Raw genomic sequence first — 230,686 nt, forward strand, 5'->3', positions numbered from 1 at the left:
TATTTATGGACCATTATTAAAGATAGTGCGCAGAAGGGAGATACGATCAATGAAAGGTTACACACGAAAGAAAGATAAGTTGTTTTTAATGCTTTTAGACATTTCTGCCAACTTAAAAGAGGGAGGCCAGTATTTTCTTGATTTTAAAATTAAGGAAGAAAAGCATCTTGATGAATTTCAAAAGAAAATGAAGGAGTATGAGCATAAGGGGGATAGCTTTGTTGATGAAATAATAAAGGATTTAAATAATACCTTTATTACTCCAATTGAGCGTGAAGATGCAATGGAACTTGCGCTACATATGGATGAAATTCTTGATGGACTTGAGGAATGTGCAGCTCATTTCTATATGTATAACATATATGAAATAGACAATTATATGGTGGAGTTTAGTGATTTATTAAACAAATGCATAGTTGAAATACATAGTGCTGTTGATTTGCTTTCACAGAAGAAGCTTACACAAATAAGACAGCATTCAGTTAAAATAAAAGAATATGAGGAAAAGTGCGATATTCTTGAAAGAAGAGCAATAAAGGAACTTTTTGAAAAAGAGAAGGACATAGTCAGACTCATTCAATATAAGGATATATATAAACTTCTTGAAAATACCGCTGATGAATGCCAAAAGGTTGGTAAAGTACTTGAGACGGTAGTAATGAAGAATGCGTAAGGAGAACTGAGATGAGTACATCATATTTTATGATTAGTTTAACCGTTATTCTTGCACTTTGCTTCGACTTTATTAATGGTTTTCATGATACTGCAAATGCAATTGCAACAGCTGTATCAACAAAGGCATTAAGTCCAAGACGTGCAATTATGATTGCCGCTTTAATGAATTTTCTTGGAGCAGTAGCCTTCACTGGGGTTGCAAAAACCATCTCTAAGGATATAGTAAACCTAAACTTAATACCTAATGGAGCTGTAGTTATACTTGCAGCACTTGTTTCTGCTATAGCATGGAACCTTATTACATGGTACCTTGGGATACCAAGCAGTTCATCCCATGCACTTATAGGTTCAATTGCGGGTGCGGCCATTACATCTGCAGGGATTTCATCCATAAACTATAAAGGCTTTGTATCAATAATAAAGTCATTACTCATATCACCCATACTTGCCTTTGTAGTAGGCTATATTGTGTTCACTATTTTTAAACATGTATTTAAAAACTTAAACCTTTCAAAAACCAATATAAGATTTAGAAGGCTTCAGGCTATTACAGCTGCGGTTCAGTCCTTTGCTCATGGAACAAACGATGCTCAAAAATCCATGGGAATAATAACAATGGCTCTTGTAAGCAACAATTTGATAAAGCCGGGAAATATACCCTTATGGGTACAAGTATCTTGTGCTGCATCGATGGCACTGGGTACTTCCATAGGAGGCTGGAGAATAATAAAGACAGTTGGAACACAAATTATGAAAATAAGACCTGTTAACGGTGTGGCAGCAGATTTGTCATCCGCTTTAATAATATTTGGAGCATCTAAATTTGGCCTTCCAGTTAGTACAACCCATGTTATATCATCTGCAATAATGGGAGTAGGTACATCTTATAGAGTAAAGGGAGTAAAGTGGAATACAGGGAAAAAAATGATAATTACCTGGTTTATAACACTTCCAATATCAGCAACATTAGCTGCAGTTATATATATGTTTATGAGTATGTTTATATAATTAGAAAACAGAAACAGTTTGCTAACACATCCAATTTCTGTTAATAGCTCAGATATGTTAGCAAAAACTGGCAACGATAAGAATATATCCAAATTTGGTTATAAAAATTGTTCCAGTTTTTGTAAGGGGTCTGACCCCGAAATGGAGTTGCTTAGATGAAAGCAACTTTTATTTTTTTACGCTATGTATACCTTCTTCCGTGGATTCATGTCCTACAAAAGCGTTGTGTGAGGACTACATCATGGACCGTGGAAGCTACAAAAATGATTGAAGCTGGGGCTACTCGAATAGGGATAAGCTCTGGTATTTCTATAATTTCTTAAGAGAGAGAAATGAATTAACATAAGATAAAACTTATACTATTTAAGGAGGAGCATTAAGATGAAATATATTATTGGAATTATCGGATTAATTGTTGTCTTAGGGCTCGCATGGATTACTAGTACTGATAAAAAAAAGGTGAAATACCGACCTATTGTTAGAATGATTATTTTACAATTCATATTAGGATTTATTTTACTAAATACTGAGGTTGGTAATGTTTTAATATGTGGAATAGCGGATGGCTTTGAATTATTGCTTAAATGTGCTGCAGAAGGTGTAAATTTTGTATTTGGTGGATTAGTTAACGCTAATCAATTTACTTTTTTTATAAGTGTCCTTTTGCCAATCGTATTTATTTCTGCTTTGATTGGAATTCTACAGCATTGGAAGATACTACCGTTTATAGTTAAGTATCTCGGTTTAGGCTTAAGTAAAATTAATGGTATGGGCAAACTAGAATCTTATAATGGAGTAGCAGCAGCTATTCTTGGTCAATCAGAAGTATTTATTTCATTAAAAAAAGAACTTGGTCTATTGCCAGAACATCGTCTTTATACTCTTTGTGCATCAGCTATGTCAACTGTATCTATGTCAATAGTTGGTTCTTATATGGTTCTTTTAAAACCTAGATATGTTGTAACAGCACTAATTTTAAATTTATTTGGTGGATTTATTATAACTTCAATTATAAATCCATATACAGTAACAGCAGAGGAAGATATTTTAGAAATTAAAGAAGAAAAAAAGCAATCATTCTTTGAAATGCTTGGCGAATATATTATGGATGGGTTCAAAGTAGCTGTCATAGTTGGAGCAATGCTAGTTGGATTTGTAGCCATAATTGCTATGATTAATATGGCCTTCAAGGGTGTTTTTGGTATATCTTTTCAAAATTTACTTGGATATGTATTCTCACCATTTGCTATTTTAATGGGTGTACCTTTCAAAGAAGCAATACCAGCTGCAAGTATAATGGCAACAAAATTAGTATCCAATGAATTTGTTGCAATGACTAATTTGGCTAATATGCATTTAACCGCACGAACAACAGCTATTGTTTCTGTATTTTTAGTTTCTTTTGCAAACTTTTCATCGATTGGAATTATTGCAGGGGCAGTAAAAGGACTCAATGAAAATCAAGGGAATGTCGTTGCTCGGTTTGGACTTAAACTACTATTTGGGGCAACCTTAGTAAGTATATTAACAGCAACTGTTGTTGGTTTAATTGTATAAGATAAAAACCATTGATAAATTAGAGTCTATTATGAGCAAAAAAATTGCAGCAGGAGCTAATGCAATAGTACTAGTAACAAACCACATACATAATTTTTAGCAAGGCGATGACATCCAGTCATCGCCTTATTCATCTACAGACTTAAGTTCAAAGTTATAGACAAAACTTAAGGGTAACATGAGAAGAAATAATTGTGTTACCCTTAAGTTTTATAAGATTATTACGATAATTTAATATATTACTGCTGGTACTCATTTTCTGAAGGTAGTTGGGATAGCCGTTGAAAATATCTAAATAGAAATAGTTTAATACTCAAATTTTGAATGTGAGGAACATATATGATCGAACCAATACTCCTAGCACTTTTTTTTGCGAAAATAAAAGGGTACAAAGTAAGACCACTTTTTAAAATATGGGCAATATACCCAGTATTTATATTTATACTAATATATTTAATTTTAGAGGTTATGATATTTAATAACAATTATACATTTATAAAGTATACCAGTATTTTTCATTATCTTTATCTTTTAACATTTTTGATTTTGATTATCAAATATAAACTTAATATTAGCGCAATTATAGGGTCAATATTTATTTTTATTGGAAGTGCTTTAAATAATATAGCAATAGCAGCTAATAATGGGAAAATGCCAGTATTCCCAACCTTATCATACTTAACTGGCTATGCAAAGCCAGATTCTTTTATGAAGGTTAAAGATATACACATTTTAGGAAGTTCAGTAACTAAACTTAAATTTTTAACAGATATAATTGATGTGGGATACTGTGTTATGAGTATTGGAGATATATGTATAAGAGTTTTTGCATTTATCATTATATTTAATACAATAAAAGTCATTAATGAAACAAAGATAATAAAGGATAAAACTCACATGAATAGTATTTAAAATTAATTAATATACAAATAAATATATCCTATTTTGTAACATTAATGATATAATTGTTGTTATATGCAAAAATATTCATAGGATTGTTAAGAGAGGAATAAAAGATGTTAAAATTGTCTTTATTAGAAGTGTTTTTAAGAGCTCTGCCAGAATCGTTTTTAGTTATTTTCGCAGTTTATGCGTTTTCTAAGACTGTTATTAATGTAAAAAGATATATAATATCAAGTATACTTTATGTTATTTCCCTTTATTTAATAAGGTCATTACCAATTCAATATGGGGTACATACTATTCTTAATATTATAATGATTATTGTATTAACTGCTAATATAAATAAAATTGTTATAATTAAATCCATACAAGCAAGCATTATGGCATTGATTCTATTATTTATTTGTGAAGGAATTAATATGATTATAATTAAATATATATTTAAAGTGAATGTGATTAATATATTATCTAATACGTCAGAAAAAATATTAGATGGCATTCCATCATTGGTTATTTTTGCAGCTACGGTATTTACATATTACTTCTATTTAGCTAGAAGAAAAAAGTTGAACGAGGTAATAAATGGAGAAATTATCTAATAATATTGCTAATAAAGTAGCATTAGAGTTATCTCTTGATCATGATAATAGAGAGGTAATTGCCTATGGAACTTTTGCTTTAATGCAGATGTTTGTTTCTATAATTTTTGTATTTCTATTTGGATTGTTGTTTCATGTAGCTTTTGAAGCTCTAATAATTTCTTTTACAGCTGCTTTTCTCAGAAAGTATTCTGGAGGGGTTCATGCAAGTTCGCCAGGAAATTGCACTTTCATAGGCACAATAGTATGTGTAGGACAAGCGTTATTAATATCACTATTAATACGACCTGTGGTTAATTTAAAATTAACTATAGTACTGGGAGTTATGATTTTTATATGGGCCTATTACATAATTTATAAATTAGCACCAGTGGATAGCGCTTCAAAACCTATAGTAAAAGAAGAAAAAAGAAGGCGGATGAAGAAAGGATCTATAATACTTTTAAGTATATATTTAATTATAGCAGTAGTTTTTATCCTGTTGTATTTGAGTAGTGGTGAAAGTAAACTTATTTTTTATGCTTTATGCTTATATTCTGGTATATTATGGCAAGGTTTTACACTTACGACCTTAGGCCACTTATTAGTAGGCAAAGTAGATACCTTTTTAAATCATATATATTAAGAAATGGGGGTAAAATAGTATGAAATTTGTAAAAAAACATTTATTTACTTTAATTGCAGTAGTAACAACTCTTGTAGCAACTTCTGTAGCTTCTTCAGCATGTTGGTGGGCTTCTTATCAGCCTGAAGAACCAAAATGCCTAAGAGAAAAATAATAAGTAGATGAGGTCAGTTTACTGACCTTTTTTATTTATTACAATTAATTTAATGAGGTAGTGATAATATGGGTAATTTAAAAGATGACAAGCAGAAAAAAATTGGCGAAATAGTATCAATAGTAAAATTAGTTTCATTATTATTTTCAGGAATAGCATTTCTAAGATATTTCTTCAATGGCAGTAGCATAGAAGAAGTTACTAGTTATAGTTTTATTTCATTTTTTGTATTAATATTAATATTATTGTCAATATATTTTATATGGTCATTTTCAACTGTTGAAAAAATAAATTATAAATATATTAACATTGTACAATTAATCGAAAATATTGCATTTATTCTATTTTTTATTACTGTTATATTTTATTCAGGAAAAAATGCAAGTGACTATAAATTTATATTTTTATTTATTATAATAACCTCAACGCTGCAACAAGGCATGAAACAAGGTATGATAGTGGCATTTATTTCTTCATCTTTTATATTAGCATTAGACCTGTTTATGGCTCCTAATGTACAAATTAATCAGTACTTTGAAAATGATCTGATTTTAGCTGGAGTTTTCATTCTCACTGCATGGCCATTGGGGTTTTATGTAAAGCTTGAAAATGAACATATAAGAAAACTTGAGGGGCTAGCAAATGAAGATGGACTCACAGGACTTTATAATCATAGGTTTTTTTATGATGCTTTAGGGGAAATAATGAAAATAAGCGAAAAAGAAAATAGTTTAGTTTCGATGATGTTATTAGATATAGATTATTTTAAAATCTACAACGATCTTAATGGACATCAAATGGGTGATGAAGTTCTTAGAACAATTGGGTTTATACTAAAGAATAGTTTTAGAAAAGGCGATGTAGTGTCAAGATATGGTGGAGAAGAATTTGCAATAATTCTTCCAAATACATCTGAGGCAGAGGCTATAAAGCTTGCAGAAGAATTAAGAAGTAAGATAGAAAAAACTTATTTTCGTGGTGAAGAAAACCAGCCAAATGGTAATGTGACTGTTTCAATAGGAATATCAATTTATCCAGGTAAAGCTAAAAATGCTATTGAACTTTTTAAAAGTGCAGATGATGCACTTTATAGGGCAAAGTTTTTTGAAAAAAATAGGGTAGAAAGTTATACTTCTATATTAGATGAATTAAAAATTGATACAGAAGATGAACATATAGATATTATTACAACAATAAAAACTCTGATAAGTGTCATTAATGCTAAGGATAAATATACATATGGTCATGTAGAAAGGGTAGTTATTTATAGTAGATTATTAGCGGATAAACTTGAACTAAATGAAAAAAATAAAAAAGAATTAATATATGGTGCTTATATGCATGACATTGGAAAAATAAATATTCCAAAGGAAATATTAAATAAAAATATGCCATTAACCCCAGAAGAATGGGAAATAATGAAACAACATTCAGTAAATGGAGTAGAGATTATAAAATCGGTTGAATCACTTAAGGAAATTGCCCCTCTAATATTACATCATCATGAAAGATATGATGGCAAAGGATATCCTGATAATTTATATGGAGATAATATACCTTATCTTGTGAGGATCTTAACAGTAGTGGACTGCTTCGATGCTATGACGTCTAGCAGACCTTACAATAAAAGAAAAACTTATCAAGAAGCTGTTGATGAGATTAAGAGATGCAGTGGTACTCAGTTCGATAAAGACATTGTTGATTCCTTTATCGAGGTTATTATGGAAAGTAAAAATGGACTTGGTATTATAAATGCCTAAAAAATGTAAAAGTAAGACTCTAAAACAAACACATTATTATTAAGCAACAAAAAGTATTTCAACAACAAGGAGAATATTATGCATGAAACAGAGGTAAAAGGTATCTTATCAGCTCAAAATGGGATAAATATATACCGTGGCTGTACTCATGGCTGCATTTATTGCGATTCAAGAAGCAAATGCTATCAGATGCATCATGATTTTGAAGATATAGAGGTAAAGCTTAATGCACCGAATGTTTTAGAGGATGGCCTCCGAAGGAAAAGGAAGAAATGTATGATAGGCACTGGGGCAATGAGTGATCCATACATTCACTTGGAAGAAAAACTGGGGAACACCAGAAAGTGTATTGAACTTATTCATTCCTACGGATTTGGACTGGCTATTCAGACCAAGTCTGCAAGAGTTTTAAGGGATCTGGATTTGCTCAAAAAAATTAATGAGAACACAAAGTGTGTAGTTCAGATGACCCTTACTACTTATGATGAAGCTTTGTGTAAAATTATAGAACCCAATGTCAGCACTACAAGAGAACGGTTTGAGGTGTTAAAGATAATGCGTGATAACGGAATTCCTACGGTAGTTTGGCTCAGTCCTATTTTACCATTTATCAATGATACAGAGGAAAATATACGGGGAATTCTGGATTATTGTATAGAAGCGAAGGTACATGGCATTATTTGTTTTGGCATGGGATTAACCTTAAGAGAAGGAAACAGGGAATATTTCTATAAAATGCTGGATGAGCATTTTCCAGGAATTAAGACTCGATATATAGAAAGATATAACTATGCATATCAGTTACCAAGTCCTAATAACGACAGGTTGATGAATATGATGAAAACAACCTGTAAATCCCATGGTATATTGTGTGATATTGAAGAATGCTTCAATTATCTTCATAAATTTGAGGAAAAATTTGAGCATGAGCAGTTAATGCTGCCTGGACTAGATTAGCTGGTGCTGTTTAGAGCCAGCTTAATGACCCGCTAATTAACTATAGCTTTGCTTTAACAGTGTTTATATATTCTAACTTTTCATAAACTTTCTTTTCAAGACCCTCTTGGGTGGGCTTATAATACTGTCGGTGTTTCAAATTATCAGGCAGGCACTGCATGTTAGTAAGTTTTTCATCTGTGCTATGAGCGTACTTGTAGTCCTTTCCATAGCCAAGGGAATCCATAAGTTTTGTAGGGGCATTTCTTAACTGAAGAGGTACACCCTCGGCAATGGTATTTAAGGCATCTTCTTTTGCACTTTCATAAGCAGTAAAAAGAGCATTGGATTTTGGCGCCATTGCAAGGTAAACTACAGCTTGGGTAAGATTTACTGTACATTCTGGCATTCCAATATAGTGAGATGCTTCATAGGCTAAGACTGTAATTTGAAGAGCATTAGGGTCCGCAAGTCCAACATCTTCAGAAGCAAATCGAATTAATCTTCTCGCAACATACAAGGGATCTTCTCCACCCTCTAACATGCGGGCAAGCCAGTAAACAGAGGCATTTGGGTCACTGTTTCTCATAGACTTATGGAGAGCTGAGATTATATTGTAATGTTGGTCTCCTTTTTTATCATAAAGGAGGGTTTTTTTGTTCAGACATTCTTCAATTATTTTTTTAGTTAAATTTAGTTTTCCTGACTCCATAGGCGTACTACTAATTGCCAATTCCAACAGATTGAGCGCTGTTCTGGCATCTCCGTTTGAAAAAACCGCTATAATCTCAAGGAGAGAACTGTCAACAAATATTGGTAGCCCCGCATACCCTCTTTGGTCCAATAGTGCATTTTTTAAAACCTTGATTATGTCATTAATATCTGGAGGGTTCAAAACAAATACTCTAGAGCGTGATAATAAGGCCGAGTTAACCTCGAAGGAGGGATTTTCAGTGGTCGCACCAATGAGAACTATATTACCTTTTTCTACATGGGGAAGAAAAGCATCTTGTTGAGACTTATTGAAGCGATGAATCTCATCAATAAATAAAATAGTTCGGATACCTTGTTGTCGATTTTCTTTTGCTTTTGTCATGACTTCTTTAATTTCTTTTATTCCTGAGGTAGCTGCACTAAAGGTTATGAAATTAGCACAGGTAATTTCTGCAATAATCATAGCAAGAGTAGTTTTTCCAACCCCAGGGGGACCCCATAAAATCATGGAAGAAACATTATCAGATTGTATAATATTTCTCAAAACCTTGCCATTTCCTATAATATGCTCCTGACCCACATATTCCTGAAGAGTTCTAGGACGGACTCTATCAGCCAGTGGAGCCTTATGTAACATCTTATCAAATATTGAATTTTGCACATAATCCATTTTAACACCTTCACTTTTTATTAATAAAATACAAGCACATAAGCTAAGATATTTTTCATTATAACGCTATATTAACTTAATTAGCAAGTGAAAAAATGGTCTCCGCTATGCTATACCAATTTTTTTACAAAGACTCCCGACAGACTGAGCAAAAGGGGTGTTACTGAGCTAAAAAATATATGGAAGGCCTATTAAAGTCTATGGCAAGGAAAGGGCTATTGCCCTCCAATTATTGTAACCTTGTAACTAAATATTAGATATGTAATTAGCTTAGTTCATTGATATATAAGGCTTTATAGTTTGTGTGAATTACAAGATGGAGTAATAAATTGAAATATATTGTTGACGGAGAGGAAAATAAAATGTACAATTACCTTAACGAATTATTAAGTTGAATTCAATTGAATTGAATCAAACTATATTTGTAGAAGAGGCTAATCATGGATAAATACGAAAATATTAAACTAGATAATCAGTTGTGTTTTTCATTATATGCAACATCGAGAGAAGTAATAAAGTTATATAAACCACTTCTTGATAAATATAAGCTAACTTATACACAGTATGTGACAATGTTAGTATTATGGGAAAAAGAAAAAATAACAGTTAAGGAAATTGGTGAAAAATTGCACTTGGATTCAGGAACTCTTTCTGCGGTACTAAAAAAGCTAGAGGGTATGGAATTAATAATAAGAAGGAGATATGCTAAAGATGATAGAGTAGTAGTAGTTGAATTGGAACAAAAGGGTAGAATCCTAAAAGATGAAATACTTGAAGTTCCAGAACAAATATATTCTAAAGTTGGATTAACTGTGGAGGAATTTAAGCTTTTAAAAAATTCCTTAGATGCACTGTTAATGAAAATTATTTAAAATTCAAAATGAAAGGGTGGAATATATATGGGTTTTTATGATTTTTTAGCAAAAAAAAATAATGGACAAGAAATAAAGATGGAAGAATACAAAGGTAAAGTGGTTTTAGTTGTAAATACTGCAAGTAGATGTGGATTAACACCTCAGTTTGAAGATCTAGAAGAATTAAATAGGGAATACAAAGAAGAAGGTTTAGAGATCTTAGGATTTCCATGTACTCAATTCCCAAAGCAATTTTCAGCAAGCAGTGCAGGTATGCAAGAGTTTTGTCAATCAGGCTATGGAGTCTCTTTTACTATGTTTGAAAACATAGATGTGAATGGAGAAACAGAACATCCATTATTTAAATATTTAAAGGGTGAGGCAAAAGGTCTTGTAAGTAAGGAAATAAAGGGGAACTTTACTAAGTTTTTAATAGATTCTGAGGGGAAGGTAATTAAGAGATATGGTCCTACAGTATCTCTACCAAAAATAAAGGCTGATATTGAGAATTTATTAAAAAACTAAAGCGTTTTCATCAAATAAAGCATTAAATAAAAAATAAAAAAATTCATAGAAGTAATTAAAAGGTCGATGCTGTACTAAAGTCAGCATCGGCCTTTTGAATTAATTTATCGACAAATGAAACAATGTTTTATTTTTGGCTCTCTCTGTTCCTTTGCCTCTTTTATGGTTCAACCTATATATTTATCAATAAATTGTGAAGTATTAAATAAGTATGTATATTGTTGTTGACTTTTAATTTATTAGTGTCTATAATAGTTTGCATAGGAACTAATTAATAGTTCGCATGAGAACCATATAAAAATCCTAGCTTCTGCAGAAGCAGGCTTTTTATATAAAGTATGATTAATTGGAGGAGCAAATTTATGAAAACAAACTTTAAAATAGCTTATAGATTTTTAAAATCTAACAAAGGTCAAACAATTCTTATAACAATGGGTATTGCCATAGGTATATCAGTTCAAATCTTTTTAGGGCTACTTATAAAAAACCTGAATGATGACCTTGTTAACAACACAATAGGTAATACTTCACAAATTACTGTAATGGCAAAGGATAAAAAAGACAAACTCTTTACAGACTATGACTCAATTACAAAAGACATTAAAGCAGCCAATGGAAATAAAATTAAACAGGTCATGGGTGTCTTAGACTCTCCAGCTTTAATTCAAGTAGGAGATTCAAGTCAATCCATTATAGTTCGCGGTATGGACTATTCAAAAAACCAGGATATATATGATTTAAAAAATAAAATTATAGCTGGAAGCTTTCCGAGTAGCGAGAATGAAATATTAATTGGGAAGGGCTTAAAAACAGATATTAACCTACAGGTGGGTGATACAATAAAAATTTCAACCCCTGACAAGAGAAATCTTGAGCTGAAGGTTAGTGGGATAGCTGATTTCAAGGTCAAAGAGCTAAATAATACCTGGGCAGTAACAAGCCTAAGCTTTGCACAAAAGCTTTTTAAAGAAGAAGGAAAACTCAGTTCCATAGAAATGAAAGTTGATAAGGGCGACATATTTTCTACAGATGAATTTGCTAATAACTTGTCCCAAGTGATACCTTCTACTTTAAAGGTAGAAAATTGGAAGGGTAATAATGAAAGCTTATTAAATGCCCTTAGCGGACAAAAATCCTCTAGCCTAACCATTCAAATATTTATAATAATCTCTGTAACCATGGGCATATCAAGTGTCCTTGCTATATCAGTAATGCAAAAATCAAAACAAATAGGAATTTTAAAAGCAATGGGGATTAAAAATAGTTCTGCTGCCAGTATATTCTTGATACAAGGTTTGTTACTTGGCATCATCGGCGCAATAGTTGGTACTGGTTTAGGAATAGGCTTGTTCAACATATTCAATATGTTAGTAAAAACCTCAGAGGGTAAACCCCTAATGTCAGGAAACATATACATGGATTTCATAGCAATTTCGGTAGTTTTATCTATAACAGCTTCAGTAGTTGCAGCAGGGGTTGCCGCTAGAAAATCCTTAAAGTTAAACCCAATGGAAGTAATAAGAAATAACTAAATTATACAAGGAGGACTTTATATGAAAGCATTAGAAATTAGAAATATAAATAAAATATATGGTACTAAGATTAAAAACCAGGTGTTATTTGATATTAACTTAAGTGTAGAACAAGGCGAATTTATATCAATTATAGGACAAAGTGGTAGTGGGAAAAGTACATTACTTAATATAATAGGCACACTAGATACCCCGACCAGTGGAGACGTAATAATAAACGGTATAAATATAAATAATATGAGTCAGAACAATCTTGCAGAATTACGAAATCAGGAGTTAGGTTTTATATTTCAATTTCACTATTTGCTGCCTGAATTTACCGTTATGGAAAATGTTTTAATGCCATACATGCTCTCTTCTAAAAAAATAACTAAAGAAGTACTTAAGCGGGCAGAGGAGCTCCTAAGTATTGTTGGTTTATCAAAGGTTAAAAATAATATGGCTACAGATCTTTCAGGTGGACAACAACAAAGAACAGCCGTAGCTAGGGCTTTAATCAATAATCCTAAAATCGTATTAGCCGATGAGCCTACAGGAAACCTAGATTCTGACACCACCGAAGAGGTGTACGAGCTTTTGAGAGATATAAATAAAAAGTTTAACACAACCTTCTTAATAATTACGCACGACAATAGAATTGCAGAGAAAACAGATAGGATAATAGAGGTAAAGGATGGAACAATTATCCCAAAAATAGCACGTTCTAAAGCAAGTTAAAAAAACTTTTGTCCTCTAATTTTTAGAGGACAAAAGTTTTTTATATTTTCTTTAATATATTTTTTAAATTAGTTGTCATTTGTTCCAATTCTTCTCTGGTACAATCTTTAAATATGCTATCAAAGCTCTCATTTATAGTGACCAAAAAATCATTAGCAAAATCAATTCCCTTTTCAGAAAAGGTAACATAAGTATTTCTTTTGTCATCTTCATGCTTTTCCTTTTTTACATAGCCTACTTTTGTAAGTCTTTGAACAATTCCAGAAACGGTTCCCTTAGACAAGCTCATTTCCTCACAAATTTCAGAAATAGTAATTTCTTTTTTATGAGCTAATAGTTTTATTACTATTATCTGCTGATGAGTCAGACCACTATCGCGAAGACTGTTACTGATAACACTCATGGTTCTAGAACTGATTTCTTTTATAAGCATAACAATATTAAATGCCTCTGAATTATGATACATATTTAACACCTCTATATATATTTTATACCAAAATTAGTTTGCATGCAAATAAATTTTATAGTTATCTATCAAATGTAATAACATCAAATCTTGTGTGAAATATGCTGATGCGAACTTTGGTAATTGAAAAACTCATTTGAAAGTTCCTCCTTAGGCACTGCTCTTAAGCTTATTCAACAATGGACGATAAAATATAAAGATACAGATTGCTTTGCAAACCAGATGAAAGGGGACAAAAATGAATAATAATAATAATATGTTTTGTGACATCGACGCAGTTTCATGCGGAATAGATAGTGAAAAAGAAATGGAGTTAACTAACTTAAATATCCCTAAAAATAAGATAGATCTTTATTATTTTACTGACCCAATGTGCTCTCATTGCTGGGCATTTGAACCTGTAATAAGACGTTTTAAGGCACAATATGGCCATTACTTTAATTTCAGTACTTTTATGGGTGGATTATTGAAAAACTGGGATGGCTTTTCAGACTCAGCTAATGGTATTTCTGTTCCATCAGACGTTGCTTCCCATTGGAGAGAAGTTGGTGAGCATACTCGTATGCCTATTGATGGTTCCTTATGGTTTGACAACCCAATTGTGTCCTCCTATCCTGTTTCCCGCGTATTTAAAGTAATTAATCAAAAGAATGAGAAACTAGCTAAAGTATTTTTACGCAAAGCAAGAGAGGCAGTTTTTCCTTTTAACCAAAACATTGGAGAAGAAAAAGTGCTAATTGAAATTGTGAATAATCTAGGAATGAATGGAGAGGAAGTAGTTAAGGAATCAACTCTTTCAAAGAGCCAAGAGCTTTTAGAAGAAGACTTTGCCTTTGGTAGAAAACTCGGAGCAGAAGTATTTCCAACAATTATTATGGTTAACAAGGAAAGTAAAGCCATTAAAATTGTAGGTGCCCGCTCTTTCAATAGCTACGTGGATGGACTTTCACAGCTTTTTACTGAAAAAGAAGAACTTAAGCCACTTCCTCAGCCATCACTATCAACACTTTTAGAAAATAATACGAAATTATTTTCTAGGGAAATTGAAGAAATGTACGATTTAAAGCAAAATGAAGTTATCCCATTTATTGAAAAAAACCTCTCACCGTCTGAATATGAGATTAAAGAGATTCTTGGCGAGGTGTATATAAGAAGCAAAAATCAGGTTCTTTTAAAAGAAAAATAAAAGAAAAAACTCACATTTTTCTTATACTTCATTAAAATTAAATAATTATATGATAAAAACTATGCTAATTAAGTTATTTAGCATAGTTTTTTTGTTGTAAAAATCACTGTTAGCAACAAGAAATCCTCACTACATTCCAATTTCTTGAAGCGCCTTCGGGGGTGTTTATGAGTGAAGCGAATTTGCTAAATGGTTAATAATTCTATGATATAATACTATTAGATCAGGCTACACTAAAAAACAATTGTTGAGTCTGATGATAAAGAGCAAATTACAAAAATGAAAACAAATGGGTTTATAGGTGCGATAAAGTTCTAGTTTAGTGGAGATAGATGATAAAAAATATATAAGGAGGAAATAGTATGTTAATAGAGGCGAAATAGAACAGATTATAGAAACTTATACAGATGAATTAACAGGAGATGGGTACGATATAATAAAAGTTAGTGGAAATATAGTAGTAAAAACAAACGGAATAATTTATGTGCCAGGAGATATAGAAGATGGTAAAATTACAACGTGGAAGCCATTAATCAATATATAAAATCAAGTCTATCATTGGAGGATAATTATGAAAATAACTAAAATTAATCAGAATGACGTAGAAATTGCTGTTGTAAGCAGTAGTGAGATACTAATAACTGATGTTCAGTCATCATTAGATTTTATGGCAACAGTAAATTATGAAGTAGGTTGTGATCGTATAATTTTAAATAAATCTTCAATATGTGAGGACTTTTTCAACTTAAGAACACGGCTTGCAGGAGAAATATTACAAAAGTTTATTAATTATCAAATAAAAATCGCTATAGTTGGTGATTTTTCTGTGTATTCAAGTAAGAGTTTGAAGGATTTCATCTATGAGAGTAACAAAGGGAAAAATATATTTTTCTTGTCAAATGAAAAACAAGCTGTTGATAAATTGAGCATTGGCTAAGTCTGAGGATGAGTATAGTTGACCTTAACGTAATGTAATCGTAGGTAAAATATAATTATGTTTTATATTTAAAAGGAGGGTACGGATGTGAAGTATACTGAATATGGAAAAACCCAAAAAAAAGTTTCTGTAGTTGGCTTTGGAGGGTTAAGATTTGATTTAAGTAAAAGTGATGAGGAAAATGCAGAATTAATTAAATATGCCTATAGTAAAGGAATAAACTATTTTGATACTGCTCCCGGATATTGTGATGATAGAAGCGAGAATATATTTGGTGTTGCTTTTAGAGAAATGATAAAAGAAGGAAAATCAGATTTTATTGTTTCTACTAAGGGAAAACCTAAGGTATATGATACCGCAGAAAAGGCAGTTAATGCTGTAAAGACCTCTTTAAAGAGATTAGGAGTTCCTAAAATTCATTTTTATCATGTTTGGTGTATAAGAAAGATGGAGCACTATGAATTGTGCATGAAAAAAGGAGGGCAATACGAGGGATTACTTAAATGTAAAGAGGAGGGTTTGATAGATCATATTGTATTTTCCTCTCATCAACCAGGTGATCAAGTAATAAAGGTGCTAGATGAAAATAAGTTTGAAGGAGTTACCATGGGAATTAATTTACTTAACTTCCCGTATAGATGGAAGGGAGTAACCCATGCTTATAAAAATGGATATGGTGTTGTGGCAATGAATCCCTTAAGTGGAGGTTCTATTCCTAATCATGAAAAAGAATTGGCTTTTTTAACAAAAGACGGAGAAACAGCCACAGAAGTAGCCTTGAGATTTAACATATCTAGTCCTGAAATTACAATAACTTTAGTTGGGTTTGGAAGCAAGCATGATATTGATGAAGCTTGCAGGATAGCTGATGAATCAAAGCCTTTTACTGAGGGAGATATTAATAAGCTAAGAAATGCATTAGGCGAAAATATGAATGAGATTTGTACAGGCTGTGGATATTGTAAAGTTTGTCCAAAGGGAATTAATATACCAGGGTACATGTTGTTTTATAATGAAAAACAAATGTTTAAGAAAAGTGATGAAGAAATGATTCAGTCTGTTTATGGCTTAGAATATTGGAATTATTCTATGAGTAATAAGAAATTTGCTGCTGAATGTGTTAAGTGTGGCAAATGCCTTGAAGAATGCACCCAACACCTTCCTATAATAGATAGGTTAAAACAAATTGCAGAATGGGAAGAAAAAGGAACTAATGATGTAACTGTATAAGGTGTCTCTCAAAATCTGTAAAGGTTACTACAGCCTATATTGGATCCTCAAATAGGGAGTTCATAGTATTATTCAAAGCCAGAAAATTATAACTTTAAGTGGAACGTATAAATAAATCTAGTTAGTTCTAAGCCACATTCCTATATTCAAAAGGAATGTGGCTTTTTATTGACCACGGAATAGATAATGTGCATTTGCGTCAAAAACAAAGCATGACGAGAAAAATATCTTATATTGCATTGATTAAAAAACAAAATTCGACACTATTAGTGCAATAAAGTAACGATAGTACAAAAATTTCATAAAACTGGCGGATATAATGCATTAAAACATTGAAATTTATGCCATGAAAAAATACATTATTCAGTTATTATTAAAATAAAGCAAAATAATAGTTCGACGCGGTAATATATTGTTATGAAAACGATATATTATGTCTTGATTATGTAAAGTTAAATCCTACTCAGGGAGCTGTGACGTAAGGACCTACAGCTATTATTAAATTCATAGGTAAGATGATCATACGTGTTCTAGAATACACGTAAAGGTCTGAAAGACTTTATTAAAATGAGGTCTTTTGGCAAAACAACAAAAATATTGGAGGTAATATTATGTCAGAAGCAGTAGCTAATACGACTGCAGTCGTTGCTAAAAAAAGTTATTATCAGGATTTTATAGAAAAGGAATTGCAATTGGTTTATTCTCAGGATTTTCATATGGATTATTTTCAGCATTTTTGGCATTTGCTATGACAAAGGGTGTTTGGGCCGATTGGTATGGTACAAATACAGCTGGTTTATCTTCATTTGCGCTTATATATGTGATTGGTGCACTTGGTTGTGGCGTAAATGATACTTGTAGTGCAGTTTGGGCATTAGTTATGGCAGGTATTAGAGGTAAACTTGGAGATTTCTTTAGAACTCTTAATACTAAACCGGGCCGCATGATTATGTTAGCTGCACTTATGGGAGGCCCTATTGCCAATTCAGCTTATGTTATTGGTCTTGCATCGGCTGGTTCAATTATTGTTCCAATTTCTGCCCTTTGCCCAGCTATTGGCGCTATTTTAGGCAGAATTTTATACAAACAAGCATTAACAAAACGTATGATTTTAGGTATTGTTATCTGTGTTTCTGCAAGTGCTTTGATTGGTATCTCAAGTATTACTGGAGGTGCACAAAAAGGTGTAGTGATAGGTATTATAGCTGCTATTATAGCTGCTATTGGCTGGGGTATTGAAGGTTGTATAGCTGGCTATAGTACATCGATGGTAGATTCAGAGATTGGTATTGCTATTCGTCAGACAACATCAGGCCTTGCAAATTTAATTATATTTGTTCCTATCATAGCTATTGTAGGAGGTAATGCAGGTCTTTCATTCCATGTTATTGGTCAAGCATTTACAAGCGGTCCTGCTATGATTTGGTTTGCTGTTAGTGGTCTTTGTGCTTATCTTTCATTTATGTCTTGGTATAAGGGCTCTAGTATGACTGGTGTTGCGCTTGGTATGGCAACAAATGGTACTTACTCTTTCTTCGGACCGTTCTGCTGCTGGATAATACTTGGTGTGGGTTTCGGGATAAAAGGTTGGACACTCTCTCCTATATCTTGGGTTTGTGCTGTATTAATGGCAATTGGTATTTTGCTAATCGCAATGAATCCAATGGATTTATTTAAAAAAGGGGAGGTGTAATTGTATGAAACCACTTAATTATGCTATTTTAAAACATTTTACAAAAATTAAAGGAGCATGTGCAGACGACGTTATTGAAGCTTTAAAAGGTGAATATGGTAACTTCAAAGCTTTTAATAAAAATACTGTTATGTCAGCTTTAATGACAGCTGAAACCAATGGTCTTCTTGAAGAAAAAAGTTTTGATATGGATAAGTCAGGTAATTTAAGGATTTACTATCATGCAAATGATGAAGGCGCAGCTACAATTAATAACTACATTAAGGATTAATGATTTGAGATAAAATTAATTCTATTAGTGCAAGAATGTAACGATAGTACAAAAACTTCAAAATAACTGGTGGATATAATGCGGTAAAATAGCGCACTTTATGCCATGAAAAAATGCCTTGTTCAGTTATTATTAACATAAAGTCAAATAGTAGTTCAAGGCCACAATATATTGTTAAGAAAACGTTTTATAATGTCTTGTAAGTATAGAAATTTCTAATGATTATGCGAAGAAAAAAAGGAGGAATATGTAGTGAGGTATTATGGAGAAGAAGCGTTAGGGGTTATCGAAACATTAGGTATGGTTCCTGCAATTGAGGCGGCAGATAAAATGCTGAAGGCTGCTAATGTTGAATTGGTAGCATATGAAAACATAGGTTCCACTCTTGTTACAATTATGGTAAAGGGTGATGTTGGTGCAGTTAAGGCGTCTGTGGAAGCGGGAGCAGCGGCGGCTAGCGCAATAGGTACATTAACAGCACAAAATGTTATGCCACGTCCCATTAAAGATATTGGAGACATTGTTTCAGTATATCAAATCATGGATACAGAGGAAATATCACCCAATGGAAAATACAGAGCTTTAGGTTTAATAGAAACATTTGGTATAGTTTTTGCTTTAGAGGCTGCAGATGCAATGTGTAAAGCTGCAGATGTTGAATTAATTGGTTTCGAAAATGTAGCTTCTGGATATATTTCTGTATTGGTTCGTGGAGATGTAGGGGCATGTAAAGCATCTGTAGAGACAGGTATTAAAGCTGTAGCAGATATGGGAGCTGAAGTTTATAGCTCAGTTGTTATTGCAAGTCCACATCAAGACCTTGAAAAGATTATTGGACTTTATTCACTTGAAACCTTGAATCCTTAATGTGTGGCTGAAATTACGACACTTAGTTAATGAAAATGAAAAGAGGAGTCAGGAATGAATATTATTGACAATGATTTGCTCTCCATACAAGAATCTCGAATCCTTGCCGAAAATGCAAGTGAAGCACAAAAACTCCTAGCAGCTTTTCCACAGGAAAAACTAGATGAGATTGTTGAGCGCATGGCAGAAGAAATCGGCAAACATGCCATTGAGCTTGCAAAGATGTCACATGATGAAACTGATTATGGCAAATGGCAGGATAAATATATTAAGAATAAATTTGCCTCTGAGCATTTGCTAGTTAAGCTTCGAGGAATGCGTTGTGTAGGTATTATTGACGAGGACATCCAGAATAAAACCATGGATATTGGTGTACCTATGGGTGTAATTATTGCATTATGTCCTGCAACTAGTCCTGTTTCAACAACAATCTATAAGGCATTAATTGCAATCAAGTCCGGAAATGCGATTATCTTTTCTCCGCATCCTAGAGCGAAGAAGACAATTTGCAAGGCACTTGATATTATGATTCTCGCAGCAGAAGGGTTTGGACTTCCAGCAGGAGCGCTTGCATATTTACATACTGTGACACCTTCTGGGACAAGCCAGTTAATGAATCATAAGGCAACGTCCCTTATTATGAATACGGGTGTACCTGGAATGCTTAAAGCAGCATATAAATCTGGAAAACCTGTGATTTATGGAGGAACAGGCAATGGACCTGCATTTATTGAACGCACAGCTGATATTGTGCAAGCGGTGCGGGATATTATTGCTAGTAAAACCTTTGATAATGGAATTGTATCAGGGGCGGAACAATCTATTGTTGTAGACGGCTGTATTGAAGCTGATGTAAAACGGGAGCTACAAAGTAATGGTGCATATTTTATGACAGAGGAAGAAGCAGAAAAACTTGGTTCTCTCTTTTACCTTTCTGATGGGAGTTTGGACTCAGAAGTGGTAGGGAAATCCGCACAGGAATTGGCTAAGATAGCAAGCTTTGATGTTCCTAGTAGTACAGTACTTCTGATTTCAGAGCAGAAATATGTTTCTGAGAGTAATCCTTATTCCAAAGAAAAGCTTTGCCCAGTATTGGCTTATTACATCGAAGATGATTGGATGCATGCTTGTGAAAAGTGCATTGAGCTGCTCTTAACCGAGAGGCACGGACACACGCTTGTTATGCATTCAAAAGATGAAGAGGTAATTCGCATGTTTGCATTAAAAAAACCGGTGGGAAGAGTACTTGTTAATACACCTGCTTCCTTTGGCAGCATGGGTGCTACAACTAATTTGTTTCCTTCTTTGACTCTGGGTAGCGGATCGGCGGGGCTAGGTATGACTTCCGATAATGTTTCTCCAATGAATCTTATTTATATACGAAAAGTAGGATATGGTGTTCGGAAGATAGAGGATATTATCCATAGGGTGCATGCAGAGGAAAAAACTCAATTGCCTGCCGCGAAAGAGCAGCCGGAGTATAATTCAGATGATATACAGATGTTGCAGAATATTTTAAAAAAAGCTCTCCAAGAGATTAAATAGACTTATAGATGTATAAAAAAAATTGAAATAATTATGAAAGAATGAGGGGTAAGAATTATGGATATTCGTGAATTTTCAAATAAATTTGCAGAAGCGACTAAAAATATGTCTACAGAAGAACGAGCATCTTTAATGAAGATGTTTGAAGGGGTTTCAAAAGAAATTACAAAACCAGATAAAGTAGATGCTATGACTTATGTAGCAACTTCTGATAATGATGGAAAAGTTCCAAATGGAATTACAGAGCGTCTGCAAAAACTGAAAGATAACTATATGAAATGGACGCCTACAATCACAACTCATCGTGCTCGTGCCATTACTAAGATAGCAAAGGAAAACCCTGGAATGCCTAAAAGTATATTCCGTGGCAAAAGCTTCAAATATTCTTGTGAAACAGCACCTTTGGTAATTCAAGAGGATGAACTAATTGTAGGGGCACCTTGCGGCGCACCTCGTGCTGGAGCTTGTTCTCCTGATATTGCATGGAGATGGATGGAAGATGAACTTGATACTATTGGAACTCGTTCTCAAGATCCTTTTTATATATCTGAAGAGGATAAAAAGTTTATGCGTGAAGAACTTTTCCCTTTCTGGAAAGGAAAATCTGTTGATGAATACTGTGAAGATCAGTATCGTGAGGCAGGCCTTTGGGAACTATCTGGCGAATCTTATGTTTCAGATTGCTCTTACCATGCAATAAATGGTGGTGGAGATTCAAACCCTGGATATGATGTAATCCTTATGGAGAAGGGAATGCTAGATATTCAGAAGGAAGCAAAGGATCATTTGGAAAAACTAGATTACCAAAATCCAGAAGATATCGAACAGATTTATTACTATAAATCTGTTATTGACACTACTGAAGGAGTTATGATTTATGCTAAGCGTTTATCTGATCATGCGGCGCAGCTAGCTGCAAAGGAAACAAACCCTAAGCGTAAAGCAGAGTTACTTAAGATTTCTGAAGTAAATGCATGGGTTCCTGCACATAAGCCTCGTACTTTCTGGGAAGCAATTCAGTCTGTTTGGACTATTGAGTCATTGCTTCTAGTTGAGGAGAACCAAACTGGTATGTCTATCGGTCGTGTTGATCAATATATGTATCCATTCTACAAGGCAGATATAGAGCAAGGGCGTATGAGTGAGTTTGAAGCCTTTGAACTAGCTGGTAGTATGCTTATTAAAATGTCTGAGATGATGTGGGTTACAAGTGAAGGCGGTTCTAAGTTCTTTGCAGGGTATCAGCCATTTGTAAACATGTGTGTTGGCGGTGTTACTCGTGAGGGTCTTGATGCAACAAATGACCTAACTTACCTACTGATGGATGCTGTTCGTCATGTTAAAATTTATCAACCATCCCTAGCTACACGTATTCACAACAAGTCACCTAAGAAGTATTTAAAGAAGATTGTTGACGTTGTTCGTGCTGGTATGGGATTCCCAGCTTGCCATTTTGATGATGCACATATTAAGATGATGCTGTCAAAAGGTGTTTCTATGGAAGATGCTAGGGACTATTGTCTTATGGGTTGTGTTGAACCTCAGAAATCAGGTCGTTTGTATCAGTGGACTTCAACTGCTTATACCCAGTGGCCAATATGTATTGAATTAGTTCTAAACCACGGTGTTCCACTATGGTATAAGAAGCAGGTTTGTCCTGATATGGGAGACTTGGATAATTTCAAAACTTATGAACAGTTCGACAATGCTGTTAAGGAACAAATCAAATATATTACAAAGTGGTCAAGTGTTGCTACTGTTATTTCTCAACGTGTCCACAGAGAACTTGCTCCAAAGCCTCTTATGTCCATAATGTATGAGGGCACCATGGAGAGTGGTAGGGATGTTTCTGCTGGTGGCGCTATGTACAACTTCGGACCTGGTGTTATATGGTCAGGACTTGCTACTCATACAGACTCTATGGCTGCTATCAAGAAGTTAGTATTCGATGAGAAGAAATATACTTTGAAGCAACTAAATGAAGGATTAAAAGCTGAATTTGTTGGATATGAACAGATGAAAAGCGATTGCCTGAAAGCTCCTAAGTACGGTAATGATGATGATTATGTAGATTTGATTGCTTCTGATTTGATTAACTTCACAGAGAGAGAACATAGAAAGTACAAGACTCTTTATTCTGTACTAAGCCATGGTACTTTGTCTATCTCAAACAATACACCTTTTGGTCAGTTACTTGGTGCATCTGCTAACGGCCGTGATGCTTGGACACCATTATCTGATGGTATCAGTCCAACTCAAGGTGCGGATTATAAAGGACCAACTGCTATTATAAAATCTGTTTCCAAGATGGCTTGTGACACTATGAATATAGGAATGGTTCATAACTTTAAGCTTATGGCTGGACTACTTGATACACCAGAAGGCGAAGAAGGTATTCTTACATTACTTCGTACTGCATGCGTATTTGGCAATGGAGAGATGCAGTTCAATTACCTTGATAATGATACATTGATTGCAGCACAAAAGAATCCACAGCAGTATCGTGATCTGATTGTTCGTGTAGCAGGTTACAGTGCATTCTTTGTTGAACTATGCAAGGATGTTCAGGATGAAATTATCAGTAGAACTATGCTGACACATTTCTAATTAGGGTATTCCATTGACTTTAAAATGATTTAGCTGAGGCCCGATTCTCTTATGCTTCGCAGCATGCTAGAGAATTGGGCACAGTTGAATTATTTATTAGAACAGGAGATTAGATGTTATGAGCAATACTAAGGTAGCTGTAATTGAAAGAAAAGCATTGATTTTCAATGTGCAAAAATACAATATGTATGATGGACCAGGAGTAAGGACACTGGTGTTCTTTAAAGGATGCCCATTGCGTTGCAAATGGTGTGCTAATCCTGAAGGACTTGAACGAAAACATCAAGTTATGTTCAAAAAAGACTCCTGCATTGACTGCGGTGCCTGCGCTACGGTTTGTCCGGTTTCCATACATACTATGTCAAAAGAGCTAAAACATGAGATAAACCATAGCATTGATTGTATAGGTTGCCGAAAATGTGAGGAAGTTTGTACTGAGTCTGCAATATCCATTGTTGGAGAGGTAAAAACTGTTTCCGAGCTTATGGAAATTATTGAAGAAGATGTTGTGTTTTATGATGTTTCAGGTGGCGGCGTTACATTAGGTGGCGGTGAGGTACTTATGCAACCTGAATTCGCAGCAAATTTACTTATGGCATGTAAGCAAGAAGGCATCAATACTGCCATTGAAACATCTGGCTATGCAAAACTGGAATCAATACTTCAGGTTGCTGAGTTCACGGATTTATTCCTTTTTGATATAAAGCACATTGATGCCCAGCGTCACTATAAGCTTACAGGAGTGCACAATGAGCGAATACTAGATAACCTTACGGAACTTCTGAGGCGAAGGTACAATGTTAAAGTCAGAATGCCCTTGCTCAAAGGCATAAATGATAATCAGGATGAAATTGAGAAGGTAATTGAATTTTTGATGCCTTTCCGTGATTACAAAAACTTTAAAGGGATAGATTTGCTTCCTTATCATAAAATGGGTGTAAATAAGTACACACAATTAGAAATGGAGTATCCAATACAGGGAGATCCAAGCTTAAGCAGTGAAGACCTTAACAGGATTGAGAGCTGGATTAAAAAATATGATTTTCCAGTTGTGGTTATGAAACATTAATAAATGATTATTAGAATAGAAAATAGATTGAGAGGTAACTTTTATGGGAACAGTTGGTGAAAAAGGTATACAACGTGTCATAGAAGAATCAGTACCTGGAAAGCAGGTTACAATCGCTCATGTTATTGCCTCACCCATGCCAGACATTTATGAGCGCTTGGGGATAGACGATAAAGGATCAATTGGAATTTTAACTATAACACCATATGAAGCGGCTATTATTGCAGCTGATGTTGCAACAAAGGCAGCGAATGTTGAAATTGGATTTCTAGATCGTTTTACTGGCTCTTTAATTCTTACCGGTGATGTTCAGAGCGTTGAAACAGCACTTAATGCGGTAAATGATACATTGAAAAATTTGTTGGACTTTACAATAGCTCCTATTACAAGAACATGAGAAAGAAGCGTGTAATGGTTATAGGACCCTCACGTTGTGGGAAGACCACATTGGTTAATATCCTTAATGATTATGATGGACCACTCAGGAAAACACAAGATATGATTTATGGAGTGAATACTATAGATGTTCCAGGTTCTTATATTGAAAACCCGTGGATGTACAAACATTTAATTGCAGCCGCGCAGGATGCATCCCATGTTTTGATTTTAGTTGATCAGTCAAGGTGCGGTAATATGTATTCCCCTGGCTTTGCTAAAGCATTTAGATGTCCTGTAATTGGTGTAATAACGAAAATTGATTTAATGCCGGAAAATGAGGAATTGTGTTTGAGGCAGCTTGCAAGCATTGGAGTATCTGAGCCTTATTATAAGATTAGTGCTTCTAGTGGGGTGGGCACCGGTGCTTTGAAAGAATATTTATTTAATGTTGAAAAAAAAGGGTAAAGGGGGAGTAAGATGAAATTTATTACCGAAAATGATTTACGGGATTTAAATAGAAAAGAACCTTTTACAAACTATGAAATAGAACCGGGAGCAAGACTTACGCCTGGAGCGCGTCAGTTCTTGTCAGATCGGGGGATCAATATGTATGACAATGATCCTTATACAAAGAAAAACACTGTAAATGTAAAACAGGCACCAGCAATACCGGAGATAGTGAACACTTGGAAAAAGAAGAAACTCCGTAGCAAGATGAAGTCCACGGAAGCATTGTTCCTTCTTTATGAAGAAGAGCTTTTGAGTGGGGATGCTTCTTTGGCCCAGAGTGTTATTAATTTAGGTAAACAGTTCTCCTGCATTAAAAATCATGTGGATGGGAAAGGTCCTGTGGAAAACCTAAATCTCACGGAGTGCACAGGGATAAAGGTGGATAATTTTTCTGATGATTTGGATGATTGCTTTGAAATCACAGAGTCCCATATGCAGCTTAAGCAAGGAAGGAAGATTATAATTTTGCATAGACTAAGGTGTGATCTTCGCGAAATTGAACCGGTTGTTTTAGAAGTATATGAGGGCAGTGATAAAGATAAAGACCTGTGTAGTGAAGTTATCAGCAAGGTTAATCAGATTATTAATACCTTGTCACAAATTATTTGCTCGGTTTTAGGAGGTAAAGAATGCCAGAGAAAAAGTTAAATTTTGAATACTGTGATGGGCTTGTTCGGGATTTTGAAGATGTAGTGAAACATCCCATTGTGGGTAAATCTTCTGTTTACTATACAGGAGTTGATTTGGGAACGGCATGTGTTGTTTTAGCGGTTTTAGATGAAAACTACAAACCGGTGGCAGGTGCTTATAGATATGCAGATGTAGTTCGAGATGGTATGGTTGTGGATTATATGGGTGCAATTAAAATTGTTAGAGAACTAAAGCAAGAGATTGAGGAGAAATTAGGGACAGAATTGATTTATGCAGCTGCTGCAATTCCTCCCGGGACTGATGCTTTGGATTCAGGAGCAGTTAAGAATGTGGTTCAGGCTGCTGGGTTTGAAATTACAAACGTGCTTGATGAATCTACGGCTGCCAATAATGTGCTTAAAATTCAGGATGGTGCAGTTGTAGATGTGGGCGGTGGAACAACAGGAATTTCGATTCTAAAGGATGGAGAAGTTGTTTACGTTGCGGATGAGCCAACAGGAGGTACCCATTTTTCCTTGGTTGTTTCGGGTGCATATAAAATGTCTTTTGCACAGGGCGAATTATATAAGCGTGATCCTCAAAAACACAAAGAACTTTTACCAGTACTTAAACCTGTAGTTGAAAAAATTGCATCTATTATTAATCAGCATATCAAAGGGTATGATGTAAAGGAAATATGTTTGGTAGGCGGAACATGCTGCCTAACAGGTATTGAAAAAATTATAGAGAAGCAAACAGGTATTTTTACTCACAAGCCTCAAAATCCTATGTTTGTAACTCCTTTAGGAATAGCACTTAGTTGCACTCAGGAAAGTATAGTTTAGGGGGGAGGCTTAGATATGGAGTTTCGAATTATTAAATCCCCAACACCAGGTACTATAGATATTCTTATGCGCCGAATGGGGACAGGCGTCGACAAAGAAAAGATTTGTGTTGATGCAGTTGGTCTTGTGCAGGGGAGAATGATAGAGATGATTTGCGCAGCTGATATTGCTGAAAAGGCAGTTGGTGTCACAGTAGAAGATATTAGAGGAAGTTGTCCTCAGAACATGATAATGATTGCGATTTTTGGCGATACTGCATCTGTTGAGTCTGCCATTGTGGAGATTAAACGAAAGCTAGAAAAGGAGAAAGATTTATGTTAATAGCGAAACTGATTGATAGTGTTTGGGCAACAAGAAAAGCAGAATCACTTAATGGACTAAAGTTTATGCTGGCGGAAGTAATTGGCGGCACAAGTGCTGGTCAGCGGTTGATTGTTGTAGATATCATCAGTGCCGGTATTGGAGACAGGGTTATTGTATGCACAGGCTCATCGGCTCGCCGAATGCTCGGTGATGATGATATCCCAGTTGATGCAGTTGTTATCGGAATCGTTGATGATGATTGCAAAGTTGTATAGGAGGGGTTAGAATGAGTCTTCTTGATATGGTTAGAGAAGCTGGTGTTATTGGTGCAGGGGGTGCAGGATTCCCTACCCATGTAAAACTAGCATCAAAGTCTGAATATATTCTTCTTAACGGAGCTGAATGTGAACCGCTACTGAGGGTGGACCAGCAGTTGATGAAACTATTTCCCGATGAAATAATTAAAGGATTTGTTGCAGCTGGAAAGTTTATTGGCGCTAGTAAAGCTCTTATAGGTGTTAAAGGAAAGCATAAAGAAGCGATTTCTATTTTGAGAGATAGGATTGAGACGTTGCAGGTAGGTGATTTCGTTGAAGTGAAAGAGCTTCCGGATATTTACCCTGTAGGTGATGAGCAAGTTCTTGTTTATGAACTTACAGGAAGAGTTGTTCCTGAAATGGGTATCCCAATTCAGGTTGGATGTGTAGTAGTAAATACAGAAACGGTATTAAATATTTACAATGCTTCTATGGGAGAGCCAGTTACAGAAAAATATATCACAGTTGCAGGAGATATACCTAAAAGTTTGACCATAAAAGTGCCAGTTGGCACACCTATTATAGATGTGCTAAGGCAAAGTGGTATAGAAAATTTTGAAGGTTATGCCATTATTGATGGCGGTCCTATGATGGGTCCTGTTATGAGTAATATTGATGGATATATTACAAAGAAAAATAAGGGATTTGTAATTTTGAAAAAACAGCATGCTCTGATTCGCAAGAAATCTATGAATATAGAACAGGCAAGAAGAGTGAATAGAGCTTCCTGTGAGCAGTGCCGTATGTGTACGGATATGTGTCCTCGCTTTCTTATTGGACATAATGTGCAACCACACAAGATGATGACAGCTTTAAATTATGCATTAACAGATGTTGAAGGTCAGAAGAGCGCACAGCTATGCTGTCAGTGTAATTTATGTGAATTGTTCTCTTGCCCAGTAGGACTTTATCCGAAATCTGCAAATCTCTATTTTAAAGAGAAATTAGCCCTGCAGAATATAAGGTATAAGCCAATGCAGTCAGAATTCACTTCCCGAAAAAGCCGTGAGTATCGTTTGGTTCCAAGTAAGCGTCTTATTGCAAGACTAGGTTTGCATGATTTTGACAAGCCGGCTCCTATGACGGAAGTTGAAATAAAACCTGAATTAGTACATATTGCAACAAGACAACATGTAGGGGCACCTGCATTGAACCTTGTTAATCTTGGCGATCATGTGCAAATGGGACAGCTAATCGGCAAAATTCCTGAAGGTAGTTTAGGTGCTGCAATTCATGCAAGCATTTCAGGAACCATTGTGGAGTGTGGAAATGATTTTATTGTAATAAGGAGGGATTAATATGTCCATAGCAATAGGGATGGTTGAATTTACAAGTATTGCACGTGGTATATATGCAGCAGATCAGATGTTAAAAATTGCTGATGTAGAAATAGTTACAGCCAGTTCTGTTTGCCCCGGAAAGTATATAGTTATTGTCCAGGGAGATGTTGCATCAGTTCAAGATTCAGTGAGTGTTGGTGAAAAAATGGCAGAAGAATTTTTGGTTGATTCTATTGTTATACCAAATGTCAGTCCTTTAGTTTTCCCGGCAATAACAGGTGCAACCATGCCAGATGAAATTCAAGCACTAGGAATTATGGAGTCTTTCTCCCTTTCAACCATGGTTATCGCAGCTGATGCAATCTTGAAAGCTGCTGATATACAGCCGCTAGAGCTACGACTTGGAAATGGACTAGGCGGTAAGTCATTCTTTACTTTTACCGGAGATGTGGCTGCGGTTGAAACCGGTATTGAAACAGGAAAGGCTATTGCAATAGAGAAAGGACTGCTTGTAAATGCAGAGGTTATAGCTTCACCCTCTGACAGATTATTGTCATCTTTGTTCTAATATATCAGAACTTATATATATAAGAAGATGTTTTAAATGACTATACCAATAAATGTAAGGATGTGAAAGAATGAAAAAATTAATTTGTGTAAAAGATATTCATGATGTTGAAAAGCAAGGACAAAAGGTATTTTATATTGATAGTAATACAATTATTACTCCAGCAGCAAAAGACGCAGCAAGAGATTGTGGAATAGAGTTTTCTACGGAAGCTCATGTATGTGAGGTAAAGAGTTCTTGTGAAGTAAAAGTGTCTGAGCCGGCAAAAGTCAGTGAGGGTGAACTGGACAAAGATATGATATATAAGGTATTCAAGGCTATGATGGATAAAGGACTTTTAAGTGGAATCTTTGATGCAGTGTCTGACAAGCCATATATTTCTGAGAAGGATTGTGGTGGTTTGAAAATCGTTCGTGGTAAGTCAGTAAGGATGGATGTTTTTGATACTGGAAATCCTAATGACAAAGTAGTCTATCAGGAAATTATCAATGCCGAAGACGGTTGTTCAATGAATGCAGGATTTATTACAATTGAAGGTTGCAGCTTCGACTGGGAAACAACTTGCGAAGAGCTTTACCACGTTGTGGAAGGTACATTGGTAGTAACAGTTGACGGAAAGGTTTATACTGCACAACCTGGTGACTCAGTATTCTTCCCTAAGGGAGCTAAATTAGCATTTGGTTCACCTGACAAGATGAAAGCATTCTATGCTACGCATTAGAAAGTTTGATGGAAGGTAAGGAGGGTTAGGAATGCAGGCACTTGGGTTAATAGAAACAAAAGGACTCATTGCAGCTATTGAGAGTGCAGATGCTATGCTCAAGGCGGCGGATGTGAATCTCTTGGAAAAGACATATGTAGGTGGAGGTCTTGTTTCAATTATTGTAACTGGAGATGTAGGTGCGGTGAAAGCAGCTGTAGAGGCTGGTGGAGCAGCAGTTAGAAAAATAAATAGCGCACTTCTGGTTTCAGAGCATGTGATTCCCCGTCCTCATGAGGAATTGGAAAAGATGATTATACCCGCAGCACCGCTGAAAAATGTAGAAATCTCAACTGATGTGTCAGCAAAAACTGAATCCGAAGAGGAAGTAAAAGTTGAAATCATTGAAGAAGACACTGTAGAGGTTCCTGTTGAAGGTGAAGAAATAGTATTTGAAAATTTAGTAGTGGAAGATTCAGAAGGTACGGAATTCTTAGCAGAAAAAACAGCTACTTCTTTAGAAGTGGATTTGTGTGAGTTGTATAATAAGGAAGCTGTAGATAAGATGGTACTTGAATACGGTTTGGAAGAAGCTATTAAGATTCTGAGCAAGTTTAAAGTGATAGAACTTCGAAATTTAGCCCGTCAATATAAAAACTTTGGTATCGCAGGAAGGAGAGTTTCTAAGGCTAATAAAATACTCCTGCTTACAGAGTTCAGAAAATATTACGGAAATAATTAAGGTAGTTATAGAACTTTATGAGAAAAAGAATGGAGGGGTATTAATTGGAGAATATGGATTATGATTTACGTTCCGTACAAGAAGCAAGAAATCTGGCAAGACTCGGAAAAATTGCGGCAGAGCAGATTGCTGATTATACCGAAGAGCAAATAAATAGGATTTTGTGCAATATGGTAAAGGTAGCAGAAGAAAATTCAGTTTGTCTAGCCAAGATGGCCGTTGAAGAAACTGGTTTTGGAAAAGTTGAGGATAAGACTTATAAAAATCATATGGCTTCTACTTTGGTGTATAATGCCATTAAAGATATGAAGACCATTGGTGTTATTCGCGAAGATGAGGTTGAAAAGGTAATTGATATTGCTGAGCCAGTTGGTTTGATAATGGGAATTGTACCTTCTACAAATCCAACATCAACTGCTATTTTCAAAGCAATAATTGCAGTTAAGTCACGTAATGCAATTGTGTTTTCACCACATCCTGCTGCACTAAAATGTACAATGAAGGCAATAAACCTTATGAATGACGCTGCAGTAGCGGCAGGAGCGCCTGCCAATATTATCAGTAGTCTTTCTACCCTATCTATTGGGGCTACAAATGAGTTAATGAAATGTAAAGAAGTTGCTCTAATTATTGCAACTGGTGGCCCAGGAATGGTAAAGGCCGCTTATAGTGCGGGTAAACCTGCATTGGGTGTTGGTGCTGGTAACTCTCCGGCTTATATTGAGAAAACTGCTAATGTTGCGCAAGCAGTTAGGAATATTATGGCAAGTAAGACTTTTGACTATGGAACTATTTGTGCATCTGAACAGTCTATAATTGTTGAAGAGTGCAACCATGATCAAGTAGTGGCTGAACTTAAGAAGCAGGGCGGTTATTTTATGACAGCTGAAGAAACTGCAAAAGTTTGTGCTTTGTTATTTAAGAATGGACACACTATGAGTGCCAAATTCGTAGGAAGATCTCCTCAGGTTATTGCGACTTCTGCAGGTATTTCCATTCCTGAGGGAACTAAGGTTCTTATAGGTGAGCAGCAAGATGTTGGTGAGGCTTATCCGCTGTCCTTCGAAAAACTCACAACGGTATTAGCTTTTTATACAGTGAAAGATTGGCACGAGGCATGCGAGCTTAGCATCAAATTACTTCAGAACGGAATCGGACACACTATGAGTATTCATACAGAAGACAGAGATATTGTAATGAAGTTTGCTAAAAAACCAGCAGCTCGTATTTTAGTCAATACTGGTGGAACCCAAGGTGGTACCGGTGCAAGCACAGGACTTATACCTTCATTTACACTAGGTTGCGGTACATGGGGAGGAAGTTCTGTTTCAGAAAATGTTACTCCAATGCATTTGATTAATATAAAAAGAGTTGCATATGGCATTAGGGATTGCAGTACATTAGCTTCCGCAGATCCGACTTTTAATCACCCTGAATTCTCTGGTAGTTGTGGAGTTCAGAATGCCGTAGCATGCGGTTCTATAAGTCCTGACTCATATGCAGCTGCATCTAAGAACGATTGCACTGATAATGAAAAGCTTTTGAAGCTGGTAAATGAACTAGTAAATGCAATGAAGGGAGCCAACTAAAATGGAAAAGTATGATGCTGTCCTGAAGCTTTTACTGGAGGCGGCTCAATCTAACTTGAATTTTGCTGATGTGAAAGAGCATATGTATGAAATACCAGTTGGGGTTTCCAATCGCCATATTCACCTCTCGCAGGCAGATGTAAACAGTCTGTTCGGGGAAGGATATCAGTTGACAAAAAGTAAAGATTTGTCACAGCCTGGACAGTATGCATGTAAAGAAACAGTGACAATCTGCGGTCCAAAGGGCGCCATTGAGAAAGTTAGAATTCTTGGTCCAGTGCGTAGTAAGACGCAGGTGGAAGTTTTGACAGGAGATTCCTTTAAACTTGGCACCGTTTCACAAGCAAGGCTATCAGGGAATTTACAGGGAACACCCGGAATTACGCTAATTGGTCCCAAGGGATCTGTTCAGACTACAGAAGGTTTGATTGTTGCACAAAGACACATTCATATGACCATTGAAGACGCTAAGCGTTTCGGCGTGCATGACGGACAGATGGTATCCATTCAGATTAATGGACCACGCGGTGGTATTTACAATAATGTTGTCGTTAGAGCAAATGATGCTTCTGCACTAGAATGTCATATTGACACAGAAGAAGCAAATGCTATGAGTCTTAATTCCTTATCAAAAATTACAATTACAAAATAAAAAATTAGGAGGAAATAAAAATGAAATATGATGCATTAGGAATGATTGAAACAAAGGGTTTAGTTGGAGCTATTGAAGCTGCGGATGCAATGGTGAAAGCTGCAAATGTTTACTTAGTTGGTAAAGAATTTGTCGGTGGTGGTCTAGTAACAGTAATGGTAAGAGGCGACGTAGGTGCCGTAAAGGCAGCAACTGATGCTGGTGCTGCTGCAGCTCAGCGTGTTGGAGAACTGGTTTCTGTTCATGTTATCCCTCGTCCACATGTTGAAGTTGAAGGTATTCTTCCTAAAATGGTAAAGATGGAAGAAGAGGCAAAATAGATTCTGACCATCATTAGAGTAACTCATATAAATTATATTGGAATAATAGTGGTGTAATTTTCTACTGTAAAAAATTATAAATATAAATAAAAAATTAGGAGGAAATAAAAATGAAATATGATGCATTAGGAATGATTGAAACAAAGGGTTTAGTTGGAGCTATTGAAGCTGCAGATGCGATGGTGAAAGCTGCAAATGTTTACCTAGTTGGTAAGGAATTTGTTGGTGGTGGTCTAGTAACAGTAATGGTTAGAGGTGACGTAGGTGCTGTAAAGGCAGCAACTGATGCTGGTGCTGCTGCAGCTCAGCGCGTAGGCGAACTGATTTCTGTTCATGTTATCCCTCGTCCACATGCTGAAGTTGAAGCTATACTTCCTAAAACAACAAAGAGAGAAGAAGATGTAAAATAGATTAAAGATCGTCATTTAAACGCCATTATTAAAATAATGGCTAGTTATTAACTGTGGGACTGTTACAACACTAAAACTTTTTAGGCTGTAACAGCCCTGATTTTTTTGTCAAAAGTAAAATGAGCGTCCTAAAAGGACTGCAAGTTCCAAATTAAAGGAGAGCAAAATTATGAATCAAGTATTTGCACCAGGCTGCACTTTGATGTTATACAAACCGGTACTTGTAGATAAACTTAAAATGGTTATAGTCTCAGAGTTTGGCGAGATGCCCACGCTTTTGACTTGTTGTTTTCACGATGCTAAATTGGAGCACGGTACACGAGTAATTACTGTATGTTCAGCCTGTGACAAAAGTTATAGAGAATTATATGAAGGAATCACAACGGTATTATTTTGGGAGGTACTGGCCGATAGTGTGACTTTTAATTTTCCTGACTATAAAGGCGTAGAAATGGCTGTACAAGATACTTGTTACAGTCGCACAGAGGAAAGATACCTGAACGCCATTCGCAAATTGTTAGCGAGAATGAATATAAAAATTATTGAGCCTGAATTAACACGAGCCAAATCAATTTGTTGTGGGGACAATTTTTATGGAAAGTTGCCTGTAGAACAAGTCAATGAGTTTATGAAAAAACGTGCACAGCAAATGCCTTGTGAGGAAGTTGTGGTTTCTTGTGTTTCCTGCATCAAATCCATGTATATTGGAGGCAAAAAACCACGATTTATTATTGATTTGTTGTTTAGCGAAGATACACTAACAGATAATTATGAAACTCAGGGTTGGCACAAACAGATGGAAGACTTTATTGAGGCACATTAAAATACACAAATAAGGCTTATACAAGCCTTATTTGTGTTTATAGATGTTTCATATAATTATACTATCACATTCAATCCTTGGATTTTGACGCACATTCACATTTTCTATAGGTATTGGGTGTCATGTTCATCTTCGCACAGAATACCCTGTTAAAATAAGATGGATCCGAGAAGCCACATTCAATTGAAATACGATAAGCCGGATAATTAGTTGTCTCCAGTAACCTGCAAGCATATTGAATTTTCAGATTATTAACATAATCTGTAAATGCCACATCTGTATCCTTTTTAAAAACATGGCTGAAATATTTTGGATTCATAAAAGCCTTAGATGCAAGCATTTCCAAAGTCAATCTTTCCCTAAAATGCTCTTTAATATATTTTACAGATTCCTCTATAAAGCTATGAAGATATTCCTTACGTTCTGTGATCTTTTCTTCAGGAATTTCATCCAACAGCACATGACATTCGCCTGCCGAGTCCAGCATTTTGCGGAAAATCTCTTTGAAGATGGTGGGTTTGATAGGCTTTAATTGGTATTCAAAAACCCGAAGTTTAATGGCTTTCTGTGCATAGGGGAAGTCCGAGTATGCGGACAAAATGGTAATACAAGCGTTAGGTAGAAATTTTCTGATTTCCTCAATGGCGCTTAGACCATCCATTTCAGGAATCATCACATCCATTATGATAATATCCGGTCGATACTGCTTTGCAAGCCTTACGGCCTCAACTCCGCTTTCACAGGTCAGTAGTTTATCCTCCGGTAAAAGTTCCTCAAGCACAACTGTTTTGAGGAAATCTTGTTCAAGCATTTCATCTTCTACAATCAAGACCACACTCATGGCGTTAACCTCCCAATAGGCTGGGTGGGAATAGTTATGGTAACGGTACTTCCACTATAATCAGACTTTACTATTTTAAGTCCATATTGTTCTCCGTAATATTGTTTTAAACGCTTGTCTGTATTCCAAAACCCTAAACCCGATTTATTTTCTAATTGTTGCGTGTTCTGCAAAAAATCCTTTGGAAAACCGTTTCCATTATCCATAATAGAAATAACGATCTCGTTTTTATATATTTCCGCGTAAATACTAATTTTGCCTCCGTCACGCTTGGGAGTGATGCCGTGGATTACAGCGTTTTCAACAATGGGCTGAATCACCATGTTGGGGATTCTGTAAGACTTAATATTCTCAGGGATGTCGGTGTCATACACCAGACGGTTTTTAAATCTTACCTTTTGGATATACAGATATTTTGTCATGTTGTCAATTTCGGCACCGATGGTATGAAGCTGGTTATCTTGCTTTAAATTGTACCTGAGCAAATCGGAAAGGCAATAGATAAGCTCCTCCGTTTGGGAATGCTCAAAATACGCAATGCGGGCGATACAGTTCAAGGTATTAAACAAAAAATGTGGATTAACCATCAGAGACATGTTTTTCGCTTCTAGATCGTTAATCTTTTTCTCTAGTATTTCCCTTTCAATAGATAACCTTACATCTAGATTTGCATGACTTATGCTTTGGGATAAGTCGAGAGAAATATTTTTAGCAATATGACCGCACAACTGCTCATGTATTTGAATTTTATTTGATTCCACGGTTTTAAGCGAGGAAATCGATTTGGCGATAAACTCCAATTCCGGACCTTTTGCCTCTTCTAGGGACTGGACATTAATCATGAGTTTTTGATATTCGTTACCTTGCAAATATGATTGTACTCCAGCTACATAACCCAAAATCTCATCCTGAACCATTATTGGGTAAAGGATGTTTTCAAGCCCATGCCTACAAACGAATCTATCCTGGGCGTTAGGCTTAAGCCTACATCTGTAGTCGGTGCATACCTGACCTATACTTTCCTGGCACATATAGGTACAAAAATGGGGAGATGGAATAAACTCAAATAAAATATCGCCATTTGTATCTATCAAAAACACTGGAAGATCTGACAGTGATAAAATACTCATATAGCGTGTATATAAGTTATTGGAGGCTATTAATTTTTCCAGCAGATTATTAGTTTTATTCATGCTTTCAGCACACCTTTTCCGCCATGTAATTTATATTCAAAAGAAGTAAATTATGTGAAGTTCTATAGGCAGGAAAATCTCTTTTGAATCTGGGTATGGCTTTTTAATTATTATTAGTATAATGTACAATAGTATAAAAGTAAATAACTAATCCTATGTTATTTTGGATTATTTTGTCGAAAAAAAGAGAGGGTAAAACTTAGGTTTTTGCCTTTTTTTATTTTCCCTCAATATTTGTCAATAACACTTTTTATAAATACTAATCAGATCTTCCTTAGAAGGCTGTCTGGGACTCGTGGGAGTACACCTATCAAGCAAGGCTGTTTCGGCCATATGATCCAGAGCGCTTTCAAACTCCTTTTGATCAATTCCAAGAGCACGAATATTATCTTCCACCCCAAGTGCTTTTTTCAGTCTACCTACAGCTTGTATGAAATTAACAGCTCCTTCACGGTGAGTCCGGGCCGGAAGTTGCAGAATCGTTGCCAGTTTTGCGTATCTGATCGTAGCATAATCGTTGGCACTTCCCCTTAAGTCGGCGTTGTATTCCATCACCGCATTAAGTAATAGCGCATTGGAGCGACCGTGCGCAATGTGAAAAGTTGCACCTATGGCGTGGGATAGACTGTGGTTGATGCCAAGATTCGAATTTGTAAATGCCATTCCTGCCATGCAGGAAGCGTTTTGAACACGATCTCTGGCATCGGAATCCTTCACGTCTTTATAAAGTTTCTCAATGTTCTCGAAGATCAGTTTGACTGCCTTTTCTGCAAGAGCATCTGTAAAGTCCGTTGCGTTTGTAGAAACATAGGCCTCGATGGCATGAACCAGAACATCTATGCCCGTATCCACCACCACCCGAGTAGGAACATGCTGAATACAGGTAGAGTCAAGTATGGCAATGTCTGGTGCGATAAACTCGTCTACGATGACTACCTTTTCCACACCGGAAGTAATAACGGCGAAGTCCGTTACTTCCGAGCCCGTTCCACTTGTAGAGGGAATCGCAATAAATAGTGGTTTTTTCATTTCACGACCCGCGGAGCTCTCTAACTTCCACGAAAAATACAGAATTCCCTTGGCAGTATCAATAGCTGAGCCTCCGCCCATTGCAACTAGGACATCAGCATCGCTTTCTCCGTATAGCTTAAGTCCCTCCGCAATTACATTGACATCAGGATCAGGGCGCACCCCAAAAAAAACAACAGAGCTTATTCCAGCTTTTAACAGGTAATCTACCACATTTTGAAGATATCCTAGCTTTTCCATTATGGAATCTGAAACAATAAATGCTCGGGAGCCAGTAATCTGTTCTAAAACCTGTATGGATTGTTTATTAAAATAAACCTTGGATTTCAGTTTAAAATTGTCTTCCATGATTTTTACCTCCTATTTTTTGCTACTATAGTAAGCCTTATTTTTATTAATCTAAATTACCGATAATATATGATATCATGCAAAACAATTAGTTTATTGCAGATTCAATATATAGTTTTAGCACTATTGTATCCAGTTAAAAGTAGCAATTGTACAATATTGATTTTATTGTACAATTGCTACTTTAAAGTTGTAATTTTTCCGTTTTTTCTTTTTTGAGATATAAATATGCTATAATAATAAAATATTAAGCATTTATTCTGCTAAAATACCCTTTACAAGTATGAATCTGTGTAATAGACTATTATAAAGTAATAAATAGATATATGAGTGGTGGAATTATTAATGAAAATGGAAGAATTAGTACAAAAAAAACTGCAACTGGTTTTTAATGATGATAGCATTATATTCGACAAATCACGTTTTGCTGGCGGACTTACCAATTATAACTATCTTATGAATATTAAGGGGATAGAATATGTTGTAAGGCAACCGGGCGGCATGACCAATGAGATGATCGACCGAAAAATTGAAAAGATCAACAATCGCATGGCCACGGAGTTTGGTTTGAATTCTGAGTGCGTTTATTTTGATGAGGTAAGCGGGATTAAAATCAGTGTATACATTAAAAATAGCAAAAACATTGCGATTTCGGATCCGTGCTCTATCACAAATTTGAGAGCTGTTTCTGGTCTGCTTAAAAAAAGCCATTTCAACCCAAATCATTTTCCAAATACCTTTGATTGGCAAATGGAGCTTACTAAATATGAACAGATTATTCAAGAGCTTAATGGAGGTTTTTTCTTTGACTACGCTGAATTGAAAAAGCAATTGCTTGATTTTATGAAAAAGAATATTAAAAATACAATATCTGTTCCCTGTCATAACGACACAGTACCTGAAAACTTTGTGGTGGGTGACAATGGCAGAACTTACCTAGTAGACTGGGAATATTCTGGAATGAACGACCCAAGCTGGGATGTGGCTGCATATATTCTTGAATCAAGATTGACCGAAGAGGCAATTCAATATTTTCTTTTGGACTACTATGGCCAACTTTTGACGTCAGAAGAAGTATTAAAAATAAAATGCTTTATGATGGCGCAGGATTTGCTTTGGATGGTATGGGCCATGATTAGACATTACAGCGGCGACGATTTTCTCGACTACTGCAGTGTCAGATACGAACGTTTTCAGAAGAATATAAGGGCAATCACTGTTTCGTCAGATTATTCCATTGCCGATATGGTAAAGAATTAGAAAGCCATAACGGTTGTTTTTGAAAGTTTGTTTTTATATCTGAACTGTACCCCATTGAATAGATACAACTGAGAAAGAGTTGTGTCCATTCAATGGGGTGATTTTTTTTTGCTAAACAAACAACAATGGAGATGATTTCCTCTTATAGCGACTTGATTAAAACTATTAGTGCAATAAAGTAACGATAGTACAAAAACCTCAAAAAACTGGCGGATATAATGCATTAAAATATTGCACTTTATGCCATGAAAAAAATGATTATTAAGCTATATTAATAATAGGGTGTAATAGTAAGCTACAGGTGGCAAAATATTGCTAAAGAAAACGGTTTCTGATTTTTTGTTCAATAAGGTTAAATAAACTCTGCAAAAAAATTTCTAATGACTATGTGAAAATAATGGAGGAGCATTTTTATGAAATGAAAGAAATTATAAAAATGGTCATTACAAATTATAATTTAATGATATTAAATTAAAAGTATTTAAAAGAAGGGGGTTTTGTTTATGAGCGAAGTGACAGTAGCAGTTAATGCGTCTGCAGTTGCTGCTAAAAAGAAGTTAACATCACAATTTTACAAAAAGGGTATCTCAATCGCTTTATTCTCAGGTCTTATGTATGGATTCTATTCAGCATTTTTGACCTTAGGTATGTCTAAAGGGGTTTGGGGTGACTGGTATGGTCTTAACACAGCCGGTTTATCTGCTTTTGCTATCACATATTTACTAGGTGCAATTGGTAGTGCGGTAAATGATACTTGTAGTGCTGTTTGGGCATTACTTTATGCAGGGTTTAAAGGTAAGCTTGGGGATTTCTTTAGATGTATTAATACTACCCCAGGTCGTGTAATGATTTTAGCAGCTCTTATAGGAGGTCCTATTTCCAGCACAGCATATGTTGTTGGTCTTCAGATGGCTGGATCAATTGTTATTCCTATTACTGCCCTTTGCCCAGCTATTGGTGCTATTTTAGGTAGAATATTATACAAACAAAAATTAAACAAGCGTATGATGTTAGGTATTGCTATTTGTGTTATTGCTAGTTTTATGATTGGAAGTACAAGCATTGCTGGAGATGCACCAAAAGGTATGTTCCTGGGTGTTTGTATTGCTTTCATCGCTGCTCTTGGTTGGGGTTTTGAAGGTTGTGTAGCTGGTTACGGTACATCTATGATTGACTCTGAGATTGGTATTACTATACGTCAGACAATATCAGGTATTTCAAACTTAATTATTTTAATCCCTATTTTTGGTATGATGGCAGGTAGTACTAAGCTTTCAACAGGCCTTGTTGTTCAGGCCTTTACAAGTGGTCCTGCTATGATTTGGTTTGCCTTAAGTGGTCTTTGTGCATTCGTTTCATATATGAGCTGGTATAAGGGTAACAGTATGTGCGGTGCCGCTCTCGGAATGGCGTGTAATGGTACATACTCATTCTGGGGACCATTCTGCTGCTGGATAATACTTGGTGTATTCAACGGTATGAAAGGCTGGTCATTACCTCCTATCGCTTGGGTTGCTGCTTTATTAATGGTATTTGGTATCTTAGTAATCTCTATGAATCCAATGGATTTGTTCAAAAAAAAGGAGGTAAATATGTATGAAAGCGCTTAACTATGCGATTTTGAAGCATTTTACAAAAGTTAAAGAAGCTTGCGCTGAAGACGTTATTGAAGTTTTAAAAGGCGAATATTGTAATTTCAAAGCCCTTAACAGAGATGATGTAATCACAGCATTAATGACAGCTGAAGCTAATGGTCTCCTTGAAGAAACTAGGTTTGAAATGGATAAAGCCAATGTCTTAAGGGTTTACTATCATGCAAATGAAGAAGGGGCAGTTACAATTAATAAATACATTAAAGATTAATAATTTGATTTAGGATTTGAATTCTATAAGTTCAAATTGTATATATAAAAAATAAAATAATTATGACACAATCGGCCACGTAATGGAGTTAATATCCACTATGTGGCCATTTTGGTCTAATTAAAAATAAATAAAATGAAATGAAATTAAATATTTTACGAAAATGCTTGAAACGCAATTTCAAACATGTTAATATAAGAATATAATATAAAACGTTTTCAAAAAACAAATGATAAGTAATATAGGAGGTAAAATATGGACAAATTAAACTTAAAAAAACTAACTACAGAAAGTAGAAATGAAAATACCATGGACATAGATAGAATTTCAACTTTAGAAATGGTAAAAGTAATAAATAATGAAGATAAAAAGGTAGCTGAAGCTGTAGAAGTGGAACTTCCTAAAATAGCAGAAGCCATAGATTGTATAACTTTAAGAATGAATAAAGGTGGGAGATTAATTTATATAGGCGCAGGAACTTCCGGAAGACTTGGAATTTTGGATGCATCGGAGTGTCCACCTACTTTTGGAATTTCAGAAGAAATAGTACAAGGTATTATCGCAGGAGGTACAGAAGCCATATTTAGAGCAAAGGAAGGTGCTGAGGATTCCAAGGAATTGGCAGTAAAAGATTTAAAGGATAAAAATATCACAGAGAATGATACAATAGTAGGACTTGCAGCATCTGGTAGAACCCCATATGTTATAGGGGGCCTGGAGTATGCAAATGAAATAGGAGCATTAACAATTTCAGTTACTTGTAATGCTAATTCACAAGTTTCAAAGACCGCAAAAATATCAATAGCACCGGTAGTTGGAGCAGAAGTTGTAACAGGATCCACAAGACTCAAATCAGGAACAGCTCAAAAACTAGTATTAAATATGTTATCAACAGGAGCTATGATAAAGCTAGGAAAAGTATATGGCAACCTTATGGTAGATGTAAAATCAACAAATGAGAAATTAACGCAGAGAGCTAAGCTAATAGTTTGCGAAGCAACGGGAATAGATATTGAAGAAGCAACAGAAGTATTAAATGAAACAGATTTTGATGTTAAGCTAGCAATATTCATGATATTATCAAAGCTTAATAAAAAGGAAGCGAAAATTACATTAGATCAAAATAATGGATATATAGCAAAAGCGCTAAAAAACATTTAAAAAGGAGGAAAATATTATGACAAATATAGATATTGCTAAAAATTTAGTGGAGCTGGTTGGAGGAAAAAGTAATATAAAATCTGTTACACATTGTATGACCCGTTGTAGACTAGAACTTAAAGATTATTCAAAGGCAAAAATAGAAGAAATAAAAAAATCTGAAGGAGCTCTTGGGGTAGTTGAAGACGAGGGACAGCTACAAGTTATTTATGGACCAGGAAAGGTAAATAAGGTAACTGAAGAGGTAAGTAAAATACTTGGAAAAAATATAGTTATAGGGGAAGATGCAGTAGCAGAAACTAAAACTAAATTAAAACAAAAGAATAATACTAAGTTTAAAAATATGCTTAAAAGATTAGGAAGTATATTTATTCCATTAATACCATTATTCGTTGCCTGTGGACTAGTCCTTGCAGTAAATAATATAGCAGGAGTTTACTTTGGTAATGCGTATAAAGCCACAACAGCAGCTCAAATAATAGGACTTATAGGGAATGGTGTATTCTCTATTCTATCAATTTTAGTTGGAGTAAATGCAGCTAAGGAATTCGGCTCACAAATGCCAATGATGGGTGGAGTATTAGGTGGAATTCTTTCATCAACAGCACTTGCAAAGATAACCCTTTTTGGAAAAGCATTAACTCCAGGACGTGGGGGAATTATTTCAGTAATACTAGTAGTGCTTTTAGCTTGTTATATTGAAAAGGCTTGTAGAAAATTTGTGCCAGATGTATTAGATTTATTCGTTACACCACTGGTTACACTTACAATTTCAGTTTTAGTAGCATTATTAATACTTCAACCAATAGGTGGATTTATTTCAGATAGTATAGGACTCGTAGTAAAACAAACAATAGCATCAGATAATATATTAATATCAGTTATATCAGGAGCAATATCGGGAGGGCTATTTTTACCACTGGTTATGACTGGAATGCACCAAGCGTTAACTCCAATACATGCAGATTTAATAGCTAATGTTGGATTTACAGTATTACTTCCAATACTCGCAACAGCTGGAATGGCACAAGTAGGAGCAACGATCGCAGTACTCCGAAAAACGAAAAATGAAAGATTAAAGAAGGTAGCTAAAAATGGATTAGTACCGGGGTTTTTAGGAATAGGAGAACCATTAATATATGGTGTAACATTACCACTTGGAAAGCCATTTCTTGGGGCTTGTCTTGGAGCAGCAGTAGGTGGAGCGGTGATGGCATTATTTAAGGTAGGAGCCGTTGCAATTGGTGTATCAGGATTACCACTGGCATTATTAATTGCAAATGGAAAAATGGGAGTATTTTTAATAGGAGTATTAGTATCATATGCAGGTGGATATTTCTTTACTAGCATATTAGGCTTTGAAGATCCAGTGGATTAAAAGGTTAGAGAGTTTATAAAAAGACCCGAAAGGGTCTTTTTATAAATTAAAGTTAATAATGATTTTAAGGAGGAATTTTTATGAGTTACGGTATTTCAATTTATTTTGGGCTGGACAATACAAGGGAAGAAAATATAAAGTTGTTAAAGGATGCTCATGAACTGGGGTTTACTAGAATATTTACCTCACTTCATGTACCGGAGGCAGATTATAGCATCTTAAAGACTGAGGCGCGTGAATTTTTTAAGTTAGCTAAAAAATATAATATGGATATAATAAGTGATATTTCTCCTAATACTTTTAAGTTTTTAGACTTGAATGATATGGATTTGAAGGGACTCGGCTATATGGGGGTTAAGACTATAAGAATAGATTTTGGATATACAGTAGAAGAAATATCTAAAATGACCCAAAATCCTTATGGTATTAAAATTCAACTAAATGCATCCACAATAACTGAAGAGTTTTTTGAAAATCTAGATATATATTCGCCTAACTATAAAAATGTTGATGCATTACATAATTTTTACCCTAGAGTAGGTACGGGTATTTCAGAAGAATGTATGAAAGAGAAAAATACTATTTTAAGTAAAAGAGGAATTAGAGCTTCTGCTTTTGTAGGATCCAATAATAGAAAAAGAGGTCCTGTACGTGATGGATTGCCTAGCTTAGAAGATCATAGAGGTATAGAGGTACGAGAAGCTGCAAATCATTTATATATCCTGGGAAATAAATCTATATTTATTGGAGATTCACTACCAAGCAAAAGAGAATTAGAGGATTTATCAGCTCTAAGTCCAGATGCAGTAGAGCTTTGTATAGAATTAAAAGAATATGATAGTGTAACCCTAAGATTACTTAATGAAACTTACACCAATAGAACAGATGAGGCTAGAGACGCTATAAGAGCTAGTGAAAGTAGATTACTTCTTAAGGGAGATAAAATAAAGGCATTAAATACAGTAGATAAGAATTATGGAGATATCACTATAGATAACGAAAATTACATGAGATATATGGGGGAATTGCAAATATTAAAATGCAGCCAAAAGGGTGATTATAGGACAAATGTTGTAGCTTCTGTTTTACAAAAGGATATTTATCTATTAAAATATATAAAGGGTGGTAAGAAATTTTACTTTAATATAATAAATAGAGTTAAAATCTAATTTAATAGGGATGCGAGATTATGAATGTATTACAGTATATAAAGCAAAATTACGATAGCTTTACAGATAGTGAAAAATTAATAGCAGATTATTTATTAGAAACTAAGGAAAGTATTATAACAATGTCCGCTAAGGATATAGCGTGTATTACAAAAACATCGGCTCCAACAGTTGTTAGGTTTGCTAAAAAAATAGGGTTCAACAGCTTAAATGAAATGAGGCTTAAATTATATATAAGTTTAGATAAGATGGATCAAGCTACTGAGTTTCAATATCTAGATAAAGATTTAGGAACAAAAAATATAATTTATACAATAAAAAATTCAATAGATTCTATTATGCAGGAGACAGTTAATTTGTTAAGTGAAGAAGACCTAGATAAGGCAATAGAACTGCTTATAAATGCAAAAAACATATATATCTTTAGTGTAGGAGTATCAGCTTTAGTAGGTCAAGATTTTTATTATAAGTTAAGCAGAATAAATAAGAGATGCATATCACATACAGATACCCATTTGCAAATAACAACATCTATATTAATGGAACCAGGTGATGTAGCAATAGCAATATCCTATTCAGGTGAAACAAGGGAAGTTATCAAATGTGTAGAGAATGCAAAAAAAAGGAAAGTTCCAGTAATAGCAATAACAAAGGCTAGTGTAAATAATAAGATAGCTGATCTCTCAGATGTGGTGTTACGTGTGCCAGCAGTAGAAAAATCTTTGAGGGAAGGTGCAATGAACTCGAGAATATCACAGCTAGCAATAATAGACATGTTATTTATAGGAATGGTTAGAAATAATATAAAAGAAGTAGAGGAAAAATTAATTGAAACAAGAGAAGCAGTTAAAGAAATGTATAAGTAGGGGTATAATAAGCTTCCTCAATTTCACATAATTTCACATGATTATTCAATAATAATAATACCAATTGGTGTAAGTGCTCAAACATTAACAACTAAAACTGAAATATGAGGGGAATGTAGCTTGATTTGTATAACCAAATCTAGCTACATTCTTCTTTTGTATTAGTAAATGGTAGTTTAAAATATACGCTTAAAAAGTAATGTAAATGGACAATTTATGATTGCAAGTAAAACAATACGGGGTAGTCAGATTGATATTATTTCTAATGTAATTTTAGCAAAGAACCTTTTTAAGAGAAAGTGAATTTTAAATTGTTTGAATTATTAATTCCTCTAATTGTAATCTTGGTCTTTGTGATGGGTTTTGGTCGGGGTACCCTATAGGTAATAATGCTACCACATCATATCTTTCATCAAGCTCAAGAATTTCCTTTGCTTTTTTACTGTTAAACATCATTATCCAACAACTTCCAAGACCTAAGTCTACAGCCCTCAAAGCTATGTGTTCTAGTGCTATTGTTGCATTTAAAAACAAATATGATTTTAGGCTTTCTTCATCCATTTCTTTTTTTCTTTTTTCTAAAGCATCTGAATCTTTACTCATGTTAGCAAGTGGTGTATCTATAAAAGCATTTGCTTCAATTAATTCCTTTGTTCGAGCATTTGTTGTAGTTAAAACTTGTTTGTCTATACAACACACTATAATTAATGGTGCCCTTGTTACAAAAGGTAATGGAGTACACTGCGCAAGTTTTGATCTAGCCTCCAGACTTTTAATTATTACATAACGGGTAGCCTGCAAGTTGCTTCCTGATGGTGCAAGTCGTCCGGCTTCAATGAGTTCTGTTATATATTGATCAGGAATAGGATCAGGTTTAAATTTTCTTATACTTCTTCTAGATTTTATAGTTTCAATTAATTCCATTTATAACACTCCTCCTATAATATAGAAAAGATATATATATTTTTACATCAATTATATGGTATTACAATAAACTGTGCTGGAAAAGAAATGGGTTTAAGCGCATTTATACCCTATTAAGCGAAACCTAAACACATAATATTGTACAATTGTTTTATTATTCAATTATACATCATATTATTTTGCTAAAAGTAGTTTTCAAAGAAAATATTATTAAAAATATCTATTGACATTAACGCTACGTAAATGTGTACAATAATCTTGTAAGGAGATGAGCGTATGGAATATACAGTGCAAAAGTTAGGAAAGCTCGCAGGTGTGAGCACCAGAACACTTAGGTATTATGATGAAATAGGAATTCTGAAGCCGGCAAGAATTAATTCGTCAGGATATCGAATTTATGGTGAAAAAGAGGTTGATAGGTTACAGCAAATACTGTTTTACAGAGAACTCGGTGTGAGTTTAGATAGTATAAAGGAAATAGTAACTGCACCTTCCTTTAATGCAGCTAATGCACTTATAGAACATCGTGAAAAGCTCCTGGAAAAAAGAAATCAATTGGATACTTTAATAGCAAATGTAGATAAAACAATAGCAATAACTGGAGGGGAAATTAAAATGAGTGATAAAGAAAAATTTGAAGGCTTTAAGAAAAACATGATTGATGATAATGAGAAAAAGTATGGTAGTGAAATAAGAGAAAAGTATGGCAAGGATACAATTGAAAAATCAAATGCAAAGGCAATGAACATGACACAGAAGCAGTACGATGAGGTGACAAAGCTTGCGAGCCAGGTGACAATCACCCTAGCTGAAGCTTTTAAAAATGGCGACCCTGCAAGTGATATAGCACAAGAGGCAGCGGACTTGCACAAAAAATGGCTTACCTACTATTGGAGTGAGTATAGCAAGGAGGCACATGCTGGGCTCGCTCAAATGTATGTTGATGATGAAAGATTCACAGCGTACTATGATAAAGAACAACCTGGTACGGCAGCTTTTTTAAGAGATGCAGTTCTCATCTACACAGGTATGAAAAAATAATAAAAAAGCTGTTATTACCTCAAAGGTTGCAGCATTAATTGAAAAATATTTTTTTTTGTAAAAGGGTGCCTATTTGGCATCCTTTTAGTTGATGGAGGACGATGGAAATCTCGTTCAGAGGTATTGGGTAGAGTTATAAGGTAAAATTGTTGACTACTAGAATTGACACAAAGGAAGGATGAGTTACTTGAGTATTTTTGAAACCGGCATGTTAATTTGCTTTGGATTAGCTTAGCCAGCAAACATTTATAAATCTATAAAATCACGTTCCACAAAGGGAAAAAGTGCAATGTTTTTGATTATAGTAATAGTGGGGTATATATTCGGAATTATACACAAAATATTATATAGCAGAGATATAATAATGATATTATATCTTATAAATTTTCTAATGGTATTAGTGGATCTTATATTGTATTATAAAAATAAAAAATATGAGGTTTAAAATTGTATTTCTATTAGAGGAAGCCGCCATTTAATAAGGACTTAATGATTCTATAATGACAGAAAAAGTAAAGCGTGCATTGGTTAATCAAAAGGTTGCTTTCAAGCCTAAGTGAGTGTAGTTTCTTGAAAAAGAAATAGCACAATGAACTACGTTAGATGATTGGTTAAAGACGTACCTTTAGATGTACTTCAGTCTGAAGCCCTACGATAGTTAGAAAGAAACGAACCTAAGGCAATTGCTATGGTTAGACACATCAAAACTCAATACACCACCATTTGACATTGGCAAGAAGAAAAATACCCATTAGGAGGATGACTAGAGATGGTCGAATATTCTTTTGTAGTGGACTTATCTGGCAACAGATTAAGTCCATGCAACAAAAACAAAGCATATTATCTTATTCGGAAAAACAAAGCTAAAATGCTTAATAAATTTCCAATGGTAATACAGCTACAAAAAATAGTTGAGGATGATAATATTGATGATGTTAAAAATTATCTTGGAATTGATGATGGAAGTAAAAATGTGGGCCTGGGAATAATTCAACAATGTAACACAAAGGTTAAAACAGTTTTCAAAGGAACTATAGAATTAAGGCAAGATGTTTCCACAAAAATGACTGTAAGAAAGGGCCATAGAACATATCATAGGTACCATAAAAGATATCGTGAAAAGAGGTTTGACAACAGACGCGCGTCTAAACGCAAGAATAGACTTGCGCCAACTATACTACAAAAGAAACAGTCTATATTAAGGGTTGTAAGTAAACTGTTAAAATGGACTAAGATAGATGCTATATATCTTGAAGATGTTCTTATAGACATAAGGGCTATGATTGAAGGCAAAAAGCTATACAAATGGCAGTATCAAAAGTCAAATAGACTTGATAATAATATTAGATTAGCTGTATTTATGAGAGATAACTTTAAGTGCGTAGATTGTAACTCTAACATGATGGATAGATATTTAACTAAAATTAAAGGTAAGAATTTGTATATTAGGCATCCAATGCATGTTATGCAAGGTAAAAAATATCTGCAAGTGGAACTTGGGAAAATAGCGCCACTATCTTTGACTACAGGCGCAGATACTGCAAATCATAGAATAGACTGGAATATAGAAAAAAGTCATTCTAATGATGCTTTAGTAGTTTGTGGCACTGAAATTAAAACTAAGGATATCAACATTAAAGAATGGCATATAAAACCTTTACGCAGAAAATCAAAGGGTGATATAGATAAAATTGTTGATGGATTTAGATTAAGAGATTATGTTAAATATACCAAGCGAAATGGCTTATGTTATATTGGATATATAACAGCATTATATCCAGATAAAAAACAGTTTAATATGACAACCAAAGATGATATTGTACTTAAAAGGTACGGGTTAAAAAGTCTTAATCTTATTTCAAGACCGAATAGTATAAGATTTTTATAAATTCAAAAAATAGAAAGTGAGGTGAATACTGGTTTTAAATTTAAATGGTTAGATATGTTTAGATATAAGAAACCAGGAATTATTATGGATAAAAAAATTAATGCTATGTATTTCAGTGCCACAGGTACAACTAAAAAAGTAGTATGTGGTATAGTAGAAAAAATATTAGGAGATATTGGTAAAGAAATGATTTCAAATAATGTTGATTTTACATTACCGGGAGTTAGGCAAGAAACAGTATCTTTTAAAGAAGAAGATGTTGTCATTATAGGTGTTCCGGTCTATGCAGGAAGAGTCCCTAATGTATTATTAAAATATTTAAACTCGATTAAAGGTAATGGCGCATTAGCAATTCCTGTAGTTGTTTATGGAAACAGAAATTATGATGATGCTTTAATAGAATTAAAAGAAATACTTGAACTAAACGGTTTTAGTGTTATTGCTGGGGGTGCATTTATTGGAGAACACGCATTTTCTAAAACGTTAGCTAAAAACCGACCAGATGCAGAAGATATGGACATAGTAAATGACTTTGCTAATCAAATACACACAAAAATAACAATTCAAGATAAAATTCAAGCTATATTTATAAAAGGAAACAAACCTTATAGAAAACATTATATTCCTAAAAATGAACAGGGTATTGCGGTTGACATTAGAAAGGTTACTCCAAAAACAAATAGCAATTGCAATGACTGTAAAATTTGTGCAAATATATGTCCTATGGGTTCTATAGATTTTGAAGATGTATCTAAGTTAAATGGAATGTGTATTAAATGTGGGGCGTGTGTTAAAAAATGTCCAATGAATGCAAAGTATTATGATGATGAAGATTATTTAAGACATAAATATGAATTAGAAATTGGTTGCGGTTATCGAAGAGAACCAGAATTATTTATATAAATTTAGATATTTAGGAGTCTATAGCAATAAAATGCAGAGGCGTGAAAGTGAAATAATGTCACTTAACGAGTCGTTAAAAATTATAAAGATTATGGATGGATTAAGGAAACAATGGGGATTAAAATATCCTATGGAATAAATTAATGGAAATGTTTAAAGGGAGTTCGCATTATGAACTCCCTTTGAATATTGAAACTATTAGTTGGGAAGTTACCATTTCCATCTATAATACTTATTTTATATTTAACTGTTTTACTGGCCTTGCCTCAATATATCCTCTATATCCCATAGGAGCCAATTGAAATCTCGGGCCATCTTCATCCGCCCATTTAAAGCCATAAAGCTCGGGATTATAATTTTTCATAGTATCCCATAGTTCGTTTATTGCTTCATCAAATTTTTCGTCATCATAAGGCTGCCCTTGAAATATCATCATTTTGCAGGGGGGAAGGTCTATTAAATCAAATCCTTCTGGGACTTCTCCTGCGTAACTTACGGGAACTTCTACGCCTTAAGTATATGATGAGGTGCCTGTTTTAATTAAGTTCTCAGGCATCCACATTCCGATAGGTTCGTAGATAGCTTCTTTAATACTAGAAAGCACTCCCCATAGGCAGCGGACTTGCACAAAAAATGGCTTACCTATTATTGGAGTGAGTATAGCAAGGAGGCACATGCTGGGCTTGCTCAAATGTATGTTGATGATGAAAGATTCACAGCGTACTATGATAAAGAACAACCTGGTACGGCAGCTTTTTTAAGAGATGCAGTTCTCATTTACACAGGTATGAAAAAATAAAAAAAAGGTTTCCATAGTTCAGAACTTGATGAAATTGTACGATAATAAAACAAACTAAAGTTATAATATATTTTCATTAAGGAAGGAGGGTTTTTTATGGAAACAAGAGATATTAGAAAATTTTTTAGAATTGAGTGTAAAACACCAATTTGTACACAAATTTCTATTGTTAAATTTAATAATAAAACGGTCACTACTGGAACGGGAAATATTTGTGTGGAAAATATCAGCTCTGGTGGTCTTAAGTTTCTGTATAGTTTAAACCTACCAGTAAGTGATATTATGGTTATTGAGTTTAAGGTGATCATTGAAGATATGAGCACTGCTTTTTATGGTAATATTGTGAGAAAAGAAGAAATTGATAGGGGTATATATAGATATGGAGTTCAGTTTGTTAATAAGGCTGATAATGATCATGAACAGTTCATAAGCAAGCTTAGTCAGTTAAATAAAGAGGGGATTTTAAGCAATTCTGCACTTTGCTCATGTGATGGAGCAGATTGTATTAGAAAATATAAGGGGAAATTTAATAAAAGACTATATAAAAGATATAAGCTTAATAATAATTTTGTTGCAAAAATGAAAGTATACAAAATTAGTAATAAATCTGGCATATGGCAGTGGGTCACTATATTAATAGATAATATCTCACAAGATGGTATTCAATTTATTACTGACATCGAAGTACCAATGGATGTGGATACACTTTTAGAATTTAGTATAGTTATTGCTGATATAAAAATTTATGCTAAAGGTTATGCGCTCTGGAGAGCAAAAGCTGAAGAGAATAAATATAGATATGGTGTGAAATTAGATATCCCTGATTCAGAAAAGGAAAAGATAGCTGGTATTTTAGAAGAAGTAGTGGATTTTTCTTTAGAAAAAGGATTATTAACACGAGAATGTTTTAGACTAAAGTTTAATTATCCAAAGCCTGAAGAACATGGCTTTGAGTGGTGGGTATAAAAATAACAGGTTATGTTTAAGAATAGTGTTGATACTTGTATAGGATTAAGGGAACCCAAAAATGGGTTTCCTTAATTACAATTTAAAGAATGGTATTTACTCCATAGATTGCTTGGATTCCTCCTCCAATTTCTAGAACAGCAGTTTTAAATTAGTTTTTTAGCCTCAATATAAAGGGTCTTAATAAATTTTTTAATGTTAATGCGTGTAGGAGACATACAGAGATCATCATTTGCAAGCTCCATCATTTTTTTTCTAACTTCTGCAAAGTGGAAATATTTTGAGGCATATTCTTCGAATTTAGGATTTGAATAGTCTGTGAGTCCTAGGGAAGCTAAATGGTTTAGGGATTGAAAAATTGCCCGTCTAATCCTTTGTTCAGAAGCTTTCATTTCCTTTTTTATATCATCTTGATTTCCAGAAACACTATTCTTTTTTGTAGCTAAATTTATAAAAATATCTTTTAATGAAGGAAATTCATGTCCAAGGGGTGTATCCTTTTCAAGCTCAAATAAGTATTCTAAAATATTTAATATATCTTTACTGCCACTTTCACTTATTAGGCCTATCTCAGTTAAGAGAAACTGTCCAGCAGTAAGAATATTTTTTTCGGAAGAGGTAGGCAAGTTTTTGTTTATTTGTGTTCCAGTTCCTAAAACACTTAAGGTCTCTTTAATATCATTAATGGATTTTTGTAGCTGCATGTGTGCAACTACTTTTTTAGTAATTCCAATGAATTCAAGTCTATTAATAGGTTTAGTAATATAATATTCAACCCCAAGGGCATAGGCGTTTCCTATCATTTCTTTATTTTCCACCTGGGAGATCATTATTATTTTTCCTTTAAATTCTGAGCCTAAATCTTTTACAGTATTTAGCCCATCTTTAATAGGCATTAACAAATCAATAATAAGTATATCTACTTTTTTATATGAAAGGAGATCAGAATCTACAGTAGAACCATTATCAGCCTCTCCCACCACTTCTCCAAGATCAAAATCTTCTATGATTTCACTTAAAATAGAACGAACAACCTGGTCATCATCAATTATAAAAAATCGCATATTATCACCCTTTCTGAATTAAATTGCTTATTGGTAATTGAATAACAAATATTGTTCCAAGGTTTTCGCTATTATCTCGTGCTACTATAGTACCTTTAAGGTTATTTACTACATCTTTTATATAGGGCAGGCCCATGCCTGTGGATGGCTTCCCAGAATTATCATATTTAGTGGTGTAGCCTGGTTTAAATATAAGCTCTTTTTTATTATTAGGTATGCCACCAGCATCATCTGCAACTATAAACTCAATTAATTCACGAGTTTTACTTATAGAGAGATTTATTGATCCGTCAATCTTTATTGCTTCTACAGAATTTGACACTAAATTATTAATAATAGAAAGTACTGTGTAGACATGCATTGGAGGATAAACATCATTAATTACTGAATTGAATTCAATATTTTTATGTAATGAGTAAGAATATTTTTTATTTGTTTCAAGAATGATGCTAATTATTTCATCAATTGTCATATAATCAGTAGAATTACCATCAGCTATCATCTTGGATAATCCTGCATAAATTCTTTGGTTATCTTTTTTTATTTCATGTACCTGACCTGTAATACCCAATAATTTTTGGCTTAATTCTTTAACATTTAAAATAGTATCCGTATTTAATAGATTTTGGTAGAGAGTATAACAATCTCTAGTGATATCTTCAGCATTTTGTAGTGATTTTCTTAATTGAACTGATTCCTCATATAAATTAGAAATTAATAATATCATATGAGAGTTTTGCCTTAGCTGCTTTTCTGCTAAATGTTTTGCTCTGTTAAGCATAACGATATAAAAGAAACTTAGGGTGAAAAAGCTTCTTATAAAGGATATTATAATAATTTCGCTAATCATAGTGAAATTTATTGTGTTTCCTAAAATCAAATGTCTAACTAAAAGTTCCATCATGCTAGCAGTCATTTCTATTAAAACTGCAAAAAAACCAATTAATAGAGGACGATGATGAATTTTATTTATCTTTGCTAAATAAAAAAGCAAAGAGTAAGTTACATAATAAAATAGGGAAGAAAAGTGTAATACCAATTCAGAACTAAAATGAAAACTGCCATTAAAATAGGAATCTAAAGTAATACGAAAGGCAACAACGAAAATTCCTACTAGAAAACCTGCTAGAATTGCAGGAATTTTACGAGTCCAAAGCAGAAACAAGAAAAATATTGGTATGCCCAGTCCTATTCTAAAACTGCCATGAAAGGGATAAAACTTGAGTTCACCGGCTAAAGTTACAATGATTGCTATAAAAATCAGAGTAAAATAATTATCTTTCAAATGAATTACACTCCTTGATGAAATTTATTTTTTTAAAAAGTCGGAATATTTATTTTGTAGCTTTGTGTAAGATTATGTAGTTTTAATTATACAATCATATCAAGATAAAAAATAGATGAAAGTTTGAAATAATATATTTATTCAAGAAGGGGATGGAATGTTCATGAAGAAAATTAAATTTACCTTAGCTATGCAAATTCTTATTGGTCTTATTTTAGGTGTTATTGTAGGAGCGGTATTTTATGGTAACCCAGCAGTGTCAACTTTCCTTAAACCTATGGGCGATATCTTTTTAAGGTTAATTAAAATGATAGTTGTACCAATTGTTTTCTCATCATTAGTTGTAGGTATAGCTGGTGTAGGAGATATAAAGAAAGTTGGAAAACTTGGTGGTAAGACACTTCTATATTTTGAAGTTATAACTACTGTTGCAATAGTTCTGGGTTTATTAATAGGAAATGTATTTCACCCAGGAACTGGTATAGATATGCATTCTCTTGTTAAAACAAGTATTTCAAGTTATGTTGATACTGCATCAACTGTTCAACATCACACTTTCGCAGATACCTTTGTAAATATTGTTCCAACTAATATTGTTAAATCCTTAGCTGACGGAGATATGCTTTCAATTATTTTCTTCTCAATTATGTTCGGACTCGGAATTGGGGCAATTGGAGAAAAAGGCAAACCAGTTCTTCGACTTTGTGAAGGTATCGCGCAGGCAATGTTCTGGGTAACTAACCAAATAATGAAGGTTGCGCCCTTTGGTGTATTCGCATTAATAGGTATAACAGTTTCCAAATTTGGTATTGCTGCTTTAATTCCACTTGCCAAATTAGCTATAACCACATACGGTGCTATGATATTCTTTGTAATAGTTATATTGGGATCAGTGGCTAGAATGGTTAATGTAAATATATTTTCCTTTATAAAACTTTTAAAGGAGGAACTAATACTGGCATATAGTACTGCTAGTTCTGAAGCAGTTTTACCAAAACTAATGCAGAAAATGGAGAAGTTCGGTTGTCCAAAGGCAATAGCATCCTTTGTTATACCAACAGGATATTCATTTAATCTAGATGGTTCCACTTTATATCAAGCCATAGCAGCGCTTTTCATTGCGCAACTATATGGAATTCACTTACCATTGCTTACACAAATCAATCTAATGGTTGTATTAATGCTTACTTCAAAAGGTATAGCAGGGGTTCCAGGAGTCTCCTTTGTAGTTCTTTTAGCCACATTAGGTTCTGTAGGGATTCCAATAGAAGGATTAGCCTTCATAGCAGGTATAGATCGTATCTTAGATATGGCAAGAACTGCTGTAAATGTAGTTGGTAATTCTCTCGCTTGTGTAGTTATATCCAAATGGGAGGGCCAATATAACCCTATAAAAGGAAATGAGTATATAGAATCAATGGATCAAATTGCAGTAAATAGCTAATGAAATTTAGCAACACAAAAAATAAACCTTGCTCATTTTTTATGAGCAAGGTTTATTTTTATATATAATTATTATATTTCAATTTATGTTTGACATTTATGTTAAAATACAAAAGTAAAGCAATAAAAATAAACCTGTAGAATATAATAAGCACTTATACTTTTTGCTAGGGGGTAAGATTATGGTTAAAGTAGTAGCAATTGTTACATTCGTTGTTTCAGCTGCAAAATTTTATGAAGGGCAATTAAAAGAGCTATTTGGAGATAGTATTGATGTTAAGTTGTTTTCATTTGAAGATAATTCAATTAATAAAATAATAAATGCTGATGTAGTAATGGTATCAACATATTCAATTTATGAAACAGTAAAAAAGAATATTTCAGATGAATGTGAAATTGTAATTCCAAATTTAACTTTATCCAAAATTGTACTTAAACAAATTAAAAAAATACCGAGTGGAACAAAGTGTATGCTTGTTAATTCCAGTGCAGATATGTGCATTGATACTATTTCTTTGTTTAGTCAATTGGGAATAAATCATTTAGAATTAATTCCTGTATACCCAGGAATCAATGAAATTCAAGAGCTTGATTTTGCAATAACACCTGGAGAATCAAAATTTGTTCCCAAGAATGTTAAGAAGGTTATGGATATTGGAGATAGAATTTTAGATACTAGTACTATAATTGAGATTGTACTAAAGTTAAAACTTGAATATTTATTAAAAGAAGACAAGTTTATAGAGTATTCTGATAGGGTTGCATCAAATGGCTATAGTTTAGAAGAATTAGCAGGTAAGACAAATAAACTTGAAAGCCAGTTTGATATTCTGTTAAAAGTATTAGATGAGGGTATAATTGGGGTTAATGCTAATGGAATTATTTTTGCCTTTAATAATAGTGCAGAAAGAATTATTGGGAAAAGGAAAGATGAAGTTCTTGGAAAGCCAGTAATAGAAATTATTTCCGACATTCCTTTTAATACTGTTATAAATACATTAGAACCTATTAAGTCTAAATTGATAAAAATAAATGATGTTTATATTGATTTAAACCTTGTACCCGTTATTAGTAAGAATAAATCAATTGGTGCATTTGCTATAATAAAAAAGTTTAAGGATGCCGAATATCGGCAGCAAAAATTAAGATTACAGTTATTAAATAGGGGATATAGAGCAAAGTACTCTTTTGAAGACATAGTTGGTGAAAGTCCAATAATTGTAAAAACAAAACATATAGCAGAAAAAATGGCTAAAGCAAGTTCGCCTGTTTTGATTACAGGAGAAAGTGGTACGGGGAAAGAGCTTTTTGCCCAAGCGCTTCATATGAGTTCCTTAAGGAAAGAATTTCCTTTTGTTGCAGTTAATTGTGCTGCTATTCCTGAAAGTTTACTAGAAAGTGAACTTTTCGGATATGAGGAAGGTGCTTTTACTGGAGCAAAAAAAGGAGGGAAGCTTGGTTTATTTGAATTCGCACATATGGGTACTTTGTTTTTGGACGAGATAGAAGAAATGAGTTTTAACCTTCAATCAAAACTATTGAGGATTTTGCAGGAGAAGGAAGTTACTCGTATAGGTGGAGATAGGGTTATCAATGTGGATGTAAGAATTATTGCTGCTACAAATGAAGATATAAAGGAACTTGTATGCAAGGGTAATTTCAGGAAGGATCTATATTATAGGTTGAATGTTCTACCATTAAATATTCCACCTCTAAGAGATAGGGGACAAGATATACTACTTATCATGGAAAAGCTAAAACAGGATCTAGAAAGTAAGTTTCAACTTTCAGATGAAATTAAAAAAATATTTTTAGATTATACATGGGAAGGAAATATAAGAGAGCTTCGAAATTATATCGAATACTTAACATGTATTTCAGAGGGAGAAATAGCTGTTGAAGATCTTCCATTTAATTTATGCAATTCAACAAGAAATACAACTGTAATAAACATCTATGAAAATACAGAATTTAAAGATTTTATAAATATGGTAGGGGAGAGGCTTAGCGATTATTTATTAGTATTAGAACAGTTAGCCATTTGCTACAAAAATCGAGTTGGAATAGGGCGCAGGGCAATCGCTAAGATTGCATGCGAGAAAAACATATTTTTAACTGAACCAGAAATAAGGACAATATTTGTGAACTTGGAAAAATATAAAATGATAATAATATCTAAAGGTAGAGGTGGAAGTAAAATAACTGATTTAGGTCTAAAATTTCTACAATAGCTTATAAATGGGTTAAATAGATTAATAATAAATCTATTTAACCCATTTATTTTATATAATATGGTTATTTATGAAGAGCTATTATGAATTCTACTGTAAACGGTATTATATTAACATTGGCATAGTTATTGCTTATTAGTATATTGTATTTGCAAATACGATAATAACAACATATGGACTTTAGAACAGCAAAAACAATAATTAATGCAATTACCAAAGAGTAAAGCATGGAAAAGAAACAACGTGTTTATTAACATAAATCTAAAATAAAAAGGAGATTAAAAATGAAATATAATTTTGATGAAATTAACAATAGGAAAGTGAATTTTTCTGCTAAATATGATGAATTGAAACCTAAGTTTGGACGTGATGATTTAATACCGATGTGGATTGCAGATATGGACTTTAAAACTGCAAAACCGATTATTGATGCAATAATAAATAGAGCAGAGCAAGGAATATTTGGATATGTTTCAAGACCAGATTCATATTTTGAATCAGCTTGTGAATGGTATAAAAAGAAATATGGATGGAATCTCAAAAGTGAATGGATGGCTCACAGCCATGGGGTAATTCCGGGAATGGTTATGATGATCAAAGAATTTACTAAACCCAAAGATAAAATAATAATTCAATCACCAGTTTATAACGAATTCTTTGATATTGTAGAGGATCATGATAGAGAATTGGTTGTAAATCCATTAAAAATTGTAAATGGTCGATATGAAATGGATTATGATGACTTGGAACAAAAAGCAAAAGCAGGAGCTAAAATGTTTTTCCTTTGCAATCCACATAATCCAGTTGGACGAGTATGGACAAAAGAGGAATTAATAAAGCTTGGAGATATTTGTCTGAAGTACGGAATACAAGTTATAGCAGATGAAATACATTGCGAGCTAGTGTATGGAAATAATAAATATACTCCATTTGCATCCATTTCAGAAGAATTTTTTGAAAATTCTATAACCTGTATTTCACCAAGTAAGACCTTCAATTTAGCGGGGCTACAATCATCTATACTAATTTTTGGAGATAAACAGCAACTGGAAACATATAATCATCTTTTACAAATACAAGATATAAAAAGAAATAATTGTTTTAGCTTGGTTGCCACTGAAGCTGCATACAGGTATGGAGAAGAATGGCTTAAACAGCTATTGGAATATTTAAAGGGTAATCTAGATTTTGTAAATGATTACATTAAATTAAATATACCGAAACTAAAAACTTATACTCCCGAAGGAACATATTTTGCTTGGATAGACTGCAAAGAACTTGAAATGAGCGCTAAGGAACTAGAAGATTTTATGAATAATGAGGTTAAAGTAGCATTTGGCTTATGGTATGGAAAAGAGAGCGAAGGGTATGTAAGAATGAATGTTGCATGTCCTAGATCAGTAGTTGAGCAAGCATTAATAAGATTAAAGACAGCTATAGATAAGTTGTAATCGAACTTATGAGAGTATGGTATTTCACATTCGTCTACTAATTAATAAAATTGGGGGGGAAATTATATGAGTAAGGAAAAAACAGAGAAACTGAAAAGAAGCATGAATACGTTTGAAGGTATGATGTTTGTTATTGGGTTGGTTATTGGATCAGGCGTGTTCTTAAAGCCAGCAGTAGTTCTAAAAAATATGGGTTCTACAGGTAGCTCAATATTGATATGGATTGTTGGTGGTGTTATTACTACAGCGGCAGCTCTTACTGTAGCAGAAATCACTGGGTATATACCTAAAGTAGGAGGAATGATTGCCTATTTAGCAGAATTATATAATGATAAAATTAGTTTCTTATTTGGTTGGATAAGCACTTTTATAAATATGCCAGCATCAGTTGCAGCAAATGCCATAGCTTTTGCAATATTTTCAACGTTCTTTATACCTTTAACTGGTATGCAGCAGAAAATTTTAGCAGTCTCATTAGTTGTTTTATTAGCAGTAGCGCAAATAATTTCAACTAGATATGGAGTTTGGCTGCAGACAGTAGCAACAATAGGTAAATTACTTCCAATGGCATTAATAGTCATTTTTGGCTTACTACATGGTACAACCTCTCATATAAATATGGAATTAGTTGGGGATCTTAAAAATGGCTCTCCTGCAGTTGCCTTACTGGGTGTATTATGGGCATATGATGGTTGGTTAAGTGTATGTTCTTTAGCTGATGATATGAAAAGACCTGCGAAGGATTTACCAAAGGCAATAATTATAGGAATAGGACTTGTTATGGTTGTATATGTTACTTTTAATTTGGCTATATTTCATGTATTGCCAGGTAATGTAGCAGTAAATTCAAGTAAAATTGGTGTAGATGTAAGTACAATCCTATTTGGAAAAAGTGGTGCAATTTTTATAACTATTGGAATGATGCTTTCAGTATTTGGATGTATGAACGGGTTACTCGCCTGTGGTTCCAGGTATGCCTACGCAATGGGACAACGTAAACAATTGCCTGGATCAAAGGCTTTAAGTGAAGTAAACTCTAAACAGGGAACTCCAATTAATGCAATATTACTAGAATCCATAGTTGCAATTTTATATGTAGTAACTGGTACATTTAATTCAATAACTGACATGGTCGTATTTGTATTATGGATTTTCTATACATTGGGTATCATTGGAGTATTTATTCTAAGAAAGAGGGTGGTACATAACCCCGAACTTTATCATGTACCATTATACCCAATTACACCAATAATTGGAGCAGTAGGAGGAATGTATTTAATATTTGCAACTATCAAAGATTCACCTATTAGTGCTATTGTTGGAACAGGACTCACGTTAATAGGGTTACCTGTATATTATTATTACAATAAAAAAAATAAAAAAGACGCTGAAAACCAAGATATAGTTTTATAAAGTAGCAAGGAGGAGAATAATATGATAAAAGAAATTATTTCAACTAAAAAATCACCTGCAGCAATTGGGCCATACTCTCAGGCAGTTAAGATATGAATGATTTTGCCATAGTAAATGAGGTATACGAAAAATATTTTACTTCAAATCAACCAGCACGTTCATGTGTTCAAGTGGCAAAACTGCCTAAGGATGGAATACTTGAAATAGAAGCTGTAGCGCTTATATAAAAAGGAGATTTTTCAATGATTAAAATTCCAGAAAAAATAATATTTGCAAACCTACCAACAAGGATAGAAAAACTAGAACGGCTGTCGCAAAAACTGGGTGGACCTAATATCTATATAAAAAGAGATGATCAAACAGGAACAGAAGTCTCCGGTAATAAGATAAGAAAACTTGAATTTTCTGTAAGAGAAGCTCTTAATCAAGGCGCAGATGTACTTATTACCTGTGGAGGAATTCAATCTAATCACTGCAGAGCTACGGCGGCAGTAGCTTCAAGGCTTGGAATGAAATCAGTACTTGTTTTAAGAGGTGATTCAGAGACAGAAGTAGATGGAAACTTGCTTATAGATAAGCTTTTGGGAGCGGAAATTCGCTTTATTACTCCAGAAGAATATAAAAATAATAAAGCTGAAATTATGGAACAAATCAAGGCGCAATTAGAGAAACAGGGATGTAAGCCTTATATTATACCAGAAGGTGCTTCTAATGGAATTGGTGGATTTGGGTACTATAATGCCATGGAGGAAATCATTTGCCAGGAAAAGGAAATGGATGTGCATTTCGATGGAATTGTACTGGCAGTAGGATCTGGTGGAACTCATTCTGGACTATTTCTAGCAAGCAAAACACTGGAGTATACTGGTGAAATCTATGGGTTCAACGTTTGTGATGACGCGCAGCACTTCAAAAATGAGATTTATAAAATATTGCATGAAAGTATGCAGTACCTCGATGTGGATTTACACATTTCAAAAGATGAAATTCATATTATGGATGGATATGTGGGAAGAGGATATGCACTGAGCAGGCCAGAAGAGCTTAACTTTATTCATGACTTTGCAAAACTAGAGGGAATTATTTTAGATCCTGTATATACTGGTAAAGCAATGTATGGATTGGTAGAAGAAATTAAAAAGGGAACATTTAAAAACTGTAAAAACATCCTATTTATTCATACCGGAGGAGCATTTGGATTGTTCCCTCAGAAACACTTATTTATGTTTTAGCTCGGCTTTAGCTGTTTTCATAAATACACTTAGTAAAAATTATTAAGTTTTACTAAATAAATTAATATAAAAATTAAAAAACTCTTGATATTAAAAAGATGTTATTAATTGTAACATTTACTAGTAATGGCGACTCTGATACCTATTTAAAATACTTAAAAGAGAAATCGTAGTGAAAAGAAATATTATCAATAATATTAACGAATAAGTAAAGTAGTAAAAACAGATGTTTTTACTACTTTATTTATTGACTTTTACTAAAAAGCATTGTATATTATTAATTAAAGTAAACGTTTTACAACTTGCATATGAAATTTATAAACAAGCTATAGAAGTAGCAACTACAGACATTATGGTTTTTTAGATTTAAACCAAATCTTAGTGAAGAACATATTACAGATAAATGTTTGAAAACTCATAAAATATAAATTTTCATGGGTTTGAGATAAACTTACACATTTATTATTAAGGGGGCAAAATGATGAAAACAAAAAAAGTATTAACATTATTAATTGCAATGACTTTAACTCTAAGCATGTTTGCTGGTTGTGCAAGTAAATCAAGCAGCAATACTACAGAAAAACCTAAACAAAAGGCAAACATAAGATTTGCAACATGGGACTCTGATGAAACTCTTACATTGCAGCAGAAACTAGTTGATAAGTTCAACAGTGAAAACAAGGATGTGAATGTAGTTCTAGAGGGATATGGTAATGACTATGATACTAAGATTGCTGCAGGCATAGGCGCAAATGATGCTCCTGATGTAATGTATATGTGGAATTATCCTCAATATGGAGGTGCCCTTGAACCTCTTGATAGTTATATTCAAAAAGAAGGACAACCTTATAAGGATAACTTCTATGAAGCATTATGGAACTATAATTCTATAAAGGGAAAAGTTCTTGGCATGCCTGTAGGTTACACAACTCATGTAGTTTACTACAATAAAGCACTCTTTGATAAAGCTGGTATTCCATATCCAACAGCTGGCTGGACTTGGCAGGAACTTACAGAAACAGCAAAGAAGCTGACAAGTAAAAGTGAAAAGGTATATGGATTTGCTTTTTCTGGCAAGCCGGATCCCTATGATTTTGAGATGTATCTATGGAACAATAGCACTAAATATGCAGGAGCTGATTCAAAACTTGAGGGAAATCTAAATAGCAATAAGGCTGTGGAAACTCTTAGTATGTTCCAAAACATGGAAAAAGATGGCATTGCAATTGCCTCTGAGGGCTCTGGTTTAGATGAAATGAAAACCGGAAAGGCTGCAATGTTTATAAACGGGTCATGGTCGTTGGATACTTTAAAAAGCGCTGGTATAAAATTCGGTGTTGCAACACTGCCAGTATTTGAGAAAGGCAAGAAATCCGTAAGTATTATAAGTTCTTCAGGAGTTTCTATATCAAAGACCTCAAAGAATAAGGAAGCTGCATGGAAGTTTATGAAATACTGGACATCTGAGGAAGTAAATAAGGCTCGTATTGGATATGAAATTCCAGTATTAAAATCCGTGGCAAAATCAGAAAATCTTTTAAATGATAGCACATATTCAGTATTCTATACTATGCTCAGCCAGAGTGAAGGGTATACACCTTCATCATTCAAAATAGATAAATGGAGTCAGATATCTGATAAATTATCACTTGTCTTCGAACAGGTATTTAATTCAAGTAGCTATAAGAATCCTAAACAGGCTCTTGATGAAGCTGTGAAATAGTACTTTTTAAAGAATTATCCCGTTAAAATCGGGATAATTCCTTAAATTAAATATAGGAGGTTTTCATATGGAACAGAACAAGGAGATAAAAATAAAAAAGAAGAAGTTTATGAGTAATATTACACCTTATCTTTTTATATCACCATGGATAATAGGATTTCTTGTATTCACTCTAGTGCCGCTGGTTTTCTCATTGATAATGAGTTTTTACAATTGGCCGGTTATAGGAACACGGGAATTTGTAGGCCTGGGCAATTACATAAATATGTTTAAGACTGATACTCAGTTTTTTAAATCACTTGCTATAACACTAAAATTTGCCTTAATTTTTGTACCTTTAAATCTTATTTTAGCTCTTATTCTTGCACTTCTTATAACTAGGCCAGTAAAGGGAGTAAAGTTCTTCAGAACTATTTTCTATATACCTACTGTAGTATCGGGTGTGGCAATTTCAATTATTTGGGGATGGATTTTAAATTCTCAATATGGAATTTTAAATCATTTTTTATCCCTTATAGGGCTTACAGGCCCAAAGTGGCTCACAGACCCCAAAGTGGCTATTACAGCTATTGTTATTGCAAGTGCTTGGGGAGTAGGTACAATGATGCTTATATTCTATACAGCAATAAGTAGCATTCCAAAAGATGTGTACGAAGCAGCTTATATAGATGGTGCATCGCCTGTGCGATCCTTCTTTGCCATTACACTGCCACTTATTACTCCAACACTTTTATTTAATCTTATTACATCAACTATCACTGCGTTGCAGCAGCTTACTTTGGCGCTATTATTAACAAATGGGGGACCTATGAAATCAACTTATTTTTATGGGCTTTATGTGTATAACAATGCCTTTAAGCAGTTCAAACTTGGATATGCCAGTGCAAATGCGTGGTTTATGTTTGTTGTAATATTAATTTTGACAGCTGTTATATTTAAATCCTCTGACACCTGGGTATTCTACGAAAACGAATTGGCTGTTAACAAAAAAGGAGGTAATAAAAAGTGAAGATAAGCAAAACGGAAAAGATAATAATATATATATTTTTAGGTATATTTACAATTTATTTTTTATTTCCTTTTGTATGGATGATTCTTACAGCATTTAAAACAGAAGGGGAAGCCTTTTCATTTCCACCTAAGATAATGCCTAGTGTATGGCACTTTGACAATTTTATAAAAGCTTGGAATTCGCAACCCTTCTATGTGTACTTAAAAAACTCTGTAATTGTAACTGTGCTTACTACAATAGGTCAGGTTATTTCTTGTTCACTTGTGGCCTATGGTTTTGCAAGATACAATTTCAAGGGAAAGAATATACTCTTTGTTTTACTGCTTTCTACTATGATGATTCCTTGGGATGTAACAATGATACCCCTTTATATGGAATTTAATGCTTTTAAATGGATAAATACATTAAAACCTCTGATTGTACCCTCGTTTTTTGCATCAGCGTATAGTGTATTTCTCTTAAGACAGTTTTTAATGGGAATCCCAAGGGATTTTGAAGAAGCTGCAAAAATTGATGGAGCAAATGATTTTCAGATTTTTTCAAAGATATTTGTTCCTATTATGAGGGCACCTTTAATACTTATAGGCGTACTTAATATCCTTCTTGTATGGAATGATTATCTTGGTCCTCTTATTTTCCTACAGGATAGAACAAAATATACTTTAGCACTGGGACTTGCATCATTTAAGGGAGTCCACAACATGCAAATAATACCTATAATGGCCATTACGATTCTTATGATAATACCACCTATTATTGTTTTTGCCTTTGCACAAAAGTATATTGTAGAAGGTATGAGCGGTGGTATAAAACAATAATGAAAGGAGCATTTTTATGCAGCGAAAGATAAAGGATTGGGAAAATATTGATTTACTCCATGTAAACAGAAAAGATAGTCGGGCAGATTTTAATGGATATAATTCCATGGAGGATGCTTTAACCTATGATGAGGTTAAAAGCTTTGGAAAAATAACACTTGATGGATTATGGAAATTTATGTTTCTAAAAGCGCCGGAATTGTCCCCTGATAACTTTAATAGTATTGAATATGATGCTTCAAACTGGAATGATATTGTGGTCCCAGGAAATTGGCAGCTTCAGGGCTATGGAAAGATGCACTATACTGATGTATATTACCCATTCCCTATCAATCCACCATATGTGCCTACAGAAAATCCTACAGGAATTTATAAACGTAGTTTTAAGCTGGACAGTAAATGGTTAGGAAATCGTACTATGCTAAAATTTCATGGTGTAGATAGTGCCTTTAATATCTGGGTAAATGGACAGCCTGCAGGTTATGGCAAGGGAAGCAGATTAACCTCAGAATTTGATATAACCTCTTTTGTTAATCAGGGAGAAAATGAAATTACAGTAAGGGTTTATCAGTGGTCTGACGGTACATACCTTGAAGACCAGGATATGTGGTGGCTCAGTGGAATCTTCAGAAGTGTGGAATTAATAAACGAGCCCTATGCTTGTATAGACGACATTTATGTTGTAACTGACTTTGATGAGAATTACAATGACTCAACCCTAAAGCTTGATATACTCTGCTCAAACTACAACACTGTAGGCATTAAGGGATTTAGTGTGAAATGCAGTTTATTTGATATGAGCAATAGAGATATATGTGAATTTGAATATAGTGATATTGCCATAGAAAAAGAGAATTGTATTAAAATATTACTAGAGAAAAAAATATTATCCCCAAACAAGTGGACAGCTGAAACTCCTTATTTATATACACTTATAGTGGAATTAGAGGATTCAGCAGGAGAAACTTTTTACTCTGTACCTCTTAAAATTGGCTTTAGAAAAATAGAGGTTAAAGATGGGAATTTCACTGTAAATGGAAAAATAATAATGTTAAATGGAGTGAATAGGCACGATTTCAACCCTGAAACGGGAAGAACTGTAACAAGAAAAAATATGTTAGATGATGTGCTTTTAATGAAGAAACATAACATAAACGCGGTTAGAACCTCTCATTATCCAAACCACCCTTATTTTTATGAACTATGTGATATTTATGGTTTGTATGTAATAGATGAGACCGATATTGAGTGCCATGGCTTTGAGCTTACGGGAAATTATAATTGGATAAGTGATAATAACAGATGGGAAAAGGCATATGTAGATAGGGCTGTACGGATGGTGAAAAGGGATAGGAACCATCCCTCAATTATTATGTGGTCATTGGGAAATGAATCAGGATTCGGAAGCAACTTTACTGCTATGGCACAGGCATGCCGCAGTATCGATAATACAAGACTTATACACTATGAAGGCGATAGAGAAGCAGTTATAAGCGACGTATTTAGTACTATGTATACAAGGCTCCACAAGCTTGAAGAAATCGGAAAAGATGAGGAAGGGAAAAAGCCACATATACTTTGTGAATATGGACATGCCATGGGGAATGGACCTGGAGGTCTTAAGGAATATCAGGAAATGTTTAGAAAATATAAAAGGCTTCAGGGCGGATTTATATGGGAATGGTTTGATCACGGTATAAAGCAAAAAAACCAAGAGGGACAGGAGCACTATGCTTATGGAGGAGAATTTGGTGATTATCCACATAATGGTAACTTCTGCATAGATGGACTTATATTTCCGAGTAGAGAGCCATCACCAGGTCTTTTAGAGTATAAGAAGGTTATTGAGCCTATTAGTACCTATGCTTTGGATCTTGAAAGAGGAATAATTAAAGTTAAAAATTTGTACGATTTTATTGATTTATCACATGTTGATATAAAATGGAATGTTAGCTTTGATGAAAACCTATTGGATTCTGGAGTTATACACCTTAGTGATGTTAATCCAGGAGAGGAAAAGGAAATTAAAATCCCGATTAATATACAAAAGGTAATTGAAAATACAGATTACTGGATTAATATAAAATATGTTTTAAATAGAGATGAGTTGTGGGCAAAAGCTGGGCATGAGATAACATTTGAGCAGTTCAAGCTTCCAATTTTTGAATCAAATAAGTATATACGTCCTGTTAATAGAGAACTAGAGGTAAAAGAAAATGGCGGAAAAATTATTATAGTGGGAAGTGATTTCGAGGTTATTTTTAATAAAATTTTTGGATGCCTTGAGGAGTATAAATACAAAGGCAGGAGGATAATAGAGAAAGGGCCTAGCTTAAACTTTTGGCGCGCTCCTATTGATAATGACATGTACCTTTTGAAGGATTGGAAAGAAAAATATTTCCTTCACATGATGCAGGAGATATTAGAATATATTGAATATGAAAAACATAGTTCTTTTGTTTGTGTAAAAATAGGTGTTCATATTGCCCCACCAAATCAAGGATGGGCCTTTAAAGCAGTATATAATTACACCATACACTCTAATGGTGATATAGTGATAAAGGTAGAAGGACATCCTTTTAGGAAAGAACTAAATATGCCAAGTATAATCCCGAAAATAGGGCTTGAACTATTTGTAAATAAGGAACTTAGCAGTGCAGCGTGGTATGGAAAAGGTCCTGGTGAATCCTATAGTGATAGTAAGCTCGCATCTACTACTGGGGTATATAGAAATAAAGTAGAAAATATGCACACGCCCTATATATATCCACAAGAAAATGGAAATCATACAGATGTATATTGGATGAGCGTAAAGGATTTAAATACTGGGATTTTTGTAAAGTCTAGCAGCACCTTTGATTTTACTGTTCACGACTATACAAAAGAAATGTTAGAAACTGCTAGGCACCAGCATGAAATAAAAAAAGCTGATTTTATGGTGTTAGATATTGACTATAGACAAAATGGACTTGGAAGCGCTAGCTGTGGTCAGGATCAACTTCCGAAGTATAAGCTAAGTCCTGGGGAATTTAATTTTGAAGTTGAGCTGTCATTTTATAATGAAGAAAATATAGACCTTGTAAAATACAGTAAAATTTTATATGAAAAATAGTTTAACTTAAATAATATTTAAGAGGTGATAGTATGGAATTTAATATAAGTGATGTACCCTTTAGTCGGTACGGATCATATCTTGTTTTTTCTACAGATTTAGAGTCTGGAGAATTGCTTTTAAGAGATGTGCATGGAGGAGATGAATCCGAAAGCACAATTTTTAAAATAGAAGTAATAAAAAATGGAAACCCAGTCCCATACAGTATTAAAGTTAGTGAAACAAAGCTAACTTTAATGGGAGCTGAAAATCCCCAGGATGAAATTAATATTTGTATTAGTGAAGAGGATATGATTCATATTGAAGCGAGAGGCATTGGACTTCGGTTTAATGCAGTTAAAACAAGATATGATAATGTACTCCAGTATGATTTAGATAAGTGGGAATATCATTTTTATTCCAAGGAAATTAAAATGATGTTTTCCTTGATAGAGGGGAATGTAGCATTAAATGCACCCTGGAAGATTGTAGGGAATGAAAGCATAGCTATGGATGTTGAAACTAAAGAAGACTATATGCATCTTGTTATAGAGAGTTATAAGACCGTGTGGAAATGTAAAAACTTTGAAAGTTATGAAATGGCTCAAAAAAAGGTGGACGAATGCTATGGAGATTGGATTAAATCCATGCCTGAAGTTCTAGAGAGGTACAAGGCCTCAAGGGAGCTTGCAAGCTATATAACTTGGTCCTGTGTTGTTCATCCTCAGGATAAATTAACACGTTATGCCATGTATATGTCAAAAAATTCAATGAACAACATATGGAGTTGGGATAACTGTTTTAATGCAATGATGTTAAGTTTAAATCATCCGGGACTTGCTTTAGACCAGCTTTTGTTATTTGTAGATAATCAGGATGAGTGTGGAATATACCCGGATTTTATAAATGACAGGTATTCCTCCTTTAGCTGCTGTAAGCCACCTATTCATGCATGGGCCTTTAGTAAAATAAGAAAAAACAACAACTTTTTTAACACTAGAGATGTTGTGGAAACTATGTATGAATCCTTATCAAGAGCAACAGAGTACTGGCTAGTGTATAGAAGGAAAAACAAAAATACTCTTCCCCTGTATAACCATGGCAATGATTCAGGGTGGGATAATGCTTCTGTTTTCCATATGGGTATTCCCGTGGAGTCTCCTGACCTAGCAGCTCATCTTATAAGACAGATGGATATTTTATCCGAAATGGCAGATGAACTAGGTAAGATGGAAGATAAGGACAGATGGAGAAAAGAAGCAGATGATATGTATGAGCTTTTAATGAAACGTCTATGGAGTGGAAATGGTTTTTCAGCTATTGTACATGCGGCCCAGGAGAGAGAAATACCCTATAGAACTAGTCTTTTATTAAGGCTTCCTATTGTTATTGGGTATAGGTTTCCAACTGAGATAACAGCTAGTATTGTAACCAGTCTTAAAGATGATTTTGAAAGCACCTTTGGTCTTGCTACGGAATCTTATAAAAGTCCCCTGTATAAGGAGGATGGCTATTGGCTTGGACCTGTTTGGGCTCCTGTTATGTATCTGATAATTGATGCATTAAATTCTTTGGGGTATTCATCAATTGCTAAGGATTATGCCCAGCGTTTCTGCAATGCAACCATTACAGGAGGCATGGCTGAAAATTTTGATCCTTTTACAGGTAAAGGCCTGGTAGACCCTGCTTTTACATGGACATCCAGCGTGTTTTTAATGCTGGCCAAGGAGTATTTATAATTGGAGGAAATGTGTTTATGAAAAAGTATATTGGAGAGCTTGGGCTTTTATCTGTTGCAATAATATGGGGTATGGGGTTTGTAGCATCCCGTGTATCCTTAGATTCAAAGCTTACTCCATTTCAAATTATGACTCTCAGGTTTTTTATTTCTACAGTGCTTATGGCAGTAATATACAGAAAAAATCTTAAAAAAATTAATAGTGGCTCTTTAAAGGCTGGAATAATTTTAGGTTTCTTTCTTTTTCTGGCCTTTGCTTTTCAGACTGAGGGTCTTCAGTATACAACGCCTTCAAAGAATGCATTTTTAACTTCTATAAATGTGGTTATGGTACCTTTTATAGGTACAATGTTGTTTAAGAAACCTGTAGACAAATTTGGGATAATAGGAGCACTGCTTGCGTGTACTGGTGCAGGAATTTTAACTCTAAATGGAAGTTTTAAGATAAATACAGGGGATATGCTCACAATAATATGTGCCCTCGGCTTTGCTTTTCACATATTTTTTGTAGGCGAATATGTGAAAAAATATGATGCTATTATGATTACTATTATTCAACTTGCTGTTGCTTTCATACTGTCGTTAATAGCAATTATTGTTATGGGACAAACAAATATTCACCTGAATTCACAGGGAGTACTCGCAGTATCATATCTTGGTATCTTTAGTACGGCGCTAGCGTTTCTTCTGCAAAATGTTTCGCAGAGGTATACAACAGGAACCAGAGCAGCTATTATACTTTCTACGGAATCTGTGTTTGGAGCTCTAGCATCGGTTATATTTCTAGGAGAGCAGATGACTTTAAAAATATTAATAGGATGCTTGTTAATATTTGTTGCTATTATTACCTCAGAAACAAAATTTTCTTTTTTTAGAAAAAGTAAAGCATTAAAATAAAGTATTATTAGGAAAACCATATTAAATATGATAGAATTGAATAAGTTTAAAGTGTTAAAAATAGAAATTTATAGAAGTGGTGATAAAGAGGATGGCTATTATAAAAGATATTGCTGAGAGGGCTAGAGTGTCAATTGCTACAGTATCAAGAGTTTTAAATTATGATGAAACATTAAGTGTATCAGCTGAAACAAGACAGAGAGTATTTGAAGCTGCTCAGGAGCTTGAATATACACCTCCAAAACGTAAAAAAAGCAGAAAAAAATTCAAAATAGGTCTTCTTTATTCCTATTCTCTTGAAGAGGAACTTGAAGATACTTATTACCTGTCTATAAGGGTATCAATAGAAAAAAGACTTGTGGCAGAGGGAGCTAAGATATTTAGAATAAGCAAAAATGATGATCTTGAAAAACTTAAGAATATTGATGGTATTATTGCTCTTGGGACCTTTAATATCAACGATGTTGAAAGAATAAAAAAGTTTATAAGGCCCGTGGTTTTTGTAGATACGGCGCAAGATGAGGATTTGTTTGATTCTGTGATAATTAATTTTTCAAAGTCCGTAAGAAATGCTCTTGATTACTTATTTTCATTAGGACATAATAAGATAGCCTATATAGGTGGAATAGATTTAGATATTAATGGGGATAGGTTTATAGATTTAAGAGAAGATACATATTGTAAATATATGAAAGAAAAAGGGTCGTATAATGAAAATCTTATAAAAGTTGGTAATTATACACCAAGAGACGGTTACAAGTTGATGAAGGAAATTCTAGAAGCCGATACTATACCTACCGCTACTTTTGTAGCTAACGATTCAATTGCAATAGGTTGCTATAAGGCTATATATGAAAAAAAATTAAAGATACCTGATGATATGAGCATAGTTGGCTTTAATGACATTTCTAGCGCACAGTATATGACGCCGCCACTAACTACAATAAAGCTGCACATTGAATTTATGGGAGAAACTGCTGTAGATTTACTTATAGAACGGTTAATATCTGGAAGAGAAATATGTAAAAAAATCACAATACCGGCTAAGTTTATAATTAGAGAAAGTTGTAAAGAAATATAGATAATATAGATTATTAGCGCAGAAACCCATTTCAAGATGCAATTAACTTGAAATGGGTTTTTCTTTTTGCTTTACAGAACTAAAATGCAATGAACTTAAAGGTGGAAAAAATTAAATATTCACAATATTGACAAGATTAAAATAAAAGGATATAATTGTATTAACTTGTTGAACAAGTTGATAATTGTTGAACAAGTTCAATTAATTAAAACATAGTCTGGAGTCTATTATAGATAATTATAAAATGATATGGGGTATGCAAAATGAGAAATAGAAAAATTACAAGTGTGTCCAATGAAAAAATACCATCATATGTAGCTATTTATAATATGCTTTATTCTGATATTATAAACGGCCTCTATAAAAATGGAACGCAACTTCCTAGCGAAACTGTTCTTTCAGAAAGGTATGAAGTAAGTAGAAACACATTAAGACAAGCTCTAACGATTTTAAATGAAGATGGAATAATTTCAAAGCATCAGGGTAAAGGCACCTTTGTTACCTATAAGGGAGAAGACGAAGAAACAGAAGAAGTCTCAAATAGCAACCTTGAAAATCCAATAATTCAGTGCTGCAAAGAGGAAATTGATGAAATTCGTGTTTCTTATAATTACGGACCACCCACGGATATTGCTCAGCAAAAGCTTAATATTAGTGCGAGCGAGATTGTTATGGCAAGTAACAATGTATATTTGATAGACAAAATTCCTGTGGCACACTCTTTTATACAAATTCCAGTGAAGTATATTAATAATAGTAATGTAAACCTAAATTCTGAAGAGGAAGTCTCCAATTTAATTAACAAAACTATATTTGAACTTGCTACATATGCTAAGATTCATGTGAAGATTGTGCATGCTGAAGAGAATATTACATCCTTCCTTGAAATTCTTGATAATGAGCCGATTATTTATATTGAAGAGATTTTGTACAATCAGCAGCGTGAAGGAATAGCAAGGTGTAAGTTTTATTTTATTCCTGATAAATATGATTTATCATTTAAAGTTTAACCTATAAAACGATATCCATATATTAACATAAAAGGGGGAAAAATTATGAAAGATTATTTCAAAGTAACCACAAAAACTATTGTTGCCACAGGTCTAGGTGCTGCAGTTTTCATGCTTTTATTCATGTATATTAAGGTGCCATCTCCAATTCCAGAAACAAGTTTTCAAACAGCTTATGGCCTAAGTGCCTTCTTTGCAGCACTATTTGGACCTATTGCAGGAGGTTTAATAGCTTTTATTGGGCACTCCTTAAGTGATGCTATCCAGTATGGTTCACCATGGTGGAGTTGGGTTATTGGTAGTGGAGTTTCCGGAGTAATATTTGGATTTTCTTACAAAAGAACAAAGGTTGAAGAAGGAGAATTTAAAATAAAGGACATCCTTATCTTTAACACCATTCAAATTCTTGGAAATATTTTAGCTTGGATAGTTGTTGCTCCAATACTAGATATTGTTATTTACAGTGAGCCTGCTAACCTAGTTTTTACGCAAGGTGCCATTGCAGCTTTACTGAACTCAATTAGTGCAGGAGTTATAGGTACATTGCTTTTAATTTCTTATGCAGCCACAAGGACAAAAAAAGGTAGCCTAAATATGAAATAACCACATTATTATAATTATAATTATAATTATAATTAGTAAAATAAATGGGGAAGTGAACGATGATGAAGAAGCCAATTATAAAATTTGAAAATTTTAATTTTCAGTATTTCAGCCAAGCGAAGCCAACCTTAAATGATATTAATTTAGAAATCTATCCAGGAGAAAAAATATTAATAGTGGGTCCTAGTGGTAGTGGCAAAAGCACACTGGGTAACTGTTTAAATGGACTAATTCCTTTTTCATATAAAGGTGAGATTAATGGAAGTTTAAAGATTAAGGATTTAGAAACAAAGGAGCAAAACATTTTTAAATTATCTAAAATGATAGGTACAGTTTTGCAAGACTCTGATGGACAGTTTGTTGGGTTAACTGTTGGTGAAGATATAGCTTTTGCTTTAGAAAATGATAATGTTAAAGCTACAGAAATGCAGGTCAGAGTGAAAAATGTAGCAAGTATGGTAGATATGGAAAAGTGGCTTACTTCATCACCTTTCGAACTATCTGGAGGTCAAAAACAAAGGTCTGCTCTTGCTGGTGTTATGATCGATGACGTAGATATATTACTCTTTGATGAGCCACTAGCCAATCTAGATCCTGCCACTGGTAAGACTGCCATAGAAATAATAGAAAATATTCACAAAGAAGCAAATAAAACTATTATTATTATTGAACATAGGCTAGAGGATGTTCTACATTGTGACATTGATAGGATTATTGTTATGAATGAGGGGAGAATTATTGCAGATATGAACGCTGATCAATTAGTTTCTTCGGAAATTTTAATTGAAAATGGCATAAGGGAGCCCCTTTATATTACAGCATTAAAATATGCTGGCATAAAAGTTACCACTGAAATGCATCCTGGTCACATCAATACATTAGATGTACAAACTGTAAAAGACATTTTAAAAGCTTGGGATAAATCCATTTCACCACAGAAAATTGAAAGTCATAAGCCATCTATACTTAGGCTTTGCGAGGTGTCTTTTTCCTATAATGGGATTCATAAAATACTAGATAATGTTAGCATTGATATTAAAGAAGGAGAAATGGTGTCAATCGTTGGTAAAAACGGGGCAGGTAAGTCAACCCTTTCAAAGATAATATGCGGATTTGAAAAAGAAGATACAGGTAATGTTTATTATTATGATGAAAATATTAAGGATAAAACCATAAGAGAACGGGCTGAAATTGTGGGTGTTGTAATGCAAAATCCAAATCAAATGATTTCAAAGCCTATGATATATGATGAGATTGCTTTAGGTCTTCGTTTAAGAAAGGTTAAGGAAGAAGAGATAAAGGAGCGAGTTGATAAGATTTTAAAGATTTGTGGACTTGCTCCCTTTAGAGAATGGCCTATATCAGCACTAAGTTATGGACAAAAGAAGAGGGTAACTATAGCTTCTATTTTAGTGTTAAATCCTAAGATTTTAATTCTTGACGAACCAACCGCCGGGCAAGATTACCGTCATTACAGTGAAATAATGAGGTTTTTACTAGAAATAAATAAATTAGGGGTAACAATTATTATGATTACACATGACATGCACCTTATGCTTCAATACACCCACCGAGGAATAGTTTTAGCTGGTGGAAAGAAAATTGCAGATACGCAGGCCGCTATAATTTTAACCGATGTTGATGTCATAAAAGAAGCAAACTTAAAAGAAACCTCTCTTTATAACCTTGCTCAAATCACAGGTATAAGTGATGGAACGTCATTTGTTCAAAGTTTTATAGAATATGAGAGGGGGATGCGAAACAAGTGAAGATGAAGCTATTTTCATATAACTCAATTGATACCTATATTCATAGACTTTCTGGACTAACTAAACTAATTTGCTTTTTATTCTTAACCTTTTCGGTAATGTTTTCGTATGACATAAGGAGTATTCTTTTAATAATGGCTTTTTCTTTTGTAATGTTAAGAGTTTCTAAAATAAAATACTCCCAAATACGAGTAATGATAATTTACGTTTTAATATTTCTTATTACAAATGCAGTTATAACCTATTTATTTTCCCCAGAACGAGGAGTTGGAATTTATGGTACCCGTCACGAAATCCTTTCTATTTTTGGGAGATATACATTAACCTTAGAACAGTTGTTTTACCAAGGCACTAAGTTTTTTAAATATGCTTCCGTTATTCCACTTGGAATAATATTTCTTTTAACTACCAATCCAAGTGAATTTGCAGCTGCTTTAAGTGGTATTGGAGTTAACTATAAAGCCGCAGTTGCAGTTTCGCTAACCTTACGATATTTCCCGGACATACAGAGGGAATATCAAGAAATTAGCCTTTCACAGCAGGCGAGAGGTTTAGATTTATCACGTAAGGCAAAATTTTCAGATAGATTTAAAAATGCACTTTTGATAATTATACCATTAATTTTCTCTACATTAGATAAAATAGAACTTATCAGTAATGCTATGGATTTACGCGGCTTTGGTAAAAGCAAGAGTCGTACTTGGTATAACAAGAAAAAACTTACAGTTGAAGATTACACGGCTATTACAATTTCAGCATTAATCTTTATTGGAACAATTTTAGTTTCAGTTTTTATAAATAAGAGTCGTTTTTACAATCCATTTATATAGGAGGAATAAAGTAATGAAACCAATATTAGTTTTTCAAACAGATTTCACTTATAAAGAAGGCGCAGTATGCGCAATGTATGGGGTGGTTAAAACCGTTGATAGAGAACTGGAGATTATGGATGGTTCCCACGAAATTCCACAGTACGATATTCAGAGTGCATCCTACAGACTATTTCAGTCTATGAGATTTTGGCCAGAAGGCACAATTTTTGTTTCTGTTGTAGATCCAGGCGTTGGAACTCACAGAAGAGCTTGTGTTGCAAAAACTGTGGATGGATACTATGTGGTTACCCCAGATAATGGTGCGTTAACTCACCTAAAAAAATGGGTAGGAATTACAGAAGTTAGGGAAATAGATGAAACAAAAAACCGCTTACGTGGTAAAAATACTGAAGGTGTAAGTATTTTTCATGGTCGCGATCTATTTGGATATTGTGCTGCAAAACTTGCTAGTGGGATAATTTCTTATGAGGAGGTAGGTAAGGCATATAGTATAAATGAAATTGTAGAATTCACTATTCCGGAGCCTTTCATAAAGGCTAATAAGGTTTGCGGAAATTTTGAAATTAGTGATCCTAACTTTGGAAACCTATGGACAAATATTCCATTATCTATGTTTACAGAGGCTGGCTTTAATTATGGTGACTATCTTAATGTAAATATAAAACATCAAGGAAAAGAAATGTACAAGGATAAGGTACTGTTCCATAAATCCTTTGGTTTTGCAGAAAAAGGAGCTGTTATGATTTATAATAACGAGCTTATGAAGGTAGCAATGGCAATTACACAAGGAAATCTATGCGAAAAATATAATTTAAACTTTGGCTTAGAATGGACAGTTGAATTTGAAAAATAGGAGTGAATTATGCTAACTAAGGCAACGGAAAAACACAGAGAGTTAATAATGAATTACTGTTTAGCTGAGCCTAATATAAACTTATTTATAATAGGTGATATAGAAAATTTTGGATTCGAAACTGATTTTCAGGAGGTCTGGATTCAAACGTTAGGTCATAAACTAGTGGGGGTTGTGCTACGATACCATGATAATTTTATTATTTATAGTAAGGATTTAGATTTAGAAATTAATGAAATAGAAATCTTATTAAGCACAAGAGATGTAAACATAATTAGTGGAAAACTTACGGTAATAGATTTATTTTACCCAGTGGTGAAAAGTAAATATTCAAAAAGAGATATGTATTTTTGCCAGCTTCTAGATATTTCAAAACTCATTGAGGATACATCAGAAGTTGAAACTGCAGAAAGCATAGATGCAATGGAGATTTCACTCGCCTATGAACAGATAGAAGAATTTTCAGGTTTATATTCTTCTGGAATAGATAGCCGTTATAAACAGATTGCAAGCAGAATTAAAACAAAAGAAGGAGTGCATATGTTTATAAAGAAAGATGGTAAAATTGTAAGCCACGGCAATACCACTGCTGAAACAAGTGTTAGCGCTATGGTGGGAGGTATTTTAACTATTCCAGCATATAGAAAACAAGGCCTTTCAAGTAAGATAATTTCTGCTTTGTGTCAAAACTTATTTCTTAAAGGGAAATCAGCATGTCTATTCTTTGATAATCCGGAAGCTGGCGAGATTTATCACAAGTTAGGATTCCGAAATATTGACAATTGGGCAATTTTAGGGAGGAAATAATATGAAAAAATTACTGGTATTTCAAAGCGATTTTGGTTTAGTGGATGGTGCTGTTGCAGCTATGTATGGCGTGGCTCATGAAGTAGAGGAAAATTTAAAGCTTTATAACTTAACACATGATATTACACCTTATAACATATGGGAGGCATCTTACCGTCTTTTTCAATCAGTAGAATATTGGCCTAAAGGCACGGTTTTTATTTCAGTGGTAGACCCAGGGGTTGGGTCAAGCCGTAAGAGTGTAGTAGCATTAACTGAATCTGGTCACTACATTGTAACCCCTGATAACGGCACCTTAACACATCTTAAAAAATATGTAGGTATAACTGAAATTAGAGAAATTGAAGAATCAAAGCACCGTCGACAAGACACTGAAAGTTCCTTTACCTTCCACGGTCGTGATGTTTACGCTTATACAGGAGCAAAGATTGCTGCAGGCAAAATTACATTTGAAGAGGTGGGTGCATTATTATCAGTAGAGAATATAGTGGAGCTTGAAATAGGTAAAATAGTAAAAACCGAAAAAAGTGTAAAAGGTAGCATTGATATTCTAGATGTACGTTTTGGTAGCTTATGGACTGATATCACAAGAGAAGATTTTTTAGAAATTGGATTTAATGTAGGGGACAGAGTTGAAGTTATAATTTACAATGGACCAACTCGTGTATACAACAATCGTATAGTTTATGGGAAATCATTTGCAGACGTATACGTTAGTGAGCAGTTAATTTATGTTAACTCCGTATACCGTATGGCGGTTGCAATAAACCAAGGGAACTTTGCTAAGGCTTATAGCATCGGAACTGGAATACATTGGAGTATAGAGTTTAAAAAAGTAGATTAGAGGTTTTTGAAGGGTTAATTAGAGATATTTATATAGTTATAAATCATAAATTTACGATACTTTAATAATCAGAGAAAAGTTTATTGGCTTGTCTATTTATGACAAGCCAATTATATATTCTTTTATCCTCAATATTGTCTAATAATACTGATGATATTTCTATATAAATATATACTTCATTTTTTTTATAAGAAATTATGTTGAAATTTAAAGGATTAAAAAATAAAATTAAGTTAATTGTTTTAATATTTTTAGCATCTATAGTGTGTCTTGTTCCATTAGAATTATTGATAATAAAATATTGTGATTTATTAATTAACGGATACTATGTAGCAATTTTATGTTTATTGTTTATTTTAACTATTCATATTATATGTAAAAAATTAGATGATAATATTCGATGGTATAGTTATTTAAATTAAATTAACTGTATAGGAGGCTTTACTTTGATAGAAATAAAAAAAGGAAAAAAGAGTTTTTATGTAGGTGATAATGAAGAAGACTCATTAGCTAAGATAGAATTGGTGCATAATGGAGATGATATAACAATTGAGCATACATTTGTATCTGAGCAGTTAAGAGGTCAAAATGTAGCAAGACAATTGCTTAAAACGGTTGTTGATTTTGCAAGAGAAAAAAATAAAAAGATAATTCCTATCTGTACTTTTGCTAAAGCAGAATTGAATAAGAATAATGATTATGAAGATGTATTGCATAAGTAAAGAATCAAGCATGGAATATAAAATAAAGAGAAAACACTGAGTTTTTTGGGGGTGGTATAGCCTCTCTTTCGGCTGCCGCATATTTAATAAGCGATGGTCATATGGATGGTAAAAACATCACTATTTTAGAACAATCACATATTATCGGTTTGCTTAAAACGTATTTATATATTATGGACATTGTTGAAAGCCTAAGAGTCACGGTTAAACAAGCAGGAAAAAAATAATGATAATATAATTATGTAATTAAACTACTAACAAAATCAGGAGGGTGTCTAAGTGAATGTATTATCGATAAATATAACAACTGATAGATTATTAATAAAAAAACTTGAATTAAATGATAGGGTTGAATTTTTCAGATACCGTTCATTGCCTGAGGTTTATAAATATCAGTCATTTATACCTAAGAACATGAACGCAATTGATGATTTTATAAGCGATATTCCTAGCAATCCCAACATTCCTAATACTTGGTTCCAATTAGCCATTGTTAACAAGAATGAAGATATGCTTATAGGCGATATAGGAATTCATTTTTTAGAGGATAATGCTCAGGTTGAGGTAGGGTATACATTAGCGCCAAGATACCAAGGCCAGGGGTACGCGATAGAAGCGTTAAAAGCTGTGATTAATTATTTATTCTTTGAGCTGAAGAAACATAGGATTACTGCATCTGTTGATCCCAATAATACAAAATCAATTAGACTTTTAGAAAAATTAGGAATGAGAAAGGAAGGTCACTTTATAAAGAGCTTTAAAATGGGTGATGTGTGGCTTGATGATTGTATATATGCCATATTGAAGGATGAATGGAAGGCATAATACAGAGACAACAACTAGTTTAAAAAACTGAAAAAAAGGAGTTCAATTTACTTTATGAACTCCCTTTTAATATATACATATATTTAATTTTAAATTAATTAGAGTATAGTCATTATTTTTAACTAAAGTATTTTTCTTTGTCTTTTACATATATTAAAGACCTCTTACTTATAAAATCGTACTATCCTCTATAAACCCTGAAAATTTAATTTTAGCCATCGGACTATCCCCTTTCTATTAGCAAGTCTTTTATTTTTCTAATGAAAGTTAATATCTAAGTGGAACTACTTCCACTCCTTGTACTTATTTAAATTTTGTTACTTTGTTTATAAAATGATAATAACATAGTAATAGATGTTTGTAAAGAGTTATTTTTATATGATAAATATTATTATATTAGAAGATTCTCGGTTTAGATTAAAATATTTCTACTATATTGTAATCTTGTGTATCTAAATTGCGCATTTTAAGTTTATTCAATTGTAAAAATGGATTTTACAATTTTTGTGCGGCAAGCCACTACTTCAGGTGTAGGATGGATAGCACTATATTAAGAGAATGATTCACTTTAATAAAACCTTATGTGGTATAATTATCATAAAAAGATAAATATTTCATAAGAGTGGGGGATATAAAATGAAGCTAAATATACTTCATACCAATGATATTCACAGTAATTACGAGAATTTTTCTTAGATAGTAAGTAAAATAAGCGAATTAAAAGATGAAAATACAATAATATTGGACGCAGGGGATTTTGCGGATTTTAAAAGACTAGAACTTCAGGGAACAGATGGGCTTGCAGCTATAGAGCTATTAGAGTATGTGGGGTATGATGCCATAGCTATAGGTAACAACGAAACCTTTAATGGGTATGACACATTAGTTAATATGGCTACAAAATCAAAGGTTCCATTTTTAAGCTGTAATTTAAATAAGCTTGGAAATACTGAAATTGAAGGTGTAAAAAAAAGTATCATAATACATAAAAATAATTTAAGAATTTTAATTATAGGAACATCACCGAATTTGGGACCATTTAATGGGCTATTAGGTTTTGACATCAAAGACCATTTAGAATCAATAAAAAAAGAAATAATGCTAAATAAAGATAAGTATGATTTGTGTGTTGTGTTATCTCATTCAGGAATTAGTAAGGATAGAGAAATAGCAGAAATAGATGAGGTTAATGTGATAATAGGTGGTCACACTCATTTACTGATGGACAAGCCTGAAATTATTAATAATACTATAATCCATACTTCAGGAGGTTTTGGAGAGCACTTGGGACTTCTAAAAATTGAGATTAATAACTCGAAAGTAGAATTACTAGAGGATAAAAATATTAGAATAGAGGAATGTCCTAACCATGAAAAAATTATTGACATATTAAAAGAAAACAAAGAAAAAGCAATAGTAAGTCTAAGTAAAAATTTATATAATATTGATGTTGATTTATGGCATGATGTAGTTGAGGAAAATCCAATTACTAATTTACTGGCAGATGCACTGGTAGATATTTTTAAAACTGATATTGGGTTAATAAATAGCGGGGTGATAAATGGTGGAATAAGAGTTGGTGGAGTTTCTCGTAAAAAACTTATAGAGATATGTAACTCACCATTAAACCCAACATATTTTGAGTTGCAAGGTAAAGATCTTAAGGAAGCTCTGCAAAATTCCTTAGATAGTGAGTTTTGCTTTATGGATGGTAGGGGACCTGGGTTTAGAGGTAAGTATTTAGGAAGACTTCATGTATCTAATGCACTAAGTGAGCATGATGGAAGAAGAATAAGTAATATTATTATTAATGGCGAAGATCTTTTAGATACGAGATGGTATAGCGTTGCTTCTTCAGATTATCTTCAGAGAGGAACAGGATATGCTTCACTAAAAAACAATAGAAATGTAAGATATAACAGTGAATATTTACGAGATACCTTAAGAGAATACTTATGTAAAAAAGGGTTCATTGAAAGAACTTTTAGAGATAGGTGGATTACTTTAGATGAAGTTTATTTAGTAACTCCTTCAATGGAACATAAAGAATCATATAAGGAAATGATATTAGAATTTGAAAAAGCAGAAGATTCTATATATCCAGGAGCAATAAGACCAAGAGGAATGGATTATAAGGACTGGTTAAAAAATTTAGAAACATATAGAAGTAGTGAAACGTGTCCATCACATTTAGCGCCCTCAGATACATATTTTTTAGTAAATAAATACAACAGAATATTTGGAGCAATTAGTATAAGGCATTGCTTAAATGAAGAACTTCTTAAGTTTGGAGGACATATAGGTTATGGAATTATTCCCTCTGAAAGAAGAAAGGGATATGCAAAGTCAATGTTAAAAATGGCTCTTGAAAATTGCAAAAGCCGGAACATGAAACAAGTTCTTATAACCTGCAATAAAGTTAATATTGCTTCGGCAAAAACTATAATTGCAAATGGTGGAGTTCTTGAAAATGAGCTAATGGAGGAGGATGGAAATCTCGTTCAGAGGTACTGGGTAGAGCTATAAGGTAAAGAAATTGTTGGATACTAAAATTGATACGAAGGAAGGATGAATTAATTGAGTATTTTTGAAGCGGGCATGCTAATTTGCTTTGGACTAGCTTGGCCAGCTAATATTTATAAATCTATAAAATCGCGTTCCACTAAGGGGAAAAGTTCAACATTTTTGATAATAGTAATAGTGGGATATATATTCGGGATTATACACAAAATATTATATAGTAGAGATATAATATTGATATTATATATTATAAATTTACTAATGGTACTCGTGGATCTTATATTGTATTATAGAAATAAAAAGTATGAGGTTTAAAACTTAAAAGAATCTGACAGCTAGTATAACAGTATAAAATATTATACTAAGCCAATTAAAGTTAATATTAGCATATTACACCGCTTTGTATTTAACCTATTATAGTGCTATGTAAATTGCGATTGGCTGGGATTATACGAACAATATAGTAAAAAAAGGCGAATTAGAAACAACATAAATAATAGTAAATGCAATTAAACCCCTACATCAATAAAGATGTGGGGGTTTTTATCACAAGAGTAAGCTTTGCCAGGTATCTATACCTACAATTCCATCCAGCACTAATTTATTATTTTTCTGATATTCCTTAACAAGTCTTACAGTTTCATTTCCATAAACACCATCAATAATGCCTCCGGTTCTCCATTGATTAGATTATAGGTGGGACATAGAGCCTATAATCTAAGTCATCAGTTCGTTTAGATTAATAATTTCGGTATATTCAATTATTTTTAGGATGGCTGGTAGTGCTAAGGGAAGATTAAACCAGTACTGAATTATCTAATATTAATTAATACACATAAAATGAAAATAATGGTATAATATGCTTATGTTATGGTAATGACTATTATAAGAACATACGTTCTTGAAATATGGAAAAAAGGTAGTGCCATGACTATAAATATATCAAAACATGAAAGTGAATTAGCTGTATCATTCGATTATTCACAGGAAAGAATAGCTAAAATCAAAAGTATAAAAGGGCATAAATGGAATGCAAAGGATAAAACATGGATTATACCATTTACAGAAGAAAACCTTGCAATGCTCAAAGAATTATTTAAAAATGAACAAAAAAATATCGATATTGAAAAAAATTCACGAAATAAAGATCTATATAAATTTATGGAAGAGGAAATAAAACTCAAGGGCTATAGTTTTAAAACAAAAAAATCTTATATGTCGCATATAAAAAGATTTTCAAGTTTTATAAATAAAAATTTGGATGAAATAGTAATAGTAAATCAAGATGTAACAAAAATATTAGTTGCTCTAAAAATGAAAAGCATAAAATAATTCTATTTTTGACATACTCCGCTGGTTTGAGAGTTGGAGAAGTTATAAAACTCCAATCTCAAGATATAGATAGCCAAAGAATGCTTATTCATGTTGTACAAGGAAAAGGTAAAAAAGATCGCTACACAGTTTTATCAGAGATTGCACTGGAGCAGCTTAGAAAATATTATAGGATAGATAGGCCTGAAACGTGGCTTTTCCCAGGTCAGAATAGCAAAGAATATATTACAGAAAGAACGGTTCAGAGAATATTTGAAAATGCATGTATTTCAGCAAAAATAACAAAAAAAGCAACTTTGCACACATTAAGACATTCTTTTGCGATCCACTTACTTGAAGGTGGAATAGATCTAAGGTATATACAGGAGCTATTAGGACATTCAAGCTCCAAAACTACAGAAATTTATACTCACGTTACACAAAAGAGCATTAGTAATATACAAAGTCCGCTTGATAAACTAATGAAGAAATAATAAAAGAAGGGTGGTGAAAAATTCAGATAGAGTTGTATTACACGACACCAATGTCGGGAATCTGCCTATATTTTAGGAATAGCCAGACATTGGTGTCGGGGTGACACTAGTTATACGTAATTTTAGATAAACAGAGTGATAGCTTAGAAGTTTTTAGATTTGGTTTTATTAAACGCAAAAGTAAGAAACTGCGAACTAACTATTATTGATACAATGAGAGGTGAATAAAATGAGTGAAAACAATAATATGGTTGTCAAATGGTATTCAGACGATAAGAATTTAGTTGAAATGAAAGAAGGTACACGTAATCCCTTAAAGATATGGGAGGAAGGTGTGGCTTCAAGTTATTTCCTACCAAATGCAAGAATACTTGATGTTGGCTGTGGTATGGGTAGGGAGGCTTTTGCATTATATGACATGGGTTTTACAATAACAGGTGTCGATATATCTGAAAAAGCTATCAAAGAGGCAAAACAATTTGCATTAGAATCCAATCGAAACATCAAGTTTATGCACACAAACGGAACAGATTTGCCATTTGAAGATAATACATTTGATGTCGTCATCATTTGGGCCCAGACCTTTGGAATCATGTATGGTACAAAGCAGCAGTTGTCTGTTCTTCATGAATGCCGACGTGTGTTGAAGGGAAATGGCATAATCAGTTTTTCAGGTCATGACCGAGAGTATTTAGGAAAAAACTATTCTCACATTATAGATGGAAAAAAATTCTTTCCATTTGCAAACTCCGAGATATATTGGGAGATGTTCACCATTGAAGAGTTGACAGATTTGGCACAGAAAGCGGAATTTACCGTATTGGAATGTGAAAGAGGGGAAATTTATCGTCCCGAGGATGGAGTAGTCCTTCACTGTGAGTGCAGAAAATGAGCTAATTATTACGCCATCTTCCTATATCACGGAACAGGAATAAAGATAGGTAGGGTAGACTCAGCTTAAAGTGTAGTGCCTAAACTACGTATAACAAAATACTCCCGTTCGCTGCGCACATTTGCCAGCCTAAGATAGGAGTTATCTAAGGCTGGCAAATGTCGGGAGTAAGGAACGTTAGATGTAATTTTAGATTAACAGAGCGACAGCTTAAAATTTCTTTGTTTTTTCAAGACGTAATTGTAAAATAATGTTAATAGAAGATTGTGAATATCATTGGGGGGATGTGCATGAGTAACAATATAGAAATTGTAAAAAAATTATATTCTGAGGAACCTGCATTAAAGGATATGCGAGATTATACTAATAAAAAATTAAAAATTTGGGAAAATGAAGTAGTTTCTCATTTTTCAGTTAAATCATGGATTCTCGATATAGGTTGTGGCATGGGTAGAGAAGCGTTTTGCTTGTATGATAGGGGATTTCGAATTACTGCTATTGACATTTCTGAAAAGGTTATAGAACCTGCAAAGCAATTTGCTTTAGAAAGCAAACGGGATATTGAATTTTTGTTAACTGATGGATTAGACTTACCTTTTGAAAGTAATACTTTTGATGTTGTAATAATGTGGTCACAGACTTTCGGTCTTTTTTACGAGGAGGAGAATAAAATACATATTTTAAAAGAATGCAGTCGGGTTTTGAAAAGTAATGGAATACTAAGTTTTTCTGGACATGATAAAGAATTTTTGAAAGCAAAATATTCACAATATCTTGATGGTAAGAAGTTCTTTCCCTATGCGGATACAGATTGTTATTGGAAAGCATTTACCACTGATGAAATGATAGATTTGGCTCAAAAGACAGGATTTTCAGTTGTAGAGTGTAAAAGAGGTATAGTTTATAAAGAAGAAGATGGTCCGATACTTCATTGTGTTTGCAGAAAATGAACATATTAAAGTGTTAAGCTAGTTCACTTTAATCTTTTAGTGCAAATTAAATTTAAAGTTAAAAGAATAGACTCAGCTTAAAGTGTAGTGACTAAAACTACATCTAACAAAACATTCAAGTTCGCTTTGGCATAAAAAAGACTGCCAAAGCACATTCCTTCACCAAGCCAGGTCTGGCTGGGTTCAGGAACGTCTTGAATGCGAGACGTTATGTAACATTTAAAGTCTATCTGAAATTATCTTACGTAGTTAGTGATTTTTAGCTATTTCAATATAAATGATAAGCCACATTGGTATTATATTGTGTAACTAATGAATAACTACAAAATATATTTTGTAGTATCAAAGGGAGGTATCAATAATGAAAATAGTTTTTATGGGAACTCCTGATTTTGCAGTTCCCTCATTGAAGAAAATGATAGAGAAATATAATGTAAGTGCGATTGTAACACAACCTGATAAACCAAGTGGAAGAGGAAAAAAGGTAGCAATCTCACCAATCAAAGAGGTCGGACTATCGAATCAAATTCCAATTTTTCAGCCCGAAAAAATAAAAACAGACTCTGTAATTATTGATAAATTAAAAGAAATAAAACCTGATTTTATTATTGTTGTAGCATATGGTCAAATCATAACTAAGCATATACTTGACATACCAAGACTCGGATGTATTAATCTACATGCATCTCTCCTCCCAATGTATAGGGGGTCATCACCAATAAATTGGAGTTTAATAAATGGGGAAATAACAACTGGAAATACAACTATACTAATGGATACTGGTATAGATACGGGTGATATGCTTATGAGAAGTGAGTTTGACATATCTGAATCTATGACAGCAGGAGAATTGTACAAATTATTAAAAATAAACGGTGCTGAACTATTAGAGGAAACAATAAATGGAATTATCACAGGTAAAATTTGTGGGGTAAAACAACAGAGTGATAGAAGTTCTTATGTACAGATGTTAAACAAGCAAATGGCAAAGATTAATTGGAATGACAGTAGTATTAACATACATAATTTAATAAGAGGATTGAGTTCTTGGCCATATAAAAATATAAACTCATGGCCAACTGCTCATACTTATTATAAAGATATTCCAATTAAAATATTTAAATCCAAGTCATTAGAGGCAAATATTATTAAACCACCTGGTTATATCATAGATGCAAATAATGAAGGGATTACAGTCACCACCAATAACGGTATTCTGATTATAGAAATATTACAGTTTCCAGGGGGGAAACCTCTTGAGGTAAAAGAATTTTTAAAAGGAAATAAAATAGAAAAAGGCATTGTATTATCATAATCATAATTGATTAATAGTCTATATAGGACTACAATATTATGATTATTGGTTCGTAATATTCTTATATCGTTAATTAAATTATGAATGGATTATTGGAAATCCCGCGCTCAATAGAGAGCGCAAGGCTTTAAACATCACATAACAAAATGTTGCCGTTCGCCTTGACTGGATAGTCCTTCGAGGCGGGATAAGTTATACATGCAAGTGTATCTTTTAAGTTAAGAAAATTAAAAAAACAGCGCCAAGGCACATTCCTTCACCAAGCCAAGTCTGGCTAGGTTCAGGAACGTCGGCAACACGAAACGTTATCTGATATTTTAAATCTAAGAAAATTTATGTTACGCATCAAATTTTATTATCTTAAAAAGTGAAATTGATGAATTGTAATTGTAGAAAAGCACAAAGTTAGGACTATTTATGTGGATACGGGGGATGTATATGGCTACAAAATGTATAAGTACAAAGCGGGTAATTATAATAAATACTGTTTTTGTTATATTTTCTGCAATTTTTGCGATTATTGTTCATGCGCTTCTGCCTACGTCTGTAGATGTTGCGCAGTTTGATAGTATTTTTGTTAAGTGGTTTGGTTTTCCTGCTGTAGCAGTATTTTATTTCATCCTGCTATTTATACAGTGCGCAATGGTAGTAAGTTATATAGGATTGAAAGCAGATGCGCCTAAAGCCCAAATCGGAATTCGATTTGGGATAGCCTTCACAATGATTTACTTATTCGGAATGCAAGAGGTAGTGGTTGAGGGGTCTCCTTTTTCAAATTGGGGACTCGGGTTTGTTAAGTATCAGCTTATAATGGGAATAGGAGATGGGATACCTGCAATATTGTTATGTTTGGCAATTGCTTATTTTACATTAAGTGACAGTGAGAAAATTAAACCAATTAATAAATTACAAATGACAAAATGCATAAAAACCATTGCTATTATTGCAATTGCTATCTTAATGGAGAGAACAATTGGTTATGAAAGCGGTCTTATAAGCAGTGACAGTGCTACATACTCAGTTCCGTGCTATATGTGGACAGGTTTCTTTGGAATACTGATGGGTTATATTTATGTGATTTTATATCCTTTGTTAGTATTCGAAAAAAAACAGTGTGGTATTGGTATACCATTAAGGTTCGTAGCAACTATTGGTGTGAATTGGATGATTTTTAATAGCTTTATTGGCTTAATAATGAAAGGTGCTATGCCTCAAATGTTATTACGAAGTGGATTAGATGTTGTGGTGTTGTTTTTGGCTTCAGCAGTAGTAGGTAAATATATTATTGGATTAAATGACGCTAAAGAATTATCGTAATGTGAAAATGATCTAATTCACAATCTTCTTTTTAATAAACTACAGGGAAGGAAATTGTGAGAGGGAGAATTCCACGCACGTAGATAGCAAGGGATTTAAAACATCAGATAACAAAATGTTGCCGTCCACCTTGGCTGGTGGACTATTTTTATATAGCAATGTGTAAATTTATTACTTATAATCTATATATAGGTTAGTAATTAATCCCTCGCCAAGGCACATTCCTTCACCAAGCCCGTCGGGCTAAGGTTCAGGAACGTCGGCAACACGAAACGTTAGTGCGCCAAGCAAAGCTTGGCATCTACTTACAAGGTGAAAGTCCTTGTTGAGAAAGGTCTAACCAACCACTCATATCGAGTGTTGCGTTGAAGCTGGTAACAGCAAGACGAAGCGTACACAGAGAACTATATAGGCCACAGGGAGAACCGTAACTCCTGAAGAATATTCAGCCTCATAAACTTAGAATGCAGATGACGACGTGGTTAACGTCACGGAAGTCAATACAGAAGAATCGTAAATGGTGAGATTCTCGAGGGTCTGCTGGGGTCAAAGAACGTGGCATGTATAGAGAGAGATGCCTTGGGAGGAATCCTATAGCTCCTTTAGTACAGGTAGGTCTATCCAATCGAAAAAAGAGGACGACCAATGCGCATAGGAGTTCGGATTAATTCATAGTACTCTGAGAACGGGAGAGCCGTTTACACGGGGAAGGGATTAACAGATATATGCAGCCCGCAAATGAAACATTATCTGGACTGTAGGACTGGAGGAAATAATGCAAACATCACTGCGGGGAATAGCAACAAAAGCAAAACATAATAAAGACTACAAATTTGGTAATCTATATGGACTGTTGAATAAGGATGCATTGTACCAAGCCTGGAAAGACATAAATAAGAAGTCAGCAACAGGTATAGACAAGGAAACTGCTAGAGAGTTTGGAAAGAATTTAGATGGAAATCTAGAAGAATTAGTTGAAGAACTTAAGGGCAAGAAGTACAAAGCAAAGTTAGTAAAAAGAGTGTATATACCAAGGGTAAATGGAAAAACAAGACCATTAGGACTCCCAACATTGAGAGATAAAATAATACAAAAAGCTGTTAGAGACATTACAGATGAATTAAGAGGAAAATACAGATATGTGGTAGAAGCTGATATTAGAAACTTCTTCGGAAATATAGACCATCAATGGTTATTAAAGATGCTAGAATTACGAATAAAAGATAAAGCATTTTTAAGGTTAATAAAGAAGTGGCTCAAAGCAGGAATATTAGATACCGATGGGAAAGTTATAAACCCAATAACTGGATGTCCTCAAGGTTCAACTGTCAGTCCGATACTTGCTAACATCTATTTACATTATGCTTTAGATTTATGGTTTGAGAAAATTGTAAAACCTGCCTGTATAGGAGAAACATATATATGTCGTCTAGCGGATGATTTTATATGTGCATTCAGATATAAAGCAGATGCTAAAAAGTTTTACAAAGTACTAGGAAAAAGGCTTGGTAAGTTCAAATTAGAATTAGCCGAGGAGAAAACTAAGATTATAAGTTTCTCTCGCTTTAGAAAATATGAAAATATAAGCTTTGAATTTCTTGGATTTGAATTTCGCTGGGCAGTATCCAATAAAGGTAAAGATGTAATAAGAAGGAGAACCAGTAGGAGCAAATTAAGAAAATCTATAAAGGCGTTTAGCCTGTGGTGCAAAGAAAACCGTAGTAAAAGAATTAAAAACATAGTGGAAACTCTAAACTCAAAGTACAGGGGATATTTCAACTATTACGGAGTAATAGGAAATAGCAAAGGTATAGGTGAATTTTATAGTTCAACCTTGGAAATATTGTATAAATGGCTGAATCGTAGGAGTCAAAGGAAAAGCTTTAATTGGGATGAGTTTAGTGAAAAGATGGAATGGTATGGTCTAATTAAGCCTAAAGTAGTTGAAAAGACTGATAATCAAATTAGATTTGAAGAATGTTTTGTTTAAGTACGGAAGCGAGTATATTTGAAGAGCCCGGTGCGGTAGTTCCGCACGCCGGGATCTGTGCGGGGGGTATGGAGCAATCCATGTCTCTACCGTGACTACGGAATTTAGAACAAAAGAGTGATTGATCATAATTAATTTCCTTTGATTTGATTGAGAAGTAGTTGTAAAATATTGTGAAGAAAAATCATTTATTATTAATTGAGGTGAAATAATGATTAGAAGAAATAACGCTTCTTCAATTGGAATAATCGGTAATCCAGACGAAGCAACCCTTAAATTCATTGAAGAGAAAACTGGTAAAAAAATTAGAAAGATAGTGAAAAAAGGAAAGACAAAAATAGTAATAGGTAAAGATTTGTTCAAAAAACAATAAAAACAGTTTAAAGATATGAGTATGATTTTTAGCCAACATAATTCATCTTGTAAAAAATTACATATTGAATTATAAATAGATATTTAAAAGGGTGGCGGTTATTATTAAAAAGAAAATTGGATTAACAATTTTATATTTGTTAATGATTTTAACAGGATGTGCAACCCATAATTCAAAGGATAAAAAGTTTGACGTGGCTTTATTAACGCCAAAGGAGGTTATAGAAGGATTTTTTAAATATTATAACCAAAAGAATTTGGAAGGTATGAATACATTAACAACTGAAAAAAATCAATTAAATTGGGAATTTGATAATTTAGAATATATTAAAGTTATCAATATAATTGAAGATACTAATAAAACAAATAAGGAAGTCTATCTACGACAGATGAAAAGGGGTCAGATAATAGATATGGAAAAAGAAAAATCAGAATTAGAAAATGTAACTATTTTTAATGTGGATTTTGTAGTTAAATATAAGAAAGAGGGAATAGGTCCCAGTGATAGTGGGCCGGATAAATTTAGTTATACTTTAATCAGAAAAGACAAAAATTCACCTTGGCTAATAAGTTCTTTTGGACATTAGTATAATCAAACAACATTAAAACAATATGTACTTGCAAACGGATAGTTCGTAATCTTCTTTTAATGCACCGCAATTATTATGTAGTATGAATCATATTCAAGGATAACTGGGGTAGGGCTTGCTCAAAGTGTAGTGGCTAAACTCCGTATAACAAAATGTTGCCGTCCGCCTTGGCTGGTGGACTATTTTTTTATAGTAATGTGTAAAATTATGACTTATAATCTATATATAGGTTAGTAGTTAACCCCTCGCCAAGGCACATTCCCCAGCCCAAGTGCGGTCGCACTAGGGCTGGGAAACGCCGGCAACAAGGTACGTTATACGAAATTTAGAATAAAAGAGTGATTGATCATAAGTTATTTGGTTTGACCTGATTGAGACGTAGTTGTATAAAAAAAGCGAAGAAAGATTATTAATATCATCCCCTATTGGAGGAAATAAAAATGAAAGACTTCTATTCAGATAAATTCATTGAATCACTAAAAAAACATGACATAGATAAATTAAGAACAATTCCAAAATCAGATTTGCACAATCATTTTGTATTAGGTGGAAGTAGAGAGTACATTCAACTTCAAACCGGAATAGAAATTCCTTTTTTTAAAGGAGTTTTATCTACCATGCAAGATATGCATGATTGGAATAACATGTATATTGGCGAAAGATTTAATACTAAAGAAATGCGAAAACTGCTAATTGATGCGACTTTTGTTCAAGCGAAAGAAGATGGAATTAAAATTCTTGAGATTGGCGAGGACGTTTGGGGGTTAGGAGAATTTTTTGAAAATAACATAGAAGAGTTAATTCATGTATTTGAAGATGCTAACCAAAGGATAGCACCAGAAGTTGAATTGCGGTTGCAAATAGGATTATCAAGACATTGTGATGCAAATTACTTATTAAGGTGTTTAGAACCTTTTTGGGGACATAATATTTTTTATTCGATTGATTTGTATGGTGATGAATTCACACAACCAATTGAAAATTTTATCCCGATTTATAAGAAAGCTAAAAATGAAGGATTGAGGCTTAAAGCCCATATTGGAGAGTGGGGAACTGCTGATGATGTGAAAAGAGGAGTTGAATTATTGGAACTTGATGAAGTTCAGCACGGAATTGCTGCGGTCAGTTCAGCAGAGGTGATTCAGTTTTTAATAGATAATCATATTCGGTTAAATATTACACCTACAAGTAATGTCAAACTAGGCAGAGTTCAAGAATTAAAAACACATCCTATTAGGAAACTTTATCGTTACGGAGTTGATGTAACTCTCAATTCTGATGATATACTTATCTTTGATAGCGATATATCTAAGGAATACTTAAGATTGTATGATGCAGAAACATTAACCGCAGACGAGCTTAATGATATAAGACTTAATGGTTTGCGAAGATTATGAACATTATTTCCATTCACATTTATGTCACAATCATCTTATAATGCACCACAATTATTATGTAGTATGAATCATAAGCAATGATAACTGGAGTAGCTTGATCAAAGTGTAGTGGCTAAACTCCGTATAACAAAATGTTGCCGTCCGCCTTGACTGGTGGACTATTTTTATATAGCAATGTGTAAATTTATGGCTTATAATCTATATATAGGTTAATGACACCCCATCGCCAAGGCACATTCCCTAGCACAAGTGCAGTCGCACTAGGACTGCGAAACGCCGGCAACAAGGAACGATATACGGAATTTAGAACAAAAAGTAATTGTTCATAAGTTATTGGGTTTGACCTAATTGAGATGTAGTTGTAGATTATTATGCCATAACAGTTAATTTAAGTGTTTACCAAAACATTATTTTAATTTATTATAACTTTAGAAAAGGAGATAGGAATGGGAAAGGTTATTGTTTTTAGAGGTAAGGCAGGAGTAGGAAAAACCACTATTTCAAATGAGATAGGGAGAATTTTAAATATACCTATAATTAGAAAAGACGATATTTATGATTCAATTGCTAATTATATAGATAACCATGAACTCAGGAATAAAGCCTGTTATAATACTCTTTATAAGATTGTTGAAACTAATATATTAAATAATTTGGATGTAATAGTTGATGCTGGCTTCCATTATTTAGAGCAAGCATTACAATTCAAGACTTGGGTTTTAAATAAAAATGCTATATTTGTGCCTTTATTGTGTATATGTAGTGATGAAAAGATATGGGCTGAAAGATTTGACATGAGAAGACATAATCCTCAACCTAATAACTTAATAACTGATTTTAGAGAATTAAAACTGCATTATAAAGATTTAAAAACTGACTCTTTAAAAAATGAAAAAATATTAGATACTATTTATAGTATTGACAGTCTCGTCGAAAGTGCACTTTTAGAGGTAAAAAAGCATTAGAAAAAATAACAAGCATAAGCCACACTTTTCTTATGTTACACCAGGATTATTATGTAGTATAAATCATATTCAAGGATATGTCTTGCTCAAATTCTACTGGCTAAACTCCGTATAACAAAATGTTGCCGTTCGCCTTGGCTGGTGGACCAATTTTATATAGTACTATGTAAATTTATGACTTATAATCTATATATAGGCTAGTTGCTTTCCCAACGCCAAGGCACATTTCCCAGCCTAAGTGCGGTCGCACTAAGGCTGGGAAACGCCGGCAACACGAAACGTTATGTGACATTTCAGGTATATGAAAGATTAAAGTACACAAGTAATGATTTTTAGCAATGTAAATCTTAAGATTACTCCACCATGGTATTATTAAACAAGATAGAGAGGATGATAGCTAAATGATTTATGAACTTAATGAAAATGAATATTATAAAATAAGACCTTTGATAAATGGGAGAACAGATATGAATGTCTCATTAAATGCAATTGTTGATGGAACTAATCGAGGGAAAGTATGGGTTGATAATTTGCATAAGCCTGAAACCGCAATTGTGTGGGCTATAGGGTGCATATATTTCATCATTGGTGATTCAGATAACGAAGACTTTAATAATTCTTTAGATAGCTATATAACAGATGTACTTGGACCAGATAGTTTAGCTACTTGTGGTGGAACTCATTTTGGAGTTACTCTTTATGAAGACAAGTGGGAATGTAAACTTGATAGTATTTTTAAGCATAGAAATCCATACATAGAAAATAAATATTGTTATATTTTTAATGAAGAAAAGTATAACAATCTAAGAAATTTACAAAATCGGTTGCCAGAAGGATATACAATAAAAAGTATTGATAAAGCCATGATTGACAATGATGTAGAAAACTTAATTGTAGATGATATTTTAGGCGATTTTTGGACTTCTGTTGATGAATTTTTGGACAAGGGTATTGGCTTTTGCATCCTAAAAGGCAATAAGATTATTAGTAACTGTTTTACTGGATATGTGAGTGGAAATATTCATGAAATGGTTATTAGAACTTATGGAGAAGAGAATAAAAGAAAAGGATTTGCCACTTTTGTATCTAGAGCATTTATAGATTATTGTACTTCAAATAGAAGTATGCCATATTGGGGAACTGATGAAGATAATATGGGCTCCCAGCTAACTGCAGAAAAATGTGGATTTGAGCTTTATAAAAAGTGTAAAACATATTATTTTCCTTTTTTGCTCCAATAGAAATAAGCTTTATGATTTCAGTATAAGTTTCCTATGTAATAAATATTAAACAAATATTTATTGTTGTTTTTATATAGTGAAATAAATAATGAAGAAATTAGTTGAAGGAGCACGCCTAATGGAGAGCGTAAGAGCTGAAACATCACATAACAAAATACTCCCGTTCGCTACGCACATTTTCCAGCCTAAGATAGGAGCTATCTAAGGCTGGAAAACGTCGGGAGTAAGAACCGTTATGTGACATTTCAGGTCTAACTGAAATTTTCTTACGTAGTTAGTGATTTTTAGCTATTCAAATATAAAAGATAATTCACATTGATATTTTTATGCAAAGTAAGTTTAAGTTATATTTTATGGGGAGGAGTCCATTATGACTGATTTAGAAAAGAATAACGATAGAAAAAACATTAATAAAAACAAAAATACCTCTAAAAAAGGGAAATACCTTGCTACGGGTACTGCTTTAGGTATTATATTTGGAGTAGCATTACATAATCTGGCTATTGGTCTTACTTTAGGGGTTGCTATTGGAGCATCAATGGATAAGAAAATAGTGAACAAAAATAAGAAATAGCAATAAAGTTAATAAGTATAATCTGTAACTATAGTTAATTCATACTTTTCTTATATATTGAAGTAGATAATGAATAGATTAGTGGAAATCGCACGTACCATAGAGAATGCAAGACCAGAAACTTCACATAACAAAATGTTGCCGTTCGCCTTGGCTGAAAACTCCTTTAAGGGGGACAAGCTATACAGGGAAGTATATGTTTTAGTCTAAGAAAATCAAAAAAACGCCAAGGCACATTCCCTCGTCAATCCCATCGGGCTAAGGCTCAGGAATGTCGGCAACACGAAACGTTGAACTAAACCGCTGTCTAGTGGTGGCGAGGTCTTGACTAAAGCCAGAATTTAGATGAAAAATGAAAATTAATATAAAGTTTAGTAACTCCTTTGTATGTTTTGGCAATAATGCTAGATAAAACATATAAAGGAGTGATTTTATGTCTGTATTAAAAGATAATATGATTATGGATTTACAGTTGAAGGGGTTTAGTGAGCAAACACAAAAGGCGTATATATCTCACGTGAAAACTTATGCAAAGTATTTTGGACAATCTCCAGAAAAACTTGGAACAAATGAGATTAAACAATATTTACACTATCTAATTATGGAGAGAAAATTAAGTAAATCTTATATTAATACTACGTATAGTGCTTTAAAATTTTTTTATACTGTTACTCTCGATAGAGAGTGGGAAATGAAACAAATTCCTAGAGTAAAAAGAGAGAAAAAGCTACCTACAGTACTGTCAAAAATTGAAGTCAAGAAATTATTTGATGTAACAACTAATTTAAAACATAAAGCTATTTTAATGACAGTCTATGGTGGTGGATTGAGGGTTAGTGAAGTCGCAAATCTTAAACCAGGTGATATTGATAGTGCAAACATGCAAATCCATATTCGATTAGGAAAAGGAAATAAGGATAGGTATACAATTCTATCCAAAGTTAATCTAAGGATACTACGAGAATATTGGAAGTTATATAGACCTGAAATTTGGTTATTTCCAAGTGTCAATCCTGTAAATCACTTAAGCACCCGGACAATTGAAAGAATATTCGAACAATAAAAACAGAAAACAGGAATAAAAAAGGATGCCTCAATTCATACACTTCGCCACAGCTTTGCTACTCATATGCTTGAGTCAGGAGTTGATATTAACTATATTCAGCTTCTTTTGGGACATACTAGTCCAAAAACTACTTGTATTTATATTCATTTAGCTAGAAAGGATGCCATAAATTTCAAAAGCCCACTAGATACTCTCGGAGATGATAACAATGATTGAAGTTGCTGATATCTTCAAAGAATATGGTGAAGCTTACAGAAATAAATACAAACTCCCTCTGCAGCATTTAAAAGTTATGAGTGCAATTGAAGATTGTCGCACTGCAAAACTAGGAGGACATATTGATGTATGTGATAAATGTAGGCATATAAAAATATCCTATAATTCTTGTAGAAACAGGCACTGCCCTAAATGCCAGAATCTCTCAAAAGAACGCTGGCTAGATGCTAGAATGAAAGATTTAATGCCGATTCAATATTTTCACATAGTTTTCACTATTCCTAATGAACTTAATGCGTTAGCACTTCAGAATAAAAAACTTATATATTCAATATTGTTAAGAGCAAGTTCAGAAACTCTTATCGAACTTTCAAGAGATCCTAAGCACCTAGGTGCTGAAATAGGGTTTATATCCTTGTTACATACCTGGGGCCAGAATTTAATGGATCACCCTCATGTTCATTGTATAGTCACAGGAGGTGGTTTATCCTTAGATTCTTCTAAGTGGATATCATGTAGAGAAGATTTTTTAATTCACGTTAAGGTTCTTTCACGAGTATTTAGGGGGAAGTTCTTAGACTACTTGAAAAAATCATACTATTCTAATAAACTAAATTTTAGTGGTCAAATTAGCACATTAGGAAGTAGACAGGAATTTAAAATCCTTATAGATAAACTTTATAAAACAGAATGGGTAGTTTATAGCAAGCCTTCATTTAAAAGTCCCGAACATGTGCTAAAATATCTAGGAAATTATACTCATAGAGTAGCAATATCCAACAGTAGAATAACTGATTTGAAAGATGACAAAGTTACATTTAAGTGGAGAGACTACAAAGATGATAATAAACCTAAATTAATGACATTAGATGCTTTTGAATTTATTAGAAGATTTTTATTTCATGTTCTACCTAATGGCTTTGTTAAAATACGGCACTATGGAATTTTAAGCAATAGAAATAGGAAAACTAAGTTAGCAAAGTGTAAAAAATTTCTTGGGTTACCTGCTCAAAATAAACTAAAGTCTAAAGTTAAAGAAACTTGGCAGGAACTACTCCTTAGGATCAGTCAAGTTGATACTAGAATATGTCCTTCCTGTGGAAAATGACATATGGTACTAAAGGAAACTATATTTCCACATTCATGCTCTCCACCAAATAAAAAAGCAATTACAGCTTAATTTTAAAAAATTGTAAATATACTAAGGGATAAGTGGGTCCTTTTTTAAGAATAACTGTTAAAATAGAGGTTGTTATGCTAAAATATAGTAAATGTCTTTTGTAGTTTATTGATTTTGTATTTGTTTATTTATATATAATGGTTAGAAATTAAGAATATTTGATTGCTTTAGTGGGCAAAGGGTCGATTTTTTTCGGTCAGAAAGTAAGTATTTGTCTGTTTTATGGTACGCATTAAAAAAAGATGAAAAACATATAAGGGGGAAATAGAATGAGGTACATTGAAGATAGAGATTTTAAGTATAATGATATCCTTGTTAAGCATTTAAGAGCTTACAATTATAAGCATACTGGTGATAGAGAGGTCTCAATAGAGTATTATTATGCAATTGACGGTGATAAGCTTGTTGGGGCTATATATATTAATCTATTTTGGGATTGGGTAAGTATAGGTAATATATTCTATGAAGATGTTGAAGTTTTAAAGAAACTTATTTCGGAAATATGGCTTCACTATAGTAATCGAGCTGTTGGAATAAATTTAATTACAGAAATTGAATCTTGTGCAAAGGAATTTCAGATGTTAGGATTTGAGCTGATAGGAGTGATGGAAGGTACTCCTAAGACTAAAAGAAGTTTTCATCTAAAGACTCTCGATTTCACTGTAGAAAATAATGCTAAATTAGAAGTTGTTATAACCACTGAGAAAGTTGTTGAATATGATTTAACTCTTCATAATCAGATGGAGAAGATTAATAAAGAAAATGACATTCAGGATGTAGAAGAAAAGAATATTATGTTTGTGGCATTAGATAATAATATTTTTGCTGGAGGAATTCAGGCAAGCATAACTGAAGATTCTATGTACATTACTCGACTTGTTGTGAGTGAAGAGTATAGAGGCAAGCAAATCGGTACAAATCTTATGAATATCATTGAGGATAAAGCAAGATTGCTTGGTATTTATAGCATTAGTACAGGCACTGTAGAATTTCAGGCAAGAGGATTTTATGAGAAACAAGGCTTCAGAGTAGTTATGATTAAAGAAAATGGTCCAAGGGGCTTCGATTCATATAAAATGACAAAAAGAATAAAGGCATTATAATGTAGTGTATCGGCTACTGCCGTTAATGACTGCGTATAACAAAAGATTAGAGTTCGCTGCTGAAGAGTGGCTCTGAAGCAGGTCATCACAGCACATTCAAGAGCCTAAGCTAGGAGCTAGCTAAGGCTCTTAAATGTCTCTATCAGAGACGTTAGTGGAAATGGCATATTAATTAAAGTTTTATTTTCGCACTAATTTATTAATTAATAGTGGATTTTAAAAAAATAATCAGTAAGGTTAAATTATATAATATGTAGATAAATAATGAATTTAAAGGGGAGAAATTATGATTCAAAGTAAGATTAATTTAAGAAGAGCTGATTTATTAGACGCAAAAAAATTTGCATATATTAAGGCAGAAGCTTATGCAGACGACCGATTAAAATGCAAGCCAGATGAGGATAATATACCAGATTGGTATAATGGCGAATGGTACCAGGGTTTAGCAATAATTGATGAAACTGAAGCAACAAGATTAATCGAAAATTATTATTGCTACATGATTTTGTTGGAAGAGACTCCAATAGGAATCTTTTGGCTACATCATGAAACAGAGGATTCTTTAGCGTTAGAAGATTTTTGTATTTTACCAGTATATCAAGGGAAAGGATATGGGACTAAAGTATTAAAACTAATTGAAAAGCTTTATCCCAATAACAAGATTTGGACGTTGGGAACACCATATTTCTGTACACGAAATAGGCATTTATATGAAAAAGTTGGGTATCAATATGTGGGAACTTCTTCAAATAATACAGTTATTCTTTATAAAAAGTGTAATTAACGATAAATTCCAATTTATCGTTAAGTTAATTCACAATTTCTTATATAACGAACAAAACCAAAAAGAGCTGAGGTGTATAGTCAACGAATAAAATGTAGTACAAATATGCCACTTCCACTAACAACACCTTGCCGATTTCGCTATCTCTCCATCCAAATGCCCCAGCTAACCTAGTCGGAGTTTAAGAAAGCAACATAAGAGTTATGTAAGCTTTCTTAAACTCCTGTAACGCTGGGGCACTTCGGCAAGCCAGACGTTATATGTAATTTTGTATAAACAGAGTGACAGCTCAAAAGTTTTAAAATTATTTTCTTGAAATACAATTGTAAATTTTAGCGACACAACTTCGAAGTAAGTAGCAGAGATTATTGTACATTGGTAGAAATATTGGAATTGGGATCGTTTTTAGGGATTTAAAAGGAATGTTATACATAAGAAGCTTATTAATCAATAACAAATAAAGATTTTAGGGAGGTTATCAGATGGGAATTTATTTTATCTTAGTAATACTTTGCTTAATATTGACAGGGTCACTTTTCCTAAGTTGGACACCTGCTATTAAGTTCAAAAATAGTGTTAGGGTATATGAGCAAGTTTCAATAAACGGCGCTAAACATCAACTCATGATACGAGGTGTAGATAAGAATAACCCTATTTTAGTTTTTGTACATGGTGGGCCAGGGTGTTCGGAAATTCCATATGTAAGAAAATATCAAGATATTTTGGAGCAGAAATTCACCATAGTTCACTACGACCAACGTGGAACTGGCAAATCATATCATTTTTTTAAGGACTACTCAAATTTATCTCCAGAATTACTCACAGATGACTTAATAGCACTAACTAGATATATTCGTAAAAGATTTGGAAAGGATAAGGTGCTGTTAGCTGGTCATTCCTTTGGATCTTATATTGGAATGGTGGCTGCTGCAAAAGCACCAGAAAATTATATTGCCTACATCGGAATTGGACAAGTATCAAATTTTAATGAAAGTGAAACAGATTCTTTAAATTATTGTATTGAAGAGGCAAACAAAGCAGGAAATAAAGACGATATTGCAAACCTTGAAAAAATAAGAAGCCAAGTTGAAAAGGGAGATACTTTCGTTCCACGTAAGTACATAGGAAAATATGGTGGTGGCTCACGCCTTATTGATGAGGATGGCCTTTATACCAAAGGCTATCTTACGAATCGGGAATACAATTTACTTGACATAGGTCGTCTTAATCTAGGCGTAAAAAAAAGTGTGGTTATGATTGATGATTTACTTCAGAATCCTTTGCCAAGTCTTGTTAAAAAACTTGAAATACCATGTTACTTCCATATGGGACAGTATGATTATAAGGCTTCAGCAAAAGCCGCAAAGAATTATTTTGACTCTATTACATCACCTGAAAAAGAATTTATACTATATTCGGAATCAGCGCATTATCCACAATTTGAAGAAAAAGAAAAATTTGCTGAGTGGCTTATTAAGAAATTCTCAAACTAACATATCTTACAAATAATGAGGACTTTCGGGTTAGGTAAAGCTTTAAAGTGTAGTAGCAAAAACTACATATAACAAAATACTCCAGTTCGCTTTGCATGAAAAGACTGCAAAGTACACCTGCGCCCCTAAGCGACGTCGCGCTAAGGGGCTCGGCGTCTGGAGTACGAAACGTTGTGCGCCGCGTTACGCCATAAGTTCTGAGCTAGTAACTCAGACAAACGCGTCAGCTAATTTTAGCTGAACTATCCTGCTGAGTTCAGAGGTGAAATCCCTCTGACATACAGAGTTAATATCTTATCCTTTACTAAAAGGTAGATAGTATGAACATTAATACTTCCCTGTGCTTCTACAGCTGTCATTGTATTTGGTATAAAGCGGGATGAAGTCGTAGCCTGATGACCTAAACCTTTTGGCATGGTCTATATGGAGCGGATGTCCGAAAGGCATGGTGAAGGAAACTGAATCTGTGGTTGAAGCTTCGTTACGCACTGCCAGTGAAAGCTGGAGTTCTAGAAAAACTGTATATGCTACTAACGTTTTAGCATACACTCTTAGATTTTAAATAATCTAAGAAGATATCTTATAACTGTAGCTCAAAAGATATCTACGTTTTCTCGGAGTATAGCAGGCACCTAAACCTTACATAAAAGGATAAGCAGGATGGAACACGGGAGAGCGTATAATTGGAGTTTGACAGAATGATGAATTTTATGCGAAGTCTGAGGTATCGTAGTAGTCCGAGCTTGGGAAAGCCAAGTACATGGCGAAGGAGACCAGACAGGTAAATATGAAATAAATTTCCATTGAAGTTTAGAGTCTTTGAAATATAAGTAGTGTACCGTAGGTAACCCTATGCATTTAAAACACAACTTCAAGAGCGAAGCTGAACTTAAAGATAAACTTGATTTTATATATCTTAAAAGTTCTGAGGGTAAGTCATTCCATGGGATTATAGAGGTTGCTTTTAATGAAGTAACTATTATTACCGCAATTCATAATATAAAATCCAATAAAGGTTCTAAATGGTAAAATGCGTCCACTCGGAATTCCTACAATGCTTGATAGGATAATTCAAGAATGCATAAGAATAGTCCTAGAGCCTATAGCGGAAGCTAAATTCTATCCGAATAGTTATGGATTTAGACCATATAGGGCAACAAAACATGCTGTTAAGGATATAACTACTCTTATCAATGGAAGCAAGAAAAATAAACCAATACATGCAATTGAGGGTGACATTAGCGGTTATTTTGATAATATTAATCATAAAATTCTCCTAAAGAAACTTTGGAGAATAGGTGTTCATGATAAAAGAATTATTGCAATAATTAAAGAAATGCTTACCGCAGGATATATTGAAAGCGAACTACACCATAATACTGATACTGGCACCATTCAAGGTGGGATTATCTCGCCGTTATTGGCGAATATATATCTAAATTCCTTTGACTGGATGTTAGGTAAAATGTATCACTATCCTAAACAAACTTGCAAATATTTAGAATCCGACAGAAGGAGGATGAAAAACAGAGGTGTACTACCTAAATTTCTTATCCGATATTGTGACGATTGGATTATATTAACAACCAAAGAGCAAGAAGCCGTTAGGCTTTTAAAATACTTAAACAAGTATTTTAAACATAAACTAAAGCTAGAATTATCCAAGGAGAAAACACTAATAACGAACCTAACGGTTAAACCGGCGAGGTTTCTAGGTTTTCTCATAAAAGCTGAATTACCAAGGAAAACTCCATAAAACCCTAATCCGCAAAATATAGTAGGCAAACCCTATCCAGATATGAGCAAAATAAAAGCTAAGGTTAAACTAGTAAATAAAGAAATTAGAAAACTTAAAATCATGAAAACTACGCGAGAACAAGCTACGCATATTGAGAAAGTAAATTCTATGATTACAGGGTTAACTCAGTACCATAGAACTGCAATATGCAGCAAGGCATTTAGCTACATTGATGATAAAGTATTTAAATGTGCTAACGCCGTTTTTAAGAAAAAGTATAACAGAAATTATAAGCAACATAGAGTTCCTTTGGATAAATTAACAAATAGACCTCAAAGGCACAAAGGCTATAAATCAAAAACCTATGCAATTAAACATGAAGGAATGTATATTGGAATAACAAAAGCATTTCTTACACATAGCCAATGGGAACAATATTGCTTCGATCAAAAGGCTACACCATATACAGAAGAAGGGAGGAAACTATATTTGCAGAAATATAAAATGAAGAAAAAGCTTCCAATGGATAGACCACCACTTTATGATGTAGAAGTATTAGTGCATCTTAAAGATGAAATGCTAAGTAATTTTGAGTATTTCATGAACAGGGAATATGCTTATAATAGGGACAAGGGTAAATGTAAAATATGTGGATGTTACTTAAACTCAAACAACAGGCACTGTCATAGAATTGATGGAAGCTTATTGCTAAATAAAATAAACAAAGTGCCAAATCTAGCATGGTTGTGCAAAAATTGCGATAAATATGTACATGGAAATGAACTGTCGTTAGGCAATAATAGTAGTATAATCAAGAAAATCGAAAAGTATAAAGCTAAGCTAATTTAAAGTTTATTTCATGCACAAAGTTACCGTAAGGTTGCAAAGTGTTGAAAGCCGATGGAGGCAAGTAAGTTTATTCGTTGGCTAGCTGGATGCGATGAAAGTCGCATGTCCGGTTTAGAGGCGGGGAAAAGGCGGAGATAATTTCAAATCCTTACCTATGCCTATATATGACATTTAAATTTTATAAAGTGTATGTTTACGCATTACACTTTTTTATTCAAAATATATAATCAAGAGTCACAATTGTAATTTAGAACTAAACCGCTAAAAACGGTGGCAGACGAGTGCTAATTCCATTAATTTAATTTTTACTCAAATAAATTAGAAAGAAGTATCCTATTTGACTAAGATACTTCTTTATTATAATATACACTTCCCTTAAACTTTTATTGTTGAAATAAAAAATAAGGGAGTGTTATTATTTATGTCAGAATTAAGAGAAAAAATGAAAATGGATATGGAACTAAAAGGCTATAGCCCAAGGACCATAAAAAACTATATCGGTCACGTTAGTAACTTTGCTAAATATTACAACAAATCACCAGAGCTTTTAAGAGAAAAAGAAATACGTGAATATCTACATTATTGTATCACGGAAAGAAAGTTAAGAGAAGGTACTGTTAATTATATTAATGCAAGTCTAAAGTTTTTTTATACTAAAACGCTTAATAGATATTGGAATATGGACAAAATATTTAGAATTAAAGAACCAAGAAGATTACCTGCTGTTTTATCTCCCGAGGAAGTTAAATCTATTTTTGATGTTACTGAAAACCTTAAGCATAAGGCAATTCTTATGACGGTATACTCCGCAGGATTAAGGGTTAGTGAAGTTTGTAATCTAAAAATAACAGATATTGATAGTAAAAATATGCAAATATTAATTAGAGAAGGTAAAGGTAAAAAAGATAGGTATTCGTTGTTATCAAAAGCAAATCTTAAAATTCTCAGAGAATATTGGAAAAGATATCACCCTACAGAATTTTTGTTTTCTGGAAGGGGTCGTACAGATGCGATAACTACACGTAGTGTACAACGAATATTAGAAAAATCTTTAAAAAAGACTGCAATCACTAAAAATGCAACTGTACATACGCTTAGGCATAGTTTTGCAACTCATTTATTGGATGCTGGTACGGATATTTGTTATATCCAAAGGCTTTTAGGACATACTCGAATAACTACTACCACTATTTATTTACATCTTAGAAGGATGGATTTACTTAACATAAAGAGTCCATTGGACATCCTCTTAGGTGAACAAGATGATTGAGATTCAAGATATATTCAATCAATTTGGTGATGAATACAGAAAAAATCATAAGCTTCCTCTCCATATTCAAAAAACTATGATTTCTATTGAAGCTTGTAGAACAGCGGAACTTGGGGGTCATGTAGATGAGTGTGATGAATGTGGTCACATGAGGGTATCTTATAATTCTTGCAGGAACAGGCATTGTCCTAAATGCCAAACTTTAGCCAAGGAAAGATGGCTTGAAAAAAGAAGAGAGGATTTATTACCCGTAGGGTATTTTCATGTAGTTTTCACTATTCCTGAAGAGCTTAATTATATAACATTAACAAACCAAAAGGAAATGTATTCTATTCTATTTAAATCTGTTTCTGAAACACTACTTGAACTTTCAATTGATAAAAAATATTTAGGAGCTGAAATCGGGTTTATGGCGATTTTGCATACGTGGGGTCAGAATTTGGTGAATCATCCACACATACATTGTATAGTTCCAAGTGGTGGGTTAACTTTAGATGGCAACCGATGGATAAACTCAAAAAAAGACTTCTTTATCCCAGTGAAAGTTCTATCAAGAAAATTTAGAGGTAAATTTCTATTTTACCTTAAAAGAGCTTATTATAGTAATGCTCTTAAATATACTAATGGAATTGAGGAGCTAACAAAAAAGCATATATTTCAGGGCTTCATAGATAAATTATATAAGAAAGAATGGATTGTATACTGTAGACCTCCTTTTGGGAGTGCGGAGTACGTACTTGAATACCTTGGAAGATACACTCATAGAGTAGCTATATCTAATCATAGGATTGTAAATTTAGAAAATGGCTATGTCACATTTAAGTGGAGAGATTATAAAGAACATAATAAAGAAAAATTTATGACTCTTACTGTAGATGAATTTATCAGAAGATTTATCATGCATGTTCTACCAAGAAAATTTGTTAAAATTAGACACTATGGGATATTGAGTAACAGAAATAGGTCAACTAAGCTTCAGAAATGCAAAGAACTTACAGGTGCAGTGCAAAGTAAAAAGCAAGATTCAGAGGTTAAATTAAATGCATCAGAGCTTCTTCTTAAACTCACAGGAATAGATATAAATATTTGTTCTTGCTGCGGTAAAGGTAAAATGATGACAAAAGAGAAGTTAATTCGCCAGAACTATTCTCCGCCAGGAGAAACAAATAAAATAGCATAAAGTGTTTATTTAGGGGAGGGGGGAATTACGTCTATTTTTAGAAAACAATTAGGAATTAGAAGGATTATAGATACATTTGTGGAAATTATAGTTACAAACATTGATATTAAAGCAAATTTCAGAAAGAGGGCGAAGATTGAATCCCCATAGTAGTAGAAACGCGGCATCGTTCTAAAGCTTGTTTCAGAAATTGAGCAATTTTAGTGGCTATCATCATTTAAGTATATACTTATGGTGATAGTTTTTATCGGCTCAACATCTGAATCCAAACCTATTCAAATGACGAAATAAATTAGGGGAGGATTATGATGAACATTTCCGTTGACGAACTATTAAACATTGAAGAATTAGATACAAGGGCCATATTTGAAAGGGTTAAGTACCCTTGGGAAGCCCTTACAAAAATTAAGAATTTCATTTTTGAATACGCAAAAAATCTGCCAGGCGATTTTGAAAGAATAGAGGAATTTGTATGGGTTGGCAAAGGCACTACTATCGAAAAAAGTGTTCTTATAAAAGGCCCAGCGATTATCGGTTACAATTGCGAAATCAGGTATTCCGCTTACATTAGAGAAAATGTTATCATTGGTAATGATGTTGTAGTTGGAAACTCAACTGAAATTAAAAATTCAATCCTCTTTAATAAAGTGCAGGTTCCGCATTATAATTATGTTGGTGATTCAATATTAGGGTATAAAGCCCATTTGGGGGCAGGTGTAATAATCTCCAATTTAAAGTCCAATGGAACATTAGTAAAAGTAAAATATGGTACAGATAATATTGAAACTGGTTTAAGGAAATTTGGTGCAATTGTAGGCGATTTATCGGAAGTAGGATGTAATTCAGTTTTAAACCCAGGGACAATAATAGGAAAAGATAGTATTGTTTATCCATTAAGTTCTGTAAGAGGTTATATTCCAGAGAAGAGTATTTTGAAAAATAATGGTGAAATTGTAGAGAGAAAATAAAGTCAAGGAACCAAAATATCGTATTATTTCAGAAGTGAATTTTACTGTGTTTTAATTCGTATCTTTCTGATATTACGAACTACTTGGAAAGAAACTTTTATAGGAAAAAAATCACCGCACATAGACGGCAAAAGATTTAAAACATCATATAACAAAAAATTCCCGTTCAGCTTGGCTTGAAAAGACAGCCAAGCTATACCTGCGAAGCTAAGAAAAGAGCTTTCTAAGCTTCTTGGCATCGGAAATTAGAGACGTTAGGCGTAATCTTTCTAACATAAAAAATTTACCTAGGAGGGAAATCATTATGATAAAAGTTATTGATACTCGAAAAGATTTTGGAATATTTTTAGCACATAAAGAACATATGAATAAATTGGATGCGTATAAGAAATATTATTATGAGCCTAATAAAGATATATTGGATGGGTTAGCTATGACACATATATACACTGGTATAAGTGGATTAGATGCTACTGTAAGCTCACTAGATTTTAAATCGTATGAAGACCAGTATAAAAAGCTCTCCAATAAGGATTTTATTGACTTAACTCAAAAGATTTTAGAAAAGGCTGAAAAGATGTTTTCAATATCTGAAAATACTTTAATTGAATGCTATTTAGTTTTTGGATATAACACTATGACTGGCTGTAGTACATGCGTTAATAATAAATTTGTTTTAGCTATTGGGTTAGAACAGGTTGCAAATTATCCGAATGTTAGTAAATATGAAGATTTATTATTACATGAATTTTATCACGTAATTAGAGTAAATAAAAAAGAAATATTAGAAGAAATGACTGGTACAAAGCTGGAAAATACTTTTGTTAGTAAAGAAATACTAGATTTATTTAATAATACAAAATTGAAATTCAATTTAATTGAAGAAGGTTTAGCAGTTGTAGCTCCGTCAATAATTAAAGGAGAAAAAATTACTGCTGATAGATTGAGAGAACTGCTATTTTATAAGAAAGAACAGTATGAGGAAATTAGCAGAAGAAGTGCTGAACTGTGGAGAAACTTAAAATCAGAATTGGAAAGTAAAGATATTGAAACTACATACAAATGGGCAATTAGTGGTAGCCATGTTCAGAAATATGGAATTCCCGAAAGAAGTTTATACTACTTAGGAGCTAAGCTTATCTTAGATTTAATAGAAAAAGAAAATATTTCATTTTCACAATTGACAGATATGACATCAGAAGAAATTTTAAAAAAATCAGGAATTTACTAATAAATAATTGTGGACTACGCCTAACACTTCATTAAAGTTCGCTTTGGCTAAATTAGGCCAAGCCTTTGAAGAAGCCAAAGCACATTCTTTTGCCAAGCGAGGTCCCGCTAAGGCTCAAGAACGTCTTTAATGGATAAACGTTAGAAAAAATGCTCTTCTAGTTTGGCACTAGTGCATTCATAGACATATATAAGCGAACTATAGTTTTTAGTTACTTTAAGGGGCAAGGAGGAATATAAATTGGATTTGAACAATCTTAATATTGAAAAAATAATTGATAAGATAAATAAAGTAAAACCATTTTCGGGAGTAGTGTTAGTACAGCAAAATGATAAGATAATTTTTCAAAGAGCATACGGATTTGCCCGCAAATGAAACATTATCTGGACTGCAGGACTGGAGGAAATAATGCAAACATCACTGCGGGGAATAGCAACAAAAGCAAAACAAAATAAAGACTACAAATTTGGTAATCTATATGGACTGTTGAATAAGGATGCATTGTACCAAGCCTGGAAGACATAAATACGAAGTCAGCAGTAGGTATAGATAAGGAAACTGCTAGAGAGTTTGGAAAGAATTTAGATGGAAATCTAGAAGAATTAGTTGAAGAACTTAAGGGCAAGAAGTACAAAGCAAAGTTAGTAAAAAGAGTGTATATACCAAAGGGAAATGGAAAAACAAGACCATTAGGACTCCCAACATTGAGAGATAAAATAATACAAAAAGCTGTAGCTAATATATTGGAAGCAATATATGAACAAGATTTTCTAAAATGTAGCTATGGGTATAGACCTAATGTTGGGGCACAAAAAGCTGTTAGAGACATTACAGATGAATTAAGAGGAAAATACAGTTATGTGGTAGAAGCTGATATTAGAAACTTCTTCGGAAATATAGACCATCAATGGTTATTAAAGATGCTAGAGTTGCGAATAAAAGATAAAGCATTTTTAAGGTTAATAAAGAAGTGGCTCAAAGCAGGAATATTAGATACCGATGGGAAAGTTATAAACCCAATAACTGGATGTCCTCAAGGCTCAACTGTCAGTCCGATACTTACTAACATCTATTTACATTATGCTTTAGATTTATGGTTTGAGAAAATTGTAAAACCTGCTTGTATAGGAGAAACATATATATGTCGTCTAGCGGATGATTTTATATGTGCATTCAGATATAAAGCAGATGCTGAAAAGTTTTACAAAGTACTAGGAAAAAGGCTTGGTAAGTTCAAATTAGAATTAGCCGAGGAGAAAACTAAGATTATAAGTTTCTCTCGCTTTAGAAAATATGAAAATACAAGCTTTGAATTTCTTGGATTTGAATTTCGCTGGGCAGTATCCAATAAAGGTAAAGATGTAATAAGAAGGAGAACCAGTAGGAGCAAATTAAGAAAATCTATAAAGGCGTTTAGCCTGTGGTGCAAAGAAAACCGTAGTAAAAGAATTAAAAACATAGTGGAAACTCTAAACTCAAAGTACAGGGGATATTTCAACTATTACGGAGTAATAGGAAATAGCAAAGGTATAGGTGAATTTTATAGTTCAACCTTGGAAATATTGTATAAATGGCTGAATCGTAGGAGTCAAAGGAAAAGCTTTAATTGGGATATTTTAGTGAAAAGATGGAATGGTATGGTCTAATTAAGCCTAAAGTAGTTGAAAAGACTGATAATCAAATTAGATTTGAAGTATGTTTTGTTTAAGTATGGAAGCGAGTATATTTGAAGAGCCCGGTGCGGTAGTTCCGCACGCCGGGATCTGTGCAGGGGGTATGGAGCGATCCATGTCTCTACCATGACTACGGAATTTAGGGCAAAAAAAGTGATTGCTCATAAGTTATTAAATTTAACCCGATTGAGACGTAGTTGTAAGAAAGTGTGAATTAGAGAAAGTAGGTGAGAATTTATGGATTGGACAAATATTTTATTAAATGGAATTATATTTTTTTTAACATTTATTGCTTGTTCTACATTTTATAAAAAATCAGGACTAACACGATGGATAAGTAAGTGGATAAATAAAAAGACCTGGCGAACCATATTTACTCTTTTTATTATTTTTACATTCTATTTAGTTACAATGAAAGTTATCAGAAGTACAAGTATTTCAGGAAAGTATTATAATATGGCAGACGGGTTCTTTTTAGCATTATATGTAAGTATAGTTCCTTATATATTTTTTGAGAAATACAATAACTAATTAACATTTTTCTTTTAGTGCCAACTAATTTTAAGGTGAACTGTAGTATGTTTTTTTCAAGGTGTTATGCCTAAAACTCCGCATAACAAAATGTTGCCACTAGCCTTGGCTGGAAAATACCTTAATGGAAAAAAGTTAAGTGCCTAAGAGTACCTTTCAAATAAAGAAAATCATAAATCTACGCCAAGGCACATTCCTTCACCAAGCGCGTCGCGCTAAGGTTCAGGAACGTTGGCAACACGAAACGTTATACGTAATTTTAGATAAACAGAGTGATATCTTAAAAGTTTTGGATTTGGTTTTATTAAATACAATAGTAGAAAACTACGAACTAACGATTATTTATAAAAATGGAGGGAACATAATGAATAATGATTTAAAAATATATTTAGAAAATACTAAAAAACCCTGGAGCATAATGTATTATAGATTGGTTTGGGAACAACTGTCTCAAATAACAAATTCTAAAATTCTTGATTTCGGGAGTGGACTTGGAATTACAGCAAATCATTTAGCAAAGAACAATGATGTGGTTGCAATAGAACCAAATGTTGAAATAGAAGAAGAAAGAATATGTGAAAACAGTTACCATCAGATTATTGGGAATATAGAGCAATTAAAGCAACAAGAAGATAATTCCTTTGATGTAGTAGTATGTCATAATGTTTTGGAATATGCAGAAGAACGAAAAGATATATTAAGAGAATTTTGCCGAGTTCTTAAACCTAATGGAATAATATCTATTGTAAAACATAACCTCAATGGAAGGATAATGCAAAAGGTTGCTTTTGAAAACAATTTAGACCAAGCAATCTCATTACTTAATGGTGGAGTAAATAATGCGGCTTATTTTGGACAGATAAATTATTATACAATGAACGACATAATTGATTGGGTTGGTGATAAAGATATTAATATTGAAAAAGTACTTGGAATCAGAACATTTTATGCTTTAAATGCAAACATCAATGAAATAAGATTTGACTCAATTTGGCAAGATAAGATGTTTGAACTTGAAATGAAGGTTTCTGATATGGACGATTATAAAAATATATCTTTTTCCAACCATGTTTTGTTAAGAAAACATAGTTGAACTCTATGAATATAACCCTATGCAATGTGTATATTTAGCACGAGTTTTTCGTATATCATGAAACAAGTATAAAGATAGGGAGAATAGGCTCAGCTTAGAGTGTAGTGGCAAAAACTACGTATAACAAAATACTCCCGTTCGCTAATGTCGGGAGTAAGGAGCGTTATGAGACATTTTAGGTCTATTGAAAGTTATTCTATCGAAGAAGTTTTTTTAATATTATTACATTCATATAAAAAATACTACTATTTAGTAGACATGTATAAGCCAATGAATTAACTGAAAAGACTTAGAAGTATTATCTTACATCATATTTTATAAGGAGGAGAAATCATTTATGGCATACTTAATTTTAGGGGTTAGTTTACTAATTGTTTCTTTTATGATATTTTCAAAAAATATTTTTTATAGATATCATAAAGAAATTAATTTCAAAATAAAAAAGAGATTGGACGCAATGTTGAAACTTACTATAATTGCTCCTGTAATTGTTCTATTCATAATATTTATTTTAACCCTTACTTACTTTAAAACTAAATTTAATATTAGATTATCTCACGCATGGCTTGTGTTAAATTTTTGGATATGCAGTATGATTTTCTATTACATTAGTGCAGAACTAGCAAGAATAAGAAAATTAGTTATAATACTACCTGCTATTGGAATGATAATATCTATGTGGGGTGCAATTTATTTAACACCTTTATATCATTATGAAAATATATTTAAAAATACTAAATTAATAATCCCAAATTTCTTTGGATTGATTATGTTAATAGCATCTTATTATATAAACTGTATACTTTTGAAAAAAGAAACTAAAAAGTGATTTGTATTAAGTCGCATCTTTCTTTTTTGTGAACTAATTAGTGAAAATGTTAGTGAAAATTGCACGCCTTAAAGAGAATGCAAGACCTAAAACATCTCATAACAAAATACTCCCATTCGCTACGCACATTTACCAACCTAAGATAGGAGCTATCTAAGGCTGGCAAACGTCGGGAGTAAGGCACGTTATGTGACATTTCAGGTCTATCTGAAATTTTCTTACGCAGTTAGTGATTTCTAGCTATTCAAATATAAAAAGTAATTCACACTGGTAATTAAGACGAATAAAAATTATTTCTATTTTATTTGGGAGGTATAGTATGGACAAGCGTTTTACATTTAATGAAGATGTTAAAAATTATGATAAATGGAGACCAACATATTGTAAAGAATTATTCAATGATATTATTCAATATTCTGAACTTAATCAAAATAAAAAAGCAGTAGAAGTTGGAATTGGTACTGGTCAAGCAACTATGCCTTTTCTGATGACAGGATGTGATGTAACAGCCATTGAACTTGGAAAAGACCTTGCAGAATACGCGAAAGAAAAATTTAAAGAATATAAAAATTTTAGTGTATACAATACTTCATTTGAGGATTTTGAGTGTAATGATAATAGTATTGATATTCTTTACTCTGCAACAGCATTTCATTGGATTCCCGAAGATATAGGTTATCCAAAGGCATTAAAGGTATTAAAGAATAATGGAACATTAGCATTGTTTTGGAATAAACCATTTGTAAAACGAGAAGATGATTTATTGCATCAAAAAATTCAAAGTATATACCAAAAATATAGACCTTCAAATGCTAAATTCATAGAAAATGATACAGCAAGATATAATAAGATATCAAAAACTATACAATCATATGGTTTTAGAGACTTAGAAGTAAAGTTATATCATCAAACACGAGTATTTAACTCTTCAGGTTATATTTCGCTATTAAATACATATTCAGATCATAGAAGTATGATAGCGTCTACAAAGCAATTATTATACAGTGAAATTGAAAATGCTATTCTGGAAAATAGTAATGTTTTAACTGTATATGACACGATAGAGTTATATTTGGCAAGAAAATAATGTTTTTTATATGACCATTGTTTACAATCTATTAATTCACACTCTTCTTAAATAGTGAATTAAATCATAAATGGATTAGTGGAAATTGCCCACTATATAGAGAGTGCAAGACCTGCACATCACATAACAAAATGTTGCCGTTCCTTGACTAGTGGACTCTTTTTATATAGCAATGTGTAAATTTATGGTTTATAATCTATATATAGGTTATCATTCTACTACCGCCAATGCATATCCCTTCACCAAGCCCGTCGGGCTAAGGCTCAGGAACGTCGGCAACAAGAAGCGTTATGTGACATTTCAGGCCTATCTTAAATTTTCTTACACAGCTAGTGATTTTCAGTTATTACAATGTAAAAGATAATTAACATTGGTGGAATATAGTAAATTAACAAGGGGGAGTTTTGGTGGCTAAAAAAAATGGCGTTTCAAAAGGAACATTAATTGCAATTAATTCTGTATGGGTTATTTTAGGCTTGTCAATAGCGCTAACTATAAAAAATGCATATCATTTAAATTTTTGGGTATATCTTTGTATCACAGTACCATTCTTAATAATAGGGCAAACTTTGATTAAAAAATTCATTAAGGTCAATGAGTAATTTACTATATCCTTATAGGTTATGTAAATTCTAGAAATACAATATATACAATTTGTATAATTATTGTGAAGTAAATTTTATTAAAAAAAAGGGGGAAGTTTTATGGCAATTGTTAGTATATTAAGTTCTTTAAATCTAATAATCATTTTAGGTTTGTTGGGATTAGGGATTTATGGGTTTATGTTATTTGTAAAACTTGCTAATAGAGGAATTAAAGCACTTGATATTTATATTAATGAAAAGACAAATAACAAATTGTAGGTTCATAATTTTCTTGAATTCTTCATCAGTAAGAATATGAATAATGTCACAGGTTTTTAAAGTGCAAATTAGTATTTGAATGGGGAGAATTCAATGAGTAATCTTATGGGTTTATTGGGTTCAATTGGTTTCATATCTATTATTAAATATATACTTAGAATAATGGCTTATATAGAAATTATTAGTGTATCATCCAAGGGTATTCAAGCACTCAACACATATATAAATAATAATTCAAAATAGTCTCAGTTATGTGTAATATTCATTTATAGTGGAGTAAATAATGAATAGATTAGTGGAAACCGCACGTACCATAGAGAGTGCAAGACCTGAAACTTCACATAACAAAATGTTGCCGTTCGCCTTGGCTGGAGAGTCCTTTAGGGAGGACAAGCTAAACAGGAAGTAATGTTTCAAACTAAGAAAATCAAAAGATACCGCCAAGGCACATTCCTTCACCAAGCCCGTCGGGCTAAGGTTCAGGAACGTTGGTGCGCCAAGCAAAGCTTGGCATCTACTTGCAAGGTGAAAGTCCTTGTTGAGAAAGGTCTAACCAACCACTCATATCGAGTGTTGCGTTGAAGCTGGTAACAGCAAAACGAAGCGTACACAGAGAACTATATAGGCCACAAGGAGAACCGTATCTCCTGAAGTATATTCAGCCTCATAAACTTAGAATGCAGATGACGACGTGGTTAACGTCACGGAAGTCAGTACAGAAGAATCGTAAAAGGTGAGATTCTCGAGGGTCTGCTGGGGTCCAAGAACGTGGCATGTATAGAGAGAGATGCTAGGAACTTGGGAGGAATCCTATAGCTCCTTTGACAGGTAGGTCTATCCAATCGAAAAAAGAGGACGACCAATGCGCATAGGAGTTCGGATTAATTCATAGTACTCTGAGGGCGGGAGAGCCGTCTACATGGGGAAGAGATTAACAGATATATGTAGCCCGCAAATGAAACATTATCCGGACTGCAGGACTGGAGGAAATAATGCAAACATCACTGAGGGGAATAGCAACAAAAGCAAAACAAAATAAAAACTACAAATTTGGTAATCTATATGGATTGCTGAATAAAGAAGCTTTGTACCAAGCATGGAAAGACATAAATAAGAAGTCAGCAACAGGAATAGACAAAGAAACAGCTAGAGAGTTTGGAAATAATTTAGATGGAAATCTAGGAGAATTAGTTGAAGAACTTAAGGGCAAGAAGTACAAAGCAAAGTTAGTAAAAAGAGTGTATATACCAAAGGGAAATGGAAAAACAAGACCATTAGGACTCCCAACATTGAGAGATAAAATAATACAAAAAGCGGTAGCTAATATATTGGAAGCAACTTCTTCGGAAATATAGACTATCAATGGTTATTAAAGATGCTAGAGTTACGAATAAAAGATAAAGCATTTTTAAGGTTAATAAAGAAGTGGCTCAAAGCAGGAATATTAGATACCGATGGGAAAGTTATAAACCCAATAACTGGATGTCCTCAAGGCTCAACTGTCAGTCCGATACTTACTAACATCTATTTACATTATGCTTTAGATTTATGGTTTGAGAAAATTGTAAAACCTGCTTGTATAGGAGAAACATATATATGTCGTCTAGCGGATGATTTTATATGTGCATTCAGATATAAAGCAGATGCTGAAAAGTTTTACAAAGTACTAGGAAAAAGGCTTGGTAAGTTCAAATTAGAATTAGCCGAGGAGAAAACTAAGATTATAAGTTTCTCTCGCTTTAGAAAATATGAAAATACAAGCTTTGAATTTCTTGGATTTGAATTTCGCTGGGCAGTATCCAATAAAGGTAAAGATGTAATAAGAAGGAGAACCAGTAGGAGCAAATTAAGAAAATCTATAAAGGCGTTTAGCCTGTGGTGCAAAGAAAACCGTAGTAAAAGAATTAAAAACATAGTGGAAACTCTAAACTCAAAGTACAGGGGATATTTCAACTATTACGGAGTAATAGTTGAAATAGCAAAGGTATAGGTGAATTTTATAGTTCAACCTTGGAAATATTGTATAAATGGCTGAATCGTAGGAGTCAAAGGAAAAGCTTTAATTGGGATGAGTTTAGTGAAAAGATGAAATGGTATGGTCTAATTAAGCCTAAAGTAGTTGAAAAGACTGATAATCATATTAGATTTGAAGAATGTTTTGTTTAAGTACGGAAGCGAGTATATTTGAAGAGCCCGGTGCGGTAGTTCCGCACGCCGGGATCTGTGCGGGGGGGTATGGAGCAATCCATGTCTCTACCGTGACTATGTAATTTCTTATAACTTAGTGCCATCTCAAAGTTCTTTAACTATATTATTAAGGCACAATATTGATATATTTTCACCAACAGAGCTTTAAAAGTATCATCAATTCTATAAAGATAATAATTGAAAAATAGTACTAAAAGGCCCTCAAGGTGATTAACTGGTTTAGGGCCTTTTAAAGTACTTTAACTATTCTAATACAGCTTTAGTAAAGAGTAGGAACCGGATAACATGCAACCTCATCCACGAGGTCCGGATCAAACCCATAGAATGTCCAGTAGCTTCCAGTCCACCTATAACCCGAAACTTCTCCATACTCAATTCTTGTGGGATAAAACCAGAAGGGTCTTCCATTTATAGGCCACACATAGGTGTATGAGTAAAAGCAGTCGATAATATAGGAATTTTTAGGTTTTGGTGGAATAGTTGTTGGTGGTGGATAATCCGGAGGCCCGTATTGCCTAAATTGTAGGTACTGTCTCATATGATTTCGCTCCTATACAAAGTCTTTCATATTTATCATATGATGTAATGCATGCTATTGTTCACATTTTAATATAATCATTAAATAGGTATTATTCAAAGTGTAGTGATTAAAACTACATATAACAAAGTGCCAGCTCAAAGATTTTTAAGTATATTATTAAGACACAATTGTAATAATTTGCGAACTAATATTAATTATAATGTTTCTAAAATCTCTCGGTTTTTATTGTCTTTCAGTATGAGAGGATAGATTTTTATGGGATATTATGGTAATATTAATGTTAAATAATAAAATTATAAGAATTCAAGAAATTATTAGATTTTAAACATATGAGAAGATAAAAGAGTATTTTAAATAAGCATAATAAGCATAGTTAATCGTAATAAAGGAGATGAAGTTGATGCAAATAAATTCCTTTGCAAAAGTTAATGTACTCGAATCTACTATGAGATGACAGGTAAAGGAGACTCACTTGTTTTAATCCATAGTGGATATACTGATTTAAGACTTTGGGATAACCAATTTGCGTTATTTGGAAACCATTTTAAGGTTATAAGATTTGATATAAGAGGGTTTGGTAAATCAGACAAGCCAAGTACACCATTCTCATTCGTCGAAGACCGTAAAGAGTTGTTAAACTACTTAGAGATTGATAAGGCACATATAGTCGGAGTATCTATGGGAGGAAGCATTGCTATAGATTTCACACTTCAACATCCAGATTTAGTTGAGTTTTTGGTATTAAGTGGCTCTTCGCTAAATGGTTATTCGTATGAAAATGATGAAGCGAGCATTCAAAGGGCTTTGGCAGGAATGTCTATAATAAAAAGAGATGCGAATTTCAATCAGTCAATTGAGTTTATGCTTAATAATCCAATGTGGCGACAAAGAGATTTAAAGTCTCAAAAACTCTTAAAGAATATGTTTGAGGATACATCCTTAGAATGGTTATTAGAAGACTTGGCACAAATAGCAAAGCCTCTTGCATCAGAAAGACTTTCTGAGATAAGAAAAAGAACTTTACTTATAGTAGGTACAGAAGATTCATTACCTATTATAGAAATGGCGAGTGCAATGGAATTATACTACATATAACAAGATGCTGTCGTCCGCCTTGGCTGGTGGGCTTTTTTCATAAAGCATTGTGTAAGTTTATGGTTTATAATCAATATATAGGTTAAATATGCAAGGACGCCAAGGCACATTCCTTCACCAAGCGCGTCGCGCTAAGGTTCAGGAACGTCGGCAGCACGGAACGTTAGATGAAAGTTGAATATACACTTGTTTTTATTCAAAGGTGGTGAAAAGACATTGAAAAGAGTATATAGGATTTTTATTCATGTTGTAGTTTTAGTACAGTCAGTACTGCTTTACCAGTTGTATTTCAATTATATGTATACAAAAAATACCATCGAGGTGATGATAAAGAACATAACAAACAATATGGTGCTTTTTTATCAGAATGCACTTGTTAGCTTCATAAAATTCAAGGGATATTTTTTAAATAACGATTTGATGCTGAGCAACCGCCAACTAGCGATTTTAATTTGGTCAATTGTTGCAATTTTAATTTTGCTAAGAGAAGAAAAGGTTAAAAATTCTTTCTTCAATGTGCTCAAAGTGTTCTTTTCAAGAAAACTATTAATCATTTGGCTATCGGCAGTAGGTTATAATATTTTGATTATATTATTGATGAGAAAGCTTGGTCTATGGAATATTACTCATTTGAAAGTAACAATTCTTTGGCTTTTATTCGTTGGTTTTATAATGCTTTTTTTTGCTATTGGGGATGCTGATGACAATAGATACTTTATAAATATCATTATTCAAAATATAAAAGTGACAATTGTATTTCAATTTATTATGAATTTGCATTCTTTTGCTTTGTTAATCGAACTAATTATTGTTCCAATTACTGTGTTTGTTTCAATGATGATAGTAATTGCTGAATACCGTGATAAAGGAGGATATAAAAAGGTAGCTACATTTTCAAATGCAATATTGATAATTATTGGTCTTAGTATGATGTGGAACTCAATTGCTCATATAGTTTCACAATTTAATGAACTTAATTTCGAAAAGCTATTTATACTTATGTCGATGGGGTCAGTATTAAGCATATTATTCATACCATTTTTAATCTGTATAGCTGTTCTTTCTGCGTATGAAATACTCTTTATCAGACTCTCTTTTAAGAAAACAATAGCAGAAGAAATTAGAAAACGTTTATATTTCAAAATAATACTTGCGTGTGGTTTAAATGTTTCAAAAATAAAGAATTTTATACAAGATAGTGATATAATGCACCGTTCAATTAGTAATAGAGTTGAAATAAAGAGATTAATATCTGATTATAAATACAAATAAAAGGAACTAAACAACCTTCATCTAACAGTACATTACCGCCTCCGCTGTGCTCCGACCCAAACCTTTTCGCTGGGAGACAAGCTCCGCCAAGAAGTATTCCTTTGGGGTCAAGCTCAAAGGCTTCGGCAATGGGAAACGTTAGTGCGCCAAGCAAAGCTTGGCATCTACTTACAAGGTGAAAGTCCTTGTTGAGAAAGGTCTAACCAACCACTCATATCGAGTGTTGCGTTGAAGCTGGTAACAGCAAGACGAAGCGTACACAGAGAACTATATAGGCCACAGAGAGAACCGTAACTCCTGAAGAATATTCAGCCTCATAAACTTAGAATGCAGATGACGACGTGGTTAACGTCACGGAAGTCAATACAGAAGAATCCTATAAAGGCGTTTAGCCTATGGTGTAAAGAAAATCGTAGTAAAAGATTAAAAAAATAGTGGAAATGTTGAATTCAAAGTACAGGGGCTATTTCAACTATTACGGAGTAATAGGAAATAGTAAAGGGCTAAGTGAATTTTACGGAGCTACTTTAAAAATATTGTATAAGTGGATGATAGTGATTTTATTTTTAGTGATACAACAATGAGCCAAAATGGTAAAAATGGATAAATAAAAGTTAATATGTTCTTTACAATATAAGGGGGAGAGTTAATTAACATGAAAAGTGGATTTGAAAAGGTTGCGATTGAACATGGCGATAGGTTAAAAGTTATTTCAATAGAACACTTAAAAGAACTAAAGGAGATTATTGGAGATTTTAAGGATCAAGAAGAACTTAATGGTTTTCAAAAATGGATTATAAATGAATTGTACCAATTTGAGATACTTGAAGAAGATTTTAAAGTTAATTCGATTATACTCATTGCAATTCACCATCCATTTTATGCTAAAGTCGATTTTCTTAAAGAAGGAAAAAAGAAGACTTTTTTAAGTTTGGTACGTGCTGATTTTAATAAAACTGAAGAATATTTAAGAAAATATGTAGAGGAAAAAGGATATTTTATTGAGGTAACAAAGAATTTGCCAATGAAAAGATTAGGAACCCATAGTGGATTGGCAAAGTATGGGCGGAACAATATTACGTATATTGACGGTTTAGGAAGCAATTTTTCATATGCATCATATTTTTCAGATATGATGTGTAAGGAAGACACTTGGAGTGAAGTGAAGAATGCAGAGGCCTGCGATAAATGTAATTTGTGTATTGAAAGTTGTCCGACAGGGGCTATTCGTAAGGATAGATTTTTAATAGATAATCAAAAATGTTTATCATGTATTAATGAGATTCCTGGTGAATTTCCAGCCTGGATTCCTGTAACAGCACACCACACATTGTATGATTGTTTAATATGTCAGCGTAATTGTCCTATGAATTATGAGCAGGTAGATAATGTTATTGAATGTGTATCATTTACAGAAGAAGAAACTAATATGTTGTTAGATGGAAAGCCTATTGATACTTTTTCTAAGGAATTTAAAACAAAAATATACATGCTCGGAATAAATGAATGGTACGAAGTAATTCCAAGAAATTTGAAAATTTTATTTGAATTGTAAAATTCAACTGGTATCAGTCTTTTCTTGAACTGTTTTAATGGTCTCTGTAATACTAGCTTCTAAATAATTTCACAGACTTTATCTATCAAATCAATAGTATCTTTCTTTGTAATATAAAGAGCTTTCGCTGTTGAGGCAACTCCAAGGGCAACTATTAATACCTTCATGTGTGACCAAAACAATCTTTTACCTGAAATCTTTACAGTATTTCTTATAGTATCAAACATGGACAGAATTACCAACAGTTTTAAGTATTGACATTGGAGAATCGCAAATTAGTTCATCAATATAATTTGACTCTAACACTCCATCAATATCTATTTTGCTAAGGCGATTATTAACCTCATCAAGTGTTTTTTTTGCAAGGTCTAAAAAACATAGAAAACTGAAAAAATAGAGTTTTTGCGTTTTATAAAAAACATAAAAACAGCAGTAAGATAAATAATTATTATTGCTGTTTTTATATTTACACTAATTAATTTGTATTTGGAATATAGTTGAAATCCCTTGATCAAATATCTTATGGAAATTTTCAACAGTTTATATTATCCTGTATTAATGGTTCTAACCTCTTTTTCAACAACTTATATAGCTCTTCACATTCTTCATTAATATTATATATTATGCGAATTGTTTTCTTCAGTTTTGATTTTTTAGGCGGAACAATAGGTGAAGAAGATAATATAGATACAGTAAAGGCCAGTTCATATGATGTAAAAGACAGAAAGAATAATGCTATTAATATAGGATTAACACAATTTTCAATGTATTCTCTTTCACAAAAGTTTAAAGGTAATCTACATAATTCTGTCTTAATTGAATTAATAGCTGTTAACAATGCATCAGTATTATTAATAGCTGCGGTTACTTCCATATTTAAGTCACTTTTGGGGGATGTCTGACCTTTTATTAATGATTCATTTAATTGTCTTGCAAAATTAAGATATGATAATATGCTATTCTCATCCATAATTCATTTACTCACCTATCTAAAATATTTCTACTATAACTAGCTGCATGCAGTTCATGGAAATGTACAGCAGTTATCTTCCTGAGTTAATTTTTTCAATCTCTTTCTCAACACCTTATAAATATCTTCAACCTCTTCATTTATACTATATATTGTATGAATTGTATCCTTTAGCTTTCCCTTTTTACGTGGAACTATTGGTGAAGTAGTTAAAATACTTACTGAAGTTGCTAATTCAAAGCCTGTTCTTGATATAAATTCCATCGCAGTCTCTAAAGGAATAACACAGTTAGCAATATATTCTCTTTCACAAAAATCTAAGGGTAATCTACACAACTCAGTTTTAATTGAATTTAATGCTACCAAGGTTTGAGCTGTTTGAGTAATAGTTGTAGTTACATTTGCAGTAGCACTAGGTGCCTGACTTTGAGTTGACCCTTGACCTATGGGTGTCGATTGACTTTGAGTTGGAGTTTCACTATCAGTTATCGTCTGACTTGCGGTTGGCCCTTGATTTAAATTTAGTGATTGACTTTGAACTACCGCATCACTTATTTGCCTTGAATTTCTAATATCATTGATTAAATCATTTAAATCACTGATAATTGTATTTATCCGTTGTTCTCTAGTTTTTTCATTAGAGTTACCCTCTTCACTAATTCCTTTTAGTGTATTATTATCATTTTTATTTAGAACATCATCACCACTCATAAGATTATCTCCAATCTAAAATACTATGTTTCATAACTCACAATTTCTGGTCCATCACCAGCAAGGGCAGATAAAGAATATAAATAGAAGCTCTCGCCATAATAACTCTACACTTATATATAATAAGTGTATTAACAATACCTTGAAATTATTCGATTACATTCTATCGTATTATGAAAAGAGTACACCCATCTTCTATAAGTGGGTGGTGAATTTTCATTTGGCGTTAGCCAACCTTGTAGTAACCTCTTTTATTATTTTTTTATAAATAAAGTAAATTGTTATATTTTTTTAGATATAGTAAATAATATTATTATGAATATTCAAGAGCGGAGGATTCATAATGACTAAAAAAATTACTAAATCAGTCTTATTTGGTGTTCAAAAACAACAGCTTAAGCATTTAAATTCTAGCAATTATGAAGCTCTTAGAGGACTATGTTTTTTATCTAAAAATATGTATAACGTAGCTTTATATAATATTAGACAATATTATTTTACTGAAAAGAAGTTTCTTGGATACAACAGCAATTATCACCTATGTAAATATAATGAGAATTACACTATGCTTAATAGTAATTCAGCACAGCAAATGCTGAAAGTTGCTGATAGAAACTTCAAGTCATTTTTTGCTTTAATAAAAATGGCTAAAAAAGGAGAATATCAATATAGAGATATTAAATTACCTGGGTACTTACCTAAAGATGGATTTTTTAATCTTATCTTTAATGAATTTAATTCTTCTAAAGATAAATTTTCAGTACCAATGTCAACTACTTTCAAAAGGCTTTATGGTAAGGTTGAGATTAACATACCTTCAAATTTAAAAGGTAAGGCAATTAAAGAAGTTAGGATATTACCTAAAAATGATGCAAGGTTCTTTGAAATTCAATGGGTATATGAAATTGATGAGTTCAAAGGAAATTTAAATAAAAACAACACACTTGCTATTGATTTAGGAATAGATAATTTATGTGCTTGTACTATTAATGATGGTAAAGCATTTATAATTGACGGAAAAAAACTTAAATCCATTAATCAATGGGCTAATAAGGAAAATAGTAGACTCCAATCAATTAAAGATAAGCAAAAGATTAAAACGACCACTAAAGCTCAGAAGAAACTATGGAATAAAAGGAGTAATAGAGTTAATGATTATCTCAATAAGACCGTTAGGGTAATTATTGATTATTGTTTAAATAACGATATAGGTAGTATTGTAGTTGGTTATAACCCAACTATTCAAAGAAAAGTAAATTTGGGTAAAGTCAATAATCAAAACTTTGTTAATATTCCAATTGGTAATATAAGAGAAAGGCTGACTTATCAGAGCCAAAGATATAATATTAATTTAATAGAACAAGAAGAAAGCTATACTTCAAAAGCTGATTTTTTAGCAAATGATAGTATGCCTATTTATAGTGCTTTGAATAAGAAAAGATACTTATTTAGTGGTAAAAGAATATCAAGAGGACAATACAAATCATCTAAAGACTTGATATTAAATGCTGATATAAATGGCTCACTTAATATAATGAGAAAATCTAACATAAAACAAATTAACTTAAATCATAAAGAGTATTTAAACCCCATAAGGACAAGAATAGCTTAAATGTAGGCTGGGAATAGAAATATTTACAGTATAGGGCGTACTTGGACACGCCAAAAAGAATAAGGCTGCCTAATTTATTAGGTTCAAAGTTAAAGCAAACTTCTTTATAAAAAAGAATCCCCTTCCTCTACAGGTGGGGGAGGGTTCAATCCATTTATTTTAAAAATACCTTAGTAAATGGGATTTTTCATATATTGCTGCTTATGCATATTATAAAGTGAAATTTAATTAAATCACTTCTACCTTGTTAACAAAGAGAGAACTATGACGGTCTCAGCTAATTGATAGAAATATTAGAGTAATGTTCTAAAAAATGACAAGACATGTTATTGCATTTGAATAGGAAATAAAATTTCAGCATGCATCTCACATTGAAATGTGTAGCATGCTGAAACTTTATTTCAATCTATTATCAAACATTAGTTGAATTTGAATACCAAATGGGTCTTCAATAATCCCGTATGCTTTACTAAACATATTATTAGATAATGGAACGATGATTCTAACTCTGTTATCTGTAATTAAGCTATTATAAAAATCTTCAATTTCGTTTAAGTCAGCACTTTGAATACATAATGATGTGTTATTACCAACTTTGTATTTTTCATTAGTATCCATTGTATCTTCTGCAATCATTACCTTAGTTTTTCCAATTGATAAAATAGAGTGAGAGATATAATTTTTATTTTCATCAGTAATCTGTATTGTATTATCTCGCTTTGCCATATCTTGGTACGTAACCAGTAATAATTCCTCTGCATTGAAATGTTTTTTATAGAAATTTATAGCTTCTTGTGTTTTCCCATTCATTGAAAGAAAAATAGCAATCTCTAGTGTTTTACTCATAGTATTAATCTCCTTTTTTATAGTGATTTTCAGGCATATATTTTATAAAATTGATATATTACCTTAAATTTATTATAATATATAAAGGTATCAAAATATGACACCTTTAATAGGGGGATTGTATGAAAAAATCAGAAAGATTAAATGACATGATAAGATACTTAAATAATCGAGAGTTCTTTAATTTGAGTGATTTAATGGATAAATATAATATTTCAAAAAGTACATCTTTGCGTGATATTAGTTCATTAGAAGAATTAGGTATGCCTATTTTTTCAGAGTATGGCAGACATGGAGGATATGGTATCTTAAAACACAGGTTATTATCACCTATTAACTTTACTCTTGATGAAGTGTATGCTTTATATTTTGCAATGTTGGCGTTAGAGTCTTATCAATCTACGCCATTCCATTTAAGTGTTAATAAACTAAATGAAAAATTTGAAAATTGTCTTTCTAAAGAACAAATAAAACAAATTCATCAGATGAAAAAAGTTTTACAATTTGAAGCGAATCAGCATAATAATGTTAGTCAGTTTTTAGATAAAATTTTACAAAGTATTCTTAATGAAATTAGTTGTAAGATTCAATATTTAAAAAATAACAAACAAGTAAGTTACCATATTCAGTTTTTTAAAATTTCTGCTAAGTTTGGACAGTGGTATGCTACTGGAATAGAGATGAATACAAATAAATATAAAGTTTTCAGATGTGATAGAATAACTTTGTTAGAATTTCATAATGATAAAACACAATTTTCTGTTGAAGAACTCATCAACCGTTCTTTAGAATTTTATCAATCTGAAAAAAGTGTTGAGTTTGAAGTGGAGATTTTAAAGCATGCAAAGGATATTTTTTATAAAGAGCAATATCCATCAATGAAAATAGAAAGTGGGACTAAGACACTTATAAGGGGGTTCTATAATTTAGGCGAAGAAGAATTTATTGCAAATTATTTTATTAGATATGGTAATTCCATTGTATCAGTAAAACCTAAATCGCTAAAACATCTTATTCAAGAAAAAATAGAGAATCTATTAAATTATTATCAAAAATTATAAATCAGCATGCAGTTCACATTATTGTGAAGCATACTGATTTCTTGGCAGGAACTACTCCTAAGGATCAGTCAAGTTGATACTAGAGTGCTAAGGCGGCATCGTTCAACTAAAGTGTTTCTGAAATTGAGGATTATAATGTTTAAATCAGTTTCTTGGCTAATAGGGGGCTAGTTTATAATCCACTCAACTTCAGGAACACTCCTAAGAGTTAGTGACATTTCAGATCTAAGGAAATTTATGTTTACGCATTAAGTGATTTGTTTTTAGTGATATAAGGGATAAGTTACAATTGTATTTTTAGACGAAATAAAAATTATTTATATAAAATGAAGGGGGTAATTAAAGAATGGTACATTTGGTATATTGTGATGACAAAGAGAAGGTTTTTGAGAAAATCCTTGCTGGTACCAAAACTATGATTGTAAGAGGTGCGGCAGGTAGGAAAATCCCACATAGCAGAGTTTTTAAAGGTGAAACGTTGTACTTTATGAAAAAAGGAACAGGAAAGGTCTCTGCTATGGCTATGGTAGTAAGTGTTCAAAACTATGTTAAATTGACAGAGGATGAAATTGTAAAAATACTTGAGGATAATCAAAGCCTGCTTAATCTATCTAGTAAGCAAAAAGAAAGATGGCATAAAAAATGCTTATGCATAGTTGAGTTTAAAGATGTTAAGGAAATTACTCCTTTAGAATTTGATCGTCAAAGTAATATGGATGACTGGCTAATCATCGAAAAAATTGAAGATGTAGCTGTAGGAACAAGCATTCCATATAATTATGATAATTCTAAGTTTAAATCAAGCTAATGAGCAAAAAATTATATTAGTACCTTTTTATTCTTATTTTAGAAATTACATTAGAAGAGATTCGGTCAGGGGTAAACTTATGCATGTAGATAGTAAAAGACCTGAAACATCAAATAACAAAATGTTGCCATTCGCCTTGGCTGGTGGCTTTTTTTATATAGTAACATGTAATTTTATGGTTTGTAATCTATATATAGGTTAATCGATGACCAATCGCCAAGGCACATTCCTTCACCAAGCGCGGTCGCGCTAAGGTTCAGGAACGTCGGCAACAAGAAACGTTAATTCGATGAATAAGAATTCAATAGAATAAATAATTATTTATTTTCTAAATACAAAAGTGGATTCCGACGAATCCACTTTTGCTTACATTGCTACAGACACCGGTTTTAAAAGAAATTTTAATTTTATCTTTAAAGTCTTATAACGGCAAATGTAAAATTATTCTTCAATAAGATTAAAAGACCAGGTAATATCTGATTTGTAAGTATTTGCAACACCACTTTCAACTTCAAAAGCAATTTTAAGCACAACTTCTATCATTTCAGGGGTCATACCTTTTCCTTTTATGTTATATAAAAGATTGATTTTTTCGATAGGCTTTGGAGCCACTGTTCCTCTTTCGCCATTCACAACCACTTCGTACCCTGAAATTTGAGCCCCTTTAGCCTTAAGCATTGTAACTATATCTACACTTGTACATGCTGCAACCGCATGAAGAAGTATTTCAATTGGCTTTGGTCCTAGAACTTTTCCGTTATTCATTTCTGCGGGACCAGCTAACAGGAATTTTGCTCCATCTGGAGTTGTACATTCAAATGTTACTCCTTCTCCAACCCATTTTACTACTGCATTCATCATAATAATTAATTCCCCCTATATTTATAATTTGGTATGTGTTTGATTTAATATTAACTCATAGAATTAGAAAAGAAAAATTGATATAATCAATCATAATCATAGTAAAAATTTATGGATGAAGAAAGGATAATAATATGGAATTTCGTCAACTTAGTACATTTATTGCTGTAGCAGATCTCAATAGTTTTACTCAAGCAGCATCTATGCTTGGATACACTCAACCTACTGTCACATCTCAGATACAACTACTAGAGAGTGACCTAGGAGTTCGTTTATTTGAACGGATTAGGAAGAATATCTCACTTACTCATGAGGGTAAAAAATTTCTTGTTTATGCAAGGCAAATCGTTGCTCTGTGTGAAGAGGCAAGAAATACAATAAAAGATCATAAGGCTCCAAAAGGAGTCTTGACAATAGGCGCATGGGAATCATTATGCACAACACGGATAGATAACCTTCTCAAAGAATTCCATTGTATGTTTCCTGACATTGAAATCATATTAAAAACTATAAAATCTACGGAGTATCAAGAACTCTTGCTTGATAACCAGATTGATGTGGCCTTTTGTTTGGAGAGTATGATAACAAGTTCGGATTTCATTGTTGAACTGGCGATCCCCGAACCTTTAGTACTGCTGGCAGAACCTAACCATCCTCTTGCAAAGTCCCTTGGTGTATATCCTGAAAACATCGTTAACTATACTCTTATTTTAGCAGAGCAAGACTGTAGCTATCGGAAAACACTAATGGCCATACTCAGCGGTTGCGGTTTGACTCCCAAATCAATTATGGAAATTGGTAGTATTCAATCTATGAAACAGCTTGCAATTAGCGGTTTAGGAATCATAATACTTCCCAAAATTACAGTTGAAGAAGAACTATCAAAAGGGCGGCTTGTTGAATTGAGCTGGTGTGGCCCACCTTTTGAATTCTTGACTCAAGTAATTTACCATAAGGACAAATGGATGTCACCCGCTTTACGGGCTCTGCTGAATATGACTAAGAAAATCCTTCCCATGCAGTATTGTCAGAAATGATTATATGATGCACAAGTTATCATTGACAATAATTATTCTTAATTCTATAATTAGGTATAATCTATGAAAGGTAAGGTATTTGGAGATATGAGAATATAATTCACTTAAAGAATTTTTTTAATAAGACGATAAAAAATTCCCCATTTAGGATTTTTTTGTTGTGCATTTTATTAAAACTGTGAGTGGATATTAACTTGTTGATGTGAATATTACCTTAAATATGATTCCTAAGAGTATTATTTGTAATGCTTTAGGGTACTTTTATGATAATTATTAAACTAAAGCAAAGTATTATCCTCTCCAAATTAAAGGAGGGGTTTTTTTATGTTATTAATTGAAGGTGCAAATATTAAGAAATATTATGGAGATAAACTTATACTTCATATAGAGAATTTAAAAATATATTCAGAGGACAGGATTGGCCTTGTGGGGCTTAATGGTGCAGGGAAGACTACACTTATTAATATACTTTGTGGAGAGGCACAGCCTGACACAGGTTTGGTTAAAAGGTACGGAAGTTATAGTGTGGTAGATCAACTTGGTTCTAAGAAATATGAAGATATAGACAAAAAAACAGCTAATAAATTTGGTACTGTGCATAACTGGAACAATTATTTAAGTGGCGGTGAGAAAACAAGATTTAAAATGGCTAAATGTTTTGATAGTGGCAGTGACATAATATTTGCAGATGAGCCTACAAGTAATTTGGATATGGAGGGAATCGAGCTTCTTTGCAATAAGTTTAATAAATATAAGGGCGCCCTTGTAATCATATCGCACGACAGGGAGTTTCTAGATAAGTTATGCAATAAGATACTAGATATAGAGGAGGTCAAGCTGAAGGAATATAAGGGTAATTATACAGCCTTTAAGCTTCAAAAGGATTTAGAAATAGAAAGAGGATTATTTGAATTTCAGCAGTATGGAAAAGATAAAAAAAAGCTTGAGGATGCCATAAATGATACAAAACAAAAGGTAAAGATTATGAGAAAGGCTCCAGCAAGAATGGGAAATTCAGAAGCTAGACTTCATAGTAAAATGGGAAACCAGAAGGCAAAGGCCAACCTAGATAGAGCTGCTGCGAACATGAAAGCTAGAATAGATCACCTTGAGGTAAAAGAAAAGCCGAAAATAATACAAAATATAAAGCTAGATGCATTAGGTAATGGTGAGCTTTATAGTAAAATAGTTATTTCAGGAAAGAATATAAGTAAGTCTTTTGGAGATAAAATTATATTTAATAGTACGGAGTTTGATATTTATAATCGCTCAAGAACTGCGATTATTGGTGCTAATGGTAGTGGGAAGAGTACTCTTATTAAGATGATTTTAGAAGGAGATATATCTATTAAAACAGCTAAGGGTGCAAAAATAGGTTACTTCAGTCAGGACATGAATATTCTTAATGAGGAGCTTAGCATCCTGGAAAATGTAATGGAAAATAGTATTTACGATGAAACCTTTGCACGAATTCTTTTGAGTAGACTTCTATTTAAAAAAGAAGAGGTCTATAAGAAGGTTAAAGTACTAAGTGGAGGGGAAAGAGTAAAGGCTTCCTTTGTAAAGGTATTTTTGAGTGATATTAACCTGCTTATTTTGGATGAACCAACAAATTATCTGGATATATATTCCTTAGAGGCTGTAGAAGCGGCACTAGTGGATTATGAGAGAACACTTCTATTTGTCTCCCACGATAGAAGATTTATAAGTACAATTGCAAATAGTATATTATCCATAGAAAAACACAAATTGATCACCGCTCGGTGCAGTTATGAAGAATATATAGAAAAAAAGGACAATAAAATAGATGTAAGAGCAGAAGACTTCGAAGAAGAAACTTTTGTTCTTGAAAACCGCCTATCAGAGCTTATTGGTAAGCTTTCCATTCCATCTAGAAGGGATGATCTTGAGAAATTGGATAGGGAATATTACGAAGTATTAAAGCAGTTGCAGGGAATCAAAAGCGAGAACACACAATAGTAATAATTTATTTAAATTTATGTATTTTTAGTTGGTGCATAATAAATATTTTTGTAGATATAATAATAATGGATGAATTATTAAATCAAACAAAGGAGATATGAGATTATGATGAAAAATAAACCAGATGACAGAACAGATAACGCAAATAAAATACAACGTAATATCAGTAATACAATTGAAAACTTTCATCTTACTGAAGAAGCTATTGAAGAAACAGACGATGGAAAAATCAAAAAAACACTAGAAGAAAAGAATGATAGAAGACAAGAAGCTATTAATGGTATGAAATCAGAAATGAGAGATGAGTCAATAGATAAAAAAAACGGGTATAGATAGAGGTGTAGGATATTAAAAAGTAAAAAACATCGGACTCCAAACTGGAGTTCGATGTTTTTTTAATAGCAAGTAAATGGAAAAAAATATACTTAAAAAACTCATGAAAAATAATTAGAATAAGCATATATATTATTTATAACGGTGAGGGAGGTAATGCTTCATGTATGATGCATTTGTTAAACTGGTTAATACAGTTGGCTTCCCTATAGGTGTGAGTATATATTTGCTAGTAAGATTTGAGAAGAAAATTGAGGATCTCAATAAATCTATCGCTGACTTAACAGTAGCTATATCCGCCGTTATAGGAAGAATCGAAAAATAAGGATACCAAATGGTATCTTTATTTTTTTTATAATACTTAGCCTTGCGTATCGGAATGCGAAATATAGAATTATCTGCACTTATATGTAGGAATATGAAGATAATCAAGCTAGGGGGCATATTGGCTTAAATTGTACTCTTATTTATATGATAGAATACTCCTTGTCGTCACAAGATGGCAAGCAAGTTGGTCTTTGAAAATTAAACAGAGAAATAGGTAAAATAGCGAAATAATATTTCGTTAGACCAGTTAATTACTTTAGATAAAAAAGTAATATTAGTCGTAAGACTAAAAAGTATGTAATGAGCTTGCTAACCAGCTTAACAGTTGGCGCAGATTATTCATTTCAAATAAAAAGTGTAAACTTTTAAATTGAGAGTTTGATCCTGGCTCAGGACGAACGCTGGCGGCGTGCCTAACACATGCAAGTCGAGCGATGAAACCCTTCGGGGTGGATTAGCGGCGGACGGGTGAGTAACACGTGGGTAACCTGCCTCAAAGAGGGGAATAGCCTCCCGAAAGGGAGATTAATACCGCATAATATGTTTTGATCGCATGATCGAGACATCAAAGGATTTTTCTTCGGAAAATTCCACTTTGAGATGGACCCGCGGCGCATTAGCTAGTTGGTGAGGTAACGGCCCACCAAGGCAACGATGCGTAGCCGACCTGAGAGGGTGATCGGCCACATTGGAACTGAGACACGGTCCAGACTCCTACGGGAGGCAGCAGTGGGGAATATTGCGCAATGGGGGAAACCCTGACGCAGCAACGCCGCGTGAATGATGAAGGCCTTCGGGTTGTAAAGTTCTGTCTTCTGGGACGATAATGACGGTACCAGAGGAGGAAGCCACGGCTAACTACGTGCCAGCAGCCGCGGTAATACGTAGGTGGCAAGCGTTGTCCGGATTTACTGGGCGTAAAGGATGCGTAGGCGGACATTTAAGTCAGATGTGAAATACCCGAGCTTAACTTGGGTGCTGCATTTGAAACTGGGTGTCTAGAGTGCAGGAGAGGTAAGTGGAATTCCTAGTGTAGCGGTGAAATGCGTAGAGATTAGGAAGAACACCAGTGGCGAAGGCGACTTACTGGACTGTAACTGACGCTGAGGCATGAAAGCGTGGGGAGCAAACAGGATTAGATACCCTGGTAGTCCACGCCGTAAACGATGAATACTAGGTGTCGGGGGTCGAACCTCGGTGCCGCAGTTAACACAATAAGTATTCCGCCTGGGGAGTACGATCGCAAGATTAAAACTCAAAGGAATTGACGGGGGCCCGCACAAGCAGCGGAGCATGTGGTTTAATTCGAAGCAACGCGAAGAACCTTACCTAGACTTGACATCCCCTGCATAACCCAGAGATGGGCGAAGTCCTTCGGGACAGGGTGACAGGTGGTGCATGGTTGTCGTCAGCTCGTGTCGTGAGATGTTGGGTTAAGTCCCGCAACGAGCGCAACCCTTATCATTAGTTGCTACCATTAAGTTGAGCACTCTAGTGAGACTGCCCGGGTTAACCGGGAGGAAGGTGGGGATGACGTCAAATCATCATGCCCCTTATGTCTAGGGCTACACACGTGCTACAATGGTGAGTACAAAGAGATGCAAGACCGCAAGGTGGAGCCAAACTCAAAAACTCATCCCAGTTCGGATTGTAGGCTGCAACTCGCCTACATGAAGCCGGAGTTGCTAGTAATCGCGAATCAGCATGTCGCGGTGAATACGTTCCCGGGCCTTGTACACACCGCCCGTCACACCATGAGAGTTGGTAACACCCGAAGTCCGTGAGGTAACCGTAAGGAGCCAGCGGCCGAAGGTGGGATTGATGATTGGGGTGAAGTCGTAACAAGGTAGCCGTAGGAGAACCTGCGGCTGGATCACCTCCTTTCTAGGGAGTAGATGCAAAGACTTCGGTCAATGCAAAACATCTACTGTAATTACTCGTAACCTATTCTCTGTTTAATTTTGAGAGACTAATTTTAGTTAACTCTTCTGAGTTAACTAAAAATTTAATCTTTCTAAAAATGTTCTTTGAAAATTGCACAGTGAAATTAAAGTTGTTTTAATAAGTTTAAAACTACGTAAGTAGTTATGGATGGATTTAATACAATTTCGCAAAATTAATTAAACGTCTATGTAAATAGATAAGATTGTTTATGCAAATAGACAATAGATAAAGGTTAAGCTACAAAGGGCGCATGGCGAATGCCTTGGCACTAGGAGCCGAAGAAGGACGCGTTAAGCTGCGATAAGCTTTGGGTAGGCGCAAATAGCCTGTGATCCAAAGATTTCCGAATGGGGGAACCCACATAGTAACAACTATGTACTGCATACTGAATAAATAGGTATGCAGAGGTAGACCCGGGGAACTGAAACATCTAAGTACCCGGAGGAAGAGAAAGAAACATCGATTTCCTAAGTAGCGGCGAGCGAAAGGGAAAGAGCCCAAACCTAGGTCTTTGACCTAGGGGTTGAGGATAGATCATAAATACTGCAATTCCTTAATTGAAGATAGCTGGAAAGCTGCTCCGCAGAAGGTAATAGGCCTGTAAATGAAAAGGAAAAACAGTCAGATCTAATCCAGAGTACCACGAGACACGTGAAACCTTGTGGGAAGCAGGGAGGACCACCTCCCAAGGCTAAATACTACCTAGTGACCGATAGTGAAGAAGTACCGTGAGGGAAAGGTGAAAAGAACCCCGGAAGGGGAGTGAAATAGAACCTGAAACCGTGTGCCTACAACCGGTCGGAGCACTTTATATGTGTGACGGCGTGCTTTTTGTAGAACGAGCCAACGAGTTACGATATGTAGCGAGGTTAAGTACTTAAGGTACGGAGCCGAAGGGAAACCAAGTCTGAATAGGGCGTATAGTTGCATGTCGTAGACCCGAAACCGGGTGACCTATCCATGGCCAGGATGAAGCGGAAGTAAAATTCCGTGGAGGTCCGAACCACGTTGGTGTTGAAAAACCATGGGATGAGCTGTGGATAGCGGAGAAATTCCAATCGAACTCGGAGATAGCTGGTTCTCCTCGAAATAGCTTTAGGGCTAGCGTCGATTAATTGAGTAATGGAGGTAGAGCACTGAATGAGCTAGGGGCTGACAACAGTTACTGAACTCTATCAAACTCCGAATGCCATATACTTTTATTTCGGCAGTCAGACTGCGAATGATAAGATCCGTAGTCAAAAGGGAAACAGCCCAGACCATCAGCTAAGGTCCCAAAGTGTAAGTTAAGTGGAAAAGGATGTGGGATTTCTAAGACAACTAGGATGTTGGCTCAGAAGCAGCCACTCATTCAAAGAGTGCGTAATAGCTCACTAGTCAAGAGATCCTGCGCCGAAGATGTCCGGGGCTAAAACTTACCACCGAAGCTATGGGTGTACACTATGTGTACGCGGTAGAGGAGCTTTCTGTACTGGCTGAAGTCATACCGTAAGGAGTGGTGGACGGTACAGAAGTGAGAATGTTGGCATAAGTAGCGAGAGTTAAGTGAGAATCTTAACGGTCGAAAACCTAAGGTTTCCTGAGGAAGGCTCGTCCTCTCAGGGTTAGTCGGGACCTAAGCCGAGGCCGAAAGGCGTAGGTGATGGACAATCGGTTGATATTCCGATACCACCAATGGACGTTATTAGAAATGGGATGACGCAGGAGGATAAGATGTGCACACTATTGGATGTGTGTCTAAGCATTTAGGCGGAGCAAGCAGGCAAATCCGTTTGCTCTTAACGCTGAGATGTGATGGGGAAGGGAATTTATTCCTGAAGTATCTGATTCCACGCTGCCAAGAAAAGTCTCTATCGAGGATATTGGTGCCCGTACCGCAAACCGACACAGGTAGGTGAGGAGAGAATCCTAAGACCATCGGAAGAATTGCTGTTAAGGAACTCGGCAAATTGACCCCGTAACTTCGGGAGAAGGGGTGCCTACGAAAGTAGGTCGCAGAGAATAGGCCCAAGCAACTGTTTAGCAAAAACACAGGTCTCTGCTAAAGCGAAAGCTGATGTATAGGGGCTGACGCCTGCCCGGTGCTGGAAGGTTAAGGGGATTACTTAGCGCAAGCGAAGGTATGAACTTAAGCCCCAGTAAACGGCGGCCGTAACTATAACGGTCCTAAGGTAGCGAAATTCCTTGTCGGGTAAGTTCCGACCCGCACGAATGGCGTAATGATTTGGGCACTGTCTCAACAGCACATCCGGCGAAATTGTAGTGCCAGTGAAGATGCTGGCTACCCGCGATTGGACGGAAAGACCCCGTAGAGCTTTACTGTAGCTTAGCATTGAATTTCGGTATTGTCTGTACAGGATAGGTGGGAGACTGAGAAACATGGGCGTCAGCCTGTGTGGAGTCATCCTTGGGATACCACCCTGACAGTACTGAGGTTCTAACTGGAGGCCATGAATCTGGTCACAGGACATTGTTAGGTGGGCAGTTTGACTGGGGCGGTCGCCTCCAAAAAAGTAACGGAGGCGCTCAAAGGTTCCCTCAGCGCGGTTGGAAATCGCGCGAAGAGTGCAAAGGCAGAAGGGAGCCTGACTGCGACACCTACAAGTGGAGCAGGGACGAAAGTCGGACTTAGTGATCCGGTGGTACCTCGTGGGAGGGCCATCGCTCAACGGATAAAAGCTACCTCGGGGATAACAGGCTGATCTCCCCCAAGAGTCCACATCGACGGGGAGGTTTGGCACCTCGATGTCGGCTCGTCGCATCCTGGGGCTGAAGTAGGTCCCAAGGGTTGGGCTGTTCGCCCATTAAAGCGGCACGCGAGCTGGGTTCAGAACGTCGTGAGACAGTTCGGTCCCTATCCGTCGCGGGCGTAGGAAATTTGAAGGGAGCTGTCCTTAGTACGAGAGGACCGGGATGGACAAACCTCTGGTGCACCAGTTGTCACGCCAGTGGCATCGCTGGGTAGCTATGTTTGGAAGGGATAAACGCTGAAAGCATCTAAGCGTGAAGCCCACCCTGAGATGAGATTTCCCATAACTCGTGCGTAAGCACGGTGTTAGTAAGACTCCTGGAAGAACACCAGGTTGATAGGTTAGAGGTGTAAGCATGGTAACATGTTCAGCTGACTAATACTAATAAGTCGAGGGCTTGACCTTAATATATATAAGCGAAAATTTCACTGTGCAATTTTGAGAGAATATTAATTTTCTCAATCTGGTGATTATGGCATGAAGGTAACACCCGTTCCCATACCGAACACGAAGGTTAAGCTTCAATGCGCTAATGGTACTGCAGGGGCAACCTTGTGGGAGAGTAGGTCGTCGCCAGGTAACAAAAAAACCACTAAGTTTAACTTAGTGGTTTTTATTTTGCGTAAATATAAACAATGTACTGCCTTTATTTGTAAAAAAATAATTCCGAAGTGTTGTAAATAATGATATTATTATATATGAAGTTAAGATGTAATTGTATAATATGTCGTCATCAGTAACCCAATATAAAATATATAAATTAATGTTATTAGTAGAACGAGTTGAAAACTATGCCTGATATAGAATTGAAGAAATTAATAAAAAATAATTTTGCACCGATTCTTCGTGAATTTGGTTTTAAAGGTTCAGGATTTTCTTTTAGAAGAGTAACAAATAACCATTATATTTATGTCATAACAGTACAAGCAAATAGACAAGGCGGTTCTTACTGCATTGAAATGGGGGTATACATTGACTTTATTCCAAACTCACTTGGGCAAAAAAATTTACCTTCAAGGGTAACAGCATATGATTGTGAATTCAATAAGAGACTTTCACCAAAAGGAATTGACTACTGGTGGAAATATGGAAAAAGTGAGCAAGATTCAATAAATGACATAAAACATATGGTTAAAACTTTTCGAGAAGTTGGTATACCATTTTTTGAGCAATTTGAGGATTTCCCCGCACCATTAGATTCTATTATAGTAGAAGATATAGTAAATGAATCTCCAAGGTTAGAAGAAATAGGAGCACCATTAGATTTGAGATTAGCATTGACTCTTGCAAGAGTACACAAATATTTAAATATATCTACTGAAGGAATTAAATTTTGTGATTGGGGATTAAACAATATTAATTGTACAACTGGGCTAATTACAGTTTTCGAAGAAATACGGAAAGAACTAATCTGTTGTTCATCAATCTAAAAATACGATTGATGAATAATTGTAATAATTTTACGCAATAGCAAGTTAATTAATGGGTCATGTTTAGCCTGTGTTTTGTCAAGTCTACAGTGCATAACTCGGCAAAGATTATTGCAGAACCTATGGCAGAGACATTGGAGATATGCTATAGGTAAAAAAGGGATGAAGTGTATACAAGGACGTAAATATTGTTATGTGATGGGTAATAGATAATATTTTAATAGTTATCTCATATAAGCATTAATTGTATAGATTATGTAGAACCTATAGTATACAAAAGCTTTTAGATGGAGGGATAAACTTGAAGAAATATTATATGTTAGCAATTATGATACTTATTTTCTTGGCTATGATTTGTCCATATAAGGAAGTACAAGGACAGGATATTATTATAACACTACAAAGTAAAATAATTAATTTTAATGATAAAAATTTAGAAACTGGAATAAGAGATAAATTAAATAAACCTAAAGGAGACATAACTAAAGATGATGTAAAGATTATAGAAGACTTAACTTTAAATCATAAGAATATTTCATCAATGGATGGGATTCAGTATCTAATTAATCTTAAGAAATTAAATTTAATGTTTAATAAGATTAGTGATATAAGTCCATTAAATTCCTTAACAAATTTAGTAAGTTTGAATTTAGGATATAACCAAATTAATGATATTAACTCACTAAGCAGTTTAACAGGTTTGCAAGAATTAAATTTTCAGAGCAATAATATAAGTGATATTAGCCCATTAGGCAATCTTATAAATCTAAAGATATTAGATTTATCTTTTAATAGATTAACAAATTTACGACCTTTGAGGGGATTAACTAATTTAGTTGGCTTAGATTTATATGGTAATAAAATTGAAGATATAGAGCCGTTAAGCTCTTTAGTAAATTTGACTGAGCTGACATTGGGAATGAATAAAATAACTAATATTGGCTCTCTTAAAAACTTGAAAGAATTAAAGATATTGCAATTAGGTGAAAATAGAATTACTGATATTAAGCCATTGAGTGGTTTGACAAAATTAGCTGACTTGTATTTGTATGGGAATCAAATTAAAAATATCAGTCCGTTAAAGACTCTAAAAAGCCTAATACATTTATTTTTATCAGAAAATGAGATTACCGATATTGGTGCATTGGGCAAACTGGAGGATTTAAGAACCGTGAGTTTGGATAGAAATAAGATTAATAATATTAAAGGGATAGGTACTGCAAAAAGTTTGGAAAGTATAGGATTGTCATATAATGAAATACCTTCCTTAGAAGAATTAAGCTCACTTAAAAATTTATCTGCTATAAATTTGAGTAATAACAAAATAAGTGGTGTAAGTCCCCTAAGTTCATTATCAAATTTGAAGTCCTTGAATATATCACATAATCAAATAAGTGACATAAGTCCATTGAGAAGTATACCTGGATTACCATTAACAAATATAGATTTCAGTAAAAACCCATTACCGAATTATATTTTTACTGATAAACTCAACCAAGAGTTTATTTTGAGTACACTCTCTCCGTACATAGAATCATCTATAAAACAATATTACGGAGAATTTAGACAGTATATGAATGCAGGAATTTTAAGCACTGAAAAGTCAGATGGAAAGTATAGACTTAAAATCAGGGTTGAAACATTTGTGGGACCTCATAACCCACCATATGGAATAGAAACCATGATTATAACAGAAGATTCTTCAGGAATAAAAGTCCAAGATTTTAAACATGAAGATGAAAAATAAAAGAAATATGAAGTAGGTTGTTCAAATGCAAGTCTTTATCACTATACAAATAATAATAAAGACTATTATCTAAAAGTTGAAAAATCAAATGCTGTATTTGAACATGAACAAAAAATATTGCAGTGGCTACAGAAAAGGTTACCTGTCCCTAAAATTGTTGCTAAATGTAGAGAGCATGGGAATGACTACCTACTTATGACAAAAGTAGTTGGAGAAATGGTATTTTCAGAGCAATATCTTAAAAATCCATCGAAATGGTTCCAGTTAGACCTTTATATTTTGATAAAGATTGGTGGATGAATAAGTTAGAACAGATAGGCTAAAAAGTAATAAATGAATATAAATAATACACAATATTCTTTTAGGTCGTGACAAGCAAACCCATATCATTAATTGATATGGGTATTTACAATATCAGATTTATATTGATATTTAGCAGGTATCAATGCGTAATTATTGTATATACTCAAGATGAAATAGTACATATTATGGTATTATAAAATAGAAATTGAGAGGTGATAAAGATGAATCCTATAAAGGTAAAAATAGTCGATATTTTAAATGATTTACCAATAGAATTTAAGCCGTTAAAAGAACAATCTCTAAAATATACCCAATATTGTTCAATTATAGATATAGATGATAAGATTCAAATAGGTCATAGACCATGGGTTGCACCGTATAACTTTGCAATTACTTTATTCCCTCCTGCGAAGAAAGCATGGATATCTAAATTTAAAAAAAAACACGGGAAATCCATACCATTAATATATCAAAAATTTCTATTGACATTAAATGGTTGTTTTTGCTATGGTATTAGTTTATTTGGATTGATGCCTTCCATGCAAGCAAGTATACCATTAATTGATAGAAGCAAACTCCAATGTCATGATTTAGGTTTAGCAAATGAATATTGGATTAATAGATATGATGTTGAGAAGAGTAGCTTTTATTTTGGGAGTAGAGCATATAGTTTTGATGAAAATGTAGGTTATTTTATTTTTGGTGACAGTAGTATCAATATAATAAGGGAAAATGGGGAAATCATAAGCACATATATATCATTTGATGATTTCTTAGAAAAAGAGTTATGCATTGCAGAAAGTATGATGAAGGAGGAAACCCCTGTTGATTGGTGGGATTAGTTTTCTTAATCATTTTGTATATAGTATAATATTGGAGGAAATAATATATGGATAAAAATAAGAAGAAAGAACTTTTGAAAAAATACGCACAGGAACAGAAAAAAAATTTTTTGCATTCTCTACCATTCAATACAATGTTGTTTCAAAATTTATTTGATTATCTTGATGATAAATTAGGTGAAGATGGTTGTGGTTGTGATGATACTTTAAAGTATACAATTAAATTTTTAGAGAATAATAACTTGCCAAAAGAAAACTCATTAGATTGGATGAGTGAAAATGGTGGTTATTGCGATTGTGAAGTACTTGCAAATATAGAAGGAAAAATGGATGGAATGTAATTAAAATTTAAGATTTATCAAGTGTAAGAGTAAGGTTGTTAGCCTTGCTCTTTATTTGTCAATTAGATGATTGCGACACATCACAGCAGTAGGTGTGGTCGGATGAGAAGAAATCTAAAAAATAGGAGTTTTAATTTTAAATGTTGTACCATTAATTGTACAATGGATATATTTGTCTAAATAGGAATGTATTCAAGTATTCTATAGATGAATATGCAGTTTTAGTAAAAATCATTTATTGATTTTTATATCCAGTTTAAGGTAATAATAGTACAATTAAATATATGTTTTGTGTCGAACTTGTAGAAAAAGACGACACATTCCAATTATATATTTCATTGAATAATATTTTAACTTATAAGAAAAGGAGAAAAAATATGGATTCTAATAGTATAGCTAAAGAAGTTTTTACATTATATTCTATTTCTGATCCGGGAATTCAATTTATCAGGCATAATGAAAATATTACTTTTAAAATAACTGATGGAGTTAACAATAAGAATTATTTATTACGCATACATAAACCTAGCACTGAAGGTCTATTTGGTCTACAACATACATTGGAAGGTATAAAATCTGAAATTAAGATTCTACAAGAGCTTAACCATAAAGGATTACTTTATGCACAAAAGCCTATCGCTAATAATCTCGGAGAGTATATAACTGAATATAAATTGGATAATTTTAATCATCCTTGTTATGCCACAATTTTAGAGTGGATAGAAGGTGGTACTCTCACTCTTAAGGAGGATAATATTAAGGAAATCGCTTTTACTCTTGGACAGAATCTTGCACTATTTCATAAATGTTTAAAAGAATTTAAGCCATCAAAAGATTTCATAAGACCAATATATGACGTTGATAGAATTGATACTGCTATTGATGAACTAAAATATTGTGTTGATGTTAATCTATTTAGTATGGAACATTATGATATTATCAAAAGAGTGTTGATTTTAGTTAAGAATCAAATTAATGAACTCAATTTAAGAGAAGATGCATTCGGTATCATTCATGCAGACTTTCAATTGGGAAATATCGTGGTTAACAATGATAACCCCTGTTTAATAGATTTGGGATTTTGCGGATTTGGATACTATGTATTCGATTTAGGTAGTGCTGCGACTATTTTTCCTAGTGAATTAAGACAAACCTTTTTACAAGGGTATTCATCTAAAGCTTCATTTTCTTTTGGTGACCTGAAATATATAGAAGGACAAATATTCATGGATACCTTTATAAGTTATGTTTTATTTATGAGAGATAATCAAAGAAATTCCTGGATTAAAACTAGTGCACTAAAAAAATGTGACACTCTTTGCAAAGATTTTTTAGAGGGTAAAGAGGTCTTCTATTCACTTTAATAAAATGAAGATATAGAATAAACAGTTCACAGATTATGAGTTTCGTTTTATAAAAAAGAATATTTATTCTAATATTCTTTAACAGCAATGATTTTAATAATGTCAACAATTTTATAATTGTTGACACGGTGGTATTCACTCAATCTGAGGCGATCTAATCTATGCTTATTTCAACTGGTTCCCCATAGTATTAACGAGCATATATCTTTCTTTTTCTTCTCCAGTTATTAAAGATTCAACCTTCATACTCATCCACTCTTTCCCCCATTATCAATCTTATATACCTATTGTTTTTATAATATCTAGCCTTGCGTATCGGAATGCGGAAAATAGAATTATTTGTACTTATATGTAGGAATATGAAGATAATCAAGCTAGGGGGCATATTGGCTTAAATTGTACTCTTATTTATATGATAGAATACTCCTTGTCGTCACATGATGGCAAGCAAGTTGGTCTTTGAAAATTAAACAGAGAAATAGGTAAAATAGCGAAATAATATTTCGTTAGACCAGTTAATTACTTTAGATAAAAAAGTAATATTAGTCGTAAGACTAAAAAGTATGTAATGAGCTTGCTAACCAGCTTAACAGTTGGCGCAGATTATTCATTTCAAATAAAAAGTGTAAACTTTTAAATTGAGAGTTTGATCCTGGCTCAGGACGAACGCTGGCGGCGTGCCTAACACATGCAAGTCGAGCGATGAAACCCTTCGGGGTGGATTAGCGGCGGACGGGTGAGTAACACGTGGGTAACCTGCCTCAAAGAGGGGAATAGCCTCCCGAAAGGGAGATTAATACCGCATAATATGTTTTGATCGCATGATCGAGACATCAAAGGATTTTTCTTCGGAAAATTCCACTTTGAGATGGACCCGCGGCGCATTAGCTAGTTGGTGAGGTAACGGCCCACCAAGGCAACGATGCGTAGCCGACCTGAGAGGGTGATCGGCCACATTGGAACTGAGACACGGTCCAGACTCCTACGGGAGGCAGCAGTGGGGAATATTGCGCAATGGGGGAAACCCTGACGCAGCAACGCCGCGTGAATGATGAAGGCCTTCGGGTTGTAAAGTTCTGTCTTCTGGGACGATAATGACGGTACCAGAGGAGGAAGCCACGGCTAACTACGTGCCAGCAGCCGCGGTAATACGTAGGTGGCAAGCGTTGTCCGGATTTACTGGGCGTAAAGGATGCGTAGGCGGACATTTAAGTCAGATGTGAAATACCCGAGCTTAACTTGGGTGCTGCATTTGAAACTGGGTGTCTAGAGTGCAGGAGAGGTAAGTGGAATTCCTAGTGTAGCGGTGAAATGCGTAGAGATTAGGAAGAACACCAGTGGCGAAGGCGACTTACTGGACTGTAACTGACGCTGAGGCATGAAAGCGTGGGGAGCAAACAGGATTAGATACCCTGGTAGTCCACGCCGTAAACGATGAATACTAGGTGTCGGGGGTCGAACCTCGGTGCCGCAGTTAACACAATAAGTATTCCGCCTGGGGAGTACGATCGCAAGATTAAAACTCAAAGGAATTGACGGGGGCCCGCACAAGCAGCGGAGCATGTGGTTTAATTCGAAGCAACGCGAAGAACCTTACCTAGACTTGACATCCCCTGCATAACCCAGAGATGGGCGAAGTCCTTCGGGACAGGGTGACAGGTGGTGCATGGTTGTCGTCAGCTCGTGTCGTGAGATGTTGGGTTAAGTCCCGCAACGAGCGCAACCCTTATCATTAGTTGCTACCATTAAGTTGAGCACTCTAGTGAGACTGCCCGGGTTAACCGGGAGGAAGGTGGGGATGACGTCAAATCATCATGCCCCTTATGTCTAGGGCTACACACGTGCTACAATGGTGAGTACAAAGAGATGCAAGACCGCAAGGTGGAGCCAAACTCAAAAACTCATCCCAGTTCGGATTGTAGGCTGCAACTCGCCTACATGAAGCCGGAGTTGCTAGTAATCGCGAATCAGCATGTCGCGGTGAATACGTTCCCGGGCCTTGTACACACCGCCCGTCACACCATGAGAGTTGGTAACACCCGAAGTCCGTGAGGTAACCGTAAGGAGCCAGCGGCCGAAGGTGGGATTGATGATTGGGGTGAAGTCGTAACAAGGTAGCCGTAGGAGAACCTGCGGCTGGATCACCTCCTTTCTAGGGAGTAGATGCAAAGACTTCGGTCAATGCAAAACATCTACTGTAATTACTCGTAACCTATTCTCTGTTTAATTTTGAGAGACTAATTTTAGTTAACTCTTCTGAGTTAACTAAAAATTTAATCTTTCTAAAAATGTTCTTTGAAAATTGCACAGTGAAATTAAAGTTGTTTTAATAAGTTAAAACTACGTAAGTAGTTAGATGGATTTAATACAATTTCGCAAAATGAATTAAAACGTTTATGTAAATAGACGAAATTATCTACGCAAGTAGGTAATAGATAAAGGTTAAGCTACAAAGGGCGCATGGCGAATGCCTTGGCACTAGGAGCCGAAGAAGGACGCGTTAAGCTGCGATAAGCTTTGGGTAGGCGCAAATAGCCTGTGATCCAAAGATTTCCGAATGGGGGAACCCACATAGTAACAACTATGTACTGCATACTGAATAAATAGGTATGCAGAGGTAGACCCGGGGAACTGAAACATCTAAGTACCCGGAGGAAGAGAAAGAAACATCGATTTCCTAAGTAGCGGCGAGCGAAAGGGAAAGAGCCCAAACCTAGGTCTTTGACCTAGGGGTTGAGGATAGATCATAAATACTGCAATTCCTTAATTGAAGATAGCTGGAAAGCTGCTCCGCAGAAGGTAATAGGCCTGTAAATGAAAAGGAAAAACAGTCAGATCTAATCCAGAGTACCACGAGACACGTGAAACCTTGTGGGAAGCAGGGAGGACCACCTCCCAAGGCTAAATACTACCTAGTGACCGATAGTGAAGAAGTACCGTGAGGGAAAGGTGAAAAGAACCCCGGAAGGGGAGTGAAATAGAACCTGAAACCGTGTGCCTACAACCGGTCGGAGCACTTTATATGTGTGACGGCGTGCTTTTTGTAGAACGAGCCAACGAGTTACGATATGTAGCGAGGTTAAGTACTTAAGGTACGGAGCCGAAGGGAAACCAAGTCTGAATAGGGCGTATAGTTGCATGTCGTAGACCCGAAACCGGGTGACCTATCCATGGCCAGGATGAAGCGGAAGTAAAATTCCGTGGAGGTCCGAACCACGTTGGTGTTGAAAAACCATGGGATGAGCTGTGGATAGCGGAGAAATTCCAATCGAACTCGGAGATAGCTGGTTCTCCTCGAAATAGCTTTAGGGCTAGCGTCGATTAATTGAGTAATGGAGGTAGAGCACTGAATGAGCTAGGGGCTGACAACAGTTACTGAACTCTATCAAACTCCGAATGCCATATACTTTTATTTCGGCAGTCAGACTGCGAATGATAAGATCCGTAGTCAAAAGGGAAACAGCCCAGACCATCAGCTAAGGTCCCAAAGTGTAAGTTAAGTGGAAAAGGATGTGGGATTTCTAAGACAACTAGGATGTTGGCTCAGAAGCAGCCACTCATTCAAAGAGTGCGTAATAGCTCACTAGTCAAGAGATCCTGCGCCGAAGATGTCCGGGGCTAAAACTTACCACCGAAGCTATGGGTGTACACTATGTGTACGCGGTAGAGGAGCTTTCTGTACTGGCTGAAGTCATACCGTAAGGAGTGGTGGACGGTACAGAAGTGAGAATGTTGGCATAAGTAGCGAGAGTTAAGTGAGAATCTTAACGGTCGAAAACCTAAGGTTTCCTGAGGAAGGCTCGTCCTCTCAGGGTTAGTCGGGACCTAAGCCGAGGCCGAAAGGCGTAGGTGATGGACAATCGGTTGATATTCCGATACCACCAATGGACGTTATTAGAAATGGGATGACGCAGGAGGATAAGATGTGCACACTATTGGATGTGTGTCTAAGCATTTAGGCGGAGCAAGCAGGCAAATCCGTTTGCTCTTAACGCTGAGATGTGATGGGGAAGGGAATTTATTCCTGAAGTATCTGATTCCACGCTGCCAAGAAAAGTCTCTATCGAGGATATTGGTGCCCGTACCGCAAACCGACACAGGTAGGTGAGGAGAGAATCCTAAGACCATCGGAAGAATTGCTGTTAAGGAACTCGGCAAATTGACCCCGTAACTTCGGGAGAAGGGGTGCCTACGAAAGTAGGTCGCAGAGAATAGGCCCAAGCAACTGTTTAGCAAAAACACAGGTCTCTGCTAAAGCGAAAGCTGATGTATAGGGGCTGACGCCTGCCCGGTGCTGGAAGGTTAAGGGGATTACTTAGCGCAAGCGAAGGTATGAACTTAAGCCCCAGTAAACGGCGGCCGTAACTATAACGGTCCTAAGGTAGCGAAATTCCTTGTCGGGTAAGTTCCGACCCGCACGAATGGCGTAATGATTTGGGCACTGTCTCAACAGCACATCCGGCGAAATTGTAGTGCCAGTGAAGATGCTGGCTACCCGCGATTGGACGGAAAGACCCCGTAGAGCTTTACTGTAGCTTAGCATTGAATTTCGGTATTGTCTGTACAGGATAGGTGGGAGACTGAGAAACATGGGCGTCAGCCTGTGTGGAGTCATCCTTGGGATACCACCCTGACAGTACTGAGGTTCTAACTGGAGGCCATGAATCTGGTCACAGGACATTGTTAGGTGGGCAGTTTGACTGGGGCGGTCGCCTCCAAAAAAGTAACGGAGGCGCTCAAAGGTTCCCTCAGCGCGGTTGGAAATCGCGCGAAGAGTGCAAAGGCAGAAGGGAGCCTGACTGCGACACCTACAAGTGGAGCAGGGACGAAAGTCGGACTTAGTGATCCGGTGGTACCTCGTGGGAGGGCCATCGCTCAACGGATAAAAGCTACCTCGGGGATAACAGGCTGATCTCCCCCAAGAGTCCACATCGACGGGGAGGTTTGGCACCTCGATGTCGGCTCGTCGCATCCTGGGGCTGAAGTAGGTCCCAAGGGTTGGGCTGTTCGCCCATTAAAGCGGCACGCGAGCTGGGTTCAGAACGTCGTGAGACAGTTCGGTCCCTATCCGTCGCGGGCGTAGGAAATTTGAAGGGAGCTGTCCTTAGTACGAGAGGACCGGGATGGACAAACCTCTGGTGCACCAGTTGTCACGCCAGTGGCATCGCTGGGTAGCTATGTTTGGAAGGGATAAACGCTGAAAGCATCTAAGCGTGAAGCCCACCCTGAGATGAGATTTCCCATAACTCGTGCGTAAGCACGGTGTTAGTAAGACTCCTGGAAGAACACCAGGTTGATAGGTTAGAGGTGTAAGCATGGTAACATGTTCAGCTGACTAATACTAATAAGTCGAGGGCTTGACCTTAATATATATATGAAGCGAAAATTTCACTGTGCAATTTTGAGAGAATATAATTTTCTCAATCTGGTGATTATGGCATGAAGGTAACACCCGTTCCCATACCGAACACGAAGGTTAAGCTTCAATGCGCTAATGGTACTGCAGGGGCAACCTTGTGGGAGAGTAGGTCGTCGCCAGGTAAGAAAAAAGGAGCTATCTCTAAATAGAAAGTATTTTCTATTTAGGGGTAGCTCCTTTTATTTAATATAATCCTTTAATAAAGAGGTTATCTCCCCAAAAGGCACATCTCCGAAATTGCTTACAATTATAGCTGTAGTATTTGCTTCTACATTTCTAAGAATATAGCTTCTATATCCGGTACCTACTCCGTAATGCTCGTAGTAACACTTTTCATTTGAATCTTTATATACATACCAGCCATAGCCATAATTATTTTCATAAGGTGTATACATTTTGTCATAGGATTCTTTATTTATAAGTTTTTTATTTGTCAAAGCCTTATCCCATTTTATCAAATCTTCTACAGTAGAACAGAGCCCTGAAGATCCACGGACTACTCCAACATTTGTTTCAGTCCAAGATGTTTCTGCTTTATCTTTTTTATAAGATAAATACCCTACAGCCAAGTTATCAATAGATGAATTTTCATTCTTAAAGCCTGTATTTTTCATATCTAGTGGGCTGAAAATATTTTCAGCAAAATAGGCATCTAAAGTTTTACCAGATGTTTTTTCGATAATATAACCTAATAAAATATATCCTGTATTGCTATAACTAAAACTTGAGCCTGGTGTGAAGGCTAGAGTTACTTCCATTTTTTTCGCAGCAGCATTGTCTATTTTATTTGAAGGTCTAAATTTTCTTATATCAAATTTTTCAGGATGTTCTGGCAATCCTGAAGTATGATTTAATAATTGATGAATTGTTATTTCATTTCCATGTGGAAACTGAGGTAAATATTTATCAATTTTATCATTAACGTTAAGCAATTTTTTTTCTTGGAGCTGCATAATAGAAAGTGCAGTAAATTGCTTTGTTAAAGAAGCTAAATCAAATTTAGTTTGAGCTGTATTGCTTATTCCCTTTTCAAAATCTGCCTTTCCATAACCTTTGTCTAGAATAATGGAGTCATTTTTAGTAATATACACATACCCGCTGAATTTACCTGCACCAAAGAAATCAGTAAACAATGCATCAGTTTTTGAATTTACATCTTTTGATTTTTCATTTTCAGCATTAACAACGGAATCCTTATTATTAGTAGCAACGGAACTCTTATCATTATTTTTAGCTCCACAACCGATAAATAGAGGCGTGGATAAAATTGCAATGATACTAAATATTACTGTTTTTTTCATGTTACATCTCCTTGTAAATACATTTTTTAACTTAAAATACAATTTTAACATTAGAAAACTATATTAGCAAGTTTAAAAATTCATAGAAATGTGGCAAGAATTAATTAGAAAAAGGGGTTGCCTCTTCAAATGATTTTATAATCATTTTGAGACAGCCCCTTTTTAATATTTACTTTAATTTAGCGGCACATTTGGGACAAACATTCCATTCTGGATCTACAGCGCTTCCACAGGAATTACAATTCTCTTTAAGTTTATATCCACAGAAGGGGCAATTCATAAAGTGTTCATCTACTGGTTTTCCACAGCTTGTGCAGATTTTTTTAGTGTAGGAAGTCCTTACTACTAGATATATTATTAAACCTATGAGGTTTGGAACAAATATTGCTATTGTGGTCCAGAGCCAAGGATCCATACCTCTTTGCTTTGAATCTTTAAATACAAAACGCCCAATTAAAAAAATTGTTCCAAAGAATAATATAAACATTAAAGGTAGTATTATAAGTGGGGGAATTATTTCGGAAATATTTCCATTTGCATAATTATAATCTGAGGCTACACCAAATATTCCTAGAATAACAATAGATAATATGAATAGGGAAAGTAATGTTATAAGAACAAAAAACAGTTTTTTTGAATTTTTCATTTAAATCACTCCTCGTATACTGCTTGTGAATTTTAATTTGGACTGTCCATTAATAAATACTACAGGTAATATAGATAAGCTTGAAATAAAACTCCATAAAATAAACAAGCCTATAACACCTTTAAAATTAAACTTAAAATATACGATAACAATTAAACTTATAGTTGAAATAAGATTTAAAAAAATTGATAAACATAGTATAGATAAAAAGTGCTTGTTATTTATTTTTTCTTTGGTATTTTGAACTAAATTTATAGGAAGATTAATATCTTCATTACCTAGCTCATAGAGAAGATCTTCTAAATATTTATCCTCCATAGTTATTGCCCTCCATATATTGTTTTAATAATTTTTTAGATTTATTTAATCTGGATTTTACAGTTCCTACCGGTATTTTAAGAATTTCTGAAATTTCATTTTGCTTTAGTCCATTGTAGTAAAATAGTATAATTACCATTTTGTATTCATCTTTTAAATTATTGATAGCATTTCGTAACTGCTGCTTATTTTGAAAGTTATCATAAGACTCCTCAGGAAGATAAGTAGTTGCCTTTATATTATCCATTACAATGTTTTTTTCATTAGTATCAAAGAAATCTATAGATTTTGAAAACCATCTTTTAACCTTTCTATAAGTATCCCTGTATAGATTAACAGCAATTGTAAAGAGCCAAGGTTCAAAATTCTTACTTCTGTCAAAGTCATTCATATATTTAAAAGTTTTTATCCAAGTATCTTGAAATAAATCTTCAGCATTAGTATTATTTTTATGCAAATTTACACAAAGCTTATAAAGAGGAGTTTTATATTTTTCTATAAATAGGTGGAGACCTTGATTTTTATCAGTATCAAAAATTTCCCAAATAAACTTATCATCCAAAACCTTGCCCCCTTTCACTATTAACTACGTACGTGAATATAAAAGGTTCACTAAATTAATAAAAATATTTTGATTAAATCTATAGAAGTTAATTATAGTGTTTAGGTAAATAGTGCACAATATAAGAAAACAGGATATAATAAAGTGTAAAGTACAGTCATAAGTTAAGTTCCAACCTGGAATCAGTAATGGGGAATTTAATAAAAATTCAAATGAAGAAGGAGTTTTATTTAATGAATGAATTAATTAAAGAAATTGAGTATAATAATGGGAAGTTTCCAGAAGTACAATTAAAGGAAATAATAAACCACAGGGAAGAATTTATACCTGAGTTACTTCAGATATTAATAAATGCCAAAGAAAATTATGAGGAGATTTTAGAAAAACCCAATTATTTTGCACATATATATGCCACTTTCTTGTTGGCACAGTTTAAAGAAAAGCAAAGTTTTATGCCAATTATAGATTTAATCAGTTTACCAAAGGAAATCCCAGATGATATTTTCGGTGATTTTCTTACAGAGGATTTACATAAAATTTTAGCCTCAGTTTGTGGTGGAGACACGGAGTCAATAAAAAAATTAGTGGAAGATAGCGAAGTTAATGAATACGTTAGATGTGCTGCTATCAAATCCTTTATTGTACTACTAGGAGAAGGTGTTATATCTCAAAATGAAGTTCTTGAATACTACAAAAGTTTATTTGAAGGAAAACTTGAAAGGGAATTTTCACAAGTTTGGAATGAGCTTATATATGATTCTTGTGAAGTAGGTCCTAGTGAATTATATGAACACATAAAAAAAGCTTATGCAGATGAATTAATAGATGAGGAGTGCATATCTTTAGAAGAAGTAGATGGAGCTATTAAAATCCATGATAAAACAAAATTCCCAAAACTAAAAGATGAAGGATATTCATTTGTTGTGGATACTATAGAAGAGTTAGGGTGCTGGAGATGTTTTACTAAGAGCAGTGAGACTAAATCACAATTTATGCAAGGAATTAACAAGATGAATAAAAACAATAAAAATAAGAAAAATAAAAAGCAGGTAAAAGCTACTAAAAAGAAGCAAAGAAAAAAATAATAACAATCTAGAGGTTCTAAGATTAATGGAAATATAAGAAATGAGATGATCTAATGATAAAAGCAAATTTTGAGGATTATAAATTAAGCAGTGACTTATTAAAAGCAATTACTATGTTGAATTTCAAAGATTTAACAAAAGTCCAGCAGCAGGTTATACCTGCTGTGCTGGCGAAAAAGGATGTAGTAGTAAAGTCTCAAACAGGAAGCGGTAAGACTGCAGCCTATGGCATTCCTATTTGTGAGCTTGTAGATTGGGAAGAAAATAAACCTCAAGCAATAGTGATTACACCAACAAGAGAACTTGCTATCCAAGTCAAAGAAGATATTTTTAATATAGGTAGATTTAAGAGACTTAAAGTAGCTGCAATTTATGGGCAGTCCCCTTTCTATAATCAGAAAAAAGAACTTTCACAAAAAACACATGTAGTAGTTGGAACACCTGGTCGTATTATGGACCATTTGGATAAAGGAACCTTTGATACATCAAATATAAAGTATCTTGTAATAGATGAAGCTGATGAAATGCTTAATATGGGATTTGTAGATCAGATAGAAACAATAATAAGGGGCCTTCCAAAAGAGCGTGTGACCATGTTATTGTCAGCTACAATGCCAAAAGATATAGAGAATTTATGCAGAAGATACATGAAAGACCCTATCCGCATTGACATAGAGGACCAAAATAAAGCGGCAGATAGAATATGTCAAGAAAGATATGACGTAAATGAACAGGGTAAAATAAAGCTTTTAAGCGATATAACAGTAGTAGAAAACCCAGATAGCTGTATGGTATTTTGCAATACAAAAATAAAGGTAGATGAGGTTTATAATGAGATGGTAAAGCTTCATTATACTTGTAAGAAAATACATGGCGGTATGGAACAAAGTGATAGATTAAGAGTAATGAATGATTTTAAGAGTGGTTATTTTAGATATTTAGTAGCTACGGATGTCGCAGCTAGAGGGATAGATATAGATGACATTACTCTTGTAATAAATTATGATATACCTGAAGATAAAGAAAGCTATGTTCATAGGATAGGGAGAACTGGGCGTATAGGAAAGCTCGGTCATGCAATTACTTTTGTGACCCGAAATGAAAGTAGATTCCTAGAAGATATAGAGGAATATATCGGTAAAGAGATTCCACTTAAGACAAAACCAGAAGTGGAAGCTGTAGATGATGCCAAAGAAGAATTTGAAGACAAGATGAATACAAGACCTGAAATTAAAGAAGCAAAAGGCGCGGAGCTAAGCAAAGAAATCATGAAATTACATATTAATGCAGGTAAGAAAACAAAGATGAGGGCCATGGATATAGTAGGTACTCTTTGCAGTATTGAGGGCATGACAAAGGATGATATAGGAATCATCAATATAGTTGATATATCTACTTTTGTAGAAATATTAAATAATAAAGGTGAATTGGTTTTTGAGGAATTACAAGATAAACCTATCAAAGGAAGGCTTCGGACTGTAAGTAAAGTGGATATGTAAATATTTTTTTAAAAACATGCAATAGTGAGCCTAACTATCTATTTTGTTTTTTCAGGAAATGTTGTCAGAAACTTATTATATTTTAAGATAGATAAAAAACCAGTATAAGTGTACTGGTTTATTTCATGTTCCTAAGTTGCGTAATTTATTTATTAAATATCATAAACATCTTCTTGCTCATATGCCATAATTGTATCAAAAACATAAGTTGCTACATCTTCGGGCATATCATTATTTAAAAATAATAATCCCATATCGTTATATTTAGTACCAATAACATCTTTTACAATTACTTTTCCGCTATATTCTTTTAAAATATCTGTAATATGTTTACCAAGTTTATCAGGAAGTTCCTTTTGGTTCCATGATGTAAATCCAATCAATGATTTTGATATTTCTGGATTAATTCCACTCTTTATTAAAACTTCATGCCAGGTTAAGCAGGTTGAATCAGTTTTTGTTATCATATGGACGCACCTCACAAATTTAAATTTACTATATATTATATAGAGTTGTTTTTAATCAATAAAAATATTCAAATATCTTATTTACTTTCGTAATATATTTGGTAAGCAGAGTAATGAGACCCTACAATAAATCTACTGTATGATATTATGGGAATTGTAGTTTTTTGCAATTTAATATTTAATTAAGAGTTTTTTACCTTTTATATTCCGTTTATGCATTATAATATGCGTTATGAGTTTCATGCGTTGTATTATATAAAAAAATAAGTAAACTTTAAATACAAAGATAAATGAAGGCGGTGATAATGATATGTTTGACATCTTTAATATTTATACCAATGAATCAATGGAAATGATTTTGTTCACATACCCATTATTAATTATTCTAACGTCTTTAGTACTACAACTTATTTTTAGGAGAATGCTTGTTATTTTACTGATTAATTTTGTGTTTTGGTCAATTGTAGCATTTACTATATATAATTCAAGTTTTCTAATTTGGTGTTTTATATATACCTTAATTTCTATGCTTGGAACACTTCTTGGAGATTTAATCATTATACATAAAGAAGGAGCAATTAACAAAATAAAGAATTTAAAGGAATAAATCATAAAATAGCAACAAAAACTCATATAGTTTTTGTTGCTATTTATTACATATGAATTACATAGTAATACCGAACAGTTTATCCTTAGAATCATTCTTATCATTACGCATATTTCTAAAGAAGGCTACAGCACATAAAATATTTAAAGTAATACTAATCAGTGCTACTGTCATGCTTAATGAGGCATTTCTGGGTACATGAAGCTCCATTGATTCTGTAAAACGAGGGGCTGTGAAATAATACATGAACCATGCTGCTAAAGTGAAGGCACGAGCCTGGAGCCAAGTACCTTTTTTAATAAAGAGTGATGGAATAGTACAAGAAAGAATTACCATAAACTGTGCTGATGCAGAGCCTGGGAAGTTTAGATATACGAAAACAAAGTTCCAGACATCATAAGCGAGTATCCACAAAACAGTCATCTTAGGCCAAACCATGTCATGCTCCTTGCTATTATCGATATGTATGCCCTTCCATCCATAGAAGAGTGTGATAATAGAAAGAATACCTGCAATTCCATTTAAAATATTTGGTGCAAATCCTAGTGAGAAATCCTGGGTTACAGCTTCAGTAATATTTAGTGCTATAAACATTCCAGCGATTAATCTAGGAAATACCCTTTTGCTCAGTTTTGTATACCTCATACATGTAAACCATATACATGCCGTTACAACAGAGTATACTTTCGCCCATTTAAACCAATAACTTACTCCATGACTAGCCCATAAGGGTATTAGTGCAAAGGGTAAAATAAAGTAGAATATTATAGTTGGAAATTTAAATCTTCTAAAGATTTCATTAAGAGCCATTAAAACTACTAAGATTAATATCCAATGAACAAATGCTATACCATTTTTATGTTCTTTAAAATCAGTCTCGTAAAAACCATCTTTATATGCAATGGTTTTAGCATCAATGAATTTAAATAAAACCTGCTCACCTTTATCAAAATCAACTATATTGGCATTTGGACCACTAGTTATTTTAAGATTATCTCCACTTTTCTTCCAAGTTTTATCTTCTTTTTCATCATGACCGCCATTTTGCTTAATAACTGTAACCGTGCCATCCTCACGAAAATTAAATCGATAAAAAAATGACCCTTCTCCTTGTTTCCCATCTACAATTCCTTGCCAAGTTCCTAGATTTGGATGATTATTAGCAGTAAACTCATTACTAGGTTTCGCAGATGCTGAAGTCACCATAACCATAAATAAAAAGATACTAATGACAAAGGTTTTAACAGCCATTTTGATTTTTTTCATAGAAAAACGCCCCCCTTTATTTATTAACAAATTTTTTTAACTCATAACCCCCAATTTAAAATTCTAATAGTATAAGTAGCTTATGAACTTATGGATTCAACTTTGCCACGACGGAAGCTGGCCCCGGATTTTCCTGTGTGAAGCTGCCAAGTGTGCCAGAATACATATGGTATAATCAATATTGCGTTTATGAAACCCCAGTATTTTAAGACATTTGGGTTAAACCACGCTGAAGAATCCATGAGTGCAGGGAACAGGTTAGGTAGGCAGGCACGAAATAGCATGTGTGTTGCGAGTGTGTATACCCTAGCAGTAATATAAAGTTCTGGACGTCCTTTGATAAGTGGATATATTTCTGCCGCCAAAAGGATACATACTGAACTTGCAAAGAAATTATGACTTTCACCATATACGAAGCATAGATTCCAGGTTGTATATAGGAAGTTCCAAGCAATTGTAGTGTATGCCAGTAGATCACCACGGTCGCCCTGGTCTGTGGATAGCTTCCAAAATTTTGGAGCATAGGGCATGGTTACGCAAAGTAGGAAACCACAGAGTGAGTTGAAGTAGTTGCCTGTTTGCAAGTCTTTTACAGTGGCTTCCATGATATTAAGGAATAGCACGCCAAATAGTACACCAAGCACCCAGTCCTTTTGAAGGGCTGTCCAAAACTTACCTTGCCTTTTTTCATAGGCGGCAACTCGAGAAAATCCTAAAAAGATGGTGGGAAGGATAACGCTTATGATTTTAAACCAACGAAACCAGCCTACTACGCCTCCTGACATAAGCCAGATCGGGAAAGTTAATAATGATGCAAGCCAGAACCAGTTTGAAAACTTATAGTATTTGCGCATGCAACCTACTATAACTAGGAGTAGTGTAAAGTAAGAAGCCATGGAAAGCACATACTTCCATACAGGAATGTTCATGATAATGTCCCCCTTTTTTTTGACAGACCACAAAATGCACAGGATACTAATATTTAGTATTCTGCGAAGTAAGATGAATATAGTTGTATTTCTTAAAATGTAAACGAAAACATAACAAGCGTTCGGTATAATAATTATTATAGCATTTTTAATGTTAATGTCAATATATAACTGTAAAAAAATTCTATATTATTAAATGTGAGGAAGTATTGTATTTTAATATAGTCGAAAAATGTAAGCAATATGCTATAATGGGAGTGAAAACAATAGGTTTGGAGGTGGAAAACGCATGTCAATAGAGGGGAAATCACGAATTATTCAGGCGGCGAAGAGTGTAATTAGTCGAAGTGGTATAGCGGGCGCCACCATGAGAGGCATTGCTGAAGAGGCAGGTCTTAGCACCGGGGCTATATACCATTATTATAGCAGCAAGGAAGATATTCTCTATGAAGTTATGGATGAGAGCCTTTCGGAAACACTGCGAATAGCTGAGGAAAGTAAGGGAGTAAACCGCAGTCGTGAGGAGCTTGTTGAAGAAATCTTTGACAATATAGTTAAACGATTTGAAAAGACTGACGAAAATCGTATTCAGTTATATCTGGCTCAGGAAGCCATTCAAGGCAATTCTGAACTTAAGGAAAAATTTAAGGAAAAATATCAAGAATGGGTATGTAGGACAGAGGAGTTAATGCAGCATATGTATGGAAAAGCACCAACCAAATATAATAAGGCATTGTCATCCTTACTTATTGGAGCCATCGATGGCATTGTAATGCAACTTCTACTCGGTGCGAATCCCGCTGAATTGGATGACATTTTAGAGGTATATCATCAGATTCTTAAAGAGGGAATTCCAAAGTTTTTGGACCAATTGGCTGAGATATAAAATAAATTTGTAGAGAAACTTATAAAATTAAATTAAATAGAATATGAGCCTAAATCTTGATTCGCTTTGAATTGGGGTTTAGGCTTTTATATTTTGTTTTAAGTAAATAGGTTGTGACTACATGTGGTTTTTAAAGAAAAATATGTTGAATGTTGTTTTTATGTTTGGATTAAGACACAAAGTAATAATAAAAACAAAGATTTAACAACAAACAAACATTTACTTAATGTTGATTTAACATGGGATTCCTATAATGTAATTGTAAGTTGAATAGAAGGAGGCAACAAATGAAGATTACAGATCATCATGTTCATACAGAATTTTCAGGTGATTGCAGTACACCCATGGATGGTATTATTAATAGAGCTGCGCAGCTAGGATTAAAAGAAGTAATGTTTACGGACCATGTGGACTTTGATTATCCAAGTGTGGATATATGTTTTGAAGTAGATTATAAAAAGTACATAGAAGTTCTTGAAAAACTTGCAATTCAATATAGTGAGATGGATATCCTTGTAGGAATTGAAGTGGGATATCAGCCAGGTTTAAATGAAAGAATAAATGAATTATTAAACTCTTACGACTTTGATTTTGTAATATGTTCAATACATGCCTGGAATGGGGCAGAGCTCGACAAGGGTGATTTGTTTAAAGGGCGAAGTCAAGAAGAAGGTTACAGAGCATATTTTAAAAGCATTAAATATACTATTGAGAACTTTGATAATTTTGATGTGATTGGACATTTAGATTTTATAGTTAGATATGGAGATTTTGAAAATAAGACCATAAGATATGAAGATTATAAGGATATATTAGATGAGATATTGTCAATGATAATAAAAAAGGGAAAAGGTATTGAGCTTAATACATCAGGATTAAGATACAAGCTAAGTTCCATGCATCCTAGTCCGGAAATATTAAGAAGATATTTTGAACTTGGTGGAAAAATTATTACATTAGGATCAGATGCTCATGTTTTAAAGGATTTGTATGCAGATTTTGATAAAGCAATAGTGCAGCTTAAAGAAATTGGGTTTAGTGAAATTACAACATATAAAAACAGAAAACTAAATTTTATAAAAATATAATACAAATTACATACTATGGAGGTTTTATTATGAATTATAAAAAACTTTTAACGGTAATGCTTGCATCAATTATTGTAACCACTTCAATGGTGGGCTGTGGAAAAAAGGTAGAACAAAAAACAATAAAACAAAACATTAGTGTGGCAGAATTAACTACATTGGCAAAGAGTGAGGGACAGGTTGTAAGTGTTGGTATGCCAGATAGCTGGGCAAACTGGAAGGGTACATGGAACGACTTAAAAGTAAAATATTCAATTAACCATTCAGATACAGATTTATCAAGCGCTGAAGAGATTGCAAAATTTGAAGCTGAAAAGAAAAATCCAACAGCTGATATTGGTGATGTAGGTGCGGCGTTTGCTCCTGTAGCAGTGGAAAAAGGGTTGACATTACCATATAAGACTTCATATTGGAAAAGTGTACCAGACTGGGCTAAGGATAAAGAGGGCAATTGGATGGTAGCCTATACAGGCACAATGTCTATTTTAACGAATAAAGATTTAGTTAAAAATCCTCCGAAATCTTTCAAAGATATTTTAAATGGAGATTATAAAGTAACTATTGATGATGTTGCTGGGGGGAATCAATCACAAATGGCTGTTTTAGCAGCTGCTAAAGCTTTTGGAGGAGATGAAATTAATATTCAGCCAGGTCTTGATTTCTTTGCAAAACTTGCAAAGCAAGGGAGACTAGTTGTTAACAAAAATGATTTAGCAAGTATTGAAAAAGGAGAAGTTAAGGTTACTCTTGTTTGGGATTTTAATGGATTAGGTTATAGAGAAAAGATTGATCCAAAGAGATTTGATGTATGTATCCCAAGTGAAGGAAGTGTTCGTACAGGATATTCAACTATAATAAATAAATACGCGCTGCATCCGTATGCCGCAATGCTTACTCGTGAATATATATTTAGTAATGAAGGACAAATTAATTTAGCAAGGGGATTTGCAAAACCTGTACGTGAAGATGTAAAGCTACCAGAGGATGTTAAAGCTAAGTTAATACCAACTGATCAATATAAAAATGTTAAATCAGTAGATTATAATACATGGAATAAAACAGTTAAAAATCTTCCACAGTTATGGCAAGAACAAGTTTTAGTTAACATTAAATAAGTTAGATATCCATTACTGTATTAGAAAGAGGTAGCGTAAATGTTTAAAAATAAAAAATCATTATTGTTTATAGTACAAGCTTTAATACCTTTTGTGGTAATAACTTTGTTATTCTTGTTATTGCCAAGTATTATGATGATTATAGACAGCTTTAAGAGTGGCAGTGGTAGTTTTACTTTAGAAAATTATAAAACATCACTTACTAATATGTTTTATTTAAAAGCAATAAGCAATAGTATTCAAATATCACTAATTTCTAGTTTAATTGGGCTTATAATTGCTTTAGTATGTGCTTATTCTATTTCTAATTTTAGTGAAAAAGTACAAAATAGTATTATTACAATATTAAATATGACTTCAAATTATTCAGGTGTTCCACTAGCTTTTGGATATATTGTACTTCTTGGAAACACAGGTATGTTTGTTCTATTATTTAAACATTTTGGATTAAACGGATTAAATAATTTTAATTTATATTCCTGGATAGGGCTTATTATAACCTATGTTTATTTCCAAATACCACTAGCTATAATGGTTTTATATCCATCATTCTTAGGTATAAAAAAAGAATGGAGACAATCTGCAATGTTACTTGGAGCAAATTCAACTCAATTCTGGACTAAAATCGGCATACCAGTATTACTTCCAAGTATAGTAGGAACACTAAGTATTTTATTTGCAAATGCTATGGGTGCTTATGCTACGGCATATGCTTTGGTAGGAAGGAATTATAATTTATTAACTATAAGAATCGGTGCCTTGGTAGTTGGTGATATAATGCCCGAGCCTCAGCTTGCTGGTGCATTAGCAGTAATCCTTGGAATAACTACGATAAGTATGATGATAATAAATGAAAAAATGAGTAAATACATAAAGAGAGGATAATATATGAAAAAGAAAATGTGGTTGCACAAAACAATAATAGGGGTACTTATGATTTATCTTTTACTTCCCATAATAGCAACCTTTGTATATTCTATAGCAAGTGAATGGTATAAGACAATATTACCTCCATCATATACACTAAACTGGTATAAAAGTTTATTTAGTGATACGAGATTCTGGGATGCTATGGGACGTTCACTGTTTGTGTCTATAGTTCCAGTAATAATTAGTTTGGTTGCGATACTTCTAGCACTTTTTGTAGTAACTGTGTATTTACCAAAAGTTGAAAAGATATTACAGACCATAGTATTATTGCCTTATGTAATCCCAGGAGTAGTACTTGCAATTGCTTTAATTAAATTGTTTTCCAATGCTTTTGGTGATTCAGTATGGCTGCTTATATTTGCTTATACAGTATTTATACTACCATTTATGTATCAAGGAATTAGAAATAGTTTAAGAAATATAAATGTTAAACAGTTAGTTGAAGCGTGTGAACTACTAGGAGCAACAAAGATAAAAGCCTTTACAAAAGTAGTTGTTGCAAACATAATGCCTGGAATAAAGGTTTCCGTTTTATTATCATTCTCAACATTGTTTGGTGAATTTACATTAATTAATCTTCTTATTGGTGGAAGATATGAAACAATACAAATAATGCTATATAAAATGCTTAGGGAATCCGGTCATATTTCCAGTGCATTGGTTACAACATATTTTTCAATTATCCTCGCAATATCTTATATTGGGTTAAATTTAAGCAAAGGCATACAAACACAAAAAGTACAAAGGTAGAGGTGGAATAAAATGAGTTTTTTAATTATAAAGGATGTTGAAAAGAGTTTTGGAGACCTAAAGGTATTAAAGAAAACTTCATTGTGTATTGAAAAAGGGCAATTAGTTACGTTGCTCGGTCCTAGTGGAAGTGGTAAAAGTACTCTTCTTAAAAGTATTGCGGGACTTGAAAGTATAGATTCCGGCTCCATTATAGTTGATGGAGAGGATATAACAAACAAAGAGCCAAGAAATAGAGATGTAGGTATGGTATTTCAACAATATGTCCTTTTCCCTAATATGAATGTTTATGATAATGTAGCTTTTGGTTTAAAGCTAAGAAAAATGAACAAAAATGATATAGATAAAAAAGTTAAAGAAGTTTTAAAATTAGTTGAACTGCAAGATAAAATATATTCATATACGCATGAACTGTCAGGTGGTCAGCAGCAGCGTGTTGCTTTAGCACGCTCCATAATATTAGAACCTAAAATACTACTTTTTGATGAACCTCTTAGTGCATTAGATAGGAAAATTAGAAAAACCTTACAAATACAAATTAAAAAAATCCAAAGAGAATTGGATATAACAAGTGTATTTGTAACCCACGACCAAGAAGAAGCAATGATTATTTCTGATAAAGTGCATGTAATGAATAATGGTATAATAGAACAAAGCGGCATGCCTAAAGAAATATATAATAATCCTAAGACTTCATTTATAGCGAGATTTATTGGGAATTATAACGTGCTTAGTAAAGATGATTTTGAGCAATATTTCAAGAAAAATATAAATACTAGTGAAGTTGCAATAAGACCTGAAGTAATACAAATAACCAAAGAAGAACTGGGAAATGATGTAGAATATAATTTAAAAGATTGCATCGTCACGGATGTTTCAATAATAGGGAATGTAATAAGATATGAAACTAGAAAAGATAATCTTACCATGAATATAGATGTTATTAATAATGATATTTATGATACTTTAGATATAAGCCTGGGAGATAAAGTAAATATATTTGTACCTAAAAAGCAATGTATATTTCTTACAGCATAAATAGTGGAGAAACAATATAGTGATATAAAATAAAAGCAAGTTATTTAATAATAGGAGGCAAAAATGAATAAAGTTATATTGGTATTACTAGATGGATTAAATTATGACACAGGCAGATCTAGAATGGGATTTTTGAATCATCTTGTAGAAATGAAAAAGGCTCAATTATACAAGGTAGTATCTGCACTCCCCAGTTTGTCTAGACCGTTATATGAGACTATATTAACAGGAACAAACCCAATAGAGCATGGAATTACTAACAATAGTGTTAATAGAAGATCTATTGAAGAAAGTATATTTAGTATAGCAAAAAAATCAGAATTAAAGACAGGTGCAGCTGCATACCATTGGGTAAGTGAGCTTTACAACAAATCACCCTTTAATTATATGGATGATAGAATCCAAAATGATCCTACAATGAATATTCAAAATGGTATGTTTTACTTTGATGATGCTTACCCAGATAGTCATTTGTTTTTAGATGGTGAGTACATAAGAAAAACTTGTGATCCAGACTTTTTATTTATACATTCTATGAATATAGATTTCTTTGGTCATTTATATTCTTCTGGGTCTAAGGAGTATAGAAAAAAAGCATTAGAGGTTGATAGTATATTATCAAATTTTGTGCTAACCTGGATGGAGCAGGGTTACCAAATCATAATTACTGCGGATCATGGAATGAATTCTGATTGTGATCATGGCGGGATAGAAGATGATGAAAGACATGTTCCAATGTGGACCATAGGAGAACAATTTGTTGATGCTGATTGTTGTGAAATAAATCAACTATTAATTGCACCAACAATATGCAGAATGTTAGGGCTAGCTCCTAGTGAAAAAATGATAAAGGAAAAGTTTATAGGATTAAAATAATTGGGTAAAGGTGATTAAATTGGCAGTTTTTTTAGATGAAAGAAAAAATTTTATATTGTATGAATTAGATAATTATGAAAAAGTATCAGTTACACAACTTGCAAAGAAATTTGGAGTTACTACAGAAACTATTAGGCGAGATTTAGATACACTAGAGGCTGAATATAAATTAAAGAGAATTCATGGCGGAGCAATTAAAATTTCATTTGATAGAAAGGAACCTTCTCATATTCAAAAAAGAAATGTATATAGAGAAGAAAAACAAAGAATAGGACAGAAAGCAGCAAGTTTAATAAATGATAATGATATAATAACTATAGATGCTGGAACTACAACCTGTGAAATACTTTATCATGTAAAGAATAAGAGAAATCTAACAATTTTACTAAATACAGTAGCGGGACTTAATATAATCATAGACTTTAAAAATAAAGGAATTTTTGATGGAAAGATAATTTTTCTAGGTGGGGAAATTAATTCTGATCAATTATCCTGCGTTGGACCTATAAGTGAAAATCTTTTGAAGAATTTCTATGTAGATAAGGCATTCATTGGAGTTGGTGGCGTAAGTCTTCAAAATGGACTAACGGGCTATGATGTTAATGAGTCTAACCTTTCAAAAAAAATAATGGAAAATTCTAAGGAAGTTATAATAGTTGCGGACCACTCTAAAATTGGAGTAAGAAATTTTTATAAAATAGCTGATATTGAAAATGTTAATGTAATAGTTTCTGATGTTGAGGCTCCTAATGAATGGGGTAATAGTTTGAATGAATATGGGATTGATTGGATTAAAGCATAAAAACAATTTAGAAAATACAGGAGTATATCTACACTTTTAGGGAAAAAGCGTGAAGGACGAGTCTCAATTTAGAGATTTGTTTTTGAGGCTTTATTTTTTTGAAAAAGGAGATGTTTACAATGAGCATAATAAAAGTTGATAATCTTTGCAAAACTTTTAAAGTAACTATTTGCTACTAATATTTCATCCATAACTTTACAAATTGCTTATTGACTATACTCTAACTATATAGTTTATAGTGGAGAGGTAAATATATTGTGGATTTAGCAGTAAAAGGGGGAGGAAATACGAATGAATGTAAGTAAAAAAATGATTTGTTTTTTGTTATGTATACTGAGCAGTGTCTTTATGATCAGTTGTTCATCAAAATCCAAATCGGAAATCAAATTTAAAGCAGGTACATATACGGGTACAGCAATAGGACATAATGGGCCAGTCAAGGTTGAAACACAGTTTAGTGATGATAAGATTGTATCAGTAAAAGTATTGGAGAGTTCTGAAACAGCCGGAATAGGGGAAGCTGTAAATGAGCGAATGCCAAAAAAGATTGTTGAAAATCAAAGCCTTGAAGTGGATATGGTATCAGGAGCATCGGAGGCAAGTGAGGCTGTTCTTAATGCTGTTGCAGATTGTTCAAAGCAAGCTGGGGTAGATCCACAGAAACTCAAAATAAAAAGAGACAAGCCCAATATTGGAAAAACAGAGAACATGTCTGTAGATGTGGTTGTTGTTGGTGCAGGAGCAGCAGGTACTTCAGCAGCACTTGCAGCAGTTGATTCAGGAGCAAAGGTACTTGTATTAGAGAAAACATCTATACCAGCAGGTGCAGGTACTGTGGCAGGAGGAATGTTTTCAAATGGTAACTCATTGCAAAAAGCAGCTGGGATACCAGATGCTTCAGAGTGGCTATATAAAAAATATATGGAGAATAGTAACGGTAGAGCAGATGGTAATCTTGTAAGAGCAATTATAGATAAATCTGGTTCCACTGTGGATTGGCTTATTAAAAATGGTTGCAATTTGAATATGGCAGATCCAGGGGTAGGTGGACAACCAACTCATATAAATGATCCAAAAACATTTGTAGGATATACAGATGGAGGAACTAAAGGAATTATGAATTTGCAAGCTTCTATTGAGAAAAAAGGCGGAAAAATATTGTTTGATACAACTGGTGAGCAACTTATAAAAAACAAGCAAGGTGAAGTAACGGGAGTTATTGCACAACAGTTAGATGGTACAAAACTAAATATTTCTTCAAAATCTGTTGTTATTGCCACAGGCGGTTATGGCGGAAATGCTGAAATGATGAAGGAAAATTTTGGTGAAAAAGCAAGATTAGGTGCTATTAATTCTGCAAAAGGTGATGGTATCAAGATGGCTTGGAAGGCAGGCGCTGCGGAGTCTGGGAGTCATGTAGGTCAGTTTTTCTTTATAAATGCAGGACCTGAGGCAGAAACTATGGAAACAGCTGGTGATGTGTGGTCATTAGCAAGTTCTCCACTTTTATGGGTGAATAAGGATGGAAATCGTTTCTGTAATGAGGAAGCTACCTTTGAGTATGCAGTGGCAGGAAATGTTTTATATGAGCAGCCCGGCGGTATGGCATGGGTAATATTTAATCAGGATACTGTTGATACAGTAAAACAGAAGGGTTTTATTGCTTTAGCAGATATTTACGGAAAATGGAAAAACAAACCACAAAAATATATGGAGTTTAATGAACCCGTTGATACAGAAATACTAAACAAGTGGCAAGAGACACCATATGATTTACAACCATTCTTAGAAGAGGGTGTAAAAGCAGGGGAAGTTGTTAAAGGAAGTTCAATTGAAGAATTAGGACAAAAAGCGGGCATGGATAAACAAACCTTTGATACATCAATAAAAAAATATACTGAAATGACTGCTAATGGAAAAGACACACAATTCTTTAAAAATCCAAAGTATCTATATAAATTGGACAAAGGACCTTATTATGCTATGAAGATTACTACAAGAATGCTTGGAACTATAGGTGGCGTTAAGATTAACGAAAATATTCAAGCAGTTAATGCAAAGGATAAACCTATTCCAGGACTTTGGGTTGCAGGATCAGATGCTGGTGGAATGTATGGAAACAGCTATAGTATGTTTGAGGGTGGTACTCTAGGATTTGCATATAATTCTGGCCGTATAGCAGGTGAAAATGCAGCGAAACATGCGTTAGGTAAATAAAGGTGCATTACTTTAAAAGCTAATCTATATACATGGGTATCATAATTAAAAAACTTTATTTTTAAAGCATAAAAAACAACATATGAATCTAAGCCCCTATTTGGGGCTTTTTTCTAAATATTGTTTTTTTATATTTTTATGAAATGTAATCTACGATATACACATCTTCGTTAAAAACTGATAATCAAATCAGTGTTTTGTCGGACTATATTCAAAGGATAATGGAATTATTTCAAGGAGGGGATTTCAATGAAAAATAAAGTTAGCACTAAAATAGTTATTGCTATAGTGAGTTGTTCGATTTTAGTATCAGCAATTGTGGGAATTACAAGCATTGTTAAATCCACAAGTATAATTAAGCAGGAAGCCACAGAGAAACTATTAAATATAGCTTCTAGTAGAGGAAATGAATACACAGTACACACTACAAAAGTGGAAAACACTGTGAAGGAGTTATCTGGACTAGTTTTAGACACAATAGAAGTTTCTAAGGTTAAAGACCCGAGCTATATAAACACATACGAAAAACAGATAAGTTCTTTAATGAAGAGTTTAGGTGATAGCAATAATGGGATTGTAGCGCTATATATAATTTTTGATCCTAAATTTACAGGTGGAAGTAAGACTTATGATGTAGCTTATAATTATGAGGAGCAGAAAAAGCAAAGCTGGATGGCTAATGATGGTTTAAATTTAGAAGATTTTAAGGAAAGCAATGCCGCTATGGATTGGTATTATAGCTCAATTAAGGCTAAACTAGGAGTGTGGTCAAAACCTTGTATAGACCCAGTACGTAAAATAAATGTGATATCTTATACCATGCCAGTATATGCTAATAATGAATTAGTTGGAGTTACAGGTATGGATATTTCCTTTGAAAGTTTGAGAGAGATAATTTTAAATACAAAGATATATGATACTGGTTCTGCATTTTTGCTAGATAAGGAATATAATTTTATAGTTGATGGAAAGAAAAAATCTACTGATAAACTAGATGCCTTAGAAAATGGAAAATATAAATTTATAACTAATGAATTAAGAAATAAAAAATCAATGGTGCTCGAGACAAATTTTGAAGGACATAAGCAGATGATAGGTTATTATACTTTGAATAATGGTCAAATTATGGGAGTGAAAGTGCCTAGCTCAGAAGTGTTCAAGAATTTAAATAATTCAATATATATTATTGTTTTAATTATAGCTCTAGGATTTATAATTTCAATAATTATTGCATTAGTTATTGGCAGGAAAATATCTAGACCAATAGAAGTTGCAACAAGGTTTATAGGTAAATTAGCTAAGCTAGACTTAACGTATAATGACAAGAATCTTAACCAAATGCTATGCAGCAAAGATGAAATAGGCTTTATGGGAAATAGTTTAATAGAACTAAGGGAAGAATTAATAAAGGTCGTTGAAGAATTAAAGAAGGATTCTGCTGAGGTATTAGAATATTCAAATACTATTTCTGTCAATGCGGAGGAAACAACATATTCTATTACTGTTGTGGCGCAAACTGTTGAAGAATTAGCTAAGGGAGCTATTGAACAAGCGGCAGAGGCTCAGGATGGCTCATATAAATTGAATATACTTGCCGGCGAGATAGAAGAAGTTGTGGTTAGTATTACTAATCTTAAAGAATATTCAATAGAAATGGAAAAAATGCAAGAGAAGGGTAGTAATGCAATTAAAGAACTTAATGTAAAGCTTGGATTAAATGTACAAGCTACTGAAAAAGTTGCGAATAATATAGAAGAACTATCAGATAAATCAAGCTTAATAGGGAAAATTATAAGTACCATTCAATCTATTGCAAGTCAGACAAATCTACTAGCTTTAAATGCTGCAATTGAAGCAGCAAGAGCAGGTGAAAGTGGGAAAGGCTTTGCAGTTGTAGCAGAGGAGATTAGAAAGCTAGCAGAAAAAACAGCTAAATCTACACATGAAATAGATGATATAGTAAAGCAAATTCAAGATGAAATAAGTTTAGGCAAACACAATATGGATGAAGCTAAAAATACTGTTAAACAAGCAAATATTGTAATGATAACATCTACAGAAGCCTTTGAGGTTATCGGAGAAGCAATATATAATACTAAATCAAAAATACAGTGCATTGCGTCTAGCATGAATACATTAGATAGTGGAAAAGAGGATATAGTTGACGCTATACAAGGAATATCTGCAATAACGGAGGAAGCTGCAGCATCTACGCAGGAAGTGGCTGCAACTATGGAGCAGCAAGAAGCTGCAATTAAAACTGTATCAGAAACCGCAGAAGAATTAAAAGAATTAGTAGTTGTATTAGATAAAATTGTAGGTAAATTTACTTTGTAAAACTTTAGAAGTATATTTTTATATCTTCTAAACTCCCATTAATACTGCTTTCTACTGCCATTTTTGCATTCATATAAGCACCTAAACCAAATAGAATCACAACCACAGCTCCATCCTCAGAATATATTTTCTTTATGGCAGCTTATACCAATAAAAACTCTTTTTTTACTTCTATTTAATGTTCCATTTCCTTCAGTATCTTTATCAACATAAATGAAACCATATCTTTTCTTCATTTCTCCAGTTAATGCTGATATTGTGTCAATACATCCCCAAGGAGTATATCCCATAAGTTCCACTCCATAGATCCTGTAGGACTTTGAATATCCTTAAATAACTTGTATGATAGGTATCAAGTACCTCCATTTATTGTTGAAAATGGGCAAGAGCAATTGCAGTAATTTCTCTAATCAATGGTATTTCTTGAGGATTATATTAAAGATAGTGATATTGACATAATTCAGCATAAAGCATATAGTTTATTCTGAGTTTATGAAGTTATGGAGGAAATGAAATGGAATTGCGATTTACATCTGGACAGGTCTGTAAAATGTTCAACATTACTAAACAAGCACTGCTTTTTTACGATAGAATGGGTGTTCTAAAACCCAAATATGTAGATGAAAATAACGGATATAGATATTATGCCTTAGAGCAATTAGACCTCTTATACCTAATTTTATCACTCAAAGAAACAGGAATACCACTAAAGGAAATCAGCGTACATCTTGAAAGTAGAACAGCAGAGAAAACTATTGCCATATTAGAAAGTCAAATCGCTGAAATTAAAAACAAAATTGTGAATCTACAAGCAATAGACAAAAACCTACACAAAAACCTTGTTCACATAAAGCAGATAGAGAATTCAAAAGAGGGGGACGAATATAGCCTAAAGTATTTACCGGAACAGTATTTGATTGTGATGCCTGTGCAAAATTTCAATGGATTGCCGAATTACACCTTAACTATATCGAAAATAACAGAATACATAGTAAATAATTTAAGTGTATTTTCTTGGGATTTAGGATGTATATCAACACTTGACTCATCTGCGGATTTTAATTCTGATGAAATGTTTGCAGCAATTGATACCAAGGTAGAGGATCAATATTTTAAATTGAAACCAGCAGGATGGTATGTTTGTACCTATCATTATGGTTCATATTGTGAACTAGATGACACCTATGAGAAGCTACGTGAGTATATAGAATCGAAAGGCTTTACAATTACCGGAAAAGGCTATGAGAATTACATTGTCAGTATTCTTGCAACAAAAGATGACAGCAGATATATTACAGAGGTTACAGTAGCAATTGAAGATTATGAATTGAATTTGAAAAATAGTGAAAAAATGATGAAAGAAAAGTTGAAGGGCTAATAAAATAAAAGAAACAAAAAACTTGAGGGGTAATAGTTTGAATGAATATGGGATTGATTGGATTAAAGCATAATTTAGAGTAGAAAAAGCTTATGAAAAAAGGTAGTTCATTTTACGAACTACCTTTTAATATATATTATATTTAATTTTTAACTAAGTCGAGCATAGTAATTATTTTTTTAATTAAAGTATTGTTCTATGTCTTTTACATATCTTAAAGACCTCTTACTTATAAATTTGTACTACCCTCTAAAAATTTAATCTGAACCATTGGACTATCCCCTTTCTATTAGCAAATTATTTGGTTTATCTAATGAAAGTAAATATCTAAGTGGAATCATTTCCACTTTTTATATTGGTTTAAATCTTGTTTATAAATACATAATAGCATGGTAATATGTATTTGTAAAGAGTTATTTTTAAATAATAATTAATATTGTGTGAACACTAAAAAAATCAAAAATAATAATGTTGTTTTCGAATTAAATTTATAGAATGCTAATTATAGTTTTTAGGTAAATAGTGCATAAGGTAAGAAAAAACGATATAATAAAGTAATTGGTGGTGATAAAAATGAACCGTAATCAACTAAACAATTTAATAAATAACTTTGAGCACTCTATTGAATATTTAGAAGAATTAAGAATTAAAAGCTTTTATAAAAGCTTTGCAAGCTTAAACAAACAGGTGTCATTAAATGAAACACTTGCTACATATACTAAAAATGATTTGGATGATATAAGGAAGGATTTACATATTTCAGGTATCAGCTCATTAAATAAGCAAAAGCTTGCTGAGGCTCTTGAGGTTAATATTAAAAGATTACTCCCCGAAATATTGAAAAAATTTACGGATATTGAATATAAATTAGTTAAAAACATGGTAAAACATAAGGGTATATTAAAATATAAAGAGGAATTATTTAAGGGATTCTCTTACTTAAGACGATTTGGTATTATAGGCTGTTTTAAAGATAGCAATGATCAAAATTATATTTTTATACCTGAAGATATATTAGAAGGTATTAATTCATTAATAAACGACATAACTATTGTGGCTGAAATAAAGCAAAATGAAAAGGTAACTGTGCTTTTAAAGGGTCTTTTATTTTATTATGGGGCAATACCTTCCCATAAAGCACATGAGATGATAACTAATTATATTAAAAAAGACTTGGGTATGGTTACTATTTTTAATATTATATATGAAAGTTCAATAAAAGATAATGAACTGTATTTTCATAAGGATCACTGGTATTTAGAAGATATTATGGATATAGATGAGTTAATTTCTCAGCATAAAATGAAAAGCAATTTGGATTATCTTTCGCTTATTGAAAAGCAAGTAATAGATGCCTCTAAATCTGATTTCGTGGAGTGGAATGAATATGATAGAAAACTAATTAATTATCTGTGTGATAATTTTGAAATTTCAAAAGAACAAGTCATGGGATACATTGAAGACATTAAATTTAATTTTAAAATTGGTCGTGATTTTAATGAGATAGTAAAAGAGTTTTCATCAAATTTTGAGTTAGAAGATCTAGAACAGCTGAATGAAGTGGTAGAGCTAATTATTGCTGTTTATAATAATTCTATACAATGGGTTTTAAAAGGGCATAGTCCAAGTCAGGTAGGTAATGCAGAAAAAAGTCATCTGCAGTCCGTTCCAGATAATACTAAACAGACTTCAAATACTACACAGGCTTTAAATAATAAAATTGGTAGAAATGATCCTTGTCCCTGTGGCAGTGGTAAGAAATATAAGAATTGCTGTTTAAAATAGTTTTCTGAATTTCTAAAGAAAAGGTGGTATTCATTTGAGAGAAATTAGTTTTAATGAGATCGAGGGATTTAAACTAGGTCACGCAAAAAATGAAAAAGCAGTAACAGGTTGTACAGTTGTTATTTCAAAAGAGGGAGCAACTGCAGGAGTAGATGTTAGAGGCGGGGCTCCAGGTACAAGAGAGACAGACCTTTTAGATCCAGTTAATCTTGTAGATGTGGTTCATGGAGTTTTTATTTCAGGAGGTAGTGCCTTTGGACTTGATGTAGCAACTGGAATAATGGAGTATTTAGAAGAGAAGGATATTGGTTTTAAGGCGGGATTAACAAAGATCCCTATAGTAACAGGAGCGGTGTTGTATGACTTAAGTATTGGAGATAGTAAAGTAAGGCCAGATAGAAAAATGGGCTATGAAGCCTGTGTGAATTCAGAAAATAAAGTGGAATCATATGGGAATGTAGGAGCTGGACTTGGGGCAACTGTTGGGAAATATAGTGGAGCAGAATTTTCTATGAAGGGTGGCCTTGCAACCTATGCCGTGCAAGTACGTGATTTAAAGGTAGGAGCAGTAGTAGCTGTTAATTGCATGGGTGATGTAGTAGATCCAAAAAATGGTGCAATAATTGCAGGAACCTTAAATGATTCTAAGGATGGTTTTGTTAATTCAGAAGAATTGCTTATAGGTGGGTATGGTGAAATAGAGAATCCATTTATAATGAATACTACCATTGGTATTGTTGTGACAAACGCTAAGTTTACCAAAGCTCAGGCAAAGAAAATAGCATCTATGGCACAGGATGGTTATGCTAGAACAATGAGACCTTCCCATACTATGTTTGATGGTGATACTATATTTGCTCTTGGAACAGGTGAGATTGAAGTGGATGTAAATCTTGTAGGATTATTAGCTGCAAGAGTAGTAGAAGAAGCAGTATTAAGAGGGGTTAAAGATGCAGAACCTATTGAAGGATATAAGGCGTACAAGGATTTTTAAGCTATTGTAAATAAATGATTGAGAATTAATAATATAGAAAAATATCATAGTAACTCTGTTTTAGAGTTAAGAAGGAGAAAAATTTATGGCTATTAGGAATATTTTATTTGATTTGGATGGGACTTTGTTGGATACAAATGAATTAATTATACAATCATTTAAACATACTTATCAAAAGCACTTGAACAAAAAAGTGGATAACGTGGAAATTATCAAAAATTTTGGAGAAATCTTAAAAATCACCTTAGATAGGGAACTTGGTGAGGCCGGCGCTGAAGGTATTAAAACCTATCGGGATTTCCAAGTTGTAAACTTCGAAAAGCTAATTACCATCCATAGTGGGATAAAGGAAGGGGTAATAGAGCTTCATAGGCAAGGCTACAAGCTTGGAATTGTAACTTCTCGTTTAAATGATTCCGCCTTGAGGGGATTAAACCATTTCGGACTTACGGATTATTTTGAAAGTATTGTAGGAGCAGATAATACAGATGTACATAAGCCAGACCCTACTCCAGCATTAATGGCTTTAAAAGAATTGGGAGGAAAACCTGAGGAGACATTGCTTGTGGGGGATAGTACCTATGATATCTTATGCGGAAAAAATGCAGGCATTGCATCAGTGCTTGTGGGTTGGAGTGCACTACCTATGGATATTCTCATGAAATGTGAACCTGATTATGTTGTAGATAGCATGGAAGAGTTGGTATCATTGGTTGAAAAATTAAAAGATTAGTCCGAATTAACGGATTAATCCACTCCAAATTAAGGTCTTAGTTTAATATTATTTGATACTAAGCGTCTATAACCTGGGATATAGGTTCCTAAAATTTTAACTCGCCAAAGGAGACATACTAATATATGGAAATAAAATCAATAAAGGGAAATACATTTTGCATTGATACTGGTATGACATACATACCTTTTTATAAAATAAATAATGAAGAAATTATTATGTTGGATTCAGGATGGGCAGAAGGCGAAAGAGAAGGAATAGATAAACTTCTGGAAAAAAATAATTTTAAGGTAGTTGCTATAATATGTACTCATGCTCATATTGACCATGTAGGAAATAATGCATTTTTGAAGAAAAAATATAACTGCATTATAGCTATGCCAGCCTATGAAGCTCTTATTTGCAGTTCCACAGTCAATCTCAAGCTTTATTATAATAGTCAAACATTATCCGAAGTTACAGAGCATTTTGGACATATGGTTTGTGAAACAGACGTTATGATTTTGGATAACCAGGATAGCATAACAGTTCGTGGCATTAAATTTAAGATTCTGCATACTCCAGGGCACAGTCCAGCACATATATGTATCACTACTCCTGATGATGTTGGATATATAGCAGACGCCCTTATAAGCTATGAAGTCATGAGGGGTGCTAAAATGCCCTATGCTTATATCCTTAGTGAGGATTTGAAAAGTAAAGTAAAGCTTTATGACTTAAAATGTAGCAAATATGTAGTGGCACACAAAGGTATGTATGATGATATTACAGAACTGATAACTGATAATATAAATTTTTATAAAGGTAGAGCGACCACAATATATAATGTCATAGAAGGTGCTATGACAATGGAAGATATATTAAAGGCTGTTATTGAAAATTTTAATATTCATGTAAAAAGCAAATATAGATATACCATAATAGTAAGAATGTTAAGGTCCTATGTTGAATATTTAAATGAAACAGGAATGATAGAGTTAAATATGGATAAGGGATTTCTAAAATATGGTGCCACCCACGTGGCAAGTGGCAAGTTGTAAGAACCCTGGATACCTGTTTATACGTAGATTAAAAAGCAAAATAAAAAAAGCATTCATAAAATGAATGCTTTTTTTGGTGCAGATGACAGGAATTGAACCTGCACGCCGTAAAGCGCTAGATCCTAAGTCTAGTGCGTCTGCCAATTCCGCCACATCTGCATAGATCGTGGTTAATGAAAACGTTCCATCAACATAAATTATATTATCATCTATACCTATATATGTCAATACATTATTTCATTTATTTTAAAGATTTATTTCTTCAGTAAAAGTTAAAGACCATACATTTCCTGTGTTTACAACAACATAGGAGAGGTATGGTCTATTTTTCTGGTACTACTTTTAATTTTTTAATGAAATCAGACATTTTAGTCATATAAATTTTATGATTCAAAGCACATAGGTATTATCAACAAATTCACTATGATACCATTTAAAGTAATGCATTTATTATTTTGGTTTCATTGTCATTAGTTATTGTGCCTACAGCAACGAGGGTATCAAGCCTTCTATGTAATTCTAGTTTTTGTGTATCAGCATTGGGAATTTTAGCAAGATTTATAACAGCAGCCCTTTGATCAGCATTGATAGTTCCATCTGAAATTAACTTATCAAGTTTGGACAATAAAATGTCATTAATAGCTTTAGAGGTGGATTCGCTGCAATAGGCAAAGCTATTTAATATAGTAATTTCTTGATCTTTAGTTATAGTTTTACTTGTAACAAGGGCATTAATATCTATCAGGTCTTCTGAGTTGATATTAGAAATAGGATATAAATTCATAATTTCTTTTTGCTGGAACTCAGTAATAGTTCCCAGGTCTACAAGGGTCCCAAGCCTGGCGCTAAACTTATCCACAATGGCTTTTGAAATAGAATTCTTATAAGTTGTAAAAAGCTTGGCTATAATAGCTTCATCTTTTTTAGAAACTGTTCCAGTAGAAGATAATTTATCAATATTTGAGTTTGTTAAAGGTTGTTTATAAGTTACAAGATATTTTATTACAGCGGCCTTTTGTTTTTGGTTAATACTGCCGGAAGTAACCAGATCATCTAATTTACCTATAATATCCATACTGTTTTTATAATGTTGCGAATTTGAGGTATTGCTATTTGGTGATTTATTTTTTGATAAAGTAAGCGCGTAAGCGGGTGAACCTGAACCTGATACAGATACTATGATTGCTAATGCAGCAATTTTATTAAATTTAACATTTTTTATCTTTTTCATCATTATTGCCTCCAAATATGTATATTTTGTGTGACCTCTGAAATTTATATTCAGTTTATAAATATACCGTATTTATAGCCTATTATATTTTAATGACAATGGAGTGACAAATTTGTTAACTTTTAGTGAAGGCTACACTTGGGAATATTGATCGGTAACTATTTATTCAGAGGGAGATCCCGTAAAAACTGATATAAATGAGACCTATAATTTTTCTCTAGATTTAATATTCCAGCTGTTGAGTTTGGACCCTGTGGTGAAAATTGGCATGGCGATGATGAATACGTCACGTTTAAGTCTGTGGAATTATATAAAGAGATTTTAGTGAAATTTGCAAAGGATTTCGTTAACGAGGAAAATAAAGGGTAGTGGTAAGTTTATAGATTTGGGTTCAGTAATAAATTATATTTAAAGGGAGTTCATTAAATGAACTCCCTTTAAATATCTTAGTTATTTTTCATATTTTAAAATTAATTGTATATTATATTTTTCTGCATCATTTAATTCTCCATCAGAGCCTTTAAAGTTAGGATTTGGTGTATACCAAGTTTTTTTACTAAAATAGCTCTTAAATGTTTCACCTTTAAATACAAGCCCATGTCTAGCATAGATTTCATTTCTAGCTAAGGTTAAATTTTCTTTGATTAATTTAGAAACATCAGCGTCTATTAGCTTTTCACTTCCGCTTTTAGGGAAAATATAGTAATCAGGTGAATTTATGTTACTAATATCAGTTTTAGCTGTAGATGCAGGAACATCTGGTTTTATATTAGCATCTTTTTTAGGGGTAGTATCAGTAGGTGCAACCTTATTTTTTGGCGTTGTCTCTTCGGATTTTTTAGAATTATCGGAGAGTAATTTTGAAATAGAAAGATAATAACTACCAAAGCCTACAGATAATAATAGTATTAAAATACCAAGGATAATAAAGCCTTTAGGTTTAGTTTGTTTACTATTAATTTTTTTTGAATTAGCTTGTTTAGTATTAACTTGTTTAGAATTAACTTCTTTAGCTTTAATTTCTTTAGTATTAGTTTCTTTTGAAGAAGTGTCCAAATTAAAAGTTGATTTTTTTTCATTAGGTACTAAATTATTATATATATTTTTACTACCACATTTTCTGCAAAAATTTGTGCCATCTTCTAATTGATAGCCACATTTAGAACAATACATAAATTATCGTCTCCTCACTAAGCGTATAGTATTTATTATACTAAAACTTTATAGGTTATAAGATATAAAAATCATAAATTAATAATAAGTTTATATATCTTGATAAAATCTTCTATAAAATCTATAATAAACATATTGGAAATTGTAGGGGGAGATGGATATGTTTTGTGATAATTGTGGAACGGAGCTTAAGGACGAGACTGTTTTTTGTTATAAATGTGGTACTAAGGTTGATGGGGGTATGGATGAGGAAATATTTCGAAAAGATAGTCCTCATATAAACAAAAGGTTTAAATTCATAATACCAATTATTTGTTTTATATTTGCAATTATATTTAATTTATTATGCTATGTTTATGAAAGTAAAGTAACAGCAAGGGTTGAAAATATGCGGCAGCAAGCTGAAGAATTAGCATTAAAAGATAAAATTTCAGAAGCCGCTAATTTAATTGATAGTGCTTTAGCTTTAAGACCAAATAACAAGACACTTCAATCAGATAAAATTGTTCTTAAAGATGGAAAAAATGTTGATGTACATATAACTAATGTGGAGAGTTACATAAAGAAGCAAGACTATACAAAAGCATTATCAGAATTAGATATTTCTAATAAAGAGATTGTAAATAATAGTGGAAGTTTTTATGATATGCTAAATAGTAATATAGAAAATAAAAGAACAGGAGTAACAATTCTTCAAATAAAAAGTGAAATGAATAATAAAAATTCCATAGATGAATTAAATAGCCTATTAGTTAGGGTTGCAATTTATAATGTTGTGGAAGCTAAAGACACAGCAGAAGCCATTAAGATAAAAATAGTTGATATATCATATAATAAGGCTAATGAATTTCTGAAGAAAAATGGTTTTTCAGATGCGCAGGCAGCAATAAATGAAGGATTAAAATATGATGCTAATAATAAAAAACTTTTGTCCTTTAAGGATTCCATCGAAAAACATAAACAAGATTTTGAATTGCAAGAGAAAAACAGAATAGAACAAGCTATGGTGTCAGCAGCAAAGGAAGATGAAAATAATAGGACGAATGCATTGGAAATCCTGGAAACTAAAACAATATTAGATGAATATGGTGATTGTGTTATTAGTGGTCAAGCCAAAAATATAGCTACAAAATCCATAAGTTCTATACAAATATATTTTACAATTTATGATATTGATAATAATGAACTGGGTACAGATTATGCTTACATATCTCCAGATTATTTAGAGGTAAATGGCACTGGAAATTTTGAAACTGTTGAATATGGAATGCCAAATGCAGATCATATCAAAGTTACAAATACTACTTGGTATATTAGATAAAGGGGGCGGGATTAAATGCTTCAAAAGAACAAAAGTTTAATTATTTCTTTAGTAGTATCTTTTGTAATTATTGTATCTGGACTTATAAGTGCTTATTTTATACATACTACTATGAGTAAGAAAGCGTCTAATGAAACTTCGAAATTAAAAAGTTTGGAAGTTGCAAAAAATATTAACGAAAAAAATAAAGATTTAAAAACAATAATACATGAAAGTCAAAAATTTGTAGTGTCTATAGAGGTAGAGACAGATAGTGGTAGTGTAATAGGGTCAGGTTTTTTATATAATAATAAAGGGGATATCATTACTAACGGTCATGTAGTAAGTGATGCTTCTAGTGTTACTATAAAAATGGCAGATACTACAGTATATAAAGGAACGGTTATTGGTAGAAGTGATACTACAGATGTAGCCTTAATAAGGGTTCCAGAACTCGCTGGTAAAAATCCTTTTAAAGTTAGAAAAGATAAAAATTTAGAAATTGGAGATGAGGTTATTGCCCTTGGTAGCCCTTTAGGTCTTCAAAACACAGCAACAACCGGTATTATAAGTGGGGTCAATCGTGATTTTAACATTGAAAATTATCAATATAAAGGGGTTTATCAAATTTCAGCACCAATATCACCGGGAAATAGTGGAGGACCTTTACTTGATAAAATAACTGGGGAAGTATTAGGTATAAATTCAGCAAAGGTTGGAGATGAGACTATAGGTTTTAGTATTCCAATAAATCAAGTTTTGAGTTTAGTTGATGGTTGGGCAGCAAATCCATCAAAGGTATCAAATAATTCCGTAAAGTCTAATACTAATATTAAGCAAAATATATCAAAAGAAGATGCAGAATATATAGTTTCTTATTTTTATAATAGTTTAAATTCACAAGATTATGTAACAGCATATTATCTTCTAGGATCGGATTGGCAAACTAAAACTAGCTATGATAAGTTTAGAAAGGGATATTTAGATACATTATCCGTTGGCGTTGAAAGTATTAGCAGTGTTGTAGGCTCAGATGCCATAAAGGTAGTTGTTATTATAAGTGCCAATGAAAAAAATGGTGACGCAACTAAGTTAAGTAAATATAAGGCTACATATACTATTGAATTAGAAAATAATATACTGAAGATATTACATGGAGAATCCGCAAAAATTTAATATTTTGACAGATAGGAAAATGAAAACCTGGACTATAAGTCTAGGTTTAAAATTTGATTCATAGTCTTGTAATAATTGTGAAAATTCATTATATTTTGCATTTTATTGTCCAGATTTAAATAAGTAGCACACTTAGCTTATATTTATAATATAATTAGTTTATAATTAAGCTAGATTTCTGGGGGAGCTGATGTAATGGGTTTCAAAATAGATTTTGATTTTAATATTGAAGAAGATGAAATAATAAGGCTGCTTGGCTATAAGGGTTCAGAGCCTGACGAAGGAATTTTAGACAGTATCAGAGAAGAGATAGAAGCTTCCAAAGGATATCTTAATCCCCAAGTATGGTATAAAAAGATATTTATAAGAAATATTGAAAAGGACAAAGTTGTTCTTGAAAATGATATTGTTTTTGAAGGGGAATTTATAGTTAAAAAATTAAAGGGTTGTAGTTATATATTTGCTATAGTTTCTACAATAGGAATAGAAATAGATAAGATTATTAAAGAAGCCTTTGATGAAGATGATTATTTAAAGGCAATGATTGTAGATAACATAGGGACAACCTCTGTAGGGTATACAAATAAAGTGTTTTGGAACAACCTTGTTGATGGTTTAAAGAACACAAATGTTGGAATTACCCAAAGATTATCTCCTGGAGACACAGCTTGGCCTGTTTTTGAACAAAAGAAAATATTTGATTGTTTGAAAGAGATAGGGCTTGGTGTGGAATTATTACAATCTTGTCTTATGGTACCATTTAAATCAACTTCTACAATATTTGGTTTTGGTGAAGGTATCGGAATTACAAAACTAGAACACATTTGTAGCGAATGTAGCATGAAGAGTTGTAATTATAGAATGGATAATGGCATTGAGGTTGTAGTTAAAACTTATAATAAACAATATATAATAAAGGCTTTTAAAGGTCAAAATTTACTAAAAGCTCTAGTTGAAAACAATATATTTATTCAAAATCCCTGTGATGGTAAAGGCACCTGCGGAAAGTGTAAGGTTTTAATAACTAAAGGAATAGAGAAAAGTTGTGTGTCTGATGATGCACATATAAATATAACCGAGCATTTAAATCAGCTAGATTTAGAAAGTGGATTAAGATTAGCTTGTAAATTTAAAATAGTGAAGGATATAGAGTTAAGTATTTTATCTACAGATGATAGTATAGATGTATTAACAAAGGTTCAAGAGATTAGGATAAATATAAACCCTTATTTCCAAAAGAACTTTATTAATCTTGCAGCTCCAAATATTAATGATCAGAGGGATGACCTTTCTAGATTGAAAGATGGATTGAATGAAATAGCTGGAGGTTCACAATTTAATGACATGAGAATGGAATATAAAATTCTCTCTAATTTAAGCCAAATTATTAGAAAAGAGGGCTTTGGTGTTACTGCTTGTACATATGAAAATACATTAGTTTCACTTGAAAGTGGTGATACTTCTAAGAATTTTTATGGAATAGCAATGGATATTGGAACTACAACTATAGCCACCTATCTAATTAATATGGTAAATGGGGAGACTGTAGATATTATTTCTGAGGTTAATAATCAGAGAAAATATGGTGCAGATGTTATCTCAAGAATCAACTATACAATTGAAAATAAAGAGGGTACTCAGGTTTTAAAGAACTCTATTATAAATCAAATAAATGAGATGCTAGAAGTAATTTGCTTTAAAAATAGCATATCCCCAAAATTTATATATAACATGACTATTGCAGGCAATACAATAATGCTTCAAATGCTTTTGGGTATTTCTTGTGTAAATATATCCATGGCCCCATACATCTCAGTGTTTACTGACGACATGGATTTTAAGGGAGGGGATCTCCATATAAATATTGGTGGAGTGGTTAGCCTTTTACCCGGAATTTCAAGCTATGTAGGAAGTGATATAATTGCAGGAATACTAGCCAGTGGAATGATTGAATCAGATAAATATTCAATACTTCTAGACCTTGGCACTAATGGTGAAATAGCCTTTGGAAATAGGCAAGGAATAGTAGCCTGTTCAACAGCCGCAGGTCCTGCCTTTGAGGGTGCCAATATTAAATATGGAATAGGTGGAGTAAAGGGAGCAGTATCAAAAATTGATTTTTCAAAAGAAAAAATATATAAAACAATTGGAGATGAATTACCAATAGGTATTTGTGGTTCGGGTGTACTAGATGTAGTATCTGAGCTCTTAAAATATGAAATTATTGATGAAACTGGTAGAATGGTGGATGCTGAAGAGATTACAGATACAAAGCTAAGAAAAAGACTAGTTACTATTGAGGGAATGAAACAATTTCTTATTGAAGAGAAAGGAAAGAATAATTTTCCTATATATTTTACCCAAAAAGACGTCCGCGAGGTTCAACTTGCAAAGGCAGCAATTAGTGCTGGAATAAAAATATTAATTTCTGAAAAAGGTATTAATTTTTCACAAATAGAAAAAATATATGTGGCTGGTGGTTTCGGGAATTTTATGAATATAGATAGTACAATTAATATTGGAATGATTCCTAGGGAATTAGAAGGTAAAGTTTGTTCAATAGGTAATGGTGCTGGTAGCGGTGCTAAGATGTATTTATTATCAAAGGAGCAAAGGGAGAACACAGTACAAATAAAGAAGGTTACAAAATATATTGAATTATCAAATAGACCTGATTTTCAAGAACATTTTATGGATTCAATAATGTTTTGAAGCTCAATGCTCTATAAGTGAGCAAATTTCACAGGTTTATGGACATCAAGTTGTAGGTATTCTACTACAATGTGGTGATGTAACAATACCCTATCAGTTAAACCCTATGATAAAACTAGATAGTATTAAAGAAAACTATATGAAAAAACAGCATTAATATCTGTGAATATTAGTGCTGTTTTTGTGGTATATAATTAGTTATTGTGTAAATAGGTCCTTCACCAAACTCTCTTTTCGATTTAACCATTTTTTTCTCCAATTTCATTTATGAAATGCTACTATTTATGTTATATACTGTAGATAACCGTTGATGATAGGAACTCCCATAAATAAAGGCATATCTAAGAGTTTTTCTTAAATAAGCCTTTTTATAGCATTGTCTCGCATAGAAATAAAAATATTTTTCATTTAATAATCTACATAATAATTATCCCTGAAATAACATATATTTTTATTAATTCATTCGCTTTATATGAATATTTCGAAGTAAGACCTCCACAAAATCCTAATCAACTCATCGTAACAAAATAGAAATAGCACCAGATATTATAGATAGAATAGCAAGGATTATGCCTATTTTAGTATGTGTATTAATTAGTTGATTATATTTTTTTTGAGTTTTCTTTACGTCTTCGTTAGACACAATTTCATTTGGATTTTTATCTCCATATTCAGCATGTATATATTTTGAAAATATTTCCTTATTTTTATTTATTTTAATCATGTTATATATCATACCTAAAGAGGAAGTTAAATAAATTATAAAAGCTACCTTGTCTAATAAATTCACCCATCTCATTTTTCTCCCCCATTCCTTCATATTATTTATCTCTATGCACCATTTTCTTTTCCATAGTAAATAACCAATAACAAATCATATTAGGTAAACACTCTCTTAAATATAACAGTTCAGAGTTTGAAGCATCACAATAATTTTCATTAATATGATATATAGTGAAGAAACTCTCATTTAGCAATTCATCTTCATATTCAGTCACATCACTCGGACTTATCTTTCCAATCAGTTGCTCCATCATTTCACTTTTATCTATAGTAGAAATTAAATATCTGTTAATCAAGTCGCTCAAAACCTTTAACAGCTCTCTCTTTTTCATGCTCGTAACTCCTCTACTGATAATCCACAGTATTATACAATTGTTCAAGTATCGTGTATTTACGATTGACGAAGAATTTATGAAGAATGCGTCTTACCTTAAACATTAATCATCAAAATTGGGTTTCTTATTAAAATTTCTATTACGTAGAACAAAATTACAATCAAGTCCACTATTGTCTTCTATTGTATCTGGGTAATATCTATCAATGAAATCTCCTGTATCAACAGATTTAGGAACTCTTAAAAAGCGTGAATACATCTCCACACCCGTAGATAGTTCATCAATAATACTAAAACAGTCAATAGCCTCAATGAACTTATGATTAATCAATTCGCCATAAGGATTTGTATAATCCATTTCCATTTCTCTTGCTTTCTTTTCAGCACTCTTATAGGCATGGTCAAAGGATTGTGCCTTTATTAGGACTATAGATTCTTCATAGGTTTTATTGTTATTTGTATAGTTATTATCTATCGTATCTGGTTCTGGTTCTCCAGATATGACATTTTCAAATATAAGTTTTACACTGAACCATTGCCATTTTGAAACACTATTCTTCTTCATTCTTCTTTACCTACTTTTCTCATATTATTGGAGTACTGTTAGTTCGTATAAAATTACAAGTATGTCCTTATTCAATTATATAGAATATTAATATGAATTTCAAAGATTTAACATGAAATTTCGGTTAGCCATACTACAGCACATTTGATGAAATTTAGTGATACATTAAGTTTCACCCTTTCATCATATTATTTTTAAGGTGAATTTTCAATGAGACAATGTCATATTGACGATAAATAAAATTATTAACTCTTTATTTTCAGTGGGTTATAACCATCAAAGGATTATTACAGTATATAATATTTAAGTAGATATAAGTAAGTAAATGGATTGAATAATTAAAATATTTTACAACCAGTATAAATGTAACATAATTTGTGCAAATTGATACAAGCTATAAAAAGATAATGATTATTGGAATTTTTGAACATATTAATGATATAATACTATTAATTGAAACATCTAAACAAATAAAACGGTGAAAGGACTATACTACATAAAGATGTATAATTTTTTTAACATTATAAATAGTGACAATTAAATTAGATATAATTATAATATGTCATTAAAACTTTATTTAAGGTGGTTTTTAGATGAAAAATAAAAAATATTTTCATATAGTTGCTTTGTTAATTACCATAATGTTGTTTTCTGTATCTAAACCAATAATAGCAATTTCTTTTATATTTCTTTATATTATAGCTATAAATTATCCAACTATATTATATTATATAGCTAGTATTAAATATTCACAAAAGAAGGTTGAGGAAGCAAATAGATATTTTGATAGGGTGGATAGATGTTTTTATTCACCTACAAAGTTAAGAATATCCTACTCATATTTTTTGCTTATACAGGGGCAAGTGGATAAGGCGGAAGGGCTAATAAAATCAATTTTAAAAAAAGAAATGAATGACAATGATAAAATAAATTTAAGCTTAAATTATTCATTAGTTATGTGGAAGAAAAATGACTTAGATAAGGCTATAGATATATTAACGAAATCCTATACTGATAATAAAAACACACTAATATATCAGAATTTAGGTTATTTTTTAATATTAAAGGGAGACTATAATAAAGCTTTAGAGTTTAATCTTGAAGCATTAGACTATAACTCTTCTGATTCCGGTATAATGGACAACTTAGCACAGACCTATTATTACTTGGAAGAGTATGATAAAGCTATTGAATTATATAATGAAGTTATTTCTAAAAAGCCTACTTTCGCTACCCCATATTATTATTATGCTCTTACACTTCTAAATAAAAATAATGAAGAAAAGGCTGTTGAAATTTTAAAACAGGGATTAGATTGCAAATTTAATTCTCTTAGTATAACTACAAAAAGAGACTTAGAAGCAAAGATTTTTGAGTTAGAGACGGGTTAGAATTGTTATAAAGTTGAATAATAATTATGGTCATATTCAAATAAAAATATTTAAGTCTTAATATAATTAACCCGCAGAATCTATAAAAGATTTTCGGGTTTTATTATATTTGTTTTTTTTATTTGGTTGTACAGAAATTTATATAAATACACAAAATTATAAAGTAAAAGGTATATTGGATGTAGCAACAGATATTATTCGCTTCACTGTCAATATCTGAAAATCAATGAATTCCGCATTCTCAGAGTTTGAGAACTTTAATAAATCAAAAACCCTTCACCCTTTAATTATAGAAGTGAATCGTCTTGTTACCTTCTTAATAAAGTATAGAATTTGTAGCGTAGATAGTATATTTTTTGAAGATATGTATAGTTTTTGTAGTTGTTTTGGTTGAAATAATGGGATAAAATGGTGGTATTGGGAAAATACATTGCAGAGAAAATGTAAATAAAGGTTTTTATGGTTCTGCAATAGAGTAATAAAGATAGGGGGGAATGTAATTTTTAGAGAAGATTTAAAATGAGGTAGACATAGGAAGAATTCAGGACACATCCTGTATTAAAGAATAAAAAGAAAGGGAGTTAAAATTATGGTAAAGATTTTATCTAAAATGCGAAAAGCGGCTGTAAGTATTTCTTTATTCATTATCGTTGGAGCATATACTGGCACAGTTCCTATTTTTAGTAATGTGGTGGTGGCTGCATATGACGGCATTTATTATGTAGCAACAACAGGTGATGACTCTAATGCGGGTACCATAGACAGACCATTCAAGACAATTTCTAAAGCATCCAGTGTTTTAAAAGCAGGGGATACATGTGTAATTCGTGGAGGAGACTATCATGAGAGTATGGCGCCTGTAAATAGCGGCACTGAAGGATCTCCCATTACGTATAAATCATATCCCAATGAGACTGTAACCATAAGCGGTTGCGATTCCTTAACAGGCTGGACACTAGATCAAGGAAACACCTACAAAGCCACTATGAACTGGGATATGGGGGCTGAAAATCAGGTCTTTGTAAATGGAACTATGATGAAGCTTGCCCAATACCCAAATTGGACAAATGATACAAGCGTTTTTGATTTGACAAGCTTTGCTCGTATGGATAGCGGTACAGCTACTTCCATTACCGATGCCGAACTAAACAAGCCTGACAACTACTGGGTTGGAGCTACTGTAATAGTGAAAGGGTGGTGGAGTACCCAATCTGCCATAGTTACGTCTTCAAAAGGTTCAACAGTGAATTTCTCGACATTGGGATGGTCAGACCAATATACTAACCCTTGCGCTGGTGCAAAGTATACCATTTGTGGAAAGTATGACCTCCTTGACAGGGATAGAGAATGGTATTATGACAAAAATACATCCACACTTTATTTACGTACTCCTAATGGAGGCGACCCAAATACAATGGTGGTTGAAGCAAAGAAGAGAAAGTATGCTTTTGACCTTACCGGACGTTCTTACATAAATATTGAGAACGTAAATATTTTGGGTTCAAGCATAACAACGAATAATGCAAATCATTGTAATATTATAGGCATTAAAGCACAATACCTGTCACACACAATAAACCTTCAGACCGCATATTCATACGATGATACAGGGATTGATCTTTCAGGAAGCTACAATACAATAAGAGATAGCCAAATAATATATAGCTCAGGAAATGGCGTTGTAGTAAGAGGAAACAATAACAATGTAATAAACAATGAGATTCATGAAACCGACTACATGGGGACATACAATGCATGTGTATCCTTGGCAGGAGGAAATCAGCACCTAGTTTCACACAATACACTTTATAATACCGGAAGAATTCTTATTGAGGGAGCAGGTTTCTGGGATAGCATTATTGAATACAATGATATCTCAAAACCTGGTCGTTTAAGCTTTGACTTTGGTGCTATGTATTTCTGCCGTACAGATGGCGGAAATTCCGAGATAAGGTACAACTTGGTACATGACTCAACTGACCAGGATGGAGGTATTCAAGGCGGAATAGACTTTGACTCCAATGTGCATTCCTTTTTGGTACATCATAATACAGTATGGAATTGTGACTCCAACAGTTTTTACTATGGAGGCCGTGATGACAATATTATTTTTTATGATAACCAAGGAACAAGTAAAGCTATAGCTAATACATCAGACTATAAATATAATAACCAGTTTCTGAATAATATTGTACAAGGTGGAGTTTCTTTTGAAAATGGAGCTGCAGAAGGCCCAGCTGGATATCAAGAAGGTAATGTAACAACAGGCTTTGACAAGAATAAGTTTGGAACTGCCGGATGTAATTTTCAAAATCCGCCAAACCCTGTATTTCAAAGATCAGCTCAACTGCCTGAATACAGGAATTTGTCCTTGAATTATGGATTTGAAAACACAATGGATGGATGGACAAAGACAGGAAACAGCAATGCTACACTTAATCATGATGTAATAATAAGACTTAACGACCAGAATCACAGCACTAGATCAGCAGATTATTCAGTAAAATTAGGCGATGGACAAAATGGTATCGAGCAGAAAGTAACAGGTTTGACTCCAAACACCTCCTATACATATTCTGGATGGGCCAGGGTAGCAGCAGGTGAAGAAGCATGGCTGGGAGCAAAGGACTTTGGAGGAGCAGATACTCACACTGCAGTTACTGATACAGCTACTGGTTGGAAGCATGTAATAATAAAATTTACAACAGGACAATCAAATACAAGTGCAACAATATATATGTGGAAAAATTCTACAGGATCTGGTACTGTTTTCGGGGATGATATAGGATTATGCAAAACAAGGATAATACCAACTGATCCAAATCTCATACCGCAATCGCAGATGACAGCGACCGCTACAAGCGAGGAAGCTGGAAAGGATCCTGCATCCAATGCAATAGATGGTGATCCATCTACAATATGGAATACAAAATGGGATAAATCGGACAAACTGGCACAATCAATCACCCTAAACCTTGGAGGTACTTATGATATTAGCAAGGTAGAATATCTTCCAAGGCAAGACGGGGGTATTAATGGAATTATTACAAAATACAATTTATATGTAAGCACTGATGGACAGGCGTTTACTAAAATAGTAGCCGATGGTATATGGAAACTAGATAGTTCAAAAAAGACAGCAGCATTTTCTTCAGTAAATGCGAAATATGTAAAGCTTGAAGCTGTAGAAGCAGGTAACGGCTGGGGCTCTGCTGCTGAGATAAATGTATATAAAGGTCAGCAACAACAAATATTCATGGAAGTACCACAATCACAGATGAAAGTAACCGCTACAAGCGAGGAAGCTTTAAAAGAACCTGCATCCAATGCAATAGATGGTAACCCATCTACGATATGGAATACAAAATGGGATAAATCAGACAAACTTCCTCAATCAATCACTTTAAACCTTGGAGGTACTTATGATGTTGCTCAAGTTAAATACCTTCCAAGGCAGGATGGTGCAATCAACGGAAGAATAACCCGCTACAATATGTATGCAAGCATCAACGGAACTGATTTTACAAAAGTCATAGATAATGGAATATGGGCAAATGATAATAAGGAAAAGACAGCAACCTTTGTAACAATGAGTGGAACAGTAAAAGCTGCATATATAATGCTTGAAGCTATTGAAGGGATTAATGGCTGGGCGTCTGCTGCTGAGATAACAGTAGAGGCAAAGCCTGCAACGCTAAAGAGCATCACAACACCTACAGCTATCACAGGATTAGCAAACGGAACAGCAAAGACAGCGGCGGCCCTTGGATTGCCTACCACAGTAACACTGGTTACTGATGCTGGAAATGTGAATGCCAATGTGACATGGAATGTAGATGGTTCAAGCTATGATCCATCAACAAAAACAGAGCAGAACTTCATCGTAAGTGGAACTGTAGCTCTACCAATAGGTGTGGTAAATCCGAACAGTATAGCATTTCAAACAAGCATTAGTGTAAATGTATATGCTATACCAGAATTAAAAGTGCCTTCAGATTTAACAGTAGAAGCTACTGGGGTAAAAACTCCGGTAAACATCGGTACAGCTGAAGTTACTAATGTTCCTGATGTAATCATTACAAATAATGCTCCAGCAGATTATCCTATAGGAACAACAACAGTAATATGGACTGCAACAGACAAAGGAGGCAATACAGTAACTGCGATGCAGAAAGTAATAGTAGTGGATTCAACAGAACCAACTATCAGCGTTGCCGCACCTTTGGGGAGTAAGACTACTGATACTTTTACTGTAGAATATAGTGCAACTGACATTGGGTCTGGAGTTAACAGTATAGAAGCAACATTAAACGGCATAAAGGTCACAAATGGCCAAGTTATCAGCCTTGCCTCACTTGGGGGTACAAACACCCTGAACGTAGTTGCAACTGATAATGCAGGTAATAAAGCTTCGAAATCAGTTACATTTGAAACCGTCATAGTAGCAAAAGTAGATGTTAATCCTAATACCCTAAACTTGAAGAGTAAAGGTGGGGAAAACTCATTTACTGCTTATATAGAGCTTCCTGAAGGCTATGATGTATTACTTGCTGATTTTGGTTCAATGATGTTAAGTGTAAATGAAAAAGTGATTTATGCCAAAGCTAGTCCTTTAGCCTTCGGTGATTATGATATGGATAATGTTAAGGACCTTATGGTGAAGTTCGATAGAGCTGAAATCATTGCAGCATTGGGAAGTGTAAATGGAGATATAAGTATTACAATTAGCGGCAAATTAAGTGATGGAAAGACATTTGAAGGAAGTGACACTATAAAGGTTATTCACTAATTTTACCTTATTTCAAGGGTGCTTCGGGATGAAGCACCCTTAATTTCATATTTTATCAAATGGAGATGTTTTGTTCATGGATCTTTGTAAAATGAATCAGCAGGGCTGGTTTTGGTAAGGTTGTTTTTATAATTAAAGAAGAAATGAAGGAAGATTTCCATGAGAAAATTGGAAGAAGAATAGGAAACTTAGTTGATACTGACTATGTGTAATTCGGAGAATTCATATTTTAAGAATTAGAGACAGTTTAATTTGGAACGTATTTATAAAAAAATACAAGGTTTATTTATATTAAGATGGATTACTTTCTTGATGAACCGTACCTGAATTAACCTGCAACTTTTCTTCTATTTCCAATAATATTTTCTGTTCGTAATACATTATTAAAAAGCAAACAATACTTGAGATAAATACTAAGATAAAGGTGGTGACTTTAAAGAATATAAATCCTACAACAAGGAAGCTAGCCAAATTTAAGAAGGTAACATTAATCTTTCTAAAAGCGTAATATGATGATAATTTAATAATATTACTAGATTTCATATAAAAACGTGATAGTATTGGTAAGATATAAAGTCCCATCATAAATATAAAAACAATAAATACATACATAATAATTGTAAGGATTGGTGGAAAATTTTGAGAGATGAAAAATCGTGTATCAATAAATAGTATGATTATTAAAACCATTTCAAGTGTCCATAAAAATAGAGACTGAATAAAGTTCGCTTTATAAGCTTTAAAGAAGTCGTTAGTAATATTTATATCTTTTTCCCTAACAAGCTTACCCATAACACTAAAAAGTGCAGTTGCAGCAGGCCCAATAGGAATACAACATATAAATGCAATAACACTTAAACCTTCTGGAAGTGGATTTGTGCCATTAGATAAAACAGTTAATAGTATAAAAACCAATGGTATATTCATAAGTAAAAAGTATAAATTCCCCAGAAAGAACCAAAATATATAGTTTGTTATGGTATAAAAAGGTCCTTCGCCAAATTCGCTTTTAGTTTTAGCCATTTTTTCCTCCAATGCATTTATAACATGCACGCAAAATATTTTATAATTAGTTAAATTGTAACACGATTTGTAAGGAATGGGAATAGGCGGAATCTATAAAAAACATTAATAAATTTTGTTATATATTACAGAGTTATTTAATATGATCATTTGTTCATAAAATGTTCACAAAAAAGACCAAATACTGACATAACAAATTGATACTATATACTTTAAAGGAATTTATTACATAAAAATAATGCTTATAGGGGTGAAGGAATTGATAGAAATTGAAAACGTAACCAAACGTTACGGCGAGCAAGTGGCATTAGACGGGATTAACATCTCAGTTAAAAAAGGTGAAATACTTGGGTTTCTTGGACCTAATGGTGCCGGTAAATCTACAACCATGAACATACTTACAGGTTACATTTCTGCGACAGAAGGAAGTGTAAAAATTGATGGATTTGATATACTTCAGAGTCCAGAAGAAGCAAAGAAAAAAATAGGCTATCTTCCTGAAACACCTCCTCTTTACTTGGATATGACTGTAGAAGAGTACCTAAAGTTTGTTCATAGAATAAAAAAGGTAAAGGCTGATGCAATTAAGCCAAGCATGGCAAGAATTATGGATTTAGTAAAAATAACTGATGTAAGAAAGAGGCTTATAAAAAATCTTTCAAAAGGATATCGACAAAGAGTTGGATTAGCTCAAGCTATAGTAGGTGATCCAGAAGTACTTATATTGGACGAACCTACCGTAGGGTTAGATCCTAAGCAGATAATTGAGATAAGAAATTTAATACAGAAAATAGGTAAAACACATACAATTATATTAAGTTCTCACATTTTGTCAGAGGTAAGCGCTATTTGTCATAGAGTATTAATAATAAATAAAGGTAAGATTGTTGCAAGTGGTACTCCTGAGGAATTATCCAGAAAAGTAAACAATAGAAATAAAATTCTTCTAAGAGTCAAGGGGGCAAAACTGGAGATTTATAAGAAAATTAGAGAAATGGAAGAGGTTCAGTTAGTTAAGGAACAGGGAGTTCATGAACAAGGCACAGTAGACATTCTCGTAGAAGCTAAGCCGGATATAGATATTAGAGAAAAACTGTTCCTTACATTAAGCCATGCAGGTTTCTCAATTTTAATGATGAAGGGTAAAGATATAGATCTTGAAGAGATATTCTTAGAGGTTACTAATACCCGCAATGAAGGAGGGATTAAATAATGCTAGCTGTGTTTTTAAAGGAGTTTAGATCATATTTTACATCAGCTATAGGGTATATTTTTATAGGGATTTTTCTTTTAATTACCGGTATTTTTTTTGCGCTTTCAAATCTGTTACCGGGTAACCCATCTTATAATAGGGTGCTTTCAAGCATAATTACCGTATTTTTATTTATAATTCCTGTATTAACTATGAAAATTATGTCTGAAGAAACTAAAACTAAAACAGACCAATTATTATTTACCTCACCATTAAAAATTACAGATATTATATTAGGTAAATACTTTGCAGCTGTAGCTGTTTTTTTAATATCACTTATAATAACTATTCTATATCCATTAATTTTGAGCATGTTTGGAACTGTTTCGGCTCCAGAAGTTTTTGCTGGTTATATAGGACTCTTTTTACTAGGAGCTTCGTTGATTGCTATAGGGGTATTTATTTCTAGCTTAACAGAAAATCAGGTAGTTTCGGCAGTTATTACCTTTGGAACATTACTTTTTATATGGATGATAGATTCTATACAACAGGGACTTCCAAGCTCTAGAACTGCAAGCATAATTTTTGTGATTATTATAGCTGCAATCTTTGCTTTGATTGTATATTTCTCAACTAAGAGCATTATTACATCGGCGATTACGGCGCTGGTTGGTATGATAATTATAGTTAGTTTGTACATTGCAAAAAAAGAAGTTTTTGATGGACTACTACAGAAAGTTTTTGGCTGGTTTTCACTTATAAAACGTTATAATATGTTTCAACAGGGGATATTAAGTTTGAATTCAGTAGTATATTACTTATCTTTTTGTGTGGCATTTGTATTTTTAACTATAAGAATAGTTGATAAGAGAAGATGGAGCTAAGGGGGAGAAAAGATGAAAAAGTTAGAAATAAAAAAGTCTTTCAAGAATAATAAATTTAAATATGGTGGATATGCTACGTTGCTAACATCAATTGTATTAATAATACTATTAGTTGCAAATCTAGTGGTTGATCAAATGGATTTTAAATTTGACATGACAAAAAATAAATTATACTCATTATCAGACCAATCCTATAAAGTGATGGATAAATTAACTCAGGATATTAACATAATTAGTTTTTATAAGGCTGGAAATGAAAATCAGGGGATTGTTCAAATATTAAATAAATATCATGATCATAATAAGAAAGTAACACTAAAATATGTAGATCCTATTACAAACCCGCAGATATCAAAAAAATATAGCAAGGATGGAAGCTCTGTTGCAGAGGGGAATATTGTAGTAGAGAGTGGGAGCAAATTTAAGGTTATAAACGAAGCAGATTTATATAATACAACCCAAGATCAAACTACTGGTCAAACTTCTGTGCAGTCTCTTGCAGTAGAACAAAAAATTACTGGAGCAATAATGTATGTAGTAAACAGTAAGAACTCAGTGGTTTATATGTTACAAGGACATAATGAACAGGCATTGGCACCTGAGGTTATGGCGGATTTGAATAATCAAAATTTCCAGTTAAAGCCCTTGAATTTATTAACAGGTGATTGGAAACCTCAAGTTGGAGACATGCTTCTTGTAAGTTCTTCAGCAACAGATTTATCAAGTGATGAATTAACAAAGTTAAAGGACTATTTTTCAAAAGGTGGTCATGGAGTATTTTTAATGGATTTAACAAAGACTGATCTACCTAATTTTAAAACTTTAATGAGTACTTTTGGTATTGAAATTCAAAGAGCTATAGCATTAGAAGGGGATGCGCAACATAGTCTTCAGCAGAAGCCATTATTTGTTGTGCCTAATATGGATAGCCATGATATTGTAAATCCTATGATTTCCGCTAAGATACCAGTCCTTTTCCCATATGGGCAACCAATACAACAGTTAAAGATTAAGAAGTCTTCACTGAAAATTGAACCATTGCTTACAACTACAGATAAGTCATGGGGAAAGATAAATATGAGTAGTCAAAGTATAGAAAAAGAAGCAGGAGACATAGCTGGTCCCTTTGATATTGCGGTTGCTATAACAGATAATCAAGATTCAAGCAAGCCTGAAAATAATGCGAAAGTTGTTGTTTTCTCAAGCACCGCATTCATAAGCTCACAGTTTTCTAGTGCAACAGCTGGAAACTTAAATCTTTTCATGAATAGTATGAATTGGGTACAAGATCTAAAAGGTAATATTGCTATTTCACCCAAAGATGTTACTAGTGAACCATTAAAAATTACCAGCTCACAAGCTTTAGGGTACTCAGGCTTTGTTATAATAGTGATACCAGCAATAGTTTTAATTGCAGGAGTTATAGTTTGGTTAAGGAGGAGACATCTATGAAGAAGCTTAAAAGTATTATTGCTTTAATTGTTATTTTAATACTATTGGGTGGAGTTTATTTTTATAAAACTAGCCATCCAGCTAAGAGTAACAAAAATGCAAGCACTTCAAACGCTTCAACAAGTAGTGTACAGGTATGGAAAATAGATAGCACTAAGGTCTCAAAGGTAATCCTTACATCTGGAAAGGTTAAAAATACACTTGTGAAAAGTGGAAATAACTGGACCATTCCTAACTATAATTATAAGCTTGACCAAAACGCTATTAATTCAATAACTGATAATGTAATAAATTTATCAGCTAGTAGTATAGTTGAAAATGATCCTAAGGATTTAGAGAAGTACGGCTTGAACAATACTACTATAAGCGCAAATGTATTAGGGGACGGTTCACAAAAAGATTTATATATTGGAGACAAAACCTCGGATGGAAATAGCTATTATGCAATTGTAAAGGATGATAATAAAATATACTTAATAGCTGCTTCTACGGTGGACTATTTTGGTGTAAAACAGGCAGACCTTAGAGATAAAACAATAACCGCCATAGATGGACAAACACTTTCATATATTAAAATTGTTCAAGCAGGAAGTCCAACCATCGAGCTTACACCAAATAGTGGACAGAACCAAACTGAGGCAAAGAACGGCATAAATGCTTTTAAGATGATTCAACCCTATAGCGTTGAGGCAGGAGCGGATGATCAGAGGCTTCAATCCTTGGCATCAGCAATTCCAAATTTAAAAGCTAGAGAAATAGTTGACGATAATCCTAAGGATTTAAGTATTTATGGATTAAATAACCCTACCCTGGACATTACTTTAAAAGATAGTAAAAATAATCTTCACTTTATTGTTGGTAAAAACAAAGATGACAATAATGTATATTTTAAAACAATGGACAGCAATACAATATATACTATGGATAAGATTCAAACAGATGCGTTTAAATTAAAAGCATTTGATATTGTTATAAAGCTTGCTTATATAGTAAATATTAATGATGTAGACAAGATTACTGTTGATGCAAATGGAAGTAACAATATAATAAATTTTTTCAGAAATACTAAAAAATCTGAAAAGTCCGGAGATCCAGATACTGTAGTAACTAAGTATAAAGTAAATGACAAGAGTATAGAAGAGGAAAAGTTTAAATCCTTCTACCAGGAAATGATAGGGCTTTCGGTGGATTCGGAAAATGATAAAAAACTTGAAGATAAGCCAGAAGTCAGTATTACCTTTAACCTTAATAAGGGAAGCAAAAAACAAGAAAAAATAGATTATGTGCCATACAATGATCAGTTCTACGCTGTATTCAGAAGCGGTAAATCAGATTTTGTAATATCAAAAGATAAAGTTAATAAAATGATAACAGATTTAAAGAAACTTAAATAAGAGACTGTTCATTACTTTTCTTCAAAGAAGAAAAAAGTAATGAACAGTCTCTTAACTTTTCTTTTTAGCTGTCTCTAATTTATAATTTGTTAATGAAATTCCAAAATATTTCTTGAAGGTGGTATAGAAATAGTTGTTTTTTTCCAAACCTACCTTTTCTACAATTTCATTTACTGACATATTGGTTTTATTCATGTAGTACTTTACCTTTTCCATTCTTATGTCTAGTATATATTCTGAGACTGACTTTCCTGTGGAGTTTTTGAATAACCTACCAACATAGACTGAAGACATCAAAAGGGTGTCTGAAATACTATTTAGACATAGGTTTTTATCCTGGTAATTTTCATTAATAATAGTAATAATATTTTTTATCATTGTGCTGGATTTGGTATGTTTAGTTGAATCTACAGATTTTACAATTTCCTCAAATATATTTATAAAGGTTTGATTGATTTCGTCTATGGTCTCATAGTTTCCCACTTCACTAAAAAATTCACTAAAAGTGTGTGACAAATTTGTAGAGCTTTTTTCTATTATGTTACTTGAGGCATTATAAATTGAAAAAATTAAATATATTATTGAAGCCATGATATTATCATAAGAATAGCTTGAAATAGTTGATATAATACCATAATACGCTTCCTTGGCTCGTTCAATATCACACAGATTTAAAGAATCAAGAACAATTTTACCTTTTGATAAGGGGAATACAAAATCATCAACGTGTATAGCTTCCAGAACTGATGGAGTAATAATGGATTTATGGCCATATTTTAATCTATACATAGAAATATCTAAGGTGTTATTATATAAAAATGGTATATTTTCTGTCTCGTTTACCAGATATCCCAATGCAGAGGAAAGAGATATGTGCAAGTATTTATCCACATATTCTTGAATTTTTGAAACCATGGTCTTAACAGTGCTATGTATTGTTTCAATACTTTTCTCATCATCATTAATATTAATAAGAACAGAGAAATGGTCAGTACCTATATCTACGATTTCATTGATATAATGTTCAGAAACAATTTCAATGGCTATATTTGAAATTGCATATTTATAAAGTGTCCTGTCCTTATCATCGTATTTAACTACAAAATTTTTGTAGTGATCAATCTTAAGTATAAACATAAAAATACTTTTTTTAAAATTGAGGTCAATGTTTAGATCTTCTACAGTGTTGGAAATATCGCTTTCTAATACTGACACATTTCCCATTAGTAGGTCTTTGAGATAAATATTTTTCAGATTCTCAATATTATTATTATTGAAGCTCTCAAGTTTGGTTGCTTTGTCGAAGATCTTAGTAAAAGCACTAGAAAGGAAGCTTAATTCATCAGTATTTTTCTCAGAGGTGCCAAAAATACGTAAGCTCTGTCTTACGTTGTTTGTAAGGGTACCAATTGGATAATATAGCTTTTTGGAAGCAATAAAAGAAAAAAACAATCCTAAAAGTAAAACTAAAATAGAGAAACAGATAGTAACTAGCTTCATCTTATCAATACTTGAAAAAGCCGATTTATATGGTGTCATACTTATAAACTTCCACTTTAAAGTATTTGAAGATACATATGAAATAACATATTTTTTCCCATCCATCCTTTCGATAAAAGAACCAGAAGGAACTTTTGAAGATAAAATATGCTTAATGTACTTTTCATTTGAAATTGTTTTCATAAACATTCCGATTTTTGAATGGCTCATTACTACTCCATTTTCATTAATAACAAATAGTTCGCTTCCCTTGTGTGATAAATTATCATATAATGTCAATATTGTATTTCTTAGCCAATCTGTATTTATATTTAAAATGATAGCTCCACCACTGGTATCATACATTAAATAGGTATAGACATTAGTAAATTTTGTAGGCTTTTCATGATAAGCCCCAGGGATAGCAGCCATTCTAGGAAAAGGTCCAAAATCAGATTTTATATTCTGTGGCTTATTTTTCACCATTTTAACAATTTCCTGATCATAAAAATAATCACTGCTGTAAAAGGTTCCGGTTTCAGTAGAAATAAAAGTATCAAGCTTTCTATTGTAAATATAAAGTGAATGTATATATAAATTAGGTAAAGTTAAGTTTTCTAGATTACGGAGGGTATTACCTATGCTTATTAAATCTTCAGTATTACTGTTAATAAATGCTGTAGTGTAATTGTTTAAATAAACAGACTTACAGAAATTATTTGCTATATTGTCCATGTATGTAGAGCTATAGCTTGTTTGAGAGAGAAAGGTAGTGTTTGAACTGCTAAGGTTATCCATAGCTGATTTAGAATTATAAAAATATAATACAAAGGATAATATCATTATTAATATAGAGATACTTATGGAGAAAGACATTAACAGTTTCTTGTATACGCTGTTATTTTTACGTGCTTTTTTAATAATCATTATTACCATCCTAACATTTTTATTGATACCATTAAAATTAATATGGATAATTTTAAAACATGTACCTTTATTTGTTATATTTAAATTATTATAGCATGGTAACAAATAAAAATAAAGAAAAGAGGGATGTTTTCAAGGTAATATTAAAAATATCGTTAAACCAAGTATTTTCATAGGCTTTATCATGGAGATAACAATATACTAACAATTTTTTAGAGAAAAGTATAAATTTCGTTGTTTGTTCTTTACTATATTTTGAAGATTTCTATTGTTTTTATTGTTTGTTTGTTTGAAAGTATATGCTAGGATGGTTTTAGTGGCAGAAAATGAATCATAAGAATTACGAAAGGGATGAGTAAATGACTAGATTGACGAATGCAAATCTATCTAAAAAAAATAAACCATCTTTATCTAAAGGTTTTATAAAAGAAATTTTAAAAAACAAGACTTTTTATTTAATGATGCTTCCAGGAATTCTTTATATTTTATTAGTGTATTATGCTCCGATGTTTGGAATTGTAATTGCTTTTAAAGACTATAACCCTATACAAGGCATATTAGGAAGTAAATGGGTGGGTTTTAAAAATTTTGAATTCTTTTTTAAATCTCAATCCGCCTTAACCGTTACCTTTAATACTTTATTTTATAATACGATTTTTATAATTGGAGGACTGGGATTGGCGGTTTTCGCAGCAATGATGCTGAATGAAATTAAAAATAAGTTTCTGTCATCTGTGTATAAAAGCATAATATTTTTCCCTTATCTTATTTCCTGGGTTGTAGGGTCCTATTTATTGTTTTCACTTTTGAGTGTAGACAGGGGATTAGTAAACCATATTTTCCAATTCTTTGGTAAAGAGCCTGTACAATGGTACATGGAAGCTTCGCATTGGAGATTTATAATACCACTTGCCTATATGTGGAAAAATGTCGGTTATCTATCTATAATATTTTTAGCGGCAATAACGGGTATTTCAACTGAGTACTACGAAGCAGCTGAAATTGATGGTGCAACCAATTTTCAGAAAATGATTAAAATCACCTTACCTCTAATTGCGCCTGTAGTAATTACAATGTTTCTCCTTCAAGCAGGTAAAATATTCTTTGGAGGTTTGGGAGACTGGGGAATATTTTATAATCTTCCAAGGGAATCAGGAATGTTATTTAGTACAACTGATGTAATCGATACCTATGTTTTTAGGTCACTAAGACAGATGAACGACGCGGGAATGACTGCAGCTGTTGGTTTATACCAGTCTGTAGTAGGTTTTGTACTTGTCCTGGTAGCTAATTTTCTTGTGAAAAAATATGATCCTGACAGCGCATTATTTTAGGAGGATGGATAAATGAAAAAAAAATTTAGTATCTCAACAGGTATTGTACATTTAATTTTTATATTAGTTAGCATATTTTGTATTTTACCATTGCTGTTGGTGGTATCTATTTCTTTAACTAACGAGGGTTCTGTTTATAGAGAGGGGTATCATCTTATTCCCAAAATATTCAGTTTTAAAGCATATGAATTTATTTTTTCAGCAGGCTCACCAGTTTTAACTGCATATTTGGTTACTATTACAGTGACAGTTGTAGGAACCTTATTACATCTGTATATAACATCCATGTTAGCTTATGGTCTTTCAAGAAAGGAAGTTAAATATAGTAAGGTAATTTCATTTTTCGTATTTTTCTGTCTTCTTTTTTCGGGAGGGCTTGTTCCATGGTATATACTACTGACAAGATATCTTCATATGAAGAATTCGATAGTTGTTCTCATTTTTCCATATCTTGTTTCTGTTATTAATGTACTAATTATGAAGAATTTTTTCAAAGGGGTACCAGAGTCTATTATTGAAGCGGCAAGAATTGATGGTTCTGGGGAGTATAGTACTTTTTTAAAGATAGTCATCCCCATTTCGAAACCAGTATTTGCAACCATCGGGTTATTTATAGCTGTTTTCTATTGGAATGACTGGATGACTTGCTCACTCTTTATTGATAATACTAAATTATATTCTTTACAGTTTCTTCTACAGTCCATTATGAATAATATTGCTTATCTACAGGGTAATCCATTGACTGAAAAAATTGCGCAAAACCTTCCTGATGAGACTGCTAGGATGGCTACCTGTGTTATTGCGATGGGCCCCATAATATTGGCTTATTCCTTCCTTCAAAAATATTTTGAAAAGGGACTTACACTTGGAGCTGTAAAAGCCTAACAGACTTTTCCTAGAGAAATCTAGATAAGTAAATATATAATAAATTTTAGGGGGAATATTAATGTACAAAACTAAAAAAAACATTGCTCTTGCCATGGCGCTTGTAATGGCAACTTCAGCTTTGTTTACAGGCTGTGGATCAAAAAAAGCTGTAGTGACGAAATCGGAAGCAACGAAATCGGAAGCATTGAAGGAGGTAGAACTAAGCTATTACTTTCCAAACACACCTCAGAAAAATATAGAAGCTGTTAATGTGGAGTTCAACAAATTAGTTAAAGCGAAAATAAACGCAACAGTAAAGCTTAATATTGTAGACTGGGGAACATATGACCAGAAGATGAACGTAATGATGGCTGGAGGTGATTCATATGATCTCTGTTTTACAGCCACTTGGGCAAACAATTTTTATCAGAATGTTGCAAAGGGTGCATTTAAAGATCTTGATAAGCTTATTGACCAGTATGCTCCTAAGACTAAAGCAGTAGTACCTGATACCTTCTGGCAAGTAGCTAAGGTTAAGGGTAAAACCTATGCTGTACCTAACTTCCAAAGTGCAACTGCAGGATTTGGATATACTGTTCAAAAGCCTATTGCAGATAAATATAAATTTGACTGGAAGGCTGCAAAACAATGGTCAGATCTTACCCCGTTACTTGAACAGGTAAAAAAAGGCGACCCAAACCTAATACCTTTTGAATATAACAAGAATGTCGATCCATTTTTATGCGGTACAATTTTATATGGTATGGAGGCACTTGGTGATTCTAAAACACCAGGGTGGATATATTTAAATGACAAGAGTTTAAAGGTAGTTAACCAGTATGATACACCAGAATTTAAGGATTATATCAAACTCATGAGAGATTGGTATCAAAAGGGCTATTTAAGAAAAGATGCTTCTTCCTTAAAAGATACAGATGCTGATAGAAAGGTTGGAAAGAATGCAGTTCAGTTTGGACAGATTGATTTAGGAACTACAGACTATGAAAAAGCAGGTATGCCTTCTCAAGGTAGAATGTTCGCAAAATCAGGAATTGAATCTTATGATGTGAAATTTGTAGAACCAGTACTTACTACTGATAAAGCAGCAGCATCACTTACGGCAATATCTGCTAGCTCTAAAAATCCTGAAAGATCAATGATGCTTATAGAGCTTCTTAACAGTGATGCACAGATTGCAAATACTATTAATGATGGTATTGAGGGTAAGGATTATAAGAAGGTTGCACCAAACAAGATTGAAACTATTAAAGACAGCGGATATGGACTTCAATCCCCATGGGAGTTCGGGTTCATGGGTCTTTCATGGTATAGTGAGGGTTCACCAAAGGGCTCAGAGGTGGACGATATAGGTAATAAGATGTGGGAAGATTTAAATAAGAATGCAACTCCATCACCTGCATTAGGATTTGTATTTAGTATGGATAACGTAAAGACAGAAGTTGCAAATTGCAATAATGTAATTGAAGAACTCTACTATGCTATTAGTACAGGTACTGTTGATCCAGACAAGTTTCAGCCAGAATTAGTTGCAAAGCTTAAGACTGCTGGTTTAGACAAGGTTATAGCAGAAAAGCAAGTACAATTAGATGCTTGGAAAAAAACTAATGGTAAATAATCATATTCTAAAAGATTAATCAATTAAGTATAGCCTTCATGTTTAAACGGCAGAACAGCCATTTAAAATGAAGGCTATACTAATACATTAGATAACAATAGGAGGATTTATATGAAAAAAGTAACAGCAGCTTTATTAGGAGCAGGACAAAGAGGTGCAGGAGCTTATGCACCATATGCACTTGAATATCCAGAGGAGTTTCAAATTATTGCAGTAGCTGAACCAGATGATGAAAGAAGAGAAGAGTTTAAAGAGTTACATAAAATTGAGGACAAGTATTGCTTTAGAAGCTGGGAAGAATTAATGGAAGAACCTAAGCTGGCTGATGCCATATTAATATGCACTCAGGACAGGATGCATTATAAGCCAACAATTAAAGCACTTGAGAAAGGCTATCATGTGCTTCTGGAAAAGCCTATGTCCTATGATCCAGAGGAATGTGTTTTGATGGGTGAGTACGCCCAAAAGTATAATAGGGTGTTTTCAATATGTCATGTATTGAGATATACTCCTTTTTTCAAAACTATTAAAAAATTATTGGATGAGGGCAGAATAGGAAAACTTATGTCAATACAACAAATAGAGAATGTTGCATACTGGCATCAGGCTCACAGCTTTGTGAGAGGGAATTGGAGAAATTCAAAAGAGTCAAGCCCTATGATTTTAGCAAAATCCTGTCATGATATGGATATTATATTATGGATGGTTGGATCAAATTGCAGTAAAATTTCTTCCTTCGGCTCTCTAGGACATTTCAAAAAGGAAGAGGCACCAGCAGGCGCATCTGAATGGTGTCTCGATGGATGTCCTGCAGCAGATGAATGCCCTTATTATGCACCTAAAATATATATTGACTGGATAGATAACTGGCAGGCTGATGTAATAAGAAAAGTTGTTAGTATAGATACAAGCAAAGAGGCTATGATTAAAGCACTTAAAGATGGTCCTTATGGAAGATGCGTGTACCACTGCGATAATGATGTTGTTGATCATCAGGTAGTGAATATGGAGTTTGAAAATGGGGTTACAGCTGTATTTACTATGTGTGCCTTCACTTACGAAGGTGGTAGATCAATAAAGCTAATGGGCACAAAAGGACAAATCAGATGTGACATGGAAAGAAATGAAATTGAAGTAAGAAGTTTTGTTACTAAAGAAAAGGAAGATATACATTTAGACACTGCCTCAGGGGGGCATGGTGGCGGAGATTTGGGTATTATGAGAGATTTTGTGGAGCTTGTTAGGAATCAAGGAGAAAAGAAAGGTTTGACTTCTGCCAGTGAATCTGTTCAAAGCCATATAATGTCTATAGCTGCGGAGAGGTCTAGATTAGAGAGTAAGATAATTAATGTACAGGATTACATTAACGAACTTAAAAAAGAAATGAAATAAAGGTTTAAGGATGTGGATTGAGGCGGTCCATATCCGCCATTTTCTATTTAGGGGTATGCTTTGAAAATACTGAAAAATGATATGACAATCTAAATAAATTAATAAAATTGAAACGAGGAGAAGAAATGTTTGCTGCTCAGTTGGAGGGCGAAGATGAAAGCAATACGATTAATTTTATTCGTGTTAATATAAAAAATAGTGGAAACTTCATTGAAACTGGATCATTTAAAGCAGCCCTGCGCCATACAGGAAAGGATTACAGATTTGAAGGAGTTGAGTTTTCAGAGAATTGGGTCTATGAAATCACAGACGGATGGATTACCATATCCGAATTTCTTTTTAACTTCCTTGACACAAATGACAATGGCATATTTGAGTACAGGTCATGTAGAATATTTAAAGCAGAGTATTTTTAATGCAATATGCCAACAGCTCACGGACATATTATGTATTCTGTAGTGATGTATTGTATTTTTAGCGGAGACATAAAACTGCAAGAGAAGTTTATCCAAGTTTAAAAAAAGCTGTAGAATATATTGAAAAAAGCATATCTGAAAATGAATACGGGTTAATTCCTCCAACATATCCTTATGATAATGAGATGATTAAGGGACACTATACCTCAAATAATATTTGGGACTTTTGGGACTAAGATGTTCAATTCGGCTTGCTAGAACTTTAGGGGAAGAGAAAGATATCGCTGTATGGATGAAAGACTGATTCCTGAGGAACGAGATCTTTTCTTATTTTCTGTGATTTCACCGGTATGGGCGATGGCTGGTAAGGAACTATCAGTTCAGAATGCACCTACTGAAATGGGTTTAATATCTGCAAGTATGAAATTTACTGAGATGGGTGCAAATGTAAGGATAGCGGCTGATTTTCATAGACCTCCTCGCTCCTTGAAAATTCGCATTCCATATTTTAAGGAGCTAATAGGATTTACTACAGACGCAAGTGATTTCAAACAGGAGGATGGTTGCATCATACTTAGTACTGATGTTTCAACCTTAGAGATATCTTGGAAAGATAAAAATGACGCCCATTAAATAAAAGGAATTTTTTTAGGCTATAACGAGGTGAACCAAATTGAAAAAAGTTAATAAAAATGATTTGTTCAAGCAAGAAAGAATAGATTTTACGTATAAGTCAGAAAATGGGTTTGTTGAATTTAAACTAGGCAAAATTAATCACCTTAAGGCTTCCAAGCTATTGAAACTCATGTTCATAAAGGCTCATTTGAAGCTACTTACATTGTAAAAGGAAGACAAATATATGAAGTAGAGAATAAAAATTATGAATTTAACAATGGAGAGGTCCTTATTGTCTTTCCCAATGAAGCTCATAGTTCCGGGTCATATTTCGAGGATAAATCACTTTTTTATTATTTTGTGATAAATATAGAAGATAGTAATAACTTCATGGGATTCTTCAATGAAGATGGGGGGAAATTGCTAAATGCGCTAAAGGGAATACAAAAAAACATTTTTAATGTAATAATGATTTCTGATTTAGCAGATATAATGCATCTGTCAGAATCATATTTTGCAAAGTTATTTAAAGAAAAAACTGGGATTTCTCCACATGAATACATTTTGAGAAATAAAATAGAAATATCAAAGGACTTAATTTTAAAGAACGATTACAGTGTAACATATATAGCACATATGTTTGGATTTTCTTCAAGTCAGTATTTTTCGACGGTTTTCAAGCGATTTACGGGGATTAGTCCGAACATATTCAGGAATGAAAGGATTATACAGCCGTAGACTGAAAACTATATATTGTTTGAATTTTAATTAAGTTAAAAATTAAACGCAACATTTCTTCACATATGTTTTAATTATTACATAAAATAATATTTTAGATAGTGCTTAGCTAATTTATTTGGAACGCTGGCACGAGGAGGATAAAGATGAAACTGGGAGAAATTTTAAAAAAATCAATGATGGACACATCCGGTGAAGATGATAACCGTGAATGGTGCTATCTTGCAAAGTCAACAACAACAATCGGCGTACCATTTCAACCTGATGTAACACAGGTAACCTTCGATGGAGCATTATTCACAAAAAATGCAGAGTTATGTTTTTTTTACGGTAAATCGCTTAAGCCTATTTTTGCTAGGCAGAAAACCTTTTATAAAGGCTGGATTCCAATTGTGCGTTATGATTGGATTGATGAGAGTTTGTGCTATGATATAGAAATGTTTGCTTCCAAAATTATGGGTGAAGATGAGAGTAATACATTAAATTTTGTTAGAATAACTATTGAAAACAAAGGCGTGAACTTAGAAAAAGCAGTGTTTGCTTCTGCTATGCGCAACACAGGAAAGGATTATAGATTTCAAGGCTTAGATTATAGCACTGGCGAGTATATAAAAATGGAATTTTCAAAAGATTGGATGTACGCAATCCATGATAATAAGGCTATTCGTAATAATAAGGTTGTATATACTTTTTCATCATATTCCTATAACGAGTCAATACCAGGAAAACTATATGTAGGAGAGTTTTGTGGTAAGGAGTATGATATTAGAGAAGAGTCAGCAGTATGTATTTCACATTATGAAAAAGAACTTAATCCAGGCGAAAAAATCGCACTAATTTTTAAGATGCCAAGAGTTCCTGTAGGATTATCGGAAACAGAATTTATTGAGAAAATTGAGAAGGCCGATTACGATTTCTATCGAAATGAAACAATTTGTTATTGGGAAAATATGATGAATCAAGGTGCAAGTTTTTCATTTCCGGAAAAACGTGTTCAAGAGGCACAGCTTGCAAGTCTTGTCCACTTGCTGCTTGCAACAAGGTCAAGAGATGGTGAACGTTTTCAGACAAGCGGATTGGCTTATCCAAATTTCTTTATGATTGACTTTCTAGATATGAGATTGGCCTATGAACTTAAAGGATGGCATAGTTTAGCAAGAATGAGTTTTGATCAGATTTTTAAAAGGCAGATGGATGATGGTTTGTTTTGCGATACAAGCCTATCTCATGGAAAAAAACTTTGGACATCTCATGGGCATATGATCTATACGTTAGCACATCACTGTTTGATAACTAGGGATTTTAATTATGCAAGAGAAATTTATCAAAGTATTAAAGACGCTGTTAAGTGGATTGAGATGGCAAGAAAAGAAAATGAGTATGGCTTAATGCCACCGACATACCCATATGATGCAGAGATGATAAACGGTCATTATACATCTCATAACCTACTCTCCATACTAGGACTTAGGGCTGCTATCTGTCTTTCAAGGGAATTGGAAATGGAAGAAGATGCAAATGAGTGGAAAAAACTTCATGATGAGTATTTAAATTCGTTAATTAGTGCTATAAATGCAACCTGTGGTGATGATGGCTATATACCACCAGGACTTTATTCATATTTAACAGGGAAGGCTGCTAAGGAAGAATTTGAAGAATTTCAAACAAATTGCGATTGGGAAAATATCCTTTTGGTATATCCAACTGAGATACTAGAACCTGGTGACAAGCGAGTGGAAGCAACATTAAGTAAGATGAGAAAAGGTTATGCAGAAGGGGTAATGACTTATAGGCATGGTATGTTCTTACACCAATATATTACAACAAATCTTATTGAACAGTATATTGTATTGGGCCAATCAAAAAAGGCTTTGATTGATTTATATAATGTATTAGTACATTGCGGATCAACCCACGAAGGGTTTGAAAATCTGGTATTTCCATGGACAGACCGCCATGTTGATCCAACATGCCCTACACCTCATGCTTGGGCAGCGGCAAAAGTTGCCCTGTTGCTTCGTAATATGCTGGTCTTAGAGTATGGTGGGGATTCAGGACTAGAATCAAAAAATAGAGATTTATACTTATTTAGCGTAATTTCTCCTGAATGGGCAAAAGACAATCAGGAGATTTCGTTTAAAAACGCACCTACAGAAATGGGGAATGTTTCTGCAAGAATGATATTTACCAATACAGGGGCACATATTGAAATTTGTAATGAATTTCATAAGCTACCAGCCGCTATTAAAATCAGAATACCATATTTCAAAGAATTTATTGATTGTAGCACAGACGCAACAAAATGGGAATTAGATGGCGATTGCATTTCACTTAGTCCTGATGTATCTTTTGTTAATGTTGCTTGGAAAGAAAAAGAAGAAGCAAACTTAAATACTTTTGAAGAATTGCTTCTAGGCTACCGTTCATCTAACAGTTTTACAGGAGTGGACAAAAAAGGATGCCCGATTATTAAGGAAGGAGAGCCATTTATCACCGATGATGAAAAAAGAGAGGAAGTACAAATTTTAAACTTTAAACTTGTACTTGAAGCATTTAAGCATGAATATAACAGAAGATGCAATGAATTTTTGAATAATTGTGGAACCCTCAAAAAGGTGAAAGCTCCGGAAATGTCAATTGACAATAGCAGCGAATAAATTAGATGAGGTGTTAATGTGAAAGAAAAACTTTTTAAACTTACAACCGAACAAGTAAATAAACGTTCTGAAAATATTGATGTACTAGAAACCATTGAAATCGTTAAAATTATGAATGAAGAAGATGAAAATACAGTATCTGCTGTAAGATCACAATTACCTCAAATTGCAGAGGCTATTAATTCGATTACAGACAAGCTTTCAAAAGGTGGCCATCTTTTTTACATGGGAGCAGGTACCAGTGGCCGTCTTGGTGTTTTAGATGCTTCAGAATGCCCACCAACTTTTGGTGTTTCTGATGAAATGATTCAAGGTATTATGGCAGGTGGAGAAAAAGCATTATATTCATCTTCTTTAGATGGAATGGAAGATAACTATGAAGACGGAGAAAAAACAATTTCAACCTACAAAATGACGGATAAAGATGTTTTGGTAGGTATATCTGCAAGTGGAAGAACACCGTATGTCGTTGGAGCCTTAAAAAAGGCACAAGAGACAGGTCTATTTACAATAGGCTTGTGCAACAACTCTGAGCCTTCCTTTGGCAACTATTGCAATGTATTGATTGCTCCGGTTGTTGGTCCTGAAGTTATAGTCGGATCTACACGTCTTAAATCTGGAACTTCCCAAAAAATGGTTTTAAATATGCTATCAACGGGTAGTATGGTAAAACTAGGTAAAATATACAAAAATTATATGGTTGATGTAGTGCCGGTGAATGCAAAACTAGTAGATAGGGCAATTCGTATAATAGAAAGTGTCACAGGAGTTGATTACGATACTTCTAAAAAATACTTTGATTTATCAGGTAACAATGCCAAGGTTGCAATAGTAATGATTTTAACTGGAACTCCAAAAGAGCAGGCGATAGATATGCTCCAGAAAGCAGATGGATTTATTTCAAAAACCGTAGGTGAAAGGGTGCAATAAATGAATTATGTAATTGGAATTGATAGCGGAGGAACAAAGACACATATCAAGATTGCTTCTTTAGACAAACAAATATTATATGAGGGCTTTGGCAGTTCGGGAAATATTTATACAAATAAAGTTGAAGATTTAATAAAGTGCTTTCATGACTTGCTTTTTTCAGCATTAGATGTCTTGGAGTTATCTACCCAAAATTGTAAAAGTATAGCCGTTGGTTCTGCAGGAGTATGCAAAAATAATTCAGGTCATATTTTAAGGGATATATTAATAAATTTTGGATTTTGTTGCAACATAACAATAACAGATGATGCACATATTGCATTATGCGGTGGATTGGGCAATACAGAAGGAATTGTACTAATTTCTGGTACAGGTTCCATTTGTTATGGTATTAATTCTTCTGGTGAAACAATGCATTGTGGAGGATACGGACATTTATTGGGTGATGAGGGTTCTGCTTATTTTATTGCAATGCAGGCAATGAGGCTTATTTTGCATAGCGCGGATAGTAGAATGCAATTTACATCGTTGACAGAAGATTTTTGCAAAAAACTTCAAATAAGAGAACCTATAGAACTTATAGATTATGTTATGAAAACCCCCGAAAAAGATAAAATTGCAGCTTTATCACAAATTGTAGATAAGGCTGCCTTAGATGGTGATAAAATGGCTATTGTAGTTTTAGAAAATGCAGCTGAAGATTTGTATGCTATGGTAAATGCAGTTTACAAAAAACTTTTTTATAACCAAAAGGCTGCGCTTTTACTAACAGGTTCCACAATAGAGAATTGCTCAATTTTGAGAAATAAATTTGAAAGCTTACTTAGTGAAAAGTTGAATAAAATTACAATTTGCAAAAAGTTATATGACCCTGCATATGGGGCAGTTTTAGTTGCACTTGAAAAAAAGATTATTTAACAGAGTTTAGAATCCTGGATTGAAGGTTTTGAGGTAGAATTAAAAACCTCCTGCCTGTATACAAATAACGGTGATTTCTATATTCCCTGTTGGAAACAATTTTGCCACTACAATATCTTTCTCTTCTTTAGTATATTCTTTCAGTTCTTTTGTCATAAAATAATCAGCAATCCTCCGTTCGAGAATAACATATATTATTCTTACGACAACAATCTTAGCACAGCTGGAGAGGCTATTGTAGAACCTTTTTCAAAAGAGAGAATTGTATTTACAAAAAAATCTTTAAATATTAGAGAACTATTCATTTTTTATTGTTGAGTTTTAATATGTTTTACCATAATGTTTTAATAGTAATTTATTAATAATAAGATCAGAACACCTATAAATAATGGACAGCCGAGGTTCCATTATCATCCAAGGTATGTTTTGAAAGAATTACTAACTAAGTTTAAAAGGAGAGAAAAAAATGCAATATACTACAGTAAGAGCAAAAGAGAAGTTTGATTCCGAATGGCAATTTCATAAAGGGGATATTTTCATACAACATGTAGTAAAGGCTGGTATGACGGGTGGACTTACCGATGATGGAGAATATAAACAGGGAAAATGGATGGAAATAGCCTTTGTGGATAAGACAACGAACCCTGTGATGACGTCAGATGAATGGGCTGAAATAGATATTCCACATGATTGGTGTATAGAAGGTAATTATGTAAATGATAAGGAGTTAGGAAGCGGTCCTGGAAATAGTGGGTACTTACCAGTAGGAATTGGCTACTATCGCAAGGAGTTTAAAATATCAGAGGAAGATAAAGGCAAAAAAATATGTATTGAATTTGATGGAGTAATGAGGAACAGTACAGTTTGGGTTAATGGTCATTTAATGGGGACTCATTTCAGCGGCTATACAGGTTCCTATTATGATATAACAGATGTTGTACGCTATGGTGATGAGGGGGATAATGTTATTCTTGTGAGAGTTGATGCCACCACCTATGAGGGATGGTGGTATGAGGGCTGCGGAATATACAGACATGTTTGGCTTACCCAAACAGATAGGCTTCATGTAGAACGGTTTGGTACATATGTTACTACTCCTAAGATTGATGAAAGAGAAGCAGAAGTAACAATTATTACGTCAGTAGGTAATGAATATCCTGATGATAAAAATGTAGAACTTGTTTCGAAAATAGTTGATGCATATGGTGAAGTAGTTGCATCCTTAACTACATCAAAAAAAGTGAATACTTTTGATAATATGATATTTGAACAAATAGCTACTGTAAAAAATCCTAAACTATGGTGTCCTAAGAAACCTTATCTTTATAAGGTAGTAAGTGAAATAAAAGAAAATGGAAGCTTGAAAGATGTTTATGAAACAACCTTCGGTATACGAACAATAGAATTTACTGTTGAAAAAGGATTTTTTCTGAATGGAGAGCATATGCCTATTAAGGGAGTGTGCTGTCACCAAGACTTTGCTGGTGTTGGGGTGGCACTGCCTGATTCTGTAATTGAATATAAAATAGGGTTATTGAAGGAAATGGGATGTAATGCATATCGTTCAGCTCATAATCCACCTACACCTGAACTATTAGATATATGTGACAGAATGGGAATTATGGTGATGGATGAGAATCGAAAACTGGACAGTTCACCAGATGGTATAGCAAATTTGAAAAGTATGTTGTATAGGGATAGGAATCATCCTTGCATAATTATGTGGAGCATGGAAAATGAAGAGATATTAGAAGGAACTGTTATGGGTTCTCGTATTTTAGACAAGCTGGCAAGAATAGCTCACAAAATAGATCCTACAAGACCAGTAACGGCAGCAATGAACCATGGATGGAATGATGGTGGATATAGTGATGCTGTAGATATTGTAGGATATAATTACGGACAAAGGGACAATCAAGATACAAATGACCATAAAAACTACCCAAATCGCAGGATGATTGGAAGCGAAAGTGCTAGTTGTACAACTACAAGAGGAATATATGAGAATGATAGTTTAAGGGGTTATTGCTCTGAGTATGGTACTTTGATTCCAGAATGGAGCTGCAGCGTTGAAAAGGCATGGAGAGATGTTATTGATAATCCATTCCTTACAGGTGTTTTCATATGGACGGGCTTTGATTACAGAGGGGAACCTACTCCTTATAAGTGGCCATGTATTAATTCTCATTTTGGGGTTATGGATACTTGTGGTTTCCCTAAGGAGAACTACTATTATCTAAAATCGGCATGGACAGATGAACCTATGGTACATATAATGCCTCATTGGAGCTGGACAGGAAAGGAAGGACAGAATATAGATGTATGGGTTTACAGCAACTGCCAAACCGTAGAGCTGTTTCTCAATGGTAAGAGCTTGGGTGAGAAAGAAATGATACCAAATTCCCATCTTGAATGGAAAGTAGAGTATGTCTCAGGAGAACTAACTGCAATAGGCAAAAAATCAGGTGTTAAAGTTGTGCTAGATACTATGACAACTACAGGACAACCTGCAAAGATAAAGCTTGAACCACATAAAACTCTAATCAAGGCAGATGGAGTTGATGTATCCATGATTAGAGTAGAAATTCTAGACAGTATGGATAGAGTCGTACCAATAGCAGATAATGAAGTTGTTTTTACAATTGAAGGAGGAGGAAGGATTATTGGGGTAGGTAATGGAAATCCAAGTAGCCATGAGCCTGATAAATCAAATAGGAGAAGGGCCTTCAACGGATATTGCTTAGTTATTGTTCAGGCGTTAGAAAATAAGGGCGATATAATATTTAAAGCTTCATCCCAAGGACTTAACCAGTGTGAAGTTTTGATAGCAGCTAGATTATAAAAAATATTGATGATGCAACTGTACTAGTCACGCCCAAAAATAACTAGCTCTGGAATTGATCCAGAGCCAGTTATTTTTGCTTTTCATATTTAGTAAACATAAAATTCCGGTTTTTTGTTAGTACCTCGGAAGTCGAAGTAATTAATATAATATTGGATACTTCCTAAATCTATTTGCAGTATCATATATTGCAATAATTTTCTCAGGGGATATATCTGCTTGAATGTTATGAATTTGACTAAATATAAAGCCACCGCCGGGAGCAAAAATTTTGATGAGTTCTTCTACTTCTTTTTTTATTTCATTTATTGTTCCGAAAGAAACAGTGGTTTGTGTGCTAGCTCCAGCTCCCCAAAATGTAAGCTCTTTGCCAAATTCATTTTTTAGAGTTAATGGATTCATTCTTCTAGCAGATATTTGAACAGGATTTAAAATTTGTACCCCTGCATCTATTAATTCAGGAATTAAGTCGTATATAGAACCACATGAATGAAGGAAAACCTTTACATTAGGATAATTATTTCTCACAAAGGAGTATTGTTTTTTATGATAAGGTTTAATCATTTCCTTATACATATTTATTGAAATTTGAGAATTCTCCTGAGTACCAAGGTCATCTCCAAATTGCACTATGTCAACATATTTTCCTACAGCTGCCATGTACTTTTTTAAATTTTTTAAATGATTTTCTACTTTTCTATTAAAATAATAATGCATTAAATCCGGTTCTAGAGCAAGTTGCATAAAGAATTTTTCATAACCCCAATCTAGTTGTCCATCTTCAACTACATTTCCGCCAAAGCTACCAAGAATTGAGTAAGAAGTATTTTCATATAAATTCTTTGCCTCGTTTATTAAAAAAAATATTTCAGTGTCAGATAATTTTGGTAACGGGATCTTATCTATGTCATCTAAAGTTTGGACATTTTCATAAGGGTGAGTAATAACATCAAAATAAAGTCCGCCTTTAGGCATACGTGCTATGGTCTGATTGTTATTTATTATGTCGAAGCCACCTTTTGAATTTTTTATAGGATTATAATCAAAGGGAACCAGGCAATGGGAACCGTCTTGAAGAATGCTCTGTTTCCATTTATTAATATTAATTCCAAAGGCAGGTTCATATCTATGAACTTGTACAACATCTCCATGCATGAAATTTAAAATATCTAAATCTGGCTCAGCAAGTTGTTGGAAGATATCATACATTTTTGTAGGATACTTATGCATACTTAGATAATCTTTTAGTTTATTATATGCAATAGCACTTATGCCTGTGGATCTCATCCCACCAAAGTCAATTGGAATCATGTCTGCCTCTTTATGGTCCATTGCAAGTCTTACTCTTTCTCTAGATGTTAAAATCATTAATACCACTTCTCCTCAAAACTTATTTTTTCTCTTGAATTTACAGAAACAAAAATTAGTTAAAATCTTGATTAGTGAAAAAATCATTTAGTACTAAGCTTATGGCCCCAATTGCACACATATCAATGCCAAAGGATGTTTCAGCTATGATTATTTTTTTATTATAATTTGGATAAGATTTAAGAACTGAAGCCTTCATTACCTTTTTTGCATACACGGGATAATTTGTAATTAGCTCTCCTCCTAATATTATTTTCTCCGGGCTAATAACATTAATAATGTTTGAAATACCAATTGCTAAATTTCGTGAAGCTTTATCAATTATTCTTTGGCATAATGCATCTCCTTTCTCTCCGTATTCCATAATATCTTTGACTTCTACCATTTCTATATTGTTTAAGCTATTTGCAAGCTCTGATAATTCTCCACTTTTTACTTCAAATAAAAATGTATTTTTTATATATAAACCTGATGAAAGGGATTCTAAACAACCGTAACTTCCACAGCTACATTTGGGACCATTAATGTCTATGCACATATGACCTAAATCTCCTGCGCCATCTTTGAATCCATGAAAAATTTTACCATCTATTAATAAACAACCACCTACACCTATAATCATAGAATTAACCACAAATAGACTTTGAATATTCTTACCTTTTCCTAATAAGTATTCGCCAAGAGCCGCAGCTACAGTATCTTTTTCTAAATATGTAGGAATATTAGTAGCTTTATTAATTATCTCACAAATTGGTGTATTACTTAGATTTTTCAAATTTGGAGGCGATAATAATACACCTTTTACATGGTCATATGGTCCTGGAGCGGCTACCCCTATACCTAAAATTTTATCCTTAGGAATTTTAGATTCATCAATAAGCTGATAAATAATAGAAAGAATGGCACCAATAATATTATCTTCATCTTTTTCGCAGTCTATTGGTATTATAATTTTTTTAATTATTTTTGCCATAAAGTTTGTCATAATGCCCTCAATATATTGGGCATTAAGCTCTATACCTATAATATATTTAACATTAGGATTAATTTTAATCATAATAGGTTTACGTCCACCTGACGAGTCACCTAAGCCCTCTTCTATAAGAAACCCATCATGCATTAATTCTTTTACAATATTAGTGATTGATGAGGGAGTAAGTCCAATGAATTTAGAAAGCTCTTTTCGTGAGATGATCTCCTGTTCGAAAATAAGTTTTAATACATTTAGTGAATTTATTTTTTTCATTCTTTTATTATTTATATTTGTAATGCTCATATTAAACCCCTACCTATGTATAATAAAGTTAATTAAACGTGTGAATTAACTTTATTATAGCTCACTTTTCATTTGTATTCAATATATATTTACGGTTAAAAATATTTTTCAGTCGTAAATCTGCAGGAGTTGGCAATCCGATATTTTAAAGATTTGGTACTTGTAAATATTACTAGAAAAACCTTATATTGACAATGGAATATTTAACTGATATGATAATAATATAAAATCATGAAAGCACTTTCATAGGAGGTTAAATATACATTATGAATAAACAATATACTATGGAGGATGTAGCTAAGATATCAGGAGTTTCACTGAGCACAGTATCAAGAGTATTGACCAATAGTGCAAAAGTTAGTAAAACTAAAAAATCTTTAGTACTAAAAGCAGTAAAAGAACTTGACTATAACATTAATAGCTTAGCTAGCAATTTAGCAAGTAATAAGTCTAAAGAGATAGCGGTTATTATACCAGATATAACTAATCCTTTTTTTGCAGAAGTATTTAAGGGGATTGACGATATAATAAGTGCTGATAATAATCACTATTCCATAATGCTTTGTAATACTAATTTTAGTAGAAGCAAAGAAAAAAAATATATTGAACATATTATTAAAAAAAGAGTGGAAGGTGTTATAGTTGTCAGTACTGACTTAAGTGAAGAATTAGTAAATAATATTAAAAGGAAAACAAGTATTATTTCAATTGAAACTTTTTTGAAGGGCGTAGATATGGTTGATATTACAAATGAATTAGCTATGTTTGAAGCTACTGAGTATCTTATTAGTAATGGCCATAAGAAAATCGCTTTTTTTGGTTGGCAATCAGGAGTACATTCTTTGAATCAAAGAATGGAAGGATATAAAAACGCATTAGAAAAGCACAATATTCCATTAAAGGACAACTACCTTGTAAATTGTGGATTTACACAAGCTGAGGTATATATTGCAGCTGTTAATTTTATGGAGTCAAAAGATATTCCAACTGCAATTATTGCAATCAATGATAATACAGCAATTTCAATTATGGTTGCTTTTGAAAAAATAGGAGTGAAAATTCCTGAGGATATCTCACTTATTGGATTTGATAATATTGTTATATCTAGAATTGTTAGTCCTAAATTAACTACGGTTGCACAACCGAGTTATTATATGGGAGAAACCGCGGCTGAGTTGTTAATAAACAAAATCAATAAAAATAGGAATCAGCGAGACAAAGAAACAGAAGAAATACCTAAAAGAATAATTCTACCAACAAAATTAATAATAAGGGGCTCGGTAAAGAAAATATTTTAATCTTTAATTTTTATTATTTATGAAAGCCCTTTCAAAAAATTTCAAAGGAGGTGTATAGAATGAAAAAAATGACATCATTAGAAAGATGTATAGCGGTATTAGATGGAAAAATTCCAGATAGAATACCTGTTGTCCCTCAAGCGTTTCTATTTGCAAGTAAGACTTTAGGCTATGATATAGGGCAAATAAATCGTAATTCTAAACTACTTGCTAAAAGTCATATTGTATGTCAAGAAAAGTATGGTTATGATGGTTGTGTTATTGATGTTGATGATGCAACACTGGCAGAGGCTTGTGGTGCTAAAGTTATCTATAGAGATAATAACGTAGCATGTGTTGATGAAAACGAACCAATCTTAAAAAATTTAAGAGATATTGAAAATTTGAAAATGCCAGATCCATATGTAGATGGTAGACTTCCTCAATGGCTTGAGATTACTAAAATTTTAAAAGAAGAAATAGGTGATCATGTTTTTATTATGGGAAGAGCAGATCAAGGGCCATTTAGTTTAGTTTGTCTTCTACGAGGTATGCAAAATTTCATGATGGATTTAATTACAGAAGATAAAGAAGTTATTTGGAATGCTCTAAACTGGTCAAGCAAAGTATGCGAAAGGTTTGCTTTAGCACAAATACAATGTGGAGCTAATGCTACATCCATGGGAGATTCCTCTGCAGGACCAAGCCTTATTTCACCTAATATGTATAGAGAATTTGCTTTAGAACACGAAACCAGGATAGTTTCAGAAATTCAAAAACATGGAGTTCCGTACTCTATTCACATATGTGGTGATGCTCAAAAAATAGTAGGGGATATTGTTACTACTGGAGCAAAGATTTTAGAGCTTGATTGGAAGGTAGATATGAAATTAGCTAAGGGAATAGTGGGAGATAAGGCAGTTATAATGGGTAACATTAACCCAAGTGATCCACTTTTCTCTGGTACTAGTCAGCAAGTAGATAAAGAAGCTAAGAAGATAATAGAACAAACTAAAGGCAGGGGACTATTTCTTAGCTCTGGATGTGCAATAGGTGCAAATACAAAACCTGAAAATTTTATAGCAATGGTGAAAGCAGCAACAAAATATGGAACTTATGAAAAGATAATGGAATTGAATGATTTAAAAATAAAGAAAAGTTTCACATAGTGATTTTAAGGTCTAATTCTATACCATTTAAGATATCCTTGTTGGTACCAAAACTTATAATGTGGAAATGACCGAAAGGTCTTACCAATAATTAAAAATATATTAGGGGGAATGGAAAATGAAAAAGGCAGTTACTATTTTACTATCATTGTGCATGGTCATATCTCTAACAGCATGTGGTGCAAAGCCTACAGCAGGTGAAGCTTCTAAAGAGGTTACTACACCAAAATCACTTACCGTAGCAGGGGTTGTTTTCCAAGAAGATCAATTTATGAAGATGTTATCTTTAGGATATCAAGATGCAGCAAAAGCAGCAGGGGTAAAATGCTTAACAGGTAATACAGCAAATGATCAAGCAAAAGAAGCTGAACTTATTAATACTTATGTATCTCAAAAGGTAGACGGACTTGCAATTTCTCCGCTAAATCCAGACGCATCTATTGCAACACTAAAAAAGGCAAGTGATCAAGGAATGAAAATATCTATAACAAACTTACCGTTAACAAATGCTTCATTTGTTGTAGGTGGATTCTCATCTGAAAATAAGAACCTTGGTGCAACAAGTGGTAAAGCCGCTGCTAAGTTCATAAAAGATAAATTTGCTGGAAAAGCTAAAATAGCTATTCTTCAATTTAAATCTCAGCTTGCGCAGCAAAGCGCTGACCGTGTAAACGGATTCCTTGATGAAATTAAAAAAGTAAATCCAGACGTACAAGTTGTTGCGGATCAAGATGCATGGCTTCAAGATAAAGCAGTTGCAACTGCTGGTGACATTTTGACAGCTAATCCTGATGTAAACATTATATTTGGCGCAAATGATGGTGGTACAATTGGTGCAACTATGGCTGTGAAGAATGCAGGGAAAGCAGGAAAATGTTTTGTATTTGGTATAGATGTAGGAGATCAACAATTAGCTATGTTAAAGGATTCAAATAATATTTTGCAAGCAGTAACAGGCCAAGATCCTTATGATATCGGTTACAAAGCTATGGAATTACTTATTAAAAATTTAAAAGGTGAAGATACAAGTGCAAGTAAAGGTAAGTTAGTTATAATTGACGGTTTACTTGTAAGTCGTGATAATCCAGACGGTATAGCTAAGTTTGAAGCTGATTTAAAAGCAAAAACAAGTAAATAATTAATAAAAATAAATTCATATATTTTAATACATGAGGTTGCTACAAACTTAGTGAGCTGTAGCAACTTTTATGTTATTAAAGAAGATGTTAGGTGGTAAATATTAGTCTATTGGAAACTGACTTAAAAATATTTGAAATGGTTCTGGTTCATTAGGCCACAGGATACGAAATTACCTGTTTATAAGCATTTTAGAGTATATTTCAAGCCTTAATTAAACCACTAAAATTAATAATTAGGGGGAGTAAAATGAACAGTAAAGAAAGAGTTATAAGGACAATTCAATTTAATAATCCTGATAAGATACCTGTAGATTTATGGGTTTTGCCAGCTGCATTTTTACAATATGGAGATAAGCTGCAAAGATTAATTGATGAAAAAGACATAGATTTTGCAAGAGCTATTTATAATGATCCAACTTACGATGAACGAATATATAAAATAGGCACATATAAAGATGTTTGGGGCTCAGTATGGAAAAATGCGCAAAATGGAATAGTAGGGGAAGTAAAAGAATATCCCTTATCAGATTACAACAACCTTAAAAATTATAAGTCTCCGATAGGACTCTTAAAAGGTGGCTTTGAAGAAACAGACTATTTTATTAAAAGCCACAGTGATAAATTTATTTTAGGTGGTTGGATAAGTATTTTTGAAAGAATGCAGTTTTTAAGAGGAACAGAAAATTTGTATATAGATATAGCTGAAGAAAGCGATGAATTATACCTTCTTCGAGATATTGTTGTAGATTACTATAGAGAGTATTTAAGTCAGTGGCTTGAACATGATGTGGATGCTATTTGCTTTGGCGATGACTGGGGTAGTCAGAGAGCATTATTAATATCTCCTAATTCGTGGAGAAAGATATTTAGACCTGTATATAAAGAATTATTTGATATAATTAAGGCAAAAGGTAAATATATTTTTTTCCACAGTGATGGTTATATTATGGAACTCTATCAGGAATTTATAGATATGGGTGTTGATTGCATAAATTCTCAGTTATGGTGCATGGGAGTTGAAACTGTTGCAGAAAAATTTGCGGGTAAGATTTGCTTTTGGGGAGAAATCAGCAGGCAAGAAACTCTCCCAAAAGGGACGCCAGAAGAAATAATAGAAAAAGCTAAAATAATGAAAGAATGTCTTTATTCAAATGGTGGTCTTATTGGGGAAAGCGAAATAGGTAAAGATGTGCCATTTGAAAATATAAAAACTGTACTTAACTGCTGGTAAAATTAGGGGATGTTATGATGAAAACAATACCTTCTAGGGAAAGAATGATAACTGATCTTAGTGATTACTATGATTATTTTATGTGATTTATAATAAAAATGTGAGGTGATAAATATGAGCATATTAGAAACTCGAAATATTACTAAAAATTATCCAGGTACTATTGCTTTAAACAATGTATCTGTTTCATTTGAGAGTGGTAAAGTGCATGCGCTAATTGGGAAGAATGGATCAGGAAAATCAACATTATTAAAAATTTTTTCAGGGGCTATAGAGGCTACTTATGGAGAAGTGTTAATTGATGGAGTATCTGTTAAATTTAAGGATCCGAGAGAGGCATTTTCAAATGGTATAGCCACTGTTTATCAAGAACTAAGTCTTATACCAGGTTTATCTGTAGCTGAAAATATTTTTTTAGGTAGGTTGCCAATGAAAGGAAAATTTGTAGATTGGACAAAAACCTATTCTATGGCAGATGATCTTCTTAATGAACTAAATATTAAACTCTCTTCAAAGGAATTAATCTCCAATCTTAGTGTTGGACAGTGTCAAATGATTGAAATTGCTAAAGCTATGAGCTTTAAACCTAAAGTCTTGCAACTTGATGAACCAACATCCTCATTAGCAAGGCATGAAGTTGAATCCCTTTTTAATATAATACATGACCTAAAGAAAAAGGATGTTATTATTATTTATGTATCCCACCGTCTTCATGAACTTTGGAAAATAGCTGATACATGTACTGTGATACGTGATGGGAATTTTGTGGATACTGTTCAAATGAGTGAAACCAGTCATAAAGAAATAATAAACATGATGTTTGGTGACATAGAGGTTCATACAAGGCCAAAAGATTTACAGGTTTCCAATGAAATTGTACTTAAGGTAGAAAAACTTAGTAGAAAAAATAAATTTGAAGATATTTCTTTTGAACTAAAGAAAGGTGAAATACTTGGAATAGCAGGTATGCTTGGTTCCGGTCGAACTGAACTTTTAAAATCAATTTTTGGAGCGGATCCGTTTGATAGTGGGGCAATTTATTGTAATGGTAAACAAGTAATAAATCCTACACCAAAAAAAATGAAAAAGGCAGGTCTTGCATTAACTCCAGAGGACCGTAAAAGAGAAGGTCTTATTCAAATTCATAGTATAAAGGATAATTTATGCGTCGCAAGTCTTGATTTAATATCAAAACGGAATATTATAGATAAACATATACAAAATAAATTTGTAAATAAACAAGTTGACGATTTGGATATTAAAGTTTCGAGTGTTGACTATATAGTTTCGTCTCTTTCTGGTGGTAACCAACAAAAGGTTGTTGTTGGAAATTGGTTAAATACAAGTCCAAAGGTAATGTTATTTGATGAACCTTCTCGTGGCATAGATGTTAAAGCTAAACAACAAGTATTTGAAATAATATGGGAACAGTCGCGTAAAGGAATATCTAGTATTATGGTTTCATCAGAACTTGAGGAGTTATTAGAAGTCTGTCATAGAATAATAATTATTAGTGATGGACGAGTTAAAGAAGAATACAAACCTGAAGATCTAAAAATAGAAGATTTATATTCATTATGCATGGGGGGAGAATAATTTGAAATTAAATAGGATTAATATAAAAAAGATTACAAATAATTATATGCTTGAGATTATACTATTAGTAATAATAATAGCAATGACATTTGCTTCATCAGGCTTTTTAACTGCAGGCAATTTATTAAACATATTAAGAAATATGTCATTACAAGGTGTAATAGCTTTTGGAATGACAATGGTTATCATTGCAGGAGAAATAGATCTATCAATTGGATCCACAGTTGCTCTAAGTGGAGTTATTATTGGAATGACTTCAGGATCATTAAGTAAAGCAGGAATAATGTCTATGAATCAAGCTGTAATAGTTGGTATTCTATTAGCCTTTATATCAGCTGGTTTAATTGGTTTATTTAATGGTTGGCTTCTCACCAAATTTAAAATGCCTTCATTTATTATTACGCTTGCAATGATGAATGTTGTGTATGGACTTGCCGCTGTGCTATCTAAAGGTTTTCCCATTACTACATTACCAAATTGGTATAATGTACTTGGTGCTGGTCAAGTATTTGGAGTAATTCCAATACCAGCTATAATACTTATTATTGTTTTTTTAATTATCTTTTTTATAATGAATTATACTGTATTTGGAAGGTCAGTGTACGCAGTTGGTGGCAACCCAGAATCAGCACGTCTTTCAGGTATTAATGTAACAAAAGTAAAAATTATTGTTATGGTAGTAGTACAGCTTTGTGCAGCATTAGGTGGTATATTAGTTTCTTCACAAGTTATGTCAGGCTCTTTTTCATTCGGTAAAGGATGGGAAATGACTGCTATATCTTCTGTTATAATTGGTGGTGCCAGTTTATTTGGTGGTACTGGTAAGGTTTGGGGTACATTCATAGGCTTAATATTCCTTGGTGTTATAATTAATGCCATGACACTTATGAATATAAATGAATATGTTCAATACATTGTTCGAGGACTTTTAATTCTTGTAGCTGTACTTATTAATACTATGCAAATTCCAAAGAAAGATTAATTAAATCTATTTTGAGATGAGAGTTATATGGGTGATTTTTCCTTAGGAAAACGATAAATGTTTTGTTAATACAAGGAGGGAATTAATTTGAATTCAAAAGAAAGAGTTAGAAAAGCAATTATGCATCAGCAACCAGATAGGGTACCTACAAATTTTGAGTGTGTAGAGTTCGTTATGAATAAGATACTTAAACATAATGGATTTAGCGATCGTGAACAGGTATACCAAAAATTTGATATCGATATGAGAAGTATTGAGGCAACTTATATTGGCCCTGAACTAAAGGTAGTTAAAGGAAATGGATATGAAATTAAGGATAATTTCTTGGGTTTTAAAACTAAGTCACATTGGACAGGTAGAGATTATAACGAAGTAACTTGCTTGTATCCTTTTGATACTATGGAAACTGTGGAAGAAATTAATAACTTTAAATGGCCATCAGCAGATTGGTTTGATTATGAAAGTATAAAACGTCAATGTGAGAAACATAAAAATAAAGCAATAATAGTTGGACATGAAGGACCTTTCCAAGTTGCTACTTTTTTAAGAAGTATGGAAAACCTATTCATGGATATGATTTTAAACCCAACGTTTGCACATAGAATTTTTGACCGGTTGGTTGAATTTGAATTAGAGTATTATGAAAGGATACTTATAGCAGGGGACGGGCAAATAGATATTTTGAGACCACATGATGATTATGGAACACAAATCAGCTTGTTATTTGGTATGGATATGTGGAAAGATTACTTTGAAGAAAATACTAAAAAACTTGTTAAGTTAGCACACAAATATGGTGCCTTTTATCAACAACATTCTTGTGGTGCAGTAAGACCTGTTATACCTGCATTAATTGATTGTGGAGTTGATATATTAGAACCTTTACAAAAGGTAAAAGGATTGGAACCTGAGGGTCTTAAGAAAGACTTCGGAGATAAAATAGCTTTCCATGGTGGAATAGATACTCAAACTATTTTGCCTTTTGGAACACCTGAAGAAGTTGCAAAGGAAACCAGATACTATATAGATACCCTTAATGTTAACGGAGGGTATATATTAGCAAGTAATCAGTGGTTTGAGGGAGACGTTCCAATGGAAAATATTGAGGCATTGTACAATTCAAGATTCTAGAAAAAAATATTAATAAAAAGTATGTTTTCTTTGCAATATAGAAGCTATGAAAAGGTTTATATTTGTATCATAGTAATAAAAGATATGATTTTAGGAGGAATTAGTGACATGGATTTAAAAGAACTTTCACTATTTGTACAAAATGGTAATGCTAAAAAGGTTAAGTAATAATGATGTTTAAGGGAGCAGGTATCGAGGTTTATGATTTAGGTACTGACGTTACGGCTGAAGCCTTTGCAAATAAAGCAGAGGAAGTAGGGGCACAAATAGTTTGTCTTTCAGCTCTTTTGACAACAACTATGCCTGCCATGAAAGAGATAATTGACGAGTTTACTAAACGTGGAATTAGAGAAAAATATATATTTATGATTGGTGGAGCACCAATTACCACTAATTATGCAAAAGAAATAGGGGCAGATCATTATACAGCAGATGCTGCAACTGCTTCGGAAGTAGCAAAATCATTATTGGTTAGCTAGCAAAATTTTCTGATTTGTAGGATTTTCAGATATAACTGGTAAATTAGAAAGTCTCAAGAAGAGAACTTTATGGGGATACTTCACAAATTAATTAAGTCTATTTTGAGGGGAGATTGACATGGACAATGATTTAGAACTGTTAGATTGTAAAGAACCAGGTTATAATCCGATACATAATTTTGAATCTTGGATTGTAGCTATTTTAAATTATGAAGATCAGGTGGATAAGTTAAAACTTAGTACATTAGAGCGTCATAATCTTACGGATGAAATATTTGTTTTACAAAAGGGAAAGGCTTATCTTATAATAGGTGGTATAGAAAATTTACCAATTAATATAAAAACAATATATATGGAAAAGGATATAGTTTATAACGTTAAAAGGAATGCCTGGCACAATATACTTATGAGTGAAGATGCTAGAGTTCTAATTGTAGAAAATAACAAAACAGGTCCTGCTAATTCACAGTATATAAATATTGAAGAATCAGAAAAAAATAAAGTTTTGTTGAATATAAGTAAGTTATAATAGAGTGAGATGCATAAACCGTTAAAAATAGTATTAAGAAAAACGGTTTATGTCCTAAAGAAAAAAATTCTAATGGATTTGAAGACTTATACAATGTCAGAAATAGAGTTGTCTAGATATTGTCGTGAGAAAGGAGAATATACGCAGAGGATATTAAAAAAATGGCGTATAAGCTGTATAGATGCTAAGGGAGTGCTGATATAATGAGGATTAGAACAGAATTTGATTTAAATATAGAAGAAGATGAAATAATAAGATTATTTGGCTATAAGGATTCGGAACCTGGGGAAGAAGTTTTAAATTCTTTAAGAGAAGAGATAAGAAATTGCAAAACCTATATTAAATCTCAAATATGGTCTGAAAAAATAAATATTAAGAGTATAGAAAAAGAAAGAGTTATATTAGATAATTCCATTGTTTTTGAAGGTGAATTTATTGTTAATAAACTAAAGGGTTGTAGTTATATAATAGTTTTAGTTTCTACTATTGGAGTGGAAATTGATAAGGTTATACAAAATGCCTTTGATGATGAGGATTATTTAAAAGGTATGATTGTGGACAATATTGGGACAACCTGTGTGGGGTATATAAATAAAATGTTTTGGAATAGTCTTGTGGATGATCTAAAAGGGACTAATATGGGGATTACCCAAAGGTTATCCCCAGGTGATACAGCTTGGCCTGTAAATGAGCAAAGGAAAATATTCGATTGCTTTAAGGAAACAAAGCTCAACGTAGAATTATTAGAATCTTCGTTGATGATTCCTTTTAAATCAACCTCAGCAATTTTTGGATTTGGTGAAGGAATTGGAATCAATAAATCAGAGCATATTTGCACCGAATGTAACATGCAAAGCTGTAGCTATAGGATGGATAAAAATATTGAAATAAGGATTAAAACTGATAATAACATTAGTGTCATAAAAGCTTTTAAAGGACAAAACTTACTCAAAGCTCTTATTGAAAATAATATTATTGTTCAAAATCCTTGCAATGGCAAAGGAACCTGTGGAAAATGTAAGGTTTTAATAACTCATGGAACTCGACAAACCAGTAAAGCTGAGACAGCTCATTTAAGCATTCAGGAGATAGAAAAAGGTATCCATTTGGCATGCTCATACAAAATAGTTAATGATATAGAGCTAACGGTTATGTCTAAGGAAGAAAATATCTATGTACTAACAGCGGGGCAAGATTTTGCTGTAGCGATTAAGCCTTCTTTTAAAAAAGAGTTTTTAAAATTAAAGGCCCCTAGCATCAATGATCAAAAAGATGATTTGTATAGACTAAAGGATGAGCTGCAATTAAAGAAAATAAGTATTAGTAGTAAAACAATATGCAATTTAAGTGACATTATTAGAAGGGATGATTTTAAAGTTACAGCTTGTATATATGAAAATACAGTAGTGACATTAGAAAGTGGAGATACTTCCGATATATTATATGGAATGGCAGTAGATATTGGGACCACAACAATAGCATGTTATTTAGTGGATATGGTAAGTGGACGAACTGTAGATATAGCCTCCCAGGTTAATAAACAAAGAACCTACGGAGCGGACGTAATTTCAAGAATTAATTTTACAATAGAGAATTCAAATGGTGTACAAGTTTTGAAAAGCTTAATAGTAAATCAAATAAATGAAATGGTAGAATCACTATGTTTAAATAATAATTTAGCAAAAGAACATATCTACAATATGACAATAGCCGGAAATACAGTGATGATTCATATGCTTTTAGGAATTTCTTGTATAAATATATCTATGGCACCATACATTTCCGCATTTACAGAGAATATAGATTTTAATGGTGAAGATATTGGAATTAATATAGGTGGTATAGCAAGTATTTTACCAGGTATTTCAAGTTATGTTGGAAGTGATATAACAGCAGGAATATTAGCCAGTGGAATGATAGAATCTGAAAAATACACCATTCTTTTGGATCTTGGTACGAATGGTGAGATAGCGCTTGGAAACAATAAAGGAATTGTTGCCTGTTCAACAGCTGCAGGCCCGGCCTTTGAAGGTGCCAATATTACATATGGTATAGGTGGAGTGAAGGGTGCTGTATCAAAAATTGATTTTTCAAAAGAGAAAATATACAAAACAATTGGAGATGAATTACCCATAGGGATATGTGGTTCTGGGGTACTTGATGTGGTCTCTGAATTGCTTAAATATAGACTTATTGATGAAACTGGTAGAATGGCTGATGCTGAAGAAATTACAGATACAATTTTAAGGAAAAGACTAGTTACCATTGAGGGAATGAAACAATTTCTTATTGCAGAGAATGGAAAGAATAATTATCCTATATATTTCACTCAAAAGGATGTTAGAGAGGTACAACTTGCAAAGGCAGCAATAAGTGCAGGTATAAAAATATTAATTTCTGAGAAGGGCATAAGCTATAAGGAAATAGAAAAAATATATATAGCCGGTGGTTTTGGCAACTTTATGGATATAAATAGTACAACCAACATTGGAATGTTGCCTAAAGAGCTAGAAGACAAAGTCTACTCTATTGGTAACAGCGCTGGCAGCGGTGCTAGAATGTATTTATTGTCACAGGAGCAAAAGGAAAAAGCATTACAAATAAAAAAAGCTACCATATATATAGAATTATCTAATAGGGCAGATTTTCAAGAGTATTTTATGGATTCAATAATGTTTTAACAGGGGGACAATTTAATGTACTTACAAAAGTGTAATTTAGATGAAGAAACATTAATAGATAATCTTATGCAATAATTTTAAAGAAATTTCAAAATCAGTTGTTATTATTAGTATTTGAGAATATTATTTCTCACTTTTCTTATTGATAAATTTTAGAAATCTTAATTGATTTTCTTCATTATACATTTAGAAACTTTTTTGTAAGTTTTCATTTCAAATTTTTTGTCTTCCTCATACCAAATTTCATTTGCTTCTTCTTTATTTATTTTACTCTTTATTTTCTGCACTTGAATCACCACAGTTAACTTTGCATTTGCAACTATTTTTGAAAGAAGCTTTAACTGATGAATTTTATGGGTTAGATTAATATTGGAGAGGAATCCGTTTCCTGCTTGATAATTAGATATATTAAGCATTGTCAAATGCTTGCTGTGGTTAAGATTGCGTTAAATCTAGTATGCGCGGGATATATATATATCTTGACATAAAGGTCAACTTGATGAAATTCTAGATGATGAGAATAAATTTACTAAGGGTTTAACTACATTACAATAAAATATTACTAAAAAGTATAAGTTTATTACAATACAGAAGTTATAAAAAGGATTATATTTGTATAATAGTAATAAAACTAAAATTTTAGGAGGAATTAGTTATGGATTTAAAAGAACTTTCATTATTCGTACAAAAGGGTAATGCTAAAAAGGTTAAGGAATTAGTTAGTTTAGGTCTTGAAGAAAATATGAGTGTTGAGGAAATATTAAATGATGGTTTAATATCAGCTATGGGTGAAGTTGGTGTAAAGTTTAAGAATAATGAAATTTATGTTCCAGAAATGTTAATAGCTGCCCGTGCTATGAATGCTGGAATGCAAATACTTGAGCCAATTCTCGCAGCGGCTGGAATTAAAGCAATAGGTGTTGCAGTGATAGGAACTGTTAAGGGAGATTTACATGATATTGGTAAAAACCTTGTTAGAATGATGCTTAAAGGAACAGGTATTGAGGTTTACGATTTAGGTACTGATGTTACACCTGAAGCCTTTG

208 protein-coding genes, 1 tRNA gene, 6 rRNA genes and 11 pseudogenes (1 of these 226 only partly in view) are annotated in these 230,686 nt (G+C 33.3%); 190 read left to right on the forward strand and 36 right to left on the reverse strand.

Features of this window, described 5'->3' with window-relative positions:
* Positions 1-49: 49 nt before the first annotated feature.
* The 9 genes from G9F72_RS05415 (at position 50) to G9F72_RS05455 (ending at position 8,238) form a co-directional block, all read left to right on the forward strand.
* Complete coding sequence (locus G9F72_RS05415; protein ID WP_202054881.1) at positions 50-673, forward strand: DUF47 domain-containing protein; 624 nt, start codon at positions 50-52, stop codon at positions 671-673.
* Positions 674-684: 11 nt separating this feature from the next.
* On the forward strand, positions 685-1,683 hold the full coding sequence (locus tag G9F72_RS05420; protein ID WP_164958795.1) for an inorganic phosphate transporter: 999 nt from the start codon (positions 685-687) through the stop codon (positions 1,681-1,683).
* 381 nt (positions 1,684-2,064) lie between these two features.
* Positions 2,065-3,240, forward strand: a complete 1,176-nt coding sequence (locus tag G9F72_RS05425; protein ID WP_164958797.1) for a NupC/NupG family nucleoside CNT transporter — start codon at positions 2,065-2,067, stop codon at positions 3,238-3,240.
* Between the two features lie 339 nt (positions 3,241-3,579).
* Positions 3,580-4,152, forward strand: a complete 573-nt coding sequence (locus G9F72_RS05430) for a DUF5317 family protein (protein WP_164958798.1) — start codon at positions 3,580-3,582, stop codon at positions 4,150-4,152.
* Positions 4,153-4,256: 104 nt separating this feature from the next.
* Positions 4,257-4,742: a hypothetical protein gene (locus tag G9F72_RS05435; RefSeq protein ID WP_164958799.1), complete on the forward strand. Its 486-nt coding sequence runs from the start codon at positions 4,257-4,259 to the stop codon at positions 4,740-4,742.
* The gene (locus G9F72_RS05440; RefSeq protein ID WP_164958800.1) at positions 4,726-5,367 is read left to right on the forward strand and encodes an accessory gene regulator ArgB-like protein; all 642 of its coding nucleotides are present in this window, start codon (positions 4,726-4,728) and stop codon (positions 5,365-5,367) included. Before G9F72_RS05435 ends, G9F72_RS05440 begins: the two co-directional genes overlap by 17 nt.
* Positions 5,368-5,386: 19 nt before the next feature.
* Positions 5,387-5,521 carry a cyclic lactone autoinducer peptide gene (locus G9F72_RS05445; protein WP_164958801.1) on the forward strand — a complete coding sequence of 45 codons (135 nt, stop codon included), beginning with the start codon at positions 5,387-5,389 and terminating at the stop codon, positions 5,519-5,521.
* 68 nt (positions 5,522-5,589) lie between these two features.
* The gene (locus G9F72_RS05450) at positions 5,590-7,281 is read left to right on the forward strand and encodes a diguanylate cyclase (RefSeq protein WP_164958802.1); all 1,692 of its coding nucleotides are present in this window, start codon (positions 5,590-5,592) and stop codon (positions 7,279-7,281) included.
* Between the two features lie 78 nt (positions 7,282-7,359).
* On the forward strand, positions 7,360-8,238 hold the full coding sequence (locus G9F72_RS05455; protein ID WP_164958803.1) for an SPL family radical SAM protein: 879 nt from the start codon (positions 7,360-7,362) through the stop codon (positions 8,236-8,238).
* A gap of 40 nt (positions 8,239-8,278) precedes the next feature.
* Here the strand turns inward: G9F72_RS05455 and G9F72_RS05460 are convergent, their stop codons facing one another.
* Positions 8,279-9,601, reverse strand: a complete 1,323-nt coding sequence (locus G9F72_RS05460) for a replication-associated recombination protein A (RefSeq protein ID WP_164958804.1) — start codon at positions 9,599-9,601, stop codon at positions 8,279-8,281.
* A 440-nt stretch (positions 9,602-10,041) separates the two neighbouring features.
* Between G9F72_RS05460 and G9F72_RS05465 the strand changes: the two genes are divergently transcribed.
* The 4 genes from G9F72_RS05465 to G9F72_RS05480 all read left to right on the forward strand — a co-directional run bounded on the left by G9F72_RS05465 (position 10,042) and on the right by G9F72_RS05480 (position 13,229).
* Entirely contained in the window at positions 10,042-10,473 is a 432-nt protein-coding gene (locus G9F72_RS05465; RefSeq protein ID WP_164958805.1) for a MarR family winged helix-turn-helix transcriptional regulator, read from the forward strand.
* Positions 10,474-10,500: 27 nt separating this feature from the next.
* On the forward strand, positions 10,501-10,980 hold the full coding sequence (locus G9F72_RS05470; protein WP_164958806.1) for a glutathione peroxidase: 480 nt from the start codon (positions 10,501-10,503) through the stop codon (positions 10,978-10,980).
* A gap of 362 nt (positions 10,981-11,342) precedes the next feature.
* A complete protein-coding gene (locus tag G9F72_RS05475; RefSeq protein WP_164958807.1) occupies positions 11,343-12,512 on the forward strand; it encodes an ABC transporter permease in 1,170 nt (389 codons plus the stop codon).
* Between the two features lie 21 nt (positions 12,513-12,533).
* Positions 12,534-13,229: an ABC transporter ATP-binding protein gene (locus G9F72_RS05480; RefSeq protein ID WP_164958808.1), complete on the forward strand. Its 696-nt coding sequence runs from the start codon at positions 12,534-12,536 to the stop codon at positions 13,227-13,229.
* A 40-nt stretch (positions 13,230-13,269) separates the two neighbouring features.
* On the opposite strand, the gene G9F72_RS05485 is transcribed toward G9F72_RS05480, so the two are convergent.
* The gene (locus G9F72_RS05485; protein ID WP_164958809.1) at positions 13,270-13,695 is read right to left on the reverse strand and encodes a MarR family winged helix-turn-helix transcriptional regulator; all 426 of its coding nucleotides are present in this window, start codon (positions 13,693-13,695) and stop codon (positions 13,270-13,272) included.
* A gap of 238 nt (positions 13,696-13,933) precedes the next feature.
* Here G9F72_RS05485 and G9F72_RS05490 point away from each other — a divergent pair, with 238 nt between their 5' ends.
* The 26 genes and pseudogenes from G9F72_RS05490 to G9F72_RS05610 all read left to right on the forward strand — a co-directional run bounded on the left by G9F72_RS05490 (position 13,934) and on the right by G9F72_RS05610 (position 35,167).
* Positions 13,934-14,881 carry a DsbA family protein gene (locus G9F72_RS05490; RefSeq protein ID WP_164958810.1) on the forward strand — a complete coding sequence of 316 codons (948 nt, stop codon included), beginning with the start codon at positions 13,934-13,936 and terminating at the stop codon, positions 14,879-14,881.
* A 571-nt stretch (positions 14,882-15,452) separates the two neighbouring features.
* The gene (locus G9F72_RS05495; protein ID WP_164958811.1) at positions 15,453-15,818 is read left to right on the forward strand and encodes a DUF4180 domain-containing protein; all 366 of its coding nucleotides are present in this window, start codon (positions 15,453-15,455) and stop codon (positions 15,816-15,818) included.
* A gap of 87 nt (positions 15,819-15,905) precedes the next feature.
* Positions 15,906-17,048 carry an aldo/keto reductase gene (locus tag G9F72_RS27345; protein WP_164958812.1) on the forward strand — a complete coding sequence of 381 codons (1,143 nt, stop codon included), beginning with the start codon at positions 15,906-15,908 and terminating at the stop codon, positions 17,046-17,048.
* Between the two features lie 611 nt (positions 17,049-17,659).
* Positions 17,660-17,800: a hypothetical protein gene (locus tag G9F72_RS27535; RefSeq protein WP_411955928.1), complete on the forward strand. Its 141-nt coding sequence runs from the start codon at positions 17,660-17,662 to the stop codon at positions 17,798-17,800.
* Positions 17,797-18,741, forward strand: coding sequence for a hypothetical protein (locus G9F72_RS05505; protein ID WP_411955929.1), 945 nt, complete (start codon positions 17,797-17,799; stop codon positions 18,739-18,741). Before G9F72_RS27535 ends, G9F72_RS05505 begins: the two co-directional genes overlap by 4 nt.
* A 4-nt stretch (positions 18,742-18,745) precedes the next feature.
* Positions 18,746-19,012 (forward strand): hypothetical protein, encoded by a 267-nt coding sequence (locus G9F72_RS05510; RefSeq protein ID WP_164958813.1) that lies wholly within the window; start codon positions 18,746-18,748, stop codon positions 19,010-19,012.
* Positions 19,013-19,264: 252 nt separating this feature from the next.
* Positions 19,265-19,552 (forward strand): annotated as a pseudogene (locus G9F72_RS05515) (BMC domain-containing protein); the annotation flags it as partial.
* Positions 19,553-19,879 carry a BMC domain-containing protein gene (locus tag G9F72_RS05520; protein ID WP_202054883.1) on the forward strand — a complete coding sequence of 109 codons (327 nt, stop codon included), beginning with the start codon at positions 19,553-19,555 and terminating at the stop codon, positions 19,877-19,879. It abuts the pseudogene before it with no gap.
* Between the two features lie 54 nt (positions 19,880-19,933).
* Entirely contained in the window at positions 19,934-21,424 is a 1,491-nt protein-coding gene (locus G9F72_RS05525; protein WP_164958815.1) for an aldehyde dehydrogenase family protein, read from the forward strand.
* Positions 21,425-21,481: 57 nt separating this feature from the next.
* Positions 21,482-24,031, forward strand: coding sequence for a choline trimethylamine-lyase (cutC, locus tag G9F72_RS05530; protein ID WP_164958816.1), 2,550 nt, complete (start codon positions 21,482-21,484; stop codon positions 24,029-24,031).
* A 118-nt stretch (positions 24,032-24,149) separates the two neighbouring features.
* The gene (gene cutD, locus G9F72_RS05535; RefSeq protein ID WP_164958817.1) at positions 24,150-25,100 is read left to right on the forward strand and encodes a choline TMA-lyase-activating enzyme; all 951 of its coding nucleotides are present in this window, start codon (positions 24,150-24,152) and stop codon (positions 25,098-25,100) included.
* Between the two features lie 43 nt (positions 25,101-25,143).
* Positions 25,144-25,497 carry a BMC domain-containing protein gene (locus tag G9F72_RS05540; protein ID WP_164958818.1) on the forward strand — a complete coding sequence of 118 codons (354 nt, stop codon included), beginning with the start codon at positions 25,144-25,146 and terminating at the stop codon, positions 25,495-25,497.
* Positions 25,494-25,943 carry a EutP/PduV family microcompartment system protein gene (locus G9F72_RS05545; RefSeq protein ID WP_164958819.1) on the forward strand — a complete coding sequence of 150 codons (450 nt, stop codon included), beginning with the start codon at positions 25,494-25,496 and terminating at the stop codon, positions 25,941-25,943. The genes G9F72_RS05540 and G9F72_RS05545 overlap by 4 nt, the downstream gene beginning before the upstream one ends.
* Positions 25,944-25,955: 12 nt before the next feature.
* Positions 25,956-26,636, forward strand: a complete 681-nt coding sequence (locus G9F72_RS05550; RefSeq protein WP_164958820.1) for an ethanolamine utilization protein — start codon at positions 25,956-25,958, stop codon at positions 26,634-26,636.
* The gene (eutJ, locus tag G9F72_RS05555) at positions 26,618-27,463 is read left to right on the forward strand and encodes an ethanolamine utilization protein EutJ (RefSeq protein ID WP_164958821.1); all 846 of its coding nucleotides are present in this window, start codon (positions 26,618-26,620) and stop codon (positions 27,461-27,463) included. Before G9F72_RS05550 ends, eutJ begins: the two co-directional genes overlap by 19 nt.
* A 15-nt stretch (positions 27,464-27,478) precedes the next feature.
* Positions 27,479-27,784 (forward strand): BMC domain-containing protein, encoded by a 306-nt coding sequence (locus G9F72_RS05560; protein ID WP_164958822.1) that lies wholly within the window; start codon positions 27,479-27,481, stop codon positions 27,782-27,784.
* Positions 27,778-28,041 carry a EutN/CcmL family microcompartment protein gene (locus G9F72_RS05565; protein ID WP_164958823.1) on the forward strand — a complete coding sequence of 88 codons (264 nt, stop codon included), beginning with the start codon at positions 27,778-27,780 and terminating at the stop codon, positions 28,039-28,041. The genes G9F72_RS05560 and G9F72_RS05565 overlap by 7 nt, the downstream gene beginning before the upstream one ends.
* A gap of 11 nt (positions 28,042-28,052) precedes the next feature.
* Complete coding sequence (locus G9F72_RS05570; protein WP_164958824.1) at positions 28,053-29,381, forward strand: 4Fe-4S dicluster domain-containing protein; 1,329 nt, start codon at positions 28,053-28,055, stop codon at positions 29,379-29,381.
* Between the two features lies 1 nt (position 29,382).
* On the forward strand, positions 29,383-29,931 hold the full coding sequence (locus tag G9F72_RS05575; protein ID WP_164958825.1) for a BMC domain-containing protein: 549 nt from the start codon (positions 29,383-29,385) through the stop codon (positions 29,929-29,931).
* Positions 29,932-30,001: 70 nt separating this feature from the next.
* Positions 30,002-30,652, forward strand: coding sequence for a cupin domain-containing protein (locus tag G9F72_RS05580; protein ID WP_164958826.1), 651 nt, complete (start codon positions 30,002-30,004; stop codon positions 30,650-30,652).
* A 31-nt stretch (positions 30,653-30,683) separates the two neighbouring features.
* Positions 30,684-31,373 (forward strand): BMC domain-containing protein, encoded by a 690-nt coding sequence (locus tag G9F72_RS05585; RefSeq protein ID WP_164958827.1) that lies wholly within the window; start codon positions 30,684-30,686, stop codon positions 31,371-31,373.
* Positions 31,374-31,417: 44 nt separating this feature from the next.
* On the forward strand, positions 31,418-32,962 hold the full coding sequence (locus G9F72_RS05590) for an acetaldehyde dehydrogenase (acetylating) (RefSeq protein ID WP_164958828.1): 1,545 nt from the start codon (positions 31,418-31,420) through the stop codon (positions 32,960-32,962).
* A 1-nt stretch (position 32,963) separates the two neighbouring features.
* Positions 32,964-33,614 (forward strand): phosphate propanoyltransferase, encoded by a 651-nt coding sequence (locus G9F72_RS05595; RefSeq protein ID WP_164958829.1) that lies wholly within the window; start codon positions 32,964-32,966, stop codon positions 33,612-33,614.
* A gap of 20 nt (positions 33,615-33,634) precedes the next feature.
* Positions 33,635-33,934 carry an ethanolamine utilization microcompartment protein EutM gene (gene eutM, locus G9F72_RS05600; RefSeq protein ID WP_164958830.1) on the forward strand — a complete coding sequence of 100 codons (300 nt, stop codon included), beginning with the start codon at positions 33,635-33,637 and terminating at the stop codon, positions 33,932-33,934.
* A 110-nt stretch (positions 33,935-34,044) separates the two neighbouring features.
* Positions 34,045-34,344: an ethanolamine utilization microcompartment protein EutM gene (gene eutM, locus G9F72_RS05605; protein ID WP_164958831.1), complete on the forward strand. Its 300-nt coding sequence runs from the start codon at positions 34,045-34,047 to the stop codon at positions 34,342-34,344.
* A gap of 169 nt (positions 34,345-34,513) precedes the next feature.
* A complete protein-coding gene (locus G9F72_RS05610; protein ID WP_164958832.1) occupies positions 34,514-35,167 on the forward strand; it encodes a (Fe-S)-binding protein in 654 nt (217 codons plus the stop codon).
* A gap of 70 nt (positions 35,168-35,237) precedes the next feature.
* On the opposite strand, the gene G9F72_RS05615 is transcribed toward G9F72_RS05610, so the two are convergent.
* The 3 genes from G9F72_RS05615 to G9F72_RS05625 all read right to left on the reverse strand — a co-directional run bounded on the left by G9F72_RS05615 (position 35,238) and on the right by G9F72_RS05625 (position 38,578).
* Complete coding sequence (locus G9F72_RS05615; RefSeq protein ID WP_164958833.1) at positions 35,238-36,008, reverse strand: response regulator; 771 nt, start codon at positions 36,006-36,008, stop codon at positions 35,238-35,240.
* The gene (locus G9F72_RS05620; RefSeq protein ID WP_164958834.1) at positions 36,005-37,201 is read right to left on the reverse strand and encodes a sensor histidine kinase; all 1,197 of its coding nucleotides are present in this window, start codon (positions 37,199-37,201) and stop codon (positions 36,005-36,007) included. The genes G9F72_RS05615 and G9F72_RS05620 overlap by 4 nt, the downstream gene beginning before the upstream one ends.
* A 237-nt stretch (positions 37,202-37,438) precedes the next feature.
* Positions 37,439-38,578: a 1-propanol dehydrogenase PduQ gene (locus G9F72_RS05625; RefSeq protein WP_187356095.1), complete on the reverse strand. Its 1,140-nt coding sequence runs from the start codon at positions 38,576-38,578 to the stop codon at positions 37,439-37,441.
* A 345-nt stretch (positions 38,579-38,923) separates the two neighbouring features.
* Between G9F72_RS05625 and G9F72_RS05630 the strand changes: the two genes are divergently transcribed.
* From G9F72_RS05630 to G9F72_RS05660, 7 genes are all read left to right on the forward strand, one after another.
* Complete coding sequence (locus tag G9F72_RS05630; protein ID WP_164958835.1) at positions 38,924-39,838, forward strand: choline kinase family protein; 915 nt, start codon at positions 38,924-38,926, stop codon at positions 39,836-39,838.
* Positions 39,839-40,341: 503 nt separating this feature from the next.
* Positions 40,342-41,448 carry a hypothetical protein gene (locus tag G9F72_RS05635; RefSeq protein ID WP_164958836.1) on the forward strand — a complete coding sequence of 369 codons (1,107 nt, stop codon included), beginning with the start codon at positions 40,342-40,344 and terminating at the stop codon, positions 41,446-41,448.
* Entirely contained in the window at positions 41,435-41,701 is a 267-nt protein-coding gene (locus tag G9F72_RS05640; protein WP_164958837.1) for a hypothetical protein, read from the forward strand. Before G9F72_RS05635 ends, G9F72_RS05640 begins: the two co-directional genes overlap by 14 nt.
* A gap of 255 nt (positions 41,702-41,956) precedes the next feature.
* Positions 41,957-42,862, forward strand: coding sequence for an N-acetylmuramic acid 6-phosphate etherase (gene murQ, locus G9F72_RS05645; protein WP_164958838.1), 906 nt, complete (start codon positions 41,957-41,959; stop codon positions 42,860-42,862).
* Positions 42,863-42,878: 16 nt separating this feature from the next.
* Positions 42,879-44,240 (forward strand): PTS transporter subunit EIIC, encoded by a 1,362-nt coding sequence (locus tag G9F72_RS05650; RefSeq protein ID WP_164958839.1) that lies wholly within the window; start codon positions 42,879-42,881, stop codon positions 44,238-44,240.
* 80 nt (positions 44,241-44,320) lie between these two features.
* Positions 44,321-45,409 carry a DUF871 domain-containing protein gene (locus tag G9F72_RS05655; RefSeq protein ID WP_164958840.1) on the forward strand — a complete coding sequence of 363 codons (1,089 nt, stop codon included), beginning with the start codon at positions 44,321-44,323 and terminating at the stop codon, positions 45,407-45,409.
* Positions 45,410-45,429: 20 nt separating this feature from the next.
* Positions 45,430-46,275 (forward strand): MurR/RpiR family transcriptional regulator, encoded by an 846-nt coding sequence (locus G9F72_RS05660; RefSeq protein WP_164958841.1) that lies wholly within the window; start codon positions 45,430-45,432, stop codon positions 46,273-46,275.
* 306 nt (positions 46,276-46,581) lie between these two features.
* On the opposite strand, the gene G9F72_RS05665 is transcribed toward G9F72_RS05660, so the two are convergent.
* Entirely contained in the window at positions 46,582-47,199 is a 618-nt protein-coding gene (locus tag G9F72_RS05665) for a nitroreductase family protein (protein ID WP_164958842.1), read from the reverse strand.
* A 276-nt stretch (positions 47,200-47,475) separates the two neighbouring features.
* Between G9F72_RS05665 and G9F72_RS05670 the strand changes: the two genes are divergently transcribed.
* The 3 genes from G9F72_RS05670 to G9F72_RS05685 all read left to right on the forward strand — a co-directional run bounded on the left by G9F72_RS05670 (position 47,476) and on the right by G9F72_RS05685 (position 51,031).
* Positions 47,476-48,240: a MerR family transcriptional regulator gene (locus tag G9F72_RS05670; protein ID WP_164958843.1), complete on the forward strand. Its 765-nt coding sequence runs from the start codon at positions 47,476-47,478 to the stop codon at positions 48,238-48,240.
* Between the two features lie 769 nt (positions 48,241-49,009).
* A complete protein-coding gene (locus tag G9F72_RS05680) occupies positions 49,010-50,128 on the forward strand; it encodes an RRXRR domain-containing protein (protein ID WP_164958844.1) in 1,119 nt (372 codons plus the stop codon).
* Between the two features lie 84 nt (positions 50,129-50,212).
* Entirely contained in the window at positions 50,213-51,031 is an 819-nt protein-coding gene (locus tag G9F72_RS05685; protein ID WP_164958845.1) for an EFR1 family ferrodoxin, read from the forward strand.
* 232 nt (positions 51,032-51,263) lie between these two features.
* Here G9F72_RS05685 and G9F72_RS05690 read toward each other — a convergent pair.
* A pseudogene (locus tag G9F72_RS05690) lies at positions 51,264-51,656 on the reverse strand (AraC family transcriptional regulator); the annotation flags it as partial.
* On the opposite strand from G9F72_RS05690, the pseudogene G9F72_RS05695 reads away from it, so the two are divergent.
* Together G9F72_RS05695 and G9F72_RS05700 are read left to right on the forward strand one after the other, a co-directional pair.
* Positions 51,645-51,830, forward strand: a pseudogene (locus G9F72_RS05695) (TipAS antibiotic-recognition domain-containing protein); the annotation flags it as partial. The pseudogenes G9F72_RS05690 and G9F72_RS05695 sit on opposite strands and share 12 nt — an antisense overlap.
* Before the next feature lie 96 nt (positions 51,831-51,926).
* A complete protein-coding gene (locus G9F72_RS05700; RefSeq protein ID WP_164958846.1) occupies positions 51,927-52,796 on the forward strand; it encodes a PilZ domain-containing protein in 870 nt (289 codons plus the stop codon).
* A 146-nt stretch (positions 52,797-52,942) separates the two neighbouring features.
* Here G9F72_RS05700 and G9F72_RS05705 read toward each other — a convergent pair whose 3' ends face one another.
* Together G9F72_RS05705 and G9F72_RS05710 are read right to left on the reverse strand one after the other, a co-directional pair.
* A complete protein-coding gene (locus G9F72_RS05705) occupies positions 52,943-53,860 on the reverse strand; it encodes a response regulator (RefSeq protein ID WP_164958847.1) in 918 nt (305 codons plus the stop codon).
* A 4-nt stretch (positions 53,861-53,864) separates the two neighbouring features.
* Positions 53,865-55,145, reverse strand: coding sequence for an ATP-binding protein (locus G9F72_RS05710; RefSeq protein WP_164958848.1), 1,281 nt, complete (start codon positions 55,143-55,145; stop codon positions 53,865-53,867).
* A gap of 163 nt (positions 55,146-55,308) precedes the next feature.
* On the opposite strand from G9F72_RS05710, the gene G9F72_RS05715 reads away from it, so the two are divergent.
* From G9F72_RS05715 to G9F72_RS05835, 25 genes and pseudogenes are all read left to right on the forward strand, one after another.
* Entirely contained in the window at positions 55,309-56,589 is a 1,281-nt protein-coding gene (locus G9F72_RS05715; RefSeq protein WP_164958849.1) for a cation:dicarboxylate symporter family transporter, read from the forward strand.
* Positions 56,590-56,770: 181 nt separating this feature from the next.
* Complete coding sequence (locus G9F72_RS05720) at positions 56,771-58,819, forward strand: sigma-54 interaction domain-containing protein (RefSeq protein ID WP_164958850.1); 2,049 nt, start codon at positions 56,771-56,773, stop codon at positions 58,817-58,819.
* A gap of 284 nt (positions 58,820-59,103) precedes the next feature.
* A complete protein-coding gene (locus G9F72_RS05725; RefSeq protein WP_164958851.1) occupies positions 59,104-60,270 on the forward strand; it encodes a MalY/PatB family protein in 1,167 nt (388 codons plus the stop codon).
* A 66-nt stretch (positions 60,271-60,336) separates the two neighbouring features.
* Positions 60,337-61,683: an APC family permease gene (locus tag G9F72_RS05730; protein ID WP_164958852.1), complete on the forward strand. Its 1,347-nt coding sequence runs from the start codon at positions 60,337-60,339 to the stop codon at positions 61,681-61,683.
* A gap of 89 nt (positions 61,684-61,772) precedes the next feature.
* A pseudogene (locus G9F72_RS05735) lies at positions 61,773-61,910 on the forward strand (Rid family hydrolase); the annotation flags it as partial.
* 15 nt (positions 61,911-61,925) lie between these two features.
* Positions 61,926-62,915, forward strand: coding sequence for a D-cysteine desulfhydrase family protein (locus tag G9F72_RS05740; protein ID WP_164958854.1), 990 nt, complete (start codon positions 61,926-61,928; stop codon positions 62,913-62,915).
* A gap of 481 nt (positions 62,916-63,396) precedes the next feature.
* Complete coding sequence (locus tag G9F72_RS05745; protein ID WP_164958855.1) at positions 63,397-64,638, forward strand: ABC transporter substrate-binding protein; 1,242 nt, start codon at positions 63,397-63,399, stop codon at positions 64,636-64,638.
* Between the two features lie 67 nt (positions 64,639-64,705).
* Positions 64,706-65,647: a carbohydrate ABC transporter permease gene (locus G9F72_RS05750; protein WP_164958856.1), complete on the forward strand. Its 942-nt coding sequence runs from the start codon at positions 64,706-64,708 to the stop codon at positions 65,645-65,647.
* Positions 65,644-66,468 (forward strand): carbohydrate ABC transporter permease, encoded by an 825-nt coding sequence (locus tag G9F72_RS05755; protein WP_164958857.1) that lies wholly within the window; start codon positions 65,644-65,646, stop codon positions 66,466-66,468. The genes G9F72_RS05750 and G9F72_RS05755 overlap by 4 nt, the downstream gene beginning before the upstream one ends.
* Before the next feature lie 16 nt (positions 66,469-66,484).
* Positions 66,485-69,580 (forward strand): beta-galactosidase subunit alpha, encoded by a 3,096-nt coding sequence (ebgA, locus tag G9F72_RS05760; RefSeq protein WP_164958858.1) that lies wholly within the window; start codon positions 66,485-66,487, stop codon positions 69,578-69,580.
* 32 nt (positions 69,581-69,612) lie between these two features.
* On the forward strand, positions 69,613-71,298 hold the full coding sequence (locus G9F72_RS05765; protein ID WP_202054882.1) for an amylo-alpha-1,6-glucosidase: 1,686 nt from the start codon (positions 69,613-69,615) through the stop codon (positions 71,296-71,298).
* Positions 71,299-71,315: 17 nt separating this feature from the next.
* A complete protein-coding gene (locus G9F72_RS05770; RefSeq protein WP_164958859.1) occupies positions 71,316-72,194 on the forward strand; it encodes a DMT family transporter in 879 nt (292 codons plus the stop codon).
* A gap of 91 nt (positions 72,195-72,285) precedes the next feature.
* A complete protein-coding gene (locus tag G9F72_RS05775; protein ID WP_164958860.1) occupies positions 72,286-73,275 on the forward strand; it encodes a LacI family DNA-binding transcriptional regulator in 990 nt (329 codons plus the stop codon).
* A 263-nt stretch (positions 73,276-73,538) separates the two neighbouring features.
* Positions 73,539-74,285 (forward strand): GntR family transcriptional regulator, encoded by a 747-nt coding sequence (locus tag G9F72_RS05780; RefSeq protein ID WP_164958861.1) that lies wholly within the window; start codon positions 73,539-73,541, stop codon positions 74,283-74,285.
* A 45-nt stretch (positions 74,286-74,330) separates the two neighbouring features.
* Positions 74,331-74,888, forward strand: a complete 558-nt coding sequence (locus G9F72_RS05785) for an ECF-type riboflavin transporter substrate-binding protein (protein ID WP_164958862.1) — start codon at positions 74,331-74,333, stop codon at positions 74,886-74,888.
* 59 nt (positions 74,889-74,947) lie between these two features.
* Positions 74,948-76,657, forward strand: a complete 1,710-nt coding sequence (locus tag G9F72_RS05790) for an ABC transporter ATP-binding protein (protein WP_164958863.1) — start codon at positions 74,948-74,950, stop codon at positions 76,655-76,657.
* Between the two features lie 2 nt (positions 76,658-76,659).
* Positions 76,660-77,487, forward strand: coding sequence for an energy-coupling factor transporter transmembrane component T (locus G9F72_RS05795; protein WP_263487111.1), 828 nt, complete (start codon positions 76,660-76,662; stop codon positions 77,485-77,487).
* A 13-nt stretch (positions 77,488-77,500) separates the two neighbouring features.
* Entirely contained in the window at positions 77,501-78,343 is an 843-nt protein-coding gene (locus G9F72_RS05800) for an S-adenosyl-l-methionine hydroxide adenosyltransferase family protein (RefSeq protein WP_164958865.1), read from the forward strand.
* Positions 78,344-78,352: 9 nt separating this feature from the next.
* On the forward strand, positions 78,353-79,150 hold the full coding sequence (locus G9F72_RS05805; RefSeq protein ID WP_164958866.1) for a GNAT family N-acetyltransferase: 798 nt from the start codon (positions 78,353-78,355) through the stop codon (positions 79,148-79,150).
* A gap of 1 nt (position 79,151) precedes the next feature.
* Entirely contained in the window at positions 79,152-79,994 is an 843-nt protein-coding gene (locus G9F72_RS05810) for an S-adenosyl-l-methionine hydroxide adenosyltransferase family protein (protein ID WP_164958867.1), read from the forward strand.
* Between the two features lie 446 nt (positions 79,995-80,440).
* On the forward strand, positions 80,441-80,716 hold the full coding sequence (locus tag G9F72_RS05815; RefSeq protein ID WP_164958868.1) for a GNAT family N-acetyltransferase: 276 nt from the start codon (positions 80,441-80,443) through the stop codon (positions 80,714-80,716).
* Positions 80,717-80,769: 53 nt separating this feature from the next.
* Positions 80,770-80,943, forward strand: a pseudogene (locus G9F72_RS05820) (oleate hydratase); the annotation flags it as partial.
* A gap of 52 nt (positions 80,944-80,995) precedes the next feature.
* The gene (locus tag G9F72_RS05825; RefSeq protein WP_164958869.1) at positions 80,996-81,541 is read left to right on the forward strand and encodes a GNAT family N-acetyltransferase; all 546 of its coding nucleotides are present in this window, start codon (positions 80,996-80,998) and stop codon (positions 81,539-81,541) included.
* A 735-nt stretch (positions 81,542-82,276) separates the two neighbouring features.
* Positions 82,277-84,067, forward strand: a complete 1,791-nt coding sequence (locus G9F72_RS05830) for a GNAT family N-acetyltransferase (RefSeq protein WP_411955950.1) — start codon at positions 82,277-82,279, stop codon at positions 84,065-84,067.
* A gap of 51 nt (positions 84,068-84,118) precedes the next feature.
* The gene (locus G9F72_RS05835) at positions 84,119-84,376 is read left to right on the forward strand and encodes a hypothetical protein (RefSeq protein WP_164958870.1); all 258 of its coding nucleotides are present in this window, start codon (positions 84,119-84,121) and stop codon (positions 84,374-84,376) included.
* Positions 84,377-84,607: 231 nt separating this feature from the next.
* On the opposite strand, the gene G9F72_RS05840 is transcribed toward G9F72_RS05835, so the two are convergent.
* Positions 84,608-84,727 (reverse strand): peptidoglycan-binding domain-containing protein, encoded by a 120-nt coding sequence (locus G9F72_RS05840; RefSeq protein ID WP_164958883.1) that lies wholly within the window; start codon positions 84,725-84,727, stop codon positions 84,608-84,610.
* A gap of 204 nt (positions 84,728-84,931) precedes the next feature.
* Between G9F72_RS05840 and G9F72_RS05845 the strand changes: the two genes are divergently transcribed.
* The 38 genes and pseudogenes from G9F72_RS05845 (at position 84,932) to G9F72_RS06025 (ending at position 118,789) form a co-directional block, all read left to right on the forward strand.
* The gene (locus G9F72_RS05845) at positions 84,932-85,393 is read left to right on the forward strand and encodes a hypothetical protein (protein WP_224675983.1); all 462 of its coding nucleotides are present in this window, start codon (positions 84,932-84,934) and stop codon (positions 85,391-85,393) included.
* A gap of 26 nt (positions 85,394-85,419) precedes the next feature.
* Entirely contained in the window at positions 85,420-85,866 is a 447-nt protein-coding gene (locus G9F72_RS05850; RefSeq protein ID WP_318010940.1) for a tyrosine-type recombinase/integrase, read from the forward strand.
* 229 nt (positions 85,867-86,095) lie between these two features.
* Complete coding sequence (locus tag G9F72_RS05855; RefSeq protein ID WP_164958872.1) at positions 86,096-86,758, forward strand: class I SAM-dependent methyltransferase; 663 nt, start codon at positions 86,096-86,098, stop codon at positions 86,756-86,758.
* 290 nt (positions 86,759-87,048) lie between these two features.
* Positions 87,049-87,708, forward strand: a complete 660-nt coding sequence (locus G9F72_RS05860) for a class I SAM-dependent methyltransferase (protein ID WP_164958873.1) — start codon at positions 87,049-87,051, stop codon at positions 87,706-87,708.
* 361 nt (positions 87,709-88,069) lie between these two features.
* Positions 88,070-89,023 (forward strand): methionyl-tRNA formyltransferase, encoded by a 954-nt coding sequence (gene fmt / locus G9F72_RS05865; protein ID WP_164958874.1) that lies wholly within the window; start codon positions 88,070-88,072, stop codon positions 89,021-89,023.
* 438 nt (positions 89,024-89,461) lie between these two features.
* Positions 89,462-90,340 carry a hypothetical protein gene (locus G9F72_RS05870; RefSeq protein ID WP_164958875.1) on the forward strand — a complete coding sequence of 293 codons (879 nt, stop codon included), beginning with the start codon at positions 89,462-89,464 and terminating at the stop codon, positions 90,338-90,340.
* Between the two features lie 775 nt (positions 90,341-91,115).
* Positions 91,116-92,330 carry a reverse transcriptase domain-containing protein gene (locus G9F72_RS05875; protein ID WP_224675984.1) on the forward strand — a complete coding sequence of 405 codons (1,215 nt, stop codon included), beginning with the start codon at positions 91,116-91,118 and terminating at the stop codon, positions 92,328-92,330.
* A 211-nt stretch (positions 92,331-92,541) separates the two neighbouring features.
* Positions 92,542-92,703 (forward strand): hypothetical protein, encoded by a 162-nt coding sequence (locus G9F72_RS05880; protein WP_164960091.1) that lies wholly within the window; start codon positions 92,542-92,544, stop codon positions 92,701-92,703.
* A gap of 142 nt (positions 92,704-92,845) precedes the next feature.
* Positions 92,846-93,289, forward strand: a complete 444-nt coding sequence (locus G9F72_RS05885; RefSeq protein WP_224675985.1) for a DUF4829 domain-containing protein — start codon at positions 92,846-92,848, stop codon at positions 93,287-93,289.
* 443 nt (positions 93,290-93,732) lie between these two features.
* On the forward strand, positions 93,733-94,689 hold the full coding sequence (locus G9F72_RS05890) for an adenosine deaminase (protein WP_164960089.1): 957 nt from the start codon (positions 93,733-93,735) through the stop codon (positions 94,687-94,689).
* A 446-nt stretch (positions 94,690-95,135) separates the two neighbouring features.
* Positions 95,136-95,654 (forward strand): AAA family ATPase, encoded by a 519-nt coding sequence (locus tag G9F72_RS05895; protein ID WP_164960088.1) that lies wholly within the window; start codon positions 95,136-95,138, stop codon positions 95,652-95,654.
* A gap of 401 nt (positions 95,655-96,055) precedes the next feature.
* On the forward strand, positions 96,056-96,895 hold the full coding sequence (locus G9F72_RS05900; protein WP_164960087.1) for a GNAT family N-acetyltransferase: 840 nt from the start codon (positions 96,056-96,058) through the stop codon (positions 96,893-96,895).
* 370 nt (positions 96,896-97,265) lie between these two features.
* Positions 97,266-97,469, forward strand: coding sequence for a hypothetical protein (locus tag G9F72_RS05905; RefSeq protein ID WP_164960078.1), 204 nt, complete (start codon positions 97,266-97,268; stop codon positions 97,467-97,469).
* A gap of 460 nt (positions 97,470-97,929) precedes the next feature.
* Positions 97,930-98,751: pseudogene (locus G9F72_RS05910) on the forward strand (tyrosine-type recombinase/integrase).
* Positions 98,735-99,859 carry an IS91 family transposase gene (locus G9F72_RS05915; protein ID WP_224675986.1) on the forward strand — a complete coding sequence of 375 codons (1,125 nt, stop codon included), beginning with the start codon at positions 98,735-98,737 and terminating at the stop codon, positions 99,857-99,859. Before G9F72_RS05910 ends, G9F72_RS05915 begins: the two are co-directional and overlap by 17 nt.
* A 341-nt stretch (positions 99,860-100,200) precedes the next feature.
* Positions 100,201-101,034 (forward strand): GNAT family N-acetyltransferase, encoded by an 834-nt coding sequence (locus G9F72_RS05920; RefSeq protein WP_164960085.1) that lies wholly within the window; start codon positions 100,201-100,203, stop codon positions 101,032-101,034.
* 286 nt (positions 101,035-101,320) lie between these two features.
* A complete protein-coding gene (locus G9F72_RS05925) occupies positions 101,321-101,818 on the forward strand; it encodes a GNAT family N-acetyltransferase (protein WP_164960084.1) in 498 nt (165 codons plus the stop codon).
* Positions 101,819-102,300: 482 nt separating this feature from the next.
* Entirely contained in the window at positions 102,301-103,311 is a 1,011-nt protein-coding gene (locus G9F72_RS05930; RefSeq protein WP_164960083.1) for an alpha/beta hydrolase, read from the forward strand.
* Positions 103,312-103,720: 409 nt separating this feature from the next.
* A complete protein-coding gene (locus G9F72_RS05935; protein ID WP_224675987.1) occupies positions 103,721-103,873 on the forward strand; it encodes a hypothetical protein in 153 nt (50 codons plus the stop codon).
* A gap of 290 nt (positions 103,874-104,163) precedes the next feature.
* Entirely contained in the window at positions 104,164-104,340 is a 177-nt protein-coding gene (locus G9F72_RS05940; RefSeq protein WP_224675988.1) for a hypothetical protein, read from the forward strand.
* Between the two features lie 25 nt (positions 104,341-104,365).
* Positions 104,366-105,067: a reverse transcriptase/maturase family protein gene (locus G9F72_RS05945; RefSeq protein WP_263486756.1), complete on the forward strand. Its 702-nt coding sequence runs from the start codon at positions 104,366-104,368 to the stop codon at positions 105,065-105,067.
* Positions 105,068-105,109: 42 nt separating this feature from the next.
* On the forward strand, positions 105,110-105,898 hold the full coding sequence (locus G9F72_RS05950) for a group II intron maturase-specific domain-containing protein (protein WP_224675990.1): 789 nt from the start codon (positions 105,110-105,112) through the stop codon (positions 105,896-105,898).
* Positions 105,899-106,319: 421 nt separating this feature from the next.
* Positions 106,320-107,168: a site-specific integrase gene (locus G9F72_RS05955; RefSeq protein ID WP_164960082.1), complete on the forward strand. Its 849-nt coding sequence runs from the start codon at positions 106,320-106,322 to the stop codon at positions 107,166-107,168.
* Complete coding sequence (locus tag G9F72_RS05960; protein ID WP_164960081.1) at positions 107,161-108,348, forward strand: IS91 family transposase; 1,188 nt, start codon at positions 107,161-107,163, stop codon at positions 108,346-108,348. The genes G9F72_RS05955 and G9F72_RS05960 overlap by 8 nt, the downstream gene beginning before the upstream one ends.
* Before the next feature lie 308 nt (positions 108,349-108,656).
* Complete coding sequence (locus G9F72_RS05965; protein ID WP_164960080.1) at positions 108,657-109,316, forward strand: UDP-N-acetylglucosamine pyrophosphorylase; 660 nt, start codon at positions 108,657-108,659, stop codon at positions 109,314-109,316.
* Between the two features lie 304 nt (positions 109,317-109,620).
* Complete coding sequence (locus G9F72_RS05970; RefSeq protein ID WP_164960079.1) at positions 109,621-110,547, forward strand: hypothetical protein; 927 nt, start codon at positions 109,621-109,623, stop codon at positions 110,545-110,547.
* 240 nt (positions 110,548-110,787) lie between these two features.
* Positions 110,788-110,922 (forward strand): hypothetical protein, encoded by a 135-nt coding sequence (locus G9F72_RS26920; RefSeq protein ID WP_263486759.1) that lies wholly within the window; start codon positions 110,788-110,790, stop codon positions 110,920-110,922.
* Positions 110,923-111,092: 170 nt separating this feature from the next.
* Positions 111,093-112,193 (forward strand): group II intron reverse transcriptase/maturase, encoded by a 1,101-nt coding sequence (ltrA, locus tag G9F72_RS05975; RefSeq protein WP_224676271.1) that lies wholly within the window; start codon positions 111,093-111,095, stop codon positions 112,191-112,193.
* 264 nt (positions 112,194-112,457) lie between these two features.
* A complete protein-coding gene (locus G9F72_RS05980; protein WP_164960209.1) occupies positions 112,458-112,751 on the forward strand; it encodes a hypothetical protein in 294 nt (97 codons plus the stop codon).
* Positions 112,752-113,115: 364 nt separating this feature from the next.
* Positions 113,116-113,844: a class I SAM-dependent methyltransferase gene (locus G9F72_RS05985; protein WP_164960208.1), complete on the forward strand. Its 729-nt coding sequence runs from the start codon at positions 113,116-113,118 to the stop codon at positions 113,842-113,844.
* 337 nt (positions 113,845-114,181) lie between these two features.
* Entirely contained in the window at positions 114,182-114,673 is a 492-nt protein-coding gene (locus G9F72_RS05990; protein ID WP_164960207.1) for a hypothetical protein, read from the forward strand.
* 319 nt (positions 114,674-114,992) lie between these two features.
* The gene (locus G9F72_RS05995) at positions 114,993-115,760 is read left to right on the forward strand and encodes a class I SAM-dependent methyltransferase (protein WP_164960206.1); all 768 of its coding nucleotides are present in this window, start codon (positions 114,993-114,995) and stop codon (positions 115,758-115,760) included.
* Between the two features lie 407 nt (positions 115,761-116,167).
* The gene (locus G9F72_RS06000) at positions 116,168-116,362 is read left to right on the forward strand and encodes a hypothetical protein (RefSeq protein ID WP_164960205.1); all 195 of its coding nucleotides are present in this window, start codon (positions 116,168-116,170) and stop codon (positions 116,360-116,362) included.
* Between the two features lie 102 nt (positions 116,363-116,464).
* Positions 116,465-116,623: a hypothetical protein gene (locus tag G9F72_RS06005; RefSeq protein WP_164960204.1), complete on the forward strand. Its 159-nt coding sequence runs from the start codon at positions 116,465-116,467 to the stop codon at positions 116,621-116,623.
* A gap of 93 nt (positions 116,624-116,716) precedes the next feature.
* Positions 116,717-116,866: a hypothetical protein gene (locus G9F72_RS06010; RefSeq protein ID WP_164960203.1), complete on the forward strand. Its 150-nt coding sequence runs from the start codon at positions 116,717-116,719 to the stop codon at positions 116,864-116,866.
* Positions 116,867-117,615: 749 nt separating this feature from the next.
* Positions 117,616-117,978, forward strand: a complete 363-nt coding sequence (locus tag G9F72_RS06015; protein ID WP_224675991.1) for a hypothetical protein — start codon at positions 117,616-117,618, stop codon at positions 117,976-117,978.
* A gap of 20 nt (positions 117,979-117,998) precedes the next feature.
* Positions 117,999-118,613, forward strand: coding sequence for a reverse transcriptase/maturase family protein (locus G9F72_RS06020; protein ID WP_263486762.1), 615 nt, complete (start codon positions 117,999-118,001; stop codon positions 118,611-118,613).
* 20 nt (positions 118,614-118,633) lie between these two features.
* Positions 118,634-118,789, forward strand: coding sequence for a hypothetical protein (locus G9F72_RS06025; RefSeq protein WP_224675992.1), 156 nt, complete (start codon positions 118,634-118,636; stop codon positions 118,787-118,789).
* 301 nt (positions 118,790-119,090) lie between these two features.
* Here G9F72_RS06025 and G9F72_RS06030 read toward each other — a convergent pair whose 3' ends face one another.
* A complete protein-coding gene (locus tag G9F72_RS06030) occupies positions 119,091-119,369 on the reverse strand; it encodes a transporter (protein ID WP_164960190.1) in 279 nt (92 codons plus the stop codon).
* A 453-nt stretch (positions 119,370-119,822) separates the two neighbouring features.
* On the opposite strand from G9F72_RS06030, the gene G9F72_RS06035 reads away from it, so the two are divergent.
* From G9F72_RS06035 to G9F72_RS06050, 3 genes are all read left to right on the forward strand, one after another.
* Positions 119,823-120,467 carry an alpha/beta fold hydrolase gene (locus G9F72_RS06035; RefSeq protein ID WP_164960191.1) on the forward strand — a complete coding sequence of 215 codons (645 nt, stop codon included), beginning with the start codon at positions 119,823-119,825 and terminating at the stop codon, positions 120,465-120,467.
* A 216-nt stretch (positions 120,468-120,683) separates the two neighbouring features.
* Positions 120,684-121,739: a hypothetical protein gene (locus G9F72_RS06040; RefSeq protein WP_164960192.1), complete on the forward strand. Its 1,056-nt coding sequence runs from the start codon at positions 120,684-120,686 to the stop codon at positions 121,737-121,739.
* A 655-nt stretch (positions 121,740-122,394) separates the two neighbouring features.
* The gene (locus G9F72_RS06050; RefSeq protein ID WP_164960194.1) at positions 122,395-123,294 is read left to right on the forward strand and encodes a 4Fe-4S double cluster binding domain-containing protein; all 900 of its coding nucleotides are present in this window, start codon (positions 122,395-122,397) and stop codon (positions 123,292-123,294) included.
* A 59-nt stretch (positions 123,295-123,353) separates the two neighbouring features.
* On the opposite strand, the gene G9F72_RS06055 is transcribed toward G9F72_RS06050, so the two are convergent.
* The 4 genes and pseudogenes from G9F72_RS06055 to G9F72_RS06070 all read right to left on the reverse strand — a co-directional run bounded on the left by G9F72_RS06055 (position 123,354) and on the right by G9F72_RS06070 (position 124,975).
* Positions 123,354-123,521 carry a hypothetical protein gene (locus tag G9F72_RS06055; RefSeq protein WP_164960195.1) on the reverse strand — a complete coding sequence of 56 codons (168 nt, stop codon included), beginning with the start codon at positions 123,519-123,521 and terminating at the stop codon, positions 123,354-123,356.
* Positions 123,514-123,642, reverse strand: a pseudogene (locus tag G9F72_RS27540) (spore germination protein); the annotation flags it as partial. The gene G9F72_RS06055 and the pseudogene G9F72_RS27540, both read right to left, overlap by 8 nt.
* A gap of 184 nt (positions 123,643-123,826) precedes the next feature.
* Entirely contained in the window at positions 123,827-124,264 is a 438-nt protein-coding gene (locus tag G9F72_RS06065) for a hypothetical protein (protein WP_164960196.1), read from the reverse strand.
* A gap of 54 nt (positions 124,265-124,318) precedes the next feature.
* Positions 124,319-124,975 (reverse strand): hypothetical protein, encoded by a 657-nt coding sequence (locus G9F72_RS06070; protein WP_164960197.1) that lies wholly within the window; start codon positions 124,973-124,975, stop codon positions 124,319-124,321.
* A gap of 343 nt (positions 124,976-125,318) precedes the next feature.
* Here G9F72_RS06070 and G9F72_RS06075 point away from each other — a divergent pair, with 343 nt between their 5' ends.
* A complete protein-coding gene (locus G9F72_RS06075) occupies positions 125,319-126,587 on the forward strand; it encodes an RNA-guided endonuclease InsQ/TnpB family protein (RefSeq protein ID WP_224675993.1) in 1,269 nt (422 codons plus the stop codon).
* Between the two features lie 396 nt (positions 126,588-126,983).
* Here G9F72_RS06075 and G9F72_RS06080 read toward each other — a convergent pair whose 3' ends face one another.
* Positions 126,984-127,433, reverse strand: coding sequence for a VOC family protein (locus G9F72_RS06080; RefSeq protein ID WP_164960167.1), 450 nt, complete (start codon positions 127,431-127,433; stop codon positions 126,984-126,986).
* A gap of 122 nt (positions 127,434-127,555) precedes the next feature.
* Here G9F72_RS06080 and G9F72_RS06085 point away from each other — a divergent pair, with 122 nt between their 5' ends.
* From G9F72_RS06085 to G9F72_RS26925, 3 genes are all read left to right on the forward strand, one after another.
* On the forward strand, positions 127,556-128,494 hold the full coding sequence (locus G9F72_RS06085; RefSeq protein ID WP_164960168.1) for a helix-turn-helix transcriptional regulator: 939 nt from the start codon (positions 127,556-127,558) through the stop codon (positions 128,492-128,494).
* Positions 128,495-128,840: 346 nt separating this feature from the next.
* Complete coding sequence (locus G9F72_RS06090; protein ID WP_164960169.1) at positions 128,841-129,302, forward strand: hypothetical protein; 462 nt, start codon at positions 128,841-128,843, stop codon at positions 129,300-129,302.
* A gap of 79 nt (positions 129,303-129,381) precedes the next feature.
* Positions 129,382-129,504, forward strand: a complete 123-nt coding sequence (locus tag G9F72_RS26925) for a hypothetical protein (protein ID WP_263486768.1) — start codon at positions 129,382-129,384, stop codon at positions 129,502-129,504.
* A gap of 239 nt (positions 129,505-129,743) precedes the next feature.
* Here the strand turns inward: G9F72_RS26925 and G9F72_RS06095 are convergent, their stop codons facing one another.
* A complete protein-coding gene (locus G9F72_RS06095) occupies positions 129,744-130,163 on the reverse strand; it encodes an OsmC family protein (protein ID WP_164960170.1) in 420 nt (139 codons plus the stop codon).
* Between the two features lie 134 nt (positions 130,164-130,297).
* Between G9F72_RS06095 and G9F72_RS06100 the strand changes: the two genes are divergently transcribed.
* From G9F72_RS06100 to rrf (G9F72_RS06170), 16 genes and pseudogenes are all read left to right on the forward strand, one after another.
* Positions 130,298-131,200, forward strand: coding sequence for a LysR family transcriptional regulator (locus G9F72_RS06100; protein ID WP_164960171.1), 903 nt, complete (start codon positions 130,298-130,300; stop codon positions 131,198-131,200).
* 324 nt (positions 131,201-131,524) lie between these two features.
* Complete coding sequence (abc-f, locus tag G9F72_RS06105) at positions 131,525-133,180, forward strand: ribosomal protection-like ABC-F family protein (RefSeq protein ID WP_164960172.1); 1,656 nt, start codon at positions 131,525-131,527, stop codon at positions 133,178-133,180.
* Positions 133,181-133,291: 111 nt separating this feature from the next.
* Entirely contained in the window at positions 133,292-133,519 is a 228-nt protein-coding gene (gene tlp, locus G9F72_RS06110) for a small acid-soluble spore protein Tlp (protein WP_164960174.1), read from the forward strand.
* 160 nt (positions 133,520-133,679) lie between these two features.
* Positions 133,680-133,841 (forward strand): YvrJ family protein, encoded by a 162-nt coding sequence (locus G9F72_RS06115; RefSeq protein WP_164960173.1) that lies wholly within the window; start codon positions 133,680-133,682, stop codon positions 133,839-133,841.
* A gap of 368 nt (positions 133,842-134,209) precedes the next feature.
* Positions 134,210-135,727 (forward strand): 16S ribosomal RNA (locus G9F72_RS06120).
* A 290-nt stretch (positions 135,728-136,017) separates the two neighbouring features.
* A 23S ribosomal RNA gene (locus G9F72_RS06125) occupies positions 136,018-138,942 on the forward strand.
* Positions 138,943-138,999: 57 nt separating this feature from the next.
* Positions 139,000-139,116, forward strand: a 5S ribosomal RNA gene (gene rrf / locus G9F72_RS06130).
* Together the 16S, 23S and 5S rRNA genes form the textbook arrangement of a ribosomal RNA operon.
* Positions 139,117-139,328: 212 nt before the next feature.
* The gene (locus G9F72_RS06135; RefSeq protein ID WP_164960202.1) at positions 139,329-139,967 is read left to right on the forward strand and encodes a DUF4304 domain-containing protein; all 639 of its coding nucleotides are present in this window, start codon (positions 139,329-139,331) and stop codon (positions 139,965-139,967) included.
* A 301-nt stretch (positions 139,968-140,268) separates the two neighbouring features.
* Entirely contained in the window at positions 140,269-141,714 is a 1,446-nt protein-coding gene (locus G9F72_RS06140; protein ID WP_164960201.1) for a leucine-rich repeat domain-containing protein, read from the forward strand.
* 21 nt (positions 141,715-141,735) lie between these two features.
* Positions 141,736-142,014 (forward strand): annotated as a pseudogene (locus tag G9F72_RS27545) (hypothetical protein); the annotation flags it as partial.
* 224 nt (positions 142,015-142,238) lie between these two features.
* The gene (locus G9F72_RS06145) at positions 142,239-142,859 is read left to right on the forward strand and encodes an SMI1/KNR4 family protein (RefSeq protein WP_164960200.1); all 621 of its coding nucleotides are present in this window, start codon (positions 142,239-142,241) and stop codon (positions 142,857-142,859) included.
* 47 nt (positions 142,860-142,906) lie between these two features.
* Positions 142,907-143,200 carry a DUF2695 domain-containing protein gene (locus tag G9F72_RS06150; protein WP_164960199.1) on the forward strand — a complete coding sequence of 98 codons (294 nt, stop codon included), beginning with the start codon at positions 142,907-142,909 and terminating at the stop codon, positions 143,198-143,200.
* A gap of 377 nt (positions 143,201-143,577) precedes the next feature.
* Positions 143,578-144,564, forward strand: coding sequence for a phosphotransferase enzyme family protein (locus G9F72_RS06155; RefSeq protein WP_164960198.1), 987 nt, complete (start codon positions 143,578-143,580; stop codon positions 144,562-144,564).
* A 634-nt stretch (positions 144,565-145,198) separates the two neighbouring features.
* Positions 145,199-146,716, forward strand: a 16S ribosomal RNA gene (locus tag G9F72_RS06160).
* Positions 146,717-147,004: 288 nt separating this feature from the next.
* A 23S ribosomal RNA gene (locus tag G9F72_RS06165) occupies positions 147,005-149,929 on the forward strand.
* A gap of 59 nt (positions 149,930-149,988) precedes the next feature.
* A 5S ribosomal RNA gene (gene rrf, locus G9F72_RS06170) occupies positions 149,989-150,105 on the forward strand.
* A gap of 57 nt (positions 150,106-150,162) precedes the next feature.
* Here the strand turns inward: rrf (G9F72_RS06170) and G9F72_RS06175 are convergent.
* From G9F72_RS06175 to G9F72_RS06190, 4 genes are all read right to left on the reverse strand, one after another.
* Positions 150,163-151,284 (reverse strand): serine hydrolase domain-containing protein, encoded by a 1,122-nt coding sequence (locus G9F72_RS06175; RefSeq protein WP_164956452.1) that lies wholly within the window; start codon positions 151,282-151,284, stop codon positions 150,163-150,165.
* 169 nt (positions 151,285-151,453) lie between these two features.
* Complete coding sequence (locus G9F72_RS06180; protein ID WP_164956453.1) at positions 151,454-151,930, reverse strand: zinc ribbon domain-containing protein; 477 nt, start codon at positions 151,928-151,930, stop codon at positions 151,454-151,456.
* Complete coding sequence (locus tag G9F72_RS06185) at positions 151,931-152,248, reverse strand: hypothetical protein (RefSeq protein WP_164956454.1); 318 nt, start codon at positions 152,246-152,248, stop codon at positions 151,931-151,933. It lies immediately after the preceding gene.
* Positions 152,238-152,810, reverse strand: a complete 573-nt coding sequence (locus G9F72_RS06190) for a sigma-70 family RNA polymerase sigma factor (RefSeq protein WP_164956455.1) — start codon at positions 152,808-152,810, stop codon at positions 152,238-152,240. The genes G9F72_RS06185 and G9F72_RS06190 overlap by 11 nt, the downstream gene beginning before the upstream one ends.
* Positions 152,811-153,043: 233 nt before the next feature.
* Between G9F72_RS06190 and G9F72_RS06195 the strand changes: the two genes are divergently transcribed.
* Positions 153,044-153,895, forward strand: a complete 852-nt coding sequence (locus G9F72_RS06195; protein WP_164956456.1) for a DUF1186 domain-containing protein — start codon at positions 153,044-153,046, stop codon at positions 153,893-153,895.
* Positions 153,896-153,948: 53 nt separating this feature from the next.
* Positions 153,949-155,394 carry a DEAD/DEAH box helicase gene (locus G9F72_RS06200; RefSeq protein ID WP_164956457.1) on the forward strand — a complete coding sequence of 482 codons (1,446 nt, stop codon included), beginning with the start codon at positions 153,949-153,951 and terminating at the stop codon, positions 155,392-155,394.
* Positions 155,395-155,546: 152 nt separating this feature from the next.
* Here G9F72_RS06200 and G9F72_RS06205 read toward each other — a convergent pair whose 3' ends face one another.
* Positions 155,547-155,861 (reverse strand): hypothetical protein, encoded by a 315-nt coding sequence (locus tag G9F72_RS06205; protein WP_164956458.1) that lies wholly within the window; start codon positions 155,859-155,861, stop codon positions 155,547-155,549.
* Between the two features lie 310 nt (positions 155,862-156,171).
* Between G9F72_RS06205 and G9F72_RS06210 the strand changes: the two genes are divergently transcribed.
* On the forward strand, positions 156,172-156,468 hold the full coding sequence (locus G9F72_RS06210; protein ID WP_164956460.1) for a DUF2651 family protein: 297 nt from the start codon (positions 156,172-156,174) through the stop codon (positions 156,466-156,468).
* A 57-nt stretch (positions 156,469-156,525) separates the two neighbouring features.
* On the opposite strand, the gene G9F72_RS06215 is transcribed toward G9F72_RS06210, so the two are convergent.
* Positions 156,526-157,734: a DUF5692 family protein gene (locus G9F72_RS06215; protein WP_164956461.1), complete on the reverse strand. Its 1,209-nt coding sequence runs from the start codon at positions 157,732-157,734 to the stop codon at positions 156,526-156,528.
* 80 nt (positions 157,735-157,814) lie between these two features.
* Complete coding sequence (locus G9F72_RS06220) at positions 157,815-158,663, reverse strand: hypothetical protein (protein WP_202054831.1); 849 nt, start codon at positions 158,661-158,663, stop codon at positions 157,815-157,817.
* Positions 158,664-158,952: 289 nt separating this feature from the next.
* On the opposite strand from G9F72_RS06220, the gene G9F72_RS06225 reads away from it, so the two are divergent.
* The 10 genes from G9F72_RS06225 (at position 158,953) to G9F72_RS06270 (ending at position 170,702) form a co-directional block, all read left to right on the forward strand.
* Complete coding sequence (locus G9F72_RS06225) at positions 158,953-159,549, forward strand: TetR/AcrR family transcriptional regulator (RefSeq protein ID WP_164956463.1); 597 nt, start codon at positions 158,953-158,955, stop codon at positions 159,547-159,549.
* A 287-nt stretch (positions 159,550-159,836) separates the two neighbouring features.
* The gene (locus G9F72_RS06230; RefSeq protein WP_164956465.1) at positions 159,837-160,637 is read left to right on the forward strand and encodes a histidinol-phosphatase HisJ family protein; all 801 of its coding nucleotides are present in this window, start codon (positions 159,837-159,839) and stop codon (positions 160,635-160,637) included.
* Between the two features lie 29 nt (positions 160,638-160,666).
* Positions 160,667-161,752, forward strand: a complete 1,086-nt coding sequence (locus tag G9F72_RS06235) for an ABC transporter substrate-binding protein (protein WP_164956467.1) — start codon at positions 160,667-160,669, stop codon at positions 161,750-161,752.
* A gap of 39 nt (positions 161,753-161,791) precedes the next feature.
* Complete coding sequence (locus G9F72_RS06240) at positions 161,792-162,637, forward strand: ABC transporter permease (protein ID WP_164956469.1); 846 nt, start codon at positions 161,792-161,794, stop codon at positions 162,635-162,637.
* Between the two features lie 3 nt (positions 162,638-162,640).
* The gene (locus G9F72_RS06245; RefSeq protein WP_164956471.1) at positions 162,641-163,432 is read left to right on the forward strand and encodes an ABC transporter permease; all 792 of its coding nucleotides are present in this window, start codon (positions 162,641-162,643) and stop codon (positions 163,430-163,432) included.
* 12 nt (positions 163,433-163,444) lie between these two features.
* Positions 163,445-164,470: an ABC transporter ATP-binding protein gene (locus G9F72_RS06250; protein ID WP_164956473.1), complete on the forward strand. Its 1,026-nt coding sequence runs from the start codon at positions 163,445-163,447 to the stop codon at positions 164,468-164,470.
* 63 nt (positions 164,471-164,533) lie between these two features.
* On the forward strand, positions 164,534-165,346 hold the full coding sequence (locus tag G9F72_RS06255) for an alkaline phosphatase family protein (RefSeq protein WP_164956474.1): 813 nt from the start codon (positions 164,534-164,536) through the stop codon (positions 165,344-165,346).
* Positions 165,347-165,365: 19 nt separating this feature from the next.
* Entirely contained in the window at positions 165,366-166,148 is a 783-nt protein-coding gene (locus tag G9F72_RS06260; protein WP_164956475.1) for a DeoR/GlpR family DNA-binding transcription regulator, read from the forward strand.
* Positions 166,149-166,439: 291 nt separating this feature from the next.
* Entirely contained in the window at positions 166,440-168,365 is a 1,926-nt protein-coding gene (locus G9F72_RS06265; RefSeq protein ID WP_164956477.1) for an FAD-dependent oxidoreductase, read from the forward strand.
* Between the two features lie 249 nt (positions 168,366-168,614).
* Positions 168,615-170,702, forward strand: a complete 2,088-nt coding sequence (locus G9F72_RS06270; protein WP_164956478.1) for a methyl-accepting chemotaxis protein — start codon at positions 168,615-168,617, stop codon at positions 170,700-170,702.
* A gap of 132 nt (positions 170,703-170,834) precedes the next feature.
* Here the strand turns inward: G9F72_RS06270 and G9F72_RS06275 are convergent.
* A pseudogene (locus G9F72_RS06275) lies at positions 170,835-171,004 on the reverse strand (family 1 glycosylhydrolase); the annotation flags it as partial.
* Here G9F72_RS06275 and G9F72_RS27550 point away from each other — a divergent pair.
* The 6 genes and pseudogenes from G9F72_RS27550 to G9F72_RS06300 form a co-directional block, all read left to right on the forward strand.
* Positions 171,005-171,085 (forward strand): annotated as a pseudogene (locus G9F72_RS27550) (6-phospho-beta-glucosidase); the annotation flags it as partial. It abuts the pseudogene before it with no gap.
* Positions 171,086-171,216: 131 nt separating this feature from the next.
* Positions 171,217-172,080, forward strand: coding sequence for a MerR family transcriptional regulator (locus G9F72_RS06280; RefSeq protein WP_164956480.1), 864 nt, complete (start codon positions 171,217-171,219; stop codon positions 172,078-172,080).
* Positions 172,081-172,653: 573 nt separating this feature from the next.
* Entirely contained in the window at positions 172,654-173,865 is a 1,212-nt protein-coding gene (locus tag G9F72_RS06285) for a YecA family protein (protein ID WP_164956481.1), read from the forward strand.
* Between the two features lie 34 nt (positions 173,866-173,899).
* Positions 173,900-174,859, forward strand: coding sequence for a P1 family peptidase (locus G9F72_RS06290; protein WP_164956482.1), 960 nt, complete (start codon positions 173,900-173,902; stop codon positions 174,857-174,859).
* An 85-nt stretch (positions 174,860-174,944) separates the two neighbouring features.
* A complete protein-coding gene (ppaX, locus tag G9F72_RS06295) occupies positions 174,945-175,592 on the forward strand; it encodes a pyrophosphatase PpaX (RefSeq protein WP_164956484.1) in 648 nt (215 codons plus the stop codon).
* Between the two features lie 125 nt (positions 175,593-175,717).
* Positions 175,718-176,632, forward strand: a complete 915-nt coding sequence (locus G9F72_RS06300; RefSeq protein ID WP_164956485.1) for an MBL fold metallo-hydrolase — start codon at positions 175,718-175,720, stop codon at positions 176,630-176,632.
* Between the two features lie 74 nt (positions 176,633-176,706).
* On the opposite strand, the gene G9F72_RS06305 is transcribed toward G9F72_RS06300, so the two are convergent.
* The 3 genes from G9F72_RS06305 to G9F72_RS06315 all read right to left on the reverse strand — a co-directional run bounded on the left by G9F72_RS06305 (position 176,707) and on the right by G9F72_RS06315 (position 179,036).
* Positions 176,707-176,791: transfer RNA gene (locus G9F72_RS06305), tRNA-Leu, on the reverse strand.
* Positions 176,792-177,065: 274 nt separating this feature from the next.
* The gene (locus tag G9F72_RS06310) at positions 177,066-177,863 is read right to left on the reverse strand and encodes a hypothetical protein (RefSeq protein WP_164956487.1); all 798 of its coding nucleotides are present in this window, start codon (positions 177,861-177,863) and stop codon (positions 177,066-177,068) included.
* Between the two features lie 450 nt (positions 177,864-178,313).
* Complete coding sequence (locus G9F72_RS06315; protein WP_164956489.1) at positions 178,314-179,036, reverse strand: YARHG domain-containing protein; 723 nt, start codon at positions 179,034-179,036, stop codon at positions 178,314-178,316.
* Positions 179,037-179,196: 160 nt separating this feature from the next.
* Between G9F72_RS06315 and G9F72_RS06320 the strand changes: the two genes are divergently transcribed.
* From G9F72_RS06320 to G9F72_RS06330, 3 genes are all read left to right on the forward strand, one after another.
* Positions 179,197-180,357, forward strand: coding sequence for an FxLYD domain-containing protein (locus G9F72_RS06320; RefSeq protein ID WP_164956490.1), 1,161 nt, complete (start codon positions 179,197-179,199; stop codon positions 180,355-180,357).
* A gap of 15 nt (positions 180,358-180,372) precedes the next feature.
* Entirely contained in the window at positions 180,373-181,512 is a 1,140-nt protein-coding gene (locus G9F72_RS06325; RefSeq protein ID WP_164956492.1) for a S1C family serine protease, read from the forward strand.
* Between the two features lie 195 nt (positions 181,513-181,707).
* Entirely contained in the window at positions 181,708-184,224 is a 2,517-nt protein-coding gene (locus G9F72_RS06330; protein WP_224675994.1) for an ASKHA domain-containing protein, read from the forward strand.
* A gap of 514 nt (positions 184,225-184,738) precedes the next feature.
* Here the strand turns inward: G9F72_RS06330 and G9F72_RS06335 are convergent.
* The 3 genes from G9F72_RS06335 to G9F72_RS06345 all read right to left on the reverse strand — a co-directional run bounded on the left by G9F72_RS06335 (position 184,739) and on the right by G9F72_RS06345 (position 185,906).
* Entirely contained in the window at positions 184,739-185,023 is a 285-nt protein-coding gene (locus tag G9F72_RS06335; RefSeq protein WP_164956494.1) for a hypothetical protein, read from the reverse strand.
* A 22-nt stretch (positions 185,024-185,045) separates the two neighbouring features.
* Positions 185,046-185,339, reverse strand: a complete 294-nt coding sequence (locus G9F72_RS06340; protein ID WP_164956495.1) for a hypothetical protein — start codon at positions 185,337-185,339, stop codon at positions 185,046-185,048.
* Positions 185,340-185,444: 105 nt separating this feature from the next.
* Positions 185,445-185,906: a DUF4288 domain-containing protein gene (locus G9F72_RS06345; protein WP_164956497.1), complete on the reverse strand. Its 462-nt coding sequence runs from the start codon at positions 185,904-185,906 to the stop codon at positions 185,445-185,447.
* A gap of 593 nt (positions 185,907-186,499) precedes the next feature.
* Here G9F72_RS06345 and G9F72_RS06350 point away from each other — a divergent pair.
* Both G9F72_RS06350 and G9F72_RS06355 read left to right on the forward strand, forming a co-directional pair.
* Positions 186,500-187,297: a tetratricopeptide repeat protein gene (locus G9F72_RS06350; RefSeq protein ID WP_164956499.1), complete on the forward strand. Its 798-nt coding sequence runs from the start codon at positions 186,500-186,502 to the stop codon at positions 187,295-187,297.
* 589 nt (positions 187,298-187,886) lie between these two features.
* On the forward strand, positions 187,887-192,086 hold the full coding sequence (locus G9F72_RS06355) for a discoidin domain-containing protein (RefSeq protein WP_164956500.1): 4,200 nt from the start codon (positions 187,887-187,889) through the stop codon (positions 192,084-192,086).
* Between the two features lie 291 nt (positions 192,087-192,377).
* On the opposite strand, the gene G9F72_RS06360 is transcribed toward G9F72_RS06355, so the two are convergent.
* Entirely contained in the window at positions 192,378-193,109 is a 732-nt protein-coding gene (locus G9F72_RS06360) for a YesL family protein (protein WP_164956502.1), read from the reverse strand.
* A 259-nt stretch (positions 193,110-193,368) separates the two neighbouring features.
* Here G9F72_RS06360 and G9F72_RS06365 point away from each other — a divergent pair, with 259 nt between their 5' ends.
* The 4 genes from G9F72_RS06365 to G9F72_RS06380 are packed head-to-tail and all read left to right on the forward strand — an operon-like array spanning position 193,369 to position 198,031.
* Positions 193,369-194,322 carry an ABC transporter ATP-binding protein gene (locus G9F72_RS06365; protein ID WP_164956504.1) on the forward strand — a complete coding sequence of 318 codons (954 nt, stop codon included), beginning with the start codon at positions 193,369-193,371 and terminating at the stop codon, positions 194,320-194,322.
* The gene (locus G9F72_RS06370; protein ID WP_164956506.1) at positions 194,322-195,185 is read left to right on the forward strand and encodes an ABC transporter permease; all 864 of its coding nucleotides are present in this window, start codon (positions 194,322-194,324) and stop codon (positions 195,183-195,185) included. Before G9F72_RS06365 ends, G9F72_RS06370 begins: the two co-directional genes overlap by 1 nt.
* A 12-nt stretch (positions 195,186-195,197) precedes the next feature.
* Positions 195,198-196,637 (forward strand): GldG family protein, encoded by a 1,440-nt coding sequence (locus G9F72_RS06375; protein ID WP_164956508.1) that lies wholly within the window; start codon positions 195,198-195,200, stop codon positions 196,635-196,637.
* Entirely contained in the window at positions 196,634-198,031 is a 1,398-nt protein-coding gene (locus tag G9F72_RS06380) for a DUF4340 domain-containing protein (protein ID WP_164956510.1), read from the forward strand. Before G9F72_RS06375 ends, G9F72_RS06380 begins: the two co-directional genes overlap by 4 nt.
* Positions 198,032-198,082: 51 nt before the next feature.
* Here G9F72_RS06380 and G9F72_RS06385 read toward each other — a convergent pair whose 3' ends face one another.
* Positions 198,083-200,437: an AraC family transcriptional regulator gene (locus G9F72_RS06385; RefSeq protein WP_164956512.1), complete on the reverse strand. Its 2,355-nt coding sequence runs from the start codon at positions 200,435-200,437 to the stop codon at positions 198,083-198,085.
* 359 nt (positions 200,438-200,796) lie between these two features.
* Between G9F72_RS06385 and G9F72_RS06390 the strand changes: the two genes are divergently transcribed.
* From G9F72_RS06390 to galA, 13 genes and pseudogenes are all read left to right on the forward strand, one after another.
* Positions 200,797-201,771, forward strand: a complete 975-nt coding sequence (locus tag G9F72_RS06390) for an ABC transporter permease (protein ID WP_202054832.1) — start codon at positions 200,797-200,799, stop codon at positions 201,769-201,771.
* 12 nt (positions 201,772-201,783) lie between these two features.
* Positions 201,784-202,656, forward strand: a complete 873-nt coding sequence (locus G9F72_RS06395) for a carbohydrate ABC transporter permease (protein WP_164956514.1) — start codon at positions 201,784-201,786, stop codon at positions 202,654-202,656.
* A 61-nt stretch (positions 202,657-202,717) separates the two neighbouring features.
* Positions 202,718-204,274, forward strand: coding sequence for an ABC transporter substrate-binding protein (locus G9F72_RS06400; protein ID WP_164956515.1), 1,557 nt, complete (start codon positions 202,718-202,720; stop codon positions 204,272-204,274).
* Positions 204,275-204,385: 111 nt separating this feature from the next.
* Positions 204,386-205,666 (forward strand): Gfo/Idh/MocA family protein, encoded by a 1,281-nt coding sequence (locus tag G9F72_RS06405; protein ID WP_164956516.1) that lies wholly within the window; start codon positions 204,386-204,388, stop codon positions 205,664-205,666.
* A gap of 125 nt (positions 205,667-205,791) precedes the next feature.
* Positions 205,792-206,082: a hypothetical protein gene (locus G9F72_RS06410; RefSeq protein WP_164956517.1), complete on the forward strand. Its 291-nt coding sequence runs from the start codon at positions 205,792-205,794 to the stop codon at positions 206,080-206,082.
* Positions 206,083-206,370: 288 nt separating this feature from the next.
* Complete coding sequence (locus G9F72_RS06415) at positions 206,371-206,715, forward strand: hypothetical protein (protein WP_164956518.1); 345 nt, start codon at positions 206,371-206,373, stop codon at positions 206,713-206,715.
* Between the two features lie 40 nt (positions 206,716-206,755).
* On the forward strand, positions 206,756-206,926 hold the full coding sequence (locus tag G9F72_RS06420; RefSeq protein WP_164956519.1) for a hypothetical protein: 171 nt from the start codon (positions 206,756-206,758) through the stop codon (positions 206,924-206,926).
* 11 nt (positions 206,927-206,937) lie between these two features.
* A pseudogene (locus G9F72_RS27555) lies at positions 206,938-207,000 on the forward strand (hypothetical protein); the annotation flags it as partial.
* Between the two features lie 57 nt (positions 207,001-207,057).
* Positions 207,058-207,435: a helix-turn-helix transcriptional regulator gene (locus G9F72_RS26930; protein ID WP_318010941.1), complete on the forward strand. Its 378-nt coding sequence runs from the start codon at positions 207,058-207,060 to the stop codon at positions 207,433-207,435.
* Positions 207,436-207,581: 146 nt separating this feature from the next.
* Positions 207,582-210,092, forward strand: coding sequence for a hypothetical protein (locus tag G9F72_RS06435; protein WP_164956521.1), 2,511 nt, complete (start codon positions 207,582-207,584; stop codon positions 210,090-210,092).
* Between the two features lie 18 nt (positions 210,093-210,110).
* Positions 210,111-211,022 carry an N-acetylmuramic acid 6-phosphate etherase gene (murQ, locus tag G9F72_RS06440; RefSeq protein ID WP_164956522.1) on the forward strand — a complete coding sequence of 304 codons (912 nt, stop codon included), beginning with the start codon at positions 210,111-210,113 and terminating at the stop codon, positions 211,020-211,022.
* The gene (locus G9F72_RS06445; protein WP_164956523.1) at positions 211,023-211,940 is read left to right on the forward strand and encodes a BadF/BadG/BcrA/BcrD ATPase family protein; all 918 of its coding nucleotides are present in this window, start codon (positions 211,023-211,025) and stop codon (positions 211,938-211,940) included.
* Positions 211,941-212,406: 466 nt separating this feature from the next.
* Positions 212,407-214,782, forward strand: a complete 2,376-nt coding sequence (gene galA / locus G9F72_RS06450; protein ID WP_164956524.1) for a beta-galactosidase GalA — start codon at positions 212,407-212,409, stop codon at positions 214,780-214,782.
* Positions 214,783-214,923: 141 nt separating this feature from the next.
* Here the strand turns inward: galA and G9F72_RS06455 are convergent, their stop codons facing one another.
* Entirely contained in the window at positions 214,924-216,150 is a 1,227-nt protein-coding gene (locus G9F72_RS06455; RefSeq protein WP_202054833.1) for a uroporphyrinogen decarboxylase family protein, read from the reverse strand.
* A 55-nt stretch (positions 216,151-216,205) separates the two neighbouring features.
* On the reverse strand, positions 216,206-217,426 hold the full coding sequence (locus G9F72_RS06460; RefSeq protein ID WP_164956525.1) for an ROK family transcriptional regulator: 1,221 nt from the start codon (positions 217,424-217,426) through the stop codon (positions 216,206-216,208).
* 266 nt (positions 217,427-217,692) lie between these two features.
* On the opposite strand from G9F72_RS06460, the gene G9F72_RS06465 reads away from it, so the two are divergent.
* From G9F72_RS06465 to G9F72_RS06515, 11 genes are all read left to right on the forward strand, one after another.
* On the forward strand, positions 217,693-218,724 hold the full coding sequence (locus tag G9F72_RS06465) for a LacI family DNA-binding transcriptional regulator (RefSeq protein ID WP_164956526.1): 1,032 nt from the start codon (positions 217,693-217,695) through the stop codon (positions 218,722-218,724).
* Between the two features lie 59 nt (positions 218,725-218,783).
* Positions 218,784-219,872 carry a uroporphyrinogen decarboxylase family protein gene (locus tag G9F72_RS06470; RefSeq protein ID WP_164956527.1) on the forward strand — a complete coding sequence of 363 codons (1,089 nt, stop codon included), beginning with the start codon at positions 218,784-218,786 and terminating at the stop codon, positions 219,870-219,872.
* 118 nt (positions 219,873-219,990) lie between these two features.
* Entirely contained in the window at positions 219,991-221,010 is a 1,020-nt protein-coding gene (locus G9F72_RS06475; protein ID WP_164956528.1) for a substrate-binding domain-containing protein, read from the forward strand.
* Between the two features lie 248 nt (positions 221,011-221,258).
* Positions 221,259-222,242 carry a uroporphyrinogen decarboxylase family protein gene (locus G9F72_RS06480; RefSeq protein WP_164956529.1) on the forward strand — a complete coding sequence of 328 codons (984 nt, stop codon included), beginning with the start codon at positions 221,259-221,261 and terminating at the stop codon, positions 222,240-222,242.
* Positions 222,243-222,356: 114 nt separating this feature from the next.
* Positions 222,357-223,838, forward strand: a complete 1,482-nt coding sequence (locus G9F72_RS06485; RefSeq protein WP_164956530.1) for a sugar ABC transporter ATP-binding protein — start codon at positions 222,357-222,359, stop codon at positions 223,836-223,838.
* Between the two features lies 1 nt (position 223,839).
* Positions 223,840-224,820 carry an ABC transporter permease gene (locus tag G9F72_RS06490; RefSeq protein WP_224675995.1) on the forward strand — a complete coding sequence of 327 codons (981 nt, stop codon included), beginning with the start codon at positions 223,840-223,842 and terminating at the stop codon, positions 224,818-224,820.
* A gap of 87 nt (positions 224,821-224,907) precedes the next feature.
* Positions 224,908-225,951 carry a uroporphyrinogen decarboxylase family protein gene (locus G9F72_RS06495; RefSeq protein WP_164956531.1) on the forward strand — a complete coding sequence of 348 codons (1,044 nt, stop codon included), beginning with the start codon at positions 224,908-224,910 and terminating at the stop codon, positions 225,949-225,951.
* Between the two features lie 21 nt (positions 225,952-225,972).
* Entirely contained in the window at positions 225,973-226,119 is a 147-nt protein-coding gene (locus G9F72_RS06500; RefSeq protein WP_224675996.1) for a hypothetical protein, read from the forward strand.
* Between the two features lie 2 nt (positions 226,120-226,121).
* Positions 226,122-226,430 carry a B12-binding domain-containing protein gene (locus G9F72_RS06505; RefSeq protein ID WP_164956533.1) on the forward strand — a complete coding sequence of 103 codons (309 nt, stop codon included), beginning with the start codon at positions 226,122-226,124 and terminating at the stop codon, positions 226,428-226,430.
* A gap of 118 nt (positions 226,431-226,548) precedes the next feature.
* Positions 226,549-226,959, forward strand: a complete 411-nt coding sequence (locus G9F72_RS06510; RefSeq protein WP_164956534.1) for a hypothetical protein — start codon at positions 226,549-226,551, stop codon at positions 226,957-226,959.
* Between the two features lie 203 nt (positions 226,960-227,162).
* Positions 227,163-229,640, forward strand: a complete 2,478-nt coding sequence (locus tag G9F72_RS06515) for an ASKHA domain-containing protein (protein WP_224675997.1) — start codon at positions 227,163-227,165, stop codon at positions 229,638-229,640.
* A gap of 161 nt (positions 229,641-229,801) precedes the next feature.
* Here G9F72_RS06515 and G9F72_RS06520 read toward each other — a convergent pair whose 3' ends face one another.
* Entirely contained in the window at positions 229,802-230,056 is a 255-nt protein-coding gene (locus G9F72_RS06520; protein WP_164956535.1) for a hypothetical protein, read from the reverse strand.
* Positions 230,057-230,295: 239 nt separating this feature from the next.
* Here G9F72_RS06520 and G9F72_RS06525 point away from each other — a divergent pair, with 239 nt between their 5' ends.
* Positions 230,296-230,686: the 5' portion of a B12-binding domain-containing protein gene (locus tag G9F72_RS06525; protein WP_164956536.1), read on the forward strand. It continues 242 nt past the right edge of the window; the window shows 391 of its 633 coding nt (coding positions 1-391); the start codon lies at positions 230,296-230,298; the stop codon falls past the right edge of the window.

Source organism: Clostridium estertheticum (genome assembly GCF_011065935.2).
Classification (GTDB): Bacteria; Bacillota; Clostridia; order Clostridiales; family Clostridiaceae; genus Clostridium_AD; species Clostridium_AD estertheticum_A.

Excerpts from the sequence above, each read along its gene's own strand:
- G9F72_RS05415 (WP_202054881.1), top strand. The coding sequence starts at position 50 with ATGAAAGGTTACACACGAAAGAAAGATAAGTTGTTTTTAATGCTTTTA.
- G9F72_RS05420 (WP_164958795.1), top strand. The coding sequence starts at position 685 with ATGAGTACATCATATTTTATGATTAGTTTAACCGTTATTCTTGCACTT.
- G9F72_RS05425 (WP_164958797.1), top strand. The coding sequence starts at position 2,065 with ATGAAATATATTATTGGAATTATCGGATTAATTGTTGTCTTAGGGCTC.
- G9F72_RS05430 (WP_164958798.1), top strand. The coding sequence starts at position 3,580 with ATGATCGAACCAATACTCCTAGCACTTTTTTTTGCGAAAATAAAAGGG.
- G9F72_RS05435 (WP_164958799.1), top strand. The coding sequence starts at position 4,257 with ATGTTAAAATTGTCTTTATTAGAAGTGTTTTTAAGAGCTCTGCCAGAA.
- G9F72_RS05440 (WP_164958800.1), top strand. The coding sequence starts at position 4,726 with ATGGAGAAATTATCTAATAATATTGCTAATAAAGTAGCATTAGAGTTA.
- G9F72_RS05445 (WP_164958801.1), top strand. The coding sequence starts at position 5,387 with ATGAAATTTGTAAAAAAACATTTATTTACTTTAATTGCAGTAGTAACA.
- G9F72_RS05450 (WP_164958802.1), top strand. The coding sequence starts at position 5,590 with ATGGGTAATTTAAAAGATGACAAGCAGAAAAAAATTGGCGAAATAGTA.
- G9F72_RS05455 (WP_164958803.1), top strand. The coding sequence starts at position 7,360 with ATGCATGAAACAGAGGTAAAAGGTATCTTATCAGCTCAAAATGGGATA.
- G9F72_RS05460 (WP_164958804.1), bottom strand. The coding sequence starts at position 9,601 with ATGGATTATGTGCAAAATTCAATATTTGATAAGATGTTACATAAGGCT.
- G9F72_RS05465 (WP_164958805.1), top strand. The coding sequence starts at position 10,042 with ATGGATAAATACGAAAATATTAAACTAGATAATCAGTTGTGTTTTTCA.
- G9F72_RS05470 (WP_164958806.1), top strand. The coding sequence starts at position 10,501 with ATGGGTTTTTATGATTTTTTAGCAAAAAAAAATAATGGACAAGAAATA.
- G9F72_RS05475 (WP_164958807.1), top strand. The coding sequence starts at position 11,343 with ATGAAAACAAACTTTAAAATAGCTTATAGATTTTTAAAATCTAACAAA.
- G9F72_RS05480 (WP_164958808.1), top strand. The coding sequence starts at position 12,534 with ATGAAAGCATTAGAAATTAGAAATATAAATAAAATATATGGTACTAAG.
- G9F72_RS05485 (WP_164958809.1), bottom strand. The coding sequence starts at position 13,695 with ATGTATCATAATTCAGAGGCATTTAATATTGTTATGCTTATAAAAGAA.
- G9F72_RS05490 (WP_164958810.1), top strand. The coding sequence starts at position 13,934 with ATGAATAATAATAATAATATGTTTTGTGACATCGACGCAGTTTCATGC.
- G9F72_RS05495 (WP_164958811.1), top strand. The coding sequence starts at position 15,453 with ATGAAAATAACTAAAATTAATCAGAATGACGTAGAAATTGCTGTTGTA.
- G9F72_RS27535 (WP_411955928.1), top strand. The coding sequence starts at position 17,660 with ATGTCAGAAGCAGTAGCTAATACGACTGCAGTCGTTGCTAAAAAAAGT.
- G9F72_RS05505 (WP_411955929.1), top strand. The coding sequence starts at position 17,797 with ATGACAAAGGGTGTTTGGGCCGATTGGTATGGTACAAATACAGCTGGT.
- G9F72_RS05510 (WP_164958813.1), top strand. The coding sequence starts at position 18,746 with ATGAAACCACTTAATTATGCTATTTTAAAACATTTTACAAAAATTAAA.
- G9F72_RS05520 (WP_202054883.1), top strand. The coding sequence starts at position 19,553 with ATGGATACAGAGGAAATATCACCCAATGGAAAATACAGAGCTTTAGGT.
- G9F72_RS05525 (WP_164958815.1), top strand. The coding sequence starts at position 19,934 with ATGAATATTATTGACAATGATTTGCTCTCCATACAAGAATCTCGAATC.
- cutC (WP_164958816.1), top strand. The coding sequence starts at position 21,482 with ATGGATATTCGTGAATTTTCAAATAAATTTGCAGAAGCGACTAAAAAT.
- cutD (WP_164958817.1), top strand. The coding sequence starts at position 24,150 with ATGAGCAATACTAAGGTAGCTGTAATTGAAAGAAAAGCATTGATTTTC.
- G9F72_RS05540 (WP_164958818.1), top strand. The coding sequence starts at position 25,144 with ATGGGAACAGTTGGTGAAAAAGGTATACAACGTGTCATAGAAGAATCA.
- G9F72_RS05545 (WP_164958819.1), top strand. The coding sequence starts at position 25,494 with ATGAGAAAGAAGCGTGTAATGGTTATAGGACCCTCACGTTGTGGGAAG.
- G9F72_RS05550 (WP_164958820.1), top strand. The coding sequence starts at position 25,956 with ATGAAATTTATTACCGAAAATGATTTACGGGATTTAAATAGAAAAGAA.
- eutJ (WP_164958821.1), top strand. The coding sequence starts at position 26,618 with ATGCCAGAGAAAAAGTTAAATTTTGAATACTGTGATGGGCTTGTTCGG.
- G9F72_RS05560 (WP_164958822.1), top strand. The coding sequence starts at position 27,479 with ATGGAGTTTCGAATTATTAAATCCCCAACACCAGGTACTATAGATATT.
- G9F72_RS05565 (WP_164958823.1), top strand. The coding sequence starts at position 27,778 with ATGTTAATAGCGAAACTGATTGATAGTGTTTGGGCAACAAGAAAAGCA.
- G9F72_RS05570 (WP_164958824.1), top strand. The coding sequence starts at position 28,053 with ATGAGTCTTCTTGATATGGTTAGAGAAGCTGGTGTTATTGGTGCAGGG.
- G9F72_RS05575 (WP_164958825.1), top strand. The coding sequence starts at position 29,383 with ATGTCCATAGCAATAGGGATGGTTGAATTTACAAGTATTGCACGTGGT.
- G9F72_RS05580 (WP_164958826.1), top strand. The coding sequence starts at position 30,002 with ATGAAAAAATTAATTTGTGTAAAAGATATTCATGATGTTGAAAAGCAA.
- G9F72_RS05585 (WP_164958827.1), top strand. The coding sequence starts at position 30,684 with ATGCAGGCACTTGGGTTAATAGAAACAAAAGGACTCATTGCAGCTATT.
- G9F72_RS05595 (WP_164958829.1), top strand. The coding sequence starts at position 32,964 with ATGGAAAAGTATGATGCTGTCCTGAAGCTTTTACTGGAGGCGGCTCAA.
- eutM (WP_164958830.1), top strand. The coding sequence starts at position 33,635 with ATGAAATATGATGCATTAGGAATGATTGAAACAAAGGGTTTAGTTGGA.
- eutM (WP_164958831.1), top strand. The coding sequence starts at position 34,045 with ATGAAATATGATGCATTAGGAATGATTGAAACAAAGGGTTTAGTTGGA.
- G9F72_RS05610 (WP_164958832.1), top strand. The coding sequence starts at position 34,514 with ATGAATCAAGTATTTGCACCAGGCTGCACTTTGATGTTATACAAACCG.
- G9F72_RS05615 (WP_164958833.1), bottom strand. The coding sequence starts at position 36,008 with ATGAGTGTGGTCTTGATTGTAGAAGATGAAATGCTTGAACAAGATTTC.
- G9F72_RS05620 (WP_164958834.1), bottom strand. The coding sequence starts at position 37,201 with ATGAATAAAACTAATAATCTGCTGGAAAAATTAATAGCCTCCAATAAC.
- G9F72_RS05625 (WP_187356095.1), bottom strand. The coding sequence starts at position 38,578 with ATGGAAGACAATTTTAAACTGAAATCCAAGGTTTATTTTAATAAACAA.
- G9F72_RS05630 (WP_164958835.1), top strand. The coding sequence starts at position 38,924 with ATGAAAATGGAAGAATTAGTACAAAAAAAACTGCAACTGGTTTTTAAT.
- G9F72_RS05635 (WP_164958836.1), top strand. The coding sequence starts at position 40,342 with ATGAGCGAAGTGACAGTAGCAGTTAATGCGTCTGCAGTTGCTGCTAAA.
- G9F72_RS05640 (WP_164958837.1), top strand. The coding sequence starts at position 41,435 with ATGAAAGCGCTTAACTATGCGATTTTGAAGCATTTTACAAAAGTTAAA.
- murQ (WP_164958838.1), top strand. The coding sequence starts at position 41,957 with ATGGACAAATTAAACTTAAAAAAACTAACTACAGAAAGTAGAAATGAA.
- G9F72_RS05650 (WP_164958839.1), top strand. The coding sequence starts at position 42,879 with ATGACAAATATAGATATTGCTAAAAATTTAGTGGAGCTGGTTGGAGGA.
- G9F72_RS05655 (WP_164958840.1), top strand. The coding sequence starts at position 44,321 with ATGAGTTACGGTATTTCAATTTATTTTGGGCTGGACAATACAAGGGAA.
- G9F72_RS05660 (WP_164958841.1), top strand. The coding sequence starts at position 45,430 with ATGAATGTATTACAGTATATAAAGCAAAATTACGATAGCTTTACAGAT.
- G9F72_RS05665 (WP_164958842.1), bottom strand. The coding sequence starts at position 47,199 with ATGGAATTAATTGAAACTATAAAATCTAGAAGAAGTATAAGAAAATTT.
- G9F72_RS05670 (WP_164958843.1), top strand. The coding sequence starts at position 47,476 with ATGGAATATACAGTGCAAAAGTTAGGAAAGCTCGCAGGTGTGAGCACC.
- G9F72_RS05680 (WP_164958844.1), top strand. The coding sequence starts at position 49,010 with ATGGTCGAATATTCTTTTGTAGTGGACTTATCTGGCAACAGATTAAGT.
- G9F72_RS05685 (WP_164958845.1), top strand. The coding sequence starts at position 50,213 with ATGGATAAAAAAATTAATGCTATGTATTTCAGTGCCACAGGTACAACT.
- G9F72_RS05700 (WP_164958846.1), top strand. The coding sequence starts at position 51,927 with ATGGAAACAAGAGATATTAGAAAATTTTTTAGAATTGAGTGTAAAACA.
- G9F72_RS05705 (WP_164958847.1), bottom strand. The coding sequence starts at position 53,860 with ATGCGATTTTTTATAATTGATGATGACCAGGTTGTTCGTTCTATTTTA.
- G9F72_RS05715 (WP_164958849.1), top strand. The coding sequence starts at position 55,309 with ATGAAGAAAATTAAATTTACCTTAGCTATGCAAATTCTTATTGGTCTT.
- G9F72_RS05720 (WP_164958850.1), top strand. The coding sequence starts at position 56,771 with ATGGTTAAAGTAGTAGCAATTGTTACATTCGTTGTTTCAGCTGCAAAA.
- G9F72_RS05725 (WP_164958851.1), top strand. The coding sequence starts at position 59,104 with ATGAAATATAATTTTGATGAAATTAACAATAGGAAAGTGAATTTTTCT.
- G9F72_RS05730 (WP_164958852.1), top strand. The coding sequence starts at position 60,337 with ATGAGTAAGGAAAAAACAGAGAAACTGAAAAGAAGCATGAATACGTTT.
- G9F72_RS05740 (WP_164958854.1), top strand. The coding sequence starts at position 61,926 with ATGATTAAAATTCCAGAAAAAATAATATTTGCAAACCTACCAACAAGG.
- G9F72_RS05745 (WP_164958855.1), top strand. The coding sequence starts at position 63,397 with ATGAAAACAAAAAAAGTATTAACATTATTAATTGCAATGACTTTAACT.
- G9F72_RS05750 (WP_164958856.1), top strand. The coding sequence starts at position 64,706 with ATGGAACAGAACAAGGAGATAAAAATAAAAAAGAAGAAGTTTATGAGT.
- ebgA (WP_164958858.1), top strand. The coding sequence starts at position 66,485 with ATGCAGCGAAAGATAAAGGATTGGGAAAATATTGATTTACTCCATGTA.
- G9F72_RS05765 (WP_202054882.1), top strand. The coding sequence starts at position 69,613 with ATGGAATTTAATATAAGTGATGTACCCTTTAGTCGGTACGGATCATAT.
- G9F72_RS05770 (WP_164958859.1), top strand. The coding sequence starts at position 71,316 with ATGAAAAAGTATATTGGAGAGCTTGGGCTTTTATCTGTTGCAATAATA.
- G9F72_RS05775 (WP_164958860.1), top strand. The coding sequence starts at position 72,286 with ATGGCTATTATAAAAGATATTGCTGAGAGGGCTAGAGTGTCAATTGCT.
- G9F72_RS05780 (WP_164958861.1), top strand. The coding sequence starts at position 73,539 with ATGAGAAATAGAAAAATTACAAGTGTGTCCAATGAAAAAATACCATCA.
- G9F72_RS05785 (WP_164958862.1), top strand. The coding sequence starts at position 74,331 with ATGAAAGATTATTTCAAAGTAACCACAAAAACTATTGTTGCCACAGGT.
- G9F72_RS05790 (WP_164958863.1), top strand. The coding sequence starts at position 74,948 with ATGATGAAGAAGCCAATTATAAAATTTGAAAATTTTAATTTTCAGTAT.
- G9F72_RS05795 (WP_263487111.1), top strand. The coding sequence starts at position 76,660 with ATGAAGCTATTTTCATATAACTCAATTGATACCTATATTCATAGACTT.
- G9F72_RS05800 (WP_164958865.1), top strand. The coding sequence starts at position 77,501 with ATGAAACCAATATTAGTTTTTCAAACAGATTTCACTTATAAAGAAGGC.
- G9F72_RS05805 (WP_164958866.1), top strand. The coding sequence starts at position 78,353 with ATGCTAACTAAGGCAACGGAAAAACACAGAGAGTTAATAATGAATTAC.
- G9F72_RS05810 (WP_164958867.1), top strand. The coding sequence starts at position 79,152 with ATGAAAAAATTACTGGTATTTCAAAGCGATTTTGGTTTAGTGGATGGT.
- G9F72_RS05845 (WP_224675983.1), top strand. The coding sequence starts at position 84,932 with ATGGTAATGACTATTATAAGAACATACGTTCTTGAAATATGGAAAAAA.
- G9F72_RS05855 (WP_164958872.1), top strand. The coding sequence starts at position 86,096 with ATGAGTGAAAACAATAATATGGTTGTCAAATGGTATTCAGACGATAAG.
- G9F72_RS05860 (WP_164958873.1), top strand. The coding sequence starts at position 87,049 with ATGAGTAACAATATAGAAATTGTAAAAAAATTATATTCTGAGGAACCT.
- fmt (WP_164958874.1), top strand. The coding sequence starts at position 88,070 with ATGAAAATAGTTTTTATGGGAACTCCTGATTTTGCAGTTCCCTCATTG.
- G9F72_RS05870 (WP_164958875.1), top strand. The coding sequence starts at position 89,462 with ATGGCTACAAAATGTATAAGTACAAAGCGGGTAATTATAATAAATACT.
- G9F72_RS05875 (WP_224675984.1), top strand. The coding sequence starts at position 91,116 with ATGCAAACATCACTGCGGGGAATAGCAACAAAAGCAAAACATAATAAA.
- G9F72_RS05880 (WP_164960091.1), top strand. The coding sequence starts at position 92,542 with ATGATTAGAAGAAATAACGCTTCTTCAATTGGAATAATCGGTAATCCA.
- G9F72_RS05885 (WP_224675985.1), top strand. The coding sequence starts at position 92,846 with ATGATTTTAACAGGATGTGCAACCCATAATTCAAAGGATAAAAAGTTT.
- G9F72_RS05890 (WP_164960089.1), top strand. The coding sequence starts at position 93,733 with ATGAAAGACTTCTATTCAGATAAATTCATTGAATCACTAAAAAAACAT.
- G9F72_RS05895 (WP_164960088.1), top strand. The coding sequence starts at position 95,136 with ATGGGAAAGGTTATTGTTTTTAGAGGTAAGGCAGGAGTAGGAAAAACC.
- G9F72_RS05900 (WP_164960087.1), top strand. The coding sequence starts at position 96,056 with ATGATTTATGAACTTAATGAAAATGAATATTATAAAATAAGACCTTTG.
- G9F72_RS05905 (WP_164960078.1), top strand. The coding sequence starts at position 97,266 with ATGACTGATTTAGAAAAGAATAACGATAGAAAAAACATTAATAAAAAC.
- G9F72_RS05915 (WP_224675986.1), top strand. The coding sequence starts at position 98,735 with ATGATAACAATGATTGAAGTTGCTGATATCTTCAAAGAATATGGTGAA.
- G9F72_RS05920 (WP_164960085.1), top strand. The coding sequence starts at position 100,201 with ATGAGGTACATTGAAGATAGAGATTTTAAGTATAATGATATCCTTGTT.
- G9F72_RS05925 (WP_164960084.1), top strand. The coding sequence starts at position 101,321 with ATGATTCAAAGTAAGATTAATTTAAGAAGAGCTGATTTATTAGACGCA.
- G9F72_RS05930 (WP_164960083.1), top strand. The coding sequence starts at position 102,301 with ATGGGAATTTATTTTATCTTAGTAATACTTTGCTTAATATTGACAGGG.
- G9F72_RS05940 (WP_224675988.1), top strand. The coding sequence starts at position 104,164 with ATGCATTTAAAACACAACTTCAAGAGCGAAGCTGAACTTAAAGATAAA.
- G9F72_RS05945 (WP_263486756.1), top strand. The coding sequence starts at position 104,366 with ATGCTTGATAGGATAATTCAAGAATGCATAAGAATAGTCCTAGAGCCT.
- G9F72_RS05950 (WP_224675990.1), top strand. The coding sequence starts at position 105,110 with ATGAGCAAAATAAAAGCTAAGGTTAAACTAGTAAATAAAGAAATTAGA.
- G9F72_RS05955 (WP_164960082.1), top strand. The coding sequence starts at position 106,320 with ATGTCAGAATTAAGAGAAAAAATGAAAATGGATATGGAACTAAAAGGC.
- G9F72_RS05960 (WP_164960081.1), top strand. The coding sequence starts at position 107,161 with ATGATTGAGATTCAAGATATATTCAATCAATTTGGTGATGAATACAGA.
- G9F72_RS05965 (WP_164960080.1), top strand. The coding sequence starts at position 108,657 with ATGAACATTTCCGTTGACGAACTATTAAACATTGAAGAATTAGATACA.
- G9F72_RS05970 (WP_164960079.1), top strand. The coding sequence starts at position 109,621 with ATGATAAAAGTTATTGATACTCGAAAAGATTTTGGAATATTTTTAGCA.
- G9F72_RS05980 (WP_164960209.1), top strand. The coding sequence starts at position 112,458 with ATGGATTGGACAAATATTTTATTAAATGGAATTATATTTTTTTTAACA.
- G9F72_RS05985 (WP_164960208.1), top strand. The coding sequence starts at position 113,116 with ATGAATAATGATTTAAAAATATATTTAGAAAATACTAAAAAACCCTGG.
- G9F72_RS05990 (WP_164960207.1), top strand. The coding sequence starts at position 114,182 with ATGGCATACTTAATTTTAGGGGTTAGTTTACTAATTGTTTCTTTTATG.
- G9F72_RS05995 (WP_164960206.1), top strand. The coding sequence starts at position 114,993 with ATGGACAAGCGTTTTACATTTAATGAAGATGTTAAAAATTATGATAAA.
- G9F72_RS06005 (WP_164960204.1), top strand. The coding sequence starts at position 116,465 with ATGGCAATTGTTAGTATATTAAGTTCTTTAAATCTAATAATCATTTTA.
- G9F72_RS06010 (WP_164960203.1), top strand. The coding sequence starts at position 116,717 with ATGAGTAATCTTATGGGTTTATTGGGTTCAATTGGTTTCATATCTATT.
- G9F72_RS06015 (WP_224675991.1), top strand. The coding sequence starts at position 117,616 with ATGCAAACATCACTGAGGGGAATAGCAACAAAAGCAAAACAAAATAAA.
- G9F72_RS06020 (WP_263486762.1), top strand. The coding sequence starts at position 117,999 with ATGCTAGAGTTACGAATAAAAGATAAAGCATTTTTAAGGTTAATAAAG.
- G9F72_RS06030 (WP_164960190.1), bottom strand. The coding sequence starts at position 119,369 with ATGAGACAGTACCTACAATTTAGGCAATACGGGCCTCCGGATTATCCA.
- G9F72_RS06035 (WP_164960191.1), top strand. The coding sequence starts at position 119,823 with ATGACAGGTAAAGGAGACTCACTTGTTTTAATCCATAGTGGATATACT.
- G9F72_RS06050 (WP_164960194.1), top strand. The coding sequence starts at position 122,395 with ATGAAAAGTGGATTTGAAAAGGTTGCGATTGAACATGGCGATAGGTTA.
- G9F72_RS06055 (WP_164960195.1), bottom strand. The coding sequence starts at position 123,521 with ATGTTTGATACTATAAGAAATACTGTAAAGATTTCAGGTAAAAGATTG.
- G9F72_RS06065 (WP_164960196.1), bottom strand. The coding sequence starts at position 124,264 with ATGGATGAGAATAGCATATTATCATATCTTAATTTTGCAAGACAATTA.
- G9F72_RS06070 (WP_164960197.1), bottom strand. The coding sequence starts at position 124,975 with ATGAGTGGTGATGATGTTCTAAATAAAAATGATAATAATACACTAAAA.
- G9F72_RS06075 (WP_224675993.1), top strand. The coding sequence starts at position 125,319 with ATGACTAAAAAAATTACTAAATCAGTCTTATTTGGTGTTCAAAAACAA.
- G9F72_RS06080 (WP_164960167.1), bottom strand. The coding sequence starts at position 127,433 with ATGAGTAAAACACTAGAGATTGCTATTTTTCTTTCAATGAATGGGAAA.
- G9F72_RS06085 (WP_164960168.1), top strand. The coding sequence starts at position 127,556 with ATGAAAAAATCAGAAAGATTAAATGACATGATAAGATACTTAAATAAT.
- G9F72_RS06090 (WP_164960169.1), top strand. The coding sequence starts at position 128,841 with ATGGTACATTTGGTATATTGTGATGACAAAGAGAAGGTTTTTGAGAAA.
- G9F72_RS26925 (WP_263486768.1), top strand. The coding sequence starts at position 129,382 with ATGCATGTAGATAGTAAAAGACCTGAAACATCAAATAACAAAATGTTG.
- G9F72_RS06095 (WP_164960170.1), bottom strand. The coding sequence starts at position 130,163 with ATGATGAATGCAGTAGTAAAATGGGTTGGAGAAGGAGTAACATTTGAA.
- G9F72_RS06100 (WP_164960171.1), top strand. The coding sequence starts at position 130,298 with ATGGAATTTCGTCAACTTAGTACATTTATTGCTGTAGCAGATCTCAAT.
- abc-f (WP_164960172.1), top strand. The coding sequence starts at position 131,525 with ATGTTATTAATTGAAGGTGCAAATATTAAGAAATATTATGGAGATAAA.
- tlp (WP_164960174.1), top strand. The coding sequence starts at position 133,292 with ATGAAAAATAAACCAGATGACAGAACAGATAACGCAAATAAAATACAA.
- G9F72_RS06115 (WP_164960173.1), top strand. The coding sequence starts at position 133,680 with ATGTATGATGCATTTGTTAAACTGGTTAATACAGTTGGCTTCCCTATA.
- G9F72_RS06135 (WP_164960202.1), top strand. The coding sequence starts at position 139,329 with ATGCCTGATATAGAATTGAAGAAATTAATAAAAAATAATTTTGCACCG.
- G9F72_RS06145 (WP_164960200.1), top strand. The coding sequence starts at position 142,239 with ATGAATCCTATAAAGGTAAAAATAGTCGATATTTTAAATGATTTACCA.
- G9F72_RS06150 (WP_164960199.1), top strand. The coding sequence starts at position 142,907 with ATGGATAAAAATAAGAAGAAAGAACTTTTGAAAAAATACGCACAGGAA.
- G9F72_RS06155 (WP_164960198.1), top strand. The coding sequence starts at position 143,578 with ATGGATTCTAATAGTATAGCTAAAGAAGTTTTTACATTATATTCTATT.
- G9F72_RS06175 (WP_164956452.1), bottom strand. The coding sequence starts at position 151,284 with ATGAAAAAAACAGTAATATTTAGTATCATTGCAATTTTATCCACGCCT.
- G9F72_RS06180 (WP_164956453.1), bottom strand. The coding sequence starts at position 151,930 with ATGAAAAATTCAAAAAAACTGTTTTTTGTTCTTATAACATTACTTTCC.
- G9F72_RS06185 (WP_164956454.1), bottom strand. The coding sequence starts at position 152,248 with ATGGAGGATAAATATTTAGAAGATCTTCTCTATGAGCTAGGTAATGAA.
- G9F72_RS06195 (WP_164956456.1), top strand. The coding sequence starts at position 153,044 with ATGAATGAATTAATTAAAGAAATTGAGTATAATAATGGGAAGTTTCCA.
- G9F72_RS06200 (WP_164956457.1), top strand. The coding sequence starts at position 153,949 with ATGATAAAAGCAAATTTTGAGGATTATAAATTAAGCAGTGACTTATTA.
- G9F72_RS06205 (WP_164956458.1), bottom strand. The coding sequence starts at position 155,861 with ATGATAACAAAAACTGATTCAACCTGCTTAACCTGGCATGAAGTTTTA.
- G9F72_RS06210 (WP_164956460.1), top strand. The coding sequence starts at position 156,172 with ATGTTTGACATCTTTAATATTTATACCAATGAATCAATGGAAATGATT.
- G9F72_RS06215 (WP_164956461.1), bottom strand. The coding sequence starts at position 157,734 with ATGAAAAAAATCAAAATGGCTGTTAAAACCTTTGTCATTAGTATCTTT.
- G9F72_RS06220 (WP_202054831.1), bottom strand. The coding sequence starts at position 158,663 with ATGAACATTCCTGTATGGAAGTATGTGCTTTCCATGGCTTCTTACTTT.
- G9F72_RS06225 (WP_164956463.1), top strand. The coding sequence starts at position 158,953 with ATGTCAATAGAGGGGAAATCACGAATTATTCAGGCGGCGAAGAGTGTA.
- G9F72_RS06230 (WP_164956465.1), top strand. The coding sequence starts at position 159,837 with ATGAAGATTACAGATCATCATGTTCATACAGAATTTTCAGGTGATTGC.
- G9F72_RS06235 (WP_164956467.1), top strand. The coding sequence starts at position 160,667 with ATGAATTATAAAAAACTTTTAACGGTAATGCTTGCATCAATTATTGTA.
- G9F72_RS06240 (WP_164956469.1), top strand. The coding sequence starts at position 161,792 with ATGTTTAAAAATAAAAAATCATTATTGTTTATAGTACAAGCTTTAATA.
- G9F72_RS06245 (WP_164956471.1), top strand. The coding sequence starts at position 162,641 with ATGAAAAAGAAAATGTGGTTGCACAAAACAATAATAGGGGTACTTATG.
- G9F72_RS06250 (WP_164956473.1), top strand. The coding sequence starts at position 163,445 with ATGAGTTTTTTAATTATAAAGGATGTTGAAAAGAGTTTTGGAGACCTA.
- G9F72_RS06255 (WP_164956474.1), top strand. The coding sequence starts at position 164,534 with ATGAATAAAGTTATATTGGTATTACTAGATGGATTAAATTATGACACA.
- G9F72_RS06265 (WP_164956477.1), top strand. The coding sequence starts at position 166,440 with ATGAATGTAAGTAAAAAAATGATTTGTTTTTTGTTATGTATACTGAGC.
- G9F72_RS06270 (WP_164956478.1), top strand. The coding sequence starts at position 168,615 with ATGAAAAATAAAGTTAGCACTAAAATAGTTATTGCTATAGTGAGTTGT.
- G9F72_RS06280 (WP_164956480.1), top strand. The coding sequence starts at position 171,217 with ATGGAATTGCGATTTACATCTGGACAGGTCTGTAAAATGTTCAACATT.
- G9F72_RS06285 (WP_164956481.1), top strand. The coding sequence starts at position 172,654 with ATGAACCGTAATCAACTAAACAATTTAATAAATAACTTTGAGCACTCT.
- ppaX (WP_164956484.1), top strand. The coding sequence starts at position 174,945 with ATGGCTATTAGGAATATTTTATTTGATTTGGATGGGACTTTGTTGGAT.
- G9F72_RS06300 (WP_164956485.1), top strand. The coding sequence starts at position 175,718 with ATGGAAATAAAATCAATAAAGGGAAATACATTTTGCATTGATACTGGT.
- G9F72_RS06310 (WP_164956487.1), bottom strand. The coding sequence starts at position 177,863 with ATGAAAAAGATAAAAAATGTTAAATTTAATAAAATTGCTGCATTAGCA.
- G9F72_RS06315 (WP_164956489.1), bottom strand. The coding sequence starts at position 179,036 with ATGTATTGTTCTAAATGTGGCTATCAATTAGAAGATGGCACAAATTTT.
- G9F72_RS06320 (WP_164956490.1), top strand. The coding sequence starts at position 179,197 with ATGTTTTGTGATAATTGTGGAACGGAGCTTAAGGACGAGACTGTTTTT.
- G9F72_RS06325 (WP_164956492.1), top strand. The coding sequence starts at position 180,373 with ATGCTTCAAAAGAACAAAAGTTTAATTATTTCTTTAGTAGTATCTTTT.
- G9F72_RS06330 (WP_224675994.1), top strand. The coding sequence starts at position 181,708 with ATGGGTTTCAAAATAGATTTTGATTTTAATATTGAAGAAGATGAAATA.
- G9F72_RS06335 (WP_164956494.1), bottom strand. The coding sequence starts at position 185,023 with ATGAGATGGGTGAATTTATTAGACAAGGTAGCTTTTATAATTTATTTA.
- G9F72_RS06340 (WP_164956495.1), bottom strand. The coding sequence starts at position 185,339 with ATGAAAAAGAGAGAGCTGTTAAAGGTTTTGAGCGACTTGATTAACAGA.
- G9F72_RS06345 (WP_164956497.1), bottom strand. The coding sequence starts at position 185,906 with ATGAAGAAGAATAGTGTTTCAAAATGGCAATGGTTCAGTGTAAAACTT.
- G9F72_RS06350 (WP_164956499.1), top strand. The coding sequence starts at position 186,500 with ATGAAAAATAAAAAATATTTTCATATAGTTGCTTTGTTAATTACCATA.
- G9F72_RS06355 (WP_164956500.1), top strand. The coding sequence starts at position 187,887 with ATGGTAAAGATTTTATCTAAAATGCGAAAAGCGGCTGTAAGTATTTCT.
- G9F72_RS06360 (WP_164956502.1), bottom strand. The coding sequence starts at position 193,109 with ATGGCTAAAACTAAAAGCGAATTTGGCGAAGGACCTTTTTATACCATA.
- G9F72_RS06370 (WP_164956506.1), top strand. The coding sequence starts at position 194,322 with ATGCTAGCTGTGTTTTTAAAGGAGTTTAGATCATATTTTACATCAGCT.
- G9F72_RS06375 (WP_164956508.1), top strand. The coding sequence starts at position 195,198 with ATGAAAAAGTTAGAAATAAAAAAGTCTTTCAAGAATAATAAATTTAAA.
- G9F72_RS06380 (WP_164956510.1), top strand. The coding sequence starts at position 196,634 with ATGAAGAAGCTTAAAAGTATTATTGCTTTAATTGTTATTTTAATACTA.
- G9F72_RS06385 (WP_164956512.1), bottom strand. The coding sequence starts at position 200,437 with ATGATTATTAAAAAAGCACGTAAAAATAACAGCGTATACAAGAAACTG.
- G9F72_RS06390 (WP_202054832.1), top strand. The coding sequence starts at position 200,797 with ATGACTAGATTGACGAATGCAAATCTATCTAAAAAAAATAAACCATCT.
- G9F72_RS06395 (WP_164956514.1), top strand. The coding sequence starts at position 201,784 with ATGAAAAAAAAATTTAGTATCTCAACAGGTATTGTACATTTAATTTTT.
- G9F72_RS06400 (WP_164956515.1), top strand. The coding sequence starts at position 202,718 with ATGTACAAAACTAAAAAAAACATTGCTCTTGCCATGGCGCTTGTAATG.
- G9F72_RS06405 (WP_164956516.1), top strand. The coding sequence starts at position 204,386 with ATGAAAAAAGTAACAGCAGCTTTATTAGGAGCAGGACAAAGAGGTGCA.
- G9F72_RS06410 (WP_164956517.1), top strand. The coding sequence starts at position 205,792 with ATGTTTGCTGCTCAGTTGGAGGGCGAAGATGAAAGCAATACGATTAAT.
- G9F72_RS06415 (WP_164956518.1), top strand. The coding sequence starts at position 206,371 with ATGGATGAAAGACTGATTCCTGAGGAACGAGATCTTTTCTTATTTTCT.
- G9F72_RS06435 (WP_164956521.1), top strand. The coding sequence starts at position 207,582 with ATGAAACTGGGAGAAATTTTAAAAAAATCAATGATGGACACATCCGGT.
- G9F72_RS06445 (WP_164956523.1), top strand. The coding sequence starts at position 211,023 with ATGAATTATGTAATTGGAATTGATAGCGGAGGAACAAAGACACATATC.
- galA (WP_164956524.1), top strand. The coding sequence starts at position 212,407 with ATGCAATATACTACAGTAAGAGCAAAAGAGAAGTTTGATTCCGAATGG.
- G9F72_RS06455 (WP_202054833.1), bottom strand. The coding sequence starts at position 216,150 with ATGATTTTAACATCTAGAGAAAGAGTAAGACTTGCAATGGACCATAAA.
- G9F72_RS06460 (WP_164956525.1), bottom strand. The coding sequence starts at position 217,426 with ATGAGCATTACAAATATAAATAATAAAAGAATGAAAAAAATAAATTCA.
- G9F72_RS06465 (WP_164956526.1), top strand. The coding sequence starts at position 217,693 with ATGAATAAACAATATACTATGGAGGATGTAGCTAAGATATCAGGAGTT.
- G9F72_RS06470 (WP_164956527.1), top strand. The coding sequence starts at position 218,784 with ATGAAAAAAATGACATCATTAGAAAGATGTATAGCGGTATTAGATGGA.
- G9F72_RS06475 (WP_164956528.1), top strand. The coding sequence starts at position 219,991 with ATGAAAAAGGCAGTTACTATTTTACTATCATTGTGCATGGTCATATCT.
- G9F72_RS06480 (WP_164956529.1), top strand. The coding sequence starts at position 221,259 with ATGAACAGTAAAGAAAGAGTTATAAGGACAATTCAATTTAATAATCCT.
- G9F72_RS06485 (WP_164956530.1), top strand. The coding sequence starts at position 222,357 with ATGAGCATATTAGAAACTCGAAATATTACTAAAAATTATCCAGGTACT.
- G9F72_RS06500 (WP_224675996.1), top strand. The coding sequence starts at position 225,973 with ATGTTTTCTTTGCAATATAGAAGCTATGAAAAGGTTTATATTTGTATC.
- G9F72_RS06505 (WP_164956533.1), top strand. The coding sequence starts at position 226,122 with ATGATGTTTAAGGGAGCAGGTATCGAGGTTTATGATTTAGGTACTGAC.
- G9F72_RS06510 (WP_164956534.1), top strand. The coding sequence starts at position 226,549 with ATGGACAATGATTTAGAACTGTTAGATTGTAAAGAACCAGGTTATAAT.
- G9F72_RS06515 (WP_224675997.1), top strand. The coding sequence starts at position 227,163 with ATGAGGATTAGAACAGAATTTGATTTAAATATAGAAGAAGATGAAATA.
- G9F72_RS06520 (WP_164956535.1), bottom strand. The coding sequence starts at position 230,056 with ATGCTTAATATATCTAATTATCAAGCAGGAAACGGATTCCTCTCCAAT.